We start from the raw sequence: 224348 nt of genomic DNA, 5'->3' as shown, positions 1-224348 counted from the left end.
AGACGAGGCGCACGCCCTTGAGCTTGCCGCCGAGGGTGGCCCGCAGCACCGTGCGGTCCTCCCGCTCCAGATCCACCCACTGGCTGTGGCGCTGGATGAGGGTGGCTTCGGGCAGGTGCATCCAGGGCCCGGGGTCGGGCAGACGCAGCAGGGCCTCGGCATCGTGGGATTCGATGCCGGTCTCCAGCCGCTCGGCGTGGCGCTGCCGCCGCTTGCTCTCCGCCGTCCGCTCCCGCGAGTAGGCCTCGCGGTGGTCCAGGTCCTGGGCCTCCCGGCTCTGGCCGAGGCGGTATTTCTTCATCGCGCCGCCAGGAAGGATTCATCACGGAGGCACGGAGGGCACGGAGAAAGGAACACGGAGGCAAAAGAGTCAACACCTCTGCGGGAGGCCGACGGTTTTCTTTCTCCTGCTTTTCTCAGTGAAACCTCCGTGCGCTCCGTGTCTCCGTGGTGGATTTAGGCCCGGCCGCCGAATTCGCCGGTCTCGGTGCTGACCTTCACCTTCTCGCCCTCCTTGATGAAGAGGGGCACCTTGATCTCGATGCCGGTCTCCAGCTTGGCGGGCTTGGTGACGTTGCCGCTGGCCGTGTCGCCGCGGGCGCCGGGCTCGGTGTAGGTGACTTCCAGCTCTACCGTGGTGGGCATCTGGAGGCCGATGGGGTTGCCGTTGAACTTCTGGATCTGGACGATGAGGCCTTCGGTCAGGTAGCTGAGGGCGTCGCCCATGAGTGATTCACCGAGGGTGTGCGTCTCGTAGGTCTCCTGATCCATGAAGTGGGAGCCCTCGCCATCGCTGTAGAGGTAGCTGGCGGGGGTGAGGACGAGGTCGGGCTCCTTGAACTTGTCGCCGGCCTTGAAGGTCTTGTCGAAGACGGCGCGGGTGAGCAGGTTCCGCATCTTGATGCGCACCAGTGTCTGGCCGCCGCGGGCCGTGGGCGTGGAGATCTCCACGTCCAGGCAGTGGTAGGGGACGTCCTCCAGCTCGAAGAACATCTTGCGTTTGATTTCGATGGCTTCGAGAAGGGCGGCCATGGGATCTCCGGAATGTCGAATCCTCCATTCTATCTTGACTTTGGAAGGGGGTCTCCTGGTTAGAATTTGAATTCCATGGCAGACCCCAAAACGATCGGGAGATACCAGATCCTGCGACCCATCGGACAGGGCGGCATGGGAACCGTCTACCTCGCCGAAGATCCGCTGCTCAAGCGACGCGTGGCCATCAAGGTGGTGCGGGTCACCGGCAATGCGCGGCACCAGGCCATGCTGCGCTTCCGTCGCGAAGCCGAGATCAGCGCCCAGCTCAACCACCCGAACCTGGTGACCATCTACGACGTGGGCGTCGAGGAGGACCTGGGGCCCTTCCTGACCATGGAGTACGTCGAAGGCAAGAGCCTCGGCAAGCACATCAAGGAGAAGAGCCTCGATACGGAAGCCTCGGCCAAGGTGCTCATCCAGGCCATGCGGGCCCTGAGGGCCGCGCACCGGAGCGCCATCGTTCACCGCGACGTGAAGCCGGACAACATCCTGCTGAGTGAGGAGGGCCGGGCCAAGCTCATGGACTTCGGCATCGCCCGCACCATGGGCCACATGAGCCTGAATCCCGAGCAGGATCCGGACGCGCCCCTGCTGGATGACCCCTCCCAGGGCGGCTACGCCCAGACCCTGGCCCTGCGCCTGACCGTGACGGGCGACTTCCTCGGCTCACCGGCCTACGCCCCGCCCGAAGTGCTCAGGGGCAGCGAAGGCACGCCGGCCTCGGACCGCTACAGCTTCGCCGCCACGGCCTTCGAGCTGCTGACGGGCCAGCTGCCGCATCCCGGGAGCGGGCTGACCCAGATCATCATCCACATCCTGCAGGAGCCGGTGGCCCTGCCGCCGGACATGCCGCCCCGCCTGGGCGCCGTGTTCCAGCGGGCCCTGTCCATCGATCCCGACGACCGCTATCCGACCCTGCCGGAATTCATGGAGGAGCTCATCGACGCGCTCCCCGGGCCGGTCCACATGCGCGCCCGCCTCTTCGCCTTCATGGGCCAGGACGAGGACGCGAGCAGCGTCTCGACGGCGCGCTTCCGCATCCCTGCGGAACTGGCGGCCGGTGCCCCGATGGACAGCGGCTCGCATCCGACGGATTCCCGCTCAAGGCAGAGCCAGCCCGTGAAGATCAGCCTGGCGGAGGATCCGGTCGAAACCTACCTCGCCTCCCGGAAGACGACGACGGGCCAATCCAGGCCCGAAGGCACGGATTGGGTCGCGATCCTCAAGTGGGCGGCCCTCGTCTTCCTGCTGCTCCAGCTCTTCTGGTGGCTGCTGCCGGCGCTGTCCAAGGCCCAGATCAAGCCCTGACGGGATCTCAGGCGAAGGCCCGCAGCAGCAGGAAGAGGCTGCCGTTCCAGCAGGCATGGACGAGGATGGGCGCGCGCAGGCTGCCGGTCTGGCGCATGGCCAGGCCCATCACCCAGCCCAGGGTGCCGAGGGTGGGCAGGCCCGCGGGCTGCAGATGGATCGCCCCGAAGAGCAGGGCCGACAGGAGCAGGGCCAGGGCCATGGGCTGCCGCCGCGCCAAGACGGGGAGCAGGAACCCGCGGAACATCAGCTCTTCGAAGAAGGGCGCCAGGCCCGCCACCGTCAGGAACAGCGCCAGATTGGGACCCCAGCCCGAGAGGCTGCGGAGCATCTCCTGCAGGTCCCGCTGGGGGCTTTGATCGGGCTTCAGGATCAGGTTCGACACGAGGGCCACGGTCATGACCATCAGGACGGCGAGACTGAGAAAGGCCCCGCCCCAGGCCAGGTCGCGGCCCACCCGGCCGGGCGCCACGCGCCGCCAGAGGGCGCCGTAGGAAAGGCCCTCGGCCGAACACAGCAGATGCAGGCCGAAGGCGGCGTGCAGCAGGTAGCTCAGGGGCACGGCCAGCCAGCGCAGGCCCGGGAAGGGCAGCAGGACGATGGCGGCCACGTGGCCGGAAAGGAAGAAGGCCAGGAACCAGACGAGGAGGATCAGGGCGGCGGCCCGTCCCGACAGGGACCAGGCGGGCAGGGGGCGCGGGGCCGGCCTTCCCCAGGTGCCCAGGAGGTAGATCCCCACGGCGAGGCCGCCCACGCCCAGCAGCATCACAGCCGTGCCGAGCAGGCCCAGTTCGGCAAGGCGGATCAGGAGGGCCTTTCGCGCCTGGGCCCGCAGGGGCTCGCCGCCGGTCTCGCGGTCCCGGAGGCGGGCCTCCAGCAGGTCGGCCGCGTAGCCGCCGCCGAGGCGGCTGTGCACGTCGTCGCGGGTGGCCCGGTCGGGCAGGGGGCCCGCCCCGTAGGCCGCCTCCCAGGCCCGCAGGAAGCCCTCGCGGCCCGCCCCGGTTGGTTCATCCGGGAGGTTCTTCCCATCCTTTCCCCGGGCCTTCAGCTCGGCCTTCAGCACGGCCAGGAGGGCCCGGTCCCAGGGTTCCTTCAGCTGGGCCCCGGCCTTCGTCCAGTCCTTGTCGGACACCTCGCGGCCGGTCAGCACCTTGGGTCCCGCGAGGCTCACCTCGAGGATCCGGCCGTGCAGTCCGGCGCGTTCGAGGGGGCGCGTGGCCCGCTCGTGGCGCACGCTGAGGGCGACGCCCGCCGCCATCAGCGCGAGGAGCGCGAGCAGGGCGATGAGCGGATCGGCCCAGCTGCGGTGGGGATGCCAGGAGGCGCCGGGTTCGGGCGGCATGGCTTCGGGCGGCATGGCGTCGGGCTGCATGGATCCAGGCTACGCGAAGGGCTTGCGCCAGGCGAAGGGCTTGCGCTTAGGCGAAGGGCTGGCGCCCCGTCTTTCGGAAACGCCAGGCGGCCCAGCGCAGGTAGATCCGGTTCAGCAGGTTCGTCAGCCCGGGCAGGGCCAGCAGCGGCGAGATCCAGCGCCAGCCTGGCAGGCGGCGGGCGATGGGCCGCAGCAGGTCGGCGCCGGCGCGGATCTCCCGGGTGGCCATGTCCAGCCCGTGGATCTCCTTCTCGACGGGTTTGCCGCCCAGTTCGGGGGCGAGGGCGAGCAGGTCCGGGTCGCGCACGGAGCAGATCATCAGCAGGCCCCGGCGGTCGCGCCGGGCCAGCCAGAGGGCCATGCGGCAGCAGAGCGTGCAGGCGGGGTCGTAGGCGAGCAGAAGGGGCGCTGGCATGGGCGCATGATGCCACAGGTGGCGTGCGCCATTCGCGTCCCGGGCGGGTTCGGCCTTATGCTCTGGAAAACCCCGATCACACGCCGCGGCCCCAGGCCGGCCCGGTTGGTATCACGGAGGCCCCATGCCCTTCTCCCATCCCATCGAAGTGCGGTTCAGCGATCTGGACGCCATGGGCCACGTGAACAACGCCGTGGTGGTGAGCTTCATGGAGCAGGCCCGGTTCCAGTGGTGGCGCAGCTTCCTGGGCGGGCGGAAATTCCAGGAGGAGGGCTTTCTCATCGCCCGGGCCGAGGTGGACTACCGCATGCCGATCCTGCTGGGCGACGACGTGCGGGTGGAACTGCACTGCAGCAAGGTGGGCAACAGCTCCTTCGAGCTGAGCTACCGCATCACCAAGGGGCTGGGGGGCGAGCTGTTCGCCGAAGGCAAGACCGTGCAGGTGATGCTGGATTTCGGCACCAACCGCCCAGTGCCCCTCCTACCCTCCACCCGCGAGTGGCTGGAGGCGCAGGCCTGATGCTGCTCGGCACTGCGGTCTGGGCCGAGGGGCCCCTCGAACGTCGCGCCCTGGTGGGCCGGCTGGCCTCGGGCCGCCTGGCGGACCTGAACCGCATCGAGGCCGTTCGCCTGCGCAAGCTCGGCGAGGGCGATCCCGAACGCCTGGCTGAGGTGCTCGCGCCGGCGAGTCTGCGCAGGGCCCTGGAGGGCGGTCCCCGCGCCCTGGCCCGCCTGAGGCAGACCCTCGCCTACGCCGAGAAGTGGGATCGCCGCGGGACCCTGCCGCCCCACCTGGCGCCGGAGACGGCGGACCTGCTGCCCTGCCTGCCCCGCCCGGCCTCGCTGCGCCGCCTGGAGGGCCTGGGTCTCGGGCGCTTCGAGGTGCGCGGTTCGGGGGCGGAGCTCTCGGGCCCGCCCCAGCCCAGCCTGGCGGTGGTGGGCCTGGCCGGGGGCGGCGCCGCGGGGTTCTGCTTGGCACTGGAAGACGCGGACTCGGCCATTCTCGGCGCCTGGATGAGCGACGTCTGGCCTTCGGGAAACCTGGAACTCAGAGTCGGTGGCACGCGCCGCGCCGTGCCCCTGAAGGCCTGGGAGGGCCTGGAGCTGCCACCGTTGCGGGCCGGCGAAGTGCTTCTGCTGCCGCCGCCGAGGCTGAAGCCCCTGCCCGACCTCCTTCCGGGCGCCGAGTTGCGCCTCGGCGCCGATTTCGATCAGCTGGTGCTGCGGCTGGGTCCGGAGGGCGTGCATCCGACCGTGCAATGAATGGCCGTGCAGTAGACGGTCTCAGGGAACAGTGCGGATCACCGGCGGATGCTGGGCCAGGGCGGCCCGGATGAGGGGGTCCAGCTGGTTCTTCAGGTTCTCCGAGGGCACCGTGTCGCCCTCGAGGGGCTGCTGAGTCATGATGATGCCGCCGTAAGCGCTGTCGGCCGTCACCCAGGGGGCCCATCCGAAGGTGCCGGTGCTGGAGTAGCGGATGACGGGATCGCTGGCCGTGGGGCCGCCGCCACCGGCGGTCTCCAGCCAGTTGCCCAGGGCGTAGTGGTAGGTCTTCCCGATCTTGTCGTAGTAGGGGCTGTAGGCGAGGGTGGTGCCGGCATCGTATCCATCGGTGCGCTGGGCCGCCACCATGTCCGGCGTGAGGATCACCTGGGTGCCGTCCAATCCGCCCCGCAGCTGCATCATCACGAAGCGCATGTACTCGAGGCCCGTGCACTTCAGGCCACCGGCCGGGTTGGGATTGGGGCCGCCGCCGCTGTAGATGCTCGTGGCGGACCAGCCGAGGGGATCGTGCAGCTGCTCGGCGAAGATCTGCGCCCACTTCTTCCCCGTGGCCACCTCGGCCATGCGGGCGGCGATGCGCAGGTGGGTGTTGCCGTAGTAGAAGTAGCTGCCCGGCACCGAGGCCGAGGCGGCGAAGTCGGCGTAGATGCGCTTCACGGCCGCATCGAGGGTGATGAGCACGTTTTCCGAAGCGTTGTCGTCCCCGCTGATGCCCGACGTAAAGCTGAGCAGGTGGCGCAGGGAGATCTCGCCCATGTTGCCGGTCCAGGGGGCGCCGTTGCCATCCACGAGCAGTTCCTTGGTCTGGGTGTCCAGGCCGTGGGGGAAGGCGCCCGCATGCACCAGACGCAGGATCACCGTGCTGCTGACCCATTTCGAGGCTGAGGCGACGAGCACCGAATCCTGGTTGGTGAATCCGCCGAAGCCCCGGGAGTAGACCACCCCGGCGGGGCTGGCGACCTCCACACACAATCCGTTGGGAAACTGGCTTTGGGCGGTTTGGATGGCCGATGTCACGGTGGCCCAGGGATCCGAGGGCGGCGGGGGAGGCGGGGTGGAGGAGCTGCCGCCCCCCCCGCCACAGGCTGCGAGGCACACCAGGCTGAGGGCCGTGATCCATCGACGCATGAGACCTCCACAACGCATCAATCGATCCGCCAACGGGTCGTTTGGTTTAAAACCGGTTTCAGCCCCGCATCATCTCGGCGATCAGGAAGGCCATCTCCAGGCTTTGGGTGCCGTTGAGGCGCGGATCGCAGCCGGTTTCGTAGGCCTTGGCGAGATCCTCCTCGGACAGCCCTTCGGTGCCGCCGGTGCATTCGGTGACGGCCTCCCCCGTGAGTTCGATGTGGACACCGCCGAGGTGGGATCCGTGGGCGCGGTGGATCTCGAAGGCCTGGCGCAGTTCCGAAAGGATGGCGCCGAACTCGCGGGTCTTCAGGCCCGCGGCGCTTTCCGTGCCGTTGCCGTGCATGGGGTCGCAGCTCCACAGCACCGGGTGATCCGTGGCCTGGACGGCCTTCAGAAGGGGCGGCAGGGCCTCGCGGATCTTCGCGGCGCCGAAGCGCGAGATGAGGGTGATGCGCCCGGGCTCCCGCTGGGGATCGAGGCGATCCAGCAGTTGGGCCAGGTGGTCGGGGTTGGCGCTGGGGCCGACCTTCACGCCGATGGGATTGCGGATGCCGCGCAGGTATTCGACGTGGGCGCCGTCCAGCTGGCGGGTGCGCTCGCCCACCCAAAGGGTGTGGGCCCCCAGGTTGTAGTAGCTGGCGTCCTCGCCGATCCAGCGGGTGAGGGCCTCTTCGTAGGGCAGCAGCAGGGCCTCGTGGCTGGTGAAGAAGTCGATGCGCTCGAGCACGTCCCGCTGGACGCCGCCGAGGGCCTCCAGGAAATCGAGGGATTCCCGCACCTGATCGAGGGTGCGGCGGTAGGCGGGCACCTCGCCGCTACCGCCGGGCAGTTCCCAGCGCTCGGGGTGGTGCAGGTCCGCGAACCCGCCGGCCGTGAGGGCTCGCAGGTGGTTCAACGTGGCCGAGGCGTGGAAGTAGGCCTCCAGCATGCGGCCCGGATCGGGGCGCCTTGCGGCGGGATCGGCCTCCAGGCCGTTGACGAGGTCGCCGCGGTAGCTCGGCAGCTCCTGGCCGCGCACCATCTCCGTCGGCTTGCTGCGGGGCTTGGCGAACTGGCCGGCGATCCGTCCCACGCGCACGACGGGCTTGCGCCCCCCGTGGGTGAGGGCCACGGACATCTGCAGGAGCACCCGCAGCTTGCCTTCGATGGCCTCCGGCGTGCAGTCCTTGAACTGCTCGGCGCAGTCGCCGCCCTGGAGGAGGAAACGTCGGCCCGCCGCGGCTTCGGCGAGCAGCGAGCGGAGACGGACGACTTCTTCGGGCACCACGAGCGGGGGCATGCGGCGCAGGCGCGCGAGAAAGCCTTCGAGTTCCGAAGGGTTGTCGTAGACCGGCTGCTGTTGGGCCGGGAAGCGCTGCCAGCTGTGGGGGTTCCAGGGCGTCATGATCCCATTCTGGCCTGGAACCGACCTCGGGGCGAACTTCGAGCGGGTTCTGGGGGTGTGCGTGAAGCGCGGGACTCCCGGATTGTCGTTTGGAAGCGGATCGTGGCTCCGCCAGGACCCGCGCGGGGGCTCCGGGGGTGTGCGCGAAGCGCGACCCTAGATCCTCGAAACGCATGCGTTTCGAGGGGGACCCCCGGATAATCATTTGGACGCGGGTTCGACCTGCGTGATCCAGCGGTAGCCTTCGCCGCCCACGGTGGCGATCCAGGGCGAGCCCAACTCCTCGCCGAGCTTGCGGCGCAGGTTGGCGATGTGGACGTCCACCGTGCGCGCGCTGGGGCGGGCATCCTGCTCCCAGGCCAGCTGCAGCAGTTCCTTGCGGCTGTGGGTGCGGCCCGGGTGGGTGATGAGGATCTCCAGCAGGCGGAACTCCCGGGGGGTGAGTTCCAGCGGGCGGCCGTCGCGGCGCGCCTCGAGCCTGGGCAGGTCGAACCGGAAGGGCCCCGAACGCAGCAGGGGCGGGCGGTCCACGGGGCGCGTGCGGCGGAGGATCGCCTTCACGCGGGCGATGAGTTCGAGCACCGAGAATGGCTTGACGAGGTAGTCATCGGCTCCCAGGCTCAGCCCCTGCACGCGATCCGCCTCATCGCCGCGGGCCGTGAGCATGAGCACGGGCACCTCGTCCTTGCCCTCCCGCAGGATGCGAAGCACTTCGAAGCCGTCCATTTGGGGCAGCATCAGGTCCAGCACGATCAGGTCCGCGCGGTGCGCGCCGTGGGCCGCCAGGGCCGGCACACCATCACCCGCCGCCTCCACCGAGTAGCCTTCGAAACTCAGATTGTTGACGAGGAGCTGGCAGAGGGAAGGCTCATCCTCCACCACGAGGATGTGGGTCACGGAATCTCGCTCAAGGATCAGTTGGTTCACCATGGCGACCTTAACTTGGGAATACAAGATTATTTTTCGAATTGTTCCCAAGCCTGGAACGGGGTTCGCGGCTATTTCCAGGCGGCGTGGCCCTGTGGGGTCATCGCCCTAGGCCGCGGGGATTTCGAGCCGGGCCGAGAAACCTTCTCCGGGCGCGGAGGCGAAGCTGAGGCCCCAGCCCTCCTGTTCGGCCACCTGGATGAGCAGGCTCAGGCCGAGGCCCAGCCCCTCCCGCTGGAAGCCCTCCTTGCCCACTTCACGCAGGCGCTGGAAGGGCTTGCCCAGGGCCTTGAGCTGGTGGGGCTCCAGGCCCTCGCCTTCGTCGCTCACCTGGATGCAGAAGCGCCGCCGGTTCCGCCAGGTCTCCAGGGTGACCCGGCCCCGGCCGTGGCCTAGGGCGTTTTCCAGGAGGGTGAGCACCGCCGAGCGCAGGGAGGAAAGGGGCGCGTGGCCGGCCTCGGCGGCAAGGCGGAGGTCCAGGTCGCGGTTCTCCAGTTCGAAGCCCGGCCGCAGGTCCTCGGCCACTTCCTGGAACCAGGCCTGGGTGGCCTGGCCGCGCGGCCCCGAGGGCCCGCCGCCACGGATGACCCGCAGGCTGCTTTCGATGAGGGTGGTGAGATGGTCCACCTCTTCGCCGATCTTCAGCAGCTCCTCGTCGGCCCGGTCCGGACTGAGCCGGCCCAGGCGCAGGGAGTCGCAGCGGAACTTCAGGATGGCGAGGGGCGTCTTCAGGCTGTGGGTCATGGCGGCCAGGCGGTCCGCATCAAGGATGGCTCGCTTCCGCGAGCGGTAGCGCATCCACAGCCCCAGCGCGATGGCCAGCCCGACCACGACGGAGATGGCGTTGGCAGTCCGCATCCGGAGCTTGAGGTTGGTGCGGTAGGCCTTCTCCTGGTCCACGAAGGCGATGCCCGCGAGGTTCCAGCCATCGCCGAAGGCGTTGGTCTTCACGACGCTGGACAGGCCGTAATCCACCAGGCGGGCCGGATCGGCCTGAAGGTGGGGCGCCTTGCCCCAGTCCTGGGCCTGCAGGTCCGAGCGCCCTGCGTCGTCCTCCCGCATCAGTCCCACCCTCAGGCTAAGGGGCGGGTTCGCCGCCAGGTTGAGCTCCTGCTCAACCTCGGGCGATCCGGGCTTCCAGCGCTTGATGACGAGCCAGCGATCCGAGAGGAGGACGATGGTGGCGACGCGGCCGTAATCCGGATCCAGGTTCTTGGAGGGGTTCCACTCGAAGCGCTGGGCCATCTCCGCGTGGGAGAGCCAGCCGAGGTAGAGCTGGGACAGGGCGGGATCCTCGGGCGGCACCAGACGATCCCCGCGGCGAAGCCAGAGCCGGCGGCCTTCGAAGCGGTCCAGGAGGGCCACCACCAGGGGCTGGTTGGCGAGGAAGCGACGCACGTCCGGTTCTTCGCCCGTCTTGACGGTCTGGAGGATGGGCAGGCTCTTCCAGTGCCGCTCGACGGCCTCGAAGTCCGCCCAGTGGGTGTTCATGAATTCCTGGCTGGAATTGAGGAGGAATTCGCGCCGGTAGATGGTGGGGGCCATGACCAGCAGGGCCGCCATCACCAGGCCGGCCAGGCCCAGCAGCAGCAGGCCGCCCCGCTGCTCCAGGCGCAGCCATCGGCCAGGGCCGCGGGAGCCCGGACGCAGGATTCGGTATCGGGACGTGCGATGGCGGTACATGGCAGCTCGGAGGGATCCTGCCAGCTTAACGTCCGCGTCCGATCTGGGAAGAGGAGATCAGCCCAGGGCCAGCATGCGCTCCAGGGGCTTGAGGGCCCGCAGCCGCGTCGCCTCGTCCAGGCGGATCTCGGGCTTCAGGTCGCGCAGGCTCAGGTAGAGCTTCTCCAGGCTGTTCAGCTTCATGTAGGGGCAGAGGCTGCAGTTGCAGCCGCTGTCGGCTGGCGCGGGGATGAGCTCGGCCTCGGGGCGCCGCTGGTGCATCTGGTGGAGGATGCCGGCTTCTGTCGCCACGATGAAGGCCTTGGCGCTGTCCTTGGCGACGTAGTTCAGCAGGGCCGCCGTGGATCCCACGAAATCCGCCAACTGGCTCACGGTGGCGTCGCATTCGGGGTGGGCGATGAGCTTGGCCTCAGGGTGCTGGGCCTTGAGGGCCGCCAGGCGCTTGGCCGTGAACTGCTCGTGCACGATGCAGAAACCCGGGAAGAGCACCATGTCCCGGCCCGTCTGCTTCATCACCCACTTGCCCAGGTGGCGGTCGGGGGCGAAGACGATCTTGCGATCCTTCGGCAGGCTCTCCACCACGCGCACGGCGTTGCTGCTGGTGCAGATGACGGTGCTCAGCGCCTTCACGCCAGCTGAGCAGTTGATGTAGCTCACCACGTCGTGATCGGGGTACTGCTTCAGCCACTCGGCGAAATAATCCGCGGGGCAGCGGTCCGCGAGGCTGCAGCCGGCGTCCATGTCGGGGATGACGACGGTCTTCGTCGGATTGAGGATCTTGGCGGTCTCGGCCATGAAATGGACACCGCAGAAGGCAATGACATCGGCGTCGGCCTTGGCGGCCTGCTGGCTGAGCTGCAGGCTGTCGCCCACGAAGTCCGCCAGATCCTGGATCTCGGGCTCCTGGTAGTAGTGGGCGAGCAGCACGGCCTTCCGTTCGGCTTTGAGGCGCCGGATCTCGGCCACCAGATCGATGCCGGCGGGAATGCTTTCAAGGTCGGGGACGTAGGGGGCGGTCAAATCCATGCTCATAGTCTATGCCTTCTCCAGAAAGCGGCGGATGCGCTGTCCCGGCTCGGGGTGATCGAAGACCTCGCAGAAGGCCGCCCGCTCCCAGGCCAGGGCCGCGGCCCGCGGCAGGCCTTGCTGGTGACGTTGGAGGTTTCCGAGAAGGAAAAGGGCCCGTTGACAAGCATCAAATCCTGTCGCCACAAGCGGCTTTGCGTTATCCTGGGGACGGATCACAGGGTCCAGGACATGGGAATCCGATGGCTGCCCCCCAGGGGCGGACATCGGCACTCGTGTATCTGGATTCATGCTTTCTCATCCTCAGGGGGGACTCATGGCCAAGGCGCAGGCGCCAGACACATCCAGCATCTCACGGCTGGATCAGATCAAGATCAGCCAGTACTTCGGCTGCAACACGTTCAGCGAGCGCACCATGCGCGAACGGCTGCAGAAAGATGTCTACAAGGCCTACCGCCAGGCGCTGAAGCGCGGCGAGGCCCTGTCCCCCGAAGTGGCGCGGAGCGTGGCGCTCGCCATGAAGGAATGGGCCCTCGAGCAGGGTTGCACCCATTTCACCCACTGGTTCCTGCCCATGACCGGCGCCACCGCCGAAAAGCATGACGCCTTCATCACCTGGGACGAGCCCGGCACCGTCATCGAGCGCTTCAGCGGCAGCCAGCTCATCCAGGGTGAGCCCGACGCCAGTTCCTTCCCCAGCGGCGGCCTGCGCGCCACCTTCGAGGCCCGCGGCTACACGGCCTGGGATCCCGCCAGCCCGGCCTTCCTGATGGAAGGTCCCCTGGGCAAGACGCTTTGCATCCCCACCGCCTTCGTGGGCTACCACGGCGAGGCGCTGGACCACAAGGTGCCCCTCCTGCGCTCCATGGGCGTGCTGTCGGAACGCGCCAAGGACGCCCTCAAGCACTTCGGCGTGAACGCCGAGGCCGTCGTGGCCCAGTGCGGCCCCGAGCAGGAATACTTCGCGGTGGATCTGGACCTGGCCCAGCAGCGCCCCGACCTCATGTTCGCCAACCGCACCCTGCAGGGCGCCAAGCCCCCCAAGGGCCAGGAGCTGGAGGACCACTACTTCGGCAGCATCAAGGAGCGCGTCCTCGGCTTCATGCAGGAAGTCGAGCTGGAGTGCTTCAAGCTGGGCATTCCCGCCAAGACCCGCCACAACGAAGTGGCGCCCAACCAGTTCGAGATCGCGCCCATCTATGAGGCCGCGAACCTGGCCAGCGACCACAACCAGCTGCTCATGGAGATCCTCAAGTCCGTGGGCGAGCGCCACAGCCTCGCCATCCTCCTGCACGAGAAGCCCTTCGCCGGCGTCAACGGCAGCGGCAAGCACGTGAACTGGAGCCTGGCGACCGACGAGGGCCAGAACCTGCTGGAGCCCGGCCAGACGCCCGAGGAGAACCTGCAGTTCCTCTACTTCCTCAGCGCCACGCTGAAAGCCATCCACACCCACGGCGGCCTGCTGCGCGCCGCCATCGCCAGCGCCGGCAACGACCACCGCCTCGGCGCGAACGAGGCGCCGCCCGCCATCATGTCGGCCTTCCTCGGCGCCCAGCTGAACCACATCCTCGACGCCATCGAAAAGGGCGACGCCGCGGACGCCTCCACCCAGCGCATCCTCGATCTGGGCATCGGCAACCTGCCGCGCATCGAGAAGGACGCCACGGACCGCAACCGCACGAGCCCCTTCGCCTTCACGGGCAACAAGTTCGAGTTCCGCGCCGTGGGCTCCAGCCAGCCCATCGCCCTGCCGCTGACGGTGATCAACGCCGCCGTGGCCGAGGCGCTCGAAGGCCTCAACGCCAAGCTGGATGCGGAGATCAAGTCGGGCAAGGAGCACAAGGCCGCCGTCATGGCCGTCGTGCGTCAGGCCATCATCGAAACCAAGGCCATCCGTTTCGAGGGCAACGGCTACTCCGATGAGTGGAAGCAGGAGGCCGAGCGCCGCGGGCTGCCCCACGCCAAGGACACCGTGGCCGCGCTGCACATCTGGGAGGGCGCCGCCGCCAAGGCCGTCTTCTCGAAGGCGGGCATCCTGTCCGAAGGCGAGCTGGAATCCCGCCTCCACATCCGCCACGAGCAGTACCAGAAGGCCATCGCCATCGAGACCCAGGTGCTGCGCCAGATGGCGGAAACCCAGATCCTGCCCTCCATCACGGCGGATCTCGGCGCCCGCGCCAACAGCCTGGCCAAGCTGGCCGCCGCCGGCGTGACTGTGCCCGAGCCCCTGAAGGCCGCGCTGCAGGCCCAGGCCACCCTGGCCGGCGAAGCGCAGGTGCGCCTGGCTGCGATGAAGGAGGCTCTCCTCGCCGCCGAGGCCATGGAGGACAACCACGCCCGCACGGAGGCCTTCGGCAACCAGGTGAACGAGTCCAAGCACGCGCTCCGCGAAGTGCTGGACCGCCTCGAAGAGGCCTGCGACGCCGACCTCTGGCCCCTGCCCAAGTACTGGCAGCTGCTGTCTCCCCTGCTCTAGTCTTTTCCTGTTGCATGAAAACGGGCCGCGTTCGCGGCCCGTTTTCATGGGTGAAGCAGGCCTTATCGGCCGAAGCGGAACACCGCGCTCACCTGGGCCCAGGTGGCCGTGTCGAAGCCGAGGCCGTCACTGCCGTGCTTGTCCACGAAGACCTGGTTCAGGGTGCCTTCCAGTGAGAAGGTGCGGTTGAAGGTGAAGCCGCCCCCGCCGCGCACGCCCAGCTTGCCGCTCTGGGAGCTGCTGCCGCTGAAGCTGTTCGCGCTGTAGTCGTCCTTGACGCTGTTCAGCGACGCACCGGCGATGGTGTACCAGCCCATGTTCGGGCTTTGGAAGTGGTAGACCCAGTCGGCGCCGATCTGCAGGATCTTGATGTCGTTCTTGACGTCGTCGGGGCCGCCCCAGCCGGAGCCCGGCAGGTTGTGGTAGGTCAGCTGGCCCCGGACTTCGTGGTGGGAGGTGATGTTGAAGTCCAGGTGGCCGCCGATGTGGGCGCCGAAGAACTGGTTGGTGCCGAAATCCGTCTTGTCCTTCAGATCGCCGACGGGCAGGGACAGGCCGGTGTGCAGGCCGCCCGTGATGTCCTGGGCGGGAAGGACCGCGCCCGTGAGGGCGAGGGTGATGGCGAGTGCGATACGCATGGGACCTCCGAAGAAAGCGGGGCTCATGGAACAGCAAGCCCAGCCCAGGCTAGCGAATTCCCGTCATCGCCGCGTCATCCAAAGGGTCTAGCTCCCCTGCTATTCCAGCGTGACGCCGCGCCCGCTGCGGATTCGCGCTTCGATGCGCGAGGTGCTGTGGCCGGGCAGGAAGGGGATGAGGACGAGCCTGCCGCCGCGGGCTTCCACGAGGTCGCGTCCCACCACGGTTTCCGGTGTGTAGTCGCCGCCCTTCACCAGCACATCGGGCTGGAGGGCGCTGATGAGTTCGAAGGGCGTGTCCTCGTCGAAGCGCACGACGGCATCCACGCTTCGCAGACCCAGCAAGATGGCGGCCCGGGCCGCCTCGTCCTGGAGTGGCCGCGAGGGGCCCTTGAGGCGGGCCACCGAAGCGTCGCTGTTGAGGCCAACCACGAGGAAATCGCCGAGGGCGCGGGCATCGGCCAGGTACTGCACGTGCCCGGGATGGATCAGGTCGAAGCAGCCATTGGTGAAGCAGAGGACCCGCGGGCGGGGAACGGCCGCGAGAAAAGCTTCAGGGCTTTGGAAGAAACGGGTCGGTGACGGCATCGAAGGACCTGGATAAAATCATCGGTTCGGGGACGATTCCCAGGAGAAGTCTGCCATGCCCCTCTACGAGTACCGTTGTGAAGCTTGCGGCCAGTCTGAAGAGAAGCTGGAGAGCCTGTCGGCGCCCCTGGCGCACGCCTGCGCGGCCTGCGGCGCCGGCGAGGGCATGAAGCGCCAGGTCTCCGTGTCCGCCTTCGCGCTGACGGGCGGCGGCTGGTACAAGGGCGCGGCTTCCGAACCCGCGGCGGCCGCGTCTTCCAAGACCGAGGCACCCAAGGGCGGGCACGGCTGCGCGGCCGGCGGCTGCGGATGTCCCATTGCTGGGTGAGGCGCCGGGTGAGCGCGGCGTGACCTCCGCTTCAATTCGCACTTGATGCGTTGACTTTCAGGGTCATTCCGATAGCCTAGATGGTTCCGGCCCTGTGGGTCGGAGAAGGTTTTCATCTGTCCGATGTTCCCCGAAGCCTCGACGGAACCTCTCGGGCCCAGGCCCGGATCCACCGGCGCCTTCCTTGGAGGATGGTGTGCCTACCATCAATCAGCTGATCCGCCACGGGCGGAAGACGTTCCAGAACAAGACCAAGAGCCCCGCGCTCGACGCCTGCCCGCAGAAGCGCGGCGTGTGCACCCGCGTGTTCACCACCACGCCGAAGAAGCCGAACTCGGCCCTCCGCAAGGTGGCCCGCGTGCGCCTCACCAACGGCATCGAGTGCACGACCTACATCCCGGGCGTCGGCCACAACCTGCAGGAGCACAGCATCGTGCTCATCCGCGGCGGCCGTGTGAAGGATCTGCCGGGCGTGCGCTATCACGTGGTGCGCGGCACCCTGGACGCCACCGGCGTCGCGGGCCGCAACCAGTCCCGTTCCAAGTACGGCGCCAAGCGCCCCAAGGCTGGCGCTGCGCCCGCCAAGAAGAAGTAGGGGAGGTAAAACATGGCCCGTCGCAATGCACCCGCCAAGCGTGAGATCCTCCCGGATCCCGTCTACAACAGCCTCGTCGTCTCCAAGTTCGTGAACATCCTCATGGAGCGCGGCAAGAAGGCCACCGCCGAGCGCATCCTCTACGGAGCACTCGAAATCGTCGCCAAGAAGAGCGGCGAAGAGGCGCTGGAGGCCTTCCAGAAGGCCCTCAACAACATCAAGCCCTCGGTGGAAGTCAAGTCCCGCCGCGTGGGCGGCGCCACCTACCAGGTGCCCGTGGAGGTTCCCCAGAACCGCCGCCAGTCCCTGGCCATGCGCTGGCTGAAGCTCTACTCCGCCTCCCGCGGCGAGCGCACCATGCGCGACAAGCTGGCCGGCGAGATCCTCGACGCCATGAACTTCCGCGGCGCCGCGATCAAGAAGAAGGACGACGTCCACAAGATGGCCGAAGCCAACAAGGCCTTCGCGCACTTCCGCTGGTAGCAGTTCATCTGACCGGAAGGAGCCGCCGACCGGGCGGCTCCTTCCGCGAAGGTCTTTGAAGCATTCTCGACTCCGATTCCGTTTTGACCCTTTCAGGAGGCCGCCGTGGCCCGCCACACTCCCCTCGAGCGCTACCGGAACATCGGCATCATGGCGCACATCGATGCCGGCAAGACCACCACGACGGAGCGCATCCTCTACTACACCGGCAAGATCCACAAGATCGGCGAAGTGCATGAGGGTGCGGCGACCACCGACTGGATGGTGCAGGAGCAGGAGCGTGGCATCACCATCACCTCCGCCGCCATCACCGCTGCCTGGACGCCTCAGACGGGCAAGCTGAAGGATGTGGAGCATCGCATCAACATCATCGACACCCCCGGCCACGTGGACTTCACGGCCGAGGTGGAGCGCTCCCTGCGCGTGCTGGACGGCGCCTGTGCCGTGTTCTGCGCGGTGGGCGGCGTCGAACCCCAGTCCGAGACCGTGTGGCGCCAGGCCGACAAGTACGGCGTGCCCCGCATGGCCTTCGTGAACAAGATGGACCGCCCCGGCGCGAACTTCTTCCGTGTCGTCGAGATGATGCAGACGCGCCTCAAGGCCCGTCCCATGCCCATCCAGATCCCCATCGGCGCCGAAGAGGACTTCAAGGGCGTGGTGGACCTCGTGCTCATGAAGGGCCTCACCTTCGATGAGGGCGACAAGGGCTTCAAGGTCATCTACGGCGACATCCCCGCGGATCTCGTCGATACCGCCAAGGAGTGGCGCGAGAAGATGGTCGAGATGGTCGCCGAGACCGACGACAGCCTCATGGACAAGTACCTGGGCGGCGAAGAGCTGACCGAGGACGAAATCCGCACGGGCATCCGCGCCGGCTGCATCAAGCTCCTGTTCACGCCGATGATGTGCGGCTCCGCCTTCAAGAACAAGGGCGTCCAGCCCATGCTCGACGCGGTGGTGAGCTACATGCCCTCGCCCCTCGACATCGCCGCCATCACCGGCGTCGATCCTGACGGCAACGAGGTGGCCCGCAAGGCCGACGACAGCGAGCCCTTCAGTGCCCTCATCTTCAAGATCATGGCCGATCCCTTCGTGGGTTCGCTGGCCTTCCTGCGCGTCTACTCCGGCGTGCTGGCCGCGGGCTCGGGCGTCTACAACCCCGCCAAGGGCCGCCGTGAGCGCATCGGGCGCCTTCTGCAGATGCACGCCAACAAGCGCGAGGACATCGAAGAAGTCCGCACGGGCGACATCGGCGCGGCTGTGGGCCTCAAGGACGTCCTCACCGGCCAGACCATCTGCGACGAGAACCATCCCGTGATCCTCGAGTCCATGGACTTCCCGGATCCCGTGATCCAGGTGGCCATCGAACCCAAGACCAAGGCCGACCAGGAGAAGATGGGCGTGGCCCTGAGCCGCCTGGCCCAGGAAGATCCCACCTTCAAGGTGAAGACCGATCCCGAAACCAACCAGACCATCATCGCCGGCATGGGCGAGCTGCACCTCGAGATCATCGTCGATCGCATGATGCGCGAGTTCAAGGTGGAAGCCAACGTGGGCAAGCCCATGGTGGCCTACCGCGAAACCATCCGGAAGCGGGTGGAAGCCGAAGGCAAGTTCGTGCGTCAGTCCGGCGGACGCGGTCAGTACGGCCACGTCAAGCTCATCATCGAGCCCAACGAAGCCGGCAAGGGCTACGAGTTCGTCAACGACATCAAGGGCGGTGTGGTTCCCAAGGAATACATCAAGCCCACCGACCAGGGCATCCAGGAAGCCATGCAGTCCGGCGTCCTCGCGGGCTATCCCTGCGTCGACATCAAGGTCACCATCTACGACGGCAGCTACCACGACGTGGACTCCAACGAAATGGCGTTCAAGATTGCCGGTTCGATGGGCTTCAAGGCGGGCTGCGAGAAGGCCTCTCCCGTGATCCTCGAGCCCATCATGGCCGTCGAGGTCGTGGTCCCCGAGGACTACATGGGTGATGTCATCGGCAACCTGAACAGCCGCCGTGGCCGCATCGAGAACATGGAGGACCGGGCCGGCTCCAAGGTGGTCACCGCCAAGGTGCCCCTCGCCGAGATGTTCGCCTACTCGACGACGCTGCGCGGCATGACCCAGGGCCGCGGCAACTACACCATGCAGTTCTCGCACTACGAGGAAGCCCCCCGGAACGTGGCGGAAGAAATCGTCGCCAAGGTCAAGGGCGCCAAGTAGCGTAGCGGGGGTTCCGCGCTGCGCGCACACCCCGCACCCCCGCTGCTCGGTCCGGCGAAGCCGGTCCTCGCAGCAAGCAATACCAGTCATTTCTGCTTTACCTGCTTTTCTAGCCCCTCTCGGGGTGAGGCCGTTCTTCGAACCTTCGGGTTGCCGGGCCTCCTGATCCACCGCTTCCTCCTCCGGGAGGTCGTGCGTTCTCTCAAATAGCCGTTGATTTTCCAGCGGCTTTTGTTATGCTGATCAGCCCTGTCCCTGTCGTTGGGACGGATTTACATGGGCGGTCAGCGCCCCACGTCTATGGACGTTCAGCGTCCCAATGGAGTGAGCATGAAAGACAACATCCGCATCCGTTTGCGTGCCTTCGACCACCGTCTGCTCGATCAGAGCACCCGTGAGATCGTGGACACCGCCAAGCGCACGGGCGCCCAGGTGGCGGGACCGATTCCCTTGCCCACCCGGACGAACAAGTACACCGTGAACCGTTCCCCCCACGTGGACAAGAAGAGCCGGGACCAGTTCGAGATCCGCACGCACAAGCGGCTGCTCGACATCCTGAATCCGACTCAGAACACCGTGGACACGCTCATGCGTCTCGACCTGCCTGCTGGCGTCGACGTGGAGATCAAGGTCTTCAGCCGTCAGGGCAACCGGTAGAGGGGGGAGAAAACATGTCCAAAGGAATCATCGGCAAGAAGCTGGGGATGACCCAGATCTTCAATGAACAGGGACAGATCGTCCCCGTGACCGTCATCCAGGCCGGTCCCTGCGTGGTCGTGCAGCGCAAGACCTCCGCCAAGGACGGCTACGAGGCCGTGCAGATCGGCTTCGTGGATCCCAACGGCGGCAAGCGCGCCTCCAAGGCCGAAAAGGGCCACTGCGAGAAGCAGGGTGTCGCGCCTGTGCGCGTGCTCCGCGAGATCAAGGTGGATGCCTCCGACGCCGCCAAGCCTGGCGACAGCGTCCTGGCCAGCGCCTTCGAGGCGAAGACCAAGGTCAACGTCACTGGCATCAGCAAGGGCAAGGGCTTCGCGGGCGTCATCAAGCGGCACCACTTCGCTGGCGGCCGCGCGACCCACGGCTCCATGTTCCACCGCGCGCCTGGCTCCATCGGCCAGTCCAGCTACCCCAGCCGCGTCTTCCCGGGCATGCGCATGGCCGGCCACATGGGCGACGCCCAGGTGACGGTGCGCAACCTGGAAATCGCGAAGGTGGATGTCGAGAACAACCTGCTGCTCATCAAGGGCGCCGTCCCCGGCCCCAAGGGTGGGTACATCGTCATCAAGCAGGAGGCCTAAGATGGCAGCGTTCCAGCACCCCGTCGTCAACCTCGAGAACAAGCCCGCTGGCACCGTCGACCTGCTGCCCGAGGTCTTCAAGCTCGAAGAGCTGAACCAGCACCTGATCTGGGAAGCGGTCCGCCACTTCCTGGCCAAGCGCCGCTCTGGCACGGCCAAGACCAAGGACAAGTGGGAAGTCAGCGGCTCCGGCAAGAAGCTCTGGAAGCAGAAGGGCACCGGCCGCGCCCGCGTCGGCTCCATCCGCAGCCCGCTGTGGAAGGGCGGTGGCACGGTCCACGGTCCCCACCCCCGCTCCTACGATTACGCCTTCCCCAAGAAGGCCCGGCGCGCCGCCCTGCGCAACGCGCTGTCCGCCAAGCTCGCCAATGGCCAGATCCTCGTGGTCGAGAACTGGGATGTCGCATCCCACAAGACCAAGGCCCTGGTTCAGACGCTGGGCAAGCTCGGCGTCACCGGTTCCGCCCTTCTGGTCGGCACCGAGGCCAGCGAGAAGCTCACGCAGGCCGCCGGCAACAACCCCAAGCTGCAGACCGTCGAGAGCCTGGGCGTCAACGTCTATGAGCTCCTCAAGTACGACCAGGTGATCTTCTCCAAGGAAGCCGTCCTGGCCCTCCAGGAGGTTGTGAAGCCATGACCAAGATCTTTGACGTGATCCGCAAGCCCCTCCTCACCGAGAAGGGTCAGATCCTGCGCGAAAAGAACATCCAGGTGTTCGAGGTGGCCACCTGGGCCACCAAGCACCAGATCCAGGAAGCTGTGGAGCTCCTGCTCCAGTCCAAGGTGAAGGCCATCCGCACCGTGCGGATCCCCAGCCGGACCAAGCGCCTGGGCCGCTTCGTGGGCACTTCCAGCCCCCGCAAGAAGGCCTATGTCGAACTCGCCGAGGGCGCGCCCGCGTCCGAGTAAGGCGAACGACGAATTCTCAACGGCGGACGGAAAAGCTTTGCCCACTATCGCCCGCCCCTTTCAACCCTGAGGCAAGAGGACAACCATGAGCATCAAGCAGCTCAAGCCCACGACCCCCGGTCAGCGCGGCATGTCCAAGTTCGGCTTCGAGGAAATCACCACGGACACGCCTGAGCGTTCGTTGATTGCCAAGAGGAACCGCACTGGAGGTCGCTCCAACACCGGCCGGATCACCACCCGCCACATCGGCGGTGGCCACAAGCGCCAGTACCGCATCATCGACTTCAAGCGCAACAAGCTCGAAGTCCCCGCCAAGGTCGCGACCATCGAGTACGACCCCAACCGCACCGCCCGCATCGCCCTCCTCGTCTACGCGGACGGCGAGAAGCGCTACATCCTGGCCCCCGATGGCCTGGAAGTGGGCCGCACCGTGGTGGCCGGCAAGAACGCCGACATCCTGGTGGGCAACGCGCTGCCCCTGCGGAACATCCCCGTGGGCAACATCCTGCACAACATCGAGATGAAGCCCGGCAAGGGCGGCCAGATCGCCCGCGCCGCCGGCACCTTCGCCCAGCTCGTGGCCAAGGAAGACGACTACGCCCAGCTCCGCATGCCCTCCGGCGAGATCCGCAAGATCCACCTGGACTGCTACGCGACCATCGGCACCGTCGGCAACCTGCAGCACGAGAACATCCAGATCGGCAAGGCCGGCCGCACCCGCTGGAAGGGCATCCGCCCGACCGTCCGCGGCGTGGTCATGAACCCCGTCGACCACCCGCACGGTGGTGGTGAGGGTCGCACCTCCGGTGGCCGTCACCCTGTGACGCCCTGGGGCCAGCCGACTCGCGGATACAAGACCCGTGGCAACCGTCGCACGGACAAGTTCATCGTCAAGCGGATCAACTAGGAGACACGACAATGGCACGATCCCTGAAAAAAGGCCCGTTCATTGACGCCCACCTCCAGAAGAAGGTGGAAGTCGCCTCGGCCGCCAACGACAAGCGCGTGATCAAGACCTGGTCGCGCCGGTCGACGGTCGTCCCGCAGATGATCGGACTGACCCTCGCCGTGCACAACGGCAACAAGTTCATTCCTGTGTATGTCACCGAGAACATGATCGGCCACAAGCTGGGCGAATTCGCCCTGACCCGCACCTTCAAGGGTCACGCTGGCAAGGCCGACACCAAGGCGAAGGGGAAGTAGCGATGGCTGAGATCGTTTCCAGCGCCACCGTTCGCCACCTGCGCGGTTCGGCCCAGAAGGCCCGCCTCGTGGTGGACTTGATCCGCGGCAAGCACGTCGGCGAGGCCCAGTGGGTGCTCGCGCAGGCCAAGAAGTACGCCGCCGCCCCCATCCGCAAGCTCCTCGATTCCGCCGTGGCCAACGCCATCGACAAGAATCCTTCGGTGAACCCGGACCAGCTGCTCGTGAAGGCCGCGTTCGTGGACGAAGGCTTCCGCATGAAGCGCGTCCGCCCTGCGCCCATGGGCCGCGCCTACCGGGTCCAGAAGCGCACCTGCCACATCACCATCCAGCTCGCGTCCGCGGCCGGGGAGGAGTAGTCATGGGTCAGAAGGTTCACCCGTACGGGTTCCGCCTCATCTATCAGAAGAACTGGCACAGCAAGTGGTTCTCCAAGCGCGACTACGCCACGCTGCTCCACGAAGACATCAAGCTCCGCCGCGAACTCAAGAAGCAGCTGCACAGCCTCAACGCGATGATCTCGAAGATCGACATCGAGCGCGCCGCCGACAAGGTCACCGTGCGCATCTTCACCGCCCGCCCCGGCATCGTCATCGGCCGCAAGGGGGCTGAGATCGACAAGCTGCGCGAGGACCTGCAGAAGCGTCTCAACCGCCCCGTGTCCGTCGACATCCAGGAGATCAAGAAGCCTGAGGTCGATGCCCAGCTCGTGGCCGAGGGCGTCGCCCAGCAGCTCGAGCGCCGCATCGCCTTCCGCCGCGCCATGCGCAAGGCGGAAGAGGCCGCCATCCGCTTCGGCGCGAAGGGCTTCAAGATCAAGGTCGCCGGCCGCCTGAACGGCGCCGAGATCGCCCGGACCGAGGACTACCTCTCCGGCCAGATGCCCCTGCAGACCATCCGCGCGGGCGTTGACTACGGTTTCGCCGAGGCCCATACGACCTACGGGATCATCGGCATCAAGGTTTGGGTGAACCTGGGCGACCAGGTTGCCGAGACCGTGAAGCGCTGAGGTGAATCCATGCTGATGCCCAAGAAGGTCAAGAACCGTAAAACCCAGAAAGGCCGCACCCGCGGCGTCGCCACCCGCGGCAACGATCTCGCCTTCGGTGATTTCGGCCTCAAGGCGATGGAGCACTGCTGGCTCACCAACCGTGAGATCGAAGCGGCCCGTATCGCCATGACCCGCCACATCAAGCGCGGCGGCAAGATCTGGATCCGCATCTTCCCCGATCGTCCGACCACCTCCAAGCCCGCGGAAACCCGCATGGGCTCGGGCAAGGGAGCTCCGGACGGCTGGGTGGCGGTGATCCGCCCCGGACGCATCCTCTTCGAGATGGAAGGTGTGACCGAGGAAATCGCACGCGAGGCCCTGCGCCTGGCCCAGATGAAGCTGTCCGTGGCGTCCGAGTTCGTCAGCCGCACGCCGCCGGAGGAGTGAGAGCCATGACCAAGAAGAATCCCTTTTCCGATTTGACCGGCAAGAGCGTCGAGGAGCTGGCGCAGCTGGAGGCCGAACTGGCCGCCAAGCGCTTCACCCTCCGCTTCCAGCACGCCGTGGGCCAGGTCGAGAACACCGCCGAGATCCGCAAGACTCGCCGTGAGCTCGCCCGCGTCAAAACCGCCCTGGCTACCAAGCTGGCCTAGGAGATCCCATGAGCCTCGAAAACAAGATGACTCGTAACGGCATCGTGGTCTCCAACAAGGCCGACAAGACGGTGGTGGTGAAGGTGGAGCGCAAGTTCCAGCACCCGCTCTACCACCGCACGGTCAAGCAGACTGCCAAGTTCATGGCTCACGACGAGACCAACGCCTGCTCCATCGGCGACGTGGTCAAGATCGTGGAGACCCGCCCCCTTTCCAAGCGCAAGCGCTGGATGGTCCTCGAGATCGTCCAGAAGGCCGGCGAGTAAGGAGCTCACATGATTCAGATGGGAACCATGCTCACCGTCGCCGACAACTCCGGCGCCAAGAAGATCTGCTGCATCCTGCCCCTGGGTGGCGGTGTGGGCAAGATCGCCCAGCTTGGCGACGTGATCACCGCCTCCGTCAAGGAAGCGATCCCCGGCGGCACCGTCAAGAAGAAGGCCGTCGTCCAGGCGGTCATCGTCCGCCAGCGCAAGGCCTACCGCCGCAAGGACGGATCCTACATCCGCTTCGACGAGAACGCCGCCGTCATCATCAAGAAGGATGGCGAACCCGTCGGAACCCGCGTGTTCGGCCCCGTGGCCCGCGAACTGCGCGAGCGGAAGTACATGAAGATCGTCTCCCTCGCCCCTGAGGTGCTGTAATGGAAGCGACCACCACCAAGATGAAGCTCAAGAAGGGCGACCAGGTCGTCGTCATTGCCGGCAAGGAAAAGGGCAAGACGGGGACGATCACCAAGGTCAGCCCGAGCACGAACAGCGTGACCGTGGCCGGCCTGAACATCATCAAGAAGGCCACCAAGCCGAACCCGCAGACGGGCGAGGGTGGCGGCATCATCGAGAAGGAGGCTCCGCTCCACGCCTCCAACGTCATGATGCTCGACCCCAAGACCGGCAAGGGCACGCGCAAGCGGGTGTAGTTCTCTCCGGGGGTTCCGCGCTGCGCGCCTCCGGATATCGCAAGCTTGCTTGCTCCCGCTCGCAAGCTCGCGGATCCGGAGCCTCCCCCCGGTCCCCCGCGCCTTCGGAAGCTGAGCCTCCTCAGGCTTACCGGGACGAGGCGTTCAGGACGCCCGAACCTTCTGTTCTGACTTGAAATTCAAGCATTCCGCTTCACAGGGGCCTTGTCCTGTGTGAAGATGATCATTCTGTCCCGTGCGCGGGACGGAGTTCCACGGCGCATCCTGCGCCATGACAACTGAGGTTGGGGGGAAACGGGCCGGACCGCCGTCTCAAGCCCCCCCGCTCTCCCGAACCCCTGGGGCATAGCCGTCCCACGGAAATGGAGGAATCCATGACTGCCAAGCAAGGCCACGCGGAGCCCCGCGTCAAGGCTCGCTACCACCAGGAGGTGGTGTCGAAGCTCACGGAGGAGTTCGCCTTCTCCTCTGCCATGCAGGTGCCCCGCCTGCAGAAGATCGTCATCAACATGGGCGTCGGCGACGCCATTCAGAACATCAAGGTTCTGGATGTGGCCGTTGACGAACTGACCGCCATCGCCGGGCAGAAGGCCGTGGTCCGCAAGGCCAAGAAGAGCGTCGCCCAGTTCAAGCTGCGCGCCGGCATGCCCATCGCCTGCATGGTGACCCTGCGTGGCGAGCGCATGTGGGAGTTCTTCGACCGCCTCGTGACGCTGTCGCTTCCCCGTGTCCGCGATTTCCGCGGCGTGCCCACCAAGTCCTTCGACGGCCGTGGCAACTACACCCTGGGCCTCAAGGACCAGTTGATCTTCCAGGAGATCGACTACTCCAAGGTGGACAAGATGAAGGGCATGAACATCACCTTCGTGACCACCGCGGCAAACGACACCGAAGCGCGGGCCCTTCTGGCCCACCTCGGTATGCCCTTCCGCAAATAGCCAAGGAGATCATACCGATGGCCAAGATTTCCAAAATCGTCAAGGATTCGCGCAAGCCGAAGTTCTCGACCCAGCACCGCAACCGTTGCAAGTGCTGCGGCCGGCCCCGGGGCTTCATGCGCAAGTTTGAACTTTGCCGTCTGTGCTTCCGCAAGTTCGCCCTGAATGGCGAACTGCCGGGCGTCCAGAAGAGCAGCTGGTAGGAGAGGGGACCATGCATACCGATCCCATCGCTGATTACCTCACCCGCATCCGCAACGGCATCATGGCCGGTCACGATGCCGTGGTGGTGCCCGCCTCCAAGATCAAGGCCGGTCTCTGCGGCATCTTGAAGCAGGAAGGCTACATCCACTCCTTCAAGCAGGTCGAGCATGAGGGCCGTGTGTACCTCATCCTCAACCTCAAGTACGTGAAGGACAAGGAGAACGTGATCCACGGCCTGCGCCGCGTGTCCCGTCCCGGCCTCCGCATCTACTCCGGTGCGCAGGAGATCCCCGAAGTCCACGGGGGCCTCGGCATCGCCATCCTGTCCACCCCGAAGGGTCTCCTGACGGGCAAGGACGCCAAGAAGCAGAACGTCGGCGGCGAAGTCCTCGCCCACGTCTGGTAACCCATCCTGAAATGGGCGGATTCTCCGCCCTCATCTAAGGAATTCACCATGTCTCGAATCGGAAAGAAGCCCGTGACGCTGCCCAAGGGCGTGAAGGTCACAGTCACCGGGTCCGAGGCCGTCGTCGAGGGCGCCAAGGGCAAGCTCAGCTGCCCGATCCCTGCCGGGATCACCCTGGATGTGCAGGCCGACTCCGTCGTCCTCTCCCGTGTCAACGATGAGCCCCAGAACCGTGCCTACCACGGCCTGACCCGCGCCCTCCTCGGCAACGCCGTCACCGGCGTGACCGAAGGCTGGAAGAAGGAACTGGACATCGTCGGCGTCGGTTACAAGGCCGCCATGGAGGGCGCCAAGCTCAAGCTCGAGCTCGGCTACAGCCACCCCATCAACTACGAAGCCCCCGCGGGCATCCAGATGGCCGTCGAAAAGACGACCCACATCGTCGTGACCGGCATTGACCGGCAGCTGGTGGGCCAGGTCGCCGCCGACATCCGGAAATTCCGCAAGCCCGAGCCTTACAAGGGCAAGGGCGTCATGTACACCGGCGAAGTCATCCGCCGCAAGGCCGGCAAGACCGGGAAGTAAGGGGAACTCATGGCGAACGATATCCAAATTCGACGCGATAAGACCAAGGCCCGCATCCGCGGCCGCGTGAGCGGCACGCCCGAACGGCCTCGGCTCACCATCTACAAGAGCCTGAAGCGCATCTACGTGCAGGCAGTGGACGACACCAAGGGCATCACCCTCGCGTCCGCCAGCAGCCTGGAGAAGGATCTCCGCGCTTCGCTCAAGAACGGCGCCAACATCGAGGCCGCGAAGGCCGTCGGTGCCAGCATTGCCGCTCGCCTGAAGGAGAAGGGCATCACAGCCGTGGTGTTCGACCGGAACGGCTACGTTTATCACGGCCGCGTCAAGGCGCTGGCTGACAGCGCCCGCGAAGCCGGGCTCCAGTTCTAGGGGATCACCATGGCGACTGCAGAGCTCAAAGAGAACAAAGAATCCCGCAACCCCGAAGCCGGGGAATTCAAGGACCAGGTCATCTACGTCGGCCGCGTCACCAAGGTGGTGAAGGGGGGCAAGAACTTCTCCTTCTCCGCGCTGGTAGTGGTGGGCGACGGCAACGGCAAGGTCGGCTTCGGTCTCGGCAAGGCCCTCGAAGTGCCTAGCGCCATCAAGAAGGGCATCGAGAGCGCCAAGCGCAACATGATCCGTGTTCCCCTCACCTCGAACGGCAGCCTGCCGCACCCGGTGACGGGCATCTTCGGCTCCGGCAGCGTGCTGCTGAAGCCCGCCCCCGAGGGCACCGGCATCATCGCCGGCGCCGCGGTCCGCGCGATCATGGAAGCCGCCGGCATCCATAACGTGATGACGAAGAGCCTGGGCTCCTCCAACCCCCACAACGTGGTTCGCGCCACCTTCGAGGGACTGAAGGAACTCATGGATCCCTACACGGTCCTGACCAATCGGGGCCTGGATCAGGCGGAGGTTTAACATGTCGCAGTTCATCGGCAAGCAGGTGGTGCTGACCCTCAAGCGCTCCATCATCTGCACCACTCCCAAGCACCGCGCCTTCATGCAGACCCTCTGCCTGAAGCGTCCCGGCGATACCCGCGAATGCGAATACACCCCCAACGTCCACGGGATGGTCAAGCTCGTTCCCCATCTCATCGACGTCAAGGTGAAGGGGTAAGTCATGAAGCTCAACGAACTCCGCCCCGCAGAGGGCGCCACCAAGTCCCGCAAGCGCCTCGGCCGTGGTAAGGGCTCAGGCCTCGGCAAGACCTCCGGTCGCGGCGAAAAGGGCCAGAAGTCCCGCTCCGGCTATCGCAGCAAGCGCGGTTTCGAGGGCGGCCAGATGCCCCTCGTCCGCCGTCTGCCCAAGCGCGGCTTCACCAACATCTTCGCCCCCGAGACCAAGGAGATCACCCTCGGCCTCATCTCCATCCACTTCAAGGATGGCGAGTCCGTGACCCTCGAGGCCCTTCGCGAGAAGAAGCTCGTCAACTCCCGCGTGGAGAAGATCGTGGTGCTGGCCAGCGGCGAACTCACCACCAAGGTGACCGTCGTGGCCGATCGCATCACCAAGGGCGCCCGCGAAGCCATCCTGGCCAAGGGCGGCACCATTCAGGAGCCCGCTGCGAAGTCTGCCGAGTAACGGCCGATGAACCGCCTCAGGAACCTCTTCGCCATCCCGGAGCTGCGCAAGCGGCTCCTCTTCACCCTGCTCCTGCTGGCGATCTACCGGCTGGGCGTGCACGTCAGCGTGCCCGGGGTGAACGCCGAGAACCTGTCCGCCGCGCTCAAGCGCGGCGCGGGCGGCCTTTTCGACGTCGTTGACCTGTTCTCCGGTGGTGCGTTCAAGAAGTTCTCCGTCTTCGCCCTCGGCATCGCGCCCTACATCACGGCCAGCATCGTGCTGCAGCTGATGGGTGCCGTGGTGCCCTATCTGGAAAACCTCCAGAAGAAGGAAGGCGAGGCCGGCAGGCAGAAGATCAACCAGTGGACCCGCTACCTGACCGTGTTCCTGGCCTTTGTCCAGGGCATGGGCATCGCGTCCCTGGCCCAGAGCCAGAATGCGCCCGGACTTGAGGTGGTGACCACCGCCATCTCCCCGACGGCCTTCCGCTTCCTGGCGGCCTTCACGCTGTCCGTGGGCACCATCTTCGTCATGTGGATCGGTGAACAGATCACCGAGCGCGGCATCGGCAACGGCATTTCGCTGCTGATCTTCGCGGGCATCGTCGCGGGACTTCCCCAGGGCGTGACCACCCTCACGGTGCTGATCACCAAGTCCCTGAAGAACGCTCCCAACGTGCCGCCTCCCGGCATCTTCATCCTGCTCATCGCGGCCATGATCGTGGTGCTGCTGGCGGTCGTCATGGTGGAAAACGCCTACCGGCGCATTCCCATCCACTACGCCCGCCGTGCGGATTCGGCAGGCATGTCCAGCCAGCGCAGCTCGTACATGCCCCTGAAGGTGAACACCGCCGGCGTGATGCCCGTCATCTTCGCCAGTTCGGTGATCTTCTTCCCGGCGACCATCAACCAGTACTTCAAGTGGGAATGGCTGGCCAAGGTTTCGGCCTACATCAGCCCCCAGACTCACTTCTGGACCTACACGCCGGTCTTCGTGGGCGTGGTTGTGTTCTTCTCGTTCTTCTACACCAGCATCGTCTTCAATCCCGATGAGACCGCCGAGAACATGAAGCGGTCCGGGGGCTACATCCCGGGCATCCGTCCCGGCAAGGAAACCAGCATCTTCATGGACGGCATCCTGTCCAAGCTGACCTTCGTGGGCGCCGTCTACCTGGCGGCCGTCTCCCTGGTGCCCCTGCTCATCACCAACAACATCCAGGGCCTCAACTTCTACTTCGGCGGCACCAGCCTGCTGATCGTGGTGGGCGTGGCCATGGACAGTGCGGCCCAGCTGGAAAGCCTGCTGGTCATGCGCCGCTACGACGGATTCCTCGAGAAGGGCCGCATCCGCGGTCGTTCCACCCGCAGGGGTGAGGCATGAGTCTGACGGCGAACATCCTCCTCGGGGCCCCGGGCTCCGGGAAGGGCACCCAGGCCAAGCGCCTGGTGGAAACATTCTCTTTGACTCACCTGTCAACCGGTGACATTCTGAGAGATGCCGTTTCGAAAGGAACGGAGATCGGCCTTAGGGCGAAAGCCATTATGGCCGAAGGAAAACTGGTGGACGACGACACCGTCAACGGCCTTGTCTTCGCGCGGCTGCTGGACGAGACCTCTGACGTGTTGTTCGACGGATACCCGCGCACCCTGCAGCAAGCTCAAGCTCTGGAAGACTTCCTCTCCTCCAAGGGCATGAAGGTCGGGCACGTGGTTCTGGTCGATGTCCCCCAGGAAGTGCTGGAAGCCCGCGTGGTGGGCCGACGCCTCTGCAGCAACAACGCCTGCGGCGCCATCTACCACCTGGAAACCAAGCCTTCCAAGCAAGCCGGTGTCTGCGATGTGTGCGGAAGTCCCCTGAAGCACCGTTCCGACGACACCTCTGAAGCCTTCCAGAGCCGGATGGGCGAGTTCAACTCGACCTTTCAACCCCTCCTGGGCTTCTACAAGCATCGGCCGAATTTCCGGAGCGTGGATGGCAATCGCTCGCCGGAGCTGGTGTTTGAATCGCTGCATCACGTCTTCGGAGAACGCGCTTGAGCAAAGAAGAAGCCATTGAGCTCGAAGCCACAGTGGTCGAGGCCTTGCCGAACGCGGTATTCCGGGTCGAACTGGAGAACAAACACCAGGTGCTGGCGCACATCAGCGGAAAGATGCGCAAGAACTTCATCCGCATCCTTCCCGGTGACCGGGTGCTCGTGGAGGTGACCCCCTACGACCTCACCCGTGGCCGCATCATCTACCGATTCAAGTAAACGAGAGGACACCATGAAAGTACGGCCCTCCATCAAGAAGCTCTGCGAGCACTGCAAAGTGGTCCGCCGCGAAGGCATCAACCGGATCATCTGCAAGAAGAACCCCAAGCACAAGCAGCGTCAGGGTTAAGGAGACACGATGGCACGCATTGCAGGTATTGATCTGCCCATCGGCAAGCGCATCGAGATCGCGCTCACCTACATTTTCGGCATCGGACGCGCCAAGGCGCACAGCATCCTGACCCGCGCCAAGGTTGATTTCGGCACCAAGGTGCGCGATCTGACCGAGGATGAGGTCGGTCGCATCCGCCGCGTCATCACCGCCGAGGAGACTGTTGAGGGCGACCTCCGCAAGAACATCTCCCTCGACATCAAGCGGCTCATGGACATCGGCTGCTACCGCGGCCTGCGTCACCGGAAGGGCCTCCCCGTCCGTGGCCAGCGCACGCACACCAACGCCCGCACCCGCAAGGGCAAGCGACGCACCGTAGCCGGCAAGAAGAAGTAAGGCGAGGAGCACATGGCCAAGACCCAGACCCGGACCGCCGGTAAGAAGGTGGTCAAGAAGAAAGAGAAGAAGAACGTTCCCCACGGCGTGGCTCACGTCCAGGCGTCCTTCAACAACACGATCATCTCCATCTCTGATCCGATGGGGAACATGCTCTGCTGGGCTTCCAGCGGCAACCAGAACTTCCGCGGCACCCGCAAGGGCACGCCCTTCGCCGCCCAGGTGGCCGCCGGCATCTGCGCCGAAGCCGCCAAGGAGCAGGGCGTCCGTTCGGTTGATGTTCGCGTCAAGGGCCCCGGTGCCGGTCGTGAGAGCGCCATCCGCGCGATCAACGCCGCCGGTATCCAGGTGACCAGCATCCGCGACGTCACCCCCATCCCCCACAACGGCTGCCGGCCGCCCAAGCGGCGCCGGGTTTAAGAGAGGAGGAGAGACATGGCACGTTACACAGACGCCGTTTGCCGCCTCTGCCGCCGCGAGGGCATGAAGCTTTATCTCAAGGGCGAGCGCTGCTTCAAGGAGAAGTGCTCCTTCGAGACCCGCAAGGGCAAGATCCCCGGCCAGCACGGCGCGGGCAAGATCAAGAAGCCCACCGGCTACGCCCTGCAGCTTCGCGAGAAGCAGAAGGTGAAGCGCATCTACGGTGTGCTTGAAAAGCAGTTCCGCCACTACTTCGAGAAGGCCGACGCCAAGAAGGGCGTGACGGGTCACAACCTGCTCGGGTTCCTCGAGTGCCGCCTGGACAACGTGATCTACCGCCTGGGCTTCGCGCCCAGCCGGTCGGCTGCGCGCCAGATGGTCATGCACGGCCACGTGCTGATCAACGGCAAGCGGGTGGACATCCCCTCCTACCAGGTCAAACCTGGCCAGGCGGTGGAGCTGGGCGCTCGCGCCAAGGAGAACGACGGCGTCAAGACCTCCGTCGAGACCTCCGCTGGTCGCGGCATCCCCAAGTGGCTCACCCTCGATGCCACCGCCTTCAAGGGCCAGGTGCTTGCCGCACCGACCCGCGAGGACATCACCCTCGACATCAACGAGCAGCTGATCGTTGAGCTCTATTCCAAGTAAGGGGGCAGGATGCTGAATCTCAGCGATTTCCAGAGGCCGCGCTTCGCCGAAGTCACCCCTGGGTCCCTCACGGATTCCTACGGCGAGTTCGTGGCCTACCCCTTCGAGCGTGGCTTCGCCACGACCGTCGGGCACAGTGTCCGCCGGGTGCTGCTCAGCAGCATCCAGGGCGCTGCCGTCACCAACGTCCGCATCAAGGGCGTGATGCACGAATTCACCACCCTTCCCGGCGTCTGGGAGGACATCACCCACGTCCTCCTGAACCTCAAGGAAGTGCCCTTCAAGCTGCACAGCAGCGAGCCCCAGACGGTGACCATCTCCGCCAAGGGCGAGGGCACGGTGACCTCCGCCGCCATCCGCTGCAACCAGAACGTGGAAGTCGTGGATCCCAACATCCACATCGCCACCCTGGGCGAGGAAGGCGAACTGGAGATCGAAATGGTGGTCCGCCTGGGCCGCGGTTTCGTCACCGCCGACCGCAACCATGACGAAAGCCTCGGTCTGGGCTTCATCCCCATGGACGCGAACCACAGCCCCATCCTCCGCGTGAACTACATCGTGGAACCCGCCCGCGTGGGCCAGAGCACCGATTACGAGAAGCTCACGCTGCAGGTCTGGACCAACGGCGCCGTCAATCCCAAGGAAGCCGTCTCCGACGCGGCCCTCATCCTGCGCGACCACTTCCTCGTGTTCGCCCGTCAGGACGAGGACTTCACCGAGATGGAGATGGGCGGAGCCACCCTCGGCAGCGAAGCCGCCAACACCTGGCTTGGCAAGTCCGTCGAGGAACTGGAACTCTCCGTGCGGGCCAATAACTGCCTGCGCAACGCCAACATCACCACCATCGGCGAGCTGGTCCAGCGGACCGAGGCCGAGCTGATGAAAACCAAGAACTTCGGCAAGAAGTCGCTCCAGGAGATCAAGGACGAGCTCGCTCGTATCGGCCTCTCCCTCGGCATGCGGCTCGAGCAGGAAGTGTAAGGAGCCCCCATGCGTCACAACGTTTCCGGCAAGCGCCTGGGCCGCACCACCAACCAGCGCAAGGCCCTGATGAAGAACCTCGCGACCGCTCTCATCGAGAGCGAGCGCATCGAAACCACCCTCGTGAAGGCGAAGGAACTCCGCAGCTATGTGGAGCCCTTCATCACCCTCGCGAAGGAAGACACCGTGGCCAACCGCCGCCTGGCGATGGCCCGCCTCGGAAGCAAGGACGCCGTCCAGAAGCTCTTCGGCGCCGACTTCCGCAAGCGTTTCGAAAGCCGCCCCGGTGGCTACACCCGCATCCTGAAGATGGCCCATCGCCTCGGCGACGCGGCCGACATGGCCCTCATCGAGTTCGTGGACTACACCCTCCCCGAGCCCAAGGCCGAGGACGCCGAGTAGACTGCCGCGTAAGAGATGAAAGCGCCCCGGGTTCCGGGGCGCTTTTTTTTCTCAGGTTTCCCTCGCGACGCAGGTGTTGTGAGGAACCAGAGACTCGTTGTGCAGGGGCCGCCTCGTTGAAATTTAGCCCACGGTCCAGGAGCCGCCTTCGTCGTCCTCGGAAACTTCGAGGAAGTCGCCCTTGCGAAGGCGGCGCCCGCGCGCGACGGTCACGGTGCAGGGCGCCTGGGCGGCGACCTGGCTGGACACGCTGCCCAGGAGGGAGCGCCTCAGCGAGCTGGCCCGGGCGCCGATCACCAGGTGGTCCACGTGGTTCGCGTTCACGTACTGCAGGATGGCGGCGGCGGGATCGGGGGATTCGAGAACGTGGAACGTGAGTCGACTTTCCTCGAGGTTCAACGGCATCGCCCAGCCACGAAGCTCGACGAGGCGCTGGTGGTGGATGTTCCGCCCCTTCGCATCCAGGGTCTGATCCAGCGTGATGCGGCCCTGCTTGAGGACGTTGAGGCAGGCCACCCGCGCGCCCGGCAGGGTGGTGAGCATGCGCGTGACGAGGGTGCGCAGCAGTTCGGCGATGGGCGCGGCTTCGGATGAGAGGTCGATGGCCACGGCGAGGATGGGCGCATCGCGCTCATGCAGGGCGGGCGCCTGGGATTTTGGGAGGGCCAGCTGGTGGTCCGCGAAGCGGCGCCTGAGCACCGTCATGAAGGGGTCCTGCTTCCGCTTCTCGGAACGGGCCGTCAGGCGGACCTGGTCGGGATGCTGGAGGGCCACGGCCAGGTGGGCCGCCGTGGGGAAGCGCCAGGCGGGGTGGACTTCCAGGCAGCGCAGGATGACTTCCTGAAGCCAGGGTGGGCAGTCCGGACAGAGCTTGCGCGGGGGCACGGGATCCCGCCAGAGCCGCCGCTTCAGGCCAGAGAGCCGCTGCGGATCGCCGAAGGGGCGCATCCCCGTGAGGAAGAAATACATGAGCACGCCCAGGGCGAACTGGTCGCTGCGGGGGTCGCGCCGGTGGCCGAGCACCTGCTCGGGCGCCATGTAGGGGGCCGTGCCGTAGGGCAGGCGGAATTCCTCGCCCATGAGGTCGGGGAGCTCGTCGTGATGGGACAGCCCGAAATCGATGAGCACGATCTCGCCGGTGGGCCGCGTGAGCAGATTGGAAGGCTTTACGTCGAGATGGACGAGGTGCTGCCGGTGCACGTCGTCCAGGGCGTTGGCGATGCTTCTCCCGAGCGCGACGACTTCGGGCCAAGGCAGGGGCAGGCGCTCCAGGGTGGGCAGCAGGGAGGGGCTGGGGATCCGTTCCATCACCAGGTAAGGCTGGACGCCGAAATCGCCCTGGGCCACGAAGCGCGGAACGTGCGGGCCCGAGAGCCGCGGCAGGATCATCTGTTCCATTTCGAATCCGACGATGGCCGCGGGATCCACGCCTTCGGACATCTTCGGCACCTTCATCATCAGGGGGCCGCTGATCCCGGGATGCGTCACCTCCCACAGGGAGGCCATGCCGCCACGGTGGATGCGCTCACCGATGAGGTAGCCGTCCAGTTCGGCGCCCGTGTGGATGCGCGGCGGTTCCATGCTCAGCGTCCCTTCCGGAGGCGGTTTGCGAGGGAGGCGGGAAGACCGGCGCGGAGAATGGCCAGGGCCGTGCCCTCCACGTCGTAGGGCACGCGATGATGGGTGATCTCGCTGCGGTCCGTGTCGAGCAGGGCGTACGAGGCGGCCGGGTTGCCGTCGCGCGATTGACCGACGGCGCCGATCACGGAAAGCCAGCGGCGGTGCCGGGGGAGCGGGATGGGAACGGATGGGACGGGTTGGAAGGACACCAACTGTCCCGTCGCGGTGATGCCGTGCAGCGCGGCGATGTGGGTGTGTCCGCAATAGACCGTCTGGGCCCGGCTGGCCTCCAGGGCCCGCTTCGCGGCAGGCCCATCGTTCACGTAGATCCAGGCGGGATAGGTCTGGGGGCTGGCATGGACATAGAGCCGGGTGTCGTCCTCGAAGCGCATGGGAAGGCAGGCGAGGAAGTCGCGCGCAGCCGGCCCCAGTTGGCCGCGGGTCCAGGCCATGGCGATCTCCGCATCGGAGGTCATGGTCTCGCGAAGTTCGGCCACGGCCTGATCGTGGTTGCCGGCCACGGCGATGGCGCCGCGGCTGGCTTCATCCATGACTCGCGCCACCACCTCCTCGGGTTCGGGGCCGTAGCCGACGTAGTCGCCGAGGAACACGAACCGATCCGCACCGGCGCCACGCGCGTGGTCCAGGCAGGCTTCCAGCGCGCGCAGATTGGCGTGGATGTCGGCCAGCAAGGCGAGGCGCATGAATGGTCCCGAAAGGAGGGGGGCTCTTGAGAATGATAGGCGTTCGCGGTTTTCGGCATCCACGGATCTCTCGATCCTTTTGGCCGTGGGGTTGACAGGAACTGGCGCCGGAAAAAGCCATGCGGCGTGGGTCCCCGCCCAGCCATGGGTATGTCTGTCGTGGTAGAGACCATTAAAAACGATGTGAAGATCCATTGCTTTCCGGAATTCGTGCCGCAATTCACACCTTCAGGAAAAGCGTATTTGGGATGGGAACCCGCTTGACCTGGCCCATGGGAAGGCGTTAGCTATGTGCAGCCAACCCCACCCATAGTGTCCCGGAGATGGTGCGCCCATCCCGGTTCTCATAGTTCACCCGCCCTCCGCAACCCGGGTTCCGAGTTTGCGGATGCAGCCATACCCGGAAACGAAGCCCGTTTCCGGCGATTCATACCGGTCGAAGCCACTTCCCAGGAGGCAACACCCTATGGCCATTGCAACGGAGCAGGTCGCTGCCAAAACCCCACTCACGAGTGAAGAACGGATGGTGATCGTCGCATCCTCCGTCGGCACGGTGTTTGAGTGGTACGACTTCTACCTCTACGCCACCCTGGCGCCCTTCTTTGCAGCGCTGTTCTTCCCGAAGGGGAACCAGACGGCGGCCCTGCTCTCGGCCTTCGCGGCCTACGCGGCGGGCTTCCTGGTGCGGCCCTTCGGGGCCCTGGTCTTCGGGCGCATCGGGGATCTCATCGGACGGAAGTACACCTTCCTCGTGACCATCATGGTCATGGGCCTTTCGACCTTTGGCGTGGGCCTCATGCCCACCTTCGCGGTCATGGGGTGGTGGGCGCCCATCATCCTCGTGACCCTGCGCCTGCTCCAGGGCCTGGCCCTGGGCGGAGAGTACGGCGGCGCGGCCACCTATGTGGCCGAGCATTCGGCGGCCAATCGCCGCGGCTACAACACGAGCTGGATCCAGACCACGGCCACCGTGGGCTTCTTCCTGGCCCTGGCGATCATCGGCGGGTGCCGGATCGGCATGACGAAGGAGAGCTTCTCCACCTGGGGCTGGCGCATTCCCTTCTGGCTGTCCATCGTGCTGCTCGGCGTGTCCGTCTGGATCCGGCTGAAGCTCCATGAGTCGCCCATCTTCCAGAAGATGAAGTCCGAAGGCAAGGGCTCCAAGGCCCCGCTCACCGACAGCTTCCTCCGCTATCCCAACAACAAGTACGCGCTGCTCTCCCTCCTGGGCGCCACCATGGGCCAGGGCGTCGTGTGGTACACGGGCCAGTTCTACGCGCTGTTCTTCATTCAGATCACGTTGAAGCTGGACTTCCTCACCACGTACATGCTGATCGGCGCCTCCCTGCTGCTGGGGACCCCCTTCTTCATCTTCTTCGGCTGGTTGTCGGACAAGATCGGCCGCCTGAAGATCATCCTCTTCGGCTGCCTCATCGCGGCCCTGACCTACTTCCCGATGTTCAAGGCGCTCACCCACTACGTGAACCCGGCCCTGGAGACCTTCCAGAATTCCAGCGTGGTCACCGTGGCTTCCGATCCGAAGGACACCACGTTCAACCTCTTCGTCGGCCCCTGGAGCAAGTTCACCGAAGTGGATCGCGTGAACGACTTCCTGACCAAGAACGGCCTCAACTTCAACAAGGTCCCCGCGGAGCCCGGCAAGATGGTGGTCACCACCATCCAGAGCGCCAAGGGCATCTCCCGCATCGAGGGCTGGGGGGCGGATCAGGAGAAGCTGCTGAAGAAGACGTTGAAGGACTACGGCTGCCCCGAGACCGCGGACCCGAAGCAGATCAACTACGGCATGACATTGCTGATCCTGTTCGTGTTCCTCATCTACGTGACCATGGTCTACGGGCCCATCGCAGCCTTCCTGGTGGAGCTCTTCCCGACGAACATCCGCTATACGTCGATGTCCCTGCCCTACCACATCGGAAACGGCTGGTTCGGCGGCATGCTGCCCCTCATCGCCACGGCCATCGTGGCCTTGAAGGGCAACATCTATTTCGGCCTTTGGTATCCCATCATCGTGGCCCTGGCGACGGTGGTGATCGGTGGTCTCTTCCTGAAGGAAACGAAGGATCGGGACATCAGTACCTACGAGCACTGAGATGAGGTTCCAGCGGCCTGGCCGCTGGCTCTAGGAGCGGCCGGGCGAGAGGGTTTCCCTCGTCCGGCCTTCCTGTCAGAAACCAGATGGGCCCCAACGAGTACTAGACAAGGTTTTCCGCGAACCGGAGAATAATCGCCACCACAGACCACCCACCTGCTGACCACGCGTGTGGATGCCCTGGGAAGCGGCGGAGACCACTCACCCCAGCCTTCCGCCTTGTTCCATTTCCCCGCATCCAAGGTACGGAGCCGACATGTCCGAAGATCTCTTCCCCGTCAAACCCCAGATCCGGGAGCGTGCCCACATCAAGACGATGGAGGAGTACCAGCGGCTCTACCGGCTTTCCCTGGATAACCCGGAATGGTTCTGGGGGGAGCAGGCGAAGACGCTGACCTGGTTCCATCCCTGGCAGTCCGTCTTCGACGCCGATTACAAGGAAGTGGATTTCTCCTGGTTCTCGGGCGGCCGCCTCAACGCCGCTTTCAACTGCATCGACCGGCATCTGCCCCACCTGGGTGACAAGACGGCCCTGATCTGGGCCCAGGATGAGCCGGGGCAGTACACCCACATCACCTACCGGGATCTGAAACACAACGTGGCACGCGTGGCCAACGTCCTGCAGCACTACGGCGTGAAGAAGGGCGATCGTGTCTGCATCTACCTGACCATGATTCCGGAGCTGGTCTACACCATGCTCGCCTGCGCCCGCATCGGCGCCGTGCATTCGGTGGTCTTCGGCGGGTTCTCCGCCGAGGCGCTCCGGGACCGCATCGTGGACGCCCACTGCCGGGTGGTCGTGACCGCCAATGAGGGCCTGCGGGGAGGCAAGCGTGTGCCCCTGAAGAAGACCGTGGACCGGGCCATCGAGGGCATGTCCATGGTGGAGACGGTCCTGGTGGCCCGGCGCACCGATGGTGATGTGCCCATGCAGCCGGGCCGCGACCTGTGGTTGGACGAGGAGACGGCCAAGCAACGGTCCACCTGCACCAATGAGTGGATGGGCGCGGAAGACCCCCTCTTCATCCTCTACACCTCCGGCAGCACGGGGAAACCCAAGGGCCTGCTGCACACGACGGGCGGATATCTGACTTATGCGGCCTTCACCCACCGCATGGTTTTCGATTACCACCCCGAGGACATCTACTTCTGCGCCGCCGACATCGGCTGGGTAACGGGGCACAGCTACATCGTCTACGGCCCGCTGGCCAACGGGGCCACGTCGGTCATCTTCGAATCCACCCCGCTCTATCCCGATGCCGGACGCTACTGGCAGATCATCGACGATCTCGGCGTGAACATCTTCTACACCGCGCCAACGGCCCTGCGCGCCCTGGCCCAGGCCGGCGATGACTGGATCCACAAGTACAGCCGCAAATCCCTGCGGGTGCTCGGCACCGTGGGCGAGCCCATTAATCCGGAAGTCTGGCGCTGGTACCACGACGTGGTGGGCGAAGGCCGCTGCACCATCGTGGACACCTGGTGGCAGACGGAAACGGGCGGCATCCTCATCACGCCGCTGCCGGGCGTCACGCCTACGAAACCCGGGTCGGCGACGCTGCCCTTCTTTGGCGTGAAGCCGGTGATCGTGGATCCCTCCACGGGCGTGCCCATCGAAGGCAACAATGTCTCCGGCGCCCTCTGTCTGGGTGCCCCCTGGCCGGGACAGGCCCGCACGGTCCACGGCGACCACAAGCGCTTCCGGGAAACCTACTTCACCCAGTACCCCGGCTACTACTTCACGGGCGACGGCGCCCGCCGGGACGAGGATGGCTACTACTGGATCACGGGCCGCATCGATGACGTGATCAACGTGAGTGGCCACCGCCTAGGCACCGCCGAGGTGGAAAGCGCCCTCGTGGCCCACGAGGCCGTAGCCGAGGCCGCCGTGGTGGGTTACCCGCATCCCATCAAGGGCCAGGGCATCTACTGCTATGTCCTGCTCAACAGCGGCTATGCGGATAACGGCCAGCAGCAGCTCATCGGGGCCCTCAAGGAGCAGGTGCGCCAGGTCATCGGCGCCTTCGCGGCCCCCGACGTCATCCACATCGCCTCGGGTCTGCCCAAGACCCGCAGCGGCAAGATCATGCGCCGCATCCTGCGGAAGATCGCCTCGGCCGAATACGACGGCATGGGCGATATCTCGACCCTGGCCGAACCGGACGTGGTCAACCGCCTCATCGAGGAGCACCAGAAGAGTTCGAACTGATGTCCTCCGGGGGTTCCTCGCTGCGCGAACACCCCCGGACCCCCGCGCAAAAGCCCGGCTGAGCCGGGCTTTTGCTTGCTGCGCTTACCCGGCATCCCTGCCGTGCTACAGGGGCAGGCTCCGCACGAAAGCGCGCACGAGGGCTTCGAAACGGCCGGCTGCGGCGGCTCCGGCTTCCAGCACTTCCTGATGGGTGAGGGCTTGGGGCAGGATGCCCGCCGCCATGTTGCAGAGGCAGGAGATCCCCGCCACGCGCATGCCTTCGTGGCGGGCGACAATGGCTTCGGGCACCGTGCTCATGCCAACCGCATCTGCGCCCATGAGACGGAAGGCGCGGATCTCGGCGGGCGTTTCGTAACAGGGCCCCGTGAGGCCGAGATACACGCCTTCGCGAAGCGTCTGACCCAACTGCGTGGCGCAGGCCTGCAGATGATTCCGGAAGGCTGGATCATAGACCGCCGTCATGTCGGGGAAGCGGGGGCCGGGCTCCACATTCGGTCCGATGAGGGGGTTGGTGCCGAAGAGGTTGATGTGATCCGAGAGGGCCATGAGGTCGCCCACGCCGAAGGTTGGATTGAGGGCCCCGGCCGCATTGGTGAGCAGCACGGCCTTGGTGCCCAGACGGCCGTAAAGGCGCATGGGCGCAATCACGAGGGGCATCGGATGGCCCTCGTAGAAATGGAAGCGGCCCGCCTGCAGGGCCACCTTGCGGCCTTCGAATTCACAGAAGACGAGCTTGCCGCCGTGTCCCGCGACGGTGGGTGCCGGGAAGCCCGGTAGGTCGGTGAAGGGGATGCTCAGGCCGGCCCTGGCCTCGGGGCTGTCGGCCAGGGCGCCGAGACCCGAACCGAGGACGATGGCCAAGTCAGGGACGAAGGGCGCCTTGGCCTTCAAGGTCCGGAGCGCGTCAGTAAAGGGCATGTCGGGCTCCCGGGCGCGAATTCAGGGTGCGGGCGTGAGGCTGAGGGTGACCGTGGTGTCGGGCTGCAGGGTCTGGCTCTTCAGGCGGATGCGCACGGGGTGATAGGTGGGCGTGCTTGAGGTCGCGGTGGGGAGGGTGATGGTCTCCGAGGAACCGCCCGAACCTGTGAAGCTGAAGGTGCGCAGGAGGCTCTTCAGGTCCACCTCGACCTGCGCGCCGGCTGGCAGCGCCGGCGTGATGACGGCATTCAGCACGCAGCGCTTGTCGGTGGTCAAGCTGAATCCGGCGTAGCTGATCTCACCCTGGGAAAGGTTGGGGTAGGTCCCGCCCGCCTGGATGGCCTTGGACATGCTCAGCCGCGCGGAAGGGAAGGGATTGACGGGGTCAATGCCCCAGTTCGCGGCAAAGGAGGCATAGGGGCCGGTCACGGGGCGGGGCCACGTGATCCCGACGGGAGCCGTGAGGGTCGTCAACACGGAATCCGTAAAGATGGGGGCGAGGTCGACGGGTTCACCCGAGGCAAGGGTTTCCTTCAACCGATTAAGTTGGGTGTAGATGTTGAGGGGCTCGAGGTCATGGGCCGTGGTGCTGGTGGTGGTGCCACTGGTCAGGCTTGTCGGGGCCTGGAAGAAGCGGGCCGCCGCGAGGGGATTGATCTTGGCCCAGTCCGAGGCCAGACCCGGGGAGGACAGGCTGTTGGCCTTGAGGATGATGCTCCAGGCGAGGGCCCGGAGGGCGGGTGCGGAGTAGGGGGTCTTCTGGTCGGCACTGAGCGAACTGGTATCTCGGATATCCAGCACGGAGACGACGGAGGTGCCGTTGGTGTCCGCCAGGTAGGGGGACTTGAGCAGGTTGGCGGCCATGGCCTCGGCGAGGCCTTCGATGCGCGCCAGGTCAGGGCTCAGGTCCGTCCAGGGTGCACTGGGGGGGAACAAGGGATTGGTCTGGATGCCGAAGGTGCGGCCGACATTGCCGTTGAACAGGGCGGCCCTCGCAAGCAGGGGAAGGATCACCCCTTCGTCCCAGGCGTCGTCATTGGAGGCATCCCCGCGGATGGAGCCGAAGTAGTGGTAGCTCGCGGTGGCCGCGTCATAGGCCTGGGGGAAGAGCGGGCGGTTGAATTCGATGAAGGAGCCCCGGGTTTCGGAATGACCGGGCCAGTAGTGAAGGTCCAGCGGTGTGCCACCCAGGATCGTGCCGTGGTTCACCGCGAAGGTGGCGAAGGTGTCCCCGATGCCGAGGATGCGGCTGCCGCTCCCCTGGCCTGTGGTGCGGCCCGGCTGGCTGGTCTCAAGCACCGCCTGTTCGACGAAGAGGGAAGGCTGGCTATCACTGGTGACGGAGGCATTCACCAACCACCAGGTGTCGTTCAGGCCCACCGTGAACCTCACGGTGGTATCGGCCGAGAGGTTCGAAGCCGGAGCCACGGAATCGGTGGGGGCGGAGCCATCGACGGCCTTGCGAAGGGCGTAGCGGAGCCGGCTGGAAACCTCGGTCGGGCTGTTGACCCCGTTCGGTTCGGCCACCAGGTTGATCGTGGTGCCGCTTACGCCACCGTTGAAGGAACTCAGAACCTCGATCATGGTGGGCCTGCCCTTGGTGGCGGACAGGGAGTAATTGCCACTTGTGTCGGTATAGGTCGAACCGGCCAGGATCCAGGCATAGGTGAGGGTACCGTCGGGCTTGGTCTGATCCACCTTCTGAAAGACGCGGACCGCCACGCCTCGGGCCGGCAGGCTCTTCAGATTGGAAGCCACGGTGGCATCCACAAGCCCGGTGGGCTTGCCATCGCCGTCCACGGCAAGGGGGACACGTGAATAAGTGACGCTGCCCGTGATGATCGCCGAAGGATCCGAGGCCGCGTTGCCGCCGCGCTTCCCGTGGCAGGCCAGGGCCAGGGCCAGAAGCAGGGTGGCCCCCAGGGTCTGGAGGAAAGCTCGGTACAGCGGCATGACCACCTCGAAACGGCGAAAGGACCTAGTCTATCACGGCCTCCGGGGCCGATCCCGCGGGGGAATCGGGAGGCCGCGCTCTCTTCCTGTGCTGCGGAGGACGGGGAAGTTCTGGCCGAGCGGACAGGTTCTCTAGCGTGTCGAGCTGGATCCCAGCAGGGCGTTCTGGGCGGCCAGTTCGGCCGGGATCTCTTCTTCATCGTTGAGGGCCGGCAGCGGGTTGCGCTGCACGCCGTCGATCTTGAGCTCGAAGTGGAGGTGGGGACCGGTGGCATTGCCCGTGCGCCCGACCTCGGCGATCTTCTGCCCCCGGCGGACGATGTCGCCGGTGTGGACGAGGTTCAGCTTGTGGTGACCGTAGAGCGTGACCACGCCGTTGCCGTGATCCACCACCACGTAGTTCCCGTACCCCTTGTGCTTTCCGGCGACGAGCACCTGGCCGTCCAGCGCGGCGAAGACGGAGGTGCCCATGGGTGCGTTGAGATCGATGCCCTTGTGGCGGCCTTTGTAGCGAACGCGCTTCTTCCGCTGGTTCTTCACACGGACGGTCTTGGTCCGCATGCGGGGGCCCCAGGCGGAGCTGATGGTTCGCGTCTCCACGGGCCAGAGCAGGTCGAGGCGGTCGGGGTCGGCCGGAGCGAAGGTGGGCAGGAGGGCGTTGAGCTCCGATTCCGTCACGGGAGGCATGACCTGCTGCATGCGGGCCAGGAGCTGGGCGGGCGTGCCGGGGGCCTGGTGGGGGTCCAGGCTCAGGAGTCGCACGGCTTCACCCGAGGGAACCGTGCCGCGCACCTGGTAGGGCAGCAGCTGTTCCAGGTGGGGCATGGGCGTGGGGACGACGGCTGGCGTGCCGGGCAGGGCCGCGAGGGCGGGGCGGGGCGCCGCACTTTCCGTTTCGAGGTGAGTGACTTCCTGGGCCACAGCGGCGCCGTGCCGAATGGTGAGGCGCGTGCCGACGGCCAGCTTCGTCAGGCTTTTGCCGGGGTTCAGGGCGGCCAGCTCGGCCAGGCTCAGGCCGCTCTGCCGGGCCACGGAAGCAGCGGTCTCGCCCTTTCGGACGACGTGGACGGTGCCAGCGGGGTGGGCGGCGGGCCGGGAATGGGACTTCTTGGAGGGGCGCTTCGGGACGGCTTGGAGGCCAAGGCTGAAGGACGCTAGAACAAGGGTCAGAACGGCAAGACGCATGGGGGAACTCCCGGCTGGAACGGAAAAGCCTGCTTCGCTAGGCCTCCATGAGGGGGTCGTGACCCCGGTGCTCGATGATTTGGAAAAGTCCAATCCCCATCCTACCGGGGGTGGGCGGGCTTTGAAATGCAAATGTTTTCCAACTAGGGGTCCCTGGATCAGGGCTCCCAGGGACATCCGGCCCAGGGCAGGGTGATAAGTCCCCTTTTTCCACCTTCTTTTCGGAGTAGCCGGGCCGGGCCGAGGCTCATGTGATGGCTCACGGCCTTCAGCATGTCGTAGAGCACCAGCAGACCTACGCTCACGCCCGCCAGGGCTTCCATCTCGATGCCGGTCCGGCCTTCGCAGCTCACCTGGACCCTCAGCCAGGCGCGCCGCTGGGTCGGATCCCAGTGATGAATCACATCGACCGCCTCGACGGCCAGCGGGTGGGCCAGGGGGATCAGGTCCGAGGTCCGCTTCACGCCGCCCACGGCTCCCAGGCGGGCGACGGACCAGGGATCCCCTTTGGGACCGCCACCCCGCGTGAGGGCCTCGGCGGCCGCCTCGTCCAGTTCCAGGTAGCCCGCGGCCACGGCCAAGCGGCGGGTCACGGCCTTGGCGGAGACGTCCACCATCACGGGACGGCCTTCTGGGTCGAGGTGCGTGAGTTCGGCCATCATGCACTCCAGGCAAGCAGGATGTCCCGCAGCGCGGCCGTGTCCGGCGCGTAGGCCCGGGGTCCGCAGGCCGCCAGGGCCTCCTGATCGTAGAACCCGTGGCCCACGGCCAGGCTGGGCACCCCGGCGGACCGGGCCATGTCCAGGTCGAAGGGGGTGTCGCCCACCATGACGATGTCCTCTGGGGCGAGACCGGTCAGGGACTGCAGCTGTTCCAGGGACTCGGGGTGGGGCTTGCCGTGGGTGACCTCGTCGGGGGTGATGATGGGATCGAAGAGAGGTTCCCAGTCCCACTGGGCCATCTGGCGCAGGAGGGGCACCCGACGCTTGGAGGTGACGACGGCCATGCGCTGGCCGCGCCGGTTCAATTCCTTCAGCAGGTCGGGAATGCCCTCGAAGGGCTGCATCAGGTGCTCATGCTCGGCGTGGCCGAAGCTGCGGTAGGCCTTTAGGACCGTGTCGAAGTCCAGGCCCAGGGGGCCGAAGGTGTGGCGGATGCCGGCTTCCACAGGCAGGCCGACGCACTTCAGCCATTCGACCATGACGGATCTGGGCTGTCCCAGGGCGTCCAGGGCGTGGGCCATGCCCGCCTCGATGAGGGGACGGCTGTCCACCAACGTGCCGTCGAAGTCCCAGGCGATTAGTTTCAAGGAAGCCTCCAGGTCTCCATAATGGCAGACCGCGCGGCCGGGCTTTGCCCGGCCGCGCGGTGGGGGGCTCCGGGGGGGACTTCGCGAGCGTCAGCGAGCAGGCGGTCCCCCCCGGATGGCATCAGGCCGAAGGCAGGTGCAGGGCCTGGGCGAAGGTGGCGTCGGTGGCCTTTTGAAGGTCGGCCACCACGGCGGGGGGCACGGGGGAATCCACGGACAGGATGACCATGGCCTCGCCCTTCATCTCTCGCCGCCCCAGGTTCATGAAGGCGATGTTGATGTCGTGCTGGCCGAGGAGGGTGCCGATCTTCCCGATCATGCCGGGGCGGTCCAGGTAGCTCAGCAGCAGCATGTGGGGCTCGGGGAGGAAGTCCATGGCGTAGTCCCGCAGGCCCACGATGCGGGGCGAGCCTTCGAAGAGGGTGCCGGAGATCACGCGGGCGCCGCCGGGCCCCTCCAGTGTGAGGGTGACCAGGTTCGAGAAGGCGCCGCCCTGGGTGGACCTGCGTTCCTCCACCACCAGGCCCATGCGCTCGGCCACCAGGCCCGCGTTCACCATGTTCACGGGCTGGTCCGTGGCCCGGTCCAACAGGGCCGCCAAGCCGCTCACCGTGAGGGGCGAGCAGTCGTGATGGGCGATGGCGCCACTGAATCCGAAGGTCACGCGGTCCAGGTTGCCCTTCATGAGCTGGAGGCCGAATTCGCTGAGCACGGCCATGAGCTTGAAGTAAGGGCGCATCTGATCCATCACGGCCGGGTCGAAGCGCGGCAGGTTCACGGCGTTCTCCAGGGGCGCGCGGTCCAGGTAGGCGAGGATCTCCCTGGACACGTCGACGGCCACGTTCACCTGGGCCTCCTGGGTGTTGGCGCCCAGGTGGGGCGTGACCACCAGGCGTTCCTGGGCGATGAGCTGCTTGAGCGTCTCGGTCACCGGGGGTTCCTCGGACCACACATCTACGGCCGCCAGGGCCACCTTGCCGGACTGCAGGGCCGCCAGCAGCACGGGCTCGTCCAGGATGCCGCCCCGAGCCACGTTGAGGAGGATGACGCCCTCCTTCATGAGCGCCACCTGGTCGGCGCCGATCATGCCGCGGGTTTCTTCATTCAGCGGTGTGTGGACCGTGATGATGTCGCAACTGCGGCAGAGTTCGGCCAGATCCACCAGGCGCACGCCCAGATCCTGGCCGCGCTTGGCGCCGATGTAGGGGTCGCAGCCCAGCACCTCGCATTCGAAGGCCTTGAGGCGCGTGGCCACGCGGCCGCCCACCTTGCCCAGGCCGATGACGCCGGCGGTCTTGCCCTTCAGTTCGACGCCCGTGAACTTGGCGCGCTTCCACTCGCCGGACTTCAGGCTCTGATTGGCGGCAGGGATGTGGCGGCAGGCCGAGAGCAGGAGGGCCAGGGTGTGCTCGGCGGCGCTGTTGGTGTTGCCGAAGGGTGCGTTCACGACGATGACGCCCTTTGAGCTGGCGTAATCCACATCCACGTTGTCGATGCCCACGCCGGCCCGGGCCACGATCTTCAGATTGGTGGCGGCATCCAGCAGGGCCTTGTCCACCGTGGTGCCACTTCGGGTGATGATGGCGTCGTACTCGCCGATGCAGGTGTGAAGGGCCTCGCGGGAGAGGCCCAGGCGCACGTCGAGATGAATGCGGGGATCCGCCTGAAGGAGGGCTAGACCTTCGCCGGTCACCTCGTCGGTCACGATGATCTTCATGGGACTCCGCCTTCGGGTGTGCCTACAGGAGATGAAGGGAATCCCTTCACCATACCGTCGGAATCCCGGCAGAACAAGGCAGAGCGGTGGTTCTTACTTCTTATAAATGCCCGCGCCGAAGATGAGGTTGTCCCAGACCTCGATGTAGCTGGTCTTGGGTTCCTTCTTGCCGTCCTTCGGGTTCAGGTATTTGTAGTCGTGCCATCCCTTTCCTTTGGATTTGGCGAGACGGATGCGCTCCTGCACGAACTCCACACCGTCCGGATCCTTGGCCTTGAACTGGTTGACGCCCACCTTGGAGGCGCCCTGACCATGGGCCAGTACCTTGCCGTCCATGTCGTAGACGAAGACATAGAGTTCGCCGCCGTACTTATGGAAGCGACCACCCGCGCGGGTGATCTCCTTGAAGGCGGCCTCCTTGCCATTGGTTTTGGCGAAGGCGATGGCCTCCTTCACGAGGGCTTCCACCTCCACCGGGGAAACATCCTGGGCGGCCAAAGTGAGGCAGAGGGCGGGAAGGAAGTAGAGGGACGCGAGTGGGGATCGCATGGTGACTCCGGGACGCAACCTTCGTTTCGGTCAGGTCCCACCCGAAGTTGAACCTGGGGGTCAGTTCCCTTGGTCCGGCAGGGGCTCGGTCTCGGTACCGTACACGCCCTCCCACTTGGCGATGACCACGCTGGCCAGGCCGTTGCCGATGACGTTCACCGTCGTGCGGGCCATGTCCATGATCTCGTCCACCGCCAGCAGCATGGCAATGCCCGCCTCCCCCGGCAGGCCGAAGCTGCCGCAGGTGGCGGCGATGATCACCAGCGTGGCGCGAGGCACGCCTGCCACGCCTTTGCTGGTGAGCATGAAGGTGAAGACCATCAGCAGCTGCTGGCTCAGGCTCATATGAATGCCCGCCGCCTGCGCGATGGTGAGGCTGGCCAGCACGAGGTAGAGGGTCGATCCATCCAGGTTGAAGCTGTAGCCCGTGGGGATGACGAAGCTGGCCACGCGGCGCGGCACGCCGAAGCGCACCACCTCTTCCAGCAGCTTGGGGAGGGCGGCCTCGCTGCTGGCGGTGCTGAAGGCCGTCAGGGCCGGATCCTTGATGGCCTTCACGAAGCCCAGGATGCGGATGCCCGCCAGCCAGGCCACGGGCACGAAGACGAGGAGGAAGAGCAGGCAGAGGGCAAGGTAGAGGCTGCCCACCAGCAGGCTGTACTGCTTGAGCAGGTGGAACACGGCGGTCCAGCCCTTGATCAGCGTGCCGTTCACCACGTGCCCGGCGGCCATGTGACTGACGTTGTAGGCCATGGCGCCGAATACCCCCAGGGGCGTGAGCTTCATGACCAGGTCGGTGTACTTGAACATCGTCTGGGCGACGCCGTCGAAGAATGCCAACACGGGTTTGCCGCGTTCGCCCACCTTGGTGAGGGCGATACCGAAGAGGGCCGCGAAGATCACGACGGGCAGGATGTCCCCCTCGGCCGCGTGCTGGATCAGGTTGGAGGGGAACATGTGGAGGGCGATCTCCCATCCGGTCTTCGCTTTCACGGCCGCCACCGCCGTGTGGGCCCCCAGGTCCATGGGCAGATTCGCCCCAGGCTTCAGCCAGTTGCCCACGGCTAGGCCGATGAAGAGGGCCAACGTGGTGACGATCTCGAAGTAAAGCAGGGCCTTGGCGCCCATGCGCCCCACGGCGCGGATGTCGCCGGTCTGCGCGATGCCCACGATGATGGTGGACAGCAGCAGGGGCACGATCAGGCCCTTGATGAGGCTGATGAAGGCCTTGGAGAGGAAGCGGAAGCCGTCGTAGGCCCAGGGATACTGATCCTGGGGGAGGAAGCCGCCCAGCAGCACGCCCAGGGCGAGGCCGAGGAAGATCCAGAAGGTACTTGAGCGGTACCAGGGGCGCTTCTCGGTCACGGGAACCTCACAAGGAATTCGGCAAGTTTCGCATGGGGTTTCGTTTGCTGACCCGCGGTAGGATTGAACTCTGTTTTGGAGTCAATGGATGGCCACGGCCAAACGCTTGAACTGGTTGAACACCCTCTTCCTCACGGGAACCCTGGCGGCCGCCGTGGTGCTCGTGCCCCTGCGCCTGTGGACCTCCGGTCTGCGCTGGAGTGAGGTGCTGGTGTTCGCGGCCATGACCTTCGCCATCGGCACGGCCATCAGCGGCGGCTACCACCGCCTCTTCAGCCACCGGGCCTACAAGGCCTCCTGGCCCGTGCGCTTCCTCTTCCTCTGCTTCGGGGCGGCGGCCTTCGAGAACTCGGCCCTCAAGTGGTCCAGCGATCACCGCGTGCACCATCGGCACGTGGACACGGACCAGGATCCCTACGCCATCGCCAATGGCTTCTGGTACGCCCACTGGACCTGGGTGATGGAAGCCAAGGCTCTGCCCCTGGCGGGCGTGGCGGATCTGGAGAAGGACCCCCTCGTGCGCTGGCAGCACCGGCACCATTTCCTCATCGGCGCCGTGGTGGCCACGATTCCGCTTTGGATCGGGCTCGCCACGGGCAATGTTCTCGGCCACCTCGTCTTCGGCGTGGCCCTGCGCATCGTGATGACCCATCACACGACCTTCTTCATCAACAGCGCCGCCCACATGTTCGGCAGCCGCCCCTACACGGACGCCAACACGGCCCGCGACAACTGGGTGCTGGCGCCCCTCACCTACGGCGAGGGCTACCACAATTTCCACCACCTCTGGCAGTGGGACTACCGCAACGGCGCCCTCTGGTACCAGTGGGACACCACCAAGTGGCTGCTCAACATCCTGGGCTGGATGGGCCTGGTGGGCCAGTTCCGGCGCGTCTCGGCCGCCGCCATGACCCGGGCCCGCCTCCACATGGAGGAAAAGCGCCTGCGCGAGCGCCTGGCCCTGGCCAGCCCCGGCGTGGCCTCGCCCATGCACGATCGCTTGGCCGCGGCCCGGGTGAAACTGGATGGCGCCCTGGCCACCCTGCACGAACGGCACGAGGCCTGGCAGGCCAAGAAGGCCGAATGGCGGGCCAAGGGATCAGCCAAGGCCGAGGCCTGGCGCGAGGCCAAGCTCGAATGGGAGGCCGCCATGGTCCAGCACCGGGCCGATCTCAAGATGGCCTGGCTCGAATGGAAGGCGGCCCGTCTCGAAATCCGCTCGTCCCTCGTCTACGCGTAACCCACCCCATCTGATGTACCAGGGCCTGCAGTTCGGGGCCCGGCATGGGATACTGGTGGCTTGATCTTTGGAGGACTCGTGGCTCAATTCGACCTCATCGTCATCGGCTCCGGCCCCGGCGGCTACATCGCCGCCATCCGCGGTGCCCAGTTGGGATTGAGCACGGCCCTCGTGGAGAAGGACGCAGGCCTCGGCGGCACCTGCCTTCACCGCGGTTGCATCCCCGCCAAGACCTGGCTGGAGACGGCCCACCGCTTCGAGCAGATGCAAGATGCGGGCGACTACGGCATCGACGGCGTGGACGGCAAGGGCCTGAAGGCGAACCTGGCCACCATCGTCAAGCGCAAGGGCCGCATCGTTCTGAAGAACGCCAAGGGCATCGAGTTCCTCATGAAGAAGAACAAGGTGACCGTGCTGAAGGGCTTCGGCAAGCTGCTGGGCGGCGGCAAGGTGGAGGTGGCCGGCGAGGTGCACGAGGCCAAGCGCATCATCCTGGCCACGGGATCCGCGCCCAAGCCCATTCCGGGCCTGGAAACGGATGGCGTTCGCGTGATCAACAGCGACCACATCCTGGACCTCACTGAGCTGCCCTCGCACCTCGTGATCCTGGGCGCGGGCGCCATCGGCGTGGAGTTCGCCTCCGTGTTCAGCCGCCTGGGCTCCAAGGTGACCCTCGTGGAATTCATGGATACCATCCTGCCCCTGGAGGACGAGGACATCGGCCTCGAGCTGGCCAAGATCCTCAAGAAGTCCTACAAGATCGACGTGCGCACCAAGACCAAGATCACGCGCATCGAGAAGCGCGCGGATGGCGTGGTGTGCTTCCTCGAAGGCGAGACTCCCGGCGAAGTCGTCGGCAGCCACCTGCTGGTGGCCGTGGGCCGCGCCCCCCAGGTGGACGGCATCGGCATTGAGAAGACCAAGGCCCAGGTGGACCGCGGCTGCGTGGTGGTCGACAAGTTCATGCAGACCGGCGAGCCCGGTCTCTACGCCATCGGCGACATCGTGCGCACGCCCTGGCTCGCCCACGTGGCCAGCGACGAGGGCATCGTGGCCGCCGAGCACGCGGCGCAAAGCCTCGGCAAGGACGTGCATCCCCACCCCATCCGCTACGACCGCTTCCCCGCCTGCACCTACTGCGATCCCGAAGTGGGCTCCATCGGACTCAGCGAAAAGGCGGCGAAGGCCAAGGGCTATGACGTGCAGGTGGGCAGCTTCCCCTTCGCGCCCATGGCCAAGGCCAACATCGTCGGCGAGCCCCACGGCTTCATCAAGATTGTCGCCGACAAGAAGTACGGCGAGATCCTCGGCATCCACATCCTCGGCCCCAAGGCCACGGAGCTGGTGGCTTCCAGCGTGGCGCTGATGGGCGGCGAGTTCACGGTGGATGAGCTCATCAACACCATGTATCCGCACCCCACGCTGAACGAGGTCTTCCCCGAGGCCGCGCGGGCCGTCTACGGGCGCGCCCTGAACATGTAAATCGAGACCGCCTGCGACCTTTCATCGAGGTCCGGGTGTGATTAACCTTCCGAACCTCCTGGCCGATACCAATGGGATCAGTCAGGAGGTTTCTTTCGAATGCCCATTTCGGAAACCCAGCGGCTGATCCTCCACAACCAGGTCACCGACATCCTCGCCGAGGCCTCGGATCTGAATGCGGCCGCTGCGGGCTGCCTGAAGGCCATCGGCGCCGGGGCCGGCTGGACCTGGGGCAGTCTGTGGATGCTCGATGAGGCCGCCGGGGACCTGCGCATCCACTCCACCTGGAGCGCGCCGGATTTCCACGACGAGGATTTCAAGGCGGCTTCGACGAAGCTGAGATTCGCGCCCGGCCAAGGGCTCCCGGGCCTGACCTGGTCCGAGGGACGTCCTTACTGGATGGAAGACCTCCTGGTGGATGAGCGCTTCCTGCGGCGCGAGTCCGCCCGGAAGGCGGGGCTGCAGAGCGGGTTCGCCTTCCCGGTGCGCCTGCAGGAGCGGGTGCTGGGCGTCATGGCCTTCTTCGCCAGCCGACGCCGCGCCTCCGATGCGGAGTTCGTCGAGATGATGGCCTTCCTCGGGAGCCAGATGGGACAGTTCATCGAGCGGAAGCTGGCCGAGGAGCGCCTGAAGCGCAGCGAGGAACGCTACCGGACCGTCATCGAGCAATCCGGCGAGGGCATCTACCTCTTCGACCTGGACAGCGGCCAGATTCTGGAAACCAACCCCGCCTTCCGCCAGCTCCTCGGCTACGGCCTGGAGGAGATGGGCGGCCTCAGACTCGTGGATGTCATTGCCCACGACGGCGCCTCCATCCAGGCCAACGTCCAGAAGCTTCGGGACAACGGCCGCTTCCGCATCGGCGAGCGGAAGTACAAACGGAAGGACGGCTCCCTCGCCACGGTCGATGTCACCCTCAACCGTCTGCCCCTGCCGGGCGGAGCCCTCGCCGTGGCCATCGTGCACGACCTGTCCGCCCGAAGGCAGGCCGAGGCCGAGCGGGACCACCTCGTCGAGATCATGGAGGCCACTTCGGATTTTGTCGGGATCGCCGATCCAGAGGGACACGCCATCTACGGCAACCGGGCCATGCGCCACCTGCGCGGACCCGATTCACCCGAGCTGAACCGGCCCATCAGAGAAGCCCATCCGCCGTGGGCGATGCGGATTTTGGTGGAAGAAGCCCTGCCCACCGCCAGGCGGGAGGGCCTCTGGCGCGGGGAAACGGCCTTCCTCGACGCCGAGGGGCGCGAGGTGCCCATCTCCCAGCTGATCCTGGCCCACCGTGACCCCGAAGGGCAGGTGCGCTTCTTCTCCACCGTCGCCCGGGACATCTCCTCGGAAAAGGCCAAGGAGCTGGACCTTCAGAACGCGGTGAAGCGGCTGGAAGACCTGCGCTTCGCCGTGGACGAATCGACCATCTTCGCCATCACGGATGCGCGCGGCGTCATCACCGAAGTGAACTCGCGATTCTGCGAAGTCTCGGGCTATACGCGCGAAGAGCTGATCGGGAAGACCCACGCGATCCTCAAGTCGGGCCAGCATTCGAAGGCCTTCTTCAAGGAGATGTGGGAGGCCATCACCGCGGGTCGCGTCTGGCGCGGGGAAATGAAGAACCGCGCCAAGGACGGCACCTTCTACTGGGTGGACACGACCATCGTGCCCTGGCTGGACGCTGAAGGACGGCCCGAGCGGTACATGGCCCTGCGCACCGTCATCACGGAAAAGAAGCGCGCCGAGGAGGCCCTGCTGCGCCGCGAGAAACAGCTGGAAGCCCTCGTGGCGGCCGCCCGCGAGATCAACACGGACCTGGACATCCACCTGGTCATGCGCCGCCTGGTGGAATCGGCGCTGCGTCTGACCGAGGCCACCCACGGCACCTTCGGGATGCTGGACGACAATCAGCTCGTCTTTCACGAGGCGCTCCTGCATGGGGACTGGTCCCCCTTCCACATCACCTTCAGGCGGGGCGAAGGCGTTCCGGGCTACGTGATGGAGACATGCCAGCCCTACGTGTCCAACGAGGCCAGGACCGATGCCAGGATCCTGCCCGAGGTGCACCGCCGGCTGGATCTGTACAACCTCGTGAGCCTTCCGATCCTGGGGCGAAAGGGCGAGCTGCTCGGCGCGATCCAGATCCACAACACGCGGGATCACCGCCCCTTTGATGCCTCCGATGTGGCGGTGCTGCAGGGCCTGGCGGCCAATGCGGCCGTGGCCCTGGAAAACGCGCTGCGCCTGGAAGAGGAACGGCGCCGGGACGAGGCGTTGCGCCATACCCAGAAGCTCGAAAGCCTCGGCCTGCTGGCCGGGGGCATCGCCCACGACTTCAACAACCTGCTTTCGGCCATCCTCGGCAACCTGGGCCTGGCGGTGATGGAGACGCCCGAGGATTCCGCCGCGGCCCGGCACCTGCAGAACATCGACCGCGCCGTGACGCGCGCGGCGGACCTCACCCGCCAAATGCTGGCCTATGCCGGCAAGGGCAAGCGGCTGGTGAAGCGTGTGGATCTGAACGCCTCGGTGGAAGACCTGGCGCGCCTGCTGGAGGCCTCGATCTCCAAGAAGATCCAGCTGGTCCTCACCCTTCGTCCGGGCCTTCCGGGCCTGCTGGCGGACCCTTCCCAGATTGAGCAGCTCATCATGAACCTGGTGATCAACGCCGCCGATGCCATCGGGGAGGCCGAAGGCACCATCCAACTGGAAACGGGGCTGCAGACCCTGGACGAAGGTGAACTCGCCGAACTGTTCCCGGGTCAGACCATGGAACCGGGAACGTTCCTCACGCTGGATGTCTCGGATGACGGATCCGGCATCCCGCCGGAGATCCTCAATCGCATCTTCGATCCCTTCTTCACCACCAAGACCCGGGGTCGGGGCCTGGGCCTGTCGACGATGCACGGCATTCTCCGCGCCCAGGGCGGCGGCATCCACATCTGCACCGAACCGGGGCGCGGGACCACCTTCCGGGTGTTCCTGCCCGAACTGGCCGAGGGATCCGCGGTCCACGAGACGCGGGCCGAGGCCCGGCCCTGGCGGGGGCACGGCACCGTGCTCGTGGTGGACGACGACGACGTCGTGCGGGCCACCGTGCGCGCCCAGGTGGAGTCCATGGGCTTCCAGACCCTGGAGGCCCGCGACGGGCTGGAGGCCCTGAACGCCTACGCTGGGCACGCGGGCCACGTGGACCTGGTGATCATGGATTTCACCATGCCCCACCTGGATGGCCGGGAGGCCCTGGAAGGCATCCGGGCCATGGACCCGCAGGCCCTCGTGATCCTGTGCAGCGGCTATGAAGAAGATGCCGCCCCGCAGGAGGGCGCGGTGGAGACGCCTTCGACCTTCCTCCAGAAGCCCTTCCGCATGGAGGATCTGAGGCGGGCCGTCCGGGAGGTGATGGAAGCGGGGGGAGGCGACGACATCGCCCGCCTGGGCTAAAGACCCTTCAGGAGCCGATCGCGCAGTTCGGGCGACAGCTTCTTGCCGTGCATCTTGTCCTTTTCGAGCATGGCCTTGAACCGCGCGTTCTTGAGCATCTCCGCACCGCTCACCTTTCGGTCCCAGGCCTCCTGCGCTGTGGCTTCCAGCATTTCCATGAGGCCCATGCGGTAGTAGATGGCCATCTTCAGGGCGTAGGCGTCGGGGTCCATGGGCGCATTGTCGGGCGTGGCGTCGATGACTTCCTGCACGAGCTTGAGGGCATGCTCGGGCTTGGCGTCCATCTGGCGCGCAGCCTCTTCGAGCACCACATCGTTCATGTGGGGGCTGACCACCGGGGCTTCGGGCTTGCGCGGACGCCGCAGCGCCCACCATCCGCCCCCCGCGGCCAGCAGCGCGAGCGCCAGCCCCAGCGGCCATCGCAGCGAGCGCCGACGGGTGGCGGTTTCGGAAGGGTGGTCTCCGCGTCCGGTCTTTCCCGCCAGGGCGACGGTGGCGTCATCCAGCGGGGCCACCCAGGTGGGATTCTTGGCGGCGCGCAGGGCCCTGGCGGCTTCGGCGGCCCCTGAAAACCGCACTCCGGGATCCTTGGCGAGGAGGCGGCAGGCGAGGGCCTTCACGGAGGGGCTCACGCCCTCGAAGACCGTGTCCTCCAGCGGCCGGGGCTCGTCGTGGATGATGGTGTAGACCATGGCGCCCGTGGTGCCGCCCCGGAAGGGTTTTTCGCCGCTCAGGCCCTCGTGCAGCATGACGCCCACCGAGAACAGGTCGGAGGCCGGCTCGGCGTGGCCGGTGCGCAGATACTCGGGGGCCATGTAGGCCAGGGTGCCCACCACCTGGCCTGTCTGAGTCAGGTCGCCCTCGCTCAGCTTGGCCACGCCGAAATCCATGATCTTGGCGTGCAGGCTGCCTTCTTCGCGCAGCACCATGACGTTGCTGGGCTTCACATCGCGGTGGATGATGCCGTGCTTGTGGGCCTGGGCCAGTCCTTCGCAGACCTGGGCGAGGATCTCCAGCAGGTCCGAAGGCGTGAGCTCGTCGCGGTTGAACAGGGTGGCGAGGTCCTCACCCGGCACGTATTCCATCACCAGGTAGAGCAGGTCGCCGTCGGTGCCGAATTCGAAGACGGTGACGACGTTGGGATGATGGAGCAGACCCGCCGCCTTGGCCTCGCGCGCGAAGCGGTCGCGCAGGTCCACACCCGCGGTCTCGCCGACGAGGGAGGGCCGGATGGTCTTGATGGCGACCTCGCGCCCGATGCCCGGGTCACGGCCGAGGTAGACCTCGCCCATGGCGCCCTGGCCCAGGAGGCGGAGGATTTCGAATTTGCCGATGTGGGTGCGCATGCGATTCCGGGATTCCGGATTCTGCCATGAAAGCGAATCCGATCCGCCGTGCCTTTCGTTCCCCGATGGGTCTTTCAGCACCGCGCGCAGAAATGCGGCGGGCCGGGCAGGCGCGACAGATTCGCCAGGGCCAGTTCCCAGGCATGGAGGGGGCCGCGGAACACCGCGATCTCGGGCGTGAGCGTGCGCAGGGCGTGGAGGGGCGCGGGATCCCCGGGCAGGGGAAGGAAGGGCACGGGCGCCTCCGTGGCCATCCGCAGCGCGGCCCGCAGCGCATCCGTGAGAGGCGTGGCGAAGGGCAGCTCCAGGGGAGGCACGCGCAGTTGCGCGCCTTCAGGAAGGGAGACACCGGGCCAAAGGTCCGTTTCGAAACCCTCCGGCACCGGCCGCCATTCCGGTTGGCGGAACACCTGCTTCCGGCGGCCCTTTTCCCAATCCGGAAGAAAGGCCTTCAACTCCGCCTTTTCCAGCGGCCCCATGGGCGCCTTCGCGAGGGGCGCGGGAACCTCACAGGTGATGCGTCCGGGCAGGCGCAGCGCCAGCATGGGCGCATCACCCAGCCAGGGCAGGCCCGCATCGAGGGCGGCCACGAGGGCGCCGAGGCGGCGGCGGTGGGTTTCGAGCGCGGCCCGCAGATCGCAGTCGGGCAGAGGCAGGAGGGCGAGCAGGTTCAGCTGCAACCCACCGGCCTGGGCGCGCGCCGCGGCTTCCAGCGGCTCGCGCAGATCGGCCGCGTCGCGTCCGAGCACGGCCACCTGGGGCAGGCCATGGGCCTGGAGGCGCTCCACCAGCAGGAGGCCGCCGCCGGCGCCGCTGAGCAGCGTCCCGCCCAGATCGGCGGCGAGGCGGAGGGCGGCGGGATCCATCATCCGAGGCGCTCCACGAGGATCTCGCGGCGGCGATCCAGGTAGGCGGCGGCCGTGGGCAACAGCGCCAGGTGGGCCAGCAGGGTGAGGCCGAAGAGCAGGGCCATGAGGGGCACGAGCCAGGCGGGCGCCAGCCAGGCGCAGAGGGCGAAGGCGCCACCGAAGAGGCCCGTCCACAGGCCCGACGTGGCCAGGCTCAGCATGCCGACGGCGAAGGGCATGTTGCTGTTCTTCAGGCTGTTCATGGCCATGGGGCGAGGCGCCCAGAGCGAAGTCCACTGGCCGACGCAGCCCTGGGCGAGGAAGACGCAGCCCAGCATCAACACGCCGGCGAGGAGCGGCGCGAGAGTCGCGCGTTCAAAGACGGCCAGCAGGAGCGCCAGCAGAAGGGCCTGCAGTCCCTGGTGGGCGGCCATGCCGAGCAGCTTGCCCTTGAGCAGATCCTCGGCCGTCACGGGCAGCAGCAGCAGCGCCTTGACGCCGTGGCGGTCCAACCCGAACTGGTTGAGCATGACGTTGTTCCCCACCAGGGAGAGGTAGGCGAAGGCCGCGGGCACGGCCCACAGGGACTGGCCGCGCATCTGGGCGAAGGGGCCCTTGAGCAGCACGAGGGTCATCACGGGCATGAGGAAGGCGAACCTTCCGAGCTGGCTGGCCATGAGGGTGCGGAAGTGGAGCCGGCCGATGCCTTCGGCGGGCCCCTGGAAAGTCCAGAGCCGGTCGGGCCCGCGGGGCGCCTCGACGGTGCGCTCGTCGCGGGATTCGCGCGCCACCACTCGGGCCCCCAGCAGCATGAGCAGGGCGAGCACCGCGAGCGGGTAGGCGTGCAGGGCGAAGGCCGAGGCCCACCGTCCCTCTCGAACCCTGGCCAGGCTTTCGGCCGCCGCGTGGCTGGGCAGGGCGGACAGGATGGCGAGGCCGCGCCGCGTCATCGCCTCGATCCGCGCGTTCCGCTCCGCGCGCTGCGGGGCCGCCACGGGGGTGGTCTCATGCGCCTTGGCGCGGTGGGGCAACTGGGAAGTGGCGAGGGTCGAGCCCACCCAGGCGAGCATGATGAGCAGGGTGAGCGCGAGGCGCAGCCGCTTCACCAGCGCGGCGGCCAGGCCACCCACGAGGAGCTGCAGGGCGAGCAGCGTGAATAATGTTTCCACCAGGATCAGTGGCAGGAGCGGCAGCAGGGCCGGCGAACCGATGGCCAGGCCCGTGACGAAGGCCGCGAGACCCGCGCCGAGCAGGAGGGGCAGGGGATCGCCAAGGCCCGCGACGAGTTCGGCGAAGTAGAGGGTGCGCAGCTTCAGGGGAAAGCCCCGGTAGGCCTCCCAGTTCAGCTGGCGGGCCCCGCCGAGGACCCCCCCGAAGAGGCCGCCGCCCAGGCCGATCAGGGCGAGGACCAGGCCCAGGAAACCCACGGCCAGGGGCTTCTGGAGGGTGCCGCCCAGCATCCAGCCCAGGGCGCCCAGGCCCAGGAAGAGCGGGCCGACGCCGAGCAGACCCACCAGGCAGGTGAGCGTGATCATCAGGACCACGCCCTGGCGTCCCATTTCGCGGGCCGAGCGGTTCCAGGAGGTTTGCGCATGGGCCGCCAGCAGGGCCCGGAAGACCACCAGCCGCGAGCCTAGAGCCACGACAGTTCCCCCTTCTGGGCGCCACCGACGAGATCGACGAAGAGCTGCTCCAGGCTTTCGCTGCCGCGGCGCAGCTCCTCCAGGGTTCCGAAGCCCTTGAGCTGGCCCTCATCGAGAATGGCGATGAGGGGGCAGAGCCGCTCCACCACTTCCAGGATGTGGCTGGTGAGCACGAGGGTCACGCCGCTCTGCTGAAGGCTGTGCAGGATGTCCTTGATGGTGCGGCTGGTGACGGGATCGATGCCTTCGAAAGGCTCGTCGAGGAACACCATGCGTGGGGCGTGGATCAGCGCCGCGCAGAGGGCGACTTTCTTCTTCATGCCGAAGCTGTAGTCGGCGAGCAGGGTTTTCGGCGTCACCGCCAGATCCAGCTTGTCGAAGAGCTCTTCGCGGCGGCTGTCGATGAGGGCGTCGGGCAGGCCGTACATGCGGCCCACGAAGCGCAGGTACTGGGGACCGCTAAGCATGTCGAGCAGGGCCATATCCTCGGGCATGGCGCCGATCTGGCGCTTCACGGCCAGGGGATCGGCGGCGAGGTCGAGGCCCAGCACGCGGATGCTTCCCGAGGTGGGATTCAGCAGACCCGTCACCATCTTCAGCGTGGTGGACTTTCCGGCGCCGTTGCGTCCCAGCAGGCCGAGGAAGGCGCCGGGTTCAAGACTCAGGTTGAGGTCATCGACGGCGGTCTTGTCGCCGAACCGTTTGGTGAGAGAGACGAGTTCCAGGGCGGGCATGCCTGGATGGTATCAGTGGTCCGACATTGGACTGACTGGGGGCGGGCTCAGAGGTGAATGTGGGCTCAGCGGTGGATGCGGACCCAGAACGTGGTGCCCTCGGAACCGGTGTCGAAGCCGACCTTCCCCTGCAGCACGTTCTCTCCGAAAAGTTTCATGGCATAGGTGCCGAGGCCGCGCCCCGCCGTGCCCTTGGTGCTGAAGGAGCGCTGGAAGATGCGGCTGTGGATCTCTTCGGGGATCACGCCGGGGTTGTGGACCTTGAAGCAGATGAGCGGTCCTTCGAGTTCGGCGGAGAGCGTGATGGCCTCGCCCATGAAGGAGGCCTCGATGGCGTTCACGGCCATGTTGAGAAGGATCCGCGACAGCAGTTCGGGATCCGTGGGTACGAGGTCTTCCGGGGCCGGGAGGATGCGGATGTTGCGATCGCGGGCCAGGGCGTGGCGCTCCAGCAGATCGCCGACGTCCCGCAGGATCTCCTGGGGCAGGGTGACCCGGATCCTCGGCTTGAGCTGTCCGTGCTCGGCCTGGGCCATGGCCCGGTGGCTCTTGAGTTCCCGGTCCAGCAGGTCCGTGAGGTGGGCCAGCTTCTGGGCCACGGCCTTGGAGCTGGTGGCGCCGGAGGCCAGCAGATCCGCCCAGCCGCGGATACCCTGCATGAGGTTGGCCACGTCGTGGTAGAAGAGCCGCTCCAGTGCATCCCTACGCTTGGCGGCGCTGAGGTCGTGCAGCACCACGGCGATGAGATCGTAGGGACCCACGGAGAGCGGGCTGGCGACGATCTCGTATTCCGAACTTTCCAGCAGGTCGCCGTTCTGCAAGGTGAGCAGGCATTCGGAGCGAACGGGCTTACCCTGGCGCTGGGCCTTCAAGACCGTGAGCACGGCGCCGCAGTGGGCGCAGGCGTGGTTGGTGCCGCACCCGTTGGGAGCCTCGGGCACGTGGATGCAACCAAAGAGCTCGCCGGGGCGCCGCCCCAGGGGCGTGCCGTCCGCCGGATCCGTCACCTGCAGCACACGGTCGTTGGTGGCAAGCACCTGCCGGTGGGTATCGAGAATCAGCACCAGGCCATCCAGGGCTTCCATGAGGAAGCCGGCCACCGGATGGTTCAGACAGGCCTCGGCCTCCAGGCGGAGCAGCTCCCGGGAGGATCGCTCCGGCGATGCGAAGTAGGTGGCGGGCATAGAATCCTGACGGGATTGATCCACGAAGGCCATGGAGACTCCGGTGGGCAGGACGATTTGATCAATTGATTTTATATCGGCATTTTACCGGACATGCTTAATTTGGGTGCTGATCCTGTATGAGTCGGTCCTGGGCCCGGGATAGGCTCGTCAGGGCGGCGATGGCTCCGATCAGGGCGCAGGCCATGTCCCACTGGGTATCCCAGGGATCGCCCTGGGTGCCGAGGAAAGCTTCGGCCGAACTGCCCGTCCACACGGCCGTCTGCCATTCCAGCAATTCATAGGCCGCGCTCAGTCCCAGGGCCATGAGGATCAGCACGAACACGGACCAGCCACCGGGTCGCAGGACGTTCCTGCGGAGGAGCACCTCCCGGAACAGCAGTACGGGTACGAAGCCCTGGAAGAGGTGGCCCAGGCGATCGTAGGGGTTGCGTGCCAGGTGCAGGTACCGCTGCACCCAGTGGCCCGCGGGCACCTCCGCGTAGGTCCAGTAGCCGCCCACCATCAGCACGAGGGCATGGAGGGCGAGCAGGGCGTAGAGCAGGTTCGAAAGCGGAAAACGCCGGTGCGTGGCCACCAGTACCGGTACGCCGAGGATCACCGGCAGGTTCTCCATGAACCAGGTGAAGCGGTCGGCCCTGGGGGCCCAGCCGAGCAGCAGGAAGACGGTCGAGACCGCGATGAGCATCGCGAGGGGAAAACGGGAGGACGGGGAACGCATGCTTCACGGTGGTAGGAGAACCCCGTTCTGTCAAAAGGCTCAGTGCTAGCATGTGGACCTTTTCCAACGGAGATCCCAGGCATGGCCTTCACCCCCGCCACGTTGATCACCTCCCTGGCGCTGTTCCTGGGGATGCTCGGGCTCCAGGAGGCGGGACGCCGCCTCGGGAAGCGGCAGTTGGCGCGGGATGCCGGGGGCGGGGCCAAGGCTTTCGGCACCTTGGAAGGCGCGGTGTTCGGGTTGATGGGCCTGCTGATGGCCTTCACCTTTTCCGGGGCCGCCGCGAGGTTCGATGCGCGGCGCCAGCTGGTGGCCCAGGAGGCGAACGCCATCGGCACGGCCTACCTGCGCCTGGATCTGCTGCCCGCCACCGCGCAGCAGGCGCTACGCGAGGACTTCCGCCAGTATCTCGACGCGCGCCTGGCCACCTTCCAGAACCCCCTGGATTCGCCGGTCTCTCGCGCAGGCGCGGCCCGCGCCCTCCAGCTTCAGAACCGCATCTGGTCCAAGGCCGTGACGGCCTGCAAGTCCGAGGCGCCGACGCCGCCCACCATGCTGATGCTTCCGGCCCTGAACGAGATGATCGACATCACCACCACCCGCGCCATGGCCATGAACCAGCATCCGCCCAGCGTCGTCTACCTCATGCTCGGTGCCCTGACCCTGGCCAGCGCCCTGCTGGCGGGCTATGGCATGGCCGAAGGCAAGGTGCGCAGCTGGGCGCACATCCTGGGCTTCGCCGCCCTCTTTTCCATCACCATCTTCGTGATCCTCGACCTCGAATACCCCCGCCTGGGCCTCATCCGCGTGGATGAGGCCGACCAGGTGCTGGTCGAGTTGCGCGCCACGATGAACTAGGAGGACGACATGGATCTGGGCATTCGAGGCAAGGTGGCCATGGTGGCGGCGGGCAGCAAGGGCCTGGGACGGGCCGCGGCCCTGGCCCTGGCGGCCGAGGGCTGCGACGTGTCGATCTGTGGGCGGGGCGCCGAGGCCCTGGCCAAGGCGAAGGCCGAACTGCAGGCCCTGGGCGTATCCGTCCACACCGCTTCCGTGGACGTGTCCAAGGCAGAGGATCTGGTCCGCTGGCACGCGGAGGCCGAATCGGCCCTGGGCCCCGTGGACATCCTCATCACCAACACCGGCGGTCCCAAGGCCGCGGTCTTCGCCGATCTCAGTGATGGCGACTGGGCCTCAGGCGTGGATTCCACGCTGATGAACGTCGTGCGCCTGTCGCGCCTCGTGCTGCCGGGTATGCGGGCCCGGCGCTGGGGGCGCATCGTCCACATCACGAGCCTCGTGGCCAAGCAGCCCTATCCCCTGCTCACCATCAGCTCGACGTTGCGCGCGGGCCTGTCGGGCCTCACCCGCACCCTCGCCACCGAGACGGCCCGCGACGGCATCACCGTGAACGCCCTGCTGCCGGGCCACGTGATGACCGACCGGCAGATCCATCTGGCCGAGGTGAAGTCCCAGGCCGAGGGCATCACCACCACCGAGTACTTCCACCGCACCGCCGCCCTCATCCCCGCGGGCCGCATCGGCGACCCAGAAGAGATCGGCGCCGCCATCGCCTTCCTCTGCGGCGTGCCCGCCTCGTACATCACGGGGCAGAGCCTCCTGGTGGACGGCGGGCTGGTGCAGGGCACCTTCTGAGGGCTCCCCGAACGCGGCAGGACTTTGGTCCGGATTCGGAAAACCCAGCCTTTCGGCGGATGGAAGGGGCGCCTCCGGGGACCTAGCCTCACGGGCTAGAACCCACCCCCGCGAGGTCGCCATGCGTCCATCCACCCTTGTCCCCCAGCGTCCAGGGCCGAGCCTTCGGCGCGGGGCGCCCTGCCTTCTCGCTTTCCTGCTGGCCTCGACGGGCTGCACGGCGATCCGGGTTTGGACGGGCGCGCGCGTCCGACTGGAGAAGACGCCCATCACCTCGCTGGAGCTGAGCCTGCCCAGGGGACCGGGTCTGGCCCCTGGTGATCGGTCGCCCCTGGTCGTCTCATGCCTTCAACCGGACGGCACCATCCTGCGGACCGAAGGGGAGGGCCGGGGCAAGGTGCTGTGGGAGGACCTCCACATCACGGCCAGCGTCGCGCAGGTGGACGCGAAGGGGATCGTCTCCCTTCCGGCGGATCCCCGGCTCAGCGATGGAAGGCTTCCGCACCTCGTCGTCACCGTGCCCAGCCATCCGGATCTGCGCGCCGAACTGGACATCCCCCTGAGCTATGACCGGGCCTACGAGGCTGATTTCTCGGGTCGCCCGGGCCGGTCCGGCATGGATGGTTCCAACGGCTTGGATGGCCACAGCGGGAGCACCGGTTCCATTGATCCTGCCAACCCTTCCCCGGGTGGGAACGGATCCGATGGTGACGATGGCGCCAGCGGCGAGGACGGCGGGCCTGGGGAAGACGCGCCACCCCTGCACGTCCAGGTGGCCCTTCGCGTGGAGCCGAGACCCCTGCTCCAGATCAGCGTGTCCAGCCCCAGCCGGATCGAGCGCTTCCTCCTGGATCCCCGCGGCGGCTCCCTCACCCTCAGGGCCGAGGGCGGCCGGGGCGGATCCGGTGGCCGGGGCGGCCGCGGGGGCAGTGGTGGTTTCGGTGGCACGGGCACGCCCAGCGGCTCCAGTGGCCGTTCCGGCATGAACGGGCGGGATGGGTTCGATGGCCCGTCGGGCCGGGCGGGGATCATCACCGTGACCTACGATCCTGCCGCCAAACCCTACCTGGGCGCCCTGCGCTTCTTCACCTGGAACGGGGACCGGTCTTCAGGCCCGCTGCCCGTCTTTCGCGAAGAGCCCACGCCGCGGCTCTGGTAGCCGGATCCCCCGGGGGCTGACTGTTTTTTCAAGACAGTTCGCATTTCTCCGATAGCCTACCCCGTAGACACACGCGCGGCATCCTGCCGTCAGATCGGGGTGGCCCATGAGTTTTCTTGTGGGGCAGTTCCAGGTGGCACCATGAGGGGACGCTGGGCGCGGCTGGCCCTTTCCGCGGTCCTCTGCCTGGCTTCGGCAGGGCTGCTGGCGGAGGATTCGCCGCGTTTCGGATTCCAGGTCGGCGGTCTGGTGCCGGCCTCTCCGGATCTGCGGCTCACCACCGGCGGGGGACTCGCCCCCGCTTTCGGCCTGCGCGTGGAATGGGGCAGCCGCGAGGAGTGGGGTTCGCGCCTGTCGCAGACGCTGCGTCTGCGTGTCGATGCGGCCCGCTTCCGCGAAGGCCGACAGGTGTCCGATGTCTCGGGGCTGCATCAGGTGCTCACCACCAAGGTGCGCTACGAGAGCCTCGGCCTCGAGCAGCTCTTCTACGAGAACCGCTGGTCCCTGGGCTGGGGCGTCCACGGTCTTCACTGGACCGTGGATAGCCAGAACCAGCTGGAGACGCCGTCGGGCACCTTCGCGCCGGCGGGCTCCAGCCACTGGACCCGCCTCGGCCTGAGCCTGGTCGCCGGGCGCCAGTGGACGAAGCATGCGGAGGTGGAGCTACGCTTCCTGTCCAGCCACTACGGCCAGGAGAACCAGCCTACCAGCGTCGTCTCCCTCAACTTCGTCTGGACCTTCTAGGGGGCCGTGATGCAGCCGCGCCGTTCGTTCTTGCCCCTCGCGTGCCTGCTGCTTGGACTGGGCTGCTTCGGCACCAACCGCTCGAGCGACCGGGCCGGCACGGCGAACGGGAAGCTGACCGTGCTGCCCGAGGCGCCCACGGTCGTGGCTGGACATACGCTTCAATTCAGTGCCAGCACGCCCTGGGGCAATGACGTGATCTGGTCCGTCGTGCCCGCCAGCGAAGGGTCCATCTCGACCACGGGCCTGTTCACGGCTTCCGGCCCGCCGGGCACCGCCACGGTCTTCGCGGTGTGGGCGAAGGATGTGCGCTACGTCGCGAGCACGCGGGTGACCATCCTGGCGCCGGCTCCCCCGGCCGTGATCTCGCCCCACCTGGTGCAGGCCTTCGGCGCTGCGCAGACCGTGCCGGGAACCGCGATCTCGAACGCGGTCGTGGGGGGCGAGACCGTTCCGGCGAAGACGGCCGCCAGCGCCAACGAGGCCATCCAGGTCCGCCACGGTTTCGATCCGCCGGTGAAGTGAACGTTGATCCGTCTTCCTGCTTCCTCAAGGTGAACGCCATGCGACGATCCCTGCTCACGCCCACCCTCAGCGCCCTCATCGCCTGCACCCCGCTGCCGTTGCTCCAGGCCCAGACGGTCCCCGCGGTGGACCCCGCGCCGCTGCCCACCCTGACCTACCAGGGCCGGTTGATGGAAGCCTCGGTGCCCGTCAGCGGCGCGCGCAGCTTCACCTTCAGCATCCTCGACAGCAGCGGCGCCGAGCAGTGGAACTCCGGTGCCCAGACCTTGACGGTGAGCGAAGGCCTCTACGCCATCGCGCTGGGCACCACGGGCATGCCGCCCCTGCCCGTATCCCTGCTGGGCAAGGCCGGACTGAAGCTGCATGTGACCGTCACGAACCAGGCCCTGACGCCGGACGTGGACATCGTGCCGGCCTTCCAGGCCCGCAGCGCCTGGGAAGTGGTAGGTGCCTTCAGCGGTGATGTGGCTGGCACCCAGAACCAGATGCTCCTGATGAAATTGCAGGGCCTCCCGCTGGATCTGACCAGCGCACCGCCCACCACGGGGCAGGCCCTCGTCTTCAACGGGAGCAAGTGGGTGGCGAGTACCGTGGCGGGCACCCAGGGCCCGCAGGGGCCCCAGGGACCTCCGGGGCCCCAGGGCATTCAAGGCATCCAGGGGATCCAGGGCCTCCAGGGTCTGCCAGGTCAGCCGGGAGCGAGCCCCTTCACGCTCAACGGCGCGGACGCGGTCTTCACCACGGGCGCCATGGGGCTGGGCATCAGCCCTCCGGCGGCCAGCGCCCTGCTGGACCTTACGAGCACCACCAAGGGCTTCCTGCCGCCCCGCATGACCCAGGTGCAACGCGCGGCCATCGCCTCTCCGAGCCTCGGTCTGATGGTCTATCAGACCGACGGCGCCGCGGGCCTCTACCAGTTCGACGGCAGCGTGTGGTCCATGTTCGGCCTCAGCGGTGCCGCCTCGGGCGTCATCAGCGTGGGCACGGGCACCGGCCTGACCGGCGGCCCCATCACCACCAGCGGCACCATCTCCCTGGCCAACACCGCTGTCACGCCGGGCTCGTACGTTCGCGCCAACCTCACGGTGGACGCGCAGGGACGGCTGAGCGCCGCCAGCAACGGTCCGGCCCTCAACCTGGCCACCGAGGCCACGGGCATCCTGCCCCTGGCCAATGGCGGTACCGGGGCCGCCACGGCCCTGGCGGCACGAACGGCCCTGGGCGCGGCGGGTTCGGGCGCCAACGGCGACATCACCAGCCTGACGGGCCTGAGCACCGCGCTCACGCTGTCACAGGGCGGTACGGGCGCGACGACGGCCGCCACGGCCCGGACGAACCTGGGGCTGGGCAGCGTGGAGAACACGGCCCTGTCGACCTGGCCGGGATCGGCCAACATCACGACGCTGGGCACCGTCACGACAGGCAGCGTGCCCGCGGCGAACGTGAGCGGCCTGGGTGCCCTCGCTTCGCTCAACAGCATCAACAACGGCAACTGGTCCGGCTCGGCGCTGGCTGTCGCCAATGGCGGCACGGGCGCGACGACGGCGCCCGCCGCCCGGACGAACCTGGGGTTGGGCAGCGTGGAGAACACGGCCCTGTCCACCTGGCCGGGGTCGGCCAACATCACGACGCTGGGCACCATCACCAGCGGCAGCGTGCCCGTGGCGAACGTGAGCGGTCTGGGTGCCCTCGCTTCGCTCAATAGCATCAACAACGGCAACTGGTCCGGCTCGGCCCTCGCCGTCGGCAACGGCGGAACGGGCCTGACTGGTGTGGGATCCGATGGCACCGTGCTCACCGTGGTCAGCGGTGCACCGGCCTGGACAGCCCCGGCAGCCGGGACATGGACCGTGACGGGAAACGACATCAAGAACGCCAATAGCGGCTATGTGGAACTGGCCCACAACCTGGTGCTCGCCGATCCGGCCGGAGGCGCCACCTCGGCCCTGCAGATCTGGGATGGCGCCGGTCCCACGCGCATGCCCTTCCTCCATGCCTATGCCAGCACCAACGGTCTGGGCGGCAAAAACACATTCCTCGGCCATTCCGCGGGCAACTTCACGATGGATGTCAACGCCATCAACAACACGGGCCTCGGGAATTTGGCCCTGGGCCAGCTCACCAGCGGGCATGACAACACGGCCCTGGGTGTCCTGTGCATGTTTTCCAACCTCAACGGGAACTACAACGTGGCAGTGGGTTCCGGGGCCATGGGTGGGGGATCCTTCTCCGGGTCCAATGACGTGGTCATCGGTTCCTCCGCGGGCAACAACTTGAGCGGAGGATCCGCCAACGTGCTGGTCGGGGATGGGGCGGGCGGTCACGTCGGCAATGGCAACAACAACACCCTATTGGGTACGCGGGCTGATGTGGATGTCGGCACGGCCACCAATCGCATCGCCATTGGCTACTTCGCTCAGGCGACGGCGGATAATTCGGCCGTCTTCGGAGGCGATAGCCTCACCAGCTTCAGCTTCGGAAGCAGTGCGAGCAGCGCCATGACTCAGGTCATTCCGGCCAAGGACAATGCGGTGAGCCTGGGGACCGCCAGCAACCAGTGGGCGGACCAGTATTCGGTGAACATCCACTCGGTGAACGCGGTGACGGTGACTTCGGATGCCCGGGTGAAGACGGATCTGCAGCCCATCCGGAAGGCCCTGGACCTGCTGATGCAGCTCCAACCTCGGACCTATTTCAAGCACCAGGCCCACTTCGTGGGGGGCCGGCTCATCCTGGATGCCGAAGGCACCGAAGAGGCCGGTTTCCTGGCCCAGGATGTCTTCCTGATCCTCCCTTCGGCTGTGCAGCGTCCCGCGGACGAAACCAGCGCCCTCTGGGGTGTTCGCTACGAGCAGGTCATTCCCTACGCCGTGAGGGCCGTGCAGGAGCTCAAGGCCGAGAATGATGCCCTTCGTTCTGAACTGCAAACCCTGAGAGCCGATCTCGCCGAGATCAAGGCCTCGCTGAAGCGTTAGCCGATCAATCCCGTACGCAGAAACACCGGCCAAAGGCCGGCGTTTCTGCGCAGTGAACCAGCCTCAGTTCTTGATTCCGCTCACGGTTTGGAAGTAGTGGGCGAAGGCGGCGATGCCGCCGGAGGCCTGCTCCCAGTCGTAGTTCTCGTTGGGGGCGTGGTAGCCGTGGCTGGGCAGGCTGAGGCCGAGGAAGAAGACTTCGCAGCCGAGGATGTCCTCCATGGTCTTCACGGCACCGATGCTGCCACCCTCGCGGGTGAAGCTGCAGGGCGCGTCGAAGGCGAACTTGTAGGCGTCCTTGATGGCCTCGGCGTAGGGGCCCGTGACGTGGCCCTTGAAGGGGGCCAGGCCGTGCTCCTCGTGGAACTGCACGTCGGGGAAGCGTTCGTTCACGAAGGCGCGGATAAGCGCGATGGTCTTGTGCTCATCCATGTCGGGCACGAGGCGGCAGCTCAGCTTCACTTCGGCGCGGGGGGGCACGGCGCTCTTGATGCCGGGGCCCGTGTAGCCGCCCACCATACCGTGGACTTCCATGGTGGGCCGGCCCCACACGCGCTTCATGACCTTGATGGGATCCTCGGTGCGCATGCCGGTGATCATGTGGTCCTTCTTGAAGGTCTCCACGCTGAAGCCCGCGTTGGCCCACTCTTCGAGCTCCTGCTTGGAGGGCTTCACCACGTCGTCGTAGAAGCCCGGGATCTTCACCTTGCCGGTTTCGCCGTCCATCATTTCGGCAACCACCTTGATGAGTTCGGAGAGCGGATTGCGTGCCGCGCCACCCACCACGCCGCTGTGCAGGTCATGATCGGCCGTTTCCAGCGTGAGACGGAAGCCCTTGAGGCCGCGCAGTCCGGCGGGAGTGCTGGGCTTGCCGCGGGTGATCCAGACCGTGTCGCTGACGACGATGGCATCGGTCTTCAGGCGGTCTTTGTGTCGATTCAAGCCGCCCTCGAAGCTGGGGCTGCCGATCTCCTCTTCCAGTTCCCAGAGGAAGTGGATGTTGAGGGGCACGCCGGCCTTGCGGGCCGCCAGGGCGCCGAAGAAGGCCGTCACGGCCGGGCCCTTGTCGTCCGTGCTCCCACGGCCGCGGTAGGTGTCGCCGTCCACGACGAAGGTGAAGGGATCGGCCTTCCATTCGGGCTCGTTGGCGGGCTGCACGTCCATGTGGTTGTAGACCGTGATGGTGGACTGGCTGGGATCTTCGCCGAACCAGCCGTGGATGAGGGGATTGCCGCTGGTTTCCAGAATTTCGGCCTTGCCGCCATGGCGCTCGAAGAGGCTGCGGGCCGCCTCGGCGCAGCGCCGCACATCACCCTGACGGGCCGGATCGGCGCTGACGGAGGGGATCTCCACCAGGGTCTTCAGCTCGGCCTCGAAAGCTGCGCGGCTTTCTTTGGCGAACTGTCCCAAGGCCTCGCGGGTGAGAAGGGAAGGATTCATAGACGCTCCGGAAAGGGTCAATCATCATCCCACGTACGGAAATGTTGTCTATTAAAGGATCAATAGATCTCCAGGGTTCGCCAAGAGGAGAGGCTGCATTCACGCTTGAGATGGGTACAGACAAGCATGATGCAGGAGGTTGCATTATGTGAAATTCAATAGAACTCGATGGAATGATTATTGTATGTTCATTTTTTGACCATTAAAGTGTCAAAATATCACAACTAAATTGTGATAACAAGACTGCGTTAAATAATTGATGTGTTAGCTGCTTAACTATCATTATGAAATATCCATACCTGATCGACAGGACACAAACGGACCGATCAATCCCGGGGCGCGATTTCAACCGATTTCGCGCAGAATCCTCCGGGTGGATCGTAGGAAACATGAGGACTTCCCTCGAATCATCCATATCGATGTGAGCAAGATATGGAATTCCCTCGTCTCGAAATGGCGGCGCTCAGACGAAGCCCTCTTACGCATTGGGCTGGGGTGGAAGGGGCGGTGCTATCTCACCCCTTGAACGTCATCAAATTGATGAAGACATACATCATCTTGATGGCTTTGTATCTTGAATGGATTGGGTTTGTTAATATATCTAGTTTAGAACTAGATGCTAAGATCATGGCTCGAAACCTGCTAGGACCTTAAAATAGAACGCATCTTCCAGGTTTGGTTGGTGACATGGATCGCATCCGTCATGTTAACAACCAAGGACTTAGGTTTGTCTTGATCTCGAACTGGTTCAGCGAGAGTTCTTGTCGTCCAGCGCTGTGTTGTCCACTACATTTAAATAAAGAAAGAGTCTCAATGACCTTTCACGGGATGATATTCAAAAAATCTGATCTGCACCCGCGCGACCCAGGGGAGCGCTAGAATGAGTGAATTTTCCAACTCTGTTTGTGACTTCTCAAACCGTCGGGGGCGGAACAGCATGAGCGACGTTTTTGGGAGTGCATCTCTCTTCGCAAAGAACCAAGTGTGGCGAAGTTCTGTATCGCTTGAAAAGCGTCTTTTCCCGCACAAAAAAACCACGCGAGAACTTGATGCTTCGAAACGGGCCAGGTTGGCCCGAGATCCAGGGGCAGCACTGGACGGCCCTTGGTTAGAGAATTCTCTGGCGGCCACCTGCCATGAAAATACCCATTCCGATTACGGGTAGAGGGGATCGGGCGCCCGGAGGAACTGGGGGCGTTGTTTTTTTGATATGGAAGACCAAAGCCATATCAAACCCTGCGGCTACCGGTTTCATCCGTGGTTATAGGAGGAGGACGACGCAGTGATTGTCCTTGGTCCCAGAAGGAACCCCAGAACTTCCGACGTTGATGAAACGTACATGTGAATAGGTGAAATATGCGGAACAAGCCACTTTCATCCCGGGCGAATATCCAAGCTCTATGGGTTTCAGCCATGTTTGTCTCGCTGGTGCTGGTACCTGCCTGCGGTGGAGGTGGAGGTGGTGGTTCGAGTAACACGCCCCCGCCCAACCATGCGCCGGCCTTTTCCAGCACGGCTCCGATGGACGCGAAGGAAGGCCACGCTTACACCTATGTGATCAATGCAACGGATGCCGATGGCGATACCGTCAGCCTTAGCTTGGCGAGTCAGCCCGCGGGTGCGGCCCTGAATGCGGGGACCAAGACGCTCGCCTGGACCCCCAGCGCGGCTCAGGTGGGTGTGGCCCAGTCCTTCGATGTGCTGGCCAGCGACGGGAAGGGGGGTGCCACGCACCAGGCCTGGACCGTGACGCCCACGGCCAATGCGGCACCTGCCTTCAGCAGCACCGCGCCCGCTTCCGCCAAGGAAGGCTACACCTATACCTACACCATCACGGTGACGGATGCCGACGCGGATGCCGTCACCCTCTCCCTGGTGGCCCAGCCCGCAGGCGCGGCGTTGGATACGGCCACTGGCACCATCTCGTGGATTCCCACGACAGCTCAGGCCGGATCGGCCCAGGCCTTCGATGTGGTCGCCAGCGACGGCAAGGGCGGCACCACCCATCAGACTTGGAGCGTGACGCCCACGGCCAACGCGGCGCCCGTGTTCGCCAGTGCCGCCCCCAGTTCCGCCAAGGAAGGGCACGCCTATGCCTATGCCATCGCCGTGACGGATGCCGATGGCGACACCATCGCCCTCACGCTGCCCACCCACCCTGTGGGCGCCACCTTTGACGCGGCAGCCAAGACGATCGCCTGGACGCCGAGTTCGGCCCAGGCTGGCACGGCGCAGGCCTTCGATCTGGTGGCCGACGACGGACGGGGTGGCACCACGCACCAGACCTGGAGCGTGACGCCCACCGCCAACGCGGCGCCGGCCTTCAGTTCCACGGCTCCCGCTTCGGGGAAGGAAAACCACCCCTACAGCTACGTGATTACAGCCACGGATGCGGATGCGGATCCCGTGACCCTGACGGCACCGACCCTGCCCGCGGGCGCGACCTTCAACGCGACCAGCAAGACGATCTCCTGGACGCCCAGCACGGCCCAGGTGGGCGCGGCCCAGGCCTTCGACGTGCTTGCCAGCGACGGGTTCGGCGGCACCCAGCACCAGACCTGGAGCGTGACGCCCACCGCCAACGCGGCGCCGGTCTTCAGTTCCACGGCGCCCGCTTCGGGGAAGGAAAACCACCCCTACAGCTACGTGATCTCGGCGACGGACGCGGACTCGGACCCGGTCACCCTGACGGCACCGACCCTGCCCGCGGGCGCGACCTTCAACGCGACGAGCAAGACGATCTCCTGGACGCCCAGCACGGCCCAGGTGGGCGTGGCCCAGGCCTTCGACGTCGTCGCCAGCGACGGATTGGGCGGCACTCAGCACCAGACTTGGAGCGTGACGCCCAGCGCCAACGCGGCGCCGACCTTCAGCTCCACGGCGCCCACTGCGGGCAAGGAGAACCACCCCTATAGCTACGTGATCACAGCCACGGATGCGGATGCGGATCCCGTGACCCTGACGGCACCGACCCTGCCCGCGGGCGCGACCTTCAACGCGACGAGCAAGACGATCTCCTGGACGCCCAGCACGGCTCAGGTGGGCGCGGCCCAGGCCTTCGACGTGGTCGCCAGCGATGGATTGGGCGGTACCCAGCACCAGACCTGGAGCGTGACGCCCACCGCCAACGCGGCGCCGGTCTTCAGTTCCACGGCGCCCGCTTCGGGGAAGGAAAACCACCCCTACAGCTACGTGATCACAGCCACGGACGCGGATGCGGATCCCGTGACCCTGACGGCACCGACCCTGCCCGCGGGCGCGACCTTCGACGCGACGAGCAAGACGATCTCCTGGACGCCCAGCACGGCCCAGGTGGGCGCGGCCCAGGCCTTCGACGTGCTCGCCAGCGACGGATTGGGCGGCACCCAGCACCAGACCTGGAGCGTGACGCCGACGGCCAACGCGGCGCCGACGTTCACCTCTACAGCGCCCACCGGGGGCACGACCGGATCGACCTACACCTACACAGCCACCACGACGGATGCGGACGGCGATACGGTCACCTACAGCCTGGTGACCAAGCCCTCCTGGGCCAGCCTCACCGGAAGCGCGGTGACGGGCACGCCCTCGGCGTCCGGATCGGTGGCCTTCACGCTGCGGGCCGATGACGGCCATGGCCAGACCGTGGATCAAAGCTGGTCCGTCCTCGTTGCCCCCGCAGGCAACCAGGCCCCGACGATCACGAGCACACCAGGCACCAGCGCCGCGGGCGGCGTGGCCTACACCTACACGGTGACGGCCACGGATCCCGAAAGCGATGCCATCACCTACCAGCTGACGAACGGCCCCGCCGGAGCCACGCTGACTGGGAACGCCCTCAGCTGGACGCCTTCCGCGAGCGAGGAGCGGGTGGCCGCCTCCTTCACCGTCGAGGCCAAGGATGTCTGGGGAGCCACCTCGGCCCCGCAGACCTGGACCGTGACGCCCACGGGCACCATCCGGGGCACGCGCTTCCTGAACTACACGCCCATGGATTGGAACGGCACGGGGCAGGTGAGCCTGGATCCGGTGCAGGACCCCCATGTGATCGGCGCCCTGGTGCCCTCGGGCGGTGGCGCCTTCACCACCCTGACAGGCGCCTTCGCCGGGGACGGGTCCTACAGCGTGGCCTCGGTTCCCGGGGGCAGCTACTGGCTGACCCTGGGCAGCGACAACTTCGCCTGGACCGACAAGAGCCAGGTGGACCTCGCCAGCTACACCCAAGGGCGCAAGGATCTGGTCCGGGCGACGACGAGTCCGACCTCCGTCGATTTCACCCTCGATCTGATGTCGCCCTGGGGGGCCCTCGACATCATCCAGGAATACGATTGGAACACCCGCGGTTCCCAGAACATCTCTCTGGTTCCCGGCACGACGAACGTTCCGAGTCCTTCGGATACCGGGCTGACCGCCATGACGGTCAACTGGGCAGACGCTTCGTTCCATGGTGGCCTCGTGGATACGACCAAGGGGGACCATCCCCTGATCACGCACGCGGCGCGGCAGACCGTGGGCGGCCAGACCGTCTATGTGACGAAGGAGGTCTATGGCATCGGGACCCTGACCATGGCCGACGGCGTGGCTTCCCACGTGAGCGGGCATTTCGACGGAACGGTCGACGCAACGCTCTTCCAGCTGAATCTGAAGCTGTCGGATTTCACGGCCTGCCTGAGCGCCGTGTCACCCAGCGCAACGATCGAAGACAGCGAGTGCGTGCTGGCGGGCGCCTGGGATCTGGCCCGCACGGGCCTGAGCTTCGGGCTGACCGTCGACTTGGTCCGCTTCAGTGGCGGCACCGGATCGACGGACGTGAACGTGGGCCCCATCTCGTATGTGGCTCTGCCGGCCGGCCGCTTGACGCCGATGACGGGCGTTGAAGTCTCCTTCCTTCGCGACTTCGCCCTGGGTGCGAACACCCCCGTGACCCATCGCTACTGGGTGACGGCCTACAACGCCACGCTGCCGACCAATCTGGTGCCCATCACGCCCCTGGTGGTGCCCGTCACCAGCCTCCAGATCAATGGGGCAGGCTGCGCGGGAGATATCACGGCCCCGGCCCCGTCCCTGGCCACGCACACCCTCTCCTGGATCGCGCCGTCCACGGGCGCCAAGGGCTACCGCATCACCCTGTATGAGTTGACCGCCTCCGGAGGGGCCACGGCCGAAAGCTTCGTGGCCTACCTCTACACTTCGGGCACCTCCATTCAGGTGCCTCCGGGGCTGCTGGCCTCCGGGCATACCTACACGGTCTGCGTCCGCGCCATTGCATCGCCGAGCTGGGATCCGACCTCGGCCCCCTTCGGCGTCATCGAAGCCGGGTCCTACGGTTATGCCGAAACGACCTCGGGCATCATCACGATGCCCTAGCGAACGAAGTTCAGCACAACGCCCCTTCCTCGGGAGGGGCGTTCTTTTGTCTCAGCTCGGATAGCCCCCGGCCATCTTCAGGCCGGTCCATTCCGGCAGGCCCAGGGCCAGGTTCAGGTTCTGCACGGCCTGGGCGGCCATGCCCTTGCCGAGGTTGTCGAGGGCGACCATCACCGCGGCGTGGCCGGGCTGGCCGTGGTGGCCCGCGCGGGCGGTGACGGCGAGGTCGGCGAAGGCGCTGCCGGTGGTGGCGGCCACGCGGGGCGATCCCTCCACCATCCGCACGAAGAAGCGGTCCTTGTAGAAGGCCTCGTAGTGGGCGCGGAGGGCGGCCTGATCCAGACCTGCCGGGAGCGGGAACTGGGCCGTGGCGAAGATGCCGCGCACCATGGGCGCGCTTTGCGGCACGAAGCTGAGGGGCGCCTCCCAGCCTTCCGTCGCCAGGGTGCGCAGCACCTCGGCCTCGTGCTGGTGACCGAGCATCTTGTAGGCGCGGAAATCGTTGGCGCGGGTGGGATGGTGGGTCGTGTCCGACGCGGCGGCCCCCGAACCCGAAGACCCCGTGGCGGCCGTGACGGCCACGAAGGCGGGCTTCCACGGGGCGAGGGGCAGCAGGGCCAACTGCAGAGCCGTGGCGAAGCAGCCGGGATTGGCGATGCGCTTGGCGCCCCTCATGCGCTCGGGCTTCCAGTCCACCAGGCCATAGACCCAGGCGGGATCGAGGCGGAAGTCCGTGGAGAGGTCGATGACCGTGAGGCGATCCGTGAGTCCCAGGCGGTCCCACTCGGCCTGGTACTCGGGCCAGTGCTTGGACAATTCTCCGTGGGGCAGGGCGGAGAACAGCACGGGGGCGTCGCTCTGGGCCAGGGCCGCCCAATCCGGCGCCGCTTCGAAGGTGCCGTCGAGCAGCCCCCGCAGGTTCGGATGCTGGGCGTGGAAGGCCTTGCCCGCCTGGCTGCGCGCCGTGCCACGGATGGACTTTACCGCCGGATGGTTCGAAAGCCAGCGCAGCAGCTCGCCACCGCCGTAGCCGGAAGCCCCGAGGATAAGGACATCGACAGAAGTCATGGACATTCCTACAAGAAAAACGCCAACCGCAGAGAACGCAGAGAGCGCGGAGAACTGAAACAGAGGCTTGGGTCTTCCTCTGCGTGCTCCGCGTTCTCCGCGGTGAGACAACCGATCAGGCCTTGGCCGCGACCTTGGGTGCGACGAGGTCGAGCACGAACTTGCCGAGGGCGTCGGCGTCGGCGCGGGCGTTGCGGGCGGGCAGGCCGAGGGTGGCGACGAAGCGCTCGCCCACGCGGTTGTCCGTGGCGGGGCCCGCGATGAGATCCGCCTGAATGCCGAAGGCGGACTTCAGGTGGGACACGGCACCCGCGACGCCGACGGGATCGTTGGCGCAAAGGATAAACACGCCGCTGAGGGCCTTCAGGTCCGGATCCTGGAGGATGGCCTGCACGCCGTACTCGCCCATGATGCCGTCGCCAGTTTCGGCCACGATGACGTCCACGCCGTGGGCGGCCAGCTCGGAGAAGATGACGTGCGACACGCCAGCGGCGCTGCCCGCATCGGTGCACACGATGCCCGCATCCGTGAAGTCGAGGGCGACTTCGGCGCCGTAGTCCCGCATGGCGAGCGCGTCGCGCATGAGCGAAACGCCCGTCAGCTTGCAGGCGCCGACCCGGTACCCGGCGCGGCTGAGCTGGCGGATGGTGGCGCAGGCGGCGGCGGTCTTGCCCGCGTTCATGCAGGTGCCCGCCACGTAGATCACGGGGCAGTGGGCGGAGAGGCCCGTGCCCTTGAGGGCGCCCATGCGCACGTGGGCGGGTTGCCCGGCCCGGGACTGGAATTCGGGGAAGACGAGCACTTGGCCCAGCACTTCGAGCTCGAAGGGCTTGCCCACGTCGGGATTGTGCGAGAGGCACTGGCCGATGACGCCGCCCATGTTGAGCAGGTTCACGGTGTCGCCGGGCTTGAGCGAGGCGGGCATGACGCCCTCGTAGCCCTGCAGCGCGTTGCGGTGGCCCAGGGCGCCCACGAGGATGTCGCCGTCATGCAGCGTGCTCATGCGGCCGTGGGGATCTTCCAGCTGGTTGTACGTGGTCTTCTCGCCCCGCACGCGGCAGGCGATGACGGAGCCCTCCTCCAGCAGGACCTCGGGCGAGAGGGTGAGCGTGCGGCCCAGCCGCAGGTTGCGGGTGACCGAGGCGATCTTGTCGACGTGGATTCTCATGGTCATGGCGGCCTCGTGCGGTCAGTTGGGCTTGGCTTTGAGGGTGAGGGTCTGCTGGACGCCGAAGACCTTGGCGAAGCCCGCGGCCTCGGCGCCGGTCCAGAGCTTGTTGGCCTCGCCGTAGGTGGCGATGCGCGGATCCATCAGGGAGTAGGGGGACTGCACGCCCTCTACGACAAAGGTGCGCGGATGCAGGGTGAGGCGCACGTCGCCGCGGACGCGGTCCTGGCTGGACTGGAGGAAGGCCTCCAGATCGCGGGCCAGGGGATCGAAGAAGTGGCCCTCGTGGAGCAGCGAGCCGTAGAGGTTGCCCAGGGACTCCTTCCAGAAGAGCTGCTTGCCGCTGAGCACCAGCTTCTCCAGTTCCCGGTGGGCGCCGATGAGCAGGTGCGCGGCGGGCGCTTCGAAACCGACGCGGCCCTTGATGCCGAGGATGGTGTCGCCCAGGTGCACGCCGCGGCCGATGCCGTAGGGGCGGCCCACGGCGTTGAGCTGTGCGATGAGAGTGACGGGGTCCATGGCGTTGCCGTCGAGTGCCACGGGCACGCCCTCGTCGAAACTGATGGTGAGGGTCTTCGGGGACAGGCCCGCGATGACGCCGCCGGGGAAGGCCGCCTCGGGCAGGGTGGTCCAGGCGTCCAGGGTTTCCCGACCGCCCACGCTGGTGCCCCACATGCCCTCGTTGATGGAGTAGTCCTTGGTCTTCTCCGGGAAGGCGTGGCCGCGCTTGGCGCAGTAGGTCATCTCCTCGGCACGGGAGAGGCCCAGGTCGCGGATGGGCGTGAGGATGTCGAGCTCGGGCGCCAGCGCGCGGAAGGCGACATCGAAGCGGATCTGGTCGTTGCCGGCGCCAGTCGATCCGTGGGCGATGGCGGCGGCGCCCATGTCCTTGGCGAGCTCGGCCACGGCCCGGGCCTGGCAGACGCGCTCGGCCGACACGGAGAGCGGGTACATCTGGCCGCGCAGCACGTTGCCGTAGACGAGATAGCGCAGGTAGCCCTCGAAGAGGCCTCCACGGGCATCCACCGTTGTGTGGCTGATGGCGCCGAGCTTGGGCGAGGCCGCCTCGATGCGGGCCAGTTCCTCCGGCGAGAAGCCGCCGGTGTTGACTGTGACCGTGGCCACGTCGTAGCCGAGCTCCTTGAGGTAGAGCACGCAGAAGGAGGTGTCGAGGCCGCCGGAAAAGGCGAGGACGGCGAGCTTGCTCATGGGAGGCCTTTCAGGTTCAGAAGAGGAAAACCGCCAACCGCGGAGAACGCTGAGAGCGCGGAGAAAGGACAGGGTTGCCTCTGCGTTCTCCGCGGTGAATCAACCGATGGGGATGCCACTAGCTCGCCCACAACGCTGCCTCCGCTTCCGCTTGAAGCTCGCGCCTGGTCTCGATCCAGGCCCGGGCAGCGGCAAGATCGGCCGCCAGGTCGTCGAGGCCCAGGTTGCCGGCCCCCCCGAGGTGGGTGGCGGTGAGGGCGGCGCGATCCGGGGCGAAGGTGCCCTCCTGGATCTGCTGGGCCACCTTGCGGTAGGCCTCGCGGAAGGGCAGGCCGCCCTGCACGTAGACGTAGGCCTGGTGGGCGGCGTAGAGCTCGTCGGTGCTGGCGGTGGCGGTGGCCTCTGCATTCACCTTCAGGGCCGGGACGAGGCGCGCGAGCACGGCGAAGAGCTCGTCGGCCTGCCGCAGGCCCTGGATGACGGGGCGCTTGAGCAGCTGCAGGTCCCGGTGGTAGCTGGAGGGCAGGCCGGTGCCGATCTGATCCACCAGCCCCGCATTGCCCCGCAGCTCGCGGCAGCGGCCCCGGGCCAGTTCGACGACATCAGGATTCTTCTTCTGGGGCATGATGCTCGATCCCGTCGTGAAGGCGTCGGGCAACTTGAGGAAGCCGAACTCCTCGGTGCTGTAGAAAGAGACGTCCCACAGGAACTTCTCCATCACGCCGCCGGTGGAGGCGGCCCACTGCAGCAGGGCCGTCTCGTGGCGTCCCCGGCTGTTCTGCACGTCGATGGGGCTGCGCTGAACCTTTGAAAACCCGAGCAGCTTCGCCGTCAGTTCGCGGTCGATGGGCAGGGGCACGCCGAAGCCCGCGGCCGATCCCAGCGGGCAGCGATCGAGCCGTTGGTACACGGATTGGAGGGCCTCCAGTTCTTCCAACAGGCCTTCGGCGAAGGCCGCGCCCCACATGCCGAAGGTGCTGGGCATGGCGCGCCGCAGGTGGGTGTAGCCGGGCAGCGGCGTCTGCTGATGCTCGCGAGCAAATCCCAGGAAGGCCTGGGCCAGGTCGGAGACGCGCACACCCAGGCGCAGGAGCGCGTCGCGCAGGTAGAGGCGCAGGGCGAGGATGACCTGATCGTTCCGCGAGCGCCCCAGGTGGATGCGCTGGCCCACGGGGCCGAGGCTCCGCGTGAGGTCTGCCTCGATGGCGGTGTGGCCGTCCTCCATGTGGGGCGGGATGGGGAAGGCGTTCTGACGGGCCAGGTTGGCGATGCGCTTCAGGCCCCGCACGAGGGCCGCGGCGTCGGCGGGTTCGAGCAGGCCGGCGGACGCGAGCATCCGGGCGTGGGCCGCGCTGCCCAGCGCATCCCAGGCGAGCAGGGCCAGGTCTGTATCCGGATCCTCGCCCACGGTGAAGCGGTGGATGGCCACGTCCAGGGGCAGGTCCTTGGCCCAGAGAGTCGAACCATCAGGCTTCATGCTTCACCTGCATCTTGAAGAAGGCGGGGACGAGCTGGGTGTAGAAGGCCGCGCCGGCTTCCAGTTCGGGCAGGGTGAGGTACTCGTTGGGGGCGTGGCTGCGGAAGGTGTCGCCGGGGCCCACCTTCACGGCGGGGATGTCGCCGAGGAAGGCCCAGTCCGACGTGGTGCCCGATCCCACGGGGCCCGCCTTGCCCGCGGCCAGCAGGGCCGCGCGCACGATGGGGTGGCCGGGATCCGTGCCCTTGGGCAGGTAGCGCTTGGAGTGGACGCGCACCTCACTTTCGAGGTGCCGCTGGAAGTCGGCGGCGAGGGCATCGTGGTCCTGGTCGGGCCCCGTGCGCAGGTCGATGAAGAACTCGCAGGCGTCCGGCACCTGATTGCGCCTCAGGCCGCCGCTGATCTGGGTGACCTGGGCCTTCTGTGATCCCAGCAGCGGATGGGCGGGAAAGTCCATGGCGGCCACCTGGCCGATGTCGCGCGCCGCCTTGTGGATGGCGTTCTCCGTGCCCAGCATCTGCGCATGGGCCACGTGGCCGCTCTGGCCGCGGGCCGTGCACTTGAGCACGAGCAGGCCCCGCTGGGCCGCGCAGACGCGCAGGCCCGTGGGCTCGCCGACGACGGCGCCGTCCAGGGGGCCCAGGCGGTCGAGGATGGTCGCGATGCCGTTGCCGCCGGTCTCCTCTTCGGCGCTGAGCACGACGACCACTTCGCCCTCCAGCTTCTGCTGGGAGAGCTCGAAGGCTGCGAGCAGAATGGCGGCGACGCAGCCCTTGGCGTCGTTGGAACCGAGCCCCTGGAGCCGCGTGCCGTTCCAGACCGGCGTGAAGGGATCGCCCTCCCAGCCCGCGCAGGGGGGCACCGTGTCGAGGTGCGAATTGAGCATCAGCCGCGCACCGCCGGGGGTGCCGAAACTGAACCAGAGGTTGTTGCCCTGGCGCTGGACCGCGAAGCCCCGAGACTCGAGGAGCTCCTGCAGCAGGTCCGCCAGGGGGCCTTCCTCGCCGGACACGCTGGGCGTGCCCACCAGCAGGGTGATGAGTTCTTCGGGCGCCATCACTCGGTCCCGGCGCTCACGGGCAGGCCCGGTACGATCCCAGGTACGATCATCGTCCCGCTGCCCTCGTTGGTGAAGACCTCCGCCAGCAGCGCATCCGGCGCCAGACCGCTGACCAGGTGGGCGCTGGGCACGCCGCCCTGGAGCGCGGTCTTCACGGCCGTGAGCTTGGGCCGCATGCCGCCGCTGATGATGCCCTTGGCCTCGAAGCCGGCCAACTCTTCCAGCGTGGCGTGGGGGATGAGCGAAGAGGCCTTCTTGAGGTCCTTCAGCAGACCGGGCACGGAGAGCATGAAGAACAGCTTCTCGGCGCCGAGGGCCGTGGCCAGGCTGGCGGCGATGGTATCGGCGTTGGTGTTGTAAATGGCGCCGTCTTCCCCCCCGGAAAGCGGCGCCACCACCGGCACGAAGCCCCCTTCGAGCAGGTGGCTGAGGACATGGGGATCGATGGTGTCGATGTCGCCCACGAGGCCGAAATCGACCATCTGGGATTCGGTGGCGCCGTCGGGCACCACGGCCACGGGCGGGCGCTTGTGCGCCTTCACGAGGCCCGCGTCCAGGCCCGTGAGGCCCACGGCGGGCACGCCGCTGGCCTGGAGCTCCGCCAGCAGGTCCATGTGCACCTGGCCCGCGAAGACCATCTTGGCGGCGTCGAGCACTTCGGGGCTCGTCACCCGCCGTCCCGCCACCTTTTCCACGGGGATGTTCATGGCCTCGCAGACGGCGTCGAGTTCGGCGCCGCCGCCATGCACCACCACCACGCGGATCGAGAAGGACCAGAGCAGGGCGATCTGCTCGCAGAGCGCCTTGCGGATCTTGGGCTCGGCGAGCACGTCGCCACCCACCTTCACGACGAAGGTCTTGCCGCGGAAGAGGCGGACGTACTGGGCGGCTTCTTTGAGGGCGGCGTAGGGATTGGGGGAGAGCGGCATCACAACCTCGGAATCGAACGTCAGGAAACTAGGACTGGGAGAGCAGGGCGTGGAGGGTGGCCCGCTGCACGTGGAAGCGGTTCTCGGCCTCGTCGACGACGCGGCTCCAGGGGCCGTCGAGGACGCTGTCGTGCACCTCGAGGTTCCGCCGCACGGGCAGGCAGTGCGTGAAGATGGCTTCCTTGGCGGCCTTTTGCATGTGGGCGGCGGTGGGCATCCAGCTCTCCAGATCGGCCATGGGCGCGGCTTCCAGGCCCGAGCTGGTGGAAGGTCCCCAGGCCTTGGCGTAGACGGCGGCGCTGCCTTCGAGGGCGGCGTCCTGATCGTTCGTGTAGATGATCTTCCCGCCCGTGGCGGCGGCGTAGGCCTCGGCCTCGGCGCGCACTTCGGCGCTCAGTTCGTAGCCCTTCGGATGGGCCACGCGGATTTCGGCACCGCAAGCTGCAGCGGTGAGCAGGAAGGAATTGGGCACGGCCTTGGGCAGGGGCTTGATGTGGGGCGCCCAGGTGAGGGTGACGGGCACCTTCGTCGAGCCGTGGGCCTCCTGGATGGTGAGCAGGTCGGCGAGGCCCTGGTGCGGATGCTCACGCGCGCTCTCCATGCTGAGCACGGGCACGGTGCTGAAGCGCCGGAAGGCGTTGATGACGGGATCGAGTTCGTCGGTGGCGTCGCCTTCGCCGCCGCTGAAGGTCCGCACGGCCAGCAGGTCCGCGTAGCGGCCCAGCACCGGCACGCCCTCACGCACATGCTCGGCCCGGTCGGCGTTCATGATGGCGCCGTCGCGGTCCTCCAGCTTCCAGGTGCCCGCCCCCACTTCCAGCACGATGGCGTGGCCGCCGTGGCGCAGCATGGCCGCCTCGAAGCTGGCCCGCGTCCGCAGGCTGGGGTTGAAGAAGACCATGCCGAGGATGCGGTCGTCGAAGATCTTGCCGGGGCGGTTGCGCTTCCACTCGGCCGCCGTGGCGAGGATCTCCTTGACCCCCGCGGGGCCCAGGTCGGAGATGCGGGTGAAGTGCTTCATGGAGGCTCCGGCTAGAAGGCGTGGATGGCGGTGATGAGGGCGATGAGGGCTTCGTCGCTGACGTTGAGGGGCGGCATCAGGCGCAGCACGTCGGGATCCCCCGAGCCGCCCACGAGGATGTTCCGGGCCAGCAGGTGCTTCTTGAGGGCGGGGGCGTGGACGCTGCGCAGGCCCAGCAGCAGGCCCTCTCCGATGACCTCGGTGACGACGGAACCGACGAGTTCCTGGCGGAGCCGCGCCGCGGCGGCGGTGGCGTTGGCCATCATGCCCTCGCTGGTGATGACTTCGACCGTGGCCAGCAGGGCCGCGCAGGCCAGGGGGCCGCCGCCGAAGGTGCTGCCCAGGTCGCCGCCCTTGAGCTTGGAGGCGACGGCGGAGGTCATCAGCAGGGCGCCCATGGGCACCCCCGAGGCGAGGCCTTTGGCCGACGTGATCAGGTCGGGCCGCACACCGTAGAACTGCGCGGCGAAGGGGGTTCCCATGCGACCCATGCCGGTCTGGATCTCGTCGAAGATGAGCAGGGTGCCCGCGGCGTCGCACTTGGCGCGCAGGGCCTGGAACCACGCCTTGGATGCCGTCTTGATGCCGGCCATGCTCTGGATGGGTTCGAGGATGACGCCAGCGATGTCCGAGAAATCGGCGGCCTCCAGGGCGGCGAGGTCGCCGAAGGGCAGCCGCAGCGTGGGCACGAGCTGGTCGGCGAAGGGCTCGGTGATTTTCGGATCGTCGGTGACGGAGAGGGTGAGCAGGGTGCGCCCGTGCCAGCCGCCCTGGAAGGCCGCGAGCCGCTTCCGCCCGGTGATCAGGAGGGCCACCTTCAAGGCGTTCTCGTTGGCCTCGGCGCCGCTGTTGCAGAAGAAGACTGAATCCATGCCGGCGAAGGCCGTGATCTGGGCGGCGGCCTGGTTCCGGACGGGCAGGGCAGCGGCGGCGGAGTAGAAGAGCAGGGAAGCGGCCTGGGCGGCCACCGCCTTCACGACGGTGGGGTGGCTGTGGCCCGTGGCGCAGACGCAGTGCCCGCCGTAGAAATCCCACCAGGCGTGGCCCTGGTCATCGAAGACCCGGTCGGCCTCGCCCCGCACGAGCGGAAAGGGATAGGGGGCGTAGGTGGGAAGCAGGGCGGGGACAGACAGGGCGGCAGTCATGCGGGCATCCTATGCATATGCGCGCATGGATGGTGCATAACCAAGCGGCAGATTGCATATTATGCACTCGTGATTCACGGGTTCAAGCAAAAAATTCGGTGAATTCTGTGTTTCATTTGAGAAGACTTGTTGGTGTATGCATTTTCATGCATGATTCATGCATGGACTTGGACGCCCTCATCCTCCAGCTGCTGGAGGCCTCCCCCATCGCCGATCAGGGCGAGCTGCTGGCGCGGCTGACGGCCAAGGGACACGACCTCACCCAGTCCACCCTTTCCCGGCGGCTGAAGCGGCTGGGGGTGCAGAAGGTCCAGGGGCTCTATCGCCGCGTCGAACCCAGCGCCCAGATCCTGCCCGAGGTGACCCTGCGCGAGGTGCCGCCCAACCTGCTCGTGCTGCGCACGGCCCCCGGCTTCGCACAGGCCCTGGGCCTCAGCCTGGATGCCGATCCCATGCCGGGCCTGATGGGCACCCTGGCGGGCGACGACACGGTGTTCGTCGCCGTGCTGCCCGAGCGCATGGCCGAGGTGAAGGCGCACCTGATGCGGGTGCTGGTGCGGGCCTAAGCCTTCAGTCTGAAAACAGACTCGGGCCCTATTTCAGGTTGCCGATGACGCCCTGGGAGGTGTCGCTCAGCTTCTTCTCGAGGTTCGAGAGGATGCTCATCAGCTTGGACAGCCGATCCATGGCCATCTGCAGGCGCAGGGATTCGGTTTCCCCCATCTCGCTTTCGGAATCCAGCGCGTCCTTGAGCTTGGTCTGGAGGGCGGCCAGGTCGCCGTACGTGGCCACGGGCTGGATGACGGGGCGGACCCGCCCGCGCAGCCGGCCGACCAGCTCCTTCGCGCGCGCCGCGACACTGCCGCAGAGGGGGGAGGTGCAGGGCGCGTCGGGGCGCTGGGCCTCGGGGTGTTCGCCGCTGATCTGATCCACCAGGCCCCTCAGATCGGCCTTCTGCTGCTGGATCTTCTTCACGCCGTCCATGATGGATTTCAGATCGTCCTGGGCGGCCTTGCTGGCCTGGGCGAGCACGATGAAGGCCACGGCCTCGATGTCCGCGTCGTTGAGGTTGACGGAGGTCAATTGATTGAACGGAATGGCCGAAGCGGGGCTCATGGCCTTGCCCGCGGTGGCTCGGGGCGCTGGCGTAGCCGGAAGCGCGGGCGCGCCAGGTCGTGCGAAGCGGGTGCGCGCCGCGAGGCGGATGGATTCGATGTCCGGTGAGGGTAGGCCGCGCTGCCGGTTGGCCTGCTCGTCGACCCAGGCCCGGGCCGTGGGCTGCAACCGCGGTGCCAGCGTGGCCAGGCGCTGGGCCACGGGAGGCGGCATGGGCGGGACTTCCCGGACGATCAGCTTGTCGTCCTTGGGTGGTGTCTGCAGGGTCGAGATGGCGGTTCCGGGCCGGTGCGAAATGGTCACGGGATCGGCGGCCTTGGGAACGCGGATCTGGGATTCGCCGACCTTGTTGGCGAGCTGGATCTCCACCCAGGCGGCCCGTTCCAGGGCCTCCACGGGGATCGGCAGGCGCACTTCGGACCCCTTCACGGCGCCGCGGGCGCCGACCTCCTGCCAGGCCGTCAGGTCCGTCCGCCAGGCCACCTTGGTGGGCGCGCTGCCCTGGAAGGCGGCGCGGAGTTCGAACACGGGCGCGAGCGCGCGCATGGGAGAAGCGGGTGACGCGGGCGCCGCGGCCGCCGCGGTCGTTGGCTTCGGGGCCAGGTCCGAGGGGTGGATCGCCGCAGGCGTGGTGCCCGTGAGCACGGGGGCGCCCACCAGTTCCACCACGCGCGCCTCGGAGGTGCCGAGGGCGTTCTTCAGCTGGACCATGTAGACGCCGGCCTTGCGCAGCGCCCCGGGCCAGCTGATCACCTCGTCGCCGTAATCGGGGTGCTGGTAGAGCGATCCGTAGCTCTTCCCGTTGATCACCCACTCGATGGGCGTCACCCAGTAGCGTCCGCGCAGGCCGACCTTGAAGGCCGATTCGTCGGCCGTGGGGCTCAGGAGGATCTGGTCCGGGCTGGCCGAATCGAGCTGGGGCGCGAGCTTCCGTACCTGGATGGTCAGGACGTTGGAGTCCACGCCGTCGATGGCGACCTTGATCTCGAGGGTGCCGGGGCTGGCGAGGTAGGGCTGGGAGAGGACGGAGATGCCCATGTCGCGGTCGCTGATGTCCCGGATGCTGATGCCGGATTCGGTCCAGGCGCCGCCGCCCAGGCGGATGTAGATGTGGCGCCGGCCGGGGTCGTTGGGGCCCGAGGGCCAGAAATGGTTACCCAGCAATCGCGTGGACACGTAGACGCGATCGGGATGGACGATCATCGTGTCCGGGCTGAAGCCCGTGAGGATCGGGGCCTGGGCCTGGAGTACCGGGGCGGCGGTAGCCGCGAGCACCAGCAGCATGCGGGCCGGAATCTTCATGATGTCTCCTGGAGTCCGTTGGCATTGGAGCACGGCGCGGCGATTCGGGTCCAGCCAGGGCCCGTGACCGGGGGCGGCGGGCCGCTGGGGTATGATCGAACCGACCCCTTGGAGCGTTCATGGATCGTTTCGGAAGTTCGAAGCTGCGCATCGGCTGGGCCCTCGTCAGCCTGTTCGTGACGGGCCTGGTGGTCATGGCCATCCGCGGCCAGCAGGGGGAGGGCGGATCCCAGATCCTCGTCTTCGGTACGGCGATTCCCCTGGGCGCCGATTCGCTGCGCTCGTACGCGGTGGGCAACCTGCAGGCCGCGATGTACTGGACCGTCTCGCTCGTGGTGCTGCTGGGCGCCTTCGGCCCCGTCAGCCAGTGGACCGCGGCGGCGGCCCGTCCCGAGCGGCTCAAGGGCTTCTTCGCGGGCACGGGGCTGGGTTTCGCCCACGGCCTGTTCCTCTCGCAGGTGGCGCTGATCCCCGTGTGGGCGCTGAGCTGGCGGCTCATCGGGCAGGCCTTCCCGCCCGAACTGCTGCGGGCGGACCTGCACGGGCTGCTGCTGGGCCTGCAGATGCTGCTCTGGGCGGTGCTGCTGTCGCGGCTGCTGAAATCCAGCGCCGGCTTGGCCCTGCTGCTCACGATGCTGCTGCGCGAACTGGGCCCGCGCCTGAGCTTCTTCCTGGACTTCGGACAGGACCTGGGCTGGAGCGCCGGCCAGGTGAAGGTGCTGGAGGTCTTCGTGCGCCTGCTGCCCATGGCCCAGCTGCCTTCGGATCCCTTCTCGCCCCTGGCCCTGCCGCTCTCCATCGGCGGGCCGCTGCTGCTGGGCGCCCTGGCCATGCTGCTTCCGGCGGGCGGCCGGAAGTAGCCGATGCGGCCCCTCCCCAGGTTTCTGCCGCTCCTGCTGCCCCTGTGCCTGTTGGCGCAGGGCGCCCAGGAGGCGGCGGACCTGCGCCAGAAGCTGGCGGCGATCCAGGGTCGGCTGAACCAGGTGGATCAGCAGCTGGATTCGCTGAAGAAGCGCCGCAAGGGCGTGCTGGTGGAGATCCAGGGCATCTCGCTGCAGCGCGACAAGGCCAAGGCCCAGGTGGAGGGCGCCCGTCTGCGCCGCGACCAGGCCCAAAGCGAAGTGCAGGTCATCGGCCGCGAGCAGGCGCGCATCCAGGGCGAGGTGCGCCGCTTGCAGGGGGATCTGCGCCAGCAGGTGCGCTGGATGCAGGCGCTCGGACCCTGGGGCGATTTGGGTTTCTACACCACCTTCAAGGATCTGGAGGCCTGGCTGGTGCGCGGGCGCATGCTGGCCTGGGCGCGCCTGCAGGAGCGCAAGCAGCTGGACCTGATCCACCGCCTCCAGGGCGATCTCGCCGTCAAGGAGAAGGCGCTGAAGGAAGTGCTGGCGCGCCTGGCCGCCGAGGAGAAGGAGGCCGCGCAGTTGCAGGCCGCCCTGCGGCTGCAGGAGGAAAAGCTCAACGGCTTCCTCGACGGGCTGCAGAAGGATGAAGCGGCGCAGAAGCAGGCCCAGGCCGAGCTGGCGGAAGAAGCCGTGCAGCTGGAGCGCCTGTTGTCGGGCCTGCTGGTGAAGCCCAAGGGCGAGGCCTTCGAGCCCGCCGTGGCCTTCGCGAACCTGCGCGGAGAGCTGCCCCAGCCCGTGGAAGGCAGCCTGGCCCTGGGTTTCGGCGAGCACCTGCACCCCCGCTTCCACACGAAGACCATGCAGAGCGGCCTGCTCATCAGCGCCTCCGGAGGCGCGCCCGTGGCGGCGGTGGCCGACGGCAAGGTGGCCTTCTCGGACTACTACCAGAGCTACGGGCCCATGGTCATCCTCGATCACGGAGGCGGCTGGTTCACGCTCTACACGCACCTGCTGGGGCTCAGCGTGAGCAAGGGCCAGGTGCTCAAGGCCGGAGAATCCCTGGGCGCCGTGGGCGACACGGTGGACGGCCCGCGTCTCGGCTTCGAGATCCGCCACCAGGCCCAGCCCCAGGACCCGCAGAAGTGGCTGAAGAAAAAATACCGGTAAGTGGTTGCTAGAGCGGAGACACCAGGGTGCCATCCGGGAGGACGCGGCCTTTGGCGGGTCGATAGTTCAATGCCTCCGCCTTCCGGTACCATTCGCGCGCGAGCGCGGCGTTCTTTTTAATGCCGATGCCGAGATGATAGATGAGGCCCAGCTGGTACATGGCAGGCGCATATCCTGCAGCCGCAGAGGCCTTGAAGCTTTCCATAGCCTTCTGTGAAGACCCGGGAACTCCCTGGCCGTTCTGGTAAAGAAGACCAAGTTCATACAAGGCAACAGCGTTGCCTTGATCACTGAGCCGTTTCAGGATTCCAACTCCCCTTTTGATTTCTGAGGATGTGCCCTGAGTCAGCGTTTTTGCGAGCAAGATTTCCCCGGTGGGGCCGCCCTTTTCCGTGGCCTCCTGGAACAATCGCCGACCAAAGATCACGTCGCGGGGCAGGATTCGACCGGCCTCAATGCTCTTGGCAATCACCACGGTCAATTCGACGTGGGCAGGATCGGCGGCCGCTTCCATGAGTAGGTTTTCCGCTTCAGCATGGTCTTCTGGATTTGAAGGGAATCGTAGCTCGGCGAGGGCCAGAGCGATGCCAGCTCTCCAGAATTTCTGGCGATTCAATCGGCGCAGGGAATCCAAGGCGGGCCGGGTATCCACTTCAGACAGGGTGGGGTATCTAAGTAGGAGTCGGAATACGCCCGCCAAGGCATCGGGATCATTCTGGTCGACTGCCAGCCGGTAGTAATGGAAGGCTTGGATTGAATCAACCTCTACCTCTTGCCCAGTCTCGTAGATGAATCCGAGGTAGCGCTGTGAAATGAGATCGCCTTCCTCGGCGGAAAGTTTGTATTTGGTCAGGGCTGTAGAAAGGTTTTTCGTGACCCCAAGTCCCATTTCATACAGATAGCCGAGGTTGCCATCAGCCCGGGCGTTACCAAGCACCGAAGCCGTCTCAAAAAGCTGACGGGCGATCGCGTAGTCGGGATTGAGTCCGCCAAGTCCTTTCACGTAGAACCAACCCAGGAAGGTCATGGCTTGGGCACTTCCCCCGCGTGCTGCGATGGCGTACATCCTTGCAGCTGCTTCGAGGTCCTTGACGACACCACGCCCGTTTTCGGTCAAGCGACCCAGTTCCGTGAGGGCCTCAACCTCTCCGAGTTCCGCGGCCTTTCTGTACCAGGTAGCGGCCTCCTTATCGTCCTTCTGGACCCCACGTCCGAGTTCGTACATCCATCCAACCATATGCGTCGCGTATGGATGCTGTTTCCCGGCTGCGACAAGGAAGAGCTTGAAGGCGATGGCGTCATTGGGTTTGATGCCGCCTTTTCCATTCAATGTGAATTCAGCAAGGTCTGCGGTGGCGGCCACATGCCCCAGACCCGAGGCCCGCTGGTACCACGCCGCGGCTTTGGTGCTGTCTTTTCCGAGCCCATGCGATCCATGGTCATACCGGTCGCCTAATTCATGGGCAGCCTCGGCATCACCCTTGTCTGCCAAGGCTTCGAGTTCGGTGTTCGAGAGAGGTTTGCTAGGGGCATCCTTGAGCGCCGTTACAGATCCACCGTCCGCCCCGTGGGCGTGGAAAGGCATAGCAAGACCGTACAAGACGAGAAGGACATTCAGCATATAGATACCCGCGAAGGCCCTACCTCACCACGTTGCTCGCGTTGAACAGCGGCACGTAGATGGCGAGCAGGAGGCCGAGGACGACGACGCCCATGAAGAGTATGAGCACGGGGCCGATGAGGCTCGTGACGGCGGTGGTGGCCTTTTCCACTTCCTGATCGAAGAAGTCGGCCACGTGATCGAGCATCTCGGGGAGGGCGCTGCTCTGCTCGCCCACGCGGACCATTTCGATGGCGAGGGGGTCGAGGACCTTGGCCTGTTCGAGGGCCAGGTGCAGGCTGCTGCCGGCCCGAACCTTTTCGGTGATGGTGAGCAGGCCGGCTTTCATGCGTTCGCTGGGGCTCGTGCGCTGCACCACTTCCAGGGCCTGCACGACGGGCAGGCCGCCCGACAGCAGCACGCCCAGGGTGCGCGAGAACACGCTGGAGTGGTACATGCGGTAGAGCACGCCGATCTTGGGCAGCATCAGCAGCAGGCGTTCCGCCATGCGACGTCCCGCCTCGGACGAGGCCATCCAGCGGATGAGGACGGCCAGACCGACGAGGACGAGTCCCTGCAGCCAGAGGGTGGAACTGATCACCTGCCCGGCACCCAGCAGCACCTTGGTGATGAGGGGCATCTCGACGTCGCCGCCCGCGTAGAACTCCGCGAAGCGGGGCAGCACGATGTTGAAGATGACGCCCAGCGCGACGATGAGCACGACCACGAGGAAGGCCGGATAGAACAGGGCTTCGATGATGCGGCGGCGGCTCGTCTGCGCGAACTTCTGGAAGGCCAGCCAGCGGGACAGCACCTCGGGGAGGGTGCCGCTGCGCTCGCCCGCCACGACGTTGCTGCGGTAGATGGGAGGGAAGGTGCCGGCCTGCTCCATGGCGTCGGAAAAGGACATGCCTTCGCGCACGAGTTCCACCACCTGGGTGAGGCTGCGGCGCAGCTGGGGATCCTTGCCGTGGCCCACCAGCAGTTCCAGGGACTGGAGCAGGGGAATGCCGGCCTTCAGGAGGGCCAGCAGCTCCTGGTTGAAGAGGACGAGGGATTCGGTCTTGATCTGATTCCGGCTGCGGAAGGCGGTGTCCGTGCGCTTGATGTCGAGGGGAAAGCCCCCCTCGGCGAGGATGCGTGCGCGGAGGGTGGCCTCGCTGTCCGCCTCGAACTCGCGCACCAGCACTTCGCCGTTGGCATGGGTCAGTCGTACCGTGAATCGCATGGGCACCTGAAGTAACTTTGAGGATACCCGGATAAACCCCGCTACCGTCGCAGCAGTAGCCGGTCTGTCTGGAGGCTTCGTGCTGCGTACCATCCCTTTGTTCATTCCCGCCCTCACCTTGACGCTCACGTCGTCCCTGGCCGCCCAGGCGCCCCTGCGGGTCGGCGAGGCCCTGCCGGTGGACCTGGATCTGCGGGAGGCGGATCTGAGCGCCCTGCTGCCCCGGGACAACCGCGACGCCGCCCAGGTGGAAGCGGCCCGCCGGCACTGGGCGCCCCTGGTGGCCCCCTTGAAAGCGGCTCCGGCCGTGCGGCTCCGTCTGCCCCTGGGCGAGGCGCGCACCTCGCTGTTGCTGGCGGCCTCTCAGGCCCTGAAGGCCCAGGCGCCGGCCCAACGCCTCTACGTGGCCTTCGATGCCAAGGCCGCGCCCATCCTGGATGAGACGGCCTGGGGCGCGGTGGATGGCGGGGCCCTGGTGCCCGCGGATCTGAACCCGGACCCCACGGGATGGCGCGCCCTGTTGGCCCGCGCCCAGGAGACCTTCCCCGGCCGGATCTGGACCCTGTGGCTGCCGAAGGATCCCGGCGCCATGGTTGCCACGCTGATGGGCGACGGCGGCCGCCTGGTGGTGCCCGAAGGCGGCCCCGCGGCCCGGCTCGCGGCCCTCATCCCGTCGGGCTTCAGTGACGTGGAAGGCGGCGAGGGCGACCTCACCCTGCGCAGCCGCGCGGGCCAGGCCCGGCGCTGGACCTTCGTCGACGGGGCTTGGACCGTCACCCCGCTGCCCAAGGAGCGTCACGAGGTCGCGGTCACGGCGGCCGACGCCTACGATGTGGGCGCGCTGCTGGCGCAGGTCCGCGCGGCCCAGCTCCGAGCGCGGGCCGGGGTGCGCACCCTCCAGGCCAAGGCAGATCTGGATCTGCACGTGCAGGGCGAGCAGGGCGGGGGCGGCGACATCGGCTTCACCTTCGGCTACTTCGAGCAGGCCGGGGACTGGCCCGAACTGCTGCAGAAGGAGGTGCGCTTCAACGGCGTGAAGGCCAACCTCACCGGCGAGGTGCAGCTGCCCCTCATCGAAAGCCGCCAGTCTGTTTCTCTGCCCGTGGCTCTCAGCCTCGCCGAGCGCTACCGCTACCGCGACGGCGGCCCCGCGGGGCCTGGCAAGCGGGTGCTGAAGTTCGAGCCCGTGAGCCCCGATCCCCTGGCCTACACCGGGGAGCTGGAGGTGGAGGAAGCCACCGGGCGCATCCTCGTGGAGCGCCGCGAACGCGCGGACCTGCCGGGCACCGTCAAGAGCGAACGCGAGATCCTCACCTACGGCGAGGTGGCCCCGGGTGTGTGGCGGCCCGTCGCCGTGCGGAGTTTCGAACGCTGGGTGAGCACCGGCGGCGTCGTGCAGGTGCAGCGCCGCTTCACCTACCGGGATTTCAACCTGAACGGGGAGCGCTTCGTGGCGGAGCGCGACGCGGCGCGGACTTCGACCTCGACCATGCTCAAGGTGACACCCGAAGGCGCACGCTACTTCACGCGCCAGGCGGACGGCAGCCGCCGCATCGAGGAGCACGCCAAGAGCAATGGCCGCGCCCTCGGCGCCGTGGTGCTGGTGGATCCGGGCAACTCGCCTTCCGTGATGCCGCTGGCGGGCCTGGCCTACTTCGACTACAACGCCTTCGGCAAGGGCGTGCAGGTGAGCGCGCTGACGGCGGTGGTCTACAACACCGCGAGCCTCGCCATCCCCCGCGGCCTGGGCGGCTTCGACGTCAACGCCAACGCGACGGCCCTGCTGATCAAGGGGACCGAGCGCCCGGTGGTCAACGGCAAGCTGTCCGATCGCGATGGCGTGGGCCGGCGCTTCGGCATGGCCGGTGTCGGCCTGGGTCATGATTTGGGCCTGGGCTTCCGCCTCGAAGGGCGGGGCGATTTCGTCTACGACGCCTACAGCCTGGGCGACGCCCAGTACCGCACGCCGGACTTCGCCCTGCCGCCCTCGGGCCTCACACGGATCGGTACCCTGCAGGCCTCCTGGCTGTTCCGGGGCTTCCAGATCCGCGGCTACGAGGGCTGGGGCCAGCGCCCCGAGGGCACGTACGGCACGCCGGCGAATCCGCAGATGGTGCCCGAGAACGGCGCCTTCACGCGCTACGGCGGCAGCCTGGGCCTCGATCGGGAGGTAAGGCCGGGCCTGTGGTTCCATGGCGAAGCAGGCTGGGCCGGCGGTCGCGCCTTCGACCGCTTCAATTCGCTGGATGTAGGCGGTTCGGGCTCCGTCCACATCGCGGGCATCCGTTCCAACGCCATCGCCGCGGACCGGGTGACCTACGCCAAGACCGGCCTGGCCATCCCCACCGGGCCCAGTCTGCGGCTCACGGTCAGCCTGGAGCACGCTCGGGCCCGCAGCCTGGATGACGGCAAGACCTATGGCATGAGCGGCGTGGGCCTCACCGGGGACCTGCCCGGCTTCTGGTGGTTCACCACCGTGCGCGTGGATCTCGGTGCAGGCATTCAAAGCGATATCGCCGGTGTGAAAACCGTGAACGGGTACATCGCCCTGCTGAAACTGTTCTAGGCCTCAGCCGTGGGCGTATGATGGCCCTGAGGCTTCCCCGAGTATGCGTGCTGCATTCCCCGTGACCCGGGGATCCGTGGATTTCCTGGGGTTCGGGGCGGTCTCCTGAAGTCGGAGCCGGATGCAGATGCCTGACATCACCCTGATCCTCTTGGCGGCCGGGTGCTGGATGGTTGCGGCCGTCCTGCCCTTCGTGCCGCCGGTGAAGGAAGGGCGCCTGAGTACGGTGGTGGGGGCACTGGGTTCGCTGCTGGCCTTCGTTGCGGCCCTCCATGCGCTGCTGAGCGGACACGCCTCGCACGTGGACCTGCGCCTGTGGTTGGGGCCCGTGCGCCTGGAGGTGGACGCGCTCTCCGCGGCCTTCCTCCTGCCCCTGCACCTGGTGGCGGGGCTCGGCATCGTCTTCGGGCTCGAGTACTGGCCCGCCAACCTGGCCAAGGGATTCGGCCGTTCCCTCCGCTTCTATTTCGGACTGCTGGTCACGGCCATCACCCTGCTCTTCCTCCTGCGGAACGGGCTCGTCTTCCTCATGGCCTGGGAGGCCATGGCCGTTTCGGCCTTCTTCCTCGTGGCCACGGAGCACCACCACCCGGAAGTTCGCCACGCCAGCTGGATCTACCTCGTCTGCACTCACACGGGAACCCTGATCATCACGGCCTCGATCATCCTGCTGGCCCACCGCATGGGCGGTTTTCCCTGGCTTCCGATTTCAGGCGCGGCGGAGGATCTGGACGGGTGGATCCTCCTCCTGGCCGTGCTCGGGTTCGGATTCAAGGCGGGCCTGCTGCCCCTCCATTTCTGGTTGCCCGCGGCCCATGCCAGCTCCCCCAGCCACGTCTCGGCCATCCTGTCTTCGGTGATGCTCAAGACCGGCGTCTACGGCGTGCTTCGCGTATCCAGCCTGCTGCCCACCGTGCCCGCCTGGCTGGGCGGCGCCCTGCTGGCCCTGGGGGGGCTCAGTGCCGTCTACGGCGTCTGGAATGCCCTGGCCCAGCGAGACTACAAGCGGCTGCTCGCTTATTCCAGCATCGAGAACCTGGGCATCATCGCCATGGGCATCGGCCTGGGCTGGACAGGCCGGGCCACCGAATCGCCGATCCTCGCGGCGCTGGGATTCGGCGGGGCCATCTTCCACGTGTGGAATCACGCGATCTTCAAGAGCCTCCTGTTCTTCGGATCGGGCTCCCTGCTGCACGCGACGGGCACCCGCGACATGGAGGCCCTGGGCGGCCTCGCGGCCCGCATGCCGCGCACGGCCCTGCTCCTGTTTCCGGCGGTGCTGGCCGTCAGCGCGCTGCCCCCCTTCAATGGCTTTCTCAGCGAATGGTTCCTCTACCGCGGCCTCTTCGCCTCGCTGAAGGGTGGCTACCCCTGGTCCGCGGGTCTGGCCCTGCTGGCCCTCGTCCTCACCGGCGGCCTGGCGGCGGTAGCCTTCGCGCGCTTCTACGGCACCGTGTTCCTGGGATCGCCACGCTCTTCCGCCGTCGATCACACCCATGACCCTTCGGCCCTCATGCTCGGGCCCATGGCCCTGCTGGCGGGGCTCACGCTCGCCATGGGCCTGCTGATCCTGCCCCTGCTGCCGGTGCTCGACTGCATCATCGGTCTGCTGGCACCGAGCCCGGGAGGCCTCTCGGCCGGATCCCTGGCAGCGCCGCTGGCCTCGATCCTGGGCCGCGACCTGCGCCTGCTGCTGGTGCTGGAGGGCCTGCTGCTGGCCCTCGGCGGCCTGGGCCTGGCTTGGCTGGGCGGGCGGAAGGTACGCGCCAAAGCTCCGCCCACCTGGGATTGCGGCTATGCGGCGCCCACGGCCCGCATGCAGTACACGGGCAGTTCCTTCGCCGACGGCTGGGCCCTGGCGCTGCCGGGCGTCACCCGGCGGGTGCGCACGATTCGCCGCCTCTTCCCGGGCCCCCAGACCTTTCGCTTGAAGGTGGTGGACGCGGTGGGCGATGGGATGGTGGTGCCCTGGTTCGGGCGCCTCGCCGCGCGGCTGCTGCGCTTCCGTCGCCTGCAGCCGGGCTTCCTCGCGCTCTACATCCTCTACCTGCTGCTCGCTCTGCTGGCGGTCTTCCTCTGGCTGCTGGTGCGGGGGAGGTTCCTCGCATGAGCCTCTACCTCGCCGCGATCCTGCTGGCGGCCCTGTCGGGGGTGCCGGGTCTGTTCCTGAAGCGGCGGGGTGGCGAAGTGGCGGCGGGGGCCCTGACGGCCGCGGCCCTGCTCGGCATCGGTGCGGCGCTGCGCGTGCTGCTAGGCGCGGCAGCGTCAGGGTTTCCCGGTACGTCTGTCGCCACCCTGAGCCTGCCCAGCCTGCCGCTGGGTTCGCCGGGCCTGCTGGGCCTGGATCCCATCGCGGCCTGGTTCCTCATCCCCGTGCTACTGCTTTCGGCCTGCGGCGCCTGGTACGGCACGCGCTACTGGGAGGATCCCCACGGCCACCCCGGCCGAGTGCGCTTCGTGTTCGGGCTGCTGGTGGCCTGCCTCGCGCTGCTGGTTTCGGCGGCCCACGCCTGGGTCTTCCTCATGGCCTGGGAGGGCATGGCGGTCGCGGCCTTCTTCCTCGTGATCACCGAGGACCGTCTGCTGGAGACGCGCCGCGCCGCCTGGATCTACCTCGTGTCCACCCATAGCGGCACGCTCATCCTGCTGGGCGCCTTCGCGCTGCTGGCGGGGGCCATGGGCCACTGGAACCTGGGGCCGCTGCCCCGGGGCTTTGCGGCCAGTCCCGCGGGCACCACGGTATTCCTGCTCTTCCTCCTCGGCTTCGGATTCAAGGCCGGGGCCATGCCCCTGCACATCTGGCTGCCCCTGGCCCACGCCGCGGCGCCCAGCCACGTGTCCTCCCTGATGTCGGGGGTGCTCATCAAGATGGGCATCCTGGGCCTCGTGCGCCTCGTGGCCTGGGTGCCCGATCCGCCCCTCTGGTGGGGCGTCACACTGCTGGTCCTCGGCGCCCTCTCGGGCATTCTCGGCGTGGCCTTCGCCCTGGGACAGCACGATCTGAAACGGCTGCTCGCCTACCACTCCATCGAGAACATCGGGATCATCCTGCTGGGCCTGGGGCTCGGCCTCGTGGGCAAGAGCACGGGGCATCCCGTCGTGGCGGCCCTGGGCTTCGCCGGAGCCCTCCTGCACGTGCTGAACCACGGCCTGTTCAAGGGCCTGCTCTTCCTCGCGGCGGGCTCGGTGGTGCACGCGACGGGCACGCGGAACCTCGAGCAGATGGGCGGCCTGGGAAAGGCCATGCCCTGGACGTCGGCGGCCTTCCTGACGGGCTCCTGGGCCATCTGCGGGCTGCCGCCCCTCAATGGCTTCGTGAGCGAATGGTTCATCTACCTGGGCGCCTTCCGTGCCATGGCGCTGTCCCGCTGGCCCTGGTCCGTGGGCGTGCTCGCGTCGCTGGCCCTCATCGGCGCCCTGGCCTTGGCCTGCTTCGCCAAGGCCCACGGCGCGGCCTTCCTGGGCACGGCGCGATCCGAGGCGGCGCAGCGGGCCCACGAATCCCCGCGGGCCATGCTGCTGCCCATGGGCGTGCTGGCGGCGACCTGCGTCTTCATCGGCGTCTTCCCGGTGGCTATGGCACCCCTCCTGGATCGCGTGGTGGCGGGGCTTGGCGAGGGAATGCCGCCCCTCGCGGCCATGGCGAAGCTGCCCATCCTGACGGGTCTTGCCCTCGCGCTGCTGGCCCTGGCGCTGGCGTTGGGGCGCTGGCTCAAAGGGCAGCAGGGTGCGGCGGCAAACTTGCCGACCTGGGATTGCGGGTACGGCGAGACCGCGCCCCGGGCCCAGTACACGGCCTCCTCCCTGGCGGATAGCCTGGTGACAGGCGCGCGCTTCGTGCTGCTGCCCGTGACCCACAGGGCCCGGGTGCGCGGCCTCTTCCCGAAGGGGACCCGCTTCGAAAGCCACGTGCCCGATCCGGTGCTGGACCGGGCCCTGGATCCGGCCTTCCGGCTGGGCGCGAAGGGCCTCGCCCTCCTGCACCTCTTCCAGACCGGCCAGATGGCCTCGTACCTGCTCTACGTCCTGCTCACGCTCCTCTTCCTCCTGATCTGGATGGTGGTTTGATGTCCCAGCCCCTGCTGTCCACGGCCCTGAACCTGCTGCTGCACGCCCTCGCGGTGCTGCTGCTGCCGCCGCTGATCCCGGGCCTCATCGCCAAGGTGAAGGCCCGCATGGCGGGCCGCACGGGGCCGCCGGTGCTGCAGCTCTACTACGATCTGGCCAAGCTCTCGCGGAAGGAGGCCGTCTTCAGCCGCACGACTACCTGGATCTTCCTGGCGGGCCCCGTGGGCACCGTGGCGGCGGTGCTCGTGGCCTCGCTGATGGTGCCCTTCGGCCACACGCCGGCACCGATCTCTTTCGAGGGGGATGTGATCCTCTTCGCCTACCTGTTGGGCCTGGCGCGCTTCCTCACGGTGCTTTCGGCGCTGGACACGGGCTCGGCCTTCGAAGGTATGGGAGCGGCGCGGGAGGTCACCTTCAGCGCCCTGGCTGAACCCGCCCTCTTCTTCGGCTTCGCGGCCCTGGCCAAGGCCACGGGCAGCCTTTCACTGGCGCCCATGTTGGTCGGCCACGGCCTGACGCCGCAGGCGCAGGGCATGGGCACCGCCGCGCACCTCTCGGGGCCGCTGATCCTCATCCTCGCGGGCTGGTCCATCGTCTACCTCGCCGAGAACGCCCGCATCCCGGTGGATGATCCCAACACCCACCTGGAACTCACCATGATCCACGAGGTGATGGTGCTGGATCATTCGGGTCGCCCCTTCGCCCTCGTGCTCTACGGCGCCAGCCTCAAGCTGGTGGTGCTCGGCGCGCTGCTGGTGGACCTGCTGCTGCCGCGCCTCGCCCACGGTTGGATGAACTGGCTGATGTTCCTCGCGGGGCTCGGCGGCCTGGCCCTCGCCGTGGGCCTGGTGGAAAGCATGACGGCGCGCTTCCGCATGACCAAGGTGCCGCAGTTCCTGCTGGCGGGGGTGCTGGCCTCGGCCTTCGCCTTCCTCCTGCTGCTGGTCTAGGCACCCCGACGAATTCACCACGGAGACACGGAGAGCACCGAGATGGCACGGAGAAAAAGACACGGAGAAGGGGTGGGAGATCGAGGTGGACATGAGGTCAGGACCTTGTCTCCGTGCGCCTCTCGGTGTGCCCTCCGTGTGCTCAGTGCCTCCGTGGTGGATCTTTTCCTTGAGCCGCACATCGCCTGAAGGGTTCCTATGTCGCCCGACTTCCTCATCGCCCTCACCATGCTCACCAACTTCACGCTGGTGGCCACGAGTCGCGTGAACAAGGCCATCCAGCTCGTCGTCGTGCAGGGCATCCTGCTGGGCCTCATCCCCATCGCCATGGGCCTGGGCCGACACCTCCACATCCTGTTCATGGCCCTGTCGGCCATCGCGGTGAAGGGCTGGCTCATCCCCTTCCTGTTCCGCCGGGCCCTGCGCGAGGTGCATATCCGCCGCGAGGTGGATCCCTACGTGGGCTACACGATGTCGCTGCTGCTCTGCGCGCTGGGCACGGGCCTGAGCCTGGTGCTGGCCCACGGCCTGCCGCTGAAGCCGGGAACCTCGCCCACCTTCCTCGTGCCCGCGGCGCTGGCGACGCTGTTCACGGGTTTCCTGCTGCTGGTCTCGCGGCGCAAGGCGCTCACGCAGGTGGCGGGTTACCTGGTGCTGGAGAACGGCATCTACCTCTTCGGCCTGCTGCTGGTCGAGGAGATGCCCATCCTCGTGGAGACGGGCATCCTGCTGGATCTCTTCGTGGGCGTCTTCGTCATGGGCATCGTCATCAACCACATCCGTTCGGCCTTCGATTCCACGGATACGCGCCACCTGGCCGAGCTGAAGGACTGAACGATGGCGCGCCTGCTTCTCTCCCCCCTGCTGCTCATCTTCCTGCCCCTGCTGGCCGCGGCCGTGGCCTGGTTCATCCGGTCGCCCCGGATCCGGGTGCGGCTGCTGCCGGCCATGGGGCTGCTGCACCTCCTCCTGCTGATCATCGAGGTGCGCGGCTGGCGCGATCTGCCCCATGGCGCCTGGCTGGGCCTGGATGCCCTGGGCGGATGGGTGCTGCTGGTCATCAGCACCCTGTTCACCATCGTCGCCCTCTATGCGCCGTCCTACCTCGCCCTGCGCCCCGACCGCGACCACCGGCTCTTCACCGCATGCCTGTTGGCCTTCCTGGGGCTCGCCTCGCTGCTGGCCCAGTCGCGGCACCCGGGCATGGCCTGGGTGGCCATCGAGACCATGACGCTGACGACGGCGCCGCTCATCTACTTCAACCGCAACCGCCGCTCCATCGAGGCCACCTGGAAGTACCTCGTCATCGGCTCCGTGGGCATCGCCCTGGCCCTGCTGGGCACGCTCTTCGTGGCCTACGCGGCCCACATGGGCGGCGTGGAGGAGCCGCTGCAGTACACGCGCCTCATGGCGGAGGCGGGCCGCCTTTCGCGACCCTGGCTGCGCGCGGGCTTTGTGCTCACGATGGTGGGCTACGGCACCAAGATGGGGCTGGCCCCGCTGCACAGCTGGAAGCCCGACGCCTACGGCGAGACGCCGGGCATCGTGGGCGCGTTGCTGGCGGGCGGCGTCACCAGCTGCGCCTTCCTCGCCCTGCTGCGGATATACGCCATCGTCGCCGCGGCGGGCGAAGGCGTCTTCGCCCGCGAGATCCTCGTGGGTTTCGGGCTGCTGTCCATGGTCTGGGCCCTCGTCTTCATGGTGGGGCAGGTGGATTTCAAGCGCCTGCTGGCCTACTCCAGCGTCGAGCACATGGGCATCCTCGTCTTCGGCATCGGCCTGGGGGGCCTGGCCGCCCGCTTCGCCCTCTTCCACCTGGCAGCCAATGCTCTGGTCAAGAGCGTGCTCTTCCTCTCGGCGGGCAACATCCACCGCAGCTACGCCAGCAAGCAGCTGCCCCACGTGACGGGCGCCATCCGGCGCACGCCGGTATCTGCGGGGCTCTTCTTCCTGGCCTTCCTCGCCATCACGGGCCTGCCCCCCTTCGCGCCCTTCGTCAGCGAGTTCAACATCGCCTCCTCGGCGCTCACCACGGGCCACGTTTTTGCGGGCGCGGCCTTCCTCGTGTTGCTGGGGGGCATCTTCCTGACCATGAGCGATACGGTCATGCAGGTGGTCTTCGGCGTGCCGAGTCCCCAGCGGGTGCGCACGCCCTACAAGGATTCCTTCGCCACCACGGCGCCTCTGATCCTCGCCCTGGCCCTCGCGCTGGGCCTGGGCCTGTGGCTGCCCGGCCCCATGCGATCGATGCTGGAGGGCGCCGCGCAAACCGTGGAGGGGCACGCGCCCGCCGTGCGCGAAGTGCGGCCCCTGTTCGGGCAGGCGCCGGCCCTCGTGCCCGCGGCGGTTTCCGCACAGGAGGTGCGCCCATGAGCCACCTGGCCCTTCCGGTCCTGAAGAACGGCCAGGCCGTGGCCCTGGCAGATCTTTCCGAGCTGCCCTTCGCCTTCTTCCGCGACACGGTGCTCGGCGCCGTGCGCCAGGGACTTCGCCTGGCCTGCCTCTGTGCCGACGCCCAGCTGCGGATGTTCGCGGTGCTCGCCGACGACGCCGGGCGCACCCTGCGCGTCGCCCGCACTCGCCTGGAACAGCCGCGCTACGCGGCCCTCACGCCGGAATGCCCCCAGGCGCATCTCTTCGAGCGCGAGATGGCCGAGCAATACGGCCTTCAGCCCGAGGGCCATCCCTGGCTCAAGCCCCTGCGCTTCCAAAAATCCTGGATCGGTGGTGAGGCCTCACCCCAGCCCACGCCCGGCGCCCTCGACTTCTACCGCGTGGAAGGCGACGAGGTGCACGAGGTGGCCGTGGGGCCCGTGCACGCGGGCGTCATCGAGCCCGGCCACTTCCGCTTCCAGTGCCACGGCGAGCAGGTCTTCCACTTGGAGATCGCGCTGGGCTACCAGCATCGCGGGGTGGAGCAGGCCCTCGAGGGCGGCCCCCATCCCCTGAGCCTCAAGCAGGCGGAAACGGCGGCGGGGGACACGAGCATAGCTCACACCTGGGCCCATTGCCGGATCCTCGAAGGCCTGGCGGGATTCTCTGTTCCCGCCCGCGCGGACCGAGTGCGCGGCGTGGCCCTGGAGTTGGAGCGGGCCGCCAACCACGTGGGGGATCTCGGTGCCCTGTCGGGCGATGTGGGATTTCTGCCCACGGCTTCTTTCTGCGGGCGCATTCGCGGTGACTGGCTGAACCTCAGCGCCGAGGGCTGCGGCAGCCGCCTGGGCCGCAATTGGCTGCGCCCCGGCGGACTGCAGCAGGATCTGGATCCGCGCCTGGCGGAGCGGATGCTTCCGCGGGTGGATCGCGCCTGGGTTGAAACCCGCGACGCGGTGGAACTGCTCTGGGGTGCGGCCTCGGTGATGATCCGCTTCGAGGCCGCCGGCCACCTGGGGCCTGCCCAGGCCCGCGAGATCGGCGCCGTGGGCGTGCCCGCGCGGGCCTGCGGCATCCCCATGGACGTGCGGCGGGACCATCCCTTCGGGCCCTATGAAACGCACCCCGCCGTGCCCGCCCTGGCGGAAAGCGGCAACGTCCATAGCCGGGCCTGGGTGCGGTGGCGTGAGCTGTTCGAAAGCCACCGCCTGATCTCCGAGGCCTTGGCGGATTTGGCCGCGTCTCCCTGCGATCCGAAGCCGACCAGCCTTCCCAAGCTGGCGGCGGATAGCCTCTGCGTCTCGCTCACCGAAGGCTGGCGCGGCGAGGTGCTGCACCTGGCGGTGACGGACGGCGAAGGGCGCTTCGTCCGCTACAAGATCGTCGATGCCTCCTTCCACAACTGGTTCGGCCTGGCCCTGGCCCTGCGTGGCGAGCAGATCTCCGACTTCCCCCTGTGCAACAAGAGCTTCAACCTCTCCTACTGCGGGCACGACCTATGATGCACATCCTGCTGTCCCGCTGGCGCCAGGGCCACCGCACGCTGCCCTACCCCAAAGAAATCCCGGCCCTGTCCGAGCGCTTCCAGGGCCTGCCGAATATCCAGGCAGAGCGCTGCAAGGCGGGCTGCGAAGCCTGCGTGGAGGCCTGTCCCACCGAAGCCATCCGCCTGGGCGCGGGCGGCCCGGAACTGGATCTGGGCCGCTGCGTCTTCTGTCCCGCCTGCGTGGAGGCCTGCCCCGAAGGCGCCATCGCCTTCACGGGGGATCACCGCCTGGCCACGCGCACGCGAGAAGACCTGATCCTCGCGCCGGGTGCGGACCTGCGGCGGGCCGAGGCGCTGGGCGGCGAGCTCAAGCGCCTCCTGGGTCGCTCCCTGAAGCTGCGCGTCGTGAGCGCGGGCGGGTGCAACGGCTGCGAGGTGGACGTGAACGTGCTGGGCACCCTGGCCTGGGACCTGGGGCGCTTCGGGATCCAGTACGTCGCCTCGCCACGCCACGCGGACGGCCTGCTCATCACGGGCCCCGTCACGCGCAACATGGAACTGGCGGTGCGGAAGACCTACGACGCCGTGCCCGGGCCCAAGATCGTCATCGCCGTTGGCGCCTGCGCCATCCAGGGCGGGCCCTATTACAAGCGCGACGAGCAGCTGGGCGGCGCCTCCAGCGTGCTGCCCGTGGACCTCTTCATCCCCGGCTGTCCGCCCCATCCCCTCACGATCCTGGATGGCTTGCTGCGCTTGATCGGGCGCCTGGAGGACGAGGGCCGGCGGATCTCCTGATCGGATCACCGCAAGAAGCGGGTCGCAGATCTCGGCCCGGTTCCTCATGCTGGAATGGGAGGCGGGCATGAGCGATCCGGCGAAAGAACAGACCATCCTGGTGCGCGAGGCGCGGCCGGCCGATGTCGAGGCCATCGCCGACATCGGCCGCCGGAGTTTCACCTGGGCCTTCGGGCACCTTTACCAGGAGGCCGGATTGGCGCGCTACCTGGAGGCCACGTACGCCGTGGGGAAGATCGCCGGTAGCCTGTCGAAGCCCGCCAACCTGTACCTGGTGGCCGAAGTTGAAGGTGCGGTACGGGGCTTCCTGAAGCTGAAGGTGGCACAGCCCGGGGCGGCCTGGCAGGTACAGAAGCTCTACATCGATCCGGACCTGATCCAGCGCGGCCTCGGAGGCCAGCTCATGCGGGCCGGGGAGGCGCGCATGCTCGAAGGCGGGGCCGGGTCCGCCTGGCTCGTGGTCTACACGGGAAATGCCCGCGCCATCCGCTTCTACACGGACCTGGGCTACGAGGTCACGGGCCCCGTATTCCACGACTTCGAAGAGCTCCGCGTCGAGTTCAAGCGGATGGAGAGGCGCTACGGGCCAGCTCCGACAGCACGTCCATAACCTCGTCATCGCTCGGACGAGCCGCGGGATCCTTCCGGCAGAGGCGCGCGACGAGATCCACCAGGGGGGCGGGCAGGTCGGGCCGTAGGGCCGCCAGATCCGGAAGCGGCGCCCGCTGGTGCTTGTCCAGGATCTCGAAGGGCGTTTCGCCGTTGAAGGGCGGATGCCCCGAGAGCATTTCAAAGAGGATGATGCCGAAGGAATAGCGGTCCGCCGCGGGACCCACCTGGACCTTGAGCTGGGCCTCGGGCGCGGCGTAGGCCGGCGTGCCCAGGAAGGCGTACGTGGTGGTCAGCGTGTTGGAATCGACGATGCGTGAGATGCCGAAATCCATGACCTTGGCCTGGTCGCCCTCGAAGATCACGTTGCCCGGCTTCAGGTCGCGGTGGACGATGCCGAGGGCGTGGGCGTGCGCCATCGCACCGGCGATCTGGAGTGCGATGCGCAGGCATTCGGCGAGGGGGGGCGGCCCGTCCTCGCGCAGCTTCTGATCCAGGCGGCGGCCCGTGATGTATTCCATCGCCAGCCAGGGCGGCCCGCTTTCGGGGCCGGGATCGAGCATGCGCACCAGGTTGGGATGATCCAGCATGGCCCCGAGCCGGGCCTCCTGCCGGAAGCGACGGAGGAACTCGGGATCGTCGTGGCGGTAGGGGTGGAGGAGCTTGAGGGCCACGGGCGTACCGGTGGCGTCGTGATGTGCGAGGAAGGTGCTGGCGAAGCCGCCCCGGCCCAGGAGGCGCTCGATGCGGTAGGGCCCGAGCTGCTTCGGATCGCTGAAGGACGTCTCTCCGGTGGTCCGCCGCCTGCGCCGCAGGAGAAAGAGCGCCGCCGCGAGGCCGGCAAAGGCTCCGAGGGACCAGGCGAGGGTGCGGACCGGATGCGGAGTTTTGGGTGTCGCGGCGGGGGAGGGAGGCGCGACTTGGGGGGCGGAGACACCCACGGGCAAGGCCTGAGACCGGGCCTCCCTGGGGCCCGGGTTGGGCTGAGCGACTGTGCCGGGTGTCGTGGCCGGGGCCGAGGCGGAGGGCAGCCAGGGCTGGGTCCCGGTCTCGGACCAGGATTCCGATGCCACCGGAGCCGGGGGCTTGGGCGCGGGTTCCGCGGCCGCATGGGGCTTCGAGGCGGGCTCGGTCGGGGGCTGGGCGGGGACTTCCTTCGGTGCGGGGGGCGCCTGGATTTTGCGCCGGATGAGGGCCTGGGCCAGAGTCTCCCGCTCGGCTGCGGGTTCGCCAAACTGGGCTGCCCGACCGAGGGCAGCCTGGGCGCCCTCCAGATCACCGGATTCCAGGAGACAGCGGGCGAGGTGGGTGTGGGGCGTGTAGTCCTTGAGCAGGTTGTTGCCGTAGATGACGATGCGCGCCGCCGAGGCGGGCCTCAGCTCGATGGCGCGGCGGTAGGCCGCTGCGGCGGTGGCCCACTGGCCCGAGCGCTCGGCGTCGAGGCCGTCCTGGTAGGCGGCGTAGAAGGTGGGCTGGGACTGGGCGGCCAGCAGGGGGGCTATCAGGAGCAACGGGAACCGGCGGCGCACTTCAATCTCCCACGAAGAGGAAGTGGACGGCGCGTTCCAGGGGCTGGCGCTGGAACTGGAAGATGGCGGAGAAATCGAGCCGGTGCTCGCGGATGCGCTCGGATCCCACGGACGGTGAGCCGGTGCGCGCGAGGATCTGGCCCACGTCGAGGGACTGGGAGGCGCGTCGGGAGGACCATCCGTAGCGGTAGGCGAGGTCCAGGCCGACGGGTCCGCGCTTGATGCCGCTGCCGATGGAGACGCGCTGCATCACGCGCTGGACGCCGGTCACGGCATCGACCACGGGCTGGGGTTCGCGGCTGAGGCCCGCGCGGAGCGGAATCACGGATCCGCTGGCGGTGATGTGCAGGTACTCGACGCCCAGGTGCAGGTCGGTAGCGTTGGGCGTGCGATCGCCCTTGTCGAAATCGAAGAAGCTCTGCCCGTTGAGCCGCGCCGAATCGGACATGTAGCGGGTGGTGGACCAGAGGGTGTGGGCGAGATCCGCCGTAAAGAGCCACTGGTCCGTGGGGCGGTAGGCGTAGCCGATGCCGGTGCCCGAGGGCCAGTGGAGTCCGGTGCTCATGGGGTTGGCCTTGAAGCCGCCCTGGGGCAGGTTGGTGGCCAGGGTGGTGGCGAAGGTGTAGTCCGCGTGGAAGCCGGTGCGGCGGATGAGCCCGAGGCTCCAGGTGGGCCAGCGCCAGATGAGGCCGAGGTTGTAGTTGCCGCCGTCCATGGCGTTGGTCTGACGGAAGGCCACGGAGGTGGAGGTCGCCCCGGTGGTGTTGAGGCTGTCCGAGGTGAGGTCCCAGCGGCCGCGCCACTGGTTGTAGGAGAAGCCCAGCAGGAGGCGCTGGGAGACTTCGTAGGCGGCGGCCAGGGAGTAGAGGTCGATCTGCCCCGCCTGGCTGACGTCCTGGACGAGGTGGGTGGGCAGTCCGGAGCTGCTCGTGGGGGTCTCCACCAGGTCGCGGCGCGCGTGATCCGTCAGTGCGAAGGCGCGCTGCACCGACATCTGGAGCACGAGGTTCCGCCCTGCGATCTGCATGGGCGCCGTGGCCGAGAAGAAGAGGGGGTCGACGCGCGTGCCGCTGACGAGTGAATCGCCGACGGCCAGGACGCGCCCCCGGTTCGAGGTCTCGAAGTCCTGGTAGCTCACGGAACGCTGGGTCCCCCGCGCCACAAAGCTGACCTCGGGATGAAGCAGCTGGGCGAGCCCGGCGGGGTTGAAGGAGACGGCCGTGGCATCGTCGGCCACGGCGATGAAGGCGCCGCCGAGCCCCATGGCGCGGGCCCCGGCGCCCTGCACGGTGAAGTTGGTGCGGGACTGTTCCGAGATCAGCGTACCGATGGGGCTCTGGGCTTCCAAAGACAGCCCGGTGGCCAGCCCCAGCAGGGCGAACCAGCGGCTGAGTTGGGAAGGATGGGGCACGTGAAGTCGTCCGTCTGAACCTTCATCATGCCGTACGAACCTTAAAGGTTGGTGAAGCTTCAGGCGCCTTCCGCGGGCGGTACGGACTGGGCCAGGGCGCTCCTGATCTGGGCGGCGAGGTCGTCCATCAGAGCGTAGCGGCGCGTGTACATGGTCCGCTTGTTGGGCTTGATCTCCTCCCGCGTGCGCCGGTGGGCCTTGCGCGGCAGGTAGAACCAACCATCCATGGCAGGATGTCCGCCCAGCTCGGTCCAGAACGCGTCGTAGTCGAAGGTCAGTTCGTGGATCCAGGCCAGGTGGATCAGATGCTTCTTCCGGTGCACCTGAATGCTGTTGCCGGCGCCGAGGAATTCCCGGGCGCCCAGGGCCCGGGCGATCTCCTGCGCGGCGAAGACCACCAGCGCCTTGGGGCGGAGGCCGAACATCGCCTTCTGCAGGGCCTTCATGAAGCCGTCCTCGCCTTCGGAGCGGCCCTGCACGCAGCCGGCGTACATCACCAGCCCGTTCCGCTGCCATTCCAGGGCGAAGGAGAGCGACGAGATGCGCCCGCCCTGCTGCGGGCAGCGAAGGGTGATGGCGAACTCGCCCTCCTTGCGGAAGCGGTTGTCGAAGCCCAGGCAGAGCTCGGCGGGGCCGAGATCCCCGAGCTGGACCGAGGCGAGGACGACGCCTTCGCCTTCCTGCTGCAGCAGGGCCTCACGGATCGCACCGCCGCGCCAGAGCACGAAGGAATAGGTCTCGCGCATGACCTTCGTACGGCGCACGAGGCCCCACCGCGCCGAGAGATAGGTGCGCATGGGCTTGAGGGGCAGCAGGGGATTGGCTTCGGCGAAGGGCTGCAGGTCCTGCGATTGAAGTTTGGTGAACCAGCCGAGGGCCTCGAGGGGCCGGGCGGCTGCGATGGCAGCCCAACGCAGGTTCTGCTTCACACGCCGGAGCAGGCCTTCGGCCTGATAGACGCCGGCGCTCAGGATCCAGGCGCGCCGGGCGGCGACCCAGGTGGCGCGCAGTCTCAAGCGTAGAAGCCGCGGTACCGCATGGCCTGGGCGACGCGGTCGAGGGCCAGGATGTAGGCGCCGATGCGGGGGTTGGTCTTGTACTTGTCCGTGGTGGCGAAGGTGGCCTGGAAGGCGTGGGTCATGTAGTCCACCAGGCGCTCGTTCACTTCGCGCTCGCGCCAGTAGAAGCCCTGGCGGTTCTGCACCCACTCGAAGTAGCTGACGGTCACCCCGCCGGCATTGGCGAGGATGTCGGGCACCACGAGGACGCCGTGCTCGAGCAGGATGGGATCGGCCTCGGGCGTGGTGGGGCCGTTGGCGCCTTCCACGATGATCTTGGCGCGCACCTGGGCGGCGTTCTCCTCGGTGATCTGGTTCTCCGTGGCGGCGGGCACCAGGATGTCCACGGCGTGCGTGAGCAGGGCCGCGGGCTCCATGGGCTCGGAGCCCTTGAAGCCGGTCACGGTGCGGGCCTCGGCGGCGTGCTTGAGCAGGGCGTGGATGTCGAGGCCGCGGTCGTTCTTGATGGCGCCCTTGAGATCGCTGACGGCCACGATGCGGGCGCCGGCCTCATGGAGCAGGCGCGCGGCCTGGCTGCCCACGTTGCCGAATCCCTGGATGGCCACCGTGGCGCCGGCCAGGGGCTTGCCCAGGCGCTGCATGGCTTCGCGCGCGGTGATGAGGATGCCGCGGCCCGTGGCTTCCGTGCGGCCGAGGCTGCCGCCCAGGCCGAGGGGCTTGCCGGTGACGACGGCGTTCTCGGTTTGGCGCACGTGCATGGAATAGGTATCGAGCACCCAGGCCATGGTCTGCGCGTCGGTGCCCATGTCCGGCGCGGGCACGTCGCGGTCGGGGCCGATGATGTCCATGATCTCGGCGATGTAGCGGCGGGTGAGCCGCTCCTTCTCACCGAGGCTGAGACGGCTGGGATCGCAGACGATGCCGCCCTTGCCGCCGCCGAAGGGCACGTCGACCACGGCGCACTTCCAGGTCATCCAGGCGCTGAGGGCCTTGATCTCGTCGAGGCTGACGTTCAGGTCGTAGCGGATGCCGCCCTTCGCGGGACCGCGGGCCACGTTGTGCTGCACGCGGTAGCCCGTGAAGACTTCCCACTGGCCGTTGTCCATGAGCACGGGCAGGCTCACGATCATGGAGCGGTTGGGCGCCATGAACACCTTGAAGAGCGCGTCGTCCAGTCCGTAGAGCTGGGAGGCGACGCGGAGACGGGCCTGCATGGCCTCGAAGGCGTTGTTCGGAGTGGTCGGCATGGAGGTCTTCTCCTACGGACGTGCGTCGGTCGCGGGATGGGTCTCTTCGGGCAGTTCCAGCTCGCGGCCCGCGTTCCACAGGCCTTCGAGGTTGTAGTGGCGGCGGGTCTCTTCATCCATGACGTGGACCACGAGGTTGCCGTAATCCAGCAGGACCCAGTTGCCGTTGGCCTCGCCCTCGCGGGAGATGGGGCGCTCGTCGGCCAGCTTGAGGGCATCCTCGATGGCCTCGGCGATGGCGCGGTTCTGGCGGTCGCTGCCGCCGCTCATGAAGGCGAAGGTGTCGGTGAAGCTGGCGATGCCGCTCACGTCCACGAGTCGGATGCGGAAGGCTTTCTTGGACCGGGCGGCGTCGACGACGGTCGCGAGCCGGGAATCAAGGGTCATGCGGGCTCCAGAGCAGGCTAACGATACAGGTTTTCAGAACGGATGGTACCTAGAACTTGAGGGGGCAGGCCCCCGGGATCCTCGTGGGGCGCGGCCTGGAGGCGCGTGCGGAGGTCGCTGGAGGCCAGGTCCAGCTCGGTGGCGGGCAGGGCCACCAGTTCGCCGGGCCGGCCGCTCCAGGCGGGGACGGGCCGGAGGCCGCGCACCTCGGGGGCCTGGAAGGGCGCGCCGGGGCGCAGGGCCACGGCCGCCGAGGCCAGTTCGAAGATGCGCTCGGGACAGCGCCAGCCGGGCAGGCCCGGCAACTGGTCGCTGCCCATGATGAGGATCCAGGCGGCGTCGGGTTCGCGGGCCGAGAGGGTCTCCAGTGTGTCCACGGTGTAGCTGGTGCCGCCGCGTTCGAGCTCCACGGACTCAATTTTGCACCTTCGATCGAAGCCTTCGAGGGCCTCGGAAAGCAGGCGCAGGCGGGCCTCGGCGCCGGGTCCGCCGGGGTCGGGCTTGTGGGGGCTGAGGGCCGTGGGCACGAAGCGCAGTTCGTCCAGGTCCAGGTGATCCAAAGCCAGCTTTGCCAGCTTGAGGTGGCCTTCGTGAGGAGGGTTGAATGCTCCCCCAAGTAGGCCGATGCGCACTACCAGGCCTCGTCCTTGGGGGCCGCTTCCTTCTGGCCGGCCATGACCTTGAGGGCATCATCCACGGCGAAGGCCAGCTCGCGGAGCCCCTCGCCGGTGACGCCGGAGATGAAGATGGGCTTCTGGCCCCGGGCCTCGCAGAGGGCGACGAAGGCCTCGCGGCGGCTGTCGTCCTGGAGGGCGTCCAGCTTGGTGCCCACGAGCCAGCGGGGCTTGGCGGCCAGCACGGGGCTGAAGGCCTCCACCTCGCCTTCGATGATGCGGATGGCATCGGCGGGCTCTTCGACGGGATCGGAAAGATCCACCAGCTGCAGCAGCATGCGCGTGCGCTCCACGTGGCGGAGGAACTGGATGCCCAGTCCCGCGCCGCTGGCGGCGCCTTCGATGAGGCCGGGGATGTCGGCGATGACCCAGGAATCCAGGAGGTCGCCGCCGAAGCGATCCAGGCTCACGACGCCGAGCTGGGGTTCCAGGGTGGTGAAGGGGTAGTTGGCGATCTTGGGCCGGGCCGCGCTGAGGCGGCTCACCAGGGTGCTCTTGCCCGCATTGGGGAAGCCCACCAGGCCTACGTCTGCGATGAGCTTGAGCTCCAGATCGAGGTTGCGCTCCTCACCGTCCTCGCCGGGCTGGTGGTGGCGGGGTGTACGGTTGGTGGAGCTCTTGAAATTCGTGTTGCCCAGGCCGCCGCGGCCGCCGCGGGCCACGCAGACCTCTTCACCGTGGGCCATCAGCTCGGCCAGCATCTCGCCGGTGTCGCTGTCGCGGATGACGGTGCCGAGGGGCACTTCCAGCACGATGTCCAGGCCGTCCTTGCCGTGGCGCATGCAGCCTTCGCCCTGGCGACCGCGCTCGGCGCTGTACTCGCGCTTGTGGCGGTAGGGATTGAGGGTGTTCAAGGCCTTGTTGGCCCGGAAGAGGATGGAGCCGCCCTTGCCGCCGTCGCCGCCGTCGGGCCCGCCCTCGGGGGCGAACTTCTCGCGGCGGAAGCTCATGGCGCCGGAACCGCCGTGACCGGCGGCGACGCGAAGCTGGACGTGATCAAGGAACATTTGAACCTTTGGTTGCGGAAGATCGGGGAGGCATAAGCATAGGCCGGGCTACGCCCGGCCTATGCGCGGGGGTCTCGGGGGTGTGCGCGCAGCGCGGAACCCCCGGACAACATCAACCCTCGATGGGATCGATGTGGATGAAGCGGCCGCTCTGGCCCTTGTCCTGGAAACGAACCTTGCCGTCTATGAGGGCGAACAGGGTGTGGTCCTTGCCCATGCCGACGTTGATGCCGGCCTTGAACTTGGTGCCGCGCTGGCGGACGAGGATGGAGCCGCCGGTGACCTGCTCACCGCCGAATTCCTTCACGCCGAGGCGCTGGGAATGGGAATCACGACCGTTGCGGCTGGAACCGACGCCTTTTTTATGAGCCATGGAAGAACCTCTTCAGCTTGGATGTCGAATGGATCGGAAGAAACGGATATCGCAACTAGGTTTTCGCCTGCGGCGAAAACCTAGGCCTTGATGGCCTTGATGCGGACTTCCGTGTAGCCCTGGCGGTGGCCCTGGGTGCGCTGGTAGGTGGTGGTGCGCTTCTTCTTGAAGATGATCACCTTCTTGGCGCGGTCATGGGTGATGACCTCGGCCTCGACCTTGGCGCCGGCCACGGTGGGCTTGCCCACCTTCAGATCGCCGTTGTTGTCGATGAGGAGGACTTCCTCAAAGGTCACGGCCTGCTTGGGATCCTTCTCGAGCAGCTCCACGCGGAGGACATCGCCCTCGGCCACGCGGTACTGCTTCCCGCCGGTCTTGATGATTGCGAACATGAAAACCTCTTTAGGTTGGGGCACATGGGCGGCATTCCATCGGACGCGCTTGGGAGCCCATGGCCAGGGCAAGGTCGATCAGTATGCGGGAAATTCCCTGTCCACTCAAGGGAAATTCCTGCCACTCACCAATTCAGGCTGGCCCCCACCACCAGGATGCGGCGGCTGAAGTAGCTCTCGCTGACCCGGTGCTCGCTGTAGTCCGGCGTGTAGGCATAGGACGCCGCGTTGTGGCGGGCCAGCAGGTTCATGACCTCGCCAAAGACCACGCAGTTGACGCCCCGGAGGCTGAACAGGTGGGTGAGGCGGAGGTCCAGGCGGTGGTAGAGGGGGAGGCGATCCGAGTAGCGGGCCCCTTCGATGGGGTCCCAGCCGCCCCCGGGATTGGGGGTGGCCCCTAGGATCGGGGTCACGGGGGATCCGCTGGCATAGCGGAAGGTCCCCGCCAGTTCCCAGCCCGGGGCCAGCGTGTGGCTCGAAACCGCCGTGAGGTTGTGGGGCACGCTGGTGGGGGCGGGGCCCAGGAGGGGCTGCTGGTCCTCCTTGCGTTCGGTGTCCAGGTAGCCGTAGCCGATCCAGCCCCGCCAGCCGGGGACGGCGGCCTTCAGCAGCAGGTCCACGCCCTGGGCGTAGCCCCGGCCGGTGGATACGTAGCGCAGCACCGGATCCTGCACCACGAGGTGATCGTAGTCCTTGCGGTAGGCCTCCAGCCTCAGGTTCCAGGCCACGGCTCCCTTCCAGGCGGCATCCAGCGAGGCCAGGGCATGGGTGGCCCGCTGGATGGCCAGGTCCGGGTTCCCCGCGTGGGGATCGATCTGGCTCGTCAATGGGGCCTGATGGAAGGTGCCGCCCGCCAGGCGGAAGGTGATGCCTTCACGGATCAGGTAGGACAAGGTGGCGCGGAAGTCGCGGGTGGTCTCTCCCTCCAGGCCGTAGCGATCCTGGCGTCCCCCCAGGGACAGGCCCCACTGGGGCGAGAGCCGCAGGCGGGCCGTGAGGTAGGCCCCGTCGCGGCGGGTGTCGAAACCGTAGGCGAAGGTACGCGAGGCCGAGGCCGGGTTCCAGTTGGCCAGGTCGAAGGGCACCTGGCCCTGGGGATCCACGTGGCTGCGGTCCACATCCAGACCGCCTTCCAGGGTCAAGAGTTCGCCAAAGGGCAGGGTCAGTTCAGCCCGAGCCGATCGGCTTCGCTCCTGCTGATCGATGCCCCAGTGATTGAAGGTCCAGGCGATGTGGGTCTGGCTGTCCGACGCCGACAGCGACAACCCGGCACGGTCGCCCAAGGTGCCCGTCCACTGCAGGGCGCCGAAGCGGGTCTCACTCTGGTTGCGGTAGCTGTCCCTCAGGTTGGCGATGGTGACGTCGGTGGCCAGGTGATCCTTGGAGAAGAGGCCTGTGGCCACGAGCCGCCCGCTGCCCAGGGGCTGCTGCCAGTTGAGCTGCGCGTCGTGGGAGAGGGGCGATTCCTCGAAGGAGGGTGCCAGGCCATACCACTTGTCCAGCAGCACGGGGTCCGAGCGGCGGATCGAGGCCCGCAGCAGGCCCGCGCCCAGGGGGCGCTCGGCCGCAAAGCCCTGGGTGGGCAGGGTGATCAGCAGGGTGTTCGAAACGGCCGGTGTGGTTTGATCGGTGGAGATGTCCATCACGGCGGACAGGGCATCGCCGTAGCGGGCGGAGAAGGCGCCGGGCACGAAGTCCACGCGGGTCACCAGGGCCGTGTCCACGGCGGAGAAGATGCCGCCCTGCGTGTTGGGATGGTGGAAGGGGCGCGTGAGGTGGCCGCCGTTCAGCCAGATGCCCACCTCTTCGGGTTTGCCTCCGCGGACGAACAGCTCGGCCCCCTCGCTGGCGTTGCTCACGCCCGGAAGACCCTTGGCGGCCTGCATCACATCGGCGGCGGCCCCAGGGGTGGTGTAGATCTCCATGCGCGAAAGCGTGGAGGTGGCGCCCTCCTCGCTGCTGTAGCCGCTGCCCTCCACCACTTCCACCAGGGCGCCCTGGGGCGTGGGCGTGAGGAGCACCAGCAGCGGCTCGCCGGGCTGCCCCATGCGGGTCTGGCCATCCATGCCCGCGGCGCTGATGCGGACTTCCACGGGGCCCGTGGTTTCGAGGGACATCGTGAACCGGCCCTTGGCATCGGTCTGAACCTTGTGCGCGCCCACCAGCACCTGGGCGCCCGCGATGGGCTTGCCGCCGGGGCCGAGGATGACGCCGCTGAGTTCGAGGGCGGCTTGAAACAGGGTGGCCAGCATCACTGGGCCTTCTCCTGAAGCTTGGGCAGCACCATGCGGGTGACGAAGCCGTTGCCGGGATCCAGGGCCAAGGCACGGTCTGCGGTCTTCCGGGCGGCCCCTAGCTGATCGGCCTCTACCTGGGCATAGGCCAGCCAGCCCAGGCTTTCGATGCGGCCCCAAGCCGGTGCCCAGGGATCCGTGGGTGCGGCTTCCTTCTCGGCCAGGGTGACGGCCGCTTCCATCAGGGGCAGGGCCACCTTCACACCGCCGCCCGCGAAGGCGGGCGTGTGCATCAGGTGGATGGCCCGCAGCAGCGCCACGCGGGGGCTGGCGGGCGCCTTGGCCTGGGCCTCGTTGAACATCCCCATGGCCTTGGGCGCGAGGGTGATGGCCGACATGGGCGAAGCGTTGATCTTGAGGCCCATCAGGGCGCCCAGGAGGGCTTGGGACTCGGGATCTCGGGAGGTCTCAAAGGTTTTGAGCGTGCGCTCGACGAGCTCCTTGCTTCCCTTCGGATCCTCCTTGCTCGTGCGGCTGGCCAGGACGTAGGCGAGATGCAGTTCCTGGTAGGCCTTCTTGTCTGCGGGGGCGGGATCCATGGCCAGCCTGGCCTGAATCGAACGCACCTGCTCGGTGGGAAGGCGCTGGAGACGGGCAAGCTGCGCGGGCAGGTCGGTGTCCTGCGCGAAGCAGAGCACGGCGGGAAGGGCGGCGAACAGGCATCGCATGGGTGGCTCCGAAAGGCGCGAGGGCGCTGGAGCCACTGTTGATCCTGCCGGGTCTTCCCGTGGAGGCGAGCGCACGAGCGGGGGAAAATCCCGGACGAATGGCGCTAGGCCGTTCCCAGTCGCGCGCGCAGGTCGGGCATGCGCTCGCGGCTCACGGGCACCCGTGCGCCATCGCGGAGACGGAGTTCGCCCGTGCCGCCGGGATCCGGTACCAGCTCCTGGATGGCGTCCATGGCCACCATGGCCGAGCGATGGGTGCGGAAGAAGCGGGGCGCCAGCAGGGTTTCCAACTCATCCAGGCTGCGGTCCAGCACGAATCGGCCCTCGGGCGTGTGCACGAAGAGCAGGCGGTTTTCCGTGCGCAGGTGGCTCACGGTGGCCCAGGCCAGCACGAGGATGCGGCCCTTCACCAGCACGGTGAAGCGCTCCGGCATTTCCTTGCGCCGCGTGGCTTCCAGGGCCTGCATGAGGAGTCCGAGATCTAACCCTGCTTCCTTGGGCCGTGTGCGATTTAGCGTTTCCGCCAAGCGTTCCCGCTCCAGCGGCTTCAGCAGGTAATCGCAGGCCGCCCAGCGGAAGGCCTCCAGGGCGTGCTGATCGAAGGCGGTGACGAAGGCGATGGGGGGCAGGGCAAGCCCCAGGTCGCGCGCCTTGCGAAGGAGCCCGAAGGCGCCCTCGGGTGGGAATTCGATATCGAGGAAGAGCAGGTCGGGCTGGGTGGTTTGCAGCAGTGTGAGGCCCGCCACGCCATCCCCCGCCTCGCCGATGCACTGGGCCGAAGGGTCCAGTTCCGCCACCAGGCGCTTCAAGCGCGACCGGGCCGGGGGTTCGTCCTCGATGAGGGCGTAGCGCAGGGCCATCAGAGCCTCACTTCCACGGCGCAGCCCGTCGCGACCTCGGGCCAATGGAGGGATCCTCCCGCGGCCAGAAGGCGCTCGCGCACCGTGCGCAGGCCCAGGCCTTCGGGCGCCTGCGAGGAGCGGCCCACGCCGTCGTCCTCGATGCGGATGCTCCCTTTCTTGGCCTCGACCTTCAGGTGGCAGGGCCCCACCTTGGGCCGGAAGCCGTGCTTGAGCGCGTTCTCCACCAGCGGCAGCAGGAGCAGGGGCTGCATGGAAACCTCGGCCATGGCGGGATCCAGCCGCAGCTCGAAATGCAGGCGATCGCCGAAGCGCAGTTCCTCCAGGCGGAGCAGGTGTTCCAGCAGCAGGAACTCCTCCCGCAGGCTCCACTCGGGATGTTCCAGGGCGCCCAGGATGCGGCGCAGAAGCTGGGCCAGGCGCTCGGTGGCCTCCTCGGCGCGCTGGGGATCTTCAGGGATGAGCGCGGCGATGGTGTTGAGTGCATTGAACAGCGTGTGCGGCTGCAACTGGGCCTGCAGGCCCAGGAAGCTGGCCCGGGCCTCTGCTTTGACGAGATTCCGTTCGATCTGCACCTGATGTTCGACGGTCTCCTTGGTGGCGATGACGCCCGAGGCCGCCAGTCCCGCCATGCCTGTGAGCATGAGGACGAGTCGCGAACTGACGAGGTTGATGCCCGTGCAGAGCCAAACCAATCCCACCGCGATGCCCAGGAGCACGAGGTACAGCAGGAGCAGCCAAAGGGAGGCGAAGAGCCCGACCCGCGCGGGCGGCCAATGGGCGGGCAGCCGCTCGAAGGGGGTTTGCAGCAGATCGAAGCCGCCCCACATCACCACGCTGAAGATGACGCCCACGAGCATGGACTGAAGGGGATGCCAGTTCTTGGTGCCGAAGGCCAGGGCCAGCGCCAGTCCGACGGCTGCCCCCAGGAGGATGGCCTGGAGGGCCCACCGAAGGGGTGAAGTGCGGATGAAGCTTTGGCGCGCCATGTCCCCAGGATCGACCCGCGCTCCGTTGAGGGTCCAGGAATTTGAACCAACGGTGGCTTTCGCCGTACCAACGGGGATGGGATCATGGCGCATGAGCCATGACTTCCAGTCCTTCCTCAAACAGCTCGAAGCCTCGGGCGAGATGGCGCGGATCAAGACCGAGGTGGATCCCAACCTCGAAATGGGAGCCATCGCGGATCGCGTGTCGAAGCAACCCGGCGGCGGCAAGGCTCTGTATTTCGAACGGCCCACGGGCAAGGCCATGCCCGTGGCCATGAACGTCTTCGGCAGCCTCAAGCGCATGGAGATGGCCCTGGGCGTGGACAAGGAACCGCGCGGCCTGGATGCCATCGCGGACCGCATCGACAAGCTGGTGCAGGAGGCCATGCCCAAGCCCGGCACGGGCTTTTTCGAAAAGCTGGCCAAGCTGCCGGTGCTGGCGGAAGTGAGCAACTGGATGCCCAAGACCGTGCGTAAAGGCATCTGCCAGGAGATCGTGCTGAAGGGCGACCAGGTGAAGCTCACGGACCTGCCCGTGCTCACCACATGGCCCGAGGACGGTGGCCCCTTCATCACGCTCGGCATGAGCCACACGCGCAACAAGCAGACGGGGCACCGCAACGTGGGCCTCTACCGGCTGCAGGTCTACGACGACCGCACCCTGGGCTTCCACACGCAGCTGCACCACGACGGCGCACGGAACCGTCACGGCTACGATCGCAACGAACGCATGCCCGTGGCCGTGAGCTTCGGCGGCGATCCGGCGCTGACCTACGCCGCCACGGCGCCCCTGCCGCCCTTCCTCAGCGAGGTGATGTTCGCGGGCTTCCTCCGTGGCGAAGGCATGGACATGGTCTCCTGCGTGACGAACGATCTCGAGGTGCCCGCCAACAGCGAACTCGTCATCGAAGGCTACGTGAACCCCGGGGAATTGCGCCGCGAGGGGCCCTTCGGCGATCACACGGGCTACTATTCCCTGGCCGACGACTACCCCGTGCTGCACGTGGAAGCCGTCACCATGCGCAAGAATCCAGTGTTTCCAGCGACAATCGTGGGTCGTCCGCCCCAGGAGGACGCCTACCTGGGACTCGCCACCGAGCGGATCTTCCTGCCCCTTCTGCGCATGGTGCTGCCCGAGATCCGCGACATGCACCTGCCCGCCGCCGGCGCCTTCCACAATCTCGTGATCCTGAGCATGAAGAAGGAATACCCCGGCCATGCCCAGAAGGTGATGAACGCCATCTGGGGCACGGGCCAGATCATGTTCACCAAGGGCATCGTCGTGGTGGACGAAGACATCGATCCCCACGATCTGAACGAGGTGCTCTTCCGCCTCACGAGCAATGTGGATCCACGGCGCGACATGCTCTTCACCGAAGGCCCGCTCGACGTGCTGGACCATGCCGCCGACCGCTTCGCCTTCGGCAGCAAGGTGGGCATCGACGCCACCCGCAAGAACCGCCCCTGGGACGGCTATCCGCGCGAGTGGCCGCGCGACCTCACGTTCCCGGATGAGATCCAGGCGCGGATCGCGCGGCGCTGGAAGGAATATGGGCTGAGCTAGAAACGCCAGCCCAGGCTCATCTGCACGGTGTTGGCATCGAAGGTCTTCTGGATGCCGCTGAAGACGTAGCGGCCTTCGAGACTCAGGTGCCGGGCCACCTGCAGGCCGACACCGGCGGTGACGGCGAGCTTGGTGGTCTGCAGATCGGACGAGGCCGTCGGCGTCTTCTGATCGAGGGTCCAGCGCACGCCGCCCAGGCCGCCCACGAGGTAGACGCCCGTGGGGCCGTCACTTAGGCGCCACAGGTGATCGAAGCTCAGCACCAGGTTCTTCGCGTAGGTCGTGGTGCCGAGGGGCCCCACGGGATGGCTTTCGGGGAAGACGTTCCATTCGAAGCGCGTGCGGCTGGCGTGGAAGTCGCCGTGGTCATGGGTCCACTGCAGGCCCAGGCCGAGGCCCGTGCGATGGTCCAGATCGTCCTGCAGGTCGCGCAGGGGAAGGTTCGCCTGGATGCTGGCGCCGAAGGCTTCGCAACGGCGCGGTTTGGGGGCCTTCTCGGGGGCGTCCTCGGCGGCGAGGCCAAGGCCGACGAGGGCCAGCGGAAGCAGGTACAGACCGCGGGGGAGGGGCATGGCAGCTCCTTGAGATAAGGCTCGGCACATCGAGCGTTGGCTCATCTAGGCAGGGGCCGTGCCGATATGAATATCCCCATGTACCGCGCCACATGAGCCGAGGGCTCTGCCATTTCTGTGGCGAACTGCCTCACCTGGCGCGGCATTCCACACCAGTCCCGGGGCGGCCACTCCGCACAGATCTCGGCGTGGGCGTCTGAATGCGTCTAGAACCGGATGGTGACGCCGACCTGCACGGCATCGCCCTTGAACGCGCTGGAGACGGGGGAGTGCAGCCATCGGAGCTCAGTGCCGACGGTGGCGTTCCACTGGTAGCCGAGGCCGGCGGCCAGGCCGACCTTGGTGGTGGTGCTGGTGACCTTCGACGTGGGGTCCTTGTGCTCGAAGGACCACCGGACCGCCGAAAGGCCGGCCGTCACGTAGAGGCCCTCGGGCTTCTCGGCGATGAAGTAGAGGTAGTCCCCGCCCAGGCTGAGGTTGTGGGCGGTCTGCTTGATGGTGGTGAAAGAGGCTTCGGGGTAGATGCTGTAGTCCAGGCGGGGGCGCAGCATGTGGCCGTCGCCCAGATCGAAGGTGCCGTGGACGCCGAAGCCCGGGCCCGGGTTGTTGTCGACGTAGGTCTTGAGGTCGCCGAGGGGGAGGTTCACGAGGCCCTGCACGCCGTAGCGGGGGGCCTCCGCCTGAAGCGAGAGGGCGGCGGTCAGGAAGGCCAGGGCGCTGAGGGTCGGGGTCTTCATGGTTCCTCCTGGGGATGGTCGCCCTGGATTGACCGGTCGGGGCATCCGAGTTCATTTTTCCACAGAAGGCGTAGCGCCGATCTTTTTTAGTCACCCAAAAAACAAATTAGAAATAAAGATCTAGCAAGGGTTAGTTCTCGCGACATGCATTTTATGGGACAATAAAAAAGGCGCCCTTGCGGGCGCCTTGGATCGAAGCAGCAGGGTCTACTCGCCGTTCTCGGTGCGGCGCTCCTTGAGGCGGCCGGCCTTGCCGAGCTTCTCGCGCAGGAAGTAGAGCTTGGCGCGGCGGACCTTGCCGTGGCGCACGACTTCCAGCTTGTCGATGGTGGGGCTGTTGAGGGGGAAGATACGCTCCACACCCACACCGCTCGCGACCTTGCGGACGGTGAAGGAGGTGCGCATGCCGCCGCCCTTGATGCCGATGATGATGCCCTGGAAGAGCTGGATGCGCTCCTTTTCGCCTTCCTTCACCTTGACGTGCACCTTGACGGTGTCGCCGGGCTGGATGCGGGGCAGATCGGACCGAAGCAGGCTGGCTTCGAGTTGGTCGATGATGTGGCTCATGTGGGCTCCTGGGCCAGCGGTCCCACACCGAGATCGGCGGACATGGCTCGAAAGTCCCCAGACGGGGAGTCCACCAGTCTATCGGAATGCCCCGAAAAGGGAAGAGCTCATTGGGATTTCCACCCCTTCCAGCCCCGGGGCTTGGGCCGTTCCCAGTCCTGGGGGTGCTCCACCTGCCAGGCGCACCATTGGGCCGGGCGGTCCAGGCCAGCCAGCCGGTCCCGCAGGAAGGCGGCCCAGAGGTCGGGCCTCAGGCGCTTCGTGCGGGCCATGGCTTCGCGCAGGCGCCACAGCCGGATGGCCCCGTGGTCGCCGCCCTGGAGGACGGGGGGCACCTCCAGCCCCTCGAACACCGCCGGGCGGGTGAAGTGGGGGTGATCGAGCAGACCCGTGGCGAAGCTGTCCTGCTCGGCGGAGGCCTCGTTGCCCAGCACGCCGGGCAGCCAGCGGCAGACGGCATCGATGAGGAAGAGGGCGGGCAGTTCGCCCCCGCTGAGGACGGCCTCACCGATGCTGAACTCCTCGTCGATGCAGTGGTCCACCGCCCGCTGATCCAGCCCCTCGTAGCGCGTGCAGACGAGAATCAGCTGGTCCAGGCGGGCCAGTTCCAGCACCTTGGCGTGGGTGAGGGGCGGCGCGGCCGGCGTGAAATGTATGACGCGACCGAGTCCTTCGCGGGGCAGGGAGGCCAGGGTGTCCCGCAGCACCTCGGGTCGCAGCACCATGCCCGGCCCGCCGCCGAAGGGGGAATCATCCACGTGGCCGAAGGCGTTGCCCGAGAAGGGCCGGTAGCTGTGGGTGTGGAGGGTGTGGCCCAAGTCGCGGAAGGCGCGACCCGTGATGCCCAGGCGGGCGGCCTCGAAGAATTCCGGAAAGAGGGTGAGGGCATCGAAGCGCATCAGTGCACCAGGGCGTGGAAGGCCTTCGTGAAGGCGCGCAGGATGAGGCCGAAGCTGGAGGCGAAGTACAGGGTGTTGCCGAAGGTGCCCGCGGCACCGATCCAGGCCCAGGCGGGCCGCTCTTCGAGCAGGGCCGCGCCCAGCAGGCAGAGGATCGCCGCGGGTAGCTGGTTGCCGAAGGGAAGGGGCACGGGGAGGGCGAGGAGGAAGCCCGTCCAGGCGATGAGCGCGCCCATCCACCGGTGGTTCAGGGGGCGCTGCTCGGCACCCCGCCAGCGGAAGCGGTTGAGCTGGAATTCGAACTTGGCGAGGGCGTCCTTGATGCGGCCCTTGTGGATGGGCTGGGTCTGGACGCGCCGGGGCACCCAGGGGTGCGACTCGCCCCAGGCCAGCTGGGCCCCGAGGGCCATGAGCCCGATGCCGCCCACGGGGGCCAGGCCGATGTTGAGCCCAGGGATGAGGTTCGGCAGCGAAAGGAGCAGGGTGAGCAGGCCATAGGTCTGTTCGCCGGCCGCGTCCAGCAGTTCGCCCAGCGTGATCTCGCCCTCCATGTCGAGGAGGGCGTGGAGGGTTTCGAAAAAGGGTTTCGGCGCGGGGGACACCCTACCAGCATGACCGAAGTCGGACGTGGTGGCCGGGCTCGGCCCGGAGGCCACGTGGGGGTGCACGAGGGGGGACGCAGGGGGCGCAATGCGTCCGGGCGGTCCCCCTTCGTTCACATCAGATCCGTTTCGGATGGCGGGACTGGCCCTCGCGCACGAGCTGACCGCAGGCGCCCGCCACATCCTGGCCCCGGCTGCGCCGCACGCTGACGGGCAGATCCGCCTCCGACAGCAGGCGACAGAGGGCGCTGATGCGCGATTCCTCCGGGGCTTCGAAGCCCGATCCCTCGTGGGGATTGAACGGGATCAGATTCACCTTGGCGGGGAAGCGCCGCGCGAAGGCGGCGAGGCGCCGACCATCTTCGAGGCTGTCGGTGACGCCCTTCAGCAGGACGTATTCGAGGGTGATGCGCTCGCCGGATTGCAGCGGGAAGCGGCTCAGCGCGCTGGCCAGAGCCTCCAGGTTCCAGACGCGGTTCACGGGCATGATGCGCGAGCGGTGCTCGTCGGTGGTGCCGTTCAGGCTGAGGGCCAGTCGGGGCCTCCGGGCGTAGGTGCCCAGCCGCTCGATGGCGCTCACGAGACCCGACGTGGAGACCGTGATGCGGCGCGGGGGAATGGCGAGCCCTTCGGGATCCGTGAGCGTCGCGAAGGCGGCCATGAGGTGATCGAAGTTGTGCAGGGGCTCGCCCATGCCCATGAACACCAGGTTGACGGGGCGGTCCAGCGGATGCGCGTGATGGTTCAACATGGCCACCACCTGGCCCACGATCTCCGCGGCGCTGAGGTTGCGGATGATGCCCATCTGACCGGTGGCGCAGAAGGTGCAGCCCATGGCACAGCCCACCTGGCTGGACAGGCAGAGCGTCACGCGATCGAGATCTTCGAAGCCAGACTCAGGCTGCGCCTGAGTCTGGCGCGGGGGCTCCGGGGGTGTAGGTCGCAGACCGGACCCCCGGGCTGCGTAGGGCATGTGCACGCCCTCGACCTGCTTTCCGTCCTTCAACTCGAAGACGTGCTTCGTCGAGCCGTCCGCCGACGATTGACTTTGGATGATGGCGGGCCAAGCCAGATCCACCTCGGCTTCCAGGCGCGCGCGCAGGGCTTTCGCAAGGTTCGAGAACTGTTCCCAGCGGGTCCAGCGCTGGCGGAGCAGGCCCGAGAATAGCTGCTTGCCGCGCCAGGCGGGTTCGCCCATGCCCGCGAGAAGCGCGGCCAGTTCCTCGCGACCCAGGCCCGCGGCGTTGGGGCGCGCGGTGCTACCGGCCTCGGGCGCCGGGAGATCCCACAGGGCCGCCATGCCTCAGTCCATCTTGATCTTGAAGGATTTCATCAGGCGCAGGTCATCCTCGGAGAAGGGCAGCGACGCATCGCCCTCCTCGCTTTCGGGGAATTCCCGGGGCCCGAGGCTCATGGGCGAGGCCTCGAGGATCAGCATCAGACCATAACCCTTGGCCTGGATCTGGAAGGCCAGATCGCGGCAATGGTCGTCCTCGGCCAGCGCCTTGAGCAGGGAATCGCCCAGTTCGCTCACCAGCTGATGCAGATTCTCTGGCAAGTCCATGGCTCCTCCCCGTCCAGGATAGCGCGGGCTTCCAGCGCAGACCGCGGAAGCTTCGCTTGGATTCAACCGAGACCGAACCAGGCGCGCACCTGGCGCGCCCACAGGGTGCGGCGGCCCTCCTTGGGCGCGCTCACCTCGGCGGTTTCGCGCTCCCGGCGATCCATGAGATCCACGAGGCGCTCCAGCAGTTCGGGCTCCCGCTTGAGGGAAGCCTCGAAGGCCTCCTTGGGCAGTTCGAGGATCTCGGCTTCCGTGAGGGCCACCACCGTCGCATTGCGGGGCGCGCCCGTCAGCAGGCTGGCCTCGCCGAACCACTGGCCCGGCCCCAGATCCGCCAGGGGCTTCCAGAAGAGGCCCGTGTAGGGCGCCTGCCGCTCCTCGGCGCGCACCACCTGCAGCGTGCCGCGGTGGACGGCGAAGAGCGAATTCCCCGGATCGCCCTCGCGGATGACGCCTTCGCCGGGGGCCAGCAGGTGCCGCTTCAGATGGGGGCGCAGATCCTCGATCCAGTGCTCGGGCAGGCCCAGTTCGCGGACGATCTCGGCCATGAGCGAGGCGCTCGGAAGGCTTTCGGAATGGACGACGAGGGGAGTGGGGCCGTGGGGCCCCATCAGGCGGAACCCCTCCCGGGGCAGGACGCTGGCGGCGAGGCGCGTGGCCTGGAAGGTGGCCTGGCGCCCGTGGCGGAAGCCCAGGGCCCAGAATCGCATTTCGAGCACCGCGCCCCCCATGTCGGAGCTGTGCACCACCACCTCGGGAGGGTGATGGGCCAGGTGCGGGAGCCCCGCGAGGGCCCGGGTGAGGGCGCCCAGACCCACGTGCAGGTCGGGCCGGGGTTCGACGATGATTTTGGACGTGCGCCGGTGCAGGCCCGAGGGCACGTAGAGGTTGGTGACGACGGCCTGCGCGATGACGCGGTTGGGCAGGATGTCCATGTCGCCGTTCTCGGTGCGCAGCTGCACGGTGCGCCAGGTCATGGCTTCCACCTGGCCGATGAGCGTTTCGCGGCCCGGCCCGCCGCGCAGATTGCCGGTGATCTCCAGCCAGTCGCCCTCCTCGAAGGCCGGATCAAGGTGCAGAGAGATGCCTGCGAAGAGGTTGCCCAGCACCTCCTGGAGGCTGAGGCCCACCACGGCCGCCGCGATGGCGCCGGTGCCCAGCAGTTGGCCCAGGCTCACCTGCAGGACCTCGCGCAGGATGCCGCCCACGGCCACGAGATACAGTCCGACAACGAGGAGATCCCGCGCGAAGCCCGGCGTGGCCGTCTGGCGCTGGCTCAGCAGCGGGTCGAGCAGCAGGAACGAGATCACCCGGATGGCGCCGTAGGCCAGGGCGGACCAGAGGATCACGTCGGCCGCGCGATGCACGGCGGGGTGGGGCGTGATCCGGGGCAGCACGAAGGCCGCCGCGAGCACCAGGAGGCCCAAAAGGATCCAGGCCACGGTGCGGCGCGGCGCGCTGACCTTCTCTCTCAAGTCACGAAACATGGGATGAGGATACGCGCAATGGGTGCCGATCACTCCGCCGCGCGGAAGTCGGCCACGCTGCGGCGCGGGTCGCCTTCCCAGAAGGGCCGGATGGCGGCGAGGCCCGCCAGGCGGGGGTGGCGCAGCGCTTGTGCCCTAGTGGGATCGACGCCACCGAGGGCCAGGAGGCGCGGCCCTGCCTCGGGGAGTCCATCGAGGAAGCGGTGCAAGCGCTCGACGCCCCAGGGCTCGCCCTTGCCCGGACTGGCGAACACGGGGGAGATCAGCAACTGGTCCGCCATCTGTCGGGCCAGCCACTGGTCCTCGGAATGCAGCGGGCGGGAAAGGGGCACCAGGCCGGGTTCCAGATCGGGATGGGCCTCGGGGGCGTGGAGTCCGCAGCCGGCAGCGAAGGCCACGTCGAGGCGTCCCGCCACCCAGAGTGTCACGGATGGCGCCGTGTCCTGGCACCACCGGGCGGCCTCCAGAAGCCGTCGTGCGGAAAGTTCCTTTTCGCGGATGAGGAAGGCGTCGATGCCGCTGGTCAGGACGACGCGCCAGGCGGGCGCCTCGAATCCACGGCCCGGCGTGATGGCCATGAGCATCATCCGAACAGGCTTTCCAGGGCGATGGGATCCAGCTTCGGGTGGGCCATGACGGCGGTGTTCTCGGCCACGTGCGCCGCGCGGCCCATGCCGCAGAGGGCGGTGGTCACGCCCGGGCAGGAGCGCGTGAACTGGAGCGCCGCCTGGGCTGGGGTCTGCAGTCCGAGGGCTTCGGCGAAACCGTCGGGCAGCTGGCGCAGGATGCGCGCCTGCATGATGGAAGCCGAGGTCTGCACGGAGAGGCCCGAGGCCTGCGCGGCCGCCAGGATCGTCATCGTCTCGCCGCCGAGCTCCTGGGTGGGCGCGAGGAACGCTTCGGGCATGGCGAGGTTGAGGGGCAGCTGGATCCAGCGGAAGTGATGGTCCTTCCCGCCTGCTCGTGCGGCGGCCTCGAGCAGGCGGGCGAGGCTCAGGTGTCCGTCGGATCCCGGTGGCACGCGGAAGCCGTTCCAGGTGGCCACGCCGTAGGCGCGGATCTTCCCTGCGGCGACGAATCCCTCGCAGGCTTCGAAGGCCTGTTCGATCCGGGCGTAGAAGGCCTCGGGCCCCAGGTGCGCCAGCTGCTGCTCGGGGTTGTGCAGGTGGAAGAGGTCGAGGGTATCGACGCCCAGGGCCTGGCGGCTGATGTCCAGCTGGTGGGCCAGGTACCGGGGCGTCATGGCGTGGCAGCCGTCCACCAGATCGTCCACGGACAGGATGCCCGGGCCCTCGAGCACGCGGTGGAACCAGGCCCGGGGCCCCTCGTCGGGATTGGGTTCGGGCATGGGGATGTAGCCCGCCTTGGTGGAGACGAAGAAATCCTCGCGGCGGAAGGCCTTGAAAGCCGCGCCCAGGGCCCGTTCCGAACGGCCATCACGGTAGTTCGCGGCCGTGTCGAAGACGTTTCCGCCCGTGGCGAAAAAGGCGGATGCCGCCTCCACATAGGCCGCATCCGCCGCATCTGAGGAGGCCCCCAGGTAGGTGCCGAGGCCGAGGCTGCTGAGTTCCATGGCGCCTCCGGAGAAAAGGAAAAGGCCGGGGCGAGTTTACCTCGACCCGGCCGCGGGGGCCCGGGGGTGTCCGCGCAGCGGGGAACCCCCGGGAGAATCGAAAAGGCCGGGGCGAGTTTACCTCGACCCGGCCGCGGGGGCCCGGGGGTGTCCGCGCAGCGGGTCACTAGATCCCCGCCACGCATGCGTGGCGGGGGGAACCCCCGGACAGCATTAACTGTCGAGGTCTTCCTTCACGCCGCTGGTGCCCATGGTGATGAGGCGGTCGGCGGCCTTGCGGGCCCACTCGGAGCCCGGATAGCTTTCCACCAGCTTCTGGTAGTAGCTCTTGGCTTCGGCCCGGTAACCATCATTGCGGGACTTGATGAAGACGAGAAGTTCCTTGCCGTATTCCTGCGTTTGCTCCTTCGTGAGGTCCTTCAGGTCCTCCTTCTGGAGTTTGGCGGCGTATTCCTTGCCGAATACCACCAGCTCATCCGGCATGACGAGCCGCTGACGCATGGCCTCGCCCAGGTAGTAATAGGCCCGCTCGCGATCCACGTAGTCGGGGTAGGTCTCCAGCAGGCTCTTCAGGCGCCGCTCGGCGCCCGGGTAGTAGTAGGTGTTGACATAGAAGATGCTCACCACCAGCTCGTGCTCGGCGATGCGGCGCCAGCACTGCAGGATCTTGGCCCGGGTCTCCCCGGCGTAGGGGCTGCCCGGGGATTCCGTGAGCAGCTCCTGGAAGCCGGCGAGGGCCTTGCGGGTTTCGGCCTGGTCGCGCTCGGCGCTTTCGATGGAGGAGAAGTGGCAGAGCGCGCGGTGGTACATCGCGTAGTCCCGCAGTTCATGGCGGGGGAAATAATTCAGGAAGCTGCTGTATTCCACCTCTGCTTCGGGATAGCTGGGGCTGCCCTGGAAGAAGAAGCTGTCGCCCAGCATGAGCTTGGCCTTGGGGAACTCTGCGGATCCAGGCAGGTACTGCTCCAGGTGCCGCAGGGTCGTGCGGGCATCCGTGAACTTGCCCTGCTTCATCTGCTTGTCGGCCGTGGCCAGCAGCTGGGCGGCCGAGACACTGGTGTCGACGGTCTTCGGTTTGCGGCAGCCCAGGCCCAGACCCGCCAGGGCGGCGGTCAGGGTGAGGGCGGTGAGGATGCGCTTCATGCGGACTCCGGAGACAGCACTACAGACATGGCGGGACGATGTGAAGAGTTCCGCGGGGAAGGGTTCCAGGCCCCGCGCAGCTTCTCGAGCCAGGGCTCCACCAGGGCCTGAGCCTGGGCGCGGAGCCGGTCGTGGAAGATCTCGTGGTAGAAGCCGGGCAGCCGGTGGCGTTCCAGGAGCCCCGGCCGCACCGCGGACCACAGGGCCTCCGAGGCGTCCGGATCGACGATGGTGTCGGTCTCGGATTCCAGCAGGAGCATGGGGCGGTCCAGCTCGTGGCCCAAAGGCAGCACCTCGGCCCGGCCCTCGTCTAGGGCGGCCCCGAAGGCGGCGGTGGCCCAGCGGTGGCAGAGGGGGTCGGCCTCATAGCGCTGGACGATCACGGGGTCGGAGCAGACCTGGCTCTTGTCGCCATGCAGGTGCAGGGGCCGATGGGGCATGAACCAGCGGAGAAAGCGGGACAGGATCACCAGCAGCTTGGAGTTCGAGCGCACCGCCACGGCGGGGGCCGACAGGATGAGGCCGTCCAGGGTGTCGGCGTGCCAGAGCAGGGTGAGGAGGGCGACCAGGCCACCGAAGCTGTGGCCCAGCACCACCTGGGGGCAGACGGCCAGGGGGGGCATGGGCACGCCATCCACCACCCGGGCCTTGGCGCCCGTGCGCTCGGCGTCGTAGCGGCGCTCCTGGCGCAGGAAGAGGGCGAGGTCATCCACGAAGGCCCGGATGCCCACCGCATCCCCGCGGATCCCGCCGGAACGGCCGAACCCGCGGTGGTCCATGCTGGAGACGGACCAGCCGAGGCTGTGCAGCCAGTGGGCCGTGTGCCGGTAGCGCTCGCCGTGCTCGCCATAGCCGTGGGAGATGACCACCCGGCCCTTGGGTTCCGGGTGCTCCCAGCGGGCCCAGGCGAGGGGGACGCCCCCATGGCCGGTCAGGACCCCACGGATGGTGGGCTCCAGGTCGGCGGGGATCACGGGGATGAAACCGGGCATCCATCCAGAATACCGTGGGCCTGGAGATCTCCGATTGCCTTAAACTCAAAGGTTCCCTGGAAGCCAGGGTGGAGATGCTGACGATGGATTTCGAGAGTCTGGTGCGCGCCAAGAACGAGCTGGAGCCTCGCGTCCAGCAGTTGGTCGCCCACCTCGACCCCGAGCGGAAGGCTCTGGAACTGGAACAGATCGAGGAGCGGACCACGGCCCCGGGCTTCTGGGACGACCCCGAGGCGGCCAAGCCCCTCCTGCAGAAGCGGGGCACCATCAGCAACGACATCGCCCTGGCCAAGCGCCTGACCGGTGGGCTGGAGGATCTGGAGACCGGGCTGGAGCTGGCCCGGGAGGATGCGGACATGCTCCTGGAGGCCGAAGCCGTCGAGGGCGACCTTCGCAAGGCCATCGAGGATGCCGAACTGCGCATGATGCTCAGCGGCGAACTGGACAACAACCACGCCATCGTCGCCATCGCGCCCGGCGCCGGCGGCACCGAAAGCCAGGACTGGGCGGCCATGCTGCTGCGCATGTACCTGCGCTTCTGCGAATCCAAGGGCTGGGCGACCGAGATGATCGACTACCAGGACGGGGAGGAGGCCGGCATCAAGGGCGCCACCTTCATCGTCGATGCGCCCTTCTCCTACGGCTACCTGCGGGCCGAGGCCGGGGTCCACCGCCTCGTGCGCATCAGCCCCTTCGATTCCGCCAAGCGGCGCCACACCAGCTTCGCCGCCGTCTACGTGAGCCCCGAGCTGGACGACACCATCAACGTCGACATCCCCGAGAAGGATCTGAAGATCGACGTCTTCCGCGCCAGCGGCGCCGGTGGCCAGCACGTGAACCGCACCGAATCCGCCGTGCGCTTCACCCACCTGCCCACGGGCATCGTGGTGAGCTGCCAGAACGAACGCAGCCAGATCAAGAACCGCGCGACGGCCCTGAAGGTGCTGCAGGGCCGGCTCTACGAGCTGGAGCAACGCAAGTTCCAGGAGAAGGTGGCCGCCGCCAGCGGCGACAAGGCCGACGTGGCCTGGGGCAGCCAGATCCGCAGCTACGTGCTGCAGCCCTACCAGATGGTGAAGGACCACCGCACCGGCGAAGAGACGAGCCAGACCCAGAAGGTGCTGGACGGCGACATCGACGCCTTCATCCGCACCCAGCTGCTGGCCAAGAGCCTCAAGACCGACGGCTAGTCACTTCAGGGCGCGGAACAGGTTGCTGAAGTCGTCCCGCCAGACCAGCGAGGCGGCGGGGAGGGGTTTCACATCCTCGTTGTCCTGGAAGGCAGGGCGATCGAAGAAGGATCCGTCCCGCGTGACCAGCACCCAGGTGGAGCCGTAGGTGCCCTCGTCCTGGTCCGATTCCGTGTCCACCACGCGGGCCTGCCATCCGAAGGCGTCCACGGCGGCCCGCACCACGGGCTGCAGCGCGAGGTAGCGGTTGGAGACGTGGACCGCCAGGATCCCCCCCGGATTCAGGTGCCGGAAATAGAGCGCGAAGGCCTCGCGGGTCAGCAGGTGCACGGGGATCGCATCGCTGGAGAAGGCGTCGATGGCCAGCAGGTCGTAGCCTTGCGGCGCTTCGGCCTCCAGGCTGAGGCGGGCGTCCCCGAGCACGATGTCTGCGGCGGCCCGGCCGTGTCCGAGGTAGGTGAAGTGCTTACGGGCGAAGGGTTCGACCATGGCGTTGATTTCGTAGAAGCGCAGCCGGTCACCGGCGCGCCCATAGGCCGCGAGGCTGCCGGCGCCCAGGCCCACCACGCCGAGCTTCCGGGGACCTTCGCCCAGGCTGGCGATGGCGAGACCCACGCCGGAATCCGGGCCATAGTAGGTCGAGGGGCGATCCGCCTTGGCGGGATCCAGGAACTGCCCGCCATGCGTGATGGTGCCGTGGGCCAGGGTGCGCCAGGTCCGTTCGGGGTTGTCGAAGACCGCCAGGGTGCCGTAGAAGTTGCGGCCCCGGGCGACGGTGATGCGGTCCGCGTCCCGATCCAGCCGGAGCGCATGGACTCCCAGACCGGCGGTGAGCAGGCCTAAGGCGCCAGCCGATACGACCTTCCAACGGGAGCGGGGGCCCGGATCCCAGGCCAGGGCCAGCCCCGCCAGGGCGGCCGCGGCGGCGAGTCCCAGGGGCAGTTCCAGGTAGGTCGTGAAGAGGTGCGGCGCGGCCCAGGCCACGAAGATGCCGCCCAGGGCGCCGCCCAGGCTGAGACGCAGGTAGAAGCCCGTGAGGAAGCGCGGATGGGGGCGCCGCCGGGCCAGTTCGCCGTGGGCCACCATGCAGGCGACGAACAAGCCGAGGCTGAACAGCGCGACCTGGCCCCTCACCGAACCCAGCCAGCCCGCGGCCGCGCTCAGGGCCTCGAAGCGATAGTCGGCGTAGCGGAAATCCGGGCTCAGCGACATCGACATGAGCGTCAGGAGCAGGGGCAGCATCCCCAGGAAGAGGCCGCGCCGGTACCAGCGCGTCCCGTCGAAACAGAGGATGAAGCTGAGCAGGTAGAGGCCCAGGGGCAGCACCCAGAGGAAGGGGATCGGCGCCACGTTGGTGCTCAGGTGCGTGGTGACGGCCATGAGCAGGATCGAGGGCAGGGCGGCGAAGGCGACCCAGAGCCATGTTTGTACCGGCGGCGAAGAGGGCGCGGCCTCGGCGTGGGGGAGGGAAAGGGCTGGACCTTCCGATGCGTGGCGCCGAGCCAGGCTGAACACCAGCGCCGCGAACGCGACGAATCCCACGGACCAGCCCCAGGACTGCGTCTTAAGCGGAAGGAAGGGCTCCACGCAGATGGGGTAGCTGAGGAGCGCCAGCATGGAGGCCAGGTTCGACAGGGCGAAGAGGCGGTAGGGGACTTGGCCCCGCCGCGCCACCCAGGCTTGCACCAGGGGGCCCGTGGTGGAGAGCACCAGGTAGGGCAGGCCGACGGTAAGCATCAGGAGGCCCAGGAGGCGGCCCAGCGGCTCGGCGCCGCCCGTGGGCCTGAACCAGGGGTGCAGGCGCAGGGGCAGGCTCAGGCAGGCCACCAGCAGAAGCGCGCCATGCAGGCGCACCTGGTGGCGATGGGTCAGGTGGCGCATCACCATGTGGGCGTACAGGTAGCCCGCCAGCAGGAGGGTCTGGAAGAAGAGCAGGCAGGTGGTCCAGACCCCGGCGCTGCCGCCGAACCAGGGCAGCACCAGCTTCCCGACCATGGGCTGCACCTGGAAGAGCAGGAACGCGCTCAGGAAGATCGTGGCCGCAGGCAGGCGCAGGGACGCTTCAGCCGAGGCCTGGCGAGGCGGTTCCATGGTCACTCCGAGGGGGTGCCTCCACTGTGGCACGGACCCTCTCGTGCAGCCAGCGACGCGCCTACTCGCCCTTGGCGATCTGGATCTGCTCGTCCGGGGGCCCCGCTCCGCGAACGGGGCGTTCAGCCCCGTGAGTGGGAGGACGTGCCCGCGGCACGTCCGATCGCGGGCTGCCAGGGCCGCGTGCGCAGCCGAAGGCGCGCCCAGCGGCCAGAAGGACGCGCCTACTCGCCCTTGGCGATCTGGATCTGCTCGTCCTTCGCCAGGCGGAACACCCAGCGGCCCGTGATGCGGTCCCAGAGGTCGAAGCAGCAGAGCCAGTTCAGGAGGCCGGCCACCATCACGTAGGTGGCGCCGTATTCCTGCGTGAGCGTGCGCACGGGCTCGGTGCCCGCGCCGCCGAAGGCCCAGGCGAAGGCGCCGTACACGGGACCGATGCCCGCCGTGCCGAAGGCGCCGAGGGTGGGCAGCCAGGAACCCTGCACGGGCACGAAGACACCACCCTTCACGCCGGCCACGGCGCCGTACTGCATCTGCAGGGCGCCGAGCACGCAGAACAGCACCCATACACCGAAGAAGACCTTGGCGCGGCCCTTTTCGCCGATGAGCCAGTAGCCGGCACCCGGCACCAGCCACTGCAGGAGCAGGGGCTTCCAGGCGGCCTTGAGGGCCTTCTGCCTGCGGAGGGGCATGGGGAGCTTCAGGGTCGGGTTCGCATCGGTCATGCCCCCAGACTACCTCAGGCCGGATTGGCCCGGTCATCCGGCCCCTGGTGCGAAAAAAGTTTAAAAAAAGTGAGGGTGTTTGGCTCCCCCGAGAGCCTCGTTTAAGAATGGCGTCATGGCTCTTAAATCAAGCACCCGTCCGGTCTGATTGGTAAATAGTAGTCCCATCGGTGTAGGTGGTTGAGCTTGCGGAGCGGCGCAAGAAGCACCACTCTCTGCGTTTGGCGTTACCCCCACCCCAAGGAGGTGTCTATGAAGCTGCTTAGGCCCATTGCTCTCGGGGCCGCCCTCGCGGCGGTGCCCCTCATGCTCGCCCTGCCCATGGGCTGCGACCGGAAATCCCAGACTGAATCCACCGAATCCAAGGATCTGGTCGGCAAGGTGGCCGAGGCCGAGAAGGCGGAAAGCCAGGCCCAGGGCGCGGCCAAGGCCCAGGCCGATGCCATGGCCAAGGCCGGGCTGCAACCCAATGCCGCGGGCGTCCAGTTGACGCCGGCCCAGCGCACCCTGCTCGAAGCGCGGGTGAAGGACGAGAAGGACAACAGCACCGCGGCCCTGCTCCAGGAAATCCTGGATCGCGACAAGCAGATCGGCGAGCTCACGGCGAAGGTGGCCCGGCTGCAGTCCGAACTGCCCAAGCCCCAGATCGCCACGGAGAAGGACAACCACTTCGCCATGGCCGTGCGCTACCTGAAGGGCCGCGGCCTGTCGGAAGAGAAGGCCAAGACCCTCGCGGCCAAGGCCAACATCATTGAGGATCTCCAGCCTGGCTGGCATGTCTACCACCAGTACGTGGGTGGCACCTATCTCACGGCCGTCACCCAGGGCAAGGCCATGATCGGTCCCACGGAGTATCTCCATAACCAGCGCGCGGCGCTGGAGCACGATCGCGATGACAGCCTGGCCAAGGCCAAGGAGCTGAACGACCAGGTGGTGGGCCTCGTGGCCGAAAAGACCAAGGTGCAGGAGGAGGTGGATGCCCTGCGCACGGAGAAGACCACCCTGATGTCCCAGGTGGGTGAACTCACCAACCTGAGCCAGGCTCAGAAAGCGCGGCTGAATTCGCTGCACTACCTGGTCGGCCAGCGGAAACAGCTGGAGGAGGAAGGCGTGATCGTCGTGCCCATCTTCGCCAAGGACCGCATGGGCCCCAAGGCCGTGGCTGCCCGCTTCGTGAAGGACCTGCCCCTGGACGGGCCGAACCCCGAGCTGCAGATCCAGGCTTCGGACATGGGTCTGACCAAGATCAGCAAGGTGAACGTGGTGCCAGGATCCCTGGTAAAGAACCAGCACTACACCGTGACTCTGGCCGAGGACCGGAAGTACGCCACCATCCGCATCCTGGATCCTGAACGGCTGCGGAATGACCGCGTGGTCTTCGCCGTCACGGATTGAACGTATTGGACGGGCCTTGCCCGGAACCATGACAGGCAGGGCCCTCCCGAATGGTGGGAGGCCCTGCCTGTCTTGAGTGGAATTACGCTTCTGCCCATCGATGGCCGAAGGGAGTGGGGTATTCGGAATTCGGATTCCATCCCCATGATCCGCCCCCTGCGCCTGCTCTGTCTGACCTGGCTGCTGGTCCTGTCGACTGGTTGCGGGCGACCTCCCGAACCGCCCCTCCAGGTGGCCACCTGCGTCTGGCCCGGCTACGAACCCCTCTTCCTGGCGCGGCAACTGGGGGCGCTGGACGCCAAGACCTGCCGGCTGCTGCAGATGCCCACCACCAGCGACTGCATCCGAGCTTTCCAGTCCGGCCGGGTGTCCGCGGCGGCGATGACGCTGGATGAGGCCTTCACGGTGCTCCAGGACGGGGTGGATCTCCAGGTCGTGCTCGTGATGGATGTGTCCCACGGGGCCGACGTCCTTTTGGGGGGACCCAAGGTCCACACCCTGGCCGATCTGAAGGGGCGGCGCGTGGGCCTGGAGACGTCAGCGGTGGGCGCCTACCTTCTCAGTCGCGCCCTGGACAAGGCCGGCCTCGGGCCTGAGGACATCCACGTGGTGCCCCTGAGCGAGGGGGCCCATGTGGCGGCCTACCGGAACGGGACGGTCGATGCGCTCGTGACCCTGGAACCGGTACGGACGCGGCTCCTGGGGGAGGGGGCGAGGATCCTGTTCGACAGCAGCCAGATTCCGAATGAGATTTTCGACGTGCTGGTGGTTCGCGGCAGCGTGGCCCGGCAGCGTCCGGAGGCCGTGGCCCAGCTGAGGGAGGCCTGGTTCAGGGCCCTGGCCTACCTTCGCGCCCAACCCCGGGAGGCCGCCCGGCGGATGGCGCCGCGCGAAGGGCAGGAACCCGAGGCCTTCCTTCGGACGCTAGATGGACTGGCCTTTCCGGATGCGCGCGCCGAGGCGCGGATGCGGGGCGGAGAGCTGCTGCCTCCCGCTCGCCGCCTGGCGGACCTCATGCTCAAGAAGGGGCTGCTGCGGCGTCCGGTGGATCCGGCACGCCTCTTTCCGGGACCGGGCCGCCCATGAGCGCCTCCTTCCGCCTCCGCCTGATCGTCCCCCTGCTCCTGGGGGGGATGGCCGTGGCCAGTTCCCTCCTGTTCATGTCCCTCTACCTCCGGCAGGAAATGGCCCTCGTTCGGACCCAGACTGCCGAGAGCCTGGAGGTACAGACCTTCGTCCTGCGGAATTCCCTGTCAGACCTCGCCGCTCGCGGTGATTGGGAACTGGCGGAGCGGCGCTTCATGGAGGCCGCATTGGATCCTCGCGTCGAGGCCATGGTGCTGGTCGATCCGGAAGACAAGGTGCGGTTTTCCACCGAGCGCCAGTGGATCGGAAGCCCGGCCGAAGCCCTGGAGGGATTTCGCGATGCGAAGGTGTCTCCAGCCCCTACCGATCCGGGCCGCCTTCATCCCGTGGCCGACACGCGGCTGATCGGCGCCTTCCCCATCGATCTCGGGGTGGGCTCGGGATCCCTGCGGGCCCAGCACCGGGGCCGGCTCTTCGTGGCCTACGATCTATCGCTCACCTTCGCCCAGGCGCGCCATCAGATGCGGATCCAGGCCGCCTGGATCGTGGGTCTCTGGCTGCTCGCGGCGGTCCTCCTGTTCCTGCTGCTGGATGCGCTGATCACCCGCAAGGTGGACCGCCTGCTCCACACCATGGGCCTGATCGAAGGCGGGGACCTGAAGGCCCGTTCGGGGCTTGAAGGAGGGGACGAGCTTTCCCGCCTGGGGGGAGCCTTCGACCAGCTGCTCGACCAGATCGCCGCGAACCAGACCGAGCTGCGGGAAAGCCGGGAATTCCTCGATGCCATCCTGGAGAACCTGCCGATCATCCTCTTCGTCAAGGATGCCCGGGACCTCCGCTACGTGCGGCTCAACAAGGCCGGCGAGGAACTGCTCGGTCGGCCCCGCGAAGAGATGATCGGCAAGAGTGACTCTGATTTCTTCCCGCCGGACCAGGCGGCCTTTTTCGGGGCCAAGGATCGGGCGGTCCTGGCGGAGAAGCGGCTCCTGGACATCCCGCTGGAGCGCATCCAGACCAGGTCGCGTGGCGAGCGTCTGCTCCACACCCGCAAGATCCCCCTCCTGGACGCCCAGGGCACGCCCCGCTATCTGCTGGGCATCGCGGAAGACATCACCGACCGCCGGCGGGCCGAATCCGAGCGGGCCAGGCTCCAGGCCCAGCTGCAACAGACCCAGAAGATGGAAAGCCTGGGCAGCCTCGCGGGGGGCGTCGCCCACGACATGAACAATGTGCTGGGCGCCATCCTCGGACTGGCCTCCGCCCACGGGGAGCACCAGCCCCCGGGGAGCCCCACCCGGCGCGCCTTCGAGACGATCATCAAGGCCGCGGAGCGCGGCGGGAAGATGGTGAAGAGTCTGCTGAGCTTCGCGCGCCAGAACCCCGCCGAAGAGCAGGAACTCGACATGAACACCATCCTGCGGGAGGAGACCAGCCTGCTGGAGCGCACCACCCTCGCCAAGGTTCGCCTGGAGATGACCCTGGATCCGGCTCTCCGTCCCATCCGGGGCGATGCCAGCGCGCTCTCCCACGCCCTGATGAACCTCTGTGTGAATGCCGTGGACGCCATGCCGGACCGGGGCACCCTCACCCTGCGCACCCGGAACCTCGACTCCGGCTGGATCGAAATCGAAGTGGGGGACACGGGCTGCGGCATGCCCGAGGACGTTCTGAAGAAGGCGCTGGATCCCTTCTTCACCACCAAGCCCGCGGGCAAAGGCACGGGCCTGGGCCTCTCCATGGTCTACAGCACGGTGAACGCTCACCATGGCCAGATGGAGATCCAAAGCGAGCCCGGGCTGGGGACGCGCGTGAGCCTGCGTTTCCCCGCCGCGGAACCCTCGCGGAACGAAACCGGTGCCCTGCCGGAGGGGGGGACGGGGCCCTCCCAGGCCCTGTCCGTCCTGCTCGTGGATGATGACGATCTGGTGCGGGCCTCCACCCAGGCCCTTCTGGAATCCCTCGGCCACGCGGCCCTGGCGGCACCCAGCGGCGAAGCGGCCCTGGCCGAACTGGAGAGTGGCGCGCGTCCCGACCTGGTGATCCTCGACATGAACATGCCGGGCCTGAGCGGGGCCGGAACGCTGCCGCGGCTTCGCGCCCTGAGGCCCGAGGTGCCCATCCTGCTCGCCACGGGCCAGGTGGATCAGGCCGCCCTGGCCCTCATCGAGGCCTACCCGCGCGTCACGCTGCTGGCCAAGCCCTTCGACCGGAATGACCTCCTGCGCCACCTGCACGACCTTTGATCCTCCCAGGGGCAGATCCTAGCTCTGCGGCCCGCAGAGCATGACCTCGGCTTCATGCGAGGGCATGGGTTTCCCGAACAGGTAGCCCTGGCCGATCTCGCAGCCCTTCCCGAGGAGGAAGGCCGCCTGCTCCTCGCCTTCGATGCCTTCGGCCACCACGAGCAGGTTCATGGTGTGCGCCAGCGCGACGATGGAGGCGGCGATCGCGGCGTCGTTGGCGTTGGTGGTGACTTCCCGGACGAAGGACTTGTCGATCTTGAGGGTGTGGATGGGGAACTGCCTGAGGGCGGCCAGGGAGCTGTAGCCCGTGCCGAAATCATCGATGGAAAGCCGGACGCCCATGTCCGCCAGCTCCCGCATCTTGCCGATGGCCACGTCGGCCTCGCGCATCACCATGCTTTCGGTGATCTCCAGCTCCAGGTGCTGTGCGGGTAGACCCGAGCGCGTCAGCCCGCTCGCGATGGAATCCACCAGATCGCCCTGCCAAAACTGGCGGCTGGAAAGGTTCACCGCCACGTGAAGCGGGGTGGTGTGGCGGTCCAGCCAGGCGCGCGCCTGCCGGCAGGCGGATTCCAGCACCCAGTCGCCCAGGAGGAGGATGAGGCCTGTCTCCTCGGCCAGGGGAATGAACTCGTCGGGGGGAACCAGCCCCAGCTCCGGGTGGCGCCAGCGCACGAGGGCCTCGAAGCCGATCACGGCGCGGGTGCGCAGATCGACCTGGGGCTGGAAGTGCAGCAGGAAATCCTGATTCTGGATGGATTTTCGCAGCGCGTTCTCCATCTCGAGATAGCGCAGCGTCTTGCTGTTCATGTCGGCGGAATAGAACTGATAGGTGTTCCGTCCCTTGCTCTTGCTGAAGTACATCGCGGTATCCGAGGCCTTCAGCAGATCCTCCACGGTCTCTCCGTCCGTCGGGAAGAAGCTGATCCCGATGCTGCAGGTGATGTGGAGGGAATAGCCCTGCAGGGCGATCTCCTGCGCCAGGGAGAAGAGCAACCGGTGCGTGATGGAGTGGATGTTCTCGGGGTGACTGAACTCCTCCAGGAGGATGATGAATTCATCGCCCCCCAGCCGCGCCACCGTGTCCGAATCCCGCAGGGTGGTGCGGAGCCGCTGGGCCACCTCCTTGAGGATCAGGTCGCCGACCTCGTGGCCGAGGGAATCGTTGATGTTCTTGAAGCGGTCCAGATCGAGGAAGAGCACGGCCCCACGCTGCCCGCTCCGTTTGCAGCGCGTGATGGCGCTCGCCAGGCGCTCCTTCAGCAGGGTGCGGTTCGGCAGCTCCGTGAGCGGATCGTAGAAGGCGAGGAAGCGGATTTCGTCTTCGTGCCGCTTCCTTTCGGTGACGTCCCGGAGGTAGACAGAAATCCCCCCGTCCAAGGGGAAGATGCTGACCTCGTGCCAGATCCCGAGCGACTCCGAGAACTGCTCGACGGATCGCTTCTCCTGGGATCTCATGGCCTCCTCGAAGGCCTGCTGGGTGTCCTGGGGGCCCTTCCACACTTCCTGGAAGCCTCTTCCGAGGAGTTCGGTCCGCCGCATCCGGAAATGATCCTCGGCCCTGTGGTTGACGTAGGTGAAGCGCCAATCCTTGTCCAAGGCGAAGAAGGCATCGCCGATGCTTTCCAGAATGCTTTCGGTCCGGACCTTCTCGAGGCGAAGGCGCCGCTCGAGGGTGGCGATCCGGAGGCACTTGTCGAGGGAGGCATCGAGCCGCTCGGCCGAGACCGGCTTCACGACGTAATCGACGATGCCGACGTCGACGGCCGAAAGGATCAGCTCCGCGTCGCCGAAGGAGGTCGTGATGATGATGTGCGTGGCGGGCGCCTCGGCCTTGATGGCGCGGGCCATGGCAATGCCGTCCATGACCGGCATCTGGATGTCCGTGATGACAAAGGCCGGGCCGTGCCGCCGGAAGAGGTCCAACCCCTCGGCGCCATCCTTCGCGGCCAGCACCCTGGCGAAGCGCTGCTCGAGGATGCGCAACAGCAGCGTGCGGGACGCGGCATCATCGTCCACGCAAAGCACGACCGCGGGGTCCTTGCCGGTGCTGGGAACGGTCAGGGGAGCCTCCCTTCGTGTATCCAGTCGCGATGAGGGTCAGACGGATGTGGGTGCCTGCTTTTCGACCCCGGGGGCCACGGAGTTGATTGTTGGCAGGATCAACAACACGAAGGCCGCCCGGAGGCGGCCTTCAACATTCGTCAGGGACGAAGAGAACGACTAGTCCGTGGCGAAAGGCAGCAGCGCGATGTTGCGCGCCCGCTTGATCGCTTCCACGAGCTCGCGCTGGTGGATGGCGCAGACACCGCTGGTGCGGCGGGGCAGCACCTTGCCGCGCTCGGGGGTGAAGGCCTGGAGGGTCTTCACGTCCTTGTAGTCGATCATGAGGGACTTCTCGACGCAGAACTTGCAGAACTTCGCGCGTCGTCCCCCAAAAGCCTTCTTCTTCTTGGGCTTGCCCTTCTTGGCATCGGCGCGGCGCTTCATCCCATCACCTCTTCAGCGGAACGTTCCTTGATTCCAGCCTGGGCCTTGCGCTTGGCCTCGCGCTCGATGCGCTGCTTGGTGCGGCCGGCGGCCTTCTCGGCCTCGTCCATGCGCACGCTCAGGTACTTGATCACGGCGTCGTTGTTGCGGAAGCGACGCTCGAGCTCGTGGATGAGATCGGGGCCGGCGTTCATTTCGAAGAGCGTGTAGTAGCCTTCGCTGAACTTCTGGACTTCGTAGGCCAGCTTCTTGCGGCCCCACTTGTCGGTCTTGAGCAGTTCGCCACCCTGCTCGGCAATGATCCCCTCGAACTGCTTGACGAGCTCATCGCTCTGCTCGTCGGTCAGCGTGGGGGAGGCGATGAAGATGGTCTCGTATCGACGCATCATTCCTCCTTGTGGATGTGAAGCCCCCTATGGTTCCAGGGAGCAAGGAAGAGCCCTCCAACGGAGGACGCGAACGGATAGTTTCGCGCGAAAAGCCAGGAAGATCAACGGAAAGTCTGCGTTCATGCGCCCCAGAACTCCGCCGGGTTCACCTGGTTCGCCAGGGTGCCCAGGTCCTCGGTGGCGCCCAGCAGCTCGAGGAAGCGGGCGAAGGGCTTGTCCAGGGCGTCGATGCGCTCCCACTCGGGATCGGTCCAGGGCTCCAGCACGAAGTCCACCAGGGGCCGCTGGAAGGGGCCGATGCCGAGCCGCAGCCGGGCGACGTCCTGGGTATCCAGGCAGCCGAATACCGAGCGCAGGCCGTTGTGGCCGCCGTCCGAGCCATCCAGGCGGAAGCGGCCCAGGCCCAGGGGCAGGTCCTTGTCGTCGTAGAGCAGCACCATGCGCCGGGGGTAGAGGCCCGCCGCCGCGGCCTGGGCGCAGGCCTCGCCCGACAGGTTCATGTACGTGCTGGGCACGAGGGCCTGCAGGTGCTCCGACAGCGGGTAGAGCGAGCCCGAGGGGAAGCGCTTCCTGGGGGCGGGCGCGAGGTTCCGGTCCGCCATCCAGCGCTGGAGCAGGAGGCGGCCCAGGTTGTGGCGGGTGTCCTGGTATTCAGGGCCGGGATTCCCGAGGGGTACGAGCGTCCACATGGATTCAGTCCCATGCGCGCGAGCTTCGCTCGCGCGATAACGACAAACGCGGCCGAAGCCGCGTTTGTCGCACAGATGCAATCAAGACCAAGGAACTACTTCTTCTCGTCTTTCTTGCCCTTCTTGACCACTTCGGGCTCGGCGGCGGGAGTGGCGGCAGCCTCTTCCTCGGCGGCCTTGCCGCGCACGGAGCAGACGACCTGGTGAGCATCGCCGGTGAAGACGACGTTGGGGGCCAGGGACAGCTGCTCGAAGCGGACGCTGTCACCCACGGCCAGGTTGGTGATGTCCACGTCGATGTGGCTGGGGATGATGCTGGGCAGGCATTCGACCTCGATCTCGCGGTGGGCGAAGTCAAGCACGCCACCCTGGCTCTTCACGCCGACGGATGTGCCGTTCAGGCGGACGGGAACCTTGACGCGGACCTTGAGGGTCATGTCCACGCGCATGAAGTCGACGTGGCGCAGGCGGCTGGTGATGGGATCGCGCTGCAGGTCCTTGATGATGACGTGGCGCTTGATGTCGGTGCCTTCACGCTGCAGGAACATCACGGAGTTCATGCCGGTGTCGCTGGCGAGCACGCGCGCCACGGCCTTGGGGCTGATGGCGATGGCGACGGGGGGCTCATTGAGGCCGTAGACGACGGCGGGGATCATGCCGCTCTTCTTGAGCTCGCGGATGGCGGCCTTGCCGAAGGCGTCGCGCTTGGGGACGATCAGGACTTCCTGGGACATTTCTTCCTCCTACCTGGCAGCGCCTCTTGGGCGGCTGCCCTCTCGTTGGGATGGGTCCGGGCGGACCGCTCGGGGCCTCCCGGTGGAGGGCCGAACCATCGATTCTGCCCGAAAAAGCCTCGAAAACAAAGGAAGTTCTTCGGGTCTGACAATCCATCGCCTGTACCATCAGTCTGTTACACGTGGGCATTAAGCTCTTAGCCCAGAGGTCACCCGTGTTCCATCCCATCCCCCGTCCCGAGGAGCTGCTCAACCGCGAGTTGAGCTGGCTGGATTTCAATGCCCGGGTGATGGAGGAGGCCGAGGATGCCACCGTGCCCCTGCTGGAGCGGGTGAAGTTCCTCAGCATCGTCTCCAACAACTGGGACGAGTTCTTCATGGTGCGGGTGGCGGGCATCTGGCGGCAGATCGATGCCGGCATCACCCAGCCCGGCCCCGACGGCCTGACGCCCCGCCAGCTGCTGGAGCGGGTCTCTTCCCGCATCCACACCTATTCCGCGCGGCAGCACGAACTGTTCCACGCGATCCTGGAACCCCAGCTGGAAGCCGCCGGCATCAGCATCCTGGATCCGAAGCGTCTGGACGAGGCCCAGCGCGCCTTTACCCTGGACTACTTCGAACAGAGCCTGCTGCCCCTCATCACGCCCCTGGCCGTGGACACGGGCCATCCCTTCCCCCGCCTGGGCAACCGCGCCCTGGTGCTGGTGGTGGAACTGGAGCCCGACGAGGACCAGCTGGACGGCGACCTGCCCGCCTCGGAGCTCTCCTTCATCCACGTCCCCACGGGCCTCGCCTCGCGCTTCCTGCGGGTGCCCTCGGCGCCCGGCACGCACGCCTTCGTCATGCTCGAGGACGTGGTTCGGCACCACCTGTCACGGCTCTTCCTCGGCTACACCGTGAGGAGCTGCCACGCCATCCGCGTCACCCGGGATTCCGACCTGCCGGTGGAAGAGGATCCTTCCGAGGATCTGCTAAAGACCGTGGAGGAGAGCCTGCGCGACCGTCGCCGCGGCGCCGTCGTCCGCCTGCAGTACGAACACGGCCTCTCTTCCGCCGTGCTGGACATGCTCATCGAGGAGATGGAACTGAGCCCCGAGGACCTCTACCCCTGCCAGGGGCTCACGGCCTTCTCGGACCTCATGCAGCTCTACGGCCACCTGGACCTGCCCCATCTCAAGGACACGCCGCTGCCGCCCCTGCCCGTGCCCCAGCTCGATCAGGTCGGCAACATCTTCGACGCCATCTCCCGCAACGACATCCTGCTGAACCACCCCTACCAGAGCTTCGACGACAGCGTCGTGCGCTTCGTGCGCGAGGCGGCGGAGGATCCGAAGGTCCTCGCCATCAAGATGACGCTCTACCGCGTGACGGCCAGCAGCCCCGTGGCCGCGGCCCTGGAGCGCGCCGCGGAGCGCGGCAAGCAGGTGGCGGCCATCGTGGAGCTGCGGGCCCGCTTCGACGAGGCCGCCAACATCGCCTGGGCCCGGCGCCTCGAAAAGACCGGCGTGCACGTGGTCTACGGCCTGCCCAACCACAAGATCCACTGCAAGGCCTGTCTCGTCGTTCGCCAGGAGGCGGCGGGCATCAAGCGCTACTGCCACTTCGGCACGGGCAACTACAACGAGCGCACGAGCCGCCTCTATTCGGACATCGGCCTGCTCACGGCCCGGCCCGAATTCGGCGAGGACCTCTCGAACCTCTTCAACATGCTCACGGGCTACACGCGGCCGCCCCGTTTCCACCGGATCCTTCTCGCGCCCCAGCACATGAAGAAGGCCCTGAAGGAGCGCATCGCCCGCGAGATCGGCCACGCCCGGGCGGGCCGACCCGCCCGCATGGTGCTCAAGATGAACGCGCTGGTGGATCCCCAGCTCATCCAGATGCTCTACGAGGCCGGCCGCGAAGGCGTGAAGGTCGATCTCATCGTGCGCGGCACCTGCTGCCTGAGGCCCGGCGTGCCCGGGCTTTCCGAAAACATCCGCGCCCTTTCCATCCTCGACCGCTTTCTCGAGCATGCGCGGATCTACCACTTCGCCAACGACGGCGATCCCGAAACTCTGCTGTCCAGCGCCGACCTCATGCCGCGCAACCTCGACCGCCGCGTGGAGCTGGCCTTCCCGCTGGTGGATCCGCTTTTGGCGGCCCAGGTCATGGAAATGGTCGAGCTGCAGCTGCACGACACTCTGAAGGGCCGTGTGTTGGGGCCCGACGGCGGGGTGCTCCGCCGCGGCCTCGATCCGCAGGACCCGCCCCTGCGCAGCCAGCTGCGCATCTACGAGCACACCCTGCTGGCCAGCGGCGTGGGTTCCCTGACCCAGAAGCTGGGGCCCCTGGATTCCGACATCTGAGCGGGTTTTCCGCGCCAGGTGAGGATGAATCCAGAACTCATAATCGGCCGCAGACAAAGATAGGGGGCCGTTTTCGTGGTGTCGGTGCAGGTCGAGAAGTACCTTGCAGGGGTCGACTCATGAAAGAGGTCGGGGTTGAGAATTCACGCACCATGGCTGGGCTCCCTGACCGGGCTGCTGGTCGGGCTGGCGGTGGCCTGTGGCCGCGGGGGCGGGCGAGAGGAAGGACCGGCCTATGTCCGCAGGCCCGTGCAGGAATTCGTGTTCGCGGTGCATCCGCTTCACAATCCTGAGCGCCTGGCCGCCGTCTACGGCCCGATCATCGACCGTCTGAACGCGCAGAACCCAGGGCTAACCTTCCGGTTCGAGGCCTCCCATGACTACGCCGCCTTCGAGCGGAAGCTGGCCGAGCGCCGGGTTCACTTCGCCCTGCCCAATCCCTACCAGACGCTGCGCTGCCGCGCCCAGGGGTACCGGATCTTCGGGAAGATGGGCGACGATGATCATTTCCGGGGCATCCTGCTCGTCCGCCGGGACAGCGGCATCCAGGCCATCGAAGACCTGAGGGGCCGGAGCATCAGCTATCCGGCGCCGACGGCCCTCGCCGCCACGATGATGCCCCAGTACTTCCTGCAGACCCGCGGACTGGACGTGGCGCGGGAGACGAAGAGCCTGTACGTCCGGACCCAGGAATCCGTGATCATGAACGTCTACCTCAAGCTCACGGACGCGGGCGCCACCTGGCCCGTGCCGTGGATGGCCTTCTGCAAGGATCATCCGGAGGAGGCCAAGGCGCTGGTGGTGCGCTGGCAGACCGAGAGTCTGCCCAACAACGGCCTGGTGGTTCGGGATGATGTGCCCGAGCCGGTGTTGCATCGGGTCGAGCAGGTGCTGTTCTCCCTGCACGAGGATGCGGAAGGGCGACAGGCGTTGGCGCGCATCCCCCTCTCCCGTTTCGAGCCCGCCACAGATCGCACCTACGCGCCGGTCCAGACCTTCCTGAAACAGTTCGAAGCGCGGGTGCACCCGCTGAACATGGAGGAGCGCCCGTGAGCTGGATCGGACGACACCTTCAGCCGCTGCTCCGTCTCGGGCCTCGGTCCTTCCGTCATCGGCTGCTCGCCGGCATGCTCCTGTCCATCGGCTCGGTGATGCTCGTGTTCATCTCCCACGCCGTGTTTACCCAGCGGCGGGACCTGCTGCAGCAGAGCGAGGTCAACGCACGTTCCCTGGCGCGGACGTTGGCCGTCAGCGCCATCTCCGAAACCCTCGAACGGGATGTGCAGGGCATGAGGGAGCTGCTCGATTCCGTCTCCCAGGTTCCCGAGCTCCGCTACGCCATGATCCTGTCGCTCGACGGGCGGATCCTCGCGCACACGGAACGCTCGCGGGCGGGCGAGTTCGTCGTGGATGATGCGGGCCGACGCTGGCTGGCGAGTTCGCGCCAGACCGCCACCCTGGCGCGCACGGATCGCCTCATCGACGTGGCCGCGCCCATTCTTGCCGAGGGTCGGCCCGTGGGCTGGGTGCGGGTGGGCCTCGGCCAGGAGGCCGTCGCGGCCAGCCTGCGGACCCTCATGCGGGATGGGGCCCTGTTCACCCTTCTGGCCCTGGGGCTCGGGGCCCTGGCCTCGCATTTGATCTCCAGACGCCTCGCCCGGGGCCTCGAACGGCTCGTCTCCCTCGCCCGGGAGGCGGATCCGGAGACCAAGCCCGCGCCCCCCGCGGCGCCGGGATTGGACGAGCTGGGCGAGTTGGGTCAGGCCTTCGACCGGCTCACTCAGGAGCTGGACCTGCGGGTCCGCGACCTGTGCCTCCAGGAGCGCTTTCTCCACGATATGATGGAGCACCTGCCCGTGATCGCGCTGGTGCACGGCGCCGACGGCACCGTCGAGTTCGGCAATCCCGCCGCCCGGGGGCTCTTCGGCCTGGCGCCGAAGCAGATCCTCGGGAAATCCTTTCCCGAACTGACGGGCCCCCTCTTCCGGGAAGATGGGCAGCTCATTCCGGTCGAAGACCAGCCCCTGGCCTGCGTCCTGCGTCAGCGGGCGGCCATCCACGGCAGCATGATCGGCTTCCGGAGGGGCGGCGTCGATCCGATGCGGTGGTTCCTCCTGAACGCCTTTCCCGAACTGGACGCAGCCGGCGGCGTCCATCGGATCCTGGTGGCGATGATCGACATCAGCGAGCGCCAGCAGGCGAAGAACCAGCTGCGGAAGGCCCTCGATGAACTGGAGGACCTCTACCAGAACGCCCCCTGCGGGTACCACTCGCTGGGGCCGGATGGCACCATCCTCCGCATCAACGACACGGAGCTGCGATGGCTCGGCTATGCCCGCGAGGAGCTCGTGGGCAAGGTGGTGTTCCTTGATCTGATCGCGCCGTCGAGCCGCCACGTGTTCCAGGAGAATTTCGCGGCTTTCAAGGCACGGGGCTGGGTGAACGACCTCGAATTCGACATGCAGCGCAAGGACGGCACCCTGTTCTCGGTGCTTCTGAGCGCCACGGCCATCAACGCTCCGGACGGCACGTACCTCTACAGCCGGTCGAGCCTCACCGACGTCACCGAGCGCACGAAGGCCGAGCAGGAGCGGCGCCGCCTGGAGACGGAGGTCCACCACTTCCAGCGCCTGGACAGCCTCGGGAACCTGGCGGGCGGCGTGGCCCACGACATGAACAACATCCTGGCCGTCATCCTGAACCTCGTTGAACTCCAGTCGGCGCGGCTGGCGGAGGACGCCCCGGAACGCCGCGAATGCGAGACCATCAAGAAGGCCTGCACCCACGGCGCCGAGCTCGTGCGCCGCCTCACCCAGTTCGCGCGCAAGCAGATGGAGCAGCCCGAGCCCCTGGATCTGAATGCCCTGGTGCGCGATGAGAAGGACACTCTGGAGCGGACGACGCTCAAGAAGGCCGAGTGGGTGCTGGATCTGGAGGACCCGCTGCCCACGGTGATGGGACAGGCCTCCGAGATCGGCAACGCGATCATCAACATCTGCATCAACGCGCTGGACGCCATGCCGCGCGGGGGGCGCATCACGCTGCGCACCCGCGCCCTCGCCACCGGAGGCGTGCGCCTGAGCATCGAGGACAACGGCACGGGCATGGCGCCCGAGGTGCTGGCCCGGGCGCTGGATCCCTTCTTCACGACCAAGCCCGTGGGCAAGGGGACGGGCCTGGGCCTGGCCACGGTCTACGGCACCATAAAGGCCCACGGCGGCACGGTGGATCTGCAGAGCCAGGTGGGCGTGGGAACGACCGTGCATCTGTCCTTCCCGCCGGTGCGGGGCGAGGCCGGGGAGGTCCACGCGGCGGCGGATGGCGCGGAGGCGCTGCCGCCGATCCGCGTGCTCCTCGTGGACGACAATGACCTCCTCCGGCTGACGGTTCCGGCACTCCTGGAGGGGCTGGGCCTGACGGTGGAAGCCGTGGAGGGCGGGCTGCAGGCGCTGGAACGCCTGGGTTCGGATCCGCCGGTGGACCTGGTGATCCTGGACCAGAACATGCCAGGCCTCACGGGCACGGAAACCCTTCGGCGCCTTCGGATCACCCACCCGGACCTGCCGGTGCTCCTGTCCAGCGGCTACCAGGGGGAGGACGCGGGAACCGCGGTGCCCCTGGCGCGGGTGGGGGTGCTGGAGAAGCCCTACACCCTCGCGGCCCTGCGTCGCGCCATCGCGGCCCTGACCGCCTCGACGAAGACGACCGCCTCGACGTGAATGGGCCTCGGCCCATCCTTGTCTCGACCTCCATCGGCCCCATGTCAAACTGGGGGGCTGGAGACACGCATGACCAAGATCAGCCGCGCCGCCCTGTTCGAAGCCCTGAATGCCTATACCGTGCCCGGGACCAACGCCAGCCTCGCCACCCTCAAGGCCGTGAAGGGCATCGATGTGACCGAGGGCAAGGTGACGGTCCTGCTGCAGCTCATGGAGTCCTACCGAGATCGCGTTGCCGCCATGAAGGAGGCCCTGGAGGCGCTCATCCTCCAGCAGCCGGGCGTCGCCTCGGCCGAGGTGGAGATCGGCTGGGAGAAGACCGCCCAGGTGGAGTTCAAGAACCTCATCCCCGGCATCAAGCGCTGCGTGGTGGTGGGATCCGGCAAGGGCGGCGTCGGCAAGAGCACGGTCACGGTGAATCTGGCCGTGGCCATGGCCCAGCAGGGCCTGAAGGTGGGCCTGCTGGATTCGGACATCTACGGCCCCTCGATCCCCATGATGCTGGGCCTGAAGGATTCGCCGCTGGCCACGCCGGACGGCCAGATCCTGCCCCTCGAGAAGTTCGGCATCAAGGTCATGTCCATGGGGGTGCTCATCGAGGAGGACCGCCCCGTCATCTGGCGCGGCGCCATGCTCAACAAGGCCCTCCAGCAGTTCCTGAAGGACGTGGCCTGGGGTGACCTCGACGTGCTGCTCATCGACCTGCCGCCGGGTACCGGCGACGTGCAGCTCACGCTCATCCAGAACGCCCAGGTGGACGGAGCGGTCATCGTCAGCACGCCCCAGGACGTGGCCTTCCTTGACGCCAAAAAAGCCATCGGCATGTTCGGCACCGTGAAGGTGCCCGTGCTCGGCATCATCGAGAACATGAGCAGCTTCATCTGCCCGAGCTGCGGCGAGGAGACCCAGATCTTCGGCCATGGCGGCGTGAAGGCCGCGGCCATCCGCATGGAGATCCCCTTCCTCGGCGAAGTGCCCATCGACCTCGCCATCCGCGAGGGCGGCGACAGCGGCAAGCCCTTCGTGGCCGAGCACCCGGACAGCATCCAGACCAAGGTGTTCCAGGGCATGGCCGAAGAGCTCAAGGGCGTGCTCAAGCTCTAAAAGCCTGGAACCGCGAATGACGCGAATGGGCGCGAAAAAACGAAAATGACTTACAAGGCAAAGGCCGCGCAACGTCGCGGCCTTTGCCTTGATTCTATTCGCGCGCCCGGGAGGGCGTTTCGCGCCTTTCGCGGTTTTCAGTTGAGCTTGCCGACGCTCATGGCGGCGAAGTCGCCGGGGACGGGGACGGCGCCGAAGCTGGACACACCGGCCTGGCCTTCCTTCGAAAGCACGAAGCGGAGGAATTCCTTCACGGTCGGATCCAGGGCCTTGCCCGGGGCCTTGTTCACGTAGATGTAGAGGAAGCGCGTCAGCGGGTACGTGCCCTTCTGGATCGTCTCCAGGGTGGGCTCGATGAAGCGGTCGCTCTTGAAGGAGGCCACGGGCACGCCCTTCACCATGCGGTTGGCGTACTGCAGCGGGCCGTAGCTGATGCCGCCGCCATCCACCGCCGGAGCCTCGACCACGGCGAACTGGTCCATCAGGGCCTTCACCGCGGGCTTGAAGTCACCCTTCTTCATCACGTGCTCCTTGAAGAAGGCGCGCGTGCCCGAGTTCTCGTCGCGGCCGTAGGCCTGGATGTCGCGCTGCTTCCAGTCACCGCCGAGGCCCAGGTCGCCCCAGGTGAGCAGGTCGTTCTTCGCGCCGCCCTTGCGGGTGGTGGAGAAGATGGCGTCGATCTCCTCCATGCGCAGCTGCTTGATGGGGTTGTTGGCGTTGACGTAGACCACCAGCGCATCCACGGCCACGGGAATGCGGGTGGGGGCGTAGCCAAACTTGGCCTGGAAGGCCGCCTGCTCCTGCTCGGTCATCTCGCGGCTCATCTGGCCCATGATGGCGCTGCCTTCGATGAGCGCCTTGGGCGCCGTGGCCGAGCCCTTGCAAACGAAGAGCGTGTTGACGCGCGGGTGGAACTTCTTGAAGTCCTCGCCCCAGAGGGCCATCAGGGGTTCCATGGAATCCGAGCCGATGCTCTTGAGTTCGCCGGACACGGGACGTTCCGCCGCATAGGCCGGGAGCGCCACCTCCTTCTCCTTGGCCGCGGGCGCCGGTGCCGCGGCCTGCTTGGTCGGCACCGCCTCGGGGGTCTGGCAGGCCAGGCCGAGGATCAGCAGGGAAGCCGGAACGAGCACGCGCAGGGACATGGTGGAACCTCCAGTCCCGATTGCCTCACGGGAGCGTGACGCCACCGTGAAGGGCCGGATCCATCGCTGTGACACCCATCGCGACTGTGCTGCGGCTATGCTGAACCATGGCCAAGCCGCAGATCCCAGAGACCCTCGCTCCGGATCTTCTGGAGCGCCTGCGCGCGCGCTTCCATCCCTGGGAGCTCATCAAGGACTGGGGCCTCACCATTGAATCGGCCACGCCGGGCGCGGCCACCATGCGCCTCATGCCGACGAAGGCCGTCATCAACGGATCGCGCGGCACGGTGAACGGCGGCGTGTTGGCCACCATGGCGGACATGGTAGGGGCCCTGGCGCTGAGCACGGCCTTCGATGGCGCCATGCCCTTCGCCACCTCGGACCTGCACATCAGGTACCTGGAGCCCGCGAAGGGCGAGGTGATCGGCGAAGCCAAGGTGATCCGCTTCTCGGGCCGCGGTGCCATCCTCGAATGCCGGCTCAGCTGCGGCGATCACCTCGTGGCCATCTGCACGGCGAACTTCGCCATCAAGCACGGCATCGGCGGCTGATGTGCGGGTGAACGTCCCCTTTCCGCAGGTTCGCGATCACCACACGGACGGACCCCTGCAGCGCCTGCGCTACGCCCTGGCCCTGCTGGCGGCGGTCATCCTGGCGGGGGCTATCGGCTACCACCTGCTATCGAAGCTGAACGCGCTCGACAGCTTCTACATGGCCATCACGACGCTGTTCACGGTGGGCTTCCGCGAGCTGGGCGAGGTGAACGCCCGCACGAAAATCTTCACGATCTTCTACCTCATCATCGGCCTGGGTGTGGCCACCTACGCCATTTCGAACCTCACGGCCCTGCTCCTCGAGGGCGACCTCCGGGGCTATCTCATGGAGCGCCGCATGCAGAAGCGCCTGGACGACCTCAAGGATCACGTCATCGTCTGCGGCTTCGGGAAGATGGGCTTCCAGGCCGCCTGGGAGCTGAAGAAGGCCGGCGTATCCTTCGTCATCATCGAGCAGGACGACACCAAGGGCCGCAGCCCGCGATTCGCCGGCGAGCTGATCCTCTACGGCAATGCCATGGACGAACTGATGCTCGAGCGCGCCGGCATCCGCCGAGCCAAGGGCCTCATCACGGCGCTGACGACGGACGCGGACAACGTGCTGGTGACCCTCACGGTCAAGCAAATCCGCCCCGACCTGCCCGTCGTCGCCCGCAGCGCCAAGCTGGGCACCGAGCGCCAGCTGAGGGCCGCCGGGGCCGACCACATCGTGAGTCCCTACGAGATCGGCGGGCGCCGCATGGCGGGTCTGCTGCTCAATCCGGAGATGATGAACTTCTTCGACATCGTCGTGCAGCAGGAGCAGCTGGAACTGGGCCTGGAACGCATCACCATCGCCAAGGGCAGCATCCTCGTCGGGCAGACCCTGCGCGAGGCGCGCCTGCGCCACGCCACCGGCGCCCTCCTCGTGGGCCTCGTGCATCCGGGCGCCGTGCTGCGCTTCAATCCGTCAGGCGACGAGCAGTTCCAGGCGGGCGACGAACTGCTCATCATGGGGCCCTCGGAGGCCCTGGCCACCCTCAGCGGCCTCGCGCGGGGCGGGGCTAGCAGCCGCTAGGGCTTGACGCCTCGAGGCCGTGGGCATGTTTGGAGGCCTGGGCCTCCTTGCCGGGCGGATGGCACGTGGGGCCCAGGTTCCAGAAGGGGCCCGGGGTCCAGGAACTCGAATCCTCCTCCCGGCCCACGCCCAGCACGTGGAGACCGATGAATTCACCCAGGCGTCGGTAGCTTTCCCACTGGGCTTCATCGAAGAACTGGTCCCCCGTGGTTTCGTGGGGGAAGGCGGCGTGGGTTTCGTGGTAGCGGATGACGTCCAACGGCAGATCCGCGTCCTTCCGTAGTGTGGGCTTGATGTACAGCATCCAGGCGCCGTCGGCGTGGCAGGTCTCCCGCTGAACCTTTTCCCAGGCTCCGAGGGCCGGGCCGGGCAGCGGGGTGTCGTATCGGATGCGCGCCAAGGCGGCATGGACCTTGGAAACGTCCTTCTGGTCGGACTGGAAGACACCTTCTTTCTCTTTCCCGCGGCGCAGATGTTCGAGGGGGCCGATGCAGGACCAGCCTTCCATCGCGGGGTTCTCCTTCAGCTGATCCAGTTCTCCGGAATCGAGGAAGCTGATCTCGGCACCAAAATCGGTGCGGGCTTTGCGGACCAGGTTGTTCAGGTCTTCGAATGCGTAGTCGGGGTCGGCGCTGGCATCCACCACGATGATCAAGGGGATGCGCCGGCGGATGAGTTCGTAGGCTCCGAGGTTTTCGAAGTGGCCGCCATCGCTGAGGTACCACTTCTGGCGCGAGGTGCCGGGGAAGTGGGCGGCGAATTCATCGAGGAGGTGGCACTGGACCGGGAAGAGGAGCCTGGGAATCGTGGACCAGCGCAAGCGCCAGATCTCGCCTTCCCGATTGCCGGCGCCCACGCCGCTGTCCCACCAGTACCCCAGCCGCACGTTGAAGACGCCGCAGAGGAGGCTGAGCCCGGGGCTCGTCCGCATGCCCATGCCCGTGCTGGCCGCGGCTCCGGAGATGCTCATCCAGCGTCCCATGGTGAGGATTTCCGGGCTGAAGCAACCTTCCTTCACGTGGAACACGCCGAAGGCACCTTCGGGGCGCTCGTCCAGGCCGGCATCGGCGTGGTGGCGGAGCTGAATGGCATGGTGATTCACGCCCACGCTGTAGGATGCCGGACCCACCGCCAGACCCAGGCCATGGCGGTCCCGCTGATTCACGTCCGATTCACCACCGAACGTCTCGTTCAAGCACACATTGACCAGGTGCAGGGGCCCGCCGGCGGTGTGCGGCGCGTAGCCCGTGCAATCGGGAAGACCCTCATGGAAGATGTCATCGCCCGCGACCACGAAACCGGGGTTTCTGCGCTCGGCATGCCGGACCCAGTTGGAAGCGCCCAGATAGGCCCGCGTGAGCATCGAGGAGTAGTAGGGCCCAAGCGAGGAGAGGTTGAGGAATTCGTAGGTGTGGCCCACGGCCAGGCTCAACAGCAGGACGATGACAAAGGCGACCGTCAGGGGAGCCGGAAGCATGCGGTCGACGGTGGGTTGGGATTCTGTCGGCTCTGGATTGGGAACGGGCTGAGGAGCGGGAACGAGCTGAGGCGCCTCGACGGGAGGGCCGGCAGGCTTTCGTAATTTGGGATGGAGGGAGATGGCTTTGTGGCTCTCCTTGGCTTCGGGGGTGGGCAGCCGCTGGTGGGTTTCTTCCGGCTTGATCAGGGGGGACTTCCAGCCCCAGGCGATGCCTTTCTCCGTGAAGGCCACGGCCAGGAGGAGGACGGTGGCCAGCAGGATGGCCCCCAGGCCGGCCACGAGGCCCCAGGGCACGGATGGCGTGCGGTCCTTCGGAAGGATCCGCTTCTCCATGAACTCGACGATGGGTCGGCCCTTGGCGATGAGGAAGGCCAGGGGCGCGGCCAGCATGGCGATCCACTGCCCGCCGAGATCCACCAGGGCACGCCACATCCCGTGGCTCGCACGCTCGGCTTCGATGGCGACGGCCGCGTAGGCGCTCTGTGCCAAGGAATCCAAGCTCGCGGCGTAGAGGCCCAGCAGCGTGGCCAGGAGGCCGAGCCTCAGCCATTCCGACAGGCGGCGACGCGGCCCGAGAATGAGGTCCTCATCGGGCTCCTTATCCCTGGCGTTCCGCCAGAGCGCCAGTCCCGTGGCGGCGCCGAAATAACCCAGGGTGAGGAGGGATGTGGCGGTCACCACGCTGCAGACGAGCCGCGTGTTTCCGCCGAAGAGCGCGGCGAGGTTCGAGGTGAGCCATGGGTGACCAGGCGCCATGGCGAGGGCGCCCAGGAGCCCGATCCCCGTCATCGTGAGCAGGGGCGGCCAGCCTGGATGCTGGACCTTCCAGCGGTGCACCAGCCAGTAGGCCCACCCTGTGGGAACCACCCAAATCAGGAAGATGAGGGCAGGAAACAGGAACCAGGGGCTCCACCAGAAGGCCCCCGTGATCACGCTTCCGGCCGCGAGCCTCTGGACCGTGGCGGGAAGCCGGCTCGCGGACAGGTCCAAGGAAATCCTGAACAGGTCCATGCCCAGGAACACCATCAGGGCGAAGAGGCCCAGCACCAGCTGCAGCGCGGCGAAGTTGCGGAGGGTGACGCCGCCTGCCAGCAGCGCGTCGCCCGAGCCGCCGGGCGTGAGGTAGCGGCCATTTTCTCGCAGGAAACGGATGGGCATGTCCCGGGTCCGCAGGAGCTGTTTCTGGACGAGATCCGGGCTGTTCCAGCGCGTCACGGGGGCCTTCTTGGCGTCGGGATGGCGCGATTGGTAGAGGGCGCCCAGGAAGGTGCCCACATAGCCGCCCCCGCTCACGGTCGAAAGGTAGTCCACCCGCGGAATCTGTCCCAGGCGGGCCAGGGCCTGCAGGATGCCCAGGGAGAAGGTCGCACTGCGGATGCCCCCGCCGGAGAGGGCCAGTCCCACGCGGGGAAGGGCCTTGCACTCCGCCTTGGACAGATCGGGAAAGGCCAGGCGGCGGCGCTTCACGAGCAGCCGAGCTTCCCTGAGGCGAAGCCGGGCCGGGAAGGCCCCCCAACCGGCGGAGGTGTAGCAGGCCGGGGAGGCGGAGACTTTCACCAGGCGCCTTGGCTGATGCGGCTGTTGGCTAGCCATGGGATCCTCCGTGGATCAACGGGGTGTTGGCCTCTCGAGGGGTGGGCGGGCCGACGACCCTTCGGCAGGTACAGAAGGGCTTCTTTCGCCCTGACGAGCGTCGGGGGAAACGTGGTTTTCACCGCAGGCCCACGGGTTCGGCCGGCGAAGGAAACCCAACGATCTGAAATTGGTAAAAGAATGCACGGTATTCCGTGAATGCCGGAATCATAGCCGCGTCAACGCCAGATATTCAAATGCTCTGAATGGTTTTTCTCTGCCTCCGAATCACCTCGGCCGAGCCGCGCCTCTGCGGAGCGGTTCCGTGAGAGGCTCAGCACCGCATGAGCGTTGGTGTCAGTGCGCGGTCTGGGGCGCTTCCGCGGCCGGGCGGGCGGGGCGCGGCACGACGCCATGGGGCAGGCGGGCCTCCATGTTCGCCAGCTCCCAGGCCGTGGCGGCCATGGCCTGGGCGCCCTGCACGAGCTGGTCGGGCTGCAGGTGGTCGGCGTAGTCCATCTGGCTGTGGTGGGTGCCTTCGAAGTAGTCCACGGGATCCTGGATGGCGGCGAAGGCGGGCACGCCGGCGCGGTCGAAGGGCGCGTGATCCGTGCTGTTCATGACGCGCAGCGATAGCTCGCGCACGCCCAGATCGTTGGCGGGGGCGATGGCCTGGGCCATGAGGCCGCGGGCGTTTTCGCGGGCCTGCAGATCGAAACCCCGCACCATGCCGGTGCCCATGTCGTGGACGAGCACGGCCTGGATGGCATCCAGTTCGGCCTTGTGGGCTTCGACGTAGGCGCGCGAACCGAGGAGGCCCTCCTCCTCACCGCTGAAGAGCACGACGCGGATCGTGCGCTTGGGCTTCAGGCCCGTGGCCTGGAAGGCGCGGAGCACCTCCAGGCAGACGGAGCTGCCGGTGGCGTTGTCCGTGGCGCCGGTGCCGAGATCCCAACTGTCCAGGTGGGCGCCGACCACGACGATCTCATCGGGCCTTTCGCTGCCGCGGATCTCGCCGATCACGTTGGTGGCCTGGACGGGCTTGGCCGAAAACGCACCGCCCAGGTTGAGCTCGAGCCGCACGGGCTCCTTGGCCGCCACCTGGCGCAGCAGCATCTTGTAGGGCTCCTGGGGTACGGTGGCCGAAGGAAGGGCGGGCTTCTTGGGATCGCGGCCCGGACCGCTGGTGGTGAAACTCAGGCCGTTTTTCCGGGGTGACATGGAGAGGACGGCCAGGGCGCCCTCCTCGAGCAGGAACTGGGTCATGGCGTCCCGCTCCGCCTGGAAGGCCAGCATGTCGCCGCCATTGCGCCGGGGCATGGGCGGGCGCTTGTCGAAGGGGTTCGAACGCAGCAGGATCTTGCCCTTGAGCTGCCCATGGTAGGCCTTCAGTTCGTCGAGGTTGCGGGCGTCCACGAGCATCAGCTCGCCCTGCAGGGGACCGCGGGTGCCGGGGGTCCAGGCCTGCTGATCCACGCGGAAGCGGAGGCCGTTCTGGGTGAGCAGGCGCGCGGAATCCACGCCGCGGCTCCAGGCCAGGCCGAACTCGTAGGCCTCCTCGTGCACCTGCTCGGCGCCGAGCTTCTTCATCTCCGCCATGGCCCAGCGCTGGGCGGCGCGCAGCTGCTCGGAGCCCGTGAGGCGAGGCCCGATCTGATCCGTGAGGTACTCCACGTAGGCCACCAGCTCGGCGTGCTCCTTGATCTCCTTCATGAGCCGGCCGGCGGGTGTGTCGGGATAGCTGGCCAGCAGGGGCACCGGCGAGGGGGCCGGGGCCGGCGTGATCCGGCCAGGGGCCTGGGCCTGGAGAGCCAGGCTCGCGGCGACCACGAGCAGGGCGGAGGGGAACCGCGGCATGGGAACTCCTGGGAGGGGTGCCCCTAGCTAACATCACATTTTGAGGTATGACAAGGATCTGGATTTGGCGTAACCTGGAATTGTTTCGGAAAAGTGCGAAATGACGACGGACACCCTCCGCCCCCTCGTGGGCACCCTCAAGGCCCTGGCCCACCCTGTGCGCCTGCGCATCCTCGCGCTGCTGCGTGACGGCGAGCTCTGTGTCTGCGAAGTGGCCGAAGTGCTAGGCCTGGCGCCCTCCACGGTCTCGGAACACCTCACGGGCCTGCGCCGCACGGGCCTCGTCCGCGAGTGGAAGGTGGGACGCTGGGTGCACGTGGCCCTCGCCGAAGAAGCCGCCGCCCGCCCCGTGCTGGAGGCCCTCTGGCCCCTCATGGCCGCCGCCCGGGAGGAACTGGCCCGGGATCGCGCCCAGGCGCGCGCCCTCCGCTGCGAGACCTGCGATCCCGACGGCTGCCCCGCGCCGAGATCCAAACCCGCTTAATTCTTCACTGTCCCAAGGAGCCTTCATGACCACCCAGACCGATCCCCAGCTCGAGACCGGCCTCAGCGAAATCACCCTCAACCTCATCGCCCTGGGCGCGGCCATCGGCTCCAACGCCGAGCGCGCCTTCCGCGCCCACCAGTCGCGCCTGGAAGCCCTCGGCGTCTCCAAGGAGACCATGATCGAGGCCGTGAACATGGCCTTGCGCGTGAAGGGCGACCCCCACTCGATCATGATGGCGCTCGCGGAATCCACGCTCACCGAGGGCGGCGGATGCTGCGGCGGCGGATGTGCCTGCGAGGATGCCGGGGGGCAGAAGGGCGACTGCGGCGAAGACTGCGACTGCCACTAGGAGGCTGCGATGTCCACGGGCCGGCTGTCCTTCCTCGATCGCTACCTCACCCTGTGGATCTTTCTGGCCATGGCGGCGGGCATCCTCATGGGCCGTTTCGCGCCGGGCTTCAACACGGCCCTCAACGCCTGGAACGTGGGAACGACCAGCGTGCCCCTGGCCATCGGCCTCATCGTGATGATGTATCCGCCCCTGGCCAAGGTGCGCTACGAGGAACTGCACCTGGTCTTCGAGAACCGCCGGGTGCTGGGGCTGTCGCTGCTGCAGAACTGGATCATCGGGCCCCTGCTGATGACGGGCCTCGCCATCCTCTTCCTGCGCGACCGACCCGAGCTCATGGTGGGCCTCATCCTCATCGGTCTGGCCCGCTGCATCGCCATGGTCATCGTGTGGAACGACCTGGCCAAGGGCGATACCGAATACTGCGCGGGCCTCGTCGCCTTCAATTCGATCTTCCAGGTGCTCTTCTTCAGCGTCTACGCCTGGCTCTTCATCACCGTGCTGCCACCCAGGCTGGGCCTGCAGGGCGCGCGGGTGGACATCACCATCGGCCAGATCGCCACCAGCGTCTTCATCTACCTGGGGATTCCCTTCATTGCGGGCTACCTCACGCGGAAGCTGCTGGGTGGCATCAAGGGGCTCGACTGGTACCACCGCGTCTTCGTGCCGAAGATCAGCCCCATCACGCTTATCGCGCTGCTCTTCACCATCGTCGCCATGTTCAGCCTTCAGGGCCGCCAGATCCTCGCGCGACCGACCGACGTGCTGCGCGTGGCCCTGCCGCTGCTCATCTACTTCCTCGTGATGTTCCTGCTGAGCTTCTGGCTGTCGAAAAAGGCCGGTGCCAATTATCCGCAGAGCGCGACGCTGAGCTTCACGGCGGCCAGCAACAACTTCGAACTGGCCATCGCCGTGGCCGTGGCCACCTTCGGCCTGGGCCACGGCGCGGCCTTCGCCGCCGTCATCGGTCCCCTCGTGGAAGTGCCGGTGCTCATCAGCCTGGTGAACGTGGCGCTCTGGCTGAAGAAGCGCTGGTATCCAGGCGAGGGGGGCGACGTGTCGGCCGTCACCTGCTGTCCCACCGTGGATCCCAACCGGAGGTGAGTCGTGGATGTCTTCGAGGGAAGGGGGATGCTGATCCAGGGACTGCGCTTCCTCTCCCCGAAGGAGGCCCTCGAAACCCTTCGCGAAGGCGCCGTGCTGCTGGATCTGCGCTCGAATGAGCTCATGGAGATGAAGGCCTTCCAGGTGCCGGAGACCGTGCACGTGCCCCACCGGGATCTGGAGGAATTGTGGTCTCACCTTCCAGCGGATCGGCCCCTGCTGCTGGCCGATAGTTCGGGGGTCTACCTTCGCGAGGCCGCGCACCTGCTGCTGGCGCACGGCTTCACCCAGATCGCCTGCCTGAACGGGGGCATGCTCGCCTGGGACCAGGCGGGGCTGCCCGTGGCCACGGACGCCGAGGCTCTCCTGCATGGGGAATGCCCCTGCGTCCTGAGGCCCCGCAAGAAGCGTCCGTCCGACGAACCCGCCCACCGAGGAACGCCATGATCCGCCCCGTGACGCTCGAGGACGCCCCGGCCCTGGCCGACATCTACAACCCCTACATCCGCGACACGACCATCACCTTCGAGGAGGTTCCGGTCACGGCCGCCGACATGGCCGCGCGCATCACCCAGGTGACCGAGACCTATCCCTGGCTCGTCTGGGAGGAAGGGGGCCGCGTGCTGGGCTACACCTACAGCTCCGTCTGGCGCAGCCGTGCGGCCTACCGCCACTCGACGGAGACGGCCATCTACTTCGCCATGGGGCAGGGCGGCCAGGGCCGCGGCACGGCGCTCTACCAGGCCCTCCTGGAGGAGCTTCGTCGTCGCGGCTTCCACCTGGTCCTGGGCGGCCTGGCCCTGCCCAACGAGGCCAGCGTGCGGCTCCACGAGAAGCTCGGCTTCCGGAAATCCGGCCACATGCGGGAGGCCGGACGGAAATTTGATCGGTGGATCGACGTGGGCTTCTGGGAACTGCTGCTCTGAGGTGAGACCGTGGCATCGATTCTGTTCCTGTGCGTCGCCAACAGCGCCCGCTCCCAGCTGGGCGAGGGCTTGGCGCGCCGGCTCTTCCCGGGCTTCCGCATCCAGAGCGCCGGCAGCCGCCCCAGCCGCGTGAATCCCTATGCGATTGAAGCTCTGGCCGAGCTGGGCATCGACGCCTCCACCCATCAGTCCAAGTCCGTGGCCGACATCGACCCCGCCACCGTGGATCTCGTGATCACGCTGTGCGCGGAAGAAGTCTGCCCCGCCTTCCTGGGCCGGGCCGAACGGCTGCACTGGCCCATCCCCGATCCGGCCAGTGAGGATCCCGCGCTGACGCCCGAGGATCTGAGGGCCCGGTTCCGTGGGGCCCGCGACGAGGTCCGTTCTCGCCTCGAGGGCCTGGGGCAGCAGCGGGGCTGGCTTTCATGAATTTCGAAAAAAATCGAAATTAGATCTTGCACACTATTTCGACAATTCTAGAATTAACTCAGGAGGAAGCCATGACCCGGCGCGTGGAACAGGCGGCAGAGCAGCTGAAGGCCCTCGGGCATCCGGTGCGTCTGTCCGTCCTGCGCCGCGTGGTGCAGGGCCCCGAGGCGGGGACGCCCGCCGGGGAGCTGCAGTCGCGCCTCGACATCCCGGCCTCCACCCTCAGCCACCACCTGGCCACGCTTTCGGAGGCGGGTCTCGTCGTGGTGGCGCGGGAGGGCACGACGCTGCGGTACCGCGCGGACTTCGGCACGCTGCGGGCCCTCACCGAATACCTCTGGCAGGACTGCTGCTCCGGCGGCGCCGAGTCCAAATCGGAAACCAAATCCGGCACCAAGCTCAAGCCTTCGCCCTGCTGCGGCAGGGACTGACCTCACATCCTCCCGAGTCCTGGACGCCTTCGCGTCCCCGGGAAAGCTCTGTCGAAAGGAACCGCCATGGATTCCCAAACCATCAAGGCCGCCGTCCGCGAGCGTTACGCCGGCTTCGTGACCAATTCCCTCCGGGGGTCCCTCGCTGCGCAAACACCCCCGGACCCCCAGGCCGAGCCGCGGCCAAGCTGCTGCTCGGCCTCTCCAGCCTCCTCGTCCTCGTGCTGCTCGGCGGGTGAGGCGAGCCTGGAATTGGGCTACGCGGCTCAGGATCTCGAAACCGTGCCCGAAGGCGCGAACCTGGGCCTGGGCTGCGGCAACCCCGTCGCCCTGGCCTCGCTGCAGCCCGGCGAGACTGTGCTGGACCTGGGTTCGGGCGCGGGTTTCGACGCCTTCCTCGCTTCGAAGCGTGTGGGTCCCGAAGGCCGCGTCATCGGCGTCGACATGACGCCCCAGATGATCGAGCGGGCCACCGGCCTCGCGAAGACCCACGGCTACGCGAACGTCGAGTTCCGCCTGGGCGACATCGAAACCCTGCCCGTGGCCGATGGCACGGTGGACGCCATCATCTCGAACTGCGTCGTGAACCTGACGACGGACAAACCCCGCGTGTTCCGCGAGGCCCATCGCGTGCTGAAGGCCGGCGGCCGGCTCATGGTCTCGGACCTGGTGCTGGTTCGCCCGCTGCCCGAGGCCATCGCCCAGGATATGGATGCCTATGGCGCTTGCATCTCCGGCGCGCTCCTGAAGGCGGACTACCTGGCGGCCATCGAGGCGGCCGGTTTCAAGAGTGTTTCGGTGGTGGGTGAGCGGCGCTACGACCTCGGGATGTTCTCTCCCGAACTCCTGGAAGCGGCGCGGCAGCGCTATCCGGGGCTGAGCGCCGAGGAACTGGAGGCCGCCGCGGGCGCCGTGCTCAGCATCCAGGTGGAAGCCGTGAAGACGGCCTCGGAACGGGCCTGCGGCTGCGCGCCCACCTGCTGCGGAGGTTGAGATGGAAAGTGGAACGAAGAGCTGCGCCTGCGAAGGTCCCGTGACTCGCCCCGCACCGAGCTCTGGACCTGGCTTCTGGGCCTCGGGAGGATGGCTGCTGGCCGCCCTTCCGGCCTGGTTCGCGATCTATCTCAGCCTGAAGCCTGCGGCGGACTGGCTGGCTTTCAGCGTCTTCGCCCTTCGCCCGGGCAGCCGCCTGGGCGAGGCGGTGGCCTTCTTCGCCTACGACGGTCCCAAGGTGCTGCTGCTGCTCGGGCTCGTCGTGCTGGGCGTGAGCTTCGTGCAGACCTTCATCAGCCCCGAGCGCACCCGCGATCTGCTGGCCAAGCGCACGGGGGCCTGGGGCAACCTGCTGGCCTCGCTGCTGGGCATCGCGACGCCCTTCTGCTCCTGCTCGGCGGTGCCGCTCTTCATCGGCTTCGTGCGTGTGGGCGTGCCCCTCGGCGCCACCTTCAGCTTCCTCGTGTCGGCCCCCATGGTGAACGAGGTGGCGCTCTTCCTCCTGCTCAGCCTCTTCGGGTGGCGCATCGCGCTGCTCTACACGGTGACGGGCGTGATGGTGGCCTTCCTCTCGGGCTGGATCCTCTCGAAGCTCCGCATGGAACGCCACCTCGAGCCCTGGGTGATGGAGATCCCCTTTGAGGCCTCCGTCGGAGCTTCCGCGCCCATGGGCTTCGCACGGCGCATCGAAATGGCGCTGCAGGCGACCCGCGACATCGTGGCCAAGGTCTGGCTCTACGTCCTGGCGGGCATCGCGGTGGGCGCCTTCCTCCACGGCTACGTGCCGGCGGAGCTGCTGGCGCGTTTCATGGGGCGCTCGGCCTGGTGGAGCGTGCCGCTGGCCGTGCTCATCGGCGTACCCCTCTACGCCAACGCGGCGGGCATCATCCCCATCGTGCAGGTGCTGCTGGCCAAGGGCGCCGCCCTGGGCACGGCGCTGGCCTTCATGATGGCGGTGACAGGCCTGTCCCTCCCCGAGACCGTGATCCTCCGCAAGGTGCTGAAGCCCCGGCTCCTGGCGGTCTTCCTCGGAATCGTCGCGGTGGGCATCGTGCTGGTGGGCTACCTGTTCAACCTTCTGATGTAGGAGTTCCCATGAAGATCGAAGTGCTGGGCCCCGGCTGCGCCAAATGCAAGCTGCTGGCGGAGCGGACCGAAGAGGCGGCGAAGGGTCTCGGCGCCGACTTCACCCTCGTGAAGGTCACCGAATACCCCGACATCGTGGCCCGGGGCGTGATGACGACGCCCGGCCTCGTGGTGGATGGCGTGGTGAAAAGCCAGGGCCACGTGCCGACGGTGGCGGCCATCCGGGAGCTGCTGCGGTAGGATTTTCTCCTGACTTTGGAGATTCCATGCGCATCGGCATCCTGGGCTATGGTCGCTTCGGGAGGGCGCTGGGCGCGCTGCTCCGCGAGGCCGGCCATGCATATCGGGCCTGGGATCCCGCGGTTGAAGTGCCCGGCGAGCTTCGGGCCGGCAGCCGGGCCGATCTGGTCGACGGGGCCGACACCCTCGTGCTCGCCATGCCCGTGCCGGCGCTGGGCGCAACGCTGAAGGAACTGCGGCCCCGTCTGCGTCCCGGTCAGCTCGTCCTCGACGTTTGCAGCGTGAAGGTGGGGCCCTGCGCCCTGCTGGAAGAACACCTCGGCGCGGTCATTCCCCACGCGGGCACCCACCCGCTCTTCGGGCCCGTGAGTCTGGCGCGCGCCGAGCGGCCCCTGCGGGTGGTGCTGTGTCCTTCCTCGCATCACCCGGCAGCCGCGGACGCCGCTCAAAGCCTCTTCCAAAGCCTGGGCTGCCAGGTGCTGCGACAGAACCCCGAGGATCACGATCGCGTGATGGCCACGACCCACGCGCTCACCTTCTTCATCGCCAAGGGCCTGCTGGCCGTGGGTGCCGGGGCGGACCTGCCCTTCACGCCGCCCTCCTTTCACGCCATCGCGCGCACGCTCGAATCCGTGCGGGAGGACGCGGGCCACCTCTTCGCGGCCCTGCAGAACCAGAACCCCTTCGCCGCCGGGGCCCGCGAGGGCCTGCTGGAGGCCCTGTCGGCCGTCCACCAAAGCCTGGCGGAAGCGGCCGTCAGCGGCGCCGATGAGCAGCTTTCCATTCCGGATCTGGGCACCAAGTCCCCCGCGCTGCAGGAGGTCCGCGATCACATCGACGTGCTGGACCGCGAGCTGGTGGCCCTGCTGGCGCGGCGCACGGAGCTGGTGCTGCGCGCGGGCCGGGCCAAGGCCGAGCTGCACCTGCCCATCCACGATCCCGAGCGCGAGGCCTCCCAGCTGCAGGCGCGGCGGGAATGGGCGAAGGCCTCGAACCTCGATCCCCAGGGCGTGGAAGAGGTGTTCCGGGCCGTGCTGCGGTCCTCGCGGTCCGCTCAGGGCAATGCGGGCTGATTGGCGGGCTGAGTGGTGGGCTGAAGGTTGGGCTGAGTCGCGCCGGCTTCCCTCCAGGCCACGACGGAAGCGCCCGCAGGCTCGCTGGCCGGGCGGGCTTCGAGGGTGATGCGCAGTTCCAGGGGCCAGGCCTCGGCCATCCAGGGCGCTTCGAGGATCTGGAGGGAGGTCCCATTGGGATCGGGGGCGCGCAGGTCCAGATGCCTCCATCCCTGGGCGCTGCGTAGCCAAAGCACGGGATGCGCGCCTTCGGGCGGCTGCGGGAAATGGCTGAGGGTGAGCACGGCGAGGCCTGCGCCGGGCGCGCCGCGGAAGGTGGCGTGCAGGCCTGTTTCCGGCGCGAGTGAGGGCGTGTCGGGAAGCAGGCGCAGGGCCCGGGTCTGGCTGTCGGCCAGGAGGTGGACGGCCCGCTGCTCCTGCGCGTCGCCGGTTGCGTGGCGGCGGTAGACCCAGGTGCCCGCGCCGCCCAGGGCGACGAGCAGGAAGGCTACCAGGCCGCCGAGGTGGCGCTCCATCAGCCGCAGGCCGCTGCGGATCCGCGTCTTGGCCGTGCCCAGGGGCACCTTCAGGGCCCTCGCCACTTCCTGGTGGGAGAGGTCGGCGAAGAAGGCCAGGCGCAGGGCCGCGCGCTGGGGCTCGGGCAGGGCCGCGAGGGCGCCGGACACGGCCTCCCGCTGGTACTCCCGCCACAGGGTTTCATCGGGAAGCGGATCTTCCGCCGAAAGAACCTCCTGATCCAGCAGGGGCTCGCCGCTGACCTGGGGGCGCCGCGAACGGGAGCGCAGTTCGTCCAGCATTCGGTGGTGGCCGATGCTCACCAGCCAGGTGCGGAAGGATCCGCGCGCGGGATCGAAATCGGAGGCCCGCCGCCACAGGGCGAGGAAGGTGTCCTGGACCACCTCCTCGGCAGCGGCGCGATCGAGGGCGCGGCAGGCCAGGTGGAAGATCAGGGGCGCGTAGCGGCGGTGCAGCTGCTGCAGGGCTTCTTCGTGGCCTTGGCGCACCCGCGCGACCAGGGCCGCGTCCTCTTCTCCGGCGGGACCGGCAGGGGCGGGAAGCGGCGGCGTGGACATGGTGCCTCCATCCTCGCCCCGGTCGTGTGCTTCGGCCAGCCCCATCAAAGCCGCGTGTCAGGGGGCACGGTGGTGGACACGTCCACCTGCAGCAGGCCGCCGGGTTCGGCTTCGGTGACGGCCAGATGCTTCAGGGGGAACTGGGCGGGGCCCTCCGTGACTTCGCCCTGGAAATCGTAGGCGCTGTCGTGGCATGGGCACCCGAAGCCCGTGGCACCTTCCGACAGCACGAGGCAGCCGCGGTGGGTGCAGACGGCCGTGAGGGCGAAGACGCCGAGCGCATCGGCCATCAGGTAGAAGGCTCCGAGCTTGCGGTAGTCCAGCACCCGGCCGGGGCTCATCTGGGCGCGGGTGGCCTCCGTGAGCTTCAGGGGATGGGGATCTGGCGGCCTTTCGGCGGAAGCGGGCGTCTGGGCCCCGCCGGGCAGGGCGGCCGCGGCCATCAGGGCGCAGAGGGAGGCGCAGAAGGCGCGACGGGGTTGGATGGTCGCTTCATCTTCGGAGGGCTTCGGAGTCATGCGTGAGTCCCCGCGGTCTTGAGGCTGTCGGCCAGCGCCTTTTCGGACAGGGCGAGCTGATCCTCCTTCACGTGTTTGGGCTGGGCGTGGATCTGGCGGAAGCCCAGGCCCCGGTAGGGATGCTCCGGATCCCAGGGCACGGGCGCGCGCTTGGGCACGGATCCCGGCGCGGGCAGGGGGAAGATCAGGGAGGTGGCCGCATGGTGCTGGATGTGGCCCGTCGTGTGGTGATGCTCCTGGTGGATGTGCCCGTAAAACACGGTGACGAAGCGGTGGGCCTTCATCAGATCGAGGGCCTTTGCGCCGTCGGTGGTGGTCCAGTCCCAATCGGGGTAGAGGTCGAAGAGAGGACGGTGCGTGAAGATCACCAGCGGCGCCTCCTTCGGCACGCGATCCAGCTCGGCGGCGAACCAGCGCAGTTGCTCCTCGCCGAGGATGGAGCCCTCCTGGGACACGTTGTCGAGGGCGATGAAGTGGATGCCCTTGTGGGTGAAGGCGTAGCGGGAAGGCCCGAAGGCCTCGCGGAAGGCCTCGCTGTGATCATCGCCCGCATCGTGTTCGCCGGGCAGGTAGCGGATCTGCGGGGCCCGCAGCCGCGCGGCTTGGGCCTTGAATTCCGCCATGCGCTTGCGGCGCTGCGCGGGATCCGTCGTGATGTGGGTGAGGTCGCCGGTGAAGATGACGAAGTCGGGCTGAGGGTCGAGGGCGTTCACGGCGTCGATGGCCTTGGGCAGGGTGCCCGTCGCATCGGGGTTGGCCTTGGCGCCCTCGAAGCCCCAGTGCGTATCCGTCAACTGCACGAAGTAGAAGTCCGACGCCTTCGCCTGGGCCGGCGATCCCAGCGTTTCCGCGAAGCCCGGCAGCCCGGTAGCGAACACCGCGCCACCGATGCCCAGGGCCTTGATGAAGGTCAGTCGATCCATCTGCGAACTCATGCCCCCTCCTCCCGGGTGAACCCGGATCCCGGCCATCATTCCCGCCATCCACCCGGTGGGGAGGGGGACACAGATGCATACGCCGGGATCCGAGATTTGGATGGGGGAGGGGATCGGGCAATTTTTGGGCTTAGCGGATGCCCCAGAGGTGGAGGGCCTCCTCGGCGATCACGTCGGGCCGCTCCTCGGGCCAGAACAGCCTGCTGTCTTCAAGGCGCCGCACGCCGAGGGAATGGCCGAAGGTGCGATCGAGGTAGGCCGGGCTGTCGCGCGAAAAGATCGTGTCCGCCATGCCCCACACGATGCGCACGGGCACCGTGCTGCGCCGGAGCGCGGGTTCGATGCCCGCGAGGGCGTTGGCCTCGAGGGCGATGGCGTAGGCGTGCCATTCGGCCTTCCTCTTCGCCGAACTCAGGGTCGGGCCCAGGTAGCATTCGAGGGCCTCGTCGGTGGGGTGGGCCGGATCGGAATAGGCCACGCCGAGGCCCTTCTGGGAGCGCGCCAGGGCCTTGTCGGCGAGCTGGGGCCCGAGCACGGCATCAACGAAGGTGCCGGCCTTGGACATTTGAATGACCGGGCGGATCGCCGGGGGCGGGCAGTCGGGCTCGGCGTCGCAGTTCGTCAGGAGCAGCGTGCGGACGCGTTCGGGGTGGTGGGCCACCAGGAGTTGGGCCACGGCGCCGCCGCTGTCGTTGGCGATCAGATCCACGGAAGCGACGCCGAGCTTGTCCAGCAGCGCCACGAGCATGGCGGCCTGATCGGCGGGGGCGACGCCCTGGCCCGCGGCCACCTCGGTATGGCCCAGGGCCAGGAAATCCGGGGCGATGCAGCGGCGGTAGGGCGACAGCCGATCCAGCGCGCCCCGCCACTGGAAGCCGTTGAGTGGGAAACCGTGGAGGAACAGCGCGGCCGGGCCGGACCCGCTCTCCACGTAGGCGATCCGGCCAAAAGGCGTTTCGGCGAAGCGCCGGGCCGCATGAAAGGCGGCGGCATCCATCGGTGCGTGAGCGCCGGAAGGGGCACCCGTGTCCGGTTTCGGGTGGGGAAGACAGCCCGAGATCGCACCCACCGCCACCAGCGCGGCGGTGAGGCCCATGACGTTCCTGCGTCGCATGTCGACTCCTCGAAGGGGCCCGTCCTTTCACGTGGGGACGGGGCGGGTTCATGGTCAAGCGCACGGAAACCGTGAGCAATGACCGCAGAGGTCAGGACGCCTTGACCTCCGAGGTCATGACAGCTATCCCCGTGGATCGCATAATGGCCCGATGAAGGCCACCGCATCCCGTTCGCCCCAGTCCAGCCTTCCGGCGCACGTGGGCCTGCTGCTGCGGGAATGGCGGTCCGCCCGGCGCCTCAGCCAGCTCGACCTGGCGCTGGAGGCGGAGGTGTCCGCCCGCCATCTCAGTTGTGTGGAGACGGGCAAGGCCCAGCCCAGCCGGGAGCTGATCGCGCGGCTGGCCGACACGCTCGACGTGCCCCTGCGCGAGCGCAACGCCCTGCTCGTCGCCGCGGGTTACGCGCCGAAGTACCCCGAGACAGCCCTGGGCACGCCGGAGCTGGCGCGGGTGCGCCGGGCCATCGAATACATCCTCGAGCAGCAGGAACCCTATCCCGCCTTCGTCCTCAACCGGCACTGGGACATCCTGAGGGCGAACCGCGCGGCGTCGCGATTCGGCACCTTCGTCATGGGCGGCCGGGCCAGCGTCCACGCCAACATGATCCGACAGGTCTTCGATCCCGGGGACCTGCGCTCCGTGCTGGCGAACTGGGAGGACGTCGCGGGAGACCTGATCCACCACCTGCACCAGGTGGTGGCGGCCTCCCCATCGGACATGACCGCGAAGCGGCTGCTGGACGAGGCCCTGAGCTATCCCGGCGTGCCCGCGCGCTGGCGCGTGCGCGAGCTCGATTCGGCGCCCCAGCCGCTCCTGACGACGGTGTTCCACCAGGGGGATGGGGAGCTCCGCTTCTTCTCCACCATCACCACCTTCGGAACCCCGCGGGACGTGACCCTCGACGAGCTGCACATCGAGTGCTGCTTCCCCGGGGACGACGTGACCGCGGAGCTCTGCCGGGCCCTCGCGCGGGAAGCCGGCGACGACCTGCGCAAACGCGCATGAACTGCGGCGTTCCGGAGATGGGCTACCAGGGCAGGTCCAGGGCCTTGCAGAGGAAGGCCACGAGGGGACCCGCCTGCCGGCAGGCCGCGGCCACCTGGTCGACGAAGTCCGGCGCGAGCACCTGGGCGTTGGTGAAGCCGGTGGTGATGTAGAAGTCCTTGAGCTTGAGATCCTCGGCAAAGGGATGGTCCGCGGCGAAGCCCTGGGGAACCCGCATGAGGGCCTCGCCCTCGATCTCCAGGCCCGATTTGCGGAGGGTCTTCCAGGCCGCGGACTTGGCGACGATGGCCTGGCGGACCTTGAGCAGCGAATCGGCATCAGGGTGCCAGAGGCCGCCGCCGGCGAAGCTTCCGCCGGGTTCCAGATGAAGGTAGAAGCCCGGCCCGTGGACGCCTCCCGCGCTCACCGTGCGGTGGGGGAAGTGGGCCGCCAGGTGGGTCTTGTAGGGGCTCTTGTCCTTGGAGAAGCGCGTGTCGCGGTAGATCCGGAACATGGACCCGCCCGTGGGGCGCGGATCGGCGATGAAGTGGCGGCTGATGGCGGACAGCGGGCCGCTGAAGGCGCCGATGAGCCGCAGCATGGGATCGCGGGCTTCGGCTTCGTACCGCGCCTTGTTCTCGGTGAACCACTCGCGGTCGTTGTGCGCCTTCAGATCCTTCAGGAACCGGAAGAGGCCGGGCCCGAGCAGGACTTCTTCGACTGATGAATGTCCTTTCTGTGCCATCGCGACCTCCCGAAAAGAATGCCCAGAGTATGACGCCGCAAGAAAAAAGCGGGGCCCCTAAGGAGCCCCACCTTGAGTGCGTGCTGAGAGGTGTCAACCGCGTGTGTTTACTTCCCGAAACGCTTGGAGACTTCGCTCCACTTGATGTTTTCAACGAACGTATCGAGGTACTTCGCGCGGGCGATGCCGTAATCGACCATGGAGGCTCCGTCTCCAAGAGCGCAGCCCTGAAGGGGCAAGCGATTGGGAGCACAGTGCTAGGCGCTGTGCGATAGACGGAGGTGTGCGACCGGAAGAAAAAGGCGGGCCCCCGAAGGGGCCCAACCACGAGCACGCGTTGAGCGGCGCATTGCCGCCCGCGTCCTTACTTGCCGAAACGCTTGGAGACTTCGCTCCACTTGATGTTTTCAACGAACGTATCGAGGTACTTCGCGCGGGCGATGCCGTAATCGACCATGAACGCGTGCTCCCAGCTGTCCAGCACCACGAGCAGGTCCTGCTCGATGGGCAGGCCCAGGTGGTGCTCGGCGACGAAGTAGGTGTGCAGCTTGCCGTCGCGGCGGTTGCGGGTGAGCAGGGCCCAGCCGGGGCCGCCCATGGCCGTGGCCTTGAGGTCGGCGATGACCTTGTCCTGGCCGCCGGCGGCGTCGAGGGCGGCCTTCAGGCCGGCGCTCACGTCGCTGTCCGCGCCAAGGTTCTCGAAGTAGAGCTCGTGGAGGAAGGAGCCGTTGAAGGCCACGGCCTCGCGGCGCTTCAGCTCGCTGTACTCGTTGAAGGAGTAGTTGGGCTTGGTGTTGTCCACCGTCGCCAGCTTCTCCTCGATCTCGTTCAGCTTGGTGACGTAGCCCTTGTAGAGCGTGAAGTGCTGGTCGAGCTGGGCGTCGCTGAGCCCTTTCAGGGCGCCGCCCTTCAAGTGGTCATAGGACTTGGCGGTGTAGGCCATGGTCATCTCCTTGGGTGCGCGGGGCGCGGACGAGTAGTTTACTGAAAAAGTCGGAAATTGGATGAAACAGGCACAATGTTCAGGCCCGGGTCTGCTATCAACCGAGCATTTCCCGCAGGAACCAGGCCTCCTTCTGATGCACCTGCACGAAGCGGGTGAGCAGGTCTGCGGTGCCCGGATCGCCGGCGCCGTTGGCTAGTTCGATGCCTTCGTGCATGAGGGCGATGGTGGCCTCCTCGTTGCCGAGGGCCTCCTTCAGCATGGTGTGGGGACTCATCTGGAGGGCCGGATTCGAAATGGCCGCCTTGGTCCGGGCCTCGATCTGGGAGGGGGTGTGGAGGGGCACACCGCCCAGCATGCGGATGCGCTCGGCCAGTTCGTCCACGGTCCCGTCCGCGGCGGCGTAGAGGTCCTCGAAGCGCAGGTGGTAATCGCGGAAATGCGGACCGCTGACGGTCCAGTGGTAGCGCTTCGCATTGAGGGCCAGCACGAAGGCGGTGGCCAGTTCGACATTCAGATGATCGGTGACGGCGTGGTTCATGGAATCTCCTCAGGAAGGCCAGGTCTCCCAGGCGGCGGGCGCGGGCCAGCGGCCGGAGACGTCGGCGTGATTGGAGACGAGGGCGGCGATGCGGCAGCCGTCCGGAATGAAGTAGCGCAGGGCGAGCACCGCCGGCAGCCGGTCTTCAGGACCGGCGGCGCCGCGGTCCACGAGGGGCCAGGCCCGCGAGCCATCCGACAGCTCCAGCGCGAGCTGATCGGGGAACTGCTGGAGGGCCGCCAGCCGTGCTTCGCGGACCTCGTCGGGGAAGCCCAGGAACAAGGTGGCGACGAGGCTCTGGCCGCCGGGCTCGCGGCGGGGCGCGAGCACGGCGAAGGAGGCGCGGGCCTCGGCCACATCCTCGGGCGGCGCGGTCTTCAAGGTCAGGCCTTCGGCCCAGAGGGTCTCCACGACCTGGTCCTCGACGCTTTCGGCGGTCTCGGGCTGGTAGGTGATGCCCAGCGCCAGATCCAGGCGCAGGGCCTCCTGGCGGGCCAGGAAGGCTTGGCGCGCCTCGTACCGGGTGCGCTCGGTGGAGGGGTCGAAGACGAGGTTCATGGCGGCCTCAGATGTGCTTGGCGATGTCGGCGTCGGGCGCGGAGATGGCGCCGGACTGGAGCCGCGTGAGCGCGTCCTGGAAGCGGCCGGCGTGGAAGCGCTCGACCTTGGCCAGGGTTTCGAACCAGGCGGCGATCTCGGTGTGGCCTTCTTCCCGGGCCACCCGGGCGAACTCGGGATACATGTCCGTGTATTCGTAGGTCTCGCCGGCCACGGCGGACTTCAGGTTCGTGAGCGAGTCGCCCAGGGGCAGGCCCGTTGCGGGGTCACCGGCCTGGGCGGCCAGGAACATGAGGTGCTTCAGGGCGTGGCCCGTTTCGCCATCGGCGCTGTGCTTGAAAAGGGCGGCCACTTCGGGAAGGCCCTCCTTCTCCGCGACCTGGGCCATCCAGGTGTAGCGCCGGTTGGCCTGGCTTTCGCCGGCGAAGGCGGCCTTGAGGTTCTGGTGGGTCTTGGATTCGGTGAAGGACATGGCGTCTCCTGTGGGCCGCGAACGGCGGCATCAAGGTAGAGCCATCTCTGTGCCAAAGCAATAACTCCCGTTTTTGAATTGGTTTGAGATTCTTTGACGGGTTGAATGCAGAAGCGATTCCCGGCGGGTCGCGAGTCCTATTCCCGATATGTCGAGACCTGGCCTTCAGGAAATCCGGCTCACCAGGTTTTCCGGAAGACGACCTGCCGCTTGGCTTCGTTGTACCCGAGGCGGCGGTAGAAGCGGTGGGTGGCCTCGCGCAGGACGTTGCAGCGGACGCGCAGGGCGGGCAGCCCCTGGGCTTGGGCCCAGCCTTCGGCCTCGGCCACCAGCACCTGGCCGATTCCCCGTCCGCGGTGGGCCTCGTCCACCACCAGCCCCAGCAGCTCGGCCTGCAGGCCCGATTCCAGGGACAGGGCCCGTCCCACCTGGGCCCACCCCACCACCTGGCCCTGCAGCAGGGCGACGAGCACCTGCTGATCCTCACGCGCGGCGATCCGGCGGAGGCGGTCCAGGATCTCGGCGGGCGAGGCGGGATAGCCGAGCTGGCCTGAGAGGTCCGCGAGCCGATCGGCATCCTCGATTGCGGCGGGGCGAATGAGGGGGCGCTCGGGCTGCATGGGATCTCCTTCCGCAGATCCATCTTCCCCGATCCGGCCCCGGGGATGAGGCGCCTCCGGTAGGCTGGGGGTGTGAATGGGCCCGCCGAAGAACCACCTCCACCTCCGATCGATTCTGAGCCCGAAGGAACCTCGGCCCTGACCCTGCATCCGGGCCTGCGGGCGCTGGTGCAGGTGCTCGGGCTGGTGGCGCTCTGGTGGGCCGCCGATCAGGCCGCGCGCGGGCTGCACCTGCCGATCCCTGGCAGCGTCCTCGCGCTGGGCGCCCTGGTGCTGCTTCTCCACACGGGGCTCCTGCCCCTGGCCTGGATCAAGGAAGGAGCGGACTGGCTGCTGGCGGAGATGCTGCTCTTCTTCATTCCCGCCGTGGTGGCGGTGGTGCAGTACCCCTCGGTGATCCTCAAGGCGGGGTGGCAGCTCCTGGTGGTGATCCTCGTGGGCACGGTGGCGGTGATGGTGGGCACGGCCCTCGTCGTCGAGCGCGTCTTCCGCTGGGAGCGCCGCCTGAGGCTCAGGCAGGGCGGGGATCCCAGATGAGTCACCTGCTCTCGAGTCTGCCCGCCCTCTTCTGCCTGCTGGCGACCGTGGGTGTCTACCTCGGCGCCAAGCGGCTCTACGCGCGCCTGGGCTGGTGGTGGTGCGCGCCCCTGGTGCTGGCGCCGCTGCTGCTGATCCTCCTCGTGGCGCTGGGCCGCATCCCCTACGCCACCTATTTCGCCGACACTCGCTGGCTGCTGTGGCTCCTCGGGCCCGCCACCGTGGCCTTCGGCGTGCCCATCTACGAGTACCGCGCCCTCATCCGGCGCCACGCCTATTCCCTCGGGGCCGGCGTGATCGCAGGCGTGGTCTTCGGCCTGCTGACGAGCTGGGGCCTGGCCCGGCTCTTCCACCTGGATCGCGAACTCTCGCGCAGCCTGCTGACCCGCTCGGTATCGACGCCCTTCGCGCTGGCCGCCACGGAGCAGCTGGGCGGCACGCGGGACCTGGCGGCCCTCTTCGTCGTGATCACGGGCGTCTGCGGCATGGTGCTTGGCGAGGCGGTACTCGCGTTCCTGCCCCTCCGCTCCCGGATGGCGCGCGGGGCCCTCTTCGGCGCCGCGGCCCACGCCGCCGGAAGCGCCAAGGCCCGCGAACTGGGTTCCGAAGAAGGCGTCGTGGCCAGCCTGACCATGATCCTCGCCGGCGTCGCCCTGGTGCTGCTGGCGCCAAGCCTGTCGCGCTGGCTGGGCTGAGGGGTGCTGCCTACCTGTTAGTCGTGCTCGGGCGATTCGCTGGTCTCGGTACCGGCTTCAGTCTCGCCGCCCTCTTCGTCAGTCTTTTCCTTCTTCTGGGCCTTCTTCTGCAGCTTTTCTTCTTTCTTCTTCTGACGGGCCAGGTCTTTCTGCCGCTTCTCGAAGTTGTAGTTGGGCGTTCTGGCCATGGCGCATCCGATCACGAAAAGGGTTCAAGCCGCGGGGCCCTCACCTGAGTCTAGCGCCTCGCGCGGCGCTGCGCCTGGATCAGGTCGTCCAGGCGCTGCAGGAAGGTGGAGCGGTCCCGGGCGGTGAAGGGCGGGGGGCCGCCGCCCATCTCGCCCATGGCCCTTAGGTGGGCCATCAGTTCGCGGCTGGCCAGGGCATCGCCGATGGAATCGGGTGAAAACACGCGGCCCTTGGCGTCCAGGACCCGGGCGCCCTTTTCCAGGCAGCGCGCGGCCAGGGGGATATCGGCCGTGACGGCGATGTCGCGGTGTGTGATCTGCTCGACGATCCAGTCGTCGGCGCCGTCGAACTGGCCCTTGGCCACCACCACCGCCTCGACGAGCGGGTTGCGCGGCAGGCGCAGCGAGGAGTTTGAGACGACGAACACCTTCAGGCCGCAGCGCGTGGCCACGCGGAAGACCTCATCCTTCACGGGACAGGCGTCGGCATCCACGAAGATGCGGATCTCGGAGGGCTCGCCGTTCACGCGGCCTCGACCGAATCGATGAGGGCCTGGATGGCAGCGCGCAGGGAGGCCGTCTGCGCGGGGTCCTTCAAGTGTTCTTCCCCATCCAGGCCCGAGCGGGCGAGGGTGAGGCTAAGTGAAGCCCCGTGGGCCACCTTGGCGGACATCACTTCCAGCGTGTGGACGAGCGAGGCGTGGGCCTTGGCGCCGCCTTCCATGGAGGGCGACACGCTCCAGGCGGCCGTGGGCTTGCCTACGCACACGCCCGACGACACGATCCACTCCAGCAGGTTCTTCAGCACCGCGGGCATGGCGTGGATGTACTCGGGCGTGCAGATGAGCAGGGCGTCGGCCTCGGCAATGAGGGCACGCAGCTCCGCGACGGAGGCAGGCAGCGGATCCTCGTCCCGCTCGGGGCTGAAGTGGGGCAGGTCGTCGAGGCGTTCCCAGAAGGCGAAGGTGAGGCCCTCAGGCGCGAGACGGGCCGCTTCGCGCAGCAGCAGGGTGTTCAGGGATTGGGCCCGCAGGCTGCCGGACAGGGCGAGGATGCGCATGGTTCAGGCCTTCCGCTTCCAGACCAGCACCGTGCCCCCGGCGATGGCTGCCAGGCCCAGCCATACGGGGAGGCGCACCGTGTCCTTCTCCTTCACCGTGAATTCCAGGGGGCCCAGCTTGGCGTCATGGGTCTGCTTCGTGTAGCTGAGTTCGGGCCAGGCCAGCGCCGCCGCCCCGAGGGCGATGAGGGCCAGACCTGCGAGCGGCTTGATCGACATGGGAACTCCGAGGCTCCATTTCAACATGGGGACTGGCCCTGTCCTGGTGGTCCGCTCAGCCCTTGGAGACCGGGTCCTTCTTCACGGGTTTGCGGCGGCGTTCCGGCTTGCGAGCCTTGGGAGGATGGGTGGCCGTGTCGTACAGGTTTTCCAGGCGGATGGCCTTGGCGGAGGTGTCGGCGGCCTTGTGGATCTCTTTGAGCACCGAGGCCACCAGGTCCAGGTTCGCGGCATCGCCCTTGAGCAGCTCCTGGAAGGCCGCCGACTTCAGGGCCTCCAGGCGCTTCGATTGCCGCTTCCCGGCCGCCCAGTTCAGCAGCTTCGAGAACAGGTCGTAACCGAGCTTCAGTTCAGGGGTGGGCAGGGACATGGGGGCGATTGTGCCAGGACTGGAGGGAGATGCCATGGGCTGCCCCCGACCCGACCGTGACGGCTCGGCCTCAGGCCGGATGGATGGGCGTGGCCGCGTCGGTGCCCGCCACCGTGATCCAGGGGCGCACGCGCCAGTGCGTCACGAGCCCGTGCAGGACGTAGGGATCCTCCGCGGCGAAGCGTTCGGCGGCGGTGGGCGAATCACCCTGGAAGAGCAGCACGGCGCCATCCACCGGATCCGCCAGGGCTCCGCCCAGCACCAGGTCGCCCCGTGCGTGCGCCTGCCAGGCGAGCGCCAGGTGTTCGTCGCGGAATTCAGTGCGGCGCTCCAGATAGCTCCGGCCGACCTCGTACATCAGCAGGTAGTGCATGGCCCCTCCGGTCTAGGTGCTCCGAGTCTGGAGCCGCCGCTCGTAGACGGCCAGGTCCGAAGGGGAAAAACAGCAGAAAAGAACCTCCTCGAGCCCGCTGCCCCGGGCGAGATGGGCCCGCACCGCCTCGAGGGCCACGGTGGCCGCGGCCTCGACGGGATAGCCGAAGATGCCCGTGCTGATGGCGGGGAAGGCGAGGCTGCGTAGGCCGTGCTCCTCAGCCAACTCCAGCGAGCGGCGGTAGCAGGAGGCGAGCAGGTCGGGCTCGCCCTGGGTCCCGCCCCGCCACACGGGACCCACCGCATGGATGACGTACTTCACCGGCAGCCGGTAGCCCTTGGTGAGCTTGGCTTCACCCACGGGGCAGCCGCCCAGCCCGCGGCATTCCGCCAGCAGCTCGGGCCCCGCGGCGCGGTGGATGGCCCCGTCCACGCCGCCTCCGCCCAGAAGCGAGCCGTTGGCCGCGTTGACGATGGCCTCCACCTGCAGCGTGGTGATATCGGCGAGCAGGGCACGGAGGATGGTCATCGCCGGAGAACCCTAGTGATTGCCCTTCCCGTGGCCCTTGCCTTTGCCGTGCCCCTTGGCGCCCGGCTGATCCCCGGAATCCGTGCCGAAATGCAGATCGCCGCGCTTGAGGGCGTGGAATTCCGGCGAGCCCGGCTTGATCCCGAGCTCCTGGGCCAGGGCGCCCCAACCGCGGCCCTTGCCCGTCTGGTAGACCCGCATCACGGATTCCGTGGGCTGCCGGGTCATCTGACCGAGCTGGAAGACCATGAACGCATCCGCTGGCTCGCTCACCTTGCCGAGCACGACCCGGACCTGGGCTTCGGGAACACCGAACTGGGCGCTCACCTTGGCGGAGAAACCGTTCAGATCCGCCCGGGCCTGGACGTTCACCTGGCGGAGGAAGGCGTCCAGTCCGCCTTCCGCCCAGGCGGGAACTGTGGAGAGAAGGAAGGTCAGGGCGGGGACAAGGGCTCGGCGCATGGGATCTCCTGGAAGGCGCGGGGGGCGGGAAGGTTCAGGTGGGTGACTCATCCTTGGGCTTGATGGGATGGGGCCAGACGACAGCTTGGGCCACGATCACCTTCTCCCCATCGAAGGTGAGGGCCGGCGACCCGTGCAGGACGTAGCCCTGGGACAGGGCTTCGCTCACCCGGCGGCAGAAGGTCGCGTCGTCGAGGCCCGTCAGCAGGCGGTAGATCGGAAGGTCGTTGGGTGTGGGTTTCATGGATCACCGTGGAAAGGAGGCCCGGACCGAGCGGCGCGGATCCTCAGGAGCCAATATCGGCTCGAACCCGGCGGTCGGCCCGCAGGGCATCGAGCATCCGGTCGGCCTCCTCGAGGCTGTCGGCGTGATCCTGCTGGTAGCCGGCTTCTTCGGTAATGCGCTGGAGCTGGATGCGGCTGAGGGGAATCCGGGTCACCCGGATGGTGTGCCCCGCGCCCCTGAGCTTCAGGGCGGACTTGGCGCGGAGGAAATCCTTGAGACCGTCCTTGTTGGTGGCGTGAAGGCCCGTGATGTCCGTGATCACGTCGAAGCCGGGCGCCAGTTTGGCCGCTTCGGCCATAACCGCCTTCGTGACCTCCTGGCGCTCCGGGCCCTCCAGATAACCGGATAGCGTGATGTAGAGCCGGTTGCGGTCGGGGTCGGAGCTGACGGTGAACATGGTCCTAGATCCGGAAGGGAACGGGGGGATTCGCTTCCCAGGGCCCGCCCAGGAGGGTGGTCCGCACGGGCACGTCCGGCGTTTTCACGCCCCGGTGTCCCATGCAGGTGTGGACGGCCAGGAGCTGGACGCCCCAGGCCGCGGGGCGCAAGTAGGTCTGGAGGGCCTCGGCGATCTGCTGGGCCATGCGCTCCTGCACCTGCAGGCGCCAGGCATAGGCCTGCACCACGCGCACGAGCTTGGACAGGCCCACGGTGCCGCCCGCCCCGGGCAGGTAGCCGATGGTCGCGTGGCCTTCGAAGGGGGCGAGGTGGTGCTCGCAGGTGCTCACGAAGGGGATGCGTTCGAGGATGACGGGCACGGGCGCGAGGTCGCCGGGCAGGGGCTTCAGTTCGGCGGAGAGGTCGATGCCATATCCCGCCAGCCGCTCGGCCCAGAATTCGGCCACGCGGGCCGGGGTATCCCTCAGTTCCGGCGCGTCAGGATTCTGTCCCAGGCCACGAAGCAGGGCTCTCACGGCGGCCTCGGATGCGGTGCGGTCGACGTGGGCAAAGGGCTGGTCGGTCATGGTGCTGCCAGTCTACGCCCAGGGACAGGCGCGAGCCGTCCTGGTTTTCCTGTGCGGCGATCCCGCTAGCCCAGCAGGTCCAGGCTCGAATTGAAGAGGGCCTGTTGCCCCGAGGCGACGGCCTGGGCGGCGGTCTGGGCAGAAGTCTGGGCCGTGGAGGCGGTCTGGTTCTGGCTCTGGTCGTAGGCGTACCGCGCGAGCGCCTCGGCGGTGCTCGGTGAGAGCACGGCCTCGGATACGGAGAGGCTGTCGGAGCTGGAGAACAGGGAACCGAGGTTGCTGCCCTGGGCATTCACCAGGGCCTGCAGGGCGGTGGAACCGTTGCCCGAGGCCGCCGCGGCGGAATAGGTCAGGGTCGACATGTCCTGGAGGGCGGAGGCGCCGCTCAGGGAAGCCAGGGGGTCGATGGCGCCGTCACTGGAAAACAACGAGTTGAGGTCGTTCACCTGGGCCTGGCTGGCGGCCAAAGCCTGGCTGAGGGCCTGGTTGGTGCTGCCGGTCTGCGTCAGGGCGCTCTGGTAGGTATAGGCGCTGAGGGCGCCCATGGCGTTCACGTTCACGAGCCCCTCCTTTCCGACCCCCGCTCATCGGCAGGTCGGACCGGAAGGATGAGGCGTTTTCAGGGCGACTTCAACCTTTGACCAGGGATCCGGCTCCCTTGGGACGGAGGGTTCATGCCCGAGGATCCGTCCCGCCCCATGTCCGCCGCCCCCCTTTCGCCTTCCGCGCGTGAGGCCGCGTACGCCCTTGGGAACCGGGCGCTCCACTGGTGGATCCTGGTCATCGTGGCGGCTCTGCTATGGGTCCTGCTGTCCTGACAGTTCAGACCAGGAGGTCCAGACCCGCGGGCTGCTCGAGGGCCGGGGGTGCCTGGTAGGTGCGGATGGCCTGCTGGACGGCCGCCGGATTCCGCAGCTGGTAGGCCTCGGGGCCCGGGCCGCCCGCATGGGGCTGGACGTTCCCCGTACGAAGGACGGTGGTGGCATCCCGCACGAGGCCCGTGCCCTCGGAGGTCGCCTGGGCTGGCGCGGTCCCGCCGAGCACGTTCGCGCCGAAGCGAAGGGCGGTCTGGAGGGCGAAATCGGCGCTCAGGCTGGTGCCAAGGCTGTCCTGGGCCGCCGGCAGGTCCGTCAGGGTGAGGGCGGGCGGCGTGGGCGAGGGCGCCGTGGTCGTGGTGGTGTCCCCAATCGTGGGGTTGGTGGCCGTCGGGGCGGTGGCTTGGGTGGCAGCCTCGGTGGCGGTGGTCGTATCCGCGGCGGGCTGGGGGGCGTTCAGGGCCGCCAGCAGGGAGGCGGTGGCGTCCTGGAGCAGGCCCGCGGTCCCGGTGGCGGGTTCGGCCACGGGGAAGGTGGCGGCGGCCTGGAAGGTCCGCTGGAAGATGTCCTGGGCTAAGTCCTGTCCCGTCACTGCGGTGGCCCGCGCCGCACCCGTGTTCTGGCCCACGTTCTGGACTGGGCGGAGGGGGCTGACGGCACTCAAGGTGGCCGGAGCGAGGGAGGCGACGGCGAGGGGACCCATGGCACCCTCCAAGATAGGCCTTTTCCACCCCGAGGTTTGGCCTGGGGGAGGAAAGAGCCCTGTGGGATCATGGAGGATTCGGGAGGGGCCATGAGCCAGAAGGTCAGCTACGCATCCAGCGGCGTGGACATCAACCGCCAGGACGAGGCGCTTCGCCGCATCAAGCCCCACGTGAAGGCCACCAAGACCCCCGGCGTCCGCAGCGACATCGGCCTGTTCGGCGGTCTCTTCGACGCCCGCTTCCCCGAAGCCAAGCCCATCCTCGTGAGCAGCATGGACGGCGTGGGCACCAAGATGAAGGTAGCCCGCCGAGCCGGCATCTGGGACACCGTGGGCCAGGATCTGGTCAACCACTGCATCAATGACATCCTCGTTCAGGGCGCCCGGCCCCTCTTCTTCCTCGACTACATCGCCGCCCAGCAGCTGGAACCCGAAGTCATCGAACAGATCGTGAAGGGCATGGCCACCGCCTGCAAGAATGCAGGCTCGGCCCTCATCGGCGGCGAACTGGCCGAGATGCCCGGCGTCTACGCCGAGGGTGAGGTGGATGTGGCCGGCACCATCGTCGGCGTGGTGGACGAGGCGGACCTGCTGCCGCGTCTGGAGGCCATGGGTGAGGGCGACGTGCTCATCGGCCTGCCCAGCTCGGGTCTGCACACCAACGGCTACTCCCTGGCCCGCAAGGTCTGCTTCGATCTGGAAAAGCTCGACGTGAACGACAAGCTACCCGGCACCGACCGCACCGTGGCCGAAGCGTTGCTGGCCATCCACCGCAGCTACCTCAGCCAGGTCATGCCCCTCGTGAAGGCGGGCAAGCTGGTGGCCATGGCTCATATCACCGGTGGCGGCCTCACGGACAACATCCCCCGCGTGCTGCCCGAAACCCTGAACGCGGAAATCGATACGGCCAGCTGGCAGATCCCGGCCCTCTTCCGCTTCCTCATGGAGAAGGGCGGCCTCGGCATCGACGACGCCCGCCAGGCCCTGAACCTGGGGGTGGGCATGGTGCTCGTGGTGAAGGCCGATCGCGTCGAGGACGTGCTGAACGACCTTCACAAAGCCGAAGAACCTGCCTGGGTCATGGGTCGCCTGGTGAAGGGTACCGGCGTGGTGACCTACCGCTAGGCGCTAGGGAATCCGGTGGTAGACCGGGCCTGGGGCCCGGTCATCCCATGTCAGCAGGACGCTGGAGGGACGACCATCCTTCAGTTCGAAGCGGAGGCGGAGATCGGGCTCCTCATCGAAGAAGCACTCGGTGGGTGACAGCGGAGAGATGGGATCCGCGGGGCTGTTGGGGAAGGCACTGACGAGGCGGCCCTTCTCCAGTCGGATGGTGCGGATCCGGGATCCATTCGCGTACTGGCCGCACAGTCGGTTGAGCTCACCTTCAGACAGTCTGACGGCCTTGGGTTCCACGAGAGGGGTTCCGTTGGCCAAGGCTGCGACGCGCTTCGCCATGGAGTCGAGGCTGATATCCAGGCCTTCGCCGTTCTGGAGAATGGTGACAAGCACGCCCGATTTTGGCTGGTAAACCACTTCGGAATGGAAACCTGGAATGTCTCCGTTGCTTTGAAGGTAGGGATTCGCCGGCGTTCCGTGGGGACGCAGGCCGTAGCCGTAATGCGTGTTCCCACCGTCCTTCAGGTAAAAGGCCGTGGTCATGGCTTTGAGGCTGGCAGGTGAGAGGACTTTCCCTTGCTGGAGGGCCAGGGTCCAGCGGGCCACATCCTCGGTGGTGGAGTAGAAGGAACCACCCCCGAACCCCAGTTTGGGGCTGATGTAGGGAGCGGGCTTCGGACCCGAAACGTAGGCCTGCACGAGGCCGGGCACGAGGTTCGGGGTCTGATCGAAGGTGGTGTGGCTCATGCTGAGGGGTTTGAAGAACTGAGCTTCCACGTACTCGGCATAGGGTTGTTTAGCCTGCCGTTCGATGATCATGGCGAGCAGGGTGTAGTTCACGGTGGCGTAGGTGAAACCGGTGCCGGGTTCGTAAAGCAGCGGCTTCGCCTGGGCCACCGCGAGGAGTTGTGCAGGGCTGAGGTCTTCCCGCTCGCGGCGCTGGAAGGCGGGGTCGTTCCAGAGGTTGTCGATGCCGGAGGTATGGGTGAGCAGGTGCTCCACCGTGATGGCAGCCCAGGCGGCCGGGACCTCCGGCAGGTAGCGACGGACCGGGGCTTTCACGTCGACCTGGCCTTGTTCCGCCAACCGCAAGATCGCTGCGGCGGTGAACTGTTTGCCCACGGAAGCCACGTGGAAGATCGAGTCCGGCTTCATGGGGACCCCCAGTTCCAGGCTGGCGAGGCCATAGCTCTTGCGCAGCAGAACCTGGCCCTCTTTCAGCACCAGCACGGCGGCGCCGGGAGCTGTGGGTTTGAAGAAGGTCTGCAGGTAGGCATCCATGGCTCCGGCTGTCGTCGTGGCACCGGGAGCCGAGGGGAAGGCAGGCGCCTGGGCCTGCAGGAAACCGCCGAGGGCTGCGGACAGCATCAAAACGGGAACAAATCGCATGGGACTCCGGGGCAGGGTCCACAGGAAGGTCGTGGATGGCTGGTCAGGGTGCTACGAGGGGTTCGGGAGATGGGGTTAGCTGGGTCCGGACCTCTTTCCAGGAAAGAAAAACTGTAGCGAGCGGCTTGGGCCCTATCCTGATCAAGGTTCATCGGTGTTCCTGTTTCCCTGAAGTCCTGGAGGCTGTTTGGCTGACGTGCCCGTGAAAGCCGCTTCTCCGCGCCTCGGCCTGCTGGATCCCCTGCGCGGCATTCTCGCGCTGTGCGTGGCGGTGTACCACCTCAGCGTCTGGTTCGATCTGACGCGCTCAGGTTCGGGCGAGAACATGGCCATCGCCAAGCTGGGGAACTACGGCGTGTCGGCCTTCTTCGTGCTGAGCGGCTTCCTGCTCTTCCGCACGGCCTCCTGGCCGCGCATCCAGAAGGAGGGCGTCGGCCGCTTCTGGCTGCGGCGCTTCCTGCGGCTGGCGCCGGTCTTCTACCTGGTCTGCGCCTTGAACGTGATCTTCCACCTGGGCATGGGGCCCGAGCCTTCGCTGCGCTTCATCCTCGAAAACCTCACCCTCACCTTCGGCGCCATCCACCCCAACCATGCCCTGGTCACGGGTGGCTGGTACGTGGGCCTGGTGGCACTGCTCTACTTCGCCTACCCGGCCCTGGCCTGGTTGCGGGAGAAGGCCGGCCCCCGGGGTGGACTGGTCTTTCTGTTTGCGCTGGCGCTGGGGCTGTGGATGTGGAGCCTGCCTTCGACGCTTCACGGCGTGATGGATCAGGAGCGCTGGAATCGTTTCCACACCTACGTGCTGGCGCCCAACCAGGTCTTCCTGTTGGCCTGGGGCGGCCTGTTGGCGGGATGTCATCAAGCCACGGAAAGGCGGCTTGAACCCAAGCTGGCACTGCTCCTGGCCCTTCCGCTGTTGTGGGTGTTGTTGCGCCCCGCGCCCCAGTTCTTCGATCACCTGGTGGCCCTCACGGGTTGGATCCGCTACCGCTACCTGCTGACGGTGACGGGCCTGGTGGCCATCGCGGCCTTCTCGCGAAACGTCGAGCCAGGCCGGTTCGGCAAGCTCCTGTCACGGCTCGGCGATTGGAGCTTCGGCCTCTACCTGCTGCACCCTTTCACCATGAAACTGGTGGCGCCGCACCTGGCGGGTCAGTGGGGCTTCAACCTGGCGCTGGCATTGGCCGTGTTCGGTGCCGCGCTGGTGCACCGGTGGATCGAAGAACCTGCAGGGCGGCTAGGGCGGGGTTAAAACCGCATTCCGACTCGTTTTTCTTTTGCCCGGATGAAGGGGATAAAGGGGATTTAACTACAAGGCATCTTTCCCATTCCCGTTCATCTCCTTCATCCTGGCTAACAATTTCTTGGAGCCAGATGTGAGCATCGACGATTCCCTGACGGAACGGATCATCGGGTGTGCCTACCAGGTGGCCAACTCGTTGGGGCCAGGCTTTCTCGAGAAAGTCTACGAGAACGCCCTGGCCCACGAATTGCGGAAGGCTGGCCTCTCCGTCATTCAGCAGCAAGGCATCGAAGTCCGCTACGACGCCATTGTCGTGGGCGATTTTGTTGCAGACCTGGTCGTGGAAGGGGCCGTGATCATCGAACTCAAAGCCACCCGCGACCATGCGGACTTTTACACCGCCCAGTGCCTCAACTACCTGAAGGCCACCGGAAAACCCATATGCCTTCTAATCAACTTTGGTCGGGCCAAACTCGATATCCGCCGCTATGAGCGGAAACCCGTAGTCGAGTAGTTCTAATCGAAAATCAGGTTGTTTCATTGCCCCTCGATGCGGGCGTAGAAGCTGGTGCGGCGAAGGTTCTCTTCGACCTTGAAGGCCTGCTGCAGGGGCGGGAAGGCGCGCTGTTCGCAGTCCGTGCGCTCGCAGAGGCGACAGGTGACGCCGATGGGCACGGGGGGCTGATCGAGGCGCAGGCCGTCGGCGTAGATGAGCTCCTTGGCGTGGCCCATGTCGCAGCCCAGACCCACGGCCTGCATGGCGTGTTGGCCGCGGTAGCCACCCGTGTCCTTCTGCAGGGTGCGGGCGATGCAGAAGTACTTGCGCCCGTCGGGCATCTCGCTGATCTGCGTGCGGATGAGGCCCGGGGTGAGGAAGGCCGCGTGGGCGTTCCAGCGCGGACAGGCACCCGAGAAGCGCGCGAACCGGATGCCCGAGGCCGAGAAGCTCTTCGAGATGTTGCCGGCGATGTCGAGCCGCAGGAAGTGGAAGGGCACGCCTTCGGCGCCCGGGCGCCGCAGCGTTGTCAGCCGGTGGCAGACCTGCTCGAAGCTGGCCTGGAAGCGGCGGGCCAGGATGTCGATGTCGTAGCGCTCGAGCTTGGCCGCCCGGAAGAACCGGTCGTAGGGCATGAGCACGGCGCTGGCGAAATAGTTGGCGAGCGCCACGCGGGCCAGGCCGCGGGAGGCCGATGTGCGCAGCTGCGGATGATCCGTGAGGCGGTCCAGCAGGTCGCTGTGATCGAGCAGGGCGAGCTGATGGGCCAGCTGGAAGGTGCGGCTGCGCTGGGGCAATAGCTCCGAGAGGCTGAGGGTGCGGCGGTCCGGATCGAAGCGCCGCAGCAGGCCCGGGCCCTCGGAGACGCGGTGGATGCGCAGCTGGATGCCGCGCGCCTCGAAGGCGGATACGAGGCCCGGGTAGGGGTTGTTCTCATCCAGTCCGGGGCTGGTCCAGAGGGATTCCGCCGCGGTTTCCAACTCGGGGAAATGGTTCATGGTCTGCTGGATGAAGTCGCCCACCTCCTCCGAAGGAAGGCGGGTGGCCTCGGGGTCGTAGCCCTGGCCGTCGCTGAGCTTGGCCGACAGGGTGCCGAGGCTGTCCTGGCTGTGCTGGTAGGCCCGGTACAGCTCGAAGACGGCGCGGCCCAGCTGGGGGTTGTTCTGGACGAGCTCGCGCACGTCCTGGGCCTGCAGGCCCATGGGTTCGAACAGGGGGTCGCCGAAGACCTCCATGAGGTCGTCGGAAAGCCGCTGGTCCTCCTCCGGGGCCAGGGCCTTCAGATCCAGCTTGAACTGCTGGGCCAGGCGGATGAGCAGGGGGGCCGTGAGGGGGCGCTTGTTTCCTTCGATGAGGTTGAGGTAGCTGGGGCTGATGCTCAGGGCCTCGGCCAGCTGGACCTGGCTCAAGCCCTCCTGGCGGCGGAGGAGGCGGATCTTGGCGCCGAGGCGCGCGGCAGGCTTGCTGGGGGCGGCGGAGGGCATGGGACCTCGTTTACATGAATTTACAAATCACAAAAGTTGACTTGACTAAAATTTTCAATTCAACCCCTATCAAATCAGCTCTTCATTGACTGGCGAAAGAATAAGTCAATCTTTGACATCACACCACCCCAAACCTTTTCGAGGTAGCCATGACCCCCCGTTTCCCCATCCCCCCCATCGAAGACGATTTCTCGACCCACCGTTGGGAGGGCATCACCCGACCCTATGGTCCCGAGACCGTGAAGAAGCTCCGCGGCAGCCTCCGCATCGAGCACACCCTGGCCCAGATGGGCGCGCGCAAGCTCTGGAAGCTGCTCCAGAACGACGACGCCACCCGCGCCCTCGGTGCCCTCAGCGGCGGCCAGGCGGTGCAGATGGCCAAGGCCGGCCTCAAGGCCATCTACTGCTCGGGCTGGCAGGTGGCCGCCGACGCGAACCTGTCGGGTCAGACCTACCCCGACCAGAGCCTCTACCCGGCCAACTCAGTGCCGGCCCTCGTGAAGCGGCTGAACGGCGCGCTCCAGCGGGCGGACCAGGTGGAGCACGGCGAGGGTGGCATCAGCCGCGACTGGTTCCTGCCCATCGTCGCGGATGCCGAGGCGGGCTTCGGCGGACCCCTGAACGCCTACGAGCTGATGAAGGGCATGATCGAGGCGGGCGCCGCGGGCGTCCACTTCGAGGATCAGCTCTCCAGCGAAAAGAAGTGCGGCCACCTGGGCGGCAAGGTGCTCATCCCCACGGGCCACTTCATCCGCACCCTCGTGGCGGCCCGCCTGGCGGCGGACGTCATGGACGTGCCCACCCTCATCATCGCCCGCACGGACGCCGATTCGGCCCGCCTCATCACCTCCGACATCGATGACCGGGACCGGCCCTTCCTCACGGGCGAGCGCACGCCCGAAGGCTTCCACCGCATCACGGGCGGCGTCCAGATGGCCATCGCCCGGGCCAAGGCCTACGCGCCCTACGCCGACCTCATCTGGTGCGAGACCTCGACGCCGGACCTGAAAGAGGCCCGCGAATTCGCCGAGGGCGTGCACGCCGAGTTCCCCGGCAAGCTGCTGGCCTACAACTGCTCGCCCTCCTTCAACTGGAAGAAGAAGCTTTCGGACGAGGAGATCGCGACGTTCCAAAAGGAACTGAACGCCATGGGCTACAAGTTCCAGTTCATCACTCTGGCGGGCTTCCACAGCCTCAACCACGGCATGTTCGAACTGGCCAACGCCTACCGCACCGAGCACATGACGGCCTACGCGCGCCTGCAGGAGGCCGAGTTCGCCTCCGAAGAGCGTGGCTACACGGCCACCAAGCACCAGCGCGAAGTGGGCACCGGCTACTTCGACGAGGTGGCCCAGGCCATCAGCGGCGGAGTGGCGTCGACACTGGCCCTGGTGGGTTCCACCGAGGCGCAGCAGTTCCACTAGGGAAAGCTCTGGCCGGAGTCGTTTGAAGCGACTCCGGCCGGGCCTACTTCTTGGCTTCGCCCTTGGTCCGTTCGGCCAGGGTCTCGTCATTGATGACGTTCTTCGGGGTGCCGGCGGACTTGGTGGAGGTCGTGGCCACGGCCTCTCCCGTGTGGTGATAGGTGAGGTATTCCCCGAAGAAGATGGCCATGAGCTCGGCCCGTTCTTTGAGATAGGCGAAGCCGTGGGCGTCGCCTTCCACGAAGTTCAGGGCCACGCCCGGAAGATCCTTCAGGCTGGCGGCGTTCTCGGCAGCTTCCTTGTCGGCGGTGGAGGCGAGGATCAGAGTCGAGGCGCGGCTGCGAAGCACGGCGCCCTTCAGCTTTTCGCGGGCCCCCGACCCGAAGGCCTCGCTTCCGGCGGGGCTGAGGCAGAGTACGGACACGGGCTTCACCTCGGGGGCGGCGAGCAGCGCGGCGAAAGCCCCCAGGCTGGCGCCGGTGAGGCCGATGCGACGGCCGTCCACGCCGGGTTGTTTGCGGAGCCAGGCGGCGGCCTGGGCCAGGTCGGCGGGGATGTGCTCGAAGCCCACGGCCTTGGCCGAGGCTGCGAAATCCCTGGAGACCGCCACCTCGGCGCCGTTTTTCTGAGTGCTGGCGCCATGACCCCTCAGGTCCAGGGCGAGGGTGCCGATGCCGCGGGCCGCGAGGCGCTCCGCGAGGGGCGCCCAGCCGCTGCGGTCCGAGCCGAACTGGTGGGCCAGGATCACGACGGGGACCTTGCCCTTCGCGGCGGGGAGGAAGAGCGTGCCCTTGAGGGCGAAGCCGTCGGCGCTGGTCAGGGCCATCTCCGTCGAGGCGGGGGCAGCGACCAGGGTCAGGGACGCCAAGGGGGCCAGCAGGCGAAGCGTGCGCATGGGGACCTCGGGAAAGTGCCTCACTCTAGCACGCAGCGGAGAACCTGCGGGGGGAGCCCCCGTGTTGTATAAAGGAAGGCTGTACTCCACGAGGTGCCCATGTCCGCCCAGACCCCCGACGTCATCCTTCAAGAGACCAAGCGCCGCATGCACGCGTCCGTGGAGGCGCTGAAGAAGGAGATGGCCACCATCCGGACGGGCCGGGCCAACGCCAGCCTGCTGGACAACGTGCACGTCGAGTACTACGGCTCCATGGTGCCCGTGAACCAGATGGCCACCGTGTCGGTGCCCGAGGCGGGCATGCTCGTGGTCCAGCCCTTCGACAAGAGCGCCATCAAGGCCATCGAGACGGCCATCCTCAAATCCGAACTGGGCATCAATCCGGGCAACGACGGCAACGTCATCCGCCTGCCCATCCCCATGCTCACGGAGGAGCGCCGCAAGGAGCTGGTGAAGGTGCTCCACCGCCTGGGCGAGGAGATCAAGACCGGCGTGCGCAACATCCGCCGCGACGCCAATGAGGACGTGAAGAAGCTCGAGAAGGCAAAGGAAGGCCACATCTCCGAAGACGCGGCGAAGAAGGCCCTGGAGGACATCCAGAAGCTGACCGACGTCCACATCAAGGAGATCGACGAGGCCATGAAGGTGAAAGAGGCCGAGATCCTCAAAGTCTGACCCCACCGGGTGGCGGAGCACGCTGCTGTGCAGCGCGCGAAGCCGGGACCCGGCGAGGGTCAGAATCACGCCCGCGTGGGACGAGGTCCGGCGAGGGCATTGAACAGGATGTCTGCTTCGTGCCTTCCCTTTCCGCCCTCGCCCTTCTCGCGCTCGCCGCGCTCCTGGCGGGTTTCATCGACGCCGTCGTGGGCGGGGGCGGGCTGATCACGGTGCCGGCCCTGATGATCGGGTTGCCGGCGGGCACGCCGCTGCCCACCCTGCTCGGCACGAACAAGGTGGTGGCCTGCACGGGCACCACCATGGCCGCGGGGAAGTTCCTGCGCTCGGGAACGCTCTCGTGGCGCGAAATGATCGGGCCGGTGCTGGCCTCGGCCCTTGGCGCATCTGGCGGTGTCTGGCTCACCTACCGCATGCACGGGGACTTCCTGCGACCGGTGATGCTGGGCCTCCTGGTAGCCATGCTGGCCTTCACCCTGCTCAAGCCCGACCTCGGCCACCTGCACGCGCCACGGTTCGGCCAGGGGCATCAGCGCGGCCTCGCGGCCCTCATCGCCCTGGCCCTGGGCTTCTACGACGGTTTCTTCGGTCCCGGTACCGGCTCGCTGCTGATCTTCCTCTTCGTGGCCATCCTCGGGTTCGACTTCCTGCGGTCTTCGGCCATGGCCAAGAGCGTGAACTGGGCCTCGAACCTGACGGCCATGGGCCTCTTCGTGTGGCAGGGCAGCTGGATCCCCTCCGTCGCCCTGGGCATGGCCGTCGCAAACGGGGTGGGGGGCTACCTCGGCGCCCACGTGGCCCTCAGCAAAGGCAGCGGCTGGGTGCGCGGCGTGTTCATCGGCGTGGTGTCCGTGCTGATCCTCCGGCTGGGGTGGCAGACGCTCCGGGGCTGATCGACCGTTGGAGGGCCTCTTCGAGCTTCTCCATGCAGAAGGATCGTTCCCGGTTATGCTGATCCCTCCATGCCTGTTTCCCGACCCCGTCCCTTCGCCTGGGACGTCCTCTTTCGAGCGCTGAGGTTCTTCTACCTGCTGTGGGGCGGGATGCTTCTGTCTACGCTCGCCTTCTACGGAAGGCTGAAGCTGCCCTCCCTGTTCTGGCATTGGCCGGGCTTCTGCCGGGCCATCACCGGGCCCTGGGGGCGTGCCCTGGCCCTGGGCTTCGGCCTCGTGATGTGCCTGGCGGCCCTCCTGGAGGTCTGGGAGCTGGTGGACCGCCTGCTGGTCCGCTTCATGGGCGAGTCCGACCACTGATCCGGGCGCCGTTTGGAACACTTCTCTTGGTGAATTGGCCCCTTTTGGCGATCCTGGAGCCTTGGGTTTGAACCCTTTCGGGGTTCGAGCCATTCAAGAAGCGTGCATCAGGCAAGCAGCGTGTATCGGGAGGCGTCGGGTATGGCCCTAGTGGTTCGTGGAGTGATGGGAATGGGACTGGTGCTGGGCGTGGGCGCCCTGCCGGTGGCCGCTCAAAGCATGGCCCTTCCGGCCGCCGATCCCGCCGGCATCGCGCGCGGCGGCACACAGGTGGCCTACGGCTACAGCCTGGAGGCCGCAGCCACTAATCCCGCCCTGTTGGCCTCGCTCAAGGAGAAGGGCGGCATCTACATCGCGGCTGGGCTGGAGTCGTCATCCTTCCAGCAGAGCCTCGAGGCCGACCAGGTATCCCGGTTCAGTTTCGACCGCAACCGCAGCATCGGTGGCTTCGGCATGGCCACGCGGCTCTCTTCGACGCTCACCCTGGGCCTGAAGGCCGACAATCCCTATCTCCGCCATGGGAAGTTCGAGGATACGGCGCCGAGCCGCTACTACGGCGACGGCCTCGATCTGTCCGCGCGGCGGATGGAATTCCAGGCGGCCTGGGCCTTCAATCCGAACTTCTCCGTGGGCATCGGGGTGGGGGCCGCGCGCCTCTCCTTCGAATCCACCCACGTGGTGCGACTGAACCTGCCCGATGATCCGACCCTTCCGGCCTCCTCGACGAATGCCGTGGATGGACTCGTGGAGCAGCGGGTCGGTCAGAGCGGGAACAAGGTCGTGCCCAGCTACTCCCTTGGTGCCCGCTGGGCCCTCAACCCCCGGTGGACCCTGGGCTTTGCGCACCAGTCCGGACTCAAGGGTGACCTCGACATGAAGGCGGGATTCCGGGACGCGAACCTGGGGCTCTACGGCAACAACGGCTTCAGGCCCGCCCCGGTGGGCGCAGAAGCCCGGGCCGCAATCCTGCTGGCGCGGGCTCAGGTGCTTCCGGGCCACGGCACCCTGGAGCTGCCTTCGCAGACCACCCTTGGTGTGCGCCATCGCTTCATGCCGATCCTGACCTGGGAAGCGGATCTCCGATGGACCTCGGCCAGTCTGCAGATGCCTTCCTTTTCGACGGTGCAGACGCCTTCGGGCCTGACCTCGGCCCCGGCCGAACTGCCCAGGGGCAAGAGCCACTTGGGCGTGAGCGCCTCGGCGGAACTGGAGCTCGGGAAGTTCTGGACCCTGCGGGGCGGCATTTCCCTCGATCAGCGCAGCGTGGATGAAAGCCGCACCGAACCCCTGCTGGGCGGCTCGAACTCGGCAACCTTCTCCTTCGGCGCCGGCTACAAGATGTGGGGCGGAGAGCTGAGCATCGGCTACCAGTACCGTCAGAGCGAAGACCAGGACACCCACCGCCTGACGGGAGACTGGGGCGCCTCGGGATTCGTGGCCACCCCCATCAACCGGGTGCGCATGGAAGGCATGGGGCACCTGGTGGCCCTCGGCTTCAAGAAGATGTTCTAGCCATGCGCTACCTGGGTCCCCACGCCTGCGAAGAGGCGCTATCCCGGGGGGAGCTGCACAGCCTGTGGATCGCTCCCGCCGCCTTCAACCGCGTGGCGAAGCTGGTCTCCGAAGCCCGTGCCGCCGGCGTGGTGGTGCATCGCGATCCCATGGAAAGCCTGGATCGCCGGGCTCAGGGACAACGGCACCAGGGCGTGCTGGGGGAGGGCGGACCCTTCGCCTACACGGACTTCGAGGCCGTCACCGCAGCGGTGAAGGCCAAGGGCAACGCGGCGCTCGTGCTGGCGCTGGACGGTGTCACCGATCCCCACAACCTGGGCGCCATCCTGCGCTCCGCCGCGGCCGCCGCCGTGGACGGCGTGATCCTGCCGGAGCGGCGCTCCGCCGCCGTGAATGAGACCGTCGTCCGCGCCAGCGCAGGCACGGCGGGCCGGGTGCCCGTGTGCCGCGTGGTGAACCTGGGCCGCGCTCTCGATGACCTGAAGGAAGCTGGGGCCTGGATCTACGGGCTGGCCGCGGGCGAAGGCAGCCGCGACTACCTGGGCGAGGCCTTCGACCGGGCCACGGTGCTTGTCATGGGCGCCGAAGGGGAAGGGCTCCACCTCAAGATCCGCGAGCGCTGCGATGGCCTGCTGCACATCCCCATGCCCGGCGGCATCGAGAGTTTGAACGTGTCCGCCGCGGCCGCCATCACCTTGTTTCGCGTGCTCGCGCGGCGCGGGCACAGCGCTTGACCTGGGCGCTTGACCTCGGCCGCCGAGAAGTTTCCTCTTGAGGCCGTTCCGTTGCCGTGATACCTTTCGAGTTCCCTGTCAGGAAAGCCCTGCCTCGCAGTGACCCTGACACGGCGCCCCAAGGGGTTCCGTCGGGAAGCTTTCCGGATGCTTCCGGAAGGCATTGACAAGCCCCGGGAGGGGCGCTGGACAAGCATGCCGAGATGGCCGAGTGGTTAATGGCAGCAGACTGTAAATCTGCCACGCAACGCGTTACGGAGGTTCGAATCCTTCTCTCGGCACCAGTCCCCTTTGTTGGGACGACTGGGTCCCGTCCACGGAGTTACCGCGGGAATAGCTCAGTTGGTAGAGCGTCAGCCTTCCAAGCTGAATGTCGCGGGTTCGAACCCCGTTTCCCGCTCCACCCTCCCCGTCCGCCGGTTCCGCCCGGCTGATGGAAAGGCCCCCGCCTCGCGGCGGGAAGGTTCAAAGCCCACATAGCTCAGCGGTAGAGCACTTCCTTGGTAAGGAAGAGGTCACCGGTTCAAGCCCGGTTGTGGGCTCCACCTTTTTGCATCGCACTTCTCCTTCATCTTCTCTCCCACCCTTCAGGAGGTATCCGTGGCCAAAGAGAAATTCGACCGCTCGAAGACCCACGTCAACATCGGCACCATCGGGCACGTGGATCACGGCAAAACGACGCTGACCGCTGCCATCACGTTCGTGCTTTCCAAGAAGTTCGGTGGCGAGACCAAGTCCTACGACCAGATCGACTCCGCGCCCGAGGAAAAGGCCCGCGGGATCACGATTAACACCGCCCACGTCGAGTACCAGACCGACAAGCGCCACTACGCGCACGTCGACTGCCCCGGCCACGCGGACTACGTGAAGAACATGATCACCGGTGCGGCCCAGATGGACGGCGCCATCCTCGTGGTCGCCGCCACCGACGGCCCCATGCCCCAGACCCGTGAGCACATCCTGCTCGCCCGTCAGGTCGGCGTGCCCTACATCGTTGTCTTCATGAACAAGATCGACATCGCCGATCCCGAGCTCGCCGAGCTGGTCGAGATGGAAATCCGCGACCTGCTGTCCTCTTACCAGTACCCCGGCGACGAGATCCCCATCATCAAGGGTTCCGCCCGTCTGGCCCTGGATCACGCCGAGACGCCCGATCATCCGGACTGCGCCTGCATCCATGAGCTCATGGCTGCCGTCGACGCCTACATTCCCGATCCCGTCCGCGCCATCGACAAGCCCTTCATCATGCCCGTCGAGGACGTGTTCACGATCACCGGCCGCGGCACCGTGGTGACCGGCCGCATCGAGCAGGGCATCGTCAAGGTCGGCGAGGAAATCGAAATCATCGGCCTCAAGGACACCGTCAAGAAGGTCGTGACCGGCGTCGAGATGTTCCGCAAGTCCCTGGATCAGGGCCAGGCTGGTGACAACGCCGGCATCCTGCTCCGCGGCGTGGAGCGCAAGGATGTGGAGCGCGGTCAGGTGCTCGCCAAGCCCGGCAGCATCACCCCCCACACCAAGTTCAATGCCCAGGTCTACGTGCTGACGAAGGAAGAGGGCGGACGCCACACTCCCTTCTTCAACAAGTACCGCCCCCAGTTCTACTTCCGCACCACCGACGTGACCGGCTCCATCGAGCTCGAGGCCGGCCGTGAAATGGTGATGCCTGGCGACAACGTCACCCTGACGGTTGAGCTGATCCAGCCCATCGCCATGGACAAGGGCCTGAAGTTCGCCATCCGCGAGGGTGGTCGCACGGTGGGCGCCGGCAACGTGGGCGAGATCCTGGCCTAAGCCAGAACCGCCCTCCGACTTAGGAGGTCCCAATGCGCGACATCATTCACCTGCAGTGCCAGGAATGCAAGCGTAAGAACTACAGCACCACCAAGAACAAGAAGACCACCACGGGCAAGCTTGAATTCAACAAGTTCTGCCGTTTCTGTGGCGGTTACAAGATTCACCGCGAGTCGAAGTAAGACTCCGGTCCGAGGGTTTCCCGCCCGGCTCCTACCAGACGCCGGGCGGTCCCACAGGGGAGTAGCTCAGCTGGTAGAGCAGCGGACTCCAAATCCGCAGGTCGCGGGTTCGAAACCTGTCTCCCCTGCCAATTCCCCGGCCCCGGCGATCTCGCTCGGGGCCAGGTTTTTCAGATCGACATCCTTTCCACGGGGTCCATCGTGATCGGTGCCATCAAGCAACAGGCCAAGGATCTCTTCGCCGAACTCGATCGAGTGGATTGGCCCAGCAAGGAGAAGGTGATGACCTCCGCCTGGACCGTGGCCATCGTCTCGGTGTTCGTTGGGGTCTACCTCTGGTCCGTGGACTGGGTCTTCTCCAAGGGCTTTGCGGTGCTGTGGATGAAGACTCGCTGAAGCGGAGGCAGACATGAGCGATCTCGTGAGCACCCCCCAGGACACGGCCGCGCAGCCTCAGGGCCGCGAGCTGAAGTGGTTCATCATCCACACCTATTCCGGCTATGAGGCCAAGGTGATGGAGCACCTCCGTCAGCGCATCAAGATGGAAGAGCGCGACGACAACTTCGGCGACATCCAGATCCCCGAAGAGACCTACGAGGAAATGAAGGTCGACGCCAAGTCCGGCAAGAAGGAGCGCGTCGTCAAGAAGCGCAAGTCGTTCCCTGGCTACCTGCTCGTGCAGATCCAGGTGGAGCGCAAGCCCGACGGCTCGGTGGAGATGGCGGATGCCGACTGGCACCTCGTGCGCAACACACCGAAGGTGACGAGCTTCGTGGGCGCCAACAAGAAGCGCCCCACGCCCCTGACGGATGAGGAAGTCCGCCAGATCATGCACCACACCGAAGAGACCCAGGAAAAGCCCAAGCCGAAGTACCACTTCGAAAAGGGCGAGAAGGTCCGCATCATCGATGGACCCTTCGCCAACTTCGAAGGCGACGTGGAAGAGATCCACGAAGAGCGCTCGACCATCAAGGTCATGGTCACGGTCTTCGGCCGCTCTACGCCCGTCGAGCTGGACTTCATCCAGGTCGAGAAGCGGTAGGACGAAACGGTTCGGGGAAGCGCGCTGCGTGCTGGACCCCGGAGCTGGACTCGGATTTTCTTAATCGTCTGAAGACTTTTCCAGTCCCTTTTGATAGACTTTTCAGTCCCGGTCCCTTCGGACCGGGACCTTTTCAAACCCGGTCGGCGGCCATTTAGGCTCGCCACCCTCAAGGCGGGCGTCGCCGGCATGCGCCGGAATCCCCCGCGGGAGATTCAAACATGGCAAAGAAGATCACTGGCTACATCAAGCTGCAGCTGCCCGCGGGTGAAGCCACGCCTGCGCCTCCCGTCGGTCCCGCGCTGGGCCAGCACGGCGTCAACATCATGGAGTTCGTGAAGCAGTTCAACGCGAAGTCCGTGACCGCCGTGGAGAAGGGCACTACGCTGCCCGTCGTCATCACCGTCTACGCCGACCGCAGCTTCAGCTTCATCCTGAAGACCCCGCCCGCCGCCGTGCTGATCAAGAAGAAGATCGGCCTCGACAAGGGCAGCGCCACGCCCAACAAGACCAAGGTCGGCAAGATCACCAAGGCTCAGCTCGCCGAGATCGCCAAGGTGAAGATGCCCGACCTCACGGCCGGCAGCCTCGAAGCCGCCGTCCGTTCCATCGCCGGCTCCGCCCGCTCCATGGGCGTCGACGTCATCGATTAGGCCAGCTTTTCTCGCGTGGGTCCCAAGCCCACGCGAACCTCATTTTTGATTTTGTTTTTTTGTTGGAAAGCCGCGTCGTGCGGCGATCCCGGCCACCGCGACCGTCATCGCGGGAGATTGTTCGAATGGAGCCAATATGGCAAAACCTGGAAAGAAGTACCGGGCTGCCGCGGCCAAGATCGAAGATCGCCCCTACGAGCTGAAGGACGCTCTGACCGTCGTGAAGGACACGGCTTACGCCAAGTTCGACGAAACGGTTGAAGTGCACATGAGGCTCGGTGTGGATCCCCGGCACGCGGACCAGATGGTTCGCGGCACCATCGTCCTGCCCCACGGAACGGGCAAGACCATGCGTGTGGCGGTGATCGCGGGCGGCGAGAAGATCAAGGAAGCGGAAGCGGCGGGCGCCGAGATCGTGGGCGGGGACGAGCTGGTCGAGAAGATCGCCGGCGGATTCCTGGACTTCGATGCACTCGTGGCGACCCCCGACATGATGAAGGGCGTTGGACGTCTGGGCAAAGTGCTCGGTCCCCGCGGCCTCATGCCCAACCCCAAGACCGGAACCGTGACTTTCGACGTGGTCAAGGCCATCAAGGAAATCAAGGCCGGCAAGGTGGAATACCGTGTCGACAAGACCGGCATCATCCACGCGCCCGTGGGCAAGCTCTCCTTCGGCGTCGAGAAGCTGGAAGAGAACGCCAAGGCGCTCATCGATGCCGTTCACAGGGCCAAGCCCGCCACGGCGAAGGGCAAGTACGTGAAGACGATGTATATCGCCTCCACCATGGGCCCGTCGGTCACCCTCAACACTGCAAGCGTTGAGAAGTAGGAGACTGACCATGGAAAAGAATCAGAAAATCGCTGAAGTCGCCGAACTCAAGAACACGTTCTCCACTGCCACCTCGGCGGTCGTGATCGAATTCAAGGGGCTCGTGGTCGGGAAGGACACCTCCTTCCGCAAGAGCGTCCGTGAGAGCAAGGCCCAGTACCGCGTCAGCAAGAACACCCTGCTCCGCCTGGCCGTGAAGGACACCTCCTTCGAAGCCCTCGGCGATTCCTTCAAGGGCTGCAGTGCCGTCGCCACCACCAGCGAAGACGTCATCGCGCTGGCCAAGGCCGTCAACGGCTTCCTGAAGGATAATCCTGCGGCGACCTTCAAGGCCGGCGTCATGGATGGCAAGCTGTTCGACGCCAAGCAGCTCCAGGTCCTCGCGGACCTGCCCAGCCGCGAGGTGCTCATCGCCAAGCTGCTCTACCTCATGCAGTACCCCATCTCCGGTCTGGCGGTCGCCCTCGAAGGCATCCGCAAGCAGAAGGCCGGCGAGTAGCGCCCCAACCCCGAATCCAAAACCTCATTTTCGAATTTTAGGAGGCCATCATGGCTCTCACTGCCGATCAGCTCATCGCTGAAATCGAAACCATGACCGTCCTTGACCTGGCGAACCTGGTCAAGGCCCTCGAGGACCGCTTCGGCGTGTCCGCCGCTGCCATGGCCGCTCCCGCGGCCGGCGGCGCTGCTCCGGCCGTTGCCGCCGAAGAGCAGACCGAGTTCAACGTCATCCTGGCCGACGCCGGCGCCAACAAGCTGAACGTCATCAAGGCCGTCCGCGAGATCGTCGCCGGCCTGGGCCTCAAGGAAGCCAAGGACCTGGTCGATGGCGCCCCCAAGGCCGTCAAGGAAGGCGTGGCCAAGGACGAAGCTGCCAAGATCAAGGAAAAGCTCGAAGCCGCTGGCGCCAAGGTCGAAATCAAGTAGTTTTCGACAGAGCATTAACGCAAAGCGTGGGGTGCGTCTCGCACCTTGCGCTTTGCGGTTTTGTCTGGATGTGGTACGATTATTCCTTCCGTCCGGTATTCCCGTTCGGATTCCGCCCTCATAAAGGCCCCTGGTTGCCAAACGCCCGCCGTCTTAGCGCCATCTTCGTTTCTGGGCCACACCTTCCACCGATGGGTGGCGGGTTGGCCATCGGCCCGTATCAGGGTGCCCCGCAGTCTTGAATGTGATCCCTCCCGGGGCCGTGGCCCTGGGACAAAGCCGTCTTTGCTCAAGGCTCACCGCTGCGTTTTCGCTGTGAGCCGTCCATAGAAGGTTCCGCCAACTTCACCTGGAGCGAACCATGAGTGTTCAGCAGAACATCTACCGCCAGCGCCACAACTTCTCGAAGATCCGGTCCCTGGTTCCCATTCCGAACCTGATCGACATCCAGAAGCGGAGCTACGACGAATTCCTCCAGATGAACCTGCTGCACAGCGAGCGGGACCCGCGCGGCCTGAAGGCCGTCTTCGAGTCCATGTTCCCCGTGCACAACGGCAAGAACGCCGACGGAACCGACGCGAACCTCGAAGTCGAATTCCTCGACTACACCGTGGGCCACTGGGCCTGCAAGTGTGAAAAGTACCTCGGGCTGGAGCACCTCCGCACGAGCTGCAAGCATTGCGGCCACAGCATCGTGTCGGACCACCCGAAGGATCCCACGGTCGACTGCCCCAAGTGCGGCACCCGCAACAAGAACGCCGCGACCATCTGTGACGTGTGCCAGGAGCCCGTCGCGATGAAGCAGAAGATGGGCATGGACGAGTGCGTCGAGCGCGGCGCCACCATGGCCGCCCCCCTGAAGATCCGCGTGCGTCTCAATCAGTTCGACAAGGACGACAAGGGCAACCGCCGCTTCAAGCAGAGCCAGGATTCGGAAGTCTACTTCGGCGACCTGCCGATCATGACCGACCGCGGCACCTTCATCATCAATGGCACCGAGCGCGTGATCGTGAGCCAGCTGCACCGCAGCCCCGGCGTCTTCTTCAGCATCGCCCCGGACAAGAGCCTCTACAGCGCCCAGATCATCCCCTACCGCGGATCCTGGATCGAATTCGAGCTGGATTCCAAGGGCCTGCTCTACGCCCGCATCGACCGCAAGCGCAAGTTCCTCGGCGCCACCTTCATGCGCGCCCTGGGCCTGTTCAGCGAAAGCCTCAGCTCCAACGAGCCCATCCTCCGCCACTTCTACACTCCCGCCACCTTCTTCCTCAAGAAGGGCAAGCTGAGCGTCGCCGTGGGCGACCATCTGCAGGGCAAGAAGACCGAAGAGGATGTGAAGCACCCCAAGACCAAGGAAGTGGTCCTGGCCAAGGACAAGAAGATCACCCGCCGCCTCCTCGAGCAGATGGAGAAGGCCGGGATCAAGGACGTGCCCGTGTCCCGCGAGATGCTGGACGGCGCCGTTCTCCTGCAGGACATCGTGAACATGAGCACCGGCGAAGTGCTCATGGAAGCCAACGAGCCCTTCCTCCAGACCCACCTCGAAATGTTCCTGGCCAACGACGTGCAGTCCTTCGACGTCTGCTTCCCCGAAGCCGACGCGACGGGCAAGGTGCTGTCGGAGACCCTAGCCAAGGATCACACCGAGGACAGCGAAGAGGCCGCCAAGGAGCTCTTCAAGAAGATCCGTCCCGGTGAGCCCGCCACGCTGGAATCCAGCAAGAAGCTGCTCTTCGGCATGTTCTTCGACCCCCAGAAATACGACCTGAGCAAGGTGGGTCGCCACAAGATCAACGCCAAGCTGGGCCTGAGCACGGACCTCGAGTTCCGCACGCTCGGCACGGATGACTTCATCCAGACCATCCACTACCTGCTGCGCCTGAAGAAGTACGACACGACCCGTCAGGACATCGGCGAAATCGCCCCCGTCCGCGCCGACGACATCGATCACCTGGGCAACCGCCGCGTGCGTTCCGTGGGTGAGCTGCTGGAGAACGGCTTCCGCGTCGGCCTCGTGCGCGTGCAGCGCGCCATCAAGGAAAAATTTAGCATCGCGCAGGATCCCAACAATCCCGTGCAGGCCCACGACCTGATCAACAGCAAGCCGGTGATCGCGGCCATGAAGGAGTTCTTCGGCTCAAGCCAGCTCTCCCAGTTCATGGATCAGACCAACCCGCTCTCCGAGATCACGCACAAGCGCCGCCTCTCCGCCCTCGGACCCGGCGGTCTGAGCCGCGACCGCGCGGGCTTCGAAGTCCGCGACGTGCACACCTCGCACTACGGCCGCATCTGCCCCATCGAAACGCCTGAAGGCCCGAACATCGGCCTCATCAGCTCGCTGTCCTGCTACGCCCGCATCAACGAGTTCGGCTTCATCGAAAGCCCCTACCTCAAGATCGAGAACGGCCGCATCGTCCACTTCGCCAAGGTCACCAGCGTGGGCGACTCCAAGCTGGGCTACATGGAAGTGGTCCGCCTGGAAGACCTCGAGGCCGAGAACAAGAAGCTCGAGAAGGCCGGCAAGCGCCCCGCCAAGTATGAAATGCACGCCTTCTACCTCTCCGCGTGGGAAGAGGACGAGCACGTCATCGCCCAGGCCAACGTCCGCGTGGACAAGGACGGCATGATCCAGGACGAGGACGTCACGGTCCGCGTCGCCGGCGAAACGAAGATCGTCTCTCGCGACAAGGTCACGCTGATGGACGTGAGTCCGAAGCAGGTGGTCTCCGTGGCCGCCAGCCTCATCCCCTTCCTCGAGAACGACGACGCCAACCGAGCCCTCATGGGCGCGAACATGCAGCGCCAGGCCGTGCCCCTCATCCGCACCGAGGCCCCCATCGTGGGCACCGGCATGGAGTACGTGGCCGCCAAGGATTCTGGCGCCTGCGTCGTCTGCCGCCGCTCGGGCATCGTCGAGACCGTGGACGCGAACCGCATCGTCGTGCGCGTCGAGGATGATCCCGAGACCGAAGGCGAAGAAAGCGGCGTGGACATCTACACGCTCGTCAAGTTCGCCCGTTCGAACCAGAACACCTGCCTCAACCAGACCCCCCTCGTGAAGAAGGGCGAGTACGTCACCGAGGGCCAGATCCTCGCCGACGGACCCTGCACCGATCACGGCGAATTGGCCCTGGGCCGCAACCTCGTCGTGGCCTACATGCCCTGGCGCGGCTACAACTTCGAGGACGCGATCCTGATCTCCGAGCGCGTCGTGAAGGAAGACCTCTACACGACCATCCACATTGAAGAGTTCGAGGTCCACGCTCGCGACACCAAGCTGGGGCCTGAAGAGATCACCCGCGACATCCCCCAGGTCCGCGAAGAGGCCCTCAAGAACCTCGACGACAGCGGCATCATCCGCACCGGCGCCACCGTGCGCCACGGCGACATCCTGGTGGGCAAGGTCACGCCCAAGGGCGAGACCATCCTCTCCCCCGAAGAGAAGCTGCTCCGCGCCATCTTCGGTGAGAAGGCCAGCGACGTGAAGGACGCCAGCCTCACGGTGCCCCCGGGCATCGAAGGCACGGTGGTCGACATCAAGGTCTTCACCCGCAAGGGCCAGGAGAAGGATCTCCGCACCCAGCAGATCGAGCGCGACCAGATGGCCAAGTGGGAGAAGGATCTCTCCGACGAGGAGCGCATCATCCGCGCCGAGGCCAAGAAGAAGGTCGTGACCCTGCTCAAGGGCAAGGAGCTCGACGAGGTCCTCTCAGACGACAAGGGCAAGGAACTGCTGCCCAAGGGCAAGAAGCTCACCCAGAACATGCTGGAGGCCGTGCCCTACCACCGCTTCCGCCAGATCTCGGTGGCCGCCGGCAAGACCCGCATCAACGCCGAGGTCCTCGACATCCTCGACAAGACCGAAAGCCAGCTGAAGGTCCTGCGCGACATCCTGAACGAGCGCATCGAGCGCCTCGTCAAGGGCGACGAGCTGATGCCCGGCGTGCTCAAGACCGTGAAGTGCTATGTGGCCGTCAAGCGCAAGCTGCAGGTCGGTGACAAGATGGCCGGCCGCCACGGCAACAAGGGCGTGGTCAGCCGCATCCTCCCCGTGGAGGACATGCCCTACCTGCCCGATGGCCGCCCCGTGGACATCGTGCTGAACCCCCTCGGCGTGCCTTCCCGTATGAACATCGGCCAGGTGCTCGAGTGCCACCTCGGCTGGGCCGGCAAGACCCTCGGCGTCCACTTCTCCACGCCCGTCTTCGACGGTGCGCGTGAAGCCGACATCAAGGGCTTCCTCACCCAGGCCTGGGAGAAGAACAACAAGCTGGGCCCCGACGTCTCCGGCAAGACCATGCTCTTCGACGGCATGACCGGCGAGGCCTTCGAGCAGCCCGTGAACGTGGGTTGCGTCTACATGCTCAAGCTGCACCACCTCGTGGACAACAAAATCCACGCCCGGAGCATTGGGCCCTACAGCCTCATCACCCAGCAGCCCCTCGGCGGCAAGGCCCAGTTCGGTGGCCAGCGCTTCGGCGAGATGGAAGTCTGGGCGCTCGAGGCCTACGGCGCGGCCCACGTGCTGCAGGAACTCCTCACCTACAAGTCCGACGACATGCACGGCCGCACCCAGATCTACCAGGCCATCATCAAGGGCGAGACCATCAAGGATCCCGGCCTCCCCGAGAGCTTCAACGTCGTGAAGAAGGAACTCAACGCGCTGTGCATCGATGTCGAGATGCTCACCCGCGAAGAGCTGGATCCGGCCCTGGCGGAAGAAGAACCCGCGGCCTTCTCCATCGAAGGCTGATCTCCTTCCGCATCCGTTCCCGACGAATCCTGAGAGGTCCACATGTATCCTGAGCAGCAGAACATCAACGCCTATGAGTGCATCCGGGTGTCCCTGGCCAGCCCGGACAAGATGCGTTCCTGGTCGAAAGGCGAAGTCACCAAGCCCGAGACCATCAACTACCGCAGCCTGAAGCCTGAGCGCGACGGCCTCTTCTGCGCCCGCATCTTCGGGCCCGTGAACGACTGGGAATGCTTGTGCGGGAAGTACAAGCGCCAGAAGTTCAAGGGCGTCACCTGCGACAAGTGCGGCGTCGAAGTCACCAAGAAGTCCGTGCGCCGCGAGCGCATGGGCCACATTCAGCTGGCCTCGCCCGTCAGCCACGTGTGGTTCTTCAAGGGCGTCCCCAGCCGCATTGGCTACCTGCTGGACATCCCTCTGAAGGATCTGGAGCGCGTGCTCTACTTCGAGGCCTACACGGTCACCGAGAGCGGCGGCACCACCCTGAAGGAAGGCGAGATCCTCAACGAGGACAAGTACCGCGAGTACCGCAGCCAGTTCGGTGAAGGCTTCAAGGCCCAGATGGGCGCCGAAGCCATCAAGGAGCTGCTCAAGCAGGTCGATATCGAAGCCCTCACCATCGAGCTTCGCGACCTGATGAAGAAGGAAACCTCCAGCCAGAAGCGCAGCAAGGTCGCCAAGCGCCTCAAGGTGGCGGAATCCTTCCACCGTTCGGGCAACAAGCCCGAGTGGATGATCCTCGACGTGGTGCCCGTGCTGCCCCCCGAGTTGCGCCCCCTGGTGCCCCTCGACGGCGGCCGTTTCGCCACCTCCGATCTGAACGACCTCTACCGTCGTGTCATCAACCGCAACAACCGACTCAAGAAGCTGCTCGAGCTCAAGGCTCCCGACGTCATCGTGCGCAACGAAAAGCGCATGCTGCAGGAAGCCGTGGACGCGCTCTTCGAGAACGGCAAGCGCGGACGTCTCCTGCGCGGCGTCAGCAACCGCCCCCTCAAGTCCCTCTCTGATGCCCTCAAGGGCAAGCAGGGCCGGTTCCGTCAGAACCTGCTCGGCAAGCGCGTGGACTACTCGGGCCGTTCCGTCATCGTGGTGGGTCCCGACCTCAAGCTGCACCAGTGCGGCCTGCCCAAGAAGATGGCGCTGGAACTCTTCAAGCCCTTCATCTTCAACCGGCTCGAACACAAGGGCTACGCGGCCACCATCCGCCAGGCCAAGGAAATGGTCGAAGAAGGCCGCCCCGAAGTCTGGGACGTGCTGGAAGAAGTCATCAAGGATCACCCGGTCCTGCTGAACCGCGCACCGACCCTGCACCGCCTCGGCATCCAGGCCTTCCAGCCCGTGCTCGTTGAAGGCAAGGCCATCCGTCTGCACCCGCTCGTCTGCACCGCCTTCAACGCGGACTTCGACGGCGACCAGATGGCCGTGCACGTGCCCCTCAGCCCCATGGCCCAGATCGAGGCCAAGGTGCTGATGATGTCCACCCAGAACATCCTCAACCCCGCCAACGGCCGCCCCAACGTGGTGCCCTCCCAGGACATCGTGCTGGGTGGCTACTACCTGACCAAGAAGCGCCTCGGCCGCAAGGGCGAGGGCATGGTCTTCGGCAACGTCAATGACGTCGTCGCGGCCCACCAGGCCGGCGTCGTGGATACCCACGCCATCATCCAGATCCGCTACACCGGGGAATGGGTGGACACCGAAGCCTGGCACGCGAAGGATCCCAAGAAGAATTCCGAGCAGGAAGTCTTCGAGGCTCCCGCGGAGACCGTGAACAACGAACTGAAGGTCACCACCGTGGGCCGCGTGCTCTTCAACCGCGCCCTGCCTGCGGAGCTGCCCTTCGTCAACGGCCTGCTCAAGAAGGAGGGCCTGCTCTCCCTCGTGAACCGCGCCTACAAGCTGAATGGCCCCGAAGTGACCATCCGCATGCTGGATGCCATGAAGGACACCGGCTTCCAGTGGGCCATGCGCGCGGGCGTGTCCGTGGGCATCGACGACCTCGTCGTGCCTGAATCCAAGGCCGGCCTGCTCAAGACTGCCTCGGATGAAGTGCGCGCCATCGAGAAGGAATCCTACGAGGGCCGCCTCGACGCGTCGACGCGCTACAACCGCATCCTCGAAGTGTGGGGCAAGACCAGCGACCAGGTGGCCGCGGACATGATGAAGGAGCTGGAGAAGCGGAACGAGACCGGCACCTTCCTCAACTCCATCTACATCCTGGCCGACTCCGGCGCCCGTGGTTCGAAGACCCAGATCCGTCAGGTCGCCGGCATGCGCGGCCTCATGGCCCGCCCCAGCGGCGACATCATCGAAACCCCGATCATGGCCAACTTCAAGGAAGGCCTTTCGGTTCTCGACTACTTCATCTCGACACACGGTGCTCGTAAGGGATTGGCGGACACCGCGCTGAAGACGGCCGACTCCGGCTACCTCACCCGCAAGCTGGTGGACGTGGCGCAGGATGTCATCGTCAACGAGGACGACTGCGAAACCATCGGTGGCATCGAGGTGGAATCCATCGTCAACAGCGACGGCACCATCCGCTCCCGCCTGCGCGACCGCATCATGGGCCGCGTCTGCCTCGACGACATCGTGGATCCCTACGATGCCACCAAGGCCATCGCGCCTGCCGGTACCCTCATCTCCGAGGAACTGGCATTCAAGATCGAGACCAGCGGCATCACCAAGGTCAAGATCCGTTCGGCCCTCACCTGCGAAGCCCGCCGCGGCATCTGCGCCAAGTGCTACGGCCTCAACCTGAGCACGGGCCGTCTGGTGGATCTCGGCGAGGCGGTCGGCGTCATCGCTGCCCAGTCCATCGGCGAACCCGGCACGCAGCTCACGATGCGAACCTTCCACGTGGGCGGCGCCGCGAGTCGCACCTCCGAGAAGAGCACCCACGAAGCCCAGATCGCGGGCGTCGTGAAATACGAAGGCCTCGACAACACCAAGGATCAGCGGAAGACCGTCGTCAACCGCAAGGGCGAGACCGTGGCTCTGACCCGCAACGGCTACCTCCTCGTCACCGACGAGGACGGCAACGAGCGTGAGCGCTACAAGATCACCTCCGGCGCCATCCTCAAGGTGAAGGACAAGGAGAAGGTCGAGCCCCGCACCGTGCTCGCTGAGTGGGATCCGTACAACGATGTGCTGCTCACGGAAGTGGGCGGTATCGCGGACTTCAAGGAATTCGAAGTCAACGTCTCCTACCAGGAAGAAAAGGATCCGATCTCCGGCAACTTCCGCAAGAAGGTCATCGATCCCACCGACGATAAGATCCACCCCCACATCAACATCAAGGGGGACAACCACAAGGTGCTCAAGCGCTACAACATCCCCACGGGCGCCTACATCGAAGTGGAAGAGGGTCAGGAACTGCTGCCCGGCGACGTTATCGCCAAGACCAGCCGCCAGCAGGCCAAGACCAGCGACATCACGGGCGGTCTGCCGCGCGTGACCGAGCTGTTCGAAGGCCGCAAGCCCAAGGAACCCGCCATCATCAGCGAAGTCACCGGCATCGCGCGCTATGGCAACCGCGTCCGTGGCAACCAGAAGGTTGTCGTCGAAGCGGAGACGGGCGAGAAGGGCGAGTACCTCATCCCCCGCGGCAAGCACATCCAGGTGCAGGACGGCGACGAGATCCGCGCCGGCGAGAAGCTGACTGAAGGCGCCGTCAGCCCCCACGATCTGCTCAAGGTCCAGGGCGACCGTGCCCTCCAGGCCTTCCTCGTCAACGAGGTGCAGGAGGTCTACCGGGCCCAGGGCGTGGTCATCAACGACAAGCACATCGAGGTGATCATCCGCCAGATGATGCGCTGGGTCCTCATCACCGACGTGGGCGACACCCCGCTCATCGTTGAGGAGAAGGTCGACAAGCACCGCTTCAAGGAGATCAACGAGCAGGCCATCAAGGATGGCGGCGCCCCCGCCACCTGCGAGCCCCTGCTGCTCGGCATCACCAAGGCCGCGCTGACCTCCGAGAGCTTCATCTCGGCCGCCAGCTTCCAGGAAACCACCCGCGTCCTCACCGAGGCCGCGCTGGAAGGCCGCGTGGACTACCTGCGCGGTCTGAAGGAGAACGTGATCCTGGGCCGCCTCATCCCCGCCGGCACCGGCATGGCCCATTACCGCAACCTCGACATCGAAGAGGGCGAGTACCCCGAGCCCAGCCTCAACGAGTTCCAGGGCGGCGAAGACTTCGACGACGAATACGCCCGCATGGCGCAGCACGTCGAAGAACTGCAGGGCATGACGGAGATCGATGGGGAAGATCTGTAGTTGGGGTAGCCTAAAGCACCAGAAAGGCCCGCCTCGGCGGGCCTTTCTCGTGCCGGGAATTTGCTGATTTCGAGGATTTGTGACAGATGTGAAACGGGGTAAACCTGACCGGTTCTGATAACCTAGGTGCTTATGTCTCAGATGCCGGAAGTTCCTCCCTTTGATCTGAAAGCCAGCCTGAAAAAGCCCATCAAGTGGGCCCTTGGGGTGGGGTTTGTAACAGCGGCGATCACCCTTTTTCTGCCGAACTACTACAAATCGGAAGTCCGCTTGTTGCCTGTGGAATCGAAAGGGCTAGGCGGCAACCTTGGCGGGCTGGCTAGTGCTGCCGCTGCCTTTGGTGTGAGCTTACCTGGAGGAGACAGCAGTGATGCTAATTTCGTGGACGTCCTCAGTAGCCGTTGGTTGAAGGAACAGTTGCTTAGAACCGAGTTTCAGTTCCACTCGCGTTTATGGCGGTTTGGATCAGAGCGGTTGGAGACTTGTACTCTCTATTCTTACCTAGGACAAAAGAATACGGATCGAGCAATTAAGGCGCTGGACGGAATTTTGGTTTCCTCCAGGGATTTGAAATCCAAGGTTATTGTGATTAGTGCTGAAACCAAATCCCCAGAACTTTCCCAGCTCGTAGCCCAGAGGACGGGCAAGCTCCTGGAGGTCTTTCTCCAGGAAAAAGGAAGAACGAGGGGAGGGGCAAAGGCGACCTTTGCTGAGGCGCGCCTGAAGGAGGCCCGTCACGAAATGGATGACGCCGAAGAAGTTCTGCGCCGCTTCCTAGAGGGCAACCGTAACTACCTCAGCAGTGCCGACCCCGCCGTGCGTTTAACGGGGATCCGTCTTGAAACAGAACTCCGCCTTCGGCAACAGCTGGTCACCACCCTTGCTATGAACCGGGAACAAGCCCTTCTGGAAGAGAAGAATGACGTTCCCATTCTGAATGTCTTGGATTCGGGTAACCTACCTATCGAGAAAAGCAAACCGACGAGATCGACAATCGTCGTGTCGGTGGCGATGCTTGTCGGGGTAAGCAGCTGGATATGGCTGAATCGCAAGTGGGTTAAAGTCAAGTTACTGGCCGATGATGAATCGGAAATTTCTGTTCAGGAGTCGCAATGAAGGGCGTTGTCCTAGCAGGAGGGACGGGTTCTCGTCTTTTCCCGCTGACTAAGGTGACCAATAAACATCTCTTGCCGGTCGGGCAGGCTCCGATGATCTGGCACCCGCTGTGGAAACTCAAGGAGGCGGGGATCGATGAGATCCTCATCGTGACGGGTACGGAACACATGGGCGACGTGGTGGCCCTGATGGGTTCGGGCAAGGATTTTGGCTGCCGCTTCACCTACAAGGTGCAGGACGAGGCGGGCGGCATCGCGCAGGCCCTGGGACTGGCAGAGAATTTCGCGGGCGGCTCGCCTATCTGCGTGATCCTCGGCGACAACATCTTCCAGGACAGCCTGAAACCCGAGGCCGAGGCCTTCGCCAAGCAGGGCAAAGGCGCTCGCATCCTCCTAAAACCCGTGGAGGATCCCCAGCGCTACGGCGTGGCCGAAGTGAAGGATGGCAAGGTGCTGGGCATTGAGGAAAAACCCAAGGCGCCGAAATCCAACCTGTCGGTGACGGGCATCTACTTCTACGACGCAACGGTCTTCGACATCATCCGCACCGTGAAGCCTTCGGGCCGCGGCGAGATGGAAATCACGGACGTGAACAACGCCTACATCGAGCGGGGCCAGATGACCTCGGGCACCTTCAACGGCTGGTGGACGGACGCGGGCACCTTCCCGAGCCTGGCCCACGCCAACGAGCTGGCCATCCACGAGACGACACCGTTTCCTCAATCGGCGGGCAGGAGCTAGGCATGGAATTTAAGAAGGGCCCAATCGAAGGCGTGATGATCACGCCCTTTAAGAAGTTCGTGGACGAGCGTGGCTGGCTGGCGGAGATCTTCCGGCACGACGATCTGCCGGCCTGGTTCCGCCCCGAGATGTCGTATGTGAGCGTCACGAAGCCCGGCGTGCTGCGCGGGCCCCACGAGCACGTGGACCAGGCGGACCTCTTCTGCTGGGTGGGCCCCGGCGACTTCAAGCTCACGCTCTGGGACAACCGCCCGGACAGCCCCACGTACCTCAATCGCATGGAAGTGGCCATGGGTGTGAACAACCCGGGTTCGGCCATCATCCCCAAAGGCGTGGTGCACTGCTACCGCTGCATCAGTGCAGAACCAGGATTGGTCATCAACTGCCCCGACCGGCTATTCATGGGGAAGGGCAAGGCTGAGCCCATCGACGAGATCCGCCACGAGGACGATCCCGAGAATCCCTTCGTGAAGGACGAACGGGCCCGCCGAGTGCACGCCTGATGCGCGTCCTCGTCACCGGCGGGGCCGGCCAGCTGGCCCACGCCATCCGCCAGATCTGGACCGGGCACGAGCTCGTCATTCCCGACGAATCCGTGCTGGACCTCAGCCGGCAGGACTCCATCCAGCGCGTGGTGGCCGACATCCGGCCCGAGGTCCTTCTCAACTGCGCGGCCTTTACCCAGGTGGATCGCTGCGAATCCGAGGCTGAGCTGGCTCTGCTCATCAACGGCACGGCCGTGGGCTGGCTGGCGGAGGCCTGCGAGGCCGAGAGCGCCCGGCTGATCCAGATCAGCACGGATTACGTCTTCGATGGCACGGGCACGAGGCCCTACCGCGAGGAGGATCCGACGAATCCTGTCTCCGCCTACGGTCGCACCAAGCTCGAGGGCGAGCGCCAGGCGACCCGCTGCTCCAAGCACCTCATCGCCCGCACCAGCTGGCTCTACGACGCTTGGGGGAAGAATTTTCTGAACACGATGCTGAACGCCGCGGCCCAGGGCCGCAGCCTGCGTGTGGTGGACGACCAGTGGGGCGCGCCCACCACCTGCCGGACCCTCGCTCGTCAACTCAAGATGGCGGCCGAGCAGGACTGGAAGGGCCTGGTGCACATGACCTGCCAGGGCGAGACCACCTGGCACGGCTTCGCCCAGGCGATCTTTGAGGCCAAGGGGATGACCGTGGACCTCGGCCCCTGCGGCACCGCCGACTACCCCACACCCGCGAAGCGCCCCGCCTATTCCGTGCTCAGCGGCGAGCGACGCCGCAGCCTCGGTCCCGACCTCATGCCCGATTGGCGCGAGGCCCTCCAGGAAGTGATGGATCACCCCGAACCAGCCTGACCACCCATCCTTAGGTCTATCTCTCTCTTCTTTTCTCCGTGCTCTTCTCCCGTGTCCTTCGTGTCTCCGTGGTGAATCTTCATGTCTGAAACCATCCTCATCACCGGCGGCGCCGGATTCATCGGCAGCAACCTGGTGCATCGCTGGCACCGCAACCATTCGGGCGATCGCATCCTGGTGCTGGACAAGCTCACCTACGCGGCGGACCCCAAGCAGATCGAGGGCCTGGAAGGCGTCGAGCTGGTGGTGGGCGATATTCAGAACCTGGAGTTGGCTCGGCATCTGATCGAAGCCCATGGCGTGACCAAGGTGTTCCACCTGGCGGCGGAAAGCCACGTGGACCGAAGCATCACCGGTCCGGCCGCCTTCATTCAGACCAACGTGGTGGGCACCTTCTCCATGCTGGAAGCCGCGCGGCAGGCCTGGGCGGGTCAGAAGGACTGTCGCTTCCTGCACATCAGCACCGACGAGGTCTACGGCTCCCTGGGCGAGGCGGGCAAGTTCCACGAGGAGATGGCCTACGCGCCGAACAGCCCCTACAGCGCCAGCAAGGCCGGCAGCGACCACCTCGTGCGGGCCTACCACCACACCTACGGGCTGAACACAGTCACCACCAACTGCTCGAACAACTACGGCCCGCGTCAGCACCCCGAGAAGCTGATCCCGCTGGCGATCACGCGCATGGCCAAGGGCGAACCGATCCCCATCTACGGGGACGGCATGAACATCCGCGACTGGCTCTACGTGGAGGACCACTGCGCGGCGCTGGAAACGGTGATGCTGAAGGGCGCCTCCGGCGAGACCTACTGTGTGGGCGGCGACAACGAACAGACCAACCTGGCCCTCGTGGACTTGCTCTGTGACTTGGTGGATCAGCACCTCGGCCGCCCCGAGGGCACCAGCCGCAAGCTCAAGACCTTCGTCCAGGATCGCGCCGGGCATGATAGGCGCTATGCCATCGATGCAGGCAGGATCCGGCGCGAACTTGGTTGGACCTCAGAAGCATCCTTCGCTGACGGACTCCGGTGGACAGTGAGCTATTATCTTGGCTGAACTGGGACGGGAACAATCGATTGACTCGTACCGACAGGCACTGTTCTCAAACAGCGGCCAGTGTTTCAGGCTGATTCGATGGGGAAGGGGTCGATCGGGTAGGATCTGTCTCGGATGAGGTCGACAAAGGCATATGGATGGGATGCCCGCGATCTGAAGCTTCACCAGGAATGATCAGAGCCGTTTGTGCCTGATGTGAGGGGTTGGCCGTGCTAGACGCATTCAAACAATGGGTTGGCCTACATCCAGCGAAGTGGGCCCTGGACAGCGGGCTCATGATTCGAAGGGCCGGGGCCTTCGTCCGAGACACCACACCGCAGCCAGGGAATGTCCGGGTTGGTGTGGTGGTCACGCCTTGGGGTGGGACCTTTATTCCCTGGTATTCGCTCGCTACAGGGCTTCTCCTGTCGAGATCCGGATGCCAAGTGTCGTTCATCCTGGACGATACCGTTTTCGGAGATCGACCTTTCCGATTCAAGTTCATCCTCGGATGTGTCAAGAGTGTACTCCTCGCCCTGCGTGGGGAATTCCGTGTGGTGAAGTTGTCCACTTTGGGTCGAGAAGGCGCGGTGGTTGGGGACGACATGGCCCTAGTAAGGCGGTTCGCCAAGTTGAACGCCACGTGGGAACTCAAGGGTGAAATGAGGCAAGAGGGCCGAGCTTCGATCAAGGCCCGGTACGAAAATCAATTTGCGAGGGCCTTGCCAGCGATCAGGAAGGTAACCCTGTCAGGGGGTTATGATGTGCTGTTCATCCCGGGTGGCGTGTGGGGAACCTCCGGACTTTGGGCTGAACTGGCGCATCGGGCAGGTATTCGAATCGGGAGTTTCGACGCAGGGGGCTATGGCACGGTGATGATCGCCGGAAATGGGGTGGCTTGCCAACTGCAAGACATCCCCCTTGCATTCCGCCTGTTTACAGAAGGAGATGGTTCCAATGTTTCTTCCATCGAGTTGGCCCGAAGGCAGGCCCAGGAAGAGATGGATCGGCGGGCCGCAGGGGTTGATGCCTTTGAATCCCAGATCCAAGGAAGCGACGGCGGAGGAGCGCGATTCGACGGGGCCATCATGCTTGCGCTGAATTCCTCTTGGGACTCCGCGGCCTTGGGGCTTCATACCGTATTTGAAGACAATACCGAGTGGATTCTGCAGACCGTCGAGTTGCTGCTGAAGTCCACGGATGTGCCAGTGATCGTGCGACAGCATCCTGCCGAAAGGCTCCCGATCGCGAAAACCAGTGATGACTATGCGTTGATGCTTCTCCACCGGTTTGGGGATCATCCTCGGCTGCATTTCATTTCCGCGGCAGATAAAATCAACAGCTACGAATTGATGAAGAAGCTGAGGGCCGTTGTCGTTTATACATCGACCATTGGTATCGAGGCTGCGGCTCAGGGGCTGCCTGTAATTACCGCCTCCAGTTCCTATTATTCGCGTCTTGGGTTTGTCTTCCGGGCTGATGACCAGGCAAGTTATGGAAAACTCCTCATGCAGGCAGCGTCGGGTGATCTGGTAGTCAGTGACACAGCCAGGGAGCGGGCCTTGCTCGCCTTTTATTTGACTCAGAATTGTAATTGGATCTTCTCCGACTTCAATCCGTGGGACTTCCAGGTATGGAAAACCCGCGCCTTGAAGGATTGGTTGAGCGATGAGCAGGTTCAGACCATCCTCCTGGCGATTCGAGAGGGGACGCCTGTGGCTTGGTCGAATCACCAGAAAAGAAGCCGCGCCAAGTTGGAGGCTGGAGGAAAGGTTCGTATCAGTTAGCATCTGCAAGTCATACTCATGGAGGATGTCTGCGTTCCATAGAACGGAAATTAAAACAATATATGCATTTAGTTGTCGAGATTACTAGCAATAAAAAAATTCAATATATTATTATAAATATAATAACGGCAGCTGTTGTTTTTGCGAGAAATCTGATTTTCATGCGGAAACTCGCCTTAATTGATTTGGGGCAGGTTGCCCTCGCTCAGACTATGATTATGTTTATTTCATTGTTTCAGCTTGGAATAATCAACGGTGGATATCGGCTCTATTCCAGTCAGAATCTAGAAGAAAATCGAAAAATCAATAATTTAATATCTTCATTTATTTTTGTGATTGCAATTGTGTTTGGAACGATTTGCCTGGGACTACTTGGTTTAATAAAGAGTATCAATTTTTACTTCAGCACGATCACCATTAGTCTGATTGCGGGTCTTGCAACCTTGGGATCAAATTGGTACACCAACTGCTTGGTGGCCGATGGCAGATTGAGAATATCCAATTTAATTAATCTTTTGGCGGCCATGTCATCACTGGCAATTGCCGCCAGTCTCTGGGGGAGAAATCTCAATGTAGCGTTGTTGTCCTTGGTTGCACAACCTGTGTTGGCAATGATATTAACCTTGATTATTTACCCTGTATCGAGGCCAACTCAATTTCTGCTTTCCAGCGAGTTGTTACGTCGAATTCTTTCTTTAGGATTCATTCCATTTGCCGGGGGAATCCTGGCCATTCTCACAGTCCAGATAGAGCGCTGGATGATTATTTATGCTCTAGGACCAGAACAATTGGGGCACTATTATATAATTATTTTGTATACATCAGTGTTCACTCTTGTTCCAGCCTCGTTATTGAATGTTTATTATCCAACCGCAATGAGGCGATTTGAAACAGAAGATTTCTTAGCTTTATCAAGTATAATGAAACAACACGCAAAAGATTTAATCAGGTATATTGCTTTGGCCGTATTGATGACTGTTTTCCTGATAAAACCTGTTGTTACTATGTTCTTATCTAAATTCAAGGCCGATACTGGTTTGGTGTTTCTTGGATTGCCAGGTTTTATGGCAGTGGCTATGTGTGACGTCTTCTCATTGCACTATCACGCGACAAGGCGATTGGGCCCCTTGCTATGGCAGGGGTTGGTCGGCATATTTTCCTTGACCGGTGGCTTGTGGATTCTCGTGGCAACCAAACAATTTTCGCTTGAGCATGTGGTGATTGTGAAATCAGTAGCTGCCATGCTTACGACCGGAATGATTGCCGCGCTGTATTTCAGAGAGAGGCATGAACGACGGAGCCAGGCATGAAGAGATTTATCATCGCCGTATTGACGCCATTCCGATGGGCACTGCTGAACTGGCTGAAAAACCATCGAGTTGAGTCCAGATTTGTGTCTTGGAAGGCTGAGATCGGGCGAAAAGTAATTATCCGGGCAGGTTCAGAAGTTGGACCAGATGTTTCAGTCGGTGATTATTCATACATAAGTGGACCGCGTGCCTATATCGAGGCGGCTGAGATCGGGAAGTATTGTTCAATTGCGAGGCAGACGGTAATCGGAGTATCAGGGCACGACTATCATCGTGTCACGACCCATCCATTTATCTCGGATCCGACGTATGGATTTGCAGCCAAGGTTGTGCCTGAGCCGCAAAAACCGCCGCCCATTATTGGGCATGATGTTTGGATTGGGATGAATTGCACCATCCACCGAGGGGTTCGGATAGGGACTGGGGCTGTGGTTGCATCTGATTCGGTAGTGACGAAGGATGTCGCACCGTATTCAATTGTCGGGGGAAACCCTGCATGTCATCTTAAATATCGTTTTTCTGAGCAGGCTATCGCTACGTTGCTGGCATCGGAATGGTGGAACTGGGAAGAGGGCAAATTGGCAGAGCGCCTCCCAACCTTCTTCAGTGTTTCTGATTTCATTGCCATGGAGGGATTGCCCAATCTTGGTAGGGACAGTGATGCCGACTCGGTGCCCCCGGAGCGAGAGTGAAGAACCCCTCGCTTGGGACGCTCAGAGCCCGGAAGGAAAGACCGGGCGCAGGCCTACTGATGCGGCGTGGGCTTCTGCTTCTGACAATTCTGAGCAGCGGTGGAATGCAAATCATTCCCCTAGGCCCGGTCGTGCTGCTGATTTCCCTCGTGGGACTCCATTTGTGCCGCTGGACTCTGCCGTCCTGGCTTCAAATGCGGAATCTGTATCTCGTTATCGGGCTATTGATTCTCGAAACCCTGGTGAGGCCGGGATCCTTCAGCCTGGCTTCTCTGGTGGGGCGATGCGGTAACTACTTCGCTGCCATGGTGGTCCTGCAAGTGTATGCAGGTACAGCATCTGGAACACTACAGCGGGATCTTCGAGTGTTGCTGGTCCCCATGGCGTGGCAAGCCTTACTCACCGTATTGTTGGCCCATACACTGGGTTTTCTGTTTATACCGATCACGATTGGTGAGCAAAATTATCTGACCTTTTTGGGCATTTTTAATTATCACATCACCATTGAGGGACTATCGGGATTAATCCGGCCGGACGGGTTTTTCTATGAGCCTGGTGTCTATCAGATCTATCTTAATTTATTACTCTACCTAGCGTTATTTCGGTTTCGCCAGAACCGATTGGCCATCCTTGCCAGCGTCTCGGTCTTATTGACTCAATCCACTACAGGGATTCTCATCTGTCTTCTGCAATTTGCATTTATCGGAGTGAGACTGATCTCCCAAGGAAGCATCCGTAGAAGGATGGTGGTGCTTGCGGCACTACTGGTGGCGGGGCCCCCGATGGTATTCTTCGCTTACGCGAATGTGATGGAAAAATTATTCGGCGCTGCTCAGGGATCCTCCTGGTCGCGGGAATACGACCTGTATACCGGGCTGCGGATCGCCATGGAGCACCCTTGGATGGGAATCGGGTTCGAAACCAGCAGATATCTGGAAGCTTCAGGTCGATTGGGATTCGAAGGTACACTATTAGATGCTAACAAACTTCTAGATCGCCCAAGTTCAAATGGCTTAGTCCAGATTCTCTATGCGCTCGGGATTCCGCTCTCACTGCCGTTTCTGATCGGGTTCTTCCGCCAAAAGGTCCTTCCTCATAGGTTTTTGATTGGTTGCTGGCTGGTTCTCTCATTGTTCGGAGAGGCCCTGGTCGTGACTCCATTTTTCACGTTTATCCTCTTCAGCGCTTTCCTGATCGGTGAGAAACAAACAGGAACTGGAAATCAGACATCTCTGTTGGAGGCTCGCCCATGATGTTTCGGTTTCCAGGATCTATTTATGTGCGGATATTCCGAATCCTGTTCGCGCGTCGGTTCCGAAGATTCGGTCGCAAGGTATCCATCCTCTTCCCAGCGGGAGTCGAAGGGGCAGAGCATATCATCTTGGGAGATGGGGTTTTCATCGCCTACAAGACATTTCTGGCGGCCCTGCCTCTGACTGGAATGTCCGATTGCCTGTTAGAGATTGGTGAGGGGTCATGTCTGGGGCGTTTCAACCACATCTACGCGACACACCGGGTGGTTCTCGGCTCGCATGTCCTGACGGCAAACAATGTCTATATCTCGGACAACCTACATGGGTTCCGAGATCCATCGCAGCCGATCCTCAAACAGGCTGTGACTCAGAACCGCACTGTGGAGATCGGTGCTGGGAGCTGGCTTGGACACAATGTCTGCGTGCTTGGTGCCAAGATTGGCCGGAATTGTGTGGTTGGCGCGAACTCTGTTGTTACTCGAGATATTCCGGACTACTCCGTAGCTGTGGGGGTACCGGCCATCATCATCCGACGATACGATACTGAGTCAGAACAATGGAGAAAAACCTCTCCGGATGGGACCTTCCTGGTGGAGTCTCTGTGATTCTGGATCTAAGTGTTAAGGGGCTATAAATGAGGAAAAAGATCCTGTTAATTGGCCTGAATTATCACAACTACACTCAGGAGGTTGTGAGGGAGTTGGAGCGCCAGGGCCACGAGGTTCGTTTTTACGATATTCAACCTGGTAAGCCCGCACTAAAGGTGATGAGGAAATTCTTCCCGTGGAAGTACCAGGCCGCGCTCGATCTGTATCACAAAGGGATTCTTGAGCGCGAAAAGGATCGACATACTGACATGGTGCTGTTTATCCAAGTGCACCAGATGTCGATCGAGAACCTGGAGGCCATGAAAAGATTATATCCCTCATCGGAATTCGTTCTCTATAACTGGGATGCCGTTAGCAACCATGATTATCGACCGTTCATGTCATATTTTGACCGGATTTACACTTTCGATCCAGCAGATGCTAATGCACTCGGTGTTCACTATCTACCTCTGTTTTGTCTACGAGATTTTCAGGGAGTACGGCGGCGCGACAGGAGTGGGAAGGCCGTCTATACGGTTGGGAATATCGTGAACCCAATTCGGTACGAAGCCATCAAGCGATTTCAACGATATTGCAGTCAGAAGGCCATTCCATTCCATGCGTTCATGGTGGCAAGTACGCACGGTTTTACGCAATTGCTCAAGAATGGCCATCTCCCGTACGACGTTTCCTTATTTTCGATCTCCATGCCAAAGTTCGTCGAGTTGATCGAGGGAGCTTCAGCTGCCTTCGATTTTGCGAATCACCGTCAGTCGGGGTATACCATGCGGACGATTGAGAACCTATGTGCGGGAAGAAAAATTATTACAAACAACTCTGGTATCCGCGACGAACCTTTTTTCTCTGAAGATAGAATCCACGTCTTCAAGGATCTTGATTTTACTGGGGTAGACGAATTCCTGAAGGTGCCGTTAAAGAACCCCGATGAGGTGTTTGAATCCTTCCACATTGATCAATTTACGCGACGCTTAATGGGTGCTTGAATCCTCTTGCAAATTGCTGAATGGTCAGGCGTAGTGCCCCTCTAAACTTGTCCAACAATTTCGGGGAGCACTACCGCACCCTGGAGGACCATTGAGGCACAGAACTGCCCTCGAGGCGGAATTGTTCTTGGTGATCGGAAAAGGTTGCCGAATTGGGCGATTCAACCACATCTATGCCACTGGTTGAATTATCCTTGAGGAACATGTTTTGACGGCAAATGGGGTCTATACCCCCCTCCCGACAACCGACATGACTATCGCAATATCGACGTCCCAATCACACTACAACCAATTCTTGAAAAGAGCCTGTTACTATTGGCCCGGGTAATTGGCTGGATCACAACATTTGCGTTATGGAGCGACCGTTGATCGAAATTGTGCCATTGAAGCTAATTCTGTTATGATTAACGACATTCCTGATTGCTGTGTGGTCGTTGAAGCACAAGCAAGGGTGATAAGGCGATACGATAGTGAAGCGAAGACATGGGAATCAATTCGACCCGATGGAAACTGGTTTGATTAACGACATCATTCGTTAGGGGCTAATTAATAGCTATGGGTGCGGAGTGATTTATGGATTCTCGGAAATCTGTTCTTTTTATAGGCTTGGATTATCATCACTATACTCGCGCCATTCTCGATGAAATAAGGTTGGCCGGCTTCGATGTCACCAATGTGGATATTCAACCCCGAACATTGGCTTTCAAGATCTTCAAGACTGTCGCTGCAAAGCGTTACCAGGCCTATCTTGATCGCCACCATCGGGCCGCCATCGATCGCGCCTCAGCTCTGAGGTATGACCACGTGGTCTTCCTCCAGGCCCATCAAATCTCGTTGGAGAACCTGGCTAGGCTGCGACAGACCCAACCGCAGGCTGTGTTTACTCTCTACAATTGGGATTCCCTGGACAACCATGACTACCTGGCGCACACCCCTCACTTCGATCGGGTTCTAACCTTTGACTACGACGACGCGCAGCGCCACGGCTTTGGCTATCTGCCCCTGTTCTGCGTGAGGCCCATTCAGGCCGCGAGGCATGACCGTGCGCGTCCCTTCACGGTTTCCATGGTCGGCAACATCGTCAATCTCAAGCGCTATGAGGCCGTCCAGGCATTCGCCGGATATTGTGATAATCATGGCATTCAGTTTGACCGCTACCTCGTGGTGAGCCCCGTGGTTTTGTGGAGGCTGCTGATGGCGGGCATCCGCCCCAAGGGACTACATTTCCGAACGATATCGCCTCAGTTGTTCGCCCGAATGACCGAAGACTCTCTTGCTGTCTTCGATTATGCCAATCACCAGCAGTCTGGCTACACGATGCGCACTATCGAAAATCTCTGCGCCGGGAAGAAGATCATCACCAACAACAAGCGGGTTGAAACGGACTGGTTCTACTCACCGGATCGCTTCCACTGCTTTGAGGGCTTCGACTTTCAGGGCGTCAGAGCTTTCCTTGAGACACCGATTGCCGAACCGGAACGGAGATTTGAGGAATTCCATGTGCAAACCTTCACTCGCCGACTGTTGGGCCCGGGAGCGGAGGCTGAGCTGACGAGCACTCAGCATGGCTGACCCACGCACCTCCTACGATTTCAATATGGGGCGCCCAGCCTGCCTGCTGATATTGCCAGTGGGGTTCTACGGGTTCGGGAAGGTCTTGGGGCAGGAACTCGAACGGCGTGGCATGGACGTCGTCATCGAAAATGACGAGTTCCCCACGAACATCTTTGGAAAAATCCTCGGGAAGTTGAGGCTCCTCACTTTGCTTCGCTGGCTTACACTGAGGGGGTACAAGCGGAAGTATGGGGTGGCGAGGGAAGCCTTTGATCTGATCCTCATCGTCAAAGGTCGTGGGGTTGGTTGCGACATGGTTGCCTTCCTGCGCACGATCAGCCGCCGGGTGGTCGGCTACAACTTCGACTCCTTCTCCTTCAATCCATCGCCCCTGGATTGGATGCATGAGGTGGATCGGTTCACCACCTTCGATCCCGTGGATGCGGCCCATCACGGGCTGCCTCTCGTTCATCTCTTCAGTGCGTTCCCGGTCCCGAGAGATCCTGTGTCGAAGCGGTACGACATCAGTGCGATCATGAAAAACCATTCCCAGCGTCTGGTCTATACTGATCGAGTGCTGACAGCTCTGAGGGATCGGTCACGATTCATCTATATTTTCGAGCCGAATGCCTTCTCATTCCTTCTGAGTTTCTTCCGCCATCCGGCTCTGTATCGGAAGTATTGGAAGGACATCCATTTTAAGCCGCTAGCCTATAACGATTTCTTCCAGATATTGCTCGAGTCGAGGTGTACCGTCGATTATGCGCACCCCTTGCAGACAGGCCTGACGATTCGCTGTTTCGAGGCCCGCAGTGCGGGAGCGTCCCTCGTGACCAACAATCCCCACGTGTTGGAGCACCCCTCTTTTCGTGAAGGAGAGGCGCTCCACTTCCCTTTGCATGGAGATCTGGCCAAGTTGGCCTCTGATATCGTTCCACTGCTCGGTCACAACCGGACTGGTGAGGCGCGCACGGTGGCCGAATTCATGTCAGAGTTGTTGGGGGAAGAACCCATCAGGTCATGAGGTAATCGCTTTATTTTAACATAATTAAAGTCTGCTTAATGCATAGGAGAACAGGCATGAAACGGGTGCTGATCACGGGGGGGGCTGGGTTCATTGGGAGCAACCTGGTGCAGAGTTTGCACCGGGAGGGCCACACCATCACTGTGTTGGACAACCTCTCCGAGCAGGTGCATTCCGCTGATCCTGAAACCTCGGTGCTGTATCAGTCCATCAAGGGCAAGGTGAGCTTCGTCCGGGGATCGGTTGAGGTCAAGGAAGATCTCCTCAAAGTCCTGCCAGGGCAGGACGTGGTCGTACACTACGCCGCCGAGACGGGCACTGGACAATCCATGTACGAAGTGGATCGCTACGTGTCGGCCAATATCGGCGCCACGGGACTGCTGCTGGACCTGCTGGGCAACCTGAAGCACGACGTGAAGCGCATGGTTATTGCCTCCTCCCGTTCGATTTACGGCGAAGGTAAGTACCTGCGCTCGGATGGTTCGGCAGTCTACCCTAAGCACCGTAGTCAGGCGGACCTGGAAGCCGGGGTGTTCGAGGTGTTGGATCCCGACACCCGCGGACCGTTGCGCCTGGTAGCTACGGATGAAGACTCGAAAATCCACCCCTCCTCGGTTTACGGCATCACGAAGCAGGTGCAGGAGCAGTTGGTGATGACGGTCTGCCCGTTGCTGGGCATCGAGCCGGTGGCGCTTCGGTACCAGAATGTTTACGGGCCGGGGCAGTCCCTGGTGAACCCCTACACCGGGATCCTTTCGATCTTCTCAAACCTGATCATGAACGGGAAGGCGATCAACATCTTCGAGGATGGCTTGGAGAGCCGGGACTTCGTTTTCATTGATGATGTGGTGCAGGCCACGATGCTGGCCATCGCCCATCCGAATGCAGGCCACGGCATCTACAACGTCGGCTCGGGGATGCCAACCGATGTGCAGACGGTGGCGGGCAAGCTGATGGAATGCTTCGGCCGGGAAGTGCCGGTGAGGGTGAGCGGTAACTTCCGGTTGGGCGACATCCGGCACAACTTCGCGGATCTCGGGCGCATTAACCACAGGCTAGGCTTTGTCCCGACGGTTTCCTTTGCTGATGGGATTGCGCGATTCGTGGCGTGGGCGAAGTCCCTCGGCCCGAAGGAGAGCCGTTACGAGCAGTCCCTGGCGGAAATGAAGCAGCGCGGGCTGATGAAGTGATGACTCACTATGTTCAGATCACTTCTTTCTCAGGGGTGAAATCGTGGCCATTCTAGTGGTTGGGGGAGGGAAAATGGGACTCTCCCATGTGACCATCGCCCGCCAGATAGCTGCACCTGACAGCGTGGCGGTGTGCGATGCCAGCCGAATGACGTGTTTCCTCTATCGACGGATGGGGATCAAGGCTTATGGCTCAGTCACTCAAGCCCTGGAAGCGCGGGGCGATTCAATCAGGGGCGTCATTGTGGCGACACCGACTCCCTCGCATTTCACCATCGCAAAGATGGCCCTTGAGCGATCCATACCTTGTTTCATCGAGAAACCGCTCACACTGAGTGTGACTCGCAGCCGGGAACTGATGCAATTGGCGGAGCAGCGTGGCGTCTACGCACAGGTTGGCTTTGTGCTGAGATATGTCGCCACCTTCTCAAGGTTGCGGGAATTGGTCCACTCAGGAGAGCTTGGCTCAGTGATCCGCTATCAGGCGGAGATGAATGGCAATGTGATCACCAAGCCCGACAACAATTGGCGGAGCGATTTTGCCGCTGGGGGCGGTTGCCTGAATGAATATGGTCCGCACCTGATCGACCTCTGCCGCTTCCTGTTTGGAGATGTGACTGCCATCGAGCGGGCAGAGAAGGGGCATATCCATTCCACTCGAGCGGATGACCGAATTGCGTTCGACTGGGTGCACGACTGTGGCGTTCCTGGTGAAGTCAAGCTCGACTGGTGCGACACGAGCAAGCGGAAATCTGTCCTCCGTTTTTCAATTGATTTTGAATATGCTCAGGTCTCCTGCGATAACTCGGCGCTGCACTTCTCTTTCAAGGAGAAAAGTCGGCTGACGGGGGAGGATCGTGGGCGAATCGCTGCCCTGATTGTTCCGCCGAGGGTCAGCTTCTACCTCCGTGGTGAGGAATACACCCTCCAACTGGAGGACTTTCTCAGCGTTTGCCTGAAGCGCCCTTTGAGGGTCGAGGGAGGAGGCGGCCAAGTGGATCCCGCGCGATTGGCGGATGGCTTGGCCGTGGATCAGTTGATTGAGACGATTTCTGAAATGGCAGGGCTGCGATGACTTATGGGCGCGTCATCTTGGGCGACAATCAATTCCTGGGAGTCAATCATTCTGACCAGGGGAAAGCCACAGCGCTCTTCAACAAGTTTGATGAGGCTGATGCGATCCTGGAGGTGATTGGCTGGGCCTATGAGGCTGGGGTACGCGACTTCATGTTCACGACCCACGATCGCTATTATCCCGTTTTTGCTGAGATCAAACGATCCAACCTCTTTCCAGGGCTCTATTTCACGCCATCGCTGCCCTATGCCCACAAGTATGCCAATGCGATGGCAGAGCGCGGCATGGTTGATGTGGTCCTATCTAATCTGGGGCCTGTCTCCAAGCTGAGGTTGGCGTCTGCCCTGGCGCGCTCCGCGGTGGGGGATTTCACTGGGCTGATGAAGCTCTTGGTGGAGGTTGAGCTGTTGATGTGCAAGGGACTCCAGGTTCGCGGGGTCTTTTTGTTGAACATCATGTTCGACCTGCTCCTTGGCTTGAGAAACACCAAATCACTCGAGGCCTATCACAGCTTTGTGGCAGATCGGTTGGGCGTGATTCCAGGATTCTTTACGATGAATCATCCCGAGGCTGTGAAGGTTCTATGTGATGAGATGGGGCTCAAAGAACCCTGGTTTTGCTCTAACCTCAATGCCGGTGGGTTCAGGATGAACCCATCCCCAGCGGATGTGCTTGATTCTTTCTCCTCTGGGAAATCGAGAAACATCGCCATGTCCATTTTCGCCTCTGGGGCCCTGAGCTCGGAGGAAAGCCTCACTTTTGCCATGAAGGCAAAAGGTGTTGACGCGATTGTATTTGGGTCATCAAGGCGTGAAAACATAGAAAAGAATGTAGCCAGGATCATTCAAGGCGAATGAAACCGAAAATTCAGTCTCAGCTTCCTTTCGCGCACGAAAGGAACGCAACAGCCAGCCTCTAATTAAGATGGTTTTTAGTCATCGGCTGCTGGGTTGAATTAGTCGGGCCTGACAAACCCCAGTTGAGGAATCAGGCAGGCATAGGTGCGGGCTGAGGGAAGGATTGGATGCCAATCTGATCGAGGAAATCCTTGAGAGCGGCACTGGCCCTCCCCGGCAGCAGGTACAAAAGGACCCTGAGACGGGCCAGGATCTTTCTCAGGTTGTGGCCTGCGCCGCAGAGGAGGGCATTGATCGCATCGCCCGCCANGACAAACCCCAGTTGAGGAATCAGGCAGGCATAGGTGTGGGCTGAGGGAAGGATTGGATGCCAATCTGATCGAGGAAATCCTTGAGAGCGGCACTGGCCCTCCCCGGCAGCAGGTACAAAAGGACCCTGAGACGGGCCAGGATCTTTCTCAGGTTGTGGCCTGCGCCGCAGAGGAGGGCATTGATCGCATCGCCCGCCATGCCCTTGAGGAAGTTCCGACCCAGAAGTCCATCGCTTTTCATGTGGCCGATCTCGGGTTCGATGGCAGCCCTCCTCCGCAGGTGGCGTTTGAGGGTGTAGCCGAGCTTGCGCGTGCCGCTGATGAGGACCCGGCTTCTGCCTGGATCCACGCCGTGTCCCTGGTAGCCCTTGTCCACGAAGGAGGTGTTGGGAACCTTGCCGGTGAGGCGTTCCACCTGGTCGAGTTGTCCCTCCAGCGTGTGTCCATCGAAGGGATTGCCGGGGCAGGTCTGGATGCCCACGCAGAAA

The 224348-nt window shown here is 66.0% G+C and carries 224 protein-coding genes, 4 tRNA genes and 1 pseudogene (1 of these 229 running past the window's edge); 127 read left to right on the top strand and 102 right to left on the bottom strand.

All coding sequences use genetic code 11. The features are described 5' to 3' along the window. Both rsgA and efp read right to left on the bottom strand, forming a co-directional pair. On the bottom strand, nt 1-301 hold the 5' portion of the coding sequence (rsgA, locus tag QSJ34_RS15260; RefSeq protein ID WP_285576843.1) for a ribosome small subunit-dependent GTPase A. The gene continues 836 nt to the left of window position 1, outside the view; 301 of the gene's 1137 nt are visible here — the first part of the coding sequence; the start codon lies at nt 299-301; its stop codon lies off the left edge, out of view. 155 nt (nt 302-456) lie between these two features. Continuing rightward, the gene (gene efp / locus QSJ34_RS15255) at nt 457-1032 is read right to left on the bottom strand and encodes an elongation factor P (RefSeq protein ID WP_285576840.1); all 576 of its coding nucleotides are present in this window, start codon (nt 1030-1032) and stop codon (nt 457-459) included. A gap of 75 nt (nt 1033-1107) precedes the next feature. Here efp and QSJ34_RS15250 point away from each other — a divergent pair, with 75 nt between their 5' ends. Continuing rightward, nucleotides 1108-2343, top strand: coding sequence for a serine/threonine-protein kinase (locus QSJ34_RS15250; RefSeq protein WP_285576837.1), 1236 nt, complete (start codon nt 1108-1110; stop codon nt 2341-2343). 7 nt (nt 2344-2350) lie between these two features. Here the strand turns inward: QSJ34_RS15250 and QSJ34_RS15245 are convergent, their stop codons facing one another. Next, entirely contained in the window at nt 2351-3715 is a 1365-nt protein-coding gene (locus tag QSJ34_RS15245; RefSeq protein ID WP_285576836.1) for a CPBP family intramembrane glutamic endopeptidase, read from the bottom strand. Between the two features lie 46 nt (nt 3716-3761). Then, on the bottom strand, nt 3762-4130 hold the full coding sequence (locus tag QSJ34_RS15240; RefSeq protein WP_285576834.1) for a thiol-disulfide oxidoreductase DCC family protein: 369 nt from the start codon (nt 4128-4130) through the stop codon (nt 3762-3764). Between the two features lie 124 nt (nt 4131-4254). Between QSJ34_RS15240 and QSJ34_RS15235 the strand changes: the two genes are divergently transcribed. Together QSJ34_RS15235 and QSJ34_RS15230 are read left to right on the top strand one after the other, a co-directional pair. Next, nucleotides 4255-4650, top strand: coding sequence for an acyl-CoA thioesterase (locus QSJ34_RS15235; RefSeq protein ID WP_285576833.1), 396 nt, complete (start codon nt 4255-4257; stop codon nt 4648-4650). Next, a complete protein-coding gene (locus QSJ34_RS15230) occupies nt 4650-5393 on the top strand; it encodes a hypothetical protein (RefSeq protein WP_285576831.1) in 744 nt (247 codons plus the stop codon). Before QSJ34_RS15235 ends, QSJ34_RS15230 begins: the two co-directional genes overlap by 1 nt. Nucleotides 5394-5414: 21 nt before the next feature. Here the strand turns inward: QSJ34_RS15230 and QSJ34_RS15225 are convergent, their stop codons facing one another. From QSJ34_RS15225 to nadA, 5 genes are all read right to left on the bottom strand, one after another. Continuing rightward, nucleotides 5415-6542 carry a serine hydrolase domain-containing protein gene (locus QSJ34_RS15225; RefSeq protein WP_285576829.1) on the bottom strand — a complete coding sequence of 376 codons (1128 nt, stop codon included), beginning with the start codon at nt 6540-6542 and terminating at the stop codon, nt 5415-5417. Between the two features lie 58 nt (nt 6543-6600). Beyond that, nucleotides 6601-7929 (bottom strand): class II 3-deoxy-7-phosphoheptulonate synthase, encoded by a 1329-nt coding sequence (locus QSJ34_RS15220; protein WP_285576827.1) that lies wholly within the window; start codon nt 7927-7929, stop codon nt 6601-6603. 201 nt (nt 7930-8130) lie between these two features. Continuing rightward, nucleotides 8131-8826, bottom strand: a complete 696-nt coding sequence (locus tag QSJ34_RS15215) for a response regulator transcription factor (RefSeq protein WP_285576825.1) — start codon at nt 8824-8826, stop codon at nt 8131-8133. A 138-nt stretch (nt 8827-8964) separates the two neighbouring features. Beyond that, on the bottom strand, nt 8965-10539 hold the full coding sequence (locus QSJ34_RS15210) for a sensor histidine kinase (protein ID WP_285576823.1): 1575 nt from the start codon (nt 10537-10539) through the stop codon (nt 8965-8967). 57 nt (nt 10540-10596) lie between these two features. After that, nucleotides 10597-11559, bottom strand: coding sequence for a quinolinate synthase NadA (gene nadA / locus QSJ34_RS15205; protein WP_420798864.1), 963 nt, complete (start codon nt 11557-11559; stop codon nt 10597-10599). Nucleotides 11560-11881: 322 nt separating this feature from the next. Between nadA and QSJ34_RS15200 the strand changes: the two genes are divergently transcribed. After that, entirely contained in the window at nt 11882-14041 is a 2160-nt protein-coding gene (locus QSJ34_RS15200) for a glutamine synthetase III family protein (protein WP_285576818.1), read from the top strand. Nucleotides 14042-14103: 62 nt separating this feature from the next. Here the strand turns inward: QSJ34_RS15200 and QSJ34_RS15195 are convergent, their stop codons facing one another. Then, nucleotides 14104-14679 (bottom strand): outer membrane beta-barrel protein, encoded by a 576-nt coding sequence (locus QSJ34_RS15195; protein WP_285576816.1) that lies wholly within the window; start codon nt 14677-14679, stop codon nt 14104-14106. A 99-nt stretch (nt 14680-14778) separates the two neighbouring features. Then, nucleotides 14779-15267, bottom strand: a complete 489-nt coding sequence (rfaE2, locus tag QSJ34_RS15190; RefSeq protein WP_285576814.1) for a D-glycero-beta-D-manno-heptose 1-phosphate adenylyltransferase — start codon at nt 15265-15267, stop codon at nt 14779-14781. A gap of 55 nt (nt 15268-15322) precedes the next feature. Between rfaE2 and QSJ34_RS15185 the strand changes: the two genes are divergently transcribed. The 34 genes from QSJ34_RS15185 (at nt 15323) to rplQ (ending at nt 33755) form a co-directional block, all read left to right on the top strand. Further along, nucleotides 15323-15595, top strand: a complete 273-nt coding sequence (locus tag QSJ34_RS15185) for an FmdB family zinc ribbon protein (RefSeq protein ID WP_285576809.1) — start codon at nt 15323-15325, stop codon at nt 15593-15595. A 196-nt stretch (nt 15596-15791) separates the two neighbouring features. Beyond that, entirely contained in the window at nt 15792-16190 is a 399-nt protein-coding gene (gene rpsL, locus QSJ34_RS15180; protein ID WP_285576807.1) for a 30S ribosomal protein S12, read from the top strand. Nucleotides 16191-16202: 12 nt separating this feature from the next. After that, nucleotides 16203-16673, top strand: coding sequence for a 30S ribosomal protein S7 (gene rpsG, locus QSJ34_RS15175; protein WP_285576805.1), 471 nt, complete (start codon nt 16203-16205; stop codon nt 16671-16673). Nucleotides 16674-16778: 105 nt separating this feature from the next. Beyond that, a complete protein-coding gene (fusA, locus tag QSJ34_RS15170) occupies nt 16779-18887 on the top strand; it encodes an elongation factor G (protein WP_285576803.1) in 2109 nt (702 codons plus the stop codon). 330 nt (nt 18888-19217) lie between these two features. After that, the gene (gene rpsJ / locus QSJ34_RS15165; protein WP_043483643.1) at nt 19218-19544 is read left to right on the top strand and encodes a 30S ribosomal protein S10; all 327 of its coding nucleotides are present in this window, start codon (nt 19218-19220) and stop codon (nt 19542-19544) included. A 14-nt stretch (nt 19545-19558) separates the two neighbouring features. Next, on the top strand, nt 19559-20185 hold the full coding sequence (gene rplC, locus QSJ34_RS15160; protein WP_285576801.1) for a 50S ribosomal protein L3: 627 nt from the start codon (nt 19559-19561) through the stop codon (nt 20183-20185). Nucleotide 20186: 1 nt separating this feature from the next. After that, nucleotides 20187-20822 carry a 50S ribosomal protein L4 gene (rplD, locus tag QSJ34_RS15155; protein ID WP_285576799.1) on the top strand — a complete coding sequence of 212 codons (636 nt, stop codon included), beginning with the start codon at nt 20187-20189 and terminating at the stop codon, nt 20820-20822. Then, complete coding sequence (locus QSJ34_RS15150) at nt 20819-21094, top strand: 50S ribosomal protein L23 (protein ID WP_285576797.1); 276 nt, start codon at nt 20819-20821, stop codon at nt 21092-21094. The genes rplD and QSJ34_RS15150 overlap by 4 nt, the downstream gene beginning before the upstream one ends. A gap of 85 nt (nt 21095-21179) precedes the next feature. Then, complete coding sequence (rplB, locus tag QSJ34_RS15145) at nt 21180-22001, top strand: 50S ribosomal protein L2 (RefSeq protein WP_285576795.1); 822 nt, start codon at nt 21180-21182, stop codon at nt 21999-22001. Between the two features lie 11 nt (nt 22002-22012). Further along, the gene (rpsS, locus tag QSJ34_RS15140; RefSeq protein ID WP_285576793.1) at nt 22013-22297 is read left to right on the top strand and encodes a 30S ribosomal protein S19; all 285 of its coding nucleotides are present in this window, start codon (nt 22013-22015) and stop codon (nt 22295-22297) included. A gap of 2 nt (nt 22298-22299) precedes the next feature. Then, on the top strand, nt 22300-22656 hold the full coding sequence (gene rplV, locus QSJ34_RS15135) for a 50S ribosomal protein L22 (RefSeq protein WP_285576791.1): 357 nt from the start codon (nt 22300-22302) through the stop codon (nt 22654-22656). 2 nt (nt 22657-22658) lie between these two features. Beyond that, complete coding sequence (gene rpsC, locus QSJ34_RS15130) at nt 22659-23306, top strand: 30S ribosomal protein S3 (RefSeq protein ID WP_285576789.1); 648 nt, start codon at nt 22659-22661, stop codon at nt 23304-23306. Nucleotides 23307-23315: 9 nt separating this feature from the next. After that, nucleotides 23316-23735: a 50S ribosomal protein L16 gene (rplP, locus tag QSJ34_RS15125; protein WP_285576787.1), complete on the top strand. Its 420-nt coding sequence runs from the start codon at nt 23316-23318 to the stop codon at nt 23733-23735. A 5-nt stretch (nt 23736-23740) separates the two neighbouring features. Then, nucleotides 23741-23941, top strand: coding sequence for a 50S ribosomal protein L29 (rpmC, locus tag QSJ34_RS15120; protein ID WP_026852748.1), 201 nt, complete (start codon nt 23741-23743; stop codon nt 23939-23941). 8 nt (nt 23942-23949) lie between these two features. Beyond that, the gene (gene rpsQ / locus QSJ34_RS15115) at nt 23950-24207 is read left to right on the top strand and encodes a 30S ribosomal protein S17 (RefSeq protein ID WP_285576784.1); all 258 of its coding nucleotides are present in this window, start codon (nt 23950-23952) and stop codon (nt 24205-24207) included. Between the two features lie 9 nt (nt 24208-24216). Beyond that, nucleotides 24217-24585 carry a 50S ribosomal protein L14 gene (rplN, locus tag QSJ34_RS15110; protein WP_026852746.1) on the top strand — a complete coding sequence of 123 codons (369 nt, stop codon included), beginning with the start codon at nt 24217-24219 and terminating at the stop codon, nt 24583-24585. Then, nucleotides 24585-24860 (top strand): 50S ribosomal protein L24, encoded by a 276-nt coding sequence (gene rplX / locus QSJ34_RS15105; protein WP_285576782.1) that lies wholly within the window; start codon nt 24585-24587, stop codon nt 24858-24860. Before rplN ends, rplX begins: the two co-directional genes overlap by 1 nt. Nucleotides 24861-25234: 374 nt before the next feature. Then, nucleotides 25235-25798, top strand: coding sequence for a 50S ribosomal protein L5 (gene rplE, locus QSJ34_RS15100; RefSeq protein ID WP_285576780.1), 564 nt, complete (start codon nt 25235-25237; stop codon nt 25796-25798). A gap of 17 nt (nt 25799-25815) precedes the next feature. Continuing rightward, on the top strand, nt 25816-26001 hold the full coding sequence (locus tag QSJ34_RS15095; RefSeq protein ID WP_026852743.1) for a type Z 30S ribosomal protein S14: 186 nt from the start codon (nt 25816-25818) through the stop codon (nt 25999-26001). An 11-nt stretch (nt 26002-26012) separates the two neighbouring features. Next, nucleotides 26013-26408: a 30S ribosomal protein S8 gene (gene rpsH, locus QSJ34_RS15090; RefSeq protein WP_285576779.1), complete on the top strand. Its 396-nt coding sequence runs from the start codon at nt 26013-26015 to the stop codon at nt 26406-26408. Nucleotides 26409-26456: 48 nt separating this feature from the next. Next, nucleotides 26457-26993, top strand: a complete 537-nt coding sequence (rplF, locus tag QSJ34_RS15085; RefSeq protein ID WP_285576777.1) for a 50S ribosomal protein L6 — start codon at nt 26457-26459, stop codon at nt 26991-26993. 9 nt (nt 26994-27002) lie between these two features. Next, entirely contained in the window at nt 27003-27365 is a 363-nt protein-coding gene (gene rplR, locus QSJ34_RS15080; RefSeq protein ID WP_285576775.1) for a 50S ribosomal protein L18, read from the top strand. Nucleotides 27366-27374: 9 nt separating this feature from the next. Next, nucleotides 27375-27899 (top strand): 30S ribosomal protein S5, encoded by a 525-nt coding sequence (rpsE, locus tag QSJ34_RS15075; protein ID WP_285576773.1) that lies wholly within the window; start codon nt 27375-27377, stop codon nt 27897-27899. Between the two features lies 1 nt (nt 27900). Next, nucleotides 27901-28098, top strand: a complete 198-nt coding sequence (locus QSJ34_RS15070; protein WP_285576771.1) for an uL30 family ribosomal protein — start codon at nt 27901-27903, stop codon at nt 28096-28098. Between the two features lie 3 nt (nt 28099-28101). After that, on the top strand, nt 28102-28563 hold the full coding sequence (gene rplO, locus QSJ34_RS15065) for a 50S ribosomal protein L15 (protein ID WP_285576770.1): 462 nt from the start codon (nt 28102-28104) through the stop codon (nt 28561-28563). 6 nt (nt 28564-28569) lie between these two features. Further along, nucleotides 28570-29925, top strand: a complete 1356-nt coding sequence (gene secY, locus QSJ34_RS15060) for a preprotein translocase subunit SecY (protein ID WP_285576768.1) — start codon at nt 28570-28572, stop codon at nt 29923-29925. After that, a complete protein-coding gene (locus QSJ34_RS15055) occupies nt 29922-30581 on the top strand; it encodes an adenylate kinase (RefSeq protein ID WP_285576766.1) in 660 nt (219 codons plus the stop codon). The genes secY and QSJ34_RS15055 overlap by 4 nt, the downstream gene beginning before the upstream one ends. Next, nucleotides 30578-30796 (top strand): translation initiation factor IF-1, encoded by a 219-nt coding sequence (infA, locus tag QSJ34_RS15050; RefSeq protein WP_026852734.1) that lies wholly within the window; start codon nt 30578-30580, stop codon nt 30794-30796. Before QSJ34_RS15055 ends, infA begins: the two co-directional genes overlap by 4 nt. 13 nt (nt 30797-30809) lie before the next feature. Further along, on the top strand, nt 30810-30926 hold the full coding sequence (rpmJ, locus tag QSJ34_RS15045; RefSeq protein ID WP_243288424.1) for a 50S ribosomal protein L36: 117 nt from the start codon (nt 30810-30812) through the stop codon (nt 30924-30926). A 9-nt stretch (nt 30927-30935) separates the two neighbouring features. Next, nucleotides 30936-31304: a 30S ribosomal protein S13 gene (gene rpsM, locus QSJ34_RS15040; protein ID WP_285576764.1), complete on the top strand. Its 369-nt coding sequence runs from the start codon at nt 30936-30938 to the stop codon at nt 31302-31304. Nucleotides 31305-31316: 12 nt separating this feature from the next. After that, entirely contained in the window at nt 31317-31724 is a 408-nt protein-coding gene (rpsK, locus tag QSJ34_RS15035) for a 30S ribosomal protein S11 (RefSeq protein WP_285576761.1), read from the top strand. Nucleotides 31725-31739: 15 nt separating this feature from the next. Next, nucleotides 31740-32372 carry a 30S ribosomal protein S4 gene (gene rpsD / locus QSJ34_RS15030; RefSeq protein ID WP_285576759.1) on the top strand — a complete coding sequence of 211 codons (633 nt, stop codon included), beginning with the start codon at nt 31740-31742 and terminating at the stop codon, nt 32370-32372. Nucleotides 32373-32381: 9 nt separating this feature from the next. Then, entirely contained in the window at nt 32382-33353 is a 972-nt protein-coding gene (locus QSJ34_RS15025; protein ID WP_285576757.1) for a DNA-directed RNA polymerase subunit alpha, read from the top strand. 9 nt (nt 33354-33362) lie between these two features. Beyond that, a complete protein-coding gene (gene rplQ, locus QSJ34_RS15020; RefSeq protein WP_285576755.1) occupies nt 33363-33755 on the top strand; it encodes a 50S ribosomal protein L17 in 393 nt (130 codons plus the stop codon). A gap of 123 nt (nt 33756-33878) precedes the next feature. Here rplQ and QSJ34_RS15015 read toward each other — a convergent pair whose 3' ends face one another. Next, nucleotides 33879-35336 (bottom strand): serine/threonine protein kinase, encoded by a 1458-nt coding sequence (locus QSJ34_RS15015; protein WP_285576754.1) that lies wholly within the window; start codon nt 35334-35336, stop codon nt 33879-33881. Between the two features lie 2 nt (nt 35337-35338). Continuing rightward, the gene (locus QSJ34_RS15010; RefSeq protein WP_285576752.1) at nt 35339-36079 is read right to left on the bottom strand and encodes a metallophosphoesterase family protein; all 741 of its coding nucleotides are present in this window, start codon (nt 36077-36079) and stop codon (nt 35339-35341) included. A gap of 466 nt (nt 36080-36545) precedes the next feature. Here QSJ34_RS15010 and QSJ34_RS15005 point away from each other — a divergent pair, with 466 nt between their 5' ends. Together QSJ34_RS15005 and acs are read left to right on the top strand one after the other, a co-directional pair. Next, nucleotides 36546-38189, top strand: coding sequence for an MFS transporter (locus QSJ34_RS15005; RefSeq protein ID WP_420798863.1), 1644 nt, complete (start codon nt 36546-36548; stop codon nt 38187-38189). Nucleotides 38190-38445: 256 nt separating this feature from the next. Next, complete coding sequence (gene acs / locus QSJ34_RS15000) at nt 38446-40398, top strand: acetate--CoA ligase (RefSeq protein WP_285576749.1); 1953 nt, start codon at nt 38446-38448, stop codon at nt 40396-40398. Nucleotides 40399-40503: 105 nt separating this feature from the next. Here acs and QSJ34_RS14995 read toward each other — a convergent pair whose 3' ends face one another. From QSJ34_RS14995 to QSJ34_RS14960, 8 genes are all read right to left on the bottom strand, one after another. Further along, the gene (locus QSJ34_RS14995) at nt 40504-41319 is read right to left on the bottom strand and encodes a purine-nucleoside phosphorylase (protein WP_285576747.1); all 816 of its coding nucleotides are present in this window, start codon (nt 41317-41319) and stop codon (nt 40504-40506) included. 21 nt (nt 41320-41340) lie between these two features. Next, entirely contained in the window at nt 41341-43272 is a 1932-nt protein-coding gene (locus QSJ34_RS14990; RefSeq protein WP_285576743.1) for a hypothetical protein, read from the bottom strand. Between the two features lie 132 nt (nt 43273-43404). Next, nucleotides 43405-44457 (bottom strand): LysM peptidoglycan-binding domain-containing M23 family metallopeptidase, encoded by a 1053-nt coding sequence (locus tag QSJ34_RS14985; protein WP_285576741.1) that lies wholly within the window; start codon nt 44455-44457, stop codon nt 43405-43407. 158 nt (nt 44458-44615) lie between these two features. Further along, the gene (moaC, locus tag QSJ34_RS14980) at nt 44616-45116 is read right to left on the bottom strand and encodes a cyclic pyranopterin monophosphate synthase MoaC (RefSeq protein WP_285576739.1); all 501 of its coding nucleotides are present in this window, start codon (nt 45114-45116) and stop codon (nt 44616-44618) included. Continuing rightward, the gene (locus tag QSJ34_RS14975) at nt 45116-45766 is read right to left on the bottom strand and encodes an HAD family hydrolase (protein WP_285576737.1); all 651 of its coding nucleotides are present in this window, start codon (nt 45764-45766) and stop codon (nt 45116-45118) included. Before QSJ34_RS14975 ends, moaC begins: the two co-directional genes overlap by 1 nt. A 121-nt stretch (nt 45767-45887) precedes the next feature. Then, the gene (gene serA / locus QSJ34_RS14970; protein WP_285576735.1) at nt 45888-47483 is read right to left on the bottom strand and encodes a phosphoglycerate dehydrogenase; all 1596 of its coding nucleotides are present in this window, start codon (nt 47481-47483) and stop codon (nt 45888-45890) included. A gap of 93 nt (nt 47484-47576) precedes the next feature. Further along, entirely contained in the window at nt 47577-48032 is a 456-nt protein-coding gene (locus QSJ34_RS14965) for a cache domain-containing protein (protein ID WP_285576733.1), read from the bottom strand. 60 nt (nt 48033-48092) lie between these two features. Next, a complete protein-coding gene (locus QSJ34_RS14960) occupies nt 48093-49397 on the bottom strand; it encodes a dicarboxylate/amino acid:cation symporter (protein ID WP_285576731.1) in 1305 nt (434 codons plus the stop codon). Nucleotides 49398-49485: 88 nt separating this feature from the next. On the opposite strand from QSJ34_RS14960, the gene QSJ34_RS14955 reads away from it, so the two are divergent. From QSJ34_RS14955 to QSJ34_RS14945, 3 genes are all read left to right on the top strand, one after another. Then, complete coding sequence (locus QSJ34_RS14955; protein ID WP_285576728.1) at nt 49486-50637, top strand: acyl-CoA desaturase; 1152 nt, start codon at nt 49486-49488, stop codon at nt 50635-50637. A gap of 78 nt (nt 50638-50715) precedes the next feature. Continuing rightward, on the top strand, nt 50716-52119 hold the full coding sequence (lpdA, locus tag QSJ34_RS14950) for a dihydrolipoyl dehydrogenase (RefSeq protein WP_285576726.1): 1404 nt from the start codon (nt 50716-50718) through the stop codon (nt 52117-52119). Between the two features lie 99 nt (nt 52120-52218). Beyond that, on the top strand, nt 52219-55557 hold the full coding sequence (locus QSJ34_RS14945) for a PAS domain S-box protein (RefSeq protein WP_285576724.1): 3339 nt from the start codon (nt 52219-52221) through the stop codon (nt 55555-55557). Here the strand turns inward: QSJ34_RS14945 and QSJ34_RS14940 are convergent. From QSJ34_RS14940 to QSJ34_RS14915, 6 genes are all read right to left on the bottom strand, one after another. Next, a complete protein-coding gene (locus QSJ34_RS14940) occupies nt 55554-56903 on the bottom strand; it encodes a serine/threonine-protein kinase (protein WP_285576722.1) in 1350 nt (449 codons plus the stop codon). The genes QSJ34_RS14945 and QSJ34_RS14940 overlap by 4 nt on opposite strands. A 74-nt stretch (nt 56904-56977) precedes the next feature. Then, nucleotides 56978-57772: a hypothetical protein gene (locus QSJ34_RS14935; RefSeq protein ID WP_285576720.1), complete on the bottom strand. Its 795-nt coding sequence runs from the start codon at nt 57770-57772 to the stop codon at nt 56978-56980. Beyond that, on the bottom strand, nt 57769-59394 hold the full coding sequence (locus tag QSJ34_RS14930; protein WP_285576719.1) for a hypothetical protein: 1626 nt from the start codon (nt 59392-59394) through the stop codon (nt 57769-57771). The genes QSJ34_RS14935 and QSJ34_RS14930 overlap by 4 nt, the downstream gene beginning before the upstream one ends. Next, nucleotides 59385-60128: an ABC transporter ATP-binding protein gene (locus tag QSJ34_RS14925; protein WP_285576718.1), complete on the bottom strand. Its 744-nt coding sequence runs from the start codon at nt 60126-60128 to the stop codon at nt 59385-59387. The genes QSJ34_RS14930 and QSJ34_RS14925 overlap by 10 nt, the downstream gene beginning before the upstream one ends. Before the next feature lie 65 nt (nt 60129-60193). Beyond that, the gene (locus QSJ34_RS14920; protein ID WP_285576716.1) at nt 60194-61345 is read right to left on the bottom strand and encodes a sensor histidine kinase; all 1152 of its coding nucleotides are present in this window, start codon (nt 61343-61345) and stop codon (nt 60194-60196) included. Between the two features lie 64 nt (nt 61346-61409). After that, nucleotides 61410-62033, bottom strand: coding sequence for a DUF2238 domain-containing protein (locus QSJ34_RS14915; protein ID WP_285576714.1), 624 nt, complete (start codon nt 62031-62033; stop codon nt 61410-61412). 81 nt (nt 62034-62114) lie between these two features. Between QSJ34_RS14915 and QSJ34_RS14910 the strand changes: the two genes are divergently transcribed. From QSJ34_RS14910 to QSJ34_RS14885, 6 genes are all read left to right on the top strand, one after another. Beyond that, nucleotides 62115-62891 carry a bestrophin-like domain gene (locus QSJ34_RS14910; RefSeq protein ID WP_285576712.1) on the top strand — a complete coding sequence of 259 codons (777 nt, stop codon included), beginning with the start codon at nt 62115-62117 and terminating at the stop codon, nt 62889-62891. Nucleotides 62892-62900: 9 nt separating this feature from the next. Next, nucleotides 62901-63689 carry an SDR family oxidoreductase gene (locus QSJ34_RS14905; RefSeq protein WP_285576710.1) on the top strand — a complete coding sequence of 263 codons (789 nt, stop codon included), beginning with the start codon at nt 62901-62903 and terminating at the stop codon, nt 63687-63689. Between the two features lie 121 nt (nt 63690-63810). Next, a complete protein-coding gene (locus QSJ34_RS14900) occupies nt 63811-64848 on the top strand; it encodes a hypothetical protein (RefSeq protein ID WP_285576707.1) in 1038 nt (345 codons plus the stop codon). 141 nt (nt 64849-64989) lie between these two features. Further along, the gene (locus QSJ34_RS14895; protein WP_285576704.1) at nt 64990-65592 is read left to right on the top strand and encodes a hypothetical protein; all 603 of its coding nucleotides are present in this window, start codon (nt 64990-64992) and stop codon (nt 65590-65592) included. 9 nt (nt 65593-65601) lie between these two features. After that, the gene (locus tag QSJ34_RS14890; RefSeq protein WP_285576701.1) at nt 65602-66117 is read left to right on the top strand and encodes a hypothetical protein; all 516 of its coding nucleotides are present in this window, start codon (nt 65602-65604) and stop codon (nt 66115-66117) included. A 38-nt stretch (nt 66118-66155) separates the two neighbouring features. After that, nucleotides 66156-69092 carry a tail fiber domain-containing protein gene (locus QSJ34_RS14885; protein ID WP_285576699.1) on the top strand — a complete coding sequence of 979 codons (2937 nt, stop codon included), beginning with the start codon at nt 66156-66158 and terminating at the stop codon, nt 69090-69092. A 63-nt stretch (nt 69093-69155) separates the two neighbouring features. Here the strand turns inward: QSJ34_RS14885 and QSJ34_RS14880 are convergent, their stop codons facing one another. Beyond that, nucleotides 69156-70532 (bottom strand): M20/M25/M40 family metallo-hydrolase, encoded by a 1377-nt coding sequence (locus tag QSJ34_RS14880; protein WP_285576697.1) that lies wholly within the window; start codon nt 70530-70532, stop codon nt 69156-69158. Nucleotides 70533-71945: 1413 nt separating this feature from the next. Between QSJ34_RS14880 and QSJ34_RS14875 the strand changes: the two genes are divergently transcribed. Further along, entirely contained in the window at nt 71946-75878 is a 3933-nt protein-coding gene (locus tag QSJ34_RS14875) for a putative Ig domain-containing protein (protein WP_285576695.1), read from the top strand. A gap of 51 nt (nt 75879-75929) precedes the next feature. On the opposite strand, the gene argC is transcribed toward QSJ34_RS14875, so the two are convergent. The 8 genes from argC to QSJ34_RS14835 all read right to left on the bottom strand — a co-directional run bounded on the left by argC (nt 75930) and on the right by QSJ34_RS14835 (nt 84955). Next, a complete protein-coding gene (gene argC, locus QSJ34_RS14870) occupies nt 75930-76946 on the bottom strand; it encodes an N-acetyl-gamma-glutamyl-phosphate reductase (RefSeq protein WP_285576693.1) in 1017 nt (338 codons plus the stop codon). Between the two features lie 115 nt (nt 76947-77061). Then, nucleotides 77062-78120, bottom strand: coding sequence for a hypothetical protein (locus QSJ34_RS14865; RefSeq protein WP_285576691.1), 1059 nt, complete (start codon nt 78118-78120; stop codon nt 77062-77064). A gap of 15 nt (nt 78121-78135) precedes the next feature. Then, nucleotides 78136-79323 (bottom strand): argininosuccinate synthase, encoded by a 1188-nt coding sequence (gene argG / locus QSJ34_RS14860; protein WP_285576689.1) that lies wholly within the window; start codon nt 79321-79323, stop codon nt 78136-78138. 118 nt (nt 79324-79441) lie between these two features. Next, a complete protein-coding gene (gene argH / locus QSJ34_RS14855; RefSeq protein ID WP_285576688.1) occupies nt 79442-80800 on the bottom strand; it encodes an argininosuccinate lyase in 1359 nt (452 codons plus the stop codon). Next, on the bottom strand, nt 80790-81857 hold the full coding sequence (locus QSJ34_RS14850; protein WP_285576686.1) for a M20/M25/M40 family metallo-hydrolase: 1068 nt from the start codon (nt 81855-81857) through the stop codon (nt 80790-80792). Before QSJ34_RS14850 ends, argH begins: the two co-directional genes overlap by 11 nt. Further along, a complete protein-coding gene (argB, locus tag QSJ34_RS14845; protein WP_285576683.1) occupies nt 81857-82789 on the bottom strand; it encodes an acetylglutamate kinase in 933 nt (310 codons plus the stop codon). Before argB ends, QSJ34_RS14850 begins: the two co-directional genes overlap by 1 nt. A 28-nt stretch (nt 82790-82817) precedes the next feature. Beyond that, nucleotides 82818-83810: an N-acetylornithine carbamoyltransferase gene (locus tag QSJ34_RS14840; RefSeq protein ID WP_285576681.1), complete on the bottom strand. Its 993-nt coding sequence runs from the start codon at nt 83808-83810 to the stop codon at nt 82818-82820. A gap of 11 nt (nt 83811-83821) precedes the next feature. Further along, a complete protein-coding gene (locus QSJ34_RS14835; protein WP_285576679.1) occupies nt 83822-84955 on the bottom strand; it encodes an aspartate aminotransferase family protein in 1134 nt (377 codons plus the stop codon). Between the two features lie 161 nt (nt 84956-85116). Between QSJ34_RS14835 and QSJ34_RS14830 the strand changes: the two genes are divergently transcribed. Next, nucleotides 85117-85521 (top strand): arginine repressor, encoded by a 405-nt coding sequence (locus QSJ34_RS14830; RefSeq protein WP_285576676.1) that lies wholly within the window; start codon nt 85117-85119, stop codon nt 85519-85521. Nucleotides 85522-85549: 28 nt separating this feature from the next. Here QSJ34_RS14830 and QSJ34_RS14825 read toward each other — a convergent pair whose 3' ends face one another. Next, nucleotides 85550-87373 carry a hypothetical protein gene (locus tag QSJ34_RS14825; RefSeq protein WP_285576675.1) on the bottom strand — a complete coding sequence of 608 codons (1824 nt, stop codon included), beginning with the start codon at nt 87371-87373 and terminating at the stop codon, nt 85550-85552. A 119-nt stretch (nt 87374-87492) separates the two neighbouring features. On the opposite strand from QSJ34_RS14825, the gene QSJ34_RS14820 reads away from it, so the two are divergent. Both QSJ34_RS14820 and QSJ34_RS14815 read left to right on the top strand, forming a co-directional pair. Further along, nucleotides 87493-88233: a hypothetical protein gene (locus QSJ34_RS14820; protein WP_285576673.1), complete on the top strand. Its 741-nt coding sequence runs from the start codon at nt 87493-87495 to the stop codon at nt 88231-88233. 3 nt (nt 88234-88236) lie between these two features. Then, entirely contained in the window at nt 88237-89385 is a 1149-nt protein-coding gene (locus tag QSJ34_RS14815) for a murein hydrolase activator EnvC family protein (protein ID WP_285576670.1), read from the top strand. A 7-nt stretch (nt 89386-89392) separates the two neighbouring features. Here QSJ34_RS14815 and QSJ34_RS14810 read toward each other — a convergent pair whose 3' ends face one another. Both QSJ34_RS14810 and QSJ34_RS14805 read right to left on the bottom strand, forming a co-directional pair. Beyond that, nucleotides 89393-91006 (bottom strand): tetratricopeptide repeat protein, encoded by a 1614-nt coding sequence (locus QSJ34_RS14810; RefSeq protein WP_285576668.1) that lies wholly within the window; start codon nt 91004-91006, stop codon nt 89393-89395. 19 nt (nt 91007-91025) lie between these two features. Beyond that, on the bottom strand, nt 91026-92213 hold the full coding sequence (locus QSJ34_RS14805; protein WP_285576666.1) for a type II secretion system F family protein: 1188 nt from the start codon (nt 92211-92213) through the stop codon (nt 91026-91028). Between the two features lie 79 nt (nt 92214-92292). Here QSJ34_RS14805 and QSJ34_RS14800 point away from each other — a divergent pair, with 79 nt between their 5' ends. The 9 genes from QSJ34_RS14800 to QSJ34_RS14760 all read left to right on the top strand — a co-directional run bounded on the left by QSJ34_RS14800 (nt 92293) and on the right by QSJ34_RS14760 (nt 105061). Next, the gene (locus QSJ34_RS14800; protein ID WP_285576664.1) at nt 92293-94779 is read left to right on the top strand and encodes a hypothetical protein; all 2487 of its coding nucleotides are present in this window, start codon (nt 92293-92295) and stop codon (nt 94777-94779) included. Between the two features lie 127 nt (nt 94780-94906). Then, nucleotides 94907-96889 carry a proton-conducting transporter transmembrane domain-containing protein gene (locus QSJ34_RS14795; protein ID WP_285576662.1) on the top strand — a complete coding sequence of 661 codons (1983 nt, stop codon included), beginning with the start codon at nt 94907-94909 and terminating at the stop codon, nt 96887-96889. Then, the gene (locus QSJ34_RS14790; RefSeq protein WP_285576660.1) at nt 96886-98847 is read left to right on the top strand and encodes a proton-conducting transporter transmembrane domain-containing protein; all 1962 of its coding nucleotides are present in this window, start codon (nt 96886-96888) and stop codon (nt 98845-98847) included. The genes QSJ34_RS14795 and QSJ34_RS14790 overlap by 4 nt, the downstream gene beginning before the upstream one ends. Then, on the top strand, nt 98847-99797 hold the full coding sequence (locus QSJ34_RS14785) for a respiratory chain complex I subunit 1 family protein (RefSeq protein ID WP_285576658.1): 951 nt from the start codon (nt 98847-98849) through the stop codon (nt 99795-99797). The genes QSJ34_RS14790 and QSJ34_RS14785 overlap by 1 nt, the downstream gene beginning before the upstream one ends. 198 nt (nt 99798-99995) lie before the next feature. Beyond that, on the top strand, nt 99996-100631 hold the full coding sequence (locus tag QSJ34_RS14780; protein WP_285576656.1) for a hypothetical protein: 636 nt from the start codon (nt 99996-99998) through the stop codon (nt 100629-100631). Between the two features lie 3 nt (nt 100632-100634). Next, complete coding sequence (locus QSJ34_RS14775) at nt 100635-102170, top strand: complex I subunit 5 family protein (protein WP_285576654.1); 1536 nt, start codon at nt 100635-100637, stop codon at nt 102168-102170. Then, nucleotides 102167-103672: a hydrogenase large subunit gene (locus QSJ34_RS14770; protein WP_285576653.1), complete on the top strand. Its 1506-nt coding sequence runs from the start codon at nt 102167-102169 to the stop codon at nt 103670-103672. Before QSJ34_RS14775 ends, QSJ34_RS14770 begins: the two co-directional genes overlap by 4 nt. Then, complete coding sequence (locus tag QSJ34_RS14765; RefSeq protein ID WP_420798862.1) at nt 103669-104451, top strand: NADH-quinone oxidoreductase subunit B family protein; 783 nt, start codon at nt 103669-103671, stop codon at nt 104449-104451. The genes QSJ34_RS14770 and QSJ34_RS14765 overlap by 4 nt, the downstream gene beginning before the upstream one ends. 67 nt (nt 104452-104518) lie before the next feature. Beyond that, the gene (locus QSJ34_RS14760) at nt 104519-105061 is read left to right on the top strand and encodes a GNAT family N-acetyltransferase (protein ID WP_285576649.1); all 543 of its coding nucleotides are present in this window, start codon (nt 104519-104521) and stop codon (nt 105059-105061) included. On the opposite strand, the gene QSJ34_RS14755 is transcribed toward QSJ34_RS14760, so the two are convergent. The 13 genes from QSJ34_RS14755 to QSJ34_RS14695 form a co-directional block, all read right to left on the bottom strand. Next, nucleotides 105012-106589, bottom strand: a complete 1578-nt coding sequence (locus QSJ34_RS14755) for a serine/threonine-protein kinase (RefSeq protein ID WP_285576646.1) — start codon at nt 106587-106589, stop codon at nt 105012-105014. The two genes, QSJ34_RS14760 and QSJ34_RS14755, sit on opposite strands and share 50 nt — an antisense overlap. A 1-nt stretch (nt 106590) precedes the next feature. Beyond that, complete coding sequence (locus tag QSJ34_RS14750) at nt 106591-108000, bottom strand: OmpP1/FadL family transporter (RefSeq protein ID WP_285576644.1); 1410 nt, start codon at nt 107998-108000, stop codon at nt 106591-106593. Between the two features lie 59 nt (nt 108001-108059). Next, nucleotides 108060-109016 (bottom strand): DUF535 family protein, encoded by a 957-nt coding sequence (locus QSJ34_RS14745; protein WP_285576642.1) that lies wholly within the window; start codon nt 109014-109016, stop codon nt 108060-108062. Then, a complete protein-coding gene (locus QSJ34_RS14740; RefSeq protein ID WP_285576640.1) occupies nt 109013-110266 on the bottom strand; it encodes a Glu/Leu/Phe/Val family dehydrogenase in 1254 nt (417 codons plus the stop codon). The genes QSJ34_RS14745 and QSJ34_RS14740 overlap by 4 nt, the downstream gene beginning before the upstream one ends. Nucleotides 110267-110278: 12 nt before the next feature. Beyond that, the gene (rsfS, locus tag QSJ34_RS14735) at nt 110279-110653 is read right to left on the bottom strand and encodes a ribosome silencing factor (RefSeq protein ID WP_285576638.1); all 375 of its coding nucleotides are present in this window, start codon (nt 110651-110653) and stop codon (nt 110279-110281) included. A 17-nt stretch (nt 110654-110670) separates the two neighbouring features. Beyond that, a complete protein-coding gene (gene nadD / locus QSJ34_RS14730) occupies nt 110671-111285 on the bottom strand; it encodes a nicotinate (nicotinamide) nucleotide adenylyltransferase (RefSeq protein ID WP_285576635.1) in 615 nt (204 codons plus the stop codon). Next, entirely contained in the window at nt 111285-112334 is a 1050-nt protein-coding gene (obgE, locus tag QSJ34_RS14725; protein WP_285576633.1) for a GTPase ObgE, read from the bottom strand. The genes nadD and obgE overlap by 1 nt, the downstream gene beginning before the upstream one ends. Nucleotides 112335-112446: 112 nt before the next feature. Beyond that, entirely contained in the window at nt 112447-112707 is a 261-nt protein-coding gene (gene rpmA / locus QSJ34_RS14720; RefSeq protein ID WP_285576631.1) for a 50S ribosomal protein L27, read from the bottom strand. Nucleotides 112708-112787: 80 nt separating this feature from the next. Next, nucleotides 112788-113099, bottom strand: coding sequence for a 50S ribosomal protein L21 (rplU, locus tag QSJ34_RS14715; RefSeq protein ID WP_285576629.1), 312 nt, complete (start codon nt 113097-113099; stop codon nt 112788-112790). 125 nt (nt 113100-113224) lie between these two features. Then, on the bottom strand, nt 113225-115351 hold the full coding sequence (locus tag QSJ34_RS14710; RefSeq protein WP_285576627.1) for a TonB-dependent receptor: 2127 nt from the start codon (nt 115349-115351) through the stop codon (nt 113225-113227). Continuing rightward, nucleotides 115351-116061 (bottom strand): hypothetical protein, encoded by a 711-nt coding sequence (locus QSJ34_RS14705; protein ID WP_285576624.1) that lies wholly within the window; start codon nt 116059-116061, stop codon nt 115351-115353. Before QSJ34_RS14705 ends, QSJ34_RS14710 begins: the two co-directional genes overlap by 1 nt. A gap of 104 nt (nt 116062-116165) precedes the next feature. Beyond that, nucleotides 116166-116921, bottom strand: coding sequence for a LytR/AlgR family response regulator transcription factor (locus QSJ34_RS14700; RefSeq protein ID WP_285576621.1), 756 nt, complete (start codon nt 116919-116921; stop codon nt 116166-116168). Continuing rightward, entirely contained in the window at nt 116921-117910 is a 990-nt protein-coding gene (locus tag QSJ34_RS14695) for a sensor histidine kinase (RefSeq protein ID WP_285576618.1), read from the bottom strand. The genes QSJ34_RS14700 and QSJ34_RS14695 overlap by 1 nt, the downstream gene beginning before the upstream one ends. 91 nt (nt 117911-118001) lie before the next feature. On the opposite strand from QSJ34_RS14695, the gene QSJ34_RS14690 reads away from it, so the two are divergent. Continuing rightward, nucleotides 118002-119474 (top strand): menaquinone biosynthesis decarboxylase, encoded by a 1473-nt coding sequence (locus QSJ34_RS14690; RefSeq protein ID WP_285576617.1) that lies wholly within the window; start codon nt 118002-118004, stop codon nt 119472-119474. Here the strand turns inward: QSJ34_RS14690 and QSJ34_RS14685 are convergent. The 12 genes from QSJ34_RS14685 to QSJ34_RS14630 form a co-directional block, all read right to left on the bottom strand. Then, nucleotides 119471-120046, bottom strand: coding sequence for an outer membrane beta-barrel protein (locus tag QSJ34_RS14685; protein WP_285576612.1), 576 nt, complete (start codon nt 120044-120046; stop codon nt 119471-119473). The genes QSJ34_RS14690 and QSJ34_RS14685 overlap by 4 nt on opposite strands. 206 nt (nt 120047-120252) lie before the next feature. Continuing rightward, a complete protein-coding gene (locus QSJ34_RS14680; protein WP_285576602.1) occupies nt 120253-120783 on the bottom strand; it encodes an outer membrane beta-barrel protein in 531 nt (176 codons plus the stop codon). A 207-nt stretch (nt 120784-120990) separates the two neighbouring features. Beyond that, entirely contained in the window at nt 120991-121350 is a 360-nt protein-coding gene (gene rplS / locus QSJ34_RS14675; RefSeq protein WP_285576583.1) for a 50S ribosomal protein L19, read from the bottom strand. Nucleotides 121351-121457: 107 nt separating this feature from the next. Next, entirely contained in the window at nt 121458-122249 is a 792-nt protein-coding gene (gene trmD, locus QSJ34_RS14670; RefSeq protein WP_285576577.1) for a tRNA (guanosine(37)-N1)-methyltransferase TrmD, read from the bottom strand. Next, on the bottom strand, nt 122249-122851 hold the full coding sequence (locus tag QSJ34_RS14665; protein WP_285576575.1) for an exopolysaccharide biosynthesis protein: 603 nt from the start codon (nt 122849-122851) through the stop codon (nt 122249-122251). Before QSJ34_RS14665 ends, trmD begins: the two co-directional genes overlap by 1 nt. 118 nt (nt 122852-122969) lie before the next feature. Beyond that, the gene (gene rlmN, locus QSJ34_RS14660; protein ID WP_285576571.1) at nt 122970-124151 is read right to left on the bottom strand and encodes a dual-specificity RNA methyltransferase RlmN; all 1182 of its coding nucleotides are present in this window, start codon (nt 124149-124151) and stop codon (nt 122970-122972) included. Nucleotides 124152-124154: 3 nt separating this feature from the next. Beyond that, complete coding sequence (locus tag QSJ34_RS14655) at nt 124155-124415, bottom strand: hypothetical protein (protein ID WP_285576569.1); 261 nt, start codon at nt 124413-124415, stop codon at nt 124155-124157. A gap of 62 nt (nt 124416-124477) precedes the next feature. Then, on the bottom strand, nt 124478-125890 hold the full coding sequence (locus tag QSJ34_RS14650) for a mechanosensitive ion channel family protein (protein WP_285576568.1): 1413 nt from the start codon (nt 125888-125890) through the stop codon (nt 124478-124480). 41 nt (nt 125891-125931) lie between these two features. After that, nucleotides 125932-126480, bottom strand: a complete 549-nt coding sequence (locus QSJ34_RS14645; RefSeq protein WP_285576566.1) for a thiamine phosphate synthase — start codon at nt 126478-126480, stop codon at nt 125932-125934. A gap of 5 nt (nt 126481-126485) precedes the next feature. Continuing rightward, the gene (locus tag QSJ34_RS14640) at nt 126486-127475 is read right to left on the bottom strand and encodes an aldo/keto reductase (protein WP_285576564.1); all 990 of its coding nucleotides are present in this window, start codon (nt 127473-127475) and stop codon (nt 126486-126488) included. Nucleotides 127476-127688: 213 nt separating this feature from the next. After that, nucleotides 127689-128618 (bottom strand): outer membrane protein assembly factor BamD, encoded by a 930-nt coding sequence (locus QSJ34_RS14635; RefSeq protein ID WP_285576562.1) that lies wholly within the window; start codon nt 128616-128618, stop codon nt 127689-127691. Next, nucleotides 128615-129610: an alpha/beta hydrolase gene (locus tag QSJ34_RS14630; RefSeq protein WP_285576560.1), complete on the bottom strand. Its 996-nt coding sequence runs from the start codon at nt 129608-129610 to the stop codon at nt 128615-128617. The genes QSJ34_RS14635 and QSJ34_RS14630 overlap by 4 nt, the downstream gene beginning before the upstream one ends. 83 nt (nt 129611-129693) lie before the next feature. Between QSJ34_RS14630 and prfB the strand changes: the two genes are divergently transcribed. Beyond that, nucleotides 129694-130800 carry a peptide chain release factor 2 gene (prfB, locus tag QSJ34_RS14625; protein ID WP_285576905.1) on the top strand — a complete coding sequence of 369 codons (1107 nt, stop codon included), beginning with the start codon at nt 129694-129696 and terminating at the stop codon, nt 130798-130800. Here prfB and QSJ34_RS14620 read toward each other — a convergent pair whose 3' ends face one another. Then, complete coding sequence (locus QSJ34_RS14620; protein WP_285576558.1) at nt 130801-132891, bottom strand: fused MFS/spermidine synthase; 2091 nt, start codon at nt 132889-132891, stop codon at nt 130801-130803. A 224-nt stretch (nt 132892-133115) separates the two neighbouring features. Next, nucleotides 133116-133616, bottom strand: coding sequence for a DUF6677 family protein (locus QSJ34_RS14615; RefSeq protein ID WP_285576556.1), 501 nt, complete (start codon nt 133614-133616; stop codon nt 133116-133118). Nucleotides 133617-133868: 252 nt separating this feature from the next. Here QSJ34_RS14615 and QSJ34_RS14610 point away from each other — a divergent pair, with 252 nt between their 5' ends. The 3 genes from QSJ34_RS14610 (at nt 133869) to QSJ34_RS14600 (ending at nt 138340) form a co-directional block, all read left to right on the top strand. Continuing rightward, entirely contained in the window at nt 133869-135011 is a 1143-nt protein-coding gene (locus tag QSJ34_RS14610) for a hypothetical protein (protein ID WP_285576555.1), read from the top strand. 144 nt (nt 135012-135155) lie between these two features. Then, nucleotides 135156-136097 carry an ABC transporter substrate-binding protein gene (locus tag QSJ34_RS14605; protein WP_285576553.1) on the top strand — a complete coding sequence of 314 codons (942 nt, stop codon included), beginning with the start codon at nt 135156-135158 and terminating at the stop codon, nt 136095-136097. Further along, the gene (locus QSJ34_RS14600) at nt 136094-138340 is read left to right on the top strand and encodes a hybrid sensor histidine kinase/response regulator (RefSeq protein WP_285576551.1); all 2247 of its coding nucleotides are present in this window, start codon (nt 136094-136096) and stop codon (nt 138338-138340) included. The genes QSJ34_RS14605 and QSJ34_RS14600 overlap by 4 nt, the downstream gene beginning before the upstream one ends. A gap of 18 nt (nt 138341-138358) precedes the next feature. On the opposite strand, the gene QSJ34_RS14595 is transcribed toward QSJ34_RS14600, so the two are convergent. The 5 genes from QSJ34_RS14595 to QSJ34_RS14575 all read right to left on the bottom strand — a co-directional run bounded on the left by QSJ34_RS14595 (nt 138359) and on the right by QSJ34_RS14575 (nt 142642). Continuing rightward, complete coding sequence (locus QSJ34_RS14595; protein WP_285576549.1) at nt 138359-140359, bottom strand: putative bifunctional diguanylate cyclase/phosphodiesterase; 2001 nt, start codon at nt 140357-140359, stop codon at nt 138359-138361. A gap of 204 nt (nt 140360-140563) precedes the next feature. Continuing rightward, nucleotides 140564-140830 (bottom strand): 30S ribosomal protein S18, encoded by a 267-nt coding sequence (gene rpsR, locus QSJ34_RS14590; RefSeq protein ID WP_285576547.1) that lies wholly within the window; start codon nt 140828-140830, stop codon nt 140564-140566. After that, the gene (rpsF, locus tag QSJ34_RS14585; protein WP_285576545.1) at nt 140827-141216 is read right to left on the bottom strand and encodes a 30S ribosomal protein S6; all 390 of its coding nucleotides are present in this window, start codon (nt 141214-141216) and stop codon (nt 140827-140829) included. Before rpsF ends, rpsR begins: the two co-directional genes overlap by 4 nt. Before the next feature lie 122 nt (nt 141217-141338). Continuing rightward, nucleotides 141339-141908 (bottom strand): aminoacyl-tRNA hydrolase, encoded by a 570-nt coding sequence (pth, locus tag QSJ34_RS14580; protein WP_285576542.1) that lies wholly within the window; start codon nt 141906-141908, stop codon nt 141339-141341. 95 nt (nt 141909-142003) lie between these two features. Continuing rightward, nucleotides 142004-142642 (bottom strand): 50S ribosomal protein L25, encoded by a 639-nt coding sequence (locus QSJ34_RS14575; protein WP_285576540.1) that lies wholly within the window; start codon nt 142640-142642, stop codon nt 142004-142006. A 215-nt stretch (nt 142643-142857) separates the two neighbouring features. On the opposite strand from QSJ34_RS14575, the gene ppk1 reads away from it, so the two are divergent. The 4 genes from ppk1 (at nt 142858) to QSJ34_RS14555 (ending at nt 149813) form a co-directional block, all read left to right on the top strand. After that, nucleotides 142858-144990 (top strand): polyphosphate kinase 1, encoded by a 2133-nt coding sequence (gene ppk1, locus QSJ34_RS14570; protein ID WP_285576538.1) that lies wholly within the window; start codon nt 142858-142860, stop codon nt 144988-144990. Nucleotides 144991-145125: 135 nt separating this feature from the next. Beyond that, nucleotides 145126-146043: a phosphate/phosphite/phosphonate ABC transporter substrate-binding protein gene (locus QSJ34_RS14565; protein WP_285576536.1), complete on the top strand. Its 918-nt coding sequence runs from the start codon at nt 145126-145128 to the stop codon at nt 146041-146043. Next, nucleotides 146040-148709: a PAS domain S-box protein gene (locus QSJ34_RS14560; protein ID WP_285576534.1), complete on the top strand. Its 2670-nt coding sequence runs from the start codon at nt 146040-146042 to the stop codon at nt 148707-148709. Before QSJ34_RS14565 ends, QSJ34_RS14560 begins: the two co-directional genes overlap by 4 nt. Before the next feature lie 69 nt (nt 148710-148778). After that, nucleotides 148779-149813: an Mrp/NBP35 family ATP-binding protein gene (locus QSJ34_RS14555; RefSeq protein WP_285576532.1), complete on the top strand. Its 1035-nt coding sequence runs from the start codon at nt 148779-148781 to the stop codon at nt 149811-149813. 137 nt (nt 149814-149950) lie between these two features. On the opposite strand, the gene QSJ34_RS14550 is transcribed toward QSJ34_RS14555, so the two are convergent. Further along, a complete protein-coding gene (locus QSJ34_RS14550) occupies nt 149951-150958 on the bottom strand; it encodes a PstS family phosphate ABC transporter substrate-binding protein (RefSeq protein WP_285576530.1) in 1008 nt (335 codons plus the stop codon). A 107-nt stretch (nt 150959-151065) separates the two neighbouring features. Between QSJ34_RS14550 and QSJ34_RS14545 the strand changes: the two genes are divergently transcribed. Next, nucleotides 151066-151509 (top strand): PaaI family thioesterase, encoded by a 444-nt coding sequence (locus QSJ34_RS14545; protein WP_285576528.1) that lies wholly within the window; start codon nt 151066-151068, stop codon nt 151507-151509. Nucleotides 151510-151516: 7 nt separating this feature from the next. Next, the gene (locus QSJ34_RS14540) at nt 151517-152569 is read left to right on the top strand and encodes a potassium channel family protein (RefSeq protein WP_285576526.1); all 1053 of its coding nucleotides are present in this window, start codon (nt 151517-151519) and stop codon (nt 152567-152569) included. Here QSJ34_RS14540 and QSJ34_RS14535 read toward each other — a convergent pair. After that, the gene (locus QSJ34_RS14535) at nt 152556-155642 is read right to left on the bottom strand and encodes a patatin-like phospholipase family protein (protein ID WP_285576525.1); all 3087 of its coding nucleotides are present in this window, start codon (nt 155640-155642) and stop codon (nt 152556-152558) included. The genes QSJ34_RS14540 and QSJ34_RS14535 overlap by 14 nt on opposite strands. Nucleotides 155643-155978: 336 nt before the next feature. After that, complete coding sequence (locus tag QSJ34_RS14530) at nt 155979-157478, bottom strand: M20/M25/M40 family metallo-hydrolase (RefSeq protein WP_285576523.1); 1500 nt, start codon at nt 157476-157478, stop codon at nt 155979-155981. A gap of 100 nt (nt 157479-157578) precedes the next feature. Here QSJ34_RS14530 and QSJ34_RS14525 point away from each other — a divergent pair, with 100 nt between their 5' ends. The 11 genes from QSJ34_RS14525 to QSJ34_RS14475 all read left to right on the top strand — a co-directional run bounded on the left by QSJ34_RS14525 (nt 157579) and on the right by QSJ34_RS14475 (nt 164596). Continuing rightward, entirely contained in the window at nt 157579-157962 is a 384-nt protein-coding gene (locus tag QSJ34_RS14525; RefSeq protein ID WP_285576520.1) for an ArsR/SmtB family transcription factor, read from the top strand. 25 nt (nt 157963-157987) lie between these two features. Further along, nucleotides 157988-158314, top strand: coding sequence for a hypothetical protein (locus QSJ34_RS14520; RefSeq protein ID WP_285576519.1), 327 nt, complete (start codon nt 157988-157990; stop codon nt 158312-158314). 9 nt (nt 158315-158323) lie between these two features. Further along, nucleotides 158324-159418 carry an ACR3 family arsenite efflux transporter gene (arsB, locus tag QSJ34_RS14515; protein ID WP_285576516.1) on the top strand — a complete coding sequence of 365 codons (1095 nt, stop codon included), beginning with the start codon at nt 158324-158326 and terminating at the stop codon, nt 159416-159418. A 27-nt stretch (nt 159419-159445) separates the two neighbouring features. Beyond that, entirely contained in the window at nt 159446-159865 is a 420-nt protein-coding gene (locus tag QSJ34_RS14510; RefSeq protein ID WP_285576514.1) for a rhodanese-like domain-containing protein, read from the top strand. Beyond that, entirely contained in the window at nt 159862-160344 is a 483-nt protein-coding gene (locus tag QSJ34_RS14505) for an arsinothricin resistance N-acetyltransferase ArsN1 family B (RefSeq protein ID WP_285576511.1), read from the top strand. The genes QSJ34_RS14510 and QSJ34_RS14505 overlap by 4 nt, the downstream gene beginning before the upstream one ends. Before the next feature lie 9 nt (nt 160345-160353). Continuing rightward, nucleotides 160354-160773 carry an arsenate reductase ArsC gene (locus QSJ34_RS14500; protein WP_285576508.1) on the top strand — a complete coding sequence of 140 codons (420 nt, stop codon included), beginning with the start codon at nt 160354-160356 and terminating at the stop codon, nt 160771-160773. 71 nt (nt 160774-160844) lie between these two features. Further along, a complete protein-coding gene (locus QSJ34_RS14495; protein ID WP_285576505.1) occupies nt 160845-161204 on the top strand; it encodes an ArsR/SmtB family transcription factor in 360 nt (119 codons plus the stop codon). Nucleotides 161205-161270: 66 nt separating this feature from the next. After that, entirely contained in the window at nt 161271-162197 is a 927-nt protein-coding gene (gene arsM, locus QSJ34_RS14490; RefSeq protein WP_285576502.1) for an arsenite methyltransferase, read from the top strand. A 1-nt stretch (nt 162198) separates the two neighbouring features. Beyond that, a complete protein-coding gene (locus tag QSJ34_RS14485; RefSeq protein WP_285576499.1) occupies nt 162199-163284 on the top strand; it encodes a permease in 1086 nt (361 codons plus the stop codon). An 8-nt stretch (nt 163285-163292) separates the two neighbouring features. Continuing rightward, complete coding sequence (locus QSJ34_RS14480; protein WP_285576498.1) at nt 163293-163523, top strand: thioredoxin family protein; 231 nt, start codon at nt 163293-163295, stop codon at nt 163521-163523. 26 nt (nt 163524-163549) lie between these two features. Then, nucleotides 163550-164596, top strand: coding sequence for a prephenate dehydrogenase/arogenate dehydrogenase family protein (locus QSJ34_RS14475; RefSeq protein ID WP_285576495.1), 1047 nt, complete (start codon nt 163550-163552; stop codon nt 164594-164596). Here the strand turns inward: QSJ34_RS14475 and QSJ34_RS14470 are convergent. The 4 genes from QSJ34_RS14470 to QSJ34_RS14455 all read right to left on the bottom strand — a co-directional run bounded on the left by QSJ34_RS14470 (nt 164578) and on the right by QSJ34_RS14455 (nt 168236). Continuing rightward, nucleotides 164578-165669 (bottom strand): RNA polymerase sigma factor, encoded by a 1092-nt coding sequence (locus QSJ34_RS14470; RefSeq protein ID WP_285576492.1) that lies wholly within the window; start codon nt 165667-165669, stop codon nt 164578-164580. The two genes, QSJ34_RS14475 and QSJ34_RS14470, sit on opposite strands and share 19 nt — an antisense overlap. Before the next feature lie 44 nt (nt 165670-165713). Continuing rightward, a complete protein-coding gene (locus QSJ34_RS14465; protein WP_285576490.1) occupies nt 165714-166187 on the bottom strand; it encodes a QcrA and Rieske domain-containing protein in 474 nt (157 codons plus the stop codon). Beyond that, nucleotides 166184-167122 (bottom strand): metallophosphoesterase family protein, encoded by a 939-nt coding sequence (locus tag QSJ34_RS14460; protein WP_285576489.1) that lies wholly within the window; start codon nt 167120-167122, stop codon nt 166184-166186. The genes QSJ34_RS14465 and QSJ34_RS14460 overlap by 4 nt, the downstream gene beginning before the upstream one ends. A gap of 130 nt (nt 167123-167252) precedes the next feature. Further along, nucleotides 167253-168236 (bottom strand): alpha/beta fold hydrolase, encoded by a 984-nt coding sequence (locus QSJ34_RS14455; RefSeq protein WP_285576487.1) that lies wholly within the window; start codon nt 168234-168236, stop codon nt 167253-167255. Between the two features lie 151 nt (nt 168237-168387). Between QSJ34_RS14455 and QSJ34_RS14450 the strand changes: the two genes are divergently transcribed. Next, a complete protein-coding gene (locus tag QSJ34_RS14450; RefSeq protein ID WP_285576474.1) occupies nt 168388-169242 on the top strand; it encodes a helix-turn-helix domain-containing protein in 855 nt (284 codons plus the stop codon). A 22-nt stretch (nt 169243-169264) separates the two neighbouring features. Here the strand turns inward: QSJ34_RS14450 and QSJ34_RS14445 are convergent, their stop codons facing one another. From QSJ34_RS14445 to QSJ34_RS14415, 7 genes are all read right to left on the bottom strand, one after another. Then, on the bottom strand, nt 169265-169966 hold the full coding sequence (locus tag QSJ34_RS14445) for a DUF2461 domain-containing protein (protein ID WP_285576473.1): 702 nt from the start codon (nt 169964-169966) through the stop codon (nt 169265-169267). Nucleotides 169967-170073: 107 nt separating this feature from the next. Beyond that, entirely contained in the window at nt 170074-170205 is a 132-nt protein-coding gene (locus QSJ34_RS14440) for a Fe-Mn family superoxide dismutase (RefSeq protein WP_285576471.1), read from the bottom strand. A gap of 125 nt (nt 170206-170330) precedes the next feature. Beyond that, the gene (locus tag QSJ34_RS14435; protein ID WP_285576469.1) at nt 170331-170909 is read right to left on the bottom strand and encodes a Fe-Mn family superoxide dismutase; all 579 of its coding nucleotides are present in this window, start codon (nt 170907-170909) and stop codon (nt 170331-170333) included. Nucleotides 170910-171006: 97 nt separating this feature from the next. After that, entirely contained in the window at nt 171007-171450 is a 444-nt protein-coding gene (locus QSJ34_RS14430) for a Dps family protein (RefSeq protein ID WP_285576466.1), read from the bottom strand. Between the two features lie 9 nt (nt 171451-171459). After that, on the bottom strand, nt 171460-172008 hold the full coding sequence (locus QSJ34_RS14425) for a DUF3501 family protein (RefSeq protein ID WP_285576463.1): 549 nt from the start codon (nt 172006-172008) through the stop codon (nt 171460-171462). 7 nt (nt 172009-172015) lie between these two features. Further along, complete coding sequence (locus tag QSJ34_RS14420; RefSeq protein ID WP_285576459.1) at nt 172016-172480, bottom strand: rubrerythrin family protein; 465 nt, start codon at nt 172478-172480, stop codon at nt 172016-172018. 179 nt (nt 172481-172659) lie between these two features. Continuing rightward, the gene (locus tag QSJ34_RS14415; protein WP_285576456.1) at nt 172660-173100 is read right to left on the bottom strand and encodes a GNAT family N-acetyltransferase; all 441 of its coding nucleotides are present in this window, start codon (nt 173098-173100) and stop codon (nt 172660-172662) included. A gap of 72 nt (nt 173101-173172) precedes the next feature. On the opposite strand from QSJ34_RS14415, the gene QSJ34_RS14410 reads away from it, so the two are divergent. Further along, nucleotides 173173-173637 (top strand): CidA/LrgA family protein, encoded by a 465-nt coding sequence (locus QSJ34_RS14410; RefSeq protein WP_285576452.1) that lies wholly within the window; start codon nt 173173-173175, stop codon nt 173635-173637. Then, nucleotides 173634-174332 carry an LrgB family protein gene (locus QSJ34_RS14405; RefSeq protein ID WP_285576450.1) on the top strand — a complete coding sequence of 233 codons (699 nt, stop codon included), beginning with the start codon at nt 173634-173636 and terminating at the stop codon, nt 174330-174332. The genes QSJ34_RS14410 and QSJ34_RS14405 overlap by 4 nt, the downstream gene beginning before the upstream one ends. Nucleotides 174333-174349: 17 nt before the next feature. Here the strand turns inward: QSJ34_RS14405 and QSJ34_RS14400 are convergent, their stop codons facing one another. From QSJ34_RS14400 to QSJ34_RS14345, 12 genes are all read right to left on the bottom strand, one after another. Next, nucleotides 174350-174520 carry a hypothetical protein gene (locus QSJ34_RS14400; protein ID WP_285576448.1) on the bottom strand — a complete coding sequence of 57 codons (171 nt, stop codon included), beginning with the start codon at nt 174518-174520 and terminating at the stop codon, nt 174350-174352. Between the two features lie 50 nt (nt 174521-174570). Beyond that, complete coding sequence (locus QSJ34_RS14395) at nt 174571-175047, bottom strand: YaiI/YqxD family protein (RefSeq protein ID WP_285576446.1); 477 nt, start codon at nt 175045-175047, stop codon at nt 174571-174573. After that, nucleotides 175044-175580, bottom strand: coding sequence for an NADPH-dependent FMN reductase (locus QSJ34_RS14390; protein WP_285576444.1), 537 nt, complete (start codon nt 175578-175580; stop codon nt 175044-175046). The genes QSJ34_RS14395 and QSJ34_RS14390 overlap by 4 nt, the downstream gene beginning before the upstream one ends. Before the next feature lie 3 nt (nt 175581-175583). Continuing rightward, a complete protein-coding gene (locus QSJ34_RS14385) occupies nt 175584-175799 on the bottom strand; it encodes a hypothetical protein (protein WP_285576442.1) in 216 nt (71 codons plus the stop codon). Between the two features lie 55 nt (nt 175800-175854). Further along, the gene (locus QSJ34_RS14380) at nt 175855-176169 is read right to left on the bottom strand and encodes a hypothetical protein (protein ID WP_285576440.1); all 315 of its coding nucleotides are present in this window, start codon (nt 176167-176169) and stop codon (nt 175855-175857) included. Between the two features lie 70 nt (nt 176170-176239). Next, nucleotides 176240-176542 carry a YciI-like protein gene (locus QSJ34_RS14375; RefSeq protein ID WP_285576438.1) on the bottom strand — a complete coding sequence of 101 codons (303 nt, stop codon included), beginning with the start codon at nt 176540-176542 and terminating at the stop codon, nt 176240-176242. 12 nt (nt 176543-176554) lie between these two features. Further along, nucleotides 176555-177070 carry an O-acetyl-ADP-ribose deacetylase gene (locus QSJ34_RS14370; RefSeq protein ID WP_285576436.1) on the bottom strand — a complete coding sequence of 172 codons (516 nt, stop codon included), beginning with the start codon at nt 177068-177070 and terminating at the stop codon, nt 176555-176557. A 12-nt stretch (nt 177071-177082) separates the two neighbouring features. Further along, nucleotides 177083-177532 (bottom strand): hypothetical protein, encoded by a 450-nt coding sequence (locus tag QSJ34_RS14365; protein ID WP_285576433.1) that lies wholly within the window; start codon nt 177530-177532, stop codon nt 177083-177085. Between the two features lie 34 nt (nt 177533-177566). Then, nucleotides 177567-177776, bottom strand: coding sequence for a DUF1737 domain-containing protein (locus QSJ34_RS14360; RefSeq protein WP_285576432.1), 210 nt, complete (start codon nt 177774-177776; stop codon nt 177567-177569). Nucleotides 177777-177819: 43 nt separating this feature from the next. Next, the gene (locus QSJ34_RS14355; RefSeq protein WP_285576429.1) at nt 177820-178215 is read right to left on the bottom strand and encodes a hypothetical protein; all 396 of its coding nucleotides are present in this window, start codon (nt 178213-178215) and stop codon (nt 177820-177822) included. 4 nt (nt 178216-178219) lie between these two features. Further along, a complete protein-coding gene (folE, locus tag QSJ34_RS14350) occupies nt 178220-178783 on the bottom strand; it encodes a GTP cyclohydrolase I (RefSeq protein WP_285576427.1) in 564 nt (187 codons plus the stop codon). A 65-nt stretch (nt 178784-178848) separates the two neighbouring features. After that, nucleotides 178849-179343 carry a hypothetical protein gene (locus QSJ34_RS14345; RefSeq protein WP_285576425.1) on the bottom strand — a complete coding sequence of 165 codons (495 nt, stop codon included), beginning with the start codon at nt 179341-179343 and terminating at the stop codon, nt 178849-178851. 114 nt (nt 179344-179457) lie between these two features. On the opposite strand from QSJ34_RS14345, the gene QSJ34_RS14340 reads away from it, so the two are divergent. After that, a complete protein-coding gene (locus QSJ34_RS14340) occupies nt 179458-179601 on the top strand; it encodes a hypothetical protein (RefSeq protein ID WP_285576423.1) in 144 nt (47 codons plus the stop codon). Between the two features lie 4 nt (nt 179602-179605). On the opposite strand, the gene QSJ34_RS14335 is transcribed toward QSJ34_RS14340, so the two are convergent. Then, on the bottom strand, nt 179606-180301 hold the full coding sequence (locus QSJ34_RS14335) for a hypothetical protein (protein ID WP_285576422.1): 696 nt from the start codon (nt 180299-180301) through the stop codon (nt 179606-179608). Nucleotides 180302-180391: 90 nt separating this feature from the next. Here QSJ34_RS14335 and purM point away from each other — a divergent pair, with 90 nt between their 5' ends. Beyond that, nucleotides 180392-181426, top strand: coding sequence for a phosphoribosylformylglycinamidine cyclo-ligase (gene purM, locus QSJ34_RS14330; RefSeq protein ID WP_285576420.1), 1035 nt, complete (start codon nt 180392-180394; stop codon nt 181424-181426). Between the two features lie 3 nt (nt 181427-181429). Here the strand turns inward: purM and QSJ34_RS14325 are convergent, their stop codons facing one another. After that, nucleotides 181430-182809 (bottom strand): serine hydrolase domain-containing protein, encoded by a 1380-nt coding sequence (locus QSJ34_RS14325; protein WP_285576418.1) that lies wholly within the window; start codon nt 182807-182809, stop codon nt 181430-181432. Between the two features lie 196 nt (nt 182810-183005). Between QSJ34_RS14325 and QSJ34_RS14320 the strand changes: the two genes are divergently transcribed. Both QSJ34_RS14320 and QSJ34_RS14315 read left to right on the top strand, forming a co-directional pair. Further along, nucleotides 183006-184061, top strand: coding sequence for an acyltransferase family protein (locus QSJ34_RS14320; protein WP_285576903.1), 1056 nt, complete (start codon nt 183006-183008; stop codon nt 184059-184061). Between the two features lie 124 nt (nt 184062-184185). Next, complete coding sequence (locus QSJ34_RS14315; RefSeq protein WP_285576417.1) at nt 184186-184566, top strand: GxxExxY protein; 381 nt, start codon at nt 184186-184188, stop codon at nt 184564-184566. Between the two features lie 23 nt (nt 184567-184589). Here QSJ34_RS14315 and QSJ34_RS14310 read toward each other — a convergent pair whose 3' ends face one another. Continuing rightward, a complete protein-coding gene (locus QSJ34_RS14310; protein WP_285576415.1) occupies nt 184590-186032 on the bottom strand; it encodes a helix-turn-helix domain-containing protein in 1443 nt (480 codons plus the stop codon). A 149-nt stretch (nt 186033-186181) separates the two neighbouring features. Here QSJ34_RS14310 and aceA point away from each other — a divergent pair, with 149 nt between their 5' ends. Then, entirely contained in the window at nt 186182-187456 is a 1275-nt protein-coding gene (aceA, locus tag QSJ34_RS14305) for an isocitrate lyase (protein WP_285576413.1), read from the top strand. 43 nt (nt 187457-187499) lie between these two features. Here aceA and QSJ34_RS14300 read toward each other — a convergent pair whose 3' ends face one another. After that, on the bottom strand, nt 187500-188351 hold the full coding sequence (locus tag QSJ34_RS14300) for an alpha/beta hydrolase (RefSeq protein WP_285576411.1): 852 nt from the start codon (nt 188349-188351) through the stop codon (nt 187500-187502). Between the two features lie 99 nt (nt 188352-188450). Here QSJ34_RS14300 and frr point away from each other — a divergent pair, with 99 nt between their 5' ends. From frr to QSJ34_RS14125, 35 genes are all read left to right on the top strand, one after another. Continuing rightward, complete coding sequence (gene frr, locus QSJ34_RS14295) at nt 188451-189026, top strand: ribosome recycling factor (RefSeq protein WP_285576409.1); 576 nt, start codon at nt 188451-188453, stop codon at nt 189024-189026. Nucleotides 189027-189145: 119 nt separating this feature from the next. Beyond that, on the top strand, nt 189146-189919 hold the full coding sequence (locus tag QSJ34_RS14290; protein WP_285576407.1) for a TSUP family transporter: 774 nt from the start codon (nt 189146-189148) through the stop codon (nt 189917-189919). A gap of 69 nt (nt 189920-189988) precedes the next feature. Continuing rightward, nucleotides 189989-190279: a hypothetical protein gene (locus QSJ34_RS14285; RefSeq protein WP_285576405.1), complete on the top strand. Its 291-nt coding sequence runs from the start codon at nt 189989-189991 to the stop codon at nt 190277-190279. A 165-nt stretch (nt 190280-190444) separates the two neighbouring features. Beyond that, complete coding sequence (locus tag QSJ34_RS14280) at nt 190445-191791, top strand: OmpP1/FadL family transporter (RefSeq protein ID WP_285576403.1); 1347 nt, start codon at nt 190445-190447, stop codon at nt 191789-191791. A 2-nt stretch (nt 191792-191793) separates the two neighbouring features. Next, complete coding sequence (rlmB, locus tag QSJ34_RS14275; RefSeq protein WP_285576402.1) at nt 191794-192525, top strand: 23S rRNA (guanosine(2251)-2'-O)-methyltransferase RlmB; 732 nt, start codon at nt 191794-191796, stop codon at nt 192523-192525. A gap of 197 nt (nt 192526-192722) precedes the next feature. Then, a tRNA-Tyr gene (locus QSJ34_RS14270) sits at nt 192723-192809 on the top strand. 43 nt (nt 192810-192852) lie between these two features. Next, a tRNA-Gly gene (locus QSJ34_RS14265) sits at nt 192853-192928 on the top strand. Between the two features lie 67 nt (nt 192929-192995). Then, nucleotides 192996-193070, top strand: a tRNA-Thr gene (locus QSJ34_RS14260). Between the two features lie 55 nt (nt 193071-193125). After that, on the top strand, nt 193126-194319 hold the full coding sequence (gene tuf / locus QSJ34_RS14255; RefSeq protein WP_285576401.1) for an elongation factor Tu: 1194 nt from the start codon (nt 193126-193128) through the stop codon (nt 194317-194319). Nucleotides 194320-194351: 32 nt separating this feature from the next. Then, nucleotides 194352-194501, top strand: a complete 150-nt coding sequence (gene rpmG / locus QSJ34_RS14250) for a 50S ribosomal protein L33 (protein ID WP_285576399.1) — start codon at nt 194352-194354, stop codon at nt 194499-194501. 55 nt (nt 194502-194556) lie between these two features. Next, a tRNA-Trp gene (locus QSJ34_RS14245) sits at nt 194557-194632 on the top strand. Between the two features lie 70 nt (nt 194633-194702). Further along, nucleotides 194703-194897, top strand: coding sequence for a preprotein translocase subunit SecE (secE, locus tag QSJ34_RS14240; RefSeq protein ID WP_285576397.1), 195 nt, complete (start codon nt 194703-194705; stop codon nt 194895-194897). 13 nt (nt 194898-194910) lie between these two features. Next, nucleotides 194911-195543, top strand: coding sequence for a transcription termination/antitermination protein NusG (gene nusG, locus QSJ34_RS14235; RefSeq protein WP_285576395.1), 633 nt, complete (start codon nt 194911-194913; stop codon nt 195541-195543). 221 nt (nt 195544-195764) lie between these two features. Further along, nucleotides 195765-196196: a 50S ribosomal protein L11 gene (rplK, locus tag QSJ34_RS14230; protein WP_285576394.1), complete on the top strand. Its 432-nt coding sequence runs from the start codon at nt 195765-195767 to the stop codon at nt 196194-196196. A gap of 136 nt (nt 196197-196332) precedes the next feature. Continuing rightward, nucleotides 196333-197025 carry a 50S ribosomal protein L1 gene (rplA, locus tag QSJ34_RS14225; RefSeq protein ID WP_285576392.1) on the top strand — a complete coding sequence of 231 codons (693 nt, stop codon included), beginning with the start codon at nt 196333-196335 and terminating at the stop codon, nt 197023-197025. A gap of 10 nt (nt 197026-197035) precedes the next feature. Next, nucleotides 197036-197524: a 50S ribosomal protein L10 gene (gene rplJ, locus QSJ34_RS14220; RefSeq protein ID WP_285576390.1), complete on the top strand. Its 489-nt coding sequence runs from the start codon at nt 197036-197038 to the stop codon at nt 197522-197524. A gap of 50 nt (nt 197525-197574) precedes the next feature. Beyond that, nucleotides 197575-197952: a 50S ribosomal protein L7/L12 gene (gene rplL, locus QSJ34_RS14215; RefSeq protein WP_285576388.1), complete on the top strand. Its 378-nt coding sequence runs from the start codon at nt 197575-197577 to the stop codon at nt 197950-197952. A gap of 361 nt (nt 197953-198313) precedes the next feature. Then, the gene (rpoB, locus tag QSJ34_RS14210) at nt 198314-202705 is read left to right on the top strand and encodes a DNA-directed RNA polymerase subunit beta (protein WP_285576387.1); all 4392 of its coding nucleotides are present in this window, start codon (nt 198314-198316) and stop codon (nt 202703-202705) included. Between the two features lie 42 nt (nt 202706-202747). Next, entirely contained in the window at nt 202748-206986 is a 4239-nt protein-coding gene (gene rpoC, locus QSJ34_RS14205) for a DNA-directed RNA polymerase subunit beta' (protein ID WP_285576385.1), read from the top strand. A 141-nt stretch (nt 206987-207127) separates the two neighbouring features. Further along, complete coding sequence (locus tag QSJ34_RS14200) at nt 207128-208102, top strand: GumC domain-containing protein (RefSeq protein ID WP_285576383.1); 975 nt, start codon at nt 207128-207130, stop codon at nt 208100-208102. Then, nucleotides 208099-208842, top strand: coding sequence for a sugar phosphate nucleotidyltransferase (locus tag QSJ34_RS14195; RefSeq protein ID WP_285576381.1), 744 nt, complete (start codon nt 208099-208101; stop codon nt 208840-208842). Before QSJ34_RS14200 ends, QSJ34_RS14195 begins: the two co-directional genes overlap by 4 nt. A 2-nt stretch (nt 208843-208844) precedes the next feature. Then, entirely contained in the window at nt 208845-209345 is a 501-nt protein-coding gene (locus tag QSJ34_RS14190; RefSeq protein ID WP_285576379.1) for a dTDP-4-dehydrorhamnose 3,5-epimerase family protein, read from the top strand. After that, nucleotides 209345-210184, top strand: a complete 840-nt coding sequence (gene rfbD / locus QSJ34_RS14185; protein WP_285576376.1) for a dTDP-4-dehydrorhamnose reductase — start codon at nt 209345-209347, stop codon at nt 210182-210184. The genes QSJ34_RS14190 and rfbD overlap by 1 nt, the downstream gene beginning before the upstream one ends. A gap of 81 nt (nt 210185-210265) precedes the next feature. After that, nucleotides 210266-211237, top strand: a complete 972-nt coding sequence (gene rfbB / locus QSJ34_RS14180) for a dTDP-glucose 4,6-dehydratase (protein WP_285576374.1) — start codon at nt 210266-210268, stop codon at nt 211235-211237. 425 nt (nt 211238-211662) lie between these two features. Continuing rightward, complete coding sequence (locus QSJ34_RS14175) at nt 211663-213003, top strand: capsular polysaccharide export protein, LipB/KpsS family (protein ID WP_285576372.1); 1341 nt, start codon at nt 211663-211665, stop codon at nt 213001-213003. After that, nucleotides 212937-214313: a lipopolysaccharide biosynthesis protein gene (locus QSJ34_RS14170; RefSeq protein WP_285576370.1), complete on the top strand. Its 1377-nt coding sequence runs from the start codon at nt 212937-212939 to the stop codon at nt 214311-214313. The genes QSJ34_RS14175 and QSJ34_RS14170 overlap by 67 nt, the downstream gene beginning before the upstream one ends. Next, nucleotides 214310-215005: a CatB-related O-acetyltransferase gene (locus QSJ34_RS14165; RefSeq protein ID WP_285576367.1), complete on the top strand. Its 696-nt coding sequence runs from the start codon at nt 214310-214312 to the stop codon at nt 215003-215005. Before QSJ34_RS14170 ends, QSJ34_RS14165 begins: the two co-directional genes overlap by 4 nt. Nucleotides 215006-215109: 104 nt before the next feature. Next, complete coding sequence (locus tag QSJ34_RS14160) at nt 215110-216258, top strand: O-antigen ligase family protein (protein WP_285576364.1); 1149 nt, start codon at nt 215110-215112, stop codon at nt 216256-216258. Beyond that, a complete protein-coding gene (locus tag QSJ34_RS14155) occupies nt 216255-216863 on the top strand; it encodes an acyltransferase (RefSeq protein WP_285576362.1) in 609 nt (202 codons plus the stop codon). Before QSJ34_RS14160 ends, QSJ34_RS14155 begins: the two co-directional genes overlap by 4 nt. A gap of 29 nt (nt 216864-216892) precedes the next feature. Continuing rightward, nucleotides 216893-217849 (top strand): WaaS/CpsH family glycosyltransferase, encoded by a 957-nt coding sequence (locus tag QSJ34_RS14150; RefSeq protein WP_285576361.1) that lies wholly within the window; start codon nt 216893-216895, stop codon nt 217847-217849. Nucleotides 217850-218422: 573 nt separating this feature from the next. Next, nucleotides 218423-219421 carry a WaaS/CpsH family glycosyltransferase gene (locus QSJ34_RS14145; protein ID WP_285576360.1) on the top strand — a complete coding sequence of 333 codons (999 nt, stop codon included), beginning with the start codon at nt 218423-218425 and terminating at the stop codon, nt 219419-219421. Continuing rightward, nucleotides 219414-220427 (top strand): WaaS/CpsH family glycosyltransferase, encoded by a 1014-nt coding sequence (locus QSJ34_RS14140; RefSeq protein ID WP_285576359.1) that lies wholly within the window; start codon nt 219414-219416, stop codon nt 220425-220427. Before QSJ34_RS14145 ends, QSJ34_RS14140 begins: the two co-directional genes overlap by 8 nt. Before the next feature lie 56 nt (nt 220428-220483). Then, the gene (locus QSJ34_RS14135; protein WP_285576356.1) at nt 220484-221617 is read left to right on the top strand and encodes an NAD-dependent epimerase/dehydratase family protein; all 1134 of its coding nucleotides are present in this window, start codon (nt 220484-220486) and stop codon (nt 221615-221617) included. Between the two features lie 43 nt (nt 221618-221660). Further along, a complete protein-coding gene (locus tag QSJ34_RS14130; protein WP_309568731.1) occupies nt 221661-222692 on the top strand; it encodes a Gfo/Idh/MocA family protein in 1032 nt (343 codons plus the stop codon). Next, nucleotides 222689-223549 (top strand): hypothetical protein, encoded by an 861-nt coding sequence (locus QSJ34_RS14125; RefSeq protein ID WP_285576354.1) that lies wholly within the window; start codon nt 222689-222691, stop codon nt 223547-223549. The genes QSJ34_RS14130 and QSJ34_RS14125 overlap by 4 nt, the downstream gene beginning before the upstream one ends. A gap of 330 nt (nt 223550-223879) precedes the next feature. Here QSJ34_RS14125 and QSJ34_RS14120 read toward each other — a convergent pair. Further along, nucleotides 223880-224348 (bottom strand): annotated as a pseudogene (locus QSJ34_RS14120) (IS5/IS1182 family transposase); the annotation flags it as partial.

It is taken from the genome of Geothrix limicola, from assembly GCF_030268085.1.
Lineage (GTDB): Bacteria > Acidobacteriota > Holophagae > Holophagales > Holophagaceae > Geothrix > Geothrix limicola.
The sequence above is the reverse complement of the archived record's forward strand: the minus strand, read 5'-3'. Positions and strand labels throughout refer to the sequence as shown.

Coding starts and splice junctions, on each gene's coding strand:
- QSJ34_RS14955 (WP_285576728.1), top strand. CDS start 49,486: ATGGCCACGGCCAAACGCTTGAACTGGTTGAACACCCTCTTCCTCACG.
- QSJ34_RS14470 (WP_285576492.1), bottom strand. CDS start 165,669: ATGTCCACGCCGCCGCTTCCCGCCCCTGCCGGTCCCGCCGGAGAAGAG.
- trmD (WP_285576577.1), bottom strand. CDS start 122,249: ATGCGCTTCGATGCCCTCACCCTCTTTCCGGAATTCTTCGAGGCCGCC.
- rpsC (WP_285576789.1), top strand. CDS start 22,659: ATGGGTCAGAAGGTTCACCCGTACGGGTTCCGCCTCATCTATCAGAAG.
- QSJ34_RS14760 (WP_285576649.1), top strand. CDS start 104,519: ATGAGCGATCCGGCGAAAGAACAGACCATCCTGGTGCGCGAGGCGCGG.
- QSJ34_RS14445 (WP_285576473.1), bottom strand. CDS start 169,966: ATGGCACAGAAAGGACATTCATCAGTCGAAGAAGTCCTGCTCGGGCCC.
- aceA (WP_285576413.1), top strand. CDS start 186,182: ATGACCCCCCGTTTCCCCATCCCCCCCATCGAAGACGATTTCTCGACC.
- QSJ34_RS14140 (WP_285576359.1), top strand. CDS start 219,414: ATGGCTGACCCACGCACCTCCTACGATTTCAATATGGGGCGCCCAGCC.
- rplB (WP_285576795.1), top strand. CDS start 21,180: ATGAGCATCAAGCAGCTCAAGCCCACGACCCCCGGTCAGCGCGGCATG.
- QSJ34_RS14605 (WP_285576553.1), top strand. CDS start 135,156: ATGATCCGCCCCCTGCGCCTGCTCTGTCTGACCTGGCTGCTGGTCCTG.
- rplF (WP_285576777.1), top strand. CDS start 26,457: ATGTCTCGAATCGGAAAGAAGCCCGTGACGCTGCCCAAGGGCGTGAAG.
- rplL (WP_285576388.1), top strand. CDS start 197,575: ATGGCTCTCACTGCCGATCAGCTCATCGCTGAAATCGAAACCATGACC.
- QSJ34_RS14165 (WP_285576367.1), top strand. CDS start 214,310: ATGAAGAGATTTATCATCGCCGTATTGACGCCATTCCGATGGGCACTG.
- QSJ34_RS14390 (WP_285576444.1), bottom strand. CDS start 175,580: ATGCGCATCCTCGCCCTGTCCGGCAGCCTGCGGGCCCAATCCCTGAAC.
- QSJ34_RS14935 (WP_285576720.1), bottom strand. CDS start 57,772: ATGATGGATCCCGCCGCCCTCCGCCTCGCCGCCGATCTGGGCGGGACG.
- rpoB (WP_285576387.1), top strand. CDS start 198,314: ATGAGTGTTCAGCAGAACATCTACCGCCAGCGCCACAACTTCTCGAAG.
- QSJ34_RS15005 (WP_420798863.1), top strand. CDS start 36,546: ATGGCCATTGCAACGGAGCAGGTCGCTGCCAAAACCCCACTCACGAGT.
- QSJ34_RS14400 (WP_285576448.1), bottom strand. CDS start 174,520: ATGGCCAGAACGCCCAACTACAACTTCGAGAAGCGGCAGAAAGACCTG.
- QSJ34_RS15195 (WP_285576816.1), bottom strand. CDS start 14,679: ATGCGTATCGCACTCGCCATCACCCTCGCCCTCACGGGCGCGGTCCTT.
- QSJ34_RS14335 (WP_285576422.1), bottom strand. CDS start 180,301: ATGGGTCCCCTCGCCGTCGCCTCCCTCGCTCCGGCCACCTTGAGTGCC.
- rplA (WP_285576392.1), top strand. CDS start 196,333: ATGGCAAAACCTGGAAAGAAGTACCGGGCTGCCGCGGCCAAGATCGAA.
- rplO (WP_285576770.1), top strand. CDS start 28,102: ATGAAGCTCAACGAACTCCGCCCCGCAGAGGGCGCCACCAAGTCCCGC.
- QSJ34_RS14690 (WP_285576617.1), top strand. CDS start 118,002: ATGAGCCATGACTTCCAGTCCTTCCTCAAACAGCTCGAAGCCTCGGGC.
- QSJ34_RS14465 (WP_285576490.1), bottom strand. CDS start 166,187: ATGACTCCGAAGCCCTCCGAAGATGAAGCGACCATCCAACCCCGTCGC.
- QSJ34_RS14790 (WP_285576660.1), top strand. CDS start 96,886: ATGAGCCTCTACCTCGCCGCGATCCTGCTGGCGGCCCTGTCGGGGGTG.
- QSJ34_RS14915 (WP_285576714.1), bottom strand. CDS start 62,033: ATGCGTTCCCCGTCCTCCCGTTTTCCCCTCGCGATGCTCATCGCGGTC.
- QSJ34_RS14150 (WP_285576361.1), top strand. CDS start 216,893: ATGAGGAAAAAGATCCTGTTAATTGGCCTGAATTATCACAACTACACT.
- rfbB (WP_285576374.1), top strand. CDS start 210,266: ATGTCTGAAACCATCCTCATCACCGGCGGCGCCGGATTCATCGGCAGC.
- rplD (WP_285576799.1), top strand. CDS start 20,187: ATGGCAGCGTTCCAGCACCCCGTCGTCAACCTCGAGAACAAGCCCGCT.
- rpsR (WP_285576547.1), bottom strand. CDS start 140,830: ATGAAGCGCCGCGCCGATGCCAAGAAGGGCAAGCCCAAGAAGAAGAAG.
- QSJ34_RS14710 (WP_285576627.1), bottom strand. CDS start 115,351: ATGCTGGCCACCCTGTTTCAAGCCGCCCTCGAACTCAGCGGCGTCATC.
- QSJ34_RS14310 (WP_285576415.1), bottom strand. CDS start 186,032: ATGCCCTCCGCCGCCCCCAGCAAGCCTGCCGCGCGCCTCGGCGCCAAG.
- rplK (WP_285576394.1), top strand. CDS start 195,765: ATGGCAAAGAAGATCACTGGCTACATCAAGCTGCAGCTGCCCGCGGGT.
- QSJ34_RS14600 (WP_285576551.1), top strand. CDS start 136,094: ATGAGCGCCTCCTTCCGCCTCCGCCTGATCGTCCCCCTGCTCCTGGGG.
- QSJ34_RS14195 (WP_285576381.1), top strand. CDS start 208,099: ATGAAGGGCGTTGTCCTAGCAGGAGGGACGGGTTCTCGTCTTTTCCCG.
- rplJ (WP_285576390.1), top strand. CDS start 197,036: ATGGAAAAGAATCAGAAAATCGCTGAAGTCGCCGAACTCAAGAACACG.
- rpsH (WP_285576779.1), top strand. CDS start 26,013: ATGCATACCGATCCCATCGCTGATTACCTCACCCGCATCCGCAACGGC.
- QSJ34_RS14360 (WP_285576432.1), bottom strand. CDS start 177,776: ATGAAACCCACACCCAACGACCTTCCGATCTACCGCCTGCTGACGGGC.
- nusG (WP_285576395.1), top strand. CDS start 194,911: ATGAGCGATCTCGTGAGCACCCCCCAGGACACGGCCGCGCAGCCTCAG.
- QSJ34_RS14685 (WP_285576612.1), bottom strand. CDS start 120,046: ATGCCCCTCCCCCGCGGTCTGTACCTGCTTCCGCTGGCCCTCGTCGGC.
- rplQ (WP_285576755.1), top strand. CDS start 33,363: ATGCGTCACAACGTTTCCGGCAAGCGCCTGGGCCGCACCACCAACCAG.
- rpsQ (WP_285576784.1), top strand. CDS start 23,950: ATGAGCCTCGAAAACAAGATGACTCGTAACGGCATCGTGGTCTCCAAC.
- QSJ34_RS14355 (WP_285576429.1), bottom strand. CDS start 178,215: ATGTTCACCGTCAGCTCCGACCCCGACCGCAACCGGCTCTACATCACG.
- QSJ34_RS14770 (WP_285576653.1), top strand. CDS start 102,167: ATGAGCCACCTGGCCCTTCCGGTCCTGAAGAACGGCCAGGCCGTGGCC.
- QSJ34_RS14655 (WP_285576569.1), bottom strand. CDS start 124,415: ATGGACTTGCCAGAGAATCTGCATCAGCTGGTGAGCGAACTGGGCGAT.
- QSJ34_RS14905 (WP_285576710.1), top strand. CDS start 62,901: ATGGATCTGGGCATTCGAGGCAAGGTGGCCATGGTGGCGGCGGGCAGC.
- QSJ34_RS15200 (WP_285576818.1), top strand. CDS start 11,882: ATGGCCAAGGCGCAGGCGCCAGACACATCCAGCATCTCACGGCTGGAT.
- serA (WP_285576735.1), bottom strand. CDS start 47,483: ATGAAGATCATCGTGACCGACGAGGTGACCGGCGAAGGTCTAGCCCTC.
- QSJ34_RS15015 (WP_285576754.1), bottom strand. CDS start 35,336: ATGGAACCGCCGCGCATCCACACGGGCGCCGAACTGGACGGCTACCTC.
- QSJ34_RS15230 (WP_285576831.1), top strand. CDS start 4,650: ATGCTGCTCGGCACTGCGGTCTGGGCCGAGGGGCCCCTCGAACGTCGC.
- QSJ34_RS15245 (WP_285576836.1), bottom strand. CDS start 3,715: ATGCAGCCCGACGCCATGCCGCCCGAAGCCATGCCGCCCGAACCCGGC.
- rpsJ (WP_043483643.1), top strand. CDS start 19,218: ATGAAAGACAACATCCGCATCCGTTTGCGTGCCTTCGACCACCGTCTG.
- QSJ34_RS14610 (WP_285576555.1), top strand. CDS start 133,869: ATGAAGCTGCTTAGGCCCATTGCTCTCGGGGCCGCCCTCGCGGCGGTG.
- QSJ34_RS14880 (WP_285576697.1), bottom strand. CDS start 70,532: ATGAATCCTTCCCTTCTCACCCGCGAGGCCTTGGGACAGTTCGCCAAA.
- QSJ34_RS14815 (WP_285576670.1), top strand. CDS start 88,237: ATGCGGCCCCTCCCCAGGTTTCTGCCGCTCCTGCTGCCCCTGTGCCTG.
- rpmA (WP_285576631.1), bottom strand. CDS start 112,707: ATGGCTCATAAAAAAGGCGTCGGTTCCAGCCGCAACGGTCGTGATTCC.
- rplP (WP_285576787.1), top strand. CDS start 23,316: ATGCTGATGCCCAAGAAGGTCAAGAACCGTAAAACCCAGAAAGGCCGC.
- QSJ34_RS14920 (WP_285576716.1), bottom strand. CDS start 61,345: ATGGCCTTCGTGGATCAATCCCGTCAGGATTCTATGCCCGCCACCTAC.
- QSJ34_RS14995 (WP_285576747.1), bottom strand. CDS start 41,319: ATGCCCTTTACTGACGCGCTCCGGACCTTGAAGGCCAAGGCGCCCTTC.
- QSJ34_RS14965 (WP_285576733.1), bottom strand. CDS start 48,032: ATGCGATCCCCACTCGCGTCCCTCTACTTCCTTCCCGCCCTCTGCCTC.
- QSJ34_RS15055 (WP_285576766.1), top strand. CDS start 29,922: ATGAGTCTGACGGCGAACATCCTCCTCGGGGCCCCGGGCTCCGGGAAG.
- QSJ34_RS15025 (WP_285576757.1), top strand. CDS start 32,382: ATGCTGAATCTCAGCGATTTCCAGAGGCCGCGCTTCGCCGAAGTCACC.
- QSJ34_RS14640 (WP_285576564.1), bottom strand. CDS start 127,475: ATGGAACTCAGCAGCCTCGGCCTCGGCACCTACCTGGGGGCCTCCTCA.
- arsM (WP_285576502.1), top strand. CDS start 161,271: ATGGATTCCCAAACCATCAAGGCCGCCGTCCGCGAGCGTTACGCCGGC.
- rlmN (WP_285576571.1), bottom strand. CDS start 124,151: ATGGCGGCCCTGTGGGATCTCCCGGCGCCCGAGGCCGGTAGCACCGCG.
- QSJ34_RS14705 (WP_285576624.1), bottom strand. CDS start 116,061: ATGCGATGCCTGTTCGCCGCCCTTCCCGCCGTGCTCTGCTTCGCGCAG.
- QSJ34_RS14785 (WP_285576658.1), top strand. CDS start 98,847: ATGTCCCAGCCCCTGCTGTCCACGGCCCTGAACCTGCTGCTGCACGCC.
- QSJ34_RS14510 (WP_285576514.1), top strand. CDS start 159,446: ATGCTGATCCAGGGACTGCGCTTCCTCTCCCCGAAGGAGGCCCTCGAA.
- frr (WP_285576409.1), top strand. CDS start 188,451: ATGTCCGCCCAGACCCCCGACGTCATCCTTCAAGAGACCAAGCGCCGC.
- QSJ34_RS14925 (WP_285576718.1), bottom strand. CDS start 60,128: ATGCCCGCCCTGGAACTCGTCTCTCTCACCAAACGGTTCGGCGACAAG.
- rpmC (WP_026852748.1), top strand. CDS start 23,741: ATGACCAAGAAGAATCCCTTTTCCGATTTGACCGGCAAGAGCGTCGAG.
- prfB (WP_285576905.1), top strand. CDS start 129,694: ATGGATTTCGAGAGTCTGGTGCGCGCCAAGAACGAGCTGGAGCCTCGC.
- QSJ34_RS14535 (WP_285576525.1), bottom strand. CDS start 155,642: ATGGCTAGCCAACAGCCGCATCAGCCAAGGCGCCTGGTGAAAGTCTCC.
- rpsD (WP_285576759.1), top strand. CDS start 31,740: ATGGCACGTTACACAGACGCCGTTTGCCGCCTCTGCCGCCGCGAGGGC.
- QSJ34_RS14645 (WP_285576566.1), bottom strand. CDS start 126,480: ATGGCCATCACGCCGGGCCGTGGATTCGAGGCGCCCGCCTGGCGCGTC.
- QSJ34_RS14385 (WP_285576442.1), bottom strand. CDS start 175,799: ATGTCGATCAAGCCGCTCGCAGGTCTGGCCCTCATCGCCCTCGGGGCG.
- QSJ34_RS14155 (WP_285576362.1), top strand. CDS start 216,255: ATGATGTTTCGGTTTCCAGGATCTATTTATGTGCGGATATTCCGAATC.
- QSJ34_RS14775 (WP_285576654.1), top strand. CDS start 100,635: ATGGCGCGCCTGCTTCTCTCCCCCCTGCTGCTCATCTTCCTGCCCCTG.
- QSJ34_RS14890 (WP_285576701.1), top strand. CDS start 65,602: ATGCAGCCGCGCCGTTCGTTCTTGCCCCTCGCGTGCCTGCTGCTTGGA.
- QSJ34_RS14505 (WP_285576511.1), top strand. CDS start 159,862: ATGATCCGCCCCGTGACGCTCGAGGACGCCCCGGCCCTGGCCGACATC.
- QSJ34_RS14125 (WP_285576354.1), top strand. CDS start 222,689: ATGACTTATGGGCGCGTCATCTTGGGCGACAATCAATTCCTGGGAGTC.
- QSJ34_RS14485 (WP_285576499.1), top strand. CDS start 162,199: ATGGAAAGTGGAACGAAGAGCTGCGCCTGCGAAGGTCCCGTGACTCGC.
- QSJ34_RS14285 (WP_285576405.1), top strand. CDS start 189,989: ATGCCTGTTTCCCGACCCCGTCCCTTCGCCTGGGACGTCCTCTTTCGA.
- rpsG (WP_285576805.1), top strand. CDS start 16,203: ATGGCCCGTCGCAATGCACCCGCCAAGCGTGAGATCCTCCCGGATCCC.
- rplC (WP_285576801.1), top strand. CDS start 19,559: ATGTCCAAAGGAATCATCGGCAAGAAGCTGGGGATGACCCAGATCTTC.
- QSJ34_RS14415 (WP_285576456.1), bottom strand. CDS start 173,100: ATGCAGCCCGAGCGCCCCCTCATTCGCCCCGCCGCAATCGAGGATGCC.
- QSJ34_RS14635 (WP_285576562.1), bottom strand. CDS start 128,618: ATGAAGCGCATCCTCACCGCCCTCACCCTGACCGCCGCCCTGGCGGGT.
- QSJ34_RS14615 (WP_285576556.1), bottom strand. CDS start 133,616: ATGACCGATGCGAACCCGACCCTGAAGCTCCCCATGCCCCTCCGCAGG.
- QSJ34_RS15250 (WP_285576837.1), top strand. CDS start 1,108: ATGGCAGACCCCAAAACGATCGGGAGATACCAGATCCTGCGACCCATC.
- rpoC (WP_285576385.1), top strand. CDS start 202,748: ATGTATCCTGAGCAGCAGAACATCAACGCCTATGAGTGCATCCGGGTG.
- QSJ34_RS15225 (WP_285576829.1), bottom strand. CDS start 6,542: ATGCGTCGATGGATCACGGCCCTCAGCCTGGTGTGCCTCGCAGCCTGT.
- QSJ34_RS14280 (WP_285576403.1), top strand. CDS start 190,445: ATGGGAATGGGACTGGTGCTGGGCGTGGGCGCCCTGCCGGTGGCCGCT.
- QSJ34_RS14820 (WP_285576673.1), top strand. CDS start 87,493: ATGGATCGTTTCGGAAGTTCGAAGCTGCGCATCGGCTGGGCCCTCGTC.
- QSJ34_RS14480 (WP_285576498.1), top strand. CDS start 163,293: ATGAAGATCGAAGTGCTGGGCCCCGGCTGCGCCAAATGCAAGCTGCTG.
- QSJ34_RS14680 (WP_285576602.1), bottom strand. CDS start 120,783: ATGAAGACCCCGACCCTCAGCGCCCTGGCCTTCCTGACCGCCGCCCTC.
- QSJ34_RS14620 (WP_285576558.1), bottom strand. CDS start 132,891: ATGGAACCGCCTCGCCAGGCCTCGGCTGAAGCGTCCCTGCGCCTGCCT.
- QSJ34_RS14365 (WP_285576433.1), bottom strand. CDS start 177,532: ATGCGCCGAGCCCTTGTCCCCGCCCTGACCTTCCTTCTCTCCACAGTT.
- rplU (WP_285576629.1), bottom strand. CDS start 113,099: ATGTTCGCAATCATCAAGACCGGCGGGAAGCAGTACCGCGTGGCCGAG.
- QSJ34_RS14575 (WP_285576540.1), bottom strand. CDS start 142,642: ATGTCCCAGGAAGTCCTGATCGTCCCCAAGCGCGACGCCTTCGGCAAG.
- QSJ34_RS14850 (WP_285576686.1), bottom strand. CDS start 81,857: ATGGCGCCCGAAGAACTCATCACCCTGCTGGTGGGCACGCCCAGCGTG.
- QSJ34_RS15010 (WP_285576752.1), bottom strand. CDS start 36,079: ATGCGCCTCGCCTTGCTGGCCGACATCCACGCCAATCTGCGCGCGCTG.
- folE (WP_285576427.1), bottom strand. CDS start 178,783: ATGACCGACCAGCCCTTTGCCCACGTCGACCGCACCGCATCCGAGGCC.
- QSJ34_RS14430 (WP_285576466.1), bottom strand. CDS start 171,450: ATGAACCACGCCGTCACCGATCATCTGAATGTCGAACTGGCCACCGCC.
- secY (WP_285576768.1), top strand. CDS start 28,570: ATGAACCGCCTCAGGAACCTCTTCGCCATCCCGGAGCTGCGCAAGCGG.
- QSJ34_RS14405 (WP_285576450.1), top strand. CDS start 173,634: ATGAGTCACCTGCTCTCGAGTCTGCCCGCCCTCTTCTGCCTGCTGGCG.
- rpsM (WP_285576764.1), top strand. CDS start 30,936: ATGGCACGCATTGCAGGTATTGATCTGCCCATCGGCAAGCGCATCGAG.
- QSJ34_RS15150 (WP_285576797.1), top strand. CDS start 20,819: ATGACCAAGATCTTTGACGTGATCCGCAAGCCCCTCCTCACCGAGAAG.
- rlmB (WP_285576402.1), top strand. CDS start 191,794: ATGCGCTACCTGGGTCCCCACGCCTGCGAAGAGGCGCTATCCCGGGGG.
- rpmG (WP_285576399.1), top strand. CDS start 194,352: ATGCGCGACATCATTCACCTGCAGTGCCAGGAATGCAAGCGTAAGAAC.
- QSJ34_RS14545 (WP_285576528.1), top strand. CDS start 151,066: ATGGCCAAGCCGCAGATCCCAGAGACCCTCGCTCCGGATCTTCTGGAG.
- QSJ34_RS14325 (WP_285576418.1), bottom strand. CDS start 182,809: ATGCGATTTGTTCCCGTTTTGATGCTGTCCGCAGCCCTCGGCGGTTTC.
- QSJ34_RS15220 (WP_285576827.1), bottom strand. CDS start 7,929: ATGACGCCCTGGAACCCCCACAGCTGGCAGCGCTTCCCGGCCCAACAG.
- QSJ34_RS14200 (WP_285576383.1), top strand. CDS start 207,128: ATGCCGGAAGTTCCTCCCTTTGATCTGAAAGCCAGCCTGAAAAAGCCC.
- argB (WP_285576683.1), bottom strand. CDS start 82,789: ATGCCGCTCTCCCCCAATCCCTACGCCGCCCTCAAAGAAGCCGCCCAG.
- rpsE (WP_285576773.1), top strand. CDS start 27,375: ATGGCGACTGCAGAGCTCAAAGAGAACAAAGAATCCCGCAACCCCGAA.
- argG (WP_285576689.1), bottom strand. CDS start 79,323: ATGAGCAAGCTCGCCGTCCTCGCCTTTTCCGGCGGCCTCGACACCTCC.
- QSJ34_RS14945 (WP_285576724.1), top strand. CDS start 52,219: ATGCCCATTTCGGAAACCCAGCGGCTGATCCTCCACAACCAGGTCACC.
- moaC (WP_285576739.1), bottom strand. CDS start 45,116: ATGGCCGAACTCACGCACCTCGACCCAGAAGGCCGTCCCGTGATGGTG.
- QSJ34_RS14810 (WP_285576668.1), bottom strand. CDS start 91,006: ATGCTGAATGTCCTTCTCGTCTTGTACGGTCTTGCTATGCCTTTCCAC.
- QSJ34_RS14805 (WP_285576666.1), bottom strand. CDS start 92,213: ATGCGATTCACGGTACGACTGACCCATGCCAACGGCGAAGTGCTGGTG.
- QSJ34_RS14795 (WP_285576662.1), top strand. CDS start 94,907: ATGCCTGACATCACCCTGATCCTCTTGGCGGCCGGGTGCTGGATGGTT.
- QSJ34_RS14695 (WP_285576618.1), bottom strand. CDS start 117,910: ATGGCGCGCCAAAGCTTCATCCGCACTTCACCCCTTCGGTGGGCCCTC.
- rpsK (WP_285576761.1), top strand. CDS start 31,317: ATGGCCAAGACCCAGACCCGGACCGCCGGTAAGAAGGTGGTCAAGAAG.
- QSJ34_RS14450 (WP_285576474.1), top strand. CDS start 168,388: ATGAAGGCCACCGCATCCCGTTCGCCCCAGTCCAGCCTTCCGGCGCAC.
- arsB (WP_285576516.1), top strand. CDS start 158,324: ATGTCCACGGGCCGGCTGTCCTTCCTCGATCGCTACCTCACCCTGTGG.
- QSJ34_RS14990 (WP_285576743.1), bottom strand. CDS start 43,272: ATGCCGCTGTACCGAGCTTTCCTCCAGACCCTGGGGGCCACCCTGCTT.
- QSJ34_RS14835 (WP_285576679.1), bottom strand. CDS start 84,955: ATGACTGCCGCCCTGTCTGTCCCCGCCCTGCTTCCCACCTACGCCCCC.
- acs (WP_285576749.1), top strand. CDS start 38,446: ATGTCCGAAGATCTCTTCCCCGTCAAACCCCAGATCCGGGAGCGTGCC.
- QSJ34_RS14475 (WP_285576495.1), top strand. CDS start 163,550: ATGCGCATCGGCATCCTGGGCTATGGTCGCTTCGGGAGGGCGCTGGGC.
- rplN (WP_026852746.1), top strand. CDS start 24,217: ATGATTCAGATGGGAACCATGCTCACCGTCGCCGACAACTCCGGCGCC.
- QSJ34_RS14940 (WP_285576722.1), bottom strand. CDS start 56,903: ATGCGCACCCACATCGGCAAATTCGAAATCCTCCGCCTCCTGGGCCAG.
- QSJ34_RS14300 (WP_285576411.1), bottom strand. CDS start 188,351: ATGCGCACGCTTCGCCTGCTGGCCCCCTTGGCGTCCCTGACCCTGGTC.
- QSJ34_RS14885 (WP_285576699.1), top strand. CDS start 66,156: ATGCGACGATCCCTGCTCACGCCCACCCTCAGCGCCCTCATCGCCTGC.
- QSJ34_RS14910 (WP_285576712.1), top strand. CDS start 62,115: ATGGCCTTCACCCCCGCCACGTTGATCACCTCCCTGGCGCTGTTCCTG.
- QSJ34_RS14190 (WP_285576379.1), top strand. CDS start 208,845: ATGGAATTTAAGAAGGGCCCAATCGAAGGCGTGATGATCACGCCCTTT.
- QSJ34_RS14160 (WP_285576364.1), top strand. CDS start 215,110: ATGCAAATCATTCCCCTAGGCCCGGTCGTGCTGCTGATTTCCCTCGTG.
- QSJ34_RS14740 (WP_285576640.1), bottom strand. CDS start 110,266: ATGCCGACCACTCCGAACAACGCCTTCGAGGCCATGCAGGCCCGTCTC.
- QSJ34_RS15185 (WP_285576809.1), top strand. CDS start 15,323: ATGCCCCTCTACGAGTACCGTTGTGAAGCTTGCGGCCAGTCTGAAGAG.
- QSJ34_RS14840 (WP_285576681.1), bottom strand. CDS start 83,810: ATGAAGCACTTCACCCGCATCTCCGACCTGGGCCCCGCGGGGGTCAAG.
- QSJ34_RS14340 (WP_285576423.1), top strand. CDS start 179,458: ATGCCCGAGGATCCGTCCCGCCCCATGTCCGCCGCCCCCCTTTCGCCT.
- argH (WP_285576688.1), bottom strand. CDS start 80,800: ATGAAGCCTGATGGTTCGACTCTCTGGGCCAAGGACCTGCCCCTGGAC.
- QSJ34_RS14435 (WP_285576469.1), bottom strand. CDS start 170,909: ATGGCCTACACCGCCAAGTCCTATGACCACTTGAAGGGCGGCGCCCTG.
- pth (WP_285576542.1), bottom strand. CDS start 141,908: ATGTGGACGCTCGTACCCCTCGGGAATCCCGGCCCTGAATACCAGGAC.
- rplE (WP_285576780.1), top strand. CDS start 25,235: ATGACTGCCAAGCAAGGCCACGCGGAGCCCCGCGTCAAGGCTCGCTAC.
- QSJ34_RS14375 (WP_285576438.1), bottom strand. CDS start 176,542: ATGCACTACCTGCTGATGTACGAGGTCGGCCGGAGCTATCTGGAGCGC.
- purM (WP_285576420.1), top strand. CDS start 180,392: ATGAGCCAGAAGGTCAGCTACGCATCCAGCGGCGTGGACATCAACCGC.
- argC (WP_285576693.1), bottom strand. CDS start 76,946: ATGACTTCTGTCGATGTCCTTATCCTCGGGGCTTCCGGCTACGGCGGT.
- QSJ34_RS14900 (WP_285576707.1), top strand. CDS start 63,811: ATGCGTCCATCCACCCTTGTCCCCCAGCGTCCAGGGCCGAGCCTTCGG.
- QSJ34_RS14495 (WP_285576505.1), top strand. CDS start 160,845: ATGACCCGGCGCGTGGAACAGGCGGCAGAGCAGCTGAAGGCCCTCGGG.
- rfbD (WP_285576376.1), top strand. CDS start 209,345: ATGCGCGTCCTCGTCACCGGCGGGGCCGGCCAGCTGGCCCACGCCATC.
- QSJ34_RS14145 (WP_285576360.1), top strand. CDS start 218,423: ATGGATTCTCGGAAATCTGTTCTTTTTATAGGCTTGGATTATCATCAC.
- QSJ34_RS14380 (WP_285576440.1), bottom strand. CDS start 176,169: ATGTCCCTGCCCACCCCTGAACTGAAGCTCGGTTACGACCTGTTCTCG.
- rsfS (WP_285576638.1), bottom strand. CDS start 110,653: ATGACCCTTGATTCCCGGCTCGCGACCGTCGTCGACGCCGCCCGGTCC.
- QSJ34_RS14765 (WP_420798862.1), top strand. CDS start 103,669: ATGATGCACATCCTGCTGTCCCGCTGGCGCCAGGGCCACCGCACGCTG.
- QSJ34_RS14895 (WP_285576704.1), top strand. CDS start 64,990: ATGAGGGGACGCTGGGCGCGGCTGGCCCTTTCCGCGGTCCTCTGCCTG.
- QSJ34_RS14425 (WP_285576463.1), bottom strand. CDS start 172,008: ATGAACCTCGTCTTCGACCCCTCCACCGAGCGCACCCGGTACGAGGCG.
- obgE (WP_285576633.1), bottom strand. CDS start 112,334: ATGTTCCTTGATCACGTCCAGCTTCGCGTCGCCGCCGGTCACGGCGGT.
- QSJ34_RS14700 (WP_285576621.1), bottom strand. CDS start 116,921: ATGGCCCTGCGCTACGCCCTCATCGAGGACGAACCCCCGGCCCGGTCG.
- QSJ34_RS14455 (WP_285576487.1), bottom strand. CDS start 168,236: ATGCGACGCAGGAACGTCATGGGCCTCACCGCCGCGCTGGTGGCGGTG.
- QSJ34_RS14525 (WP_285576520.1), top strand. CDS start 157,579: ATGACGACGGACACCCTCCGCCCCCTCGTGGGCACCCTCAAGGCCCTG.
- QSJ34_RS14420 (WP_285576459.1), bottom strand. CDS start 172,480: ATGTCCTTCACCGAATCCAAGACCCACCAGAACCTCAAGGCCGCCTTC.
- rfaE2 (WP_285576814.1), bottom strand. CDS start 15,267: ATGCCGTCACCGACCCGTTTCTTCCAAAGCCCTGAAGCTTTTCTCGCG.
- QSJ34_RS14985 (WP_285576741.1), bottom strand. CDS start 44,457: ATGCGTCTTGCCGTTCTGACCCTTGTTCTAGCGTCCTTCAGCCTTGGC.
- QSJ34_RS14780 (WP_285576656.1), top strand. CDS start 99,996: ATGTCGCCCGACTTCCTCATCGCCCTCACCATGCTCACCAACTTCACG.
- rplS (WP_285576583.1), bottom strand. CDS start 121,350: ATGAGCCACATCATCGACCAACTCGAAGCCAGCCTGCTTCGGTCCGAT.
- rpsS (WP_285576793.1), top strand. CDS start 22,013: ATGGCACGATCCCTGAAAAAAGGCCCGTTCATTGACGCCCACCTCCAG.
- QSJ34_RS14520 (WP_285576519.1), top strand. CDS start 157,988: ATGACCACCCAGACCGATCCCCAGCTCGAGACCGGCCTCAGCGAAATC.
- QSJ34_RS14370 (WP_285576436.1), bottom strand. CDS start 177,070: ATGACCATCCTCCGTGCCCTGCTCGCCGATATCACCACGCTGCAGGTG.
- rpsF (WP_285576545.1), bottom strand. CDS start 141,216: ATGCGTCGATACGAGACCATCTTCATCGCCTCCCCCACGCTGACCGAC.
- QSJ34_RS14630 (WP_285576560.1), bottom strand. CDS start 129,610: ATGCCCGGTTTCATCCCCGTGATCCCCGCCGACCTGGAGCCCACCATC.
- QSJ34_RS14460 (WP_285576489.1), bottom strand. CDS start 167,122: ATGAGTTCGCAGATGGATCGACTGACCTTCATCAAGGCCCTGGGCATC.
- QSJ34_RS15095 (WP_026852743.1), top strand. CDS start 25,816: ATGGCCAAGATTTCCAAAATCGTCAAGGATTCGCGCAAGCCGAAGTTC.
- QSJ34_RS14875 (WP_285576695.1), top strand. CDS start 71,946: ATGTTTGTCTCGCTGGTGCTGGTACCTGCCTGCGGTGGAGGTGGAGGT.
- rpmJ (WP_243288424.1), top strand. CDS start 30,810: ATGAAAGTACGGCCCTCCATCAAGAAGCTCTGCGAGCACTGCAAAGTG.
- QSJ34_RS14555 (WP_285576532.1), top strand. CDS start 148,779: ATGACCAAGATCAGCCGCGCCGCCCTGTTCGAAGCCCTGAATGCCTAT.
- QSJ34_RS15210 (WP_285576823.1), bottom strand. CDS start 10,539: ATGTACCGCCATCGCACGTCCCGATACCGAATCCTGCGTCCGGGCTCC.
- QSJ34_RS14865 (WP_285576691.1), bottom strand. CDS start 78,120: ATGACCATGAGAATCCACGTCGACAAGATCGCCTCGGTCACCCGCAAC.
- QSJ34_RS15235 (WP_285576833.1), top strand. CDS start 4,255: ATGCCCTTCTCCCATCCCATCGAAGTGCGGTTCAGCGATCTGGACGCC.
- QSJ34_RS15070 (WP_285576771.1), top strand. CDS start 27,901: ATGTCGCAGTTCATCGGCAAGCAGGTGGTGCTGACCCTCAAGCGCTCC.
- QSJ34_RS14830 (WP_285576676.1), top strand. CDS start 85,117: ATGGACTTGGACGCCCTCATCCTCCAGCTGCTGGAGGCCTCCCCCATC.
- rplV (WP_285576791.1), top strand. CDS start 22,300: ATGGCTGAGATCGTTTCCAGCGCCACCGTTCGCCACCTGCGCGGTTCG.
- efp (WP_285576840.1), bottom strand. CDS start 1,032: ATGGCCGCCCTTCTCGAAGCCATCGAAATCAAACGCAAGATGTTCTTC.
- QSJ34_RS14550 (WP_285576530.1), bottom strand. CDS start 150,958: ATGTCCCTGCGCGTGCTCGTTCCGGCTTCCCTGCTGATCCTCGGCCTG.
- QSJ34_RS14825 (WP_285576675.1), bottom strand. CDS start 87,373: ATGAAGATTCCGGCCCGCATGCTGCTGGTGCTCGCGGCTACCGCCGCC.
- QSJ34_RS14530 (WP_285576523.1), bottom strand. CDS start 157,478: ATGCCGCGGTTCCCCTCCGCCCTGCTCGTGGTCGCCGCGAGCCTGGCT.
- QSJ34_RS14135 (WP_285576356.1), top strand. CDS start 220,484: ATGAAACGGGTGCTGATCACGGGGGGGGCTGGGTTCATTGGGAGCAAC.
- rplR (WP_285576775.1), top strand. CDS start 27,003: ATGGCGAACGATATCCAAATTCGACGCGATAAGACCAAGGCCCGCATC.
- rplX (WP_285576782.1), top strand. CDS start 24,585: ATGGAAGCGACCACCACCAAGATGAAGCTCAAGAAGGGCGACCAGGTC.
- QSJ34_RS15240 (WP_285576834.1), bottom strand. CDS start 4,130: ATGCCAGCGCCCCTTCTGCTCGCCTACGACCCCGCCTGCACGCTCTGC.